This is a genomic window from Dyadobacter sp. UC 10 (genome assembly GCF_008369915.1).
GTDB lineage: Bacteria > Bacteroidota > Bacteroidia > Cytophagales > Spirosomataceae > Dyadobacter.
This window is the reverse complement of record NZ_VSRN01000001.1, coordinates 2,116,937-2,347,622: the sequence shown is the minus strand read 5'-3', so window position 1 is coordinate 2,347,622 and position 230,686 is coordinate 2,116,937. Positions and strand designations below refer to the sequence as shown.

Annotated in this window: 208 protein-coding genes and 1 tRNA gene (2 of these 209 cut by a window edge); 121 read left to right on the top strand and 88 right to left on the bottom strand. The window is 45.7% G+C overall.

Translation table 11 applies throughout. The features are described 5' to 3' along the window. The 4 genes from FXO21_RS09585 to FXO21_RS09570 all read right to left on the bottom strand — a co-directional run. Positions 1–639 carry the start of a T9SS type A sorting domain-containing protein gene (locus tag FXO21_RS09585; protein WP_149639877.1) on the bottom strand. It extends 1,284 nt beyond the left edge of the window, so the window shows 639 of its 1,923 coding nt (coding positions 1–639); its start codon is at positions 637–639; the stop codon falls past the left edge of the window. 192 nt (positions 640–831) lie between these two features. Next, positions 832–2,745 carry a T9SS type A sorting domain-containing protein gene (locus FXO21_RS09580; RefSeq protein ID WP_149639876.1) on the bottom strand — a complete coding sequence of 638 codons (1,914 nt, stop codon included), beginning with the start codon at positions 2,743–2,745 and terminating at the stop codon, positions 832–834. Between the two features lie 327 nt (positions 2,746–3,072). Beyond that, positions 3,073–3,984 carry a sugar phosphate isomerase/epimerase family protein gene (locus tag FXO21_RS09575; RefSeq protein ID WP_149639875.1) on the bottom strand — a complete coding sequence of 304 codons (912 nt, stop codon included), beginning with the start codon at positions 3,982–3,984 and terminating at the stop codon, positions 3,073–3,075. Positions 3,985–4,002: 18 nt separating this feature from the next. Then, on the bottom strand, positions 4,003–5,160 hold the full coding sequence (locus FXO21_RS09570; protein ID WP_149639874.1) for a Gfo/Idh/MocA family protein: 1,158 nt from the start codon (positions 5,158–5,160) through the stop codon (positions 4,003–4,005). Between the two features lie 121 nt (positions 5,161–5,281). On the opposite strand from FXO21_RS09570, the gene FXO21_RS09565 reads away from it, so the two are divergent. The 7 genes from FXO21_RS09565 (at position 5,282) to FXO21_RS09535 (ending at position 13,245) form a co-directional block, all read left to right on the top strand. Then, positions 5,282–7,381 (top strand): bi-domain-containing oxidoreductase, encoded by a 2,100-nt coding sequence (locus FXO21_RS09565; RefSeq protein ID WP_149639873.1) that lies wholly within the window; start codon positions 5,282–5,284, stop codon positions 7,379–7,381. A 2-nt stretch (positions 7,382–7,383) separates the two neighbouring features. Next, the gene (locus FXO21_RS09560; RefSeq protein WP_149639872.1) at positions 7,384–9,279 is read left to right on the top strand and encodes a heparinase II/III family protein; all 1,896 of its coding nucleotides are present in this window, start codon (positions 7,384–7,386) and stop codon (positions 9,277–9,279) included. Then, entirely contained in the window at positions 9,279–10,526 is a 1,248-nt protein-coding gene (locus tag FXO21_RS09555) for a glycosyltransferase family 4 protein (protein ID WP_149639871.1), read from the top strand. Before FXO21_RS09560 ends, FXO21_RS09555 begins: the two co-directional genes overlap by 1 nt. A 131-nt stretch (positions 10,527–10,657) precedes the next feature. Next, a complete protein-coding gene (locus FXO21_RS09550) occupies positions 10,658–11,926 on the top strand; it encodes a 4Fe-4S binding protein (protein WP_225865635.1) in 1,269 nt (422 codons plus the stop codon). A 34-nt stretch (positions 11,927–11,960) separates the two neighbouring features. Beyond that, positions 11,961–12,482: an NADH-quinone oxidoreductase subunit J family protein gene (locus FXO21_RS09545; RefSeq protein ID WP_149643436.1), complete on the top strand. Its 522-nt coding sequence runs from the start codon at positions 11,961–11,963 to the stop codon at positions 12,480–12,482. Next, complete coding sequence (gene nuoK, locus FXO21_RS09540) at positions 12,479–12,790, top strand: NADH-quinone oxidoreductase subunit NuoK (RefSeq protein WP_149639870.1); 312 nt, start codon at positions 12,479–12,481, stop codon at positions 12,788–12,790. The genes FXO21_RS09545 and nuoK overlap by 4 nt, the downstream gene beginning before the upstream one ends. Positions 12,791–12,798: 8 nt before the next feature. Then, on the top strand, positions 12,799–13,245 hold the full coding sequence (locus tag FXO21_RS09535; RefSeq protein ID WP_149639869.1) for a DMT family transporter: 447 nt from the start codon (positions 12,799–12,801) through the stop codon (positions 13,243–13,245). Between the two features lie 53 nt (positions 13,246–13,298). On the opposite strand, the gene FXO21_RS09530 is transcribed toward FXO21_RS09535, so the two are convergent. Both FXO21_RS09530 and FXO21_RS09525 read right to left on the bottom strand, forming a co-directional pair. Continuing rightward, positions 13,299–13,814, bottom strand: coding sequence for a DUF6265 family protein (locus FXO21_RS09530; RefSeq protein ID WP_149639868.1), 516 nt, complete (start codon positions 13,812–13,814; stop codon positions 13,299–13,301). Between the two features lie 106 nt (positions 13,815–13,920). After that, a complete protein-coding gene (locus FXO21_RS09525) occupies positions 13,921–15,813 on the bottom strand; it encodes an amidophosphoribosyltransferase (protein WP_149639867.1) in 1,893 nt (630 codons plus the stop codon). A gap of 294 nt (positions 15,814–16,107) precedes the next feature. Here FXO21_RS09525 and recO point away from each other — a divergent pair, with 294 nt between their 5' ends. Continuing rightward, the gene (gene recO / locus FXO21_RS09520) at positions 16,108–16,803 is read left to right on the top strand and encodes a DNA repair protein RecO (protein ID WP_149639866.1); all 696 of its coding nucleotides are present in this window, start codon (positions 16,108–16,110) and stop codon (positions 16,801–16,803) included. A 66-nt stretch (positions 16,804–16,869) separates the two neighbouring features. Beyond that, complete coding sequence (locus tag FXO21_RS09515; RefSeq protein WP_149639865.1) at positions 16,870–17,574, top strand: hypothetical protein; 705 nt, start codon at positions 16,870–16,872, stop codon at positions 17,572–17,574. Positions 17,575–17,918: 344 nt separating this feature from the next. On the opposite strand, the gene lptB is transcribed toward FXO21_RS09515, so the two are convergent. Together lptB and recJ are read right to left on the bottom strand one after the other, a co-directional pair. Beyond that, positions 17,919–18,650, bottom strand: coding sequence for an LPS export ABC transporter ATP-binding protein (gene lptB / locus FXO21_RS09510; RefSeq protein ID WP_149639864.1), 732 nt, complete (start codon positions 18,648–18,650; stop codon positions 17,919–17,921). A 30-nt stretch (positions 18,651–18,680) separates the two neighbouring features. Then, on the bottom strand, positions 18,681–20,393 hold the full coding sequence (gene recJ, locus FXO21_RS09505) for a single-stranded-DNA-specific exonuclease RecJ (RefSeq protein ID WP_149639863.1): 1,713 nt from the start codon (positions 20,391–20,393) through the stop codon (positions 18,681–18,683). Positions 20,394–20,510: 117 nt separating this feature from the next. On the opposite strand from recJ, the gene ruvX reads away from it, so the two are divergent. The 3 genes from ruvX to FXO21_RS09490 are packed head-to-tail and all read left to right on the top strand — an operon-like array spanning position 20,511 to position 22,380. Beyond that, on the top strand, positions 20,511–20,942 hold the full coding sequence (gene ruvX / locus FXO21_RS09500) for a Holliday junction resolvase RuvX (protein ID WP_149639862.1): 432 nt from the start codon (positions 20,511–20,513) through the stop codon (positions 20,940–20,942). A gap of 22 nt (positions 20,943–20,964) precedes the next feature. Continuing rightward, a complete protein-coding gene (gene def / locus FXO21_RS09495) occupies positions 20,965–21,552 on the top strand; it encodes a peptide deformylase (protein WP_149639861.1) in 588 nt (195 codons plus the stop codon). A 36-nt stretch (positions 21,553–21,588) separates the two neighbouring features. Continuing rightward, the gene (locus FXO21_RS09490) at positions 21,589–22,380 is read left to right on the top strand and encodes an amidohydrolase (protein ID WP_149639860.1); all 792 of its coding nucleotides are present in this window, start codon (positions 21,589–21,591) and stop codon (positions 22,378–22,380) included. A 15-nt stretch (positions 22,381–22,395) separates the two neighbouring features. Here FXO21_RS09490 and gatC read toward each other — a convergent pair whose 3' ends face one another. Further along, positions 22,396–22,683 carry an Asp-tRNA(Asn)/Glu-tRNA(Gln) amidotransferase subunit GatC gene (gatC, locus tag FXO21_RS09485; protein ID WP_149639859.1) on the bottom strand — a complete coding sequence of 96 codons (288 nt, stop codon included), beginning with the start codon at positions 22,681–22,683 and terminating at the stop codon, positions 22,396–22,398. Between the two features lie 625 nt (positions 22,684–23,308). Between gatC and FXO21_RS09480 the strand changes: the two genes are divergently transcribed. The 6 genes from FXO21_RS09480 (at position 23,309) to FXO21_RS09450 (ending at position 29,315) form a co-directional block, all read left to right on the top strand. Beyond that, the gene (locus FXO21_RS09480; RefSeq protein WP_149639858.1) at positions 23,309–24,148 is read left to right on the top strand and encodes a MotA/TolQ/ExbB proton channel family protein; all 840 of its coding nucleotides are present in this window, start codon (positions 23,309–23,311) and stop codon (positions 24,146–24,148) included. Positions 24,149–24,210: 62 nt separating this feature from the next. After that, positions 24,211–24,825 carry an ExbD/TolR family protein gene (locus FXO21_RS09475; protein WP_149639857.1) on the top strand — a complete coding sequence of 205 codons (615 nt, stop codon included), beginning with the start codon at positions 24,211–24,213 and terminating at the stop codon, positions 24,823–24,825. Positions 24,826–24,863: 38 nt separating this feature from the next. Next, positions 24,864–25,448, top strand: coding sequence for an ExbD/TolR family protein (locus FXO21_RS09470; protein WP_149639856.1), 585 nt, complete (start codon positions 24,864–24,866; stop codon positions 25,446–25,448). A gap of 30 nt (positions 25,449–25,478) precedes the next feature. Next, positions 25,479–26,303 (top strand): energy transducer TonB, encoded by an 825-nt coding sequence (locus FXO21_RS09465; protein WP_149639855.1) that lies wholly within the window; start codon positions 25,479–25,481, stop codon positions 26,301–26,303. 194 nt (positions 26,304–26,497) lie between these two features. Then, positions 26,498–27,481, top strand: a complete 984-nt coding sequence (locus FXO21_RS09455; protein ID WP_225865633.1) for a substrate-binding domain-containing protein — start codon at positions 26,498–26,500, stop codon at positions 27,479–27,481. A 76-nt stretch (positions 27,482–27,557) separates the two neighbouring features. Continuing rightward, positions 27,558–29,315: a tetratricopeptide repeat protein gene (locus FXO21_RS09450; protein WP_149639852.1), complete on the top strand. Its 1,758-nt coding sequence runs from the start codon at positions 27,558–27,560 to the stop codon at positions 29,313–29,315. Between the two features lie 187 nt (positions 29,316–29,502). On the opposite strand, the gene FXO21_RS28955 is transcribed toward FXO21_RS09450, so the two are convergent. Continuing rightward, positions 29,503–29,706 (bottom strand): hypothetical protein, encoded by a 204-nt coding sequence (locus FXO21_RS28955; RefSeq protein WP_149639851.1) that lies wholly within the window; start codon positions 29,704–29,706, stop codon positions 29,503–29,505. Between the two features lie 84 nt (positions 29,707–29,790). Here FXO21_RS28955 and FXO21_RS09440 point away from each other — a divergent pair, with 84 nt between their 5' ends. Both FXO21_RS09440 and aroC read left to right on the top strand, forming a co-directional pair. After that, the gene (locus FXO21_RS09440) at positions 29,791–31,194 is read left to right on the top strand and encodes a BatD family protein (RefSeq protein WP_149639850.1); all 1,404 of its coding nucleotides are present in this window, start codon (positions 29,791–29,793) and stop codon (positions 31,192–31,194) included. A 4-nt stretch (positions 31,195–31,198) separates the two neighbouring features. After that, the gene (gene aroC / locus FXO21_RS09435) at positions 31,199–32,278 is read left to right on the top strand and encodes a chorismate synthase (protein ID WP_149639849.1); all 1,080 of its coding nucleotides are present in this window, start codon (positions 31,199–31,201) and stop codon (positions 32,276–32,278) included. 6 nt (positions 32,279–32,284) lie between these two features. Here the strand turns inward: aroC and FXO21_RS09430 are convergent, their stop codons facing one another. From FXO21_RS09430 to FXO21_RS09420, 3 genes are all read right to left on the bottom strand, one after another. Next, a complete protein-coding gene (locus FXO21_RS09430; RefSeq protein ID WP_149639848.1) occupies positions 32,285–32,479 on the bottom strand; it encodes a hypothetical protein in 195 nt (64 codons plus the stop codon). Positions 32,480–32,664: 185 nt separating this feature from the next. Continuing rightward, on the bottom strand, positions 32,665–34,008 hold the full coding sequence (locus FXO21_RS09425) for a Gfo/Idh/MocA family protein (RefSeq protein WP_149639847.1): 1,344 nt from the start codon (positions 34,006–34,008) through the stop codon (positions 32,665–32,667). A gap of 29 nt (positions 34,009–34,037) precedes the next feature. Then, on the bottom strand, positions 34,038–35,024 hold the full coding sequence (locus FXO21_RS09420; RefSeq protein ID WP_149639846.1) for a formylglycine-generating enzyme family protein: 987 nt from the start codon (positions 35,022–35,024) through the stop codon (positions 34,038–34,040). A 139-nt stretch (positions 35,025–35,163) separates the two neighbouring features. On the opposite strand from FXO21_RS09420, the gene FXO21_RS09415 reads away from it, so the two are divergent. Together FXO21_RS09415 and FXO21_RS09410 are read left to right on the top strand one after the other, a co-directional pair. Next, positions 35,164–37,056: an ABC-F family ATP-binding cassette domain-containing protein gene (locus FXO21_RS09415; RefSeq protein WP_149639845.1), complete on the top strand. Its 1,893-nt coding sequence runs from the start codon at positions 35,164–35,166 to the stop codon at positions 37,054–37,056. Positions 37,057–37,110: 54 nt separating this feature from the next. Beyond that, on the top strand, positions 37,111–37,740 hold the full coding sequence (locus tag FXO21_RS09410) for a DedA family protein (protein ID WP_149639844.1): 630 nt from the start codon (positions 37,111–37,113) through the stop codon (positions 37,738–37,740). Positions 37,741–37,758: 18 nt separating this feature from the next. Here the strand turns inward: FXO21_RS09410 and FXO21_RS09405 are convergent, their stop codons facing one another. Further along, on the bottom strand, positions 37,759–38,283 hold the full coding sequence (locus FXO21_RS09405) for a gamma carbonic anhydrase family protein (protein WP_149639843.1): 525 nt from the start codon (positions 38,281–38,283) through the stop codon (positions 37,759–37,761). A 140-nt stretch (positions 38,284–38,423) separates the two neighbouring features. Here FXO21_RS09405 and FXO21_RS09400 point away from each other — a divergent pair, with 140 nt between their 5' ends. Then, positions 38,424–38,984 carry a YqgE/AlgH family protein gene (locus FXO21_RS09400; protein ID WP_149639842.1) on the top strand — a complete coding sequence of 187 codons (561 nt, stop codon included), beginning with the start codon at positions 38,424–38,426 and terminating at the stop codon, positions 38,982–38,984. Between the two features lie 10 nt (positions 38,985–38,994). Here the strand turns inward: FXO21_RS09400 and FXO21_RS09395 are convergent, their stop codons facing one another. Then, positions 38,995–39,216 carry a hypothetical protein gene (locus FXO21_RS09395; protein ID WP_192579196.1) on the bottom strand — a complete coding sequence of 74 codons (222 nt, stop codon included), beginning with the start codon at positions 39,214–39,216 and terminating at the stop codon, positions 38,995–38,997. A 162-nt stretch (positions 39,217–39,378) separates the two neighbouring features. Between FXO21_RS09395 and FXO21_RS09390 the strand changes: the two genes are divergently transcribed. The 3 genes from FXO21_RS09390 (at position 39,379) to gcvP (ending at position 43,950) form a co-directional block, all read left to right on the top strand. Next, positions 39,379–40,635, top strand: coding sequence for a metallophosphoesterase (locus FXO21_RS09390; RefSeq protein ID WP_149639841.1), 1,257 nt, complete (start codon positions 39,379–39,381; stop codon positions 40,633–40,635). Positions 40,636–40,720: 85 nt separating this feature from the next. Further along, positions 40,721–40,924: a hypothetical protein gene (locus FXO21_RS09385; RefSeq protein WP_225865632.1), complete on the top strand. Its 204-nt coding sequence runs from the start codon at positions 40,721–40,723 to the stop codon at positions 40,922–40,924. A 131-nt stretch (positions 40,925–41,055) separates the two neighbouring features. Continuing rightward, on the top strand, positions 41,056–43,950 hold the full coding sequence (gene gcvP, locus FXO21_RS09380; protein WP_149639840.1) for an aminomethyl-transferring glycine dehydrogenase: 2,895 nt from the start codon (positions 41,056–41,058) through the stop codon (positions 43,948–43,950). 75 nt (positions 43,951–44,025) lie between these two features. Here gcvP and FXO21_RS09375 read toward each other — a convergent pair whose 3' ends face one another. From FXO21_RS09375 to FXO21_RS09305, 15 genes are all read right to left on the bottom strand, one after another. After that, positions 44,026–44,544, bottom strand: coding sequence for an NADH-quinone oxidoreductase subunit J family protein (locus FXO21_RS09375; RefSeq protein ID WP_149639839.1), 519 nt, complete (start codon positions 44,542–44,544; stop codon positions 44,026–44,028). Positions 44,545–44,577: 33 nt separating this feature from the next. Next, positions 44,578–45,171 carry a NuoI/complex I 23 kDa subunit family protein gene (locus tag FXO21_RS09370; protein ID WP_149639838.1) on the bottom strand — a complete coding sequence of 198 codons (594 nt, stop codon included), beginning with the start codon at positions 45,169–45,171 and terminating at the stop codon, positions 44,578–44,580. A gap of 17 nt (positions 45,172–45,188) precedes the next feature. Continuing rightward, positions 45,189–46,268, bottom strand: a complete 1,080-nt coding sequence (gene nuoH, locus FXO21_RS09365; protein WP_056279552.1) for an NADH-quinone oxidoreductase subunit NuoH — start codon at positions 46,266–46,268, stop codon at positions 45,189–45,191. Positions 46,269–46,285: 17 nt separating this feature from the next. Then, positions 46,286–47,401, bottom strand: a complete 1,116-nt coding sequence (locus tag FXO21_RS09360; RefSeq protein ID WP_149639837.1) for a 2Fe-2S iron-sulfur cluster-binding protein — start codon at positions 47,399–47,401, stop codon at positions 46,286–46,288. A gap of 34 nt (positions 47,402–47,435) precedes the next feature. Beyond that, entirely contained in the window at positions 47,436–48,776 is a 1,341-nt protein-coding gene (gene nuoF, locus FXO21_RS09355; protein WP_149639836.1) for an NADH-quinone oxidoreductase subunit NuoF, read from the bottom strand. 27 nt (positions 48,777–48,803) lie between these two features. Then, positions 48,804–49,301 carry an NADH-quinone oxidoreductase subunit NuoE family protein gene (locus tag FXO21_RS09350; protein WP_149639835.1) on the bottom strand — a complete coding sequence of 166 codons (498 nt, stop codon included), beginning with the start codon at positions 49,299–49,301 and terminating at the stop codon, positions 48,804–48,806. Positions 49,302–49,330: 29 nt separating this feature from the next. Then, positions 49,331–50,557 carry an NADH dehydrogenase (quinone) subunit D gene (gene nuoD, locus FXO21_RS09345; protein ID WP_149639834.1) on the bottom strand — a complete coding sequence of 409 codons (1,227 nt, stop codon included), beginning with the start codon at positions 50,555–50,557 and terminating at the stop codon, positions 49,331–49,333. A gap of 18 nt (positions 50,558–50,575) precedes the next feature. Then, on the bottom strand, positions 50,576–51,076 hold the full coding sequence (locus FXO21_RS09340; protein ID WP_149639833.1) for an NADH-quinone oxidoreductase subunit C: 501 nt from the start codon (positions 51,074–51,076) through the stop codon (positions 50,576–50,578). A gap of 5 nt (positions 51,077–51,081) precedes the next feature. Next, the gene (locus tag FXO21_RS09335) at positions 51,082–51,624 is read right to left on the bottom strand and encodes an NADH-quinone oxidoreductase subunit B (RefSeq protein WP_149639832.1); all 543 of its coding nucleotides are present in this window, start codon (positions 51,622–51,624) and stop codon (positions 51,082–51,084) included. A gap of 27 nt (positions 51,625–51,651) precedes the next feature. Then, entirely contained in the window at positions 51,652–52,026 is a 375-nt protein-coding gene (locus tag FXO21_RS09330; RefSeq protein WP_149639831.1) for an NADH-quinone oxidoreductase subunit A, read from the bottom strand. A gap of 196 nt (positions 52,027–52,222) precedes the next feature. Further along, positions 52,223–54,358: a T9SS type A sorting domain-containing protein gene (locus FXO21_RS09325; RefSeq protein ID WP_149639830.1), complete on the bottom strand. Its 2,136-nt coding sequence runs from the start codon at positions 54,356–54,358 to the stop codon at positions 52,223–52,225. 159 nt (positions 54,359–54,517) lie between these two features. After that, positions 54,518–57,694, bottom strand: coding sequence for a sialate O-acetylesterase (locus FXO21_RS09320; RefSeq protein ID WP_149639829.1), 3,177 nt, complete (start codon positions 57,692–57,694; stop codon positions 54,518–54,520). 75 nt (positions 57,695–57,769) lie between these two features. Continuing rightward, a complete protein-coding gene (gene obgE / locus FXO21_RS09315) occupies positions 57,770–58,777 on the bottom strand; it encodes a GTPase ObgE (protein WP_149639828.1) in 1,008 nt (335 codons plus the stop codon). Positions 58,778–58,800: 23 nt separating this feature from the next. Continuing rightward, positions 58,801–59,373, bottom strand: coding sequence for an adenylate kinase (locus tag FXO21_RS09310; protein ID WP_149639827.1), 573 nt, complete (start codon positions 59,371–59,373; stop codon positions 58,801–58,803). 150 nt (positions 59,374–59,523) lie between these two features. Beyond that, positions 59,524–60,333: a T9SS type A sorting domain-containing protein gene (locus FXO21_RS09305; protein ID WP_149639826.1), complete on the bottom strand. Its 810-nt coding sequence runs from the start codon at positions 60,331–60,333 to the stop codon at positions 59,524–59,526. Positions 60,334–60,504: 171 nt separating this feature from the next. Between FXO21_RS09305 and FXO21_RS09300 the strand changes: the two genes are divergently transcribed. Together FXO21_RS09300 and FXO21_RS09295 are read left to right on the top strand one after the other, a co-directional pair. Further along, a complete protein-coding gene (locus FXO21_RS09300) occupies positions 60,505–62,313 on the top strand; it encodes a sensor histidine kinase (RefSeq protein ID WP_149639825.1) in 1,809 nt (602 codons plus the stop codon). A gap of 78 nt (positions 62,314–62,391) precedes the next feature. Next, positions 62,392–65,034 carry a valine--tRNA ligase gene (locus FXO21_RS09295; RefSeq protein WP_149639824.1) on the top strand — a complete coding sequence of 881 codons (2,643 nt, stop codon included), beginning with the start codon at positions 62,392–62,394 and terminating at the stop codon, positions 65,032–65,034. Positions 65,035–65,098: 64 nt separating this feature from the next. On the opposite strand, the gene FXO21_RS09290 is transcribed toward FXO21_RS09295, so the two are convergent. The 8 genes from FXO21_RS09290 to ilvD all read right to left on the bottom strand — a co-directional run bounded on the left by FXO21_RS09290 (position 65,099) and on the right by ilvD (position 73,181). Further along, positions 65,099–65,947, bottom strand: coding sequence for an AraC family transcriptional regulator (locus FXO21_RS09290; protein ID WP_149639823.1), 849 nt, complete (start codon positions 65,945–65,947; stop codon positions 65,099–65,101). Positions 65,948–65,955: 8 nt separating this feature from the next. Continuing rightward, on the bottom strand, positions 65,956–66,297 hold the full coding sequence (locus FXO21_RS09285) for a HepT-like ribonuclease domain-containing protein (RefSeq protein ID WP_149639822.1): 342 nt from the start codon (positions 66,295–66,297) through the stop codon (positions 65,956–65,958). Then, a complete protein-coding gene (locus FXO21_RS09280) occupies positions 66,278–66,589 on the bottom strand; it encodes a nucleotidyltransferase family protein (RefSeq protein WP_149639821.1) in 312 nt (103 codons plus the stop codon). Before FXO21_RS09280 ends, FXO21_RS09285 begins: the two co-directional genes overlap by 20 nt. A gap of 56 nt (positions 66,590–66,645) precedes the next feature. Next, on the bottom strand, positions 66,646–67,902 hold the full coding sequence (gene ilvA, locus FXO21_RS09275) for a threonine ammonia-lyase IlvA (RefSeq protein ID WP_149639820.1): 1,257 nt from the start codon (positions 67,900–67,902) through the stop codon (positions 66,646–66,648). A 133-nt stretch (positions 67,903–68,035) separates the two neighbouring features. Continuing rightward, complete coding sequence (ilvC, locus tag FXO21_RS09270; protein WP_149639819.1) at positions 68,036–69,082, bottom strand: ketol-acid reductoisomerase; 1,047 nt, start codon at positions 69,080–69,082, stop codon at positions 68,036–68,038. Between the two features lie 59 nt (positions 69,083–69,141). Beyond that, a complete protein-coding gene (ilvN, locus tag FXO21_RS09265) occupies positions 69,142–69,675 on the bottom strand; it encodes an acetolactate synthase small subunit (RefSeq protein WP_149639818.1) in 534 nt (177 codons plus the stop codon). 19 nt (positions 69,676–69,694) lie between these two features. Further along, positions 69,695–71,455, bottom strand: coding sequence for a biosynthetic-type acetolactate synthase large subunit (gene ilvB, locus FXO21_RS09260; RefSeq protein WP_149639817.1), 1,761 nt, complete (start codon positions 71,453–71,455; stop codon positions 69,695–69,697). A gap of 43 nt (positions 71,456–71,498) precedes the next feature. After that, complete coding sequence (gene ilvD / locus FXO21_RS09255) at positions 71,499–73,181, bottom strand: dihydroxy-acid dehydratase (RefSeq protein ID WP_149639816.1); 1,683 nt, start codon at positions 73,179–73,181, stop codon at positions 71,499–71,501. A gap of 323 nt (positions 73,182–73,504) precedes the next feature. On the opposite strand from ilvD, the gene murQ reads away from it, so the two are divergent. Further along, positions 73,505–74,308 carry an N-acetylmuramic acid 6-phosphate etherase gene (murQ, locus tag FXO21_RS09250; RefSeq protein ID WP_149639815.1) on the top strand — a complete coding sequence of 268 codons (804 nt, stop codon included), beginning with the start codon at positions 73,505–73,507 and terminating at the stop codon, positions 74,306–74,308. 75 nt (positions 74,309–74,383) lie between these two features. Here murQ and FXO21_RS09245 read toward each other — a convergent pair whose 3' ends face one another. Both FXO21_RS09245 and FXO21_RS09240 read right to left on the bottom strand, forming a co-directional pair. Next, positions 74,384–75,172 carry an NIPSNAP family protein gene (locus FXO21_RS09245; RefSeq protein WP_149639814.1) on the bottom strand — a complete coding sequence of 263 codons (789 nt, stop codon included), beginning with the start codon at positions 75,170–75,172 and terminating at the stop codon, positions 74,384–74,386. 98 nt (positions 75,173–75,270) lie between these two features. Continuing rightward, the gene (locus FXO21_RS09240) at positions 75,271–76,302 is read right to left on the bottom strand and encodes a PorP/SprF family type IX secretion system membrane protein (protein ID WP_149639813.1); all 1,032 of its coding nucleotides are present in this window, start codon (positions 76,300–76,302) and stop codon (positions 75,271–75,273) included. A gap of 280 nt (positions 76,303–76,582) precedes the next feature. Between FXO21_RS09240 and FXO21_RS09235 the strand changes: the two genes are divergently transcribed. The 3 genes from FXO21_RS09235 (at position 76,583) to FXO21_RS09225 (ending at position 81,037) form a co-directional block, all read left to right on the top strand. Then, on the top strand, positions 76,583–79,405 hold the full coding sequence (locus FXO21_RS09235) for a PKD domain-containing protein (protein ID WP_149639812.1): 2,823 nt from the start codon (positions 76,583–76,585) through the stop codon (positions 79,403–79,405). A 99-nt stretch (positions 79,406–79,504) separates the two neighbouring features. Beyond that, on the top strand, positions 79,505–80,530 hold the full coding sequence (gene ruvB / locus FXO21_RS09230; RefSeq protein ID WP_149639811.1) for a Holliday junction branch migration DNA helicase RuvB: 1,026 nt from the start codon (positions 79,505–79,507) through the stop codon (positions 80,528–80,530). A gap of 84 nt (positions 80,531–80,614) precedes the next feature. Continuing rightward, positions 80,615–81,037 carry a (deoxy)nucleoside triphosphate pyrophosphohydrolase gene (locus FXO21_RS09225; RefSeq protein ID WP_149639810.1) on the top strand — a complete coding sequence of 141 codons (423 nt, stop codon included), beginning with the start codon at positions 80,615–80,617 and terminating at the stop codon, positions 81,035–81,037. On the opposite strand, the gene FXO21_RS09220 is transcribed toward FXO21_RS09225, so the two are convergent. Further along, a complete protein-coding gene (locus tag FXO21_RS09220) occupies positions 81,023–82,384 on the bottom strand; it encodes a dihydroorotase (protein WP_149639809.1) in 1,362 nt (453 codons plus the stop codon). The two genes, FXO21_RS09225 and FXO21_RS09220, sit on opposite strands and share 15 nt — an antisense overlap. 66 nt (positions 82,385–82,450) lie before the next feature. Between FXO21_RS09220 and FXO21_RS09215 the strand changes: the two genes are divergently transcribed. After that, positions 82,451–83,143 carry a ComF family protein gene (locus tag FXO21_RS09215; protein ID WP_149639808.1) on the top strand — a complete coding sequence of 231 codons (693 nt, stop codon included), beginning with the start codon at positions 82,451–82,453 and terminating at the stop codon, positions 83,141–83,143. 52 nt (positions 83,144–83,195) lie between these two features. Here the strand turns inward: FXO21_RS09215 and gldJ are convergent, their stop codons facing one another. Continuing rightward, positions 83,196–84,461 (bottom strand): gliding motility lipoprotein GldJ, encoded by a 1,266-nt coding sequence (gene gldJ, locus FXO21_RS09210; protein WP_149639807.1) that lies wholly within the window; start codon positions 84,459–84,461, stop codon positions 83,196–83,198. Between the two features lie 96 nt (positions 84,462–84,557). Then, the gene (mfd, locus tag FXO21_RS09205; RefSeq protein WP_149639806.1) at positions 84,558–87,905 is read right to left on the bottom strand and encodes a transcription-repair coupling factor; all 3,348 of its coding nucleotides are present in this window, start codon (positions 87,903–87,905) and stop codon (positions 84,558–84,560) included. A gap of 244 nt (positions 87,906–88,149) precedes the next feature. On the opposite strand from mfd, the gene pnuC reads away from it, so the two are divergent. Continuing rightward, a complete protein-coding gene (pnuC, locus tag FXO21_RS09200) occupies positions 88,150–88,755 on the top strand; it encodes a nicotinamide riboside transporter PnuC (RefSeq protein WP_149643433.1) in 606 nt (201 codons plus the stop codon). 213 nt (positions 88,756–88,968) lie between these two features. Here the strand turns inward: pnuC and FXO21_RS09195 are convergent, their stop codons facing one another. The 10 genes from FXO21_RS09195 to FXO21_RS09150 form a co-directional block, all read right to left on the bottom strand. Beyond that, positions 88,969–89,409, bottom strand: a complete 441-nt coding sequence (locus FXO21_RS09195; RefSeq protein WP_149639805.1) for a barstar family protein — start codon at positions 89,407–89,409, stop codon at positions 88,969–88,971. 3 nt (positions 89,410–89,412) lie between these two features. Further along, positions 89,413–90,336 (bottom strand): sugar phosphate isomerase/epimerase family protein, encoded by a 924-nt coding sequence (locus tag FXO21_RS09190; RefSeq protein WP_149639804.1) that lies wholly within the window; start codon positions 90,334–90,336, stop codon positions 89,413–89,415. Position 90,337: 1 nt separating this feature from the next. After that, the gene (locus FXO21_RS09185) at positions 90,338–91,831 is read right to left on the bottom strand and encodes a c-type cytochrome domain-containing protein (RefSeq protein ID WP_149639803.1); all 1,494 of its coding nucleotides are present in this window, start codon (positions 91,829–91,831) and stop codon (positions 90,338–90,340) included. 45 nt (positions 91,832–91,876) lie between these two features. After that, the gene (gene rhaM, locus FXO21_RS09180; protein ID WP_149639802.1) at positions 91,877–92,197 is read right to left on the bottom strand and encodes an L-rhamnose mutarotase; all 321 of its coding nucleotides are present in this window, start codon (positions 92,195–92,197) and stop codon (positions 91,877–91,879) included. Positions 92,198–92,207: 10 nt separating this feature from the next. Further along, on the bottom strand, positions 92,208–93,683 hold the full coding sequence (locus FXO21_RS09175) for a DUF1501 domain-containing protein (protein WP_149639801.1): 1,476 nt from the start codon (positions 93,681–93,683) through the stop codon (positions 92,208–92,210). A 227-nt stretch (positions 93,684–93,910) separates the two neighbouring features. Beyond that, complete coding sequence (locus tag FXO21_RS09170; RefSeq protein WP_149639800.1) at positions 93,911–96,670, bottom strand: DUF1553 domain-containing protein; 2,760 nt, start codon at positions 96,668–96,670, stop codon at positions 93,911–93,913. A gap of 93 nt (positions 96,671–96,763) precedes the next feature. Beyond that, positions 96,764–98,335 carry a RagB/SusD family nutrient uptake outer membrane protein gene (locus FXO21_RS09165; protein WP_149639799.1) on the bottom strand — a complete coding sequence of 524 codons (1,572 nt, stop codon included), beginning with the start codon at positions 98,333–98,335 and terminating at the stop codon, positions 96,764–96,766. Between the two features lie 34 nt (positions 98,336–98,369). After that, positions 98,370–101,807 (bottom strand): TonB-dependent receptor, encoded by a 3,438-nt coding sequence (locus tag FXO21_RS09160; RefSeq protein ID WP_225865631.1) that lies wholly within the window; start codon positions 101,805–101,807, stop codon positions 98,370–98,372. Between the two features lie 165 nt (positions 101,808–101,972). Beyond that, positions 101,973–103,019: a FecR family protein gene (locus FXO21_RS09155; RefSeq protein ID WP_149639798.1), complete on the bottom strand. Its 1,047-nt coding sequence runs from the start codon at positions 103,017–103,019 to the stop codon at positions 101,973–101,975. A 170-nt stretch (positions 103,020–103,189) separates the two neighbouring features. Next, a complete protein-coding gene (locus FXO21_RS09150) occupies positions 103,190–103,771 on the bottom strand; it encodes an RNA polymerase sigma factor (RefSeq protein ID WP_149639797.1) in 582 nt (193 codons plus the stop codon). 382 nt (positions 103,772–104,153) lie between these two features. Here FXO21_RS09150 and FXO21_RS09145 point away from each other — a divergent pair, with 382 nt between their 5' ends. The 21 genes from FXO21_RS09145 to FXO21_RS09040 all read left to right on the top strand — a co-directional run bounded on the left by FXO21_RS09145 (position 104,154) and on the right by FXO21_RS09040 (position 124,517). Further along, a complete protein-coding gene (locus FXO21_RS09145; RefSeq protein WP_149639796.1) occupies positions 104,154–104,804 on the top strand; it encodes a response regulator transcription factor in 651 nt (216 codons plus the stop codon). 145 nt (positions 104,805–104,949) lie between these two features. Beyond that, positions 104,950–105,132: a response regulator transcription factor gene (locus tag FXO21_RS09140; RefSeq protein ID WP_149639795.1), complete on the top strand. Its 183-nt coding sequence runs from the start codon at positions 104,950–104,952 to the stop codon at positions 105,130–105,132. A gap of 22 nt (positions 105,133–105,154) precedes the next feature. Next, on the top strand, positions 105,155–106,318 hold the full coding sequence (locus FXO21_RS09135) for a hypothetical protein (RefSeq protein ID WP_225865630.1): 1,164 nt from the start codon (positions 105,155–105,157) through the stop codon (positions 106,316–106,318). Between the two features lie 136 nt (positions 106,319–106,454). Further along, a complete protein-coding gene (locus FXO21_RS09130; protein WP_149639794.1) occupies positions 106,455–107,384 on the top strand; it encodes a hypothetical protein in 930 nt (309 codons plus the stop codon). Between the two features lie 60 nt (positions 107,385–107,444). Then, positions 107,445–109,949 carry an ATP-dependent Clp protease ATP-binding subunit gene (locus FXO21_RS09125; RefSeq protein WP_149639793.1) on the top strand — a complete coding sequence of 835 codons (2,505 nt, stop codon included), beginning with the start codon at positions 107,445–107,447 and terminating at the stop codon, positions 109,947–109,949. Positions 109,950–109,961: 12 nt separating this feature from the next. Continuing rightward, positions 109,962–110,876 (top strand): hypothetical protein, encoded by a 915-nt coding sequence (locus FXO21_RS09120; RefSeq protein WP_149639792.1) that lies wholly within the window; start codon positions 109,962–109,964, stop codon positions 110,874–110,876. Further along, complete coding sequence (locus tag FXO21_RS09115; RefSeq protein ID WP_149639791.1) at positions 110,873–111,490, top strand: hypothetical protein; 618 nt, start codon at positions 110,873–110,875, stop codon at positions 111,488–111,490. Before FXO21_RS09120 ends, FXO21_RS09115 begins: the two co-directional genes overlap by 4 nt. A gap of 31 nt (positions 111,491–111,521) precedes the next feature. Beyond that, entirely contained in the window at positions 111,522–112,664 is a 1,143-nt protein-coding gene (locus FXO21_RS09110) for a hypothetical protein (protein ID WP_149639790.1), read from the top strand. A 60-nt stretch (positions 112,665–112,724) separates the two neighbouring features. Continuing rightward, complete coding sequence (locus FXO21_RS09105; RefSeq protein WP_149639789.1) at positions 112,725–113,540, top strand: fibronectin type III domain-containing protein; 816 nt, start codon at positions 112,725–112,727, stop codon at positions 113,538–113,540. Between the two features lie 7 nt (positions 113,541–113,547). After that, complete coding sequence (locus FXO21_RS09100; RefSeq protein ID WP_225865629.1) at positions 113,548–114,657, top strand: hypothetical protein; 1,110 nt, start codon at positions 113,548–113,550, stop codon at positions 114,655–114,657. Then, entirely contained in the window at positions 114,654–115,955 is a 1,302-nt protein-coding gene (locus FXO21_RS28950; protein ID WP_225865628.1) for an OmpA family protein, read from the top strand. The genes FXO21_RS09100 and FXO21_RS28950 overlap by 4 nt, the downstream gene beginning before the upstream one ends. An 18-nt stretch (positions 115,956–115,973) precedes the next feature. Continuing rightward, positions 115,974–116,972, top strand: coding sequence for a hypothetical protein (locus FXO21_RS09085; protein WP_225865627.1), 999 nt, complete (start codon positions 115,974–115,976; stop codon positions 116,970–116,972). A 138-nt stretch (positions 116,973–117,110) separates the two neighbouring features. After that, entirely contained in the window at positions 117,111–117,410 is a 300-nt protein-coding gene (locus tag FXO21_RS09080; protein WP_149639788.1) for a PAAR domain-containing protein, read from the top strand. Between the two features lie 42 nt (positions 117,411–117,452). Next, entirely contained in the window at positions 117,453–117,902 is a 450-nt protein-coding gene (locus tag FXO21_RS09075; protein WP_149639787.1) for a hypothetical protein, read from the top strand. A 177-nt stretch (positions 117,903–118,079) separates the two neighbouring features. After that, positions 118,080–119,441 carry a DUF5458 family protein gene (locus FXO21_RS09070; RefSeq protein WP_149639786.1) on the top strand — a complete coding sequence of 454 codons (1,362 nt, stop codon included), beginning with the start codon at positions 118,080–118,082 and terminating at the stop codon, positions 119,439–119,441. Between the two features lie 177 nt (positions 119,442–119,618). Then, positions 119,619–120,023: a type VI secretion system tube protein TssD gene (gene tssD / locus FXO21_RS09065; RefSeq protein WP_149639785.1), complete on the top strand. Its 405-nt coding sequence runs from the start codon at positions 119,619–119,621 to the stop codon at positions 120,021–120,023. A 2-nt stretch (positions 120,024–120,025) separates the two neighbouring features. Beyond that, the gene (gene tssD, locus FXO21_RS09060; protein WP_149639784.1) at positions 120,026–120,526 is read left to right on the top strand and encodes a type VI secretion system tube protein TssD; all 501 of its coding nucleotides are present in this window, start codon (positions 120,026–120,028) and stop codon (positions 120,524–120,526) included. Then, positions 120,526–122,367: a type VI secretion system Vgr family protein gene (locus tag FXO21_RS09055; RefSeq protein ID WP_149639783.1), complete on the top strand. Its 1,842-nt coding sequence runs from the start codon at positions 120,526–120,528 to the stop codon at positions 122,365–122,367. Before tssD (FXO21_RS09060) ends, FXO21_RS09055 begins: the two co-directional genes overlap by 1 nt. Positions 122,368–122,412: 45 nt before the next feature. Beyond that, on the top strand, positions 122,413–122,829 hold the full coding sequence (gene tssD, locus FXO21_RS09050) for a type VI secretion system tube protein TssD (RefSeq protein WP_149639782.1): 417 nt from the start codon (positions 122,413–122,415) through the stop codon (positions 122,827–122,829). 74 nt (positions 122,830–122,903) lie between these two features. After that, positions 122,904–123,458: a T6SS effector amidase Tae4 family protein gene (locus tag FXO21_RS09045; RefSeq protein WP_149639781.1), complete on the top strand. Its 555-nt coding sequence runs from the start codon at positions 122,904–122,906 to the stop codon at positions 123,456–123,458. A gap of 51 nt (positions 123,459–123,509) precedes the next feature. Continuing rightward, complete coding sequence (locus FXO21_RS09040; RefSeq protein ID WP_149639780.1) at positions 123,510–124,517, top strand: OmpA family protein; 1,008 nt, start codon at positions 123,510–123,512, stop codon at positions 124,515–124,517. Positions 124,518–124,535: 18 nt separating this feature from the next. Here FXO21_RS09040 and FXO21_RS09035 read toward each other — a convergent pair whose 3' ends face one another. Then, positions 124,536–125,303 (bottom strand): TssN family type VI secretion system protein, encoded by a 768-nt coding sequence (locus tag FXO21_RS09035; protein WP_149639779.1) that lies wholly within the window; start codon positions 125,301–125,303, stop codon positions 124,536–124,538. Between the two features lie 77 nt (positions 125,304–125,380). Between FXO21_RS09035 and FXO21_RS09030 the strand changes: the two genes are divergently transcribed. The 6 genes from FXO21_RS09030 to FXO21_RS09005 all read left to right on the top strand — a co-directional run bounded on the left by FXO21_RS09030 (position 125,381) and on the right by FXO21_RS09005 (position 133,833). Then, on the top strand, positions 125,381–125,809 hold the full coding sequence (locus FXO21_RS09030; RefSeq protein ID WP_149639778.1) for a GPW/gp25 family protein: 429 nt from the start codon (positions 125,381–125,383) through the stop codon (positions 125,807–125,809). Positions 125,810–125,994: 185 nt separating this feature from the next. Then, the gene (locus FXO21_RS09025; RefSeq protein WP_149639777.1) at positions 125,995–127,773 is read left to right on the top strand and encodes a type VI secretion system baseplate subunit TssF; all 1,779 of its coding nucleotides are present in this window, start codon (positions 125,995–125,997) and stop codon (positions 127,771–127,773) included. Between the two features lie 9 nt (positions 127,774–127,782). After that, positions 127,783–128,679, top strand: coding sequence for a type VI secretion system baseplate subunit TssG (locus FXO21_RS09020; RefSeq protein WP_149639776.1), 897 nt, complete (start codon positions 127,783–127,785; stop codon positions 128,677–128,679). Between the two features lie 83 nt (positions 128,680–128,762). Then, positions 128,763–129,167: a hypothetical protein gene (locus FXO21_RS09015; RefSeq protein WP_225865626.1), complete on the top strand. Its 405-nt coding sequence runs from the start codon at positions 128,763–128,765 to the stop codon at positions 129,165–129,167. Positions 129,168–129,294: 127 nt separating this feature from the next. Then, positions 129,295–132,261 carry a protein translocase subunit SecDF gene (secDF, locus tag FXO21_RS09010; RefSeq protein ID WP_149639775.1) on the top strand — a complete coding sequence of 989 codons (2,967 nt, stop codon included), beginning with the start codon at positions 129,295–129,297 and terminating at the stop codon, positions 132,259–132,261. A 120-nt stretch (positions 132,262–132,381) separates the two neighbouring features. Further along, positions 132,382–133,833, top strand: coding sequence for an amino acid permease (locus tag FXO21_RS09005; RefSeq protein WP_149639774.1), 1,452 nt, complete (start codon positions 132,382–132,384; stop codon positions 133,831–133,833). A gap of 124 nt (positions 133,834–133,957) precedes the next feature. Here the strand turns inward: FXO21_RS09005 and FXO21_RS09000 are convergent, their stop codons facing one another. The 7 genes from FXO21_RS09000 to recQ all read right to left on the bottom strand — a co-directional run bounded on the left by FXO21_RS09000 (position 133,958) and on the right by recQ (position 142,069). Further along, positions 133,958–134,224 (bottom strand): hypothetical protein, encoded by a 267-nt coding sequence (locus FXO21_RS09000; protein WP_149639773.1) that lies wholly within the window; start codon positions 134,222–134,224, stop codon positions 133,958–133,960. Positions 134,225–134,352: 128 nt separating this feature from the next. Next, the gene (locus tag FXO21_RS08995; RefSeq protein ID WP_149639772.1) at positions 134,353–134,565 is read right to left on the bottom strand and encodes a hypothetical protein; all 213 of its coding nucleotides are present in this window, start codon (positions 134,563–134,565) and stop codon (positions 134,353–134,355) included. A gap of 215 nt (positions 134,566–134,780) precedes the next feature. Further along, positions 134,781–135,980, bottom strand: a complete 1,200-nt coding sequence (lhgO, locus tag FXO21_RS08990) for an L-2-hydroxyglutarate oxidase (protein WP_149639771.1) — start codon at positions 135,978–135,980, stop codon at positions 134,781–134,783. Positions 135,981–136,022: 42 nt separating this feature from the next. Next, positions 136,023–137,216, bottom strand: coding sequence for an anhydro-N-acetylmuramic acid kinase (locus FXO21_RS08985; protein WP_149639770.1), 1,194 nt, complete (start codon positions 137,214–137,216; stop codon positions 136,023–136,025). A gap of 69 nt (positions 137,217–137,285) precedes the next feature. Further along, on the bottom strand, positions 137,286–138,395 hold the full coding sequence (locus tag FXO21_RS08980) for a PSP1 domain-containing protein (protein ID WP_225865625.1): 1,110 nt from the start codon (positions 138,393–138,395) through the stop codon (positions 137,286–137,288). 117 nt (positions 138,396–138,512) lie between these two features. Further along, positions 138,513–139,802 (bottom strand): phosphoribosylamine--glycine ligase, encoded by a 1,290-nt coding sequence (purD, locus tag FXO21_RS08975; protein ID WP_149639768.1) that lies wholly within the window; start codon positions 139,800–139,802, stop codon positions 138,513–138,515. Positions 139,803–139,855: 53 nt separating this feature from the next. Next, on the bottom strand, positions 139,856–142,069 hold the full coding sequence (gene recQ / locus FXO21_RS08970; RefSeq protein ID WP_149639767.1) for a DNA helicase RecQ: 2,214 nt from the start codon (positions 142,067–142,069) through the stop codon (positions 139,856–139,858). A gap of 93 nt (positions 142,070–142,162) precedes the next feature. On the opposite strand from recQ, the gene FXO21_RS08965 reads away from it, so the two are divergent. Further along, positions 142,163–143,137 (top strand): KpsF/GutQ family sugar-phosphate isomerase, encoded by a 975-nt coding sequence (locus FXO21_RS08965; protein ID WP_149639766.1) that lies wholly within the window; start codon positions 142,163–142,165, stop codon positions 143,135–143,137. A 42-nt stretch (positions 143,138–143,179) separates the two neighbouring features. Here the strand turns inward: FXO21_RS08965 and FXO21_RS08960 are convergent, their stop codons facing one another. The 7 genes from FXO21_RS08960 to rpmG all read right to left on the bottom strand — a co-directional run bounded on the left by FXO21_RS08960 (position 143,180) and on the right by rpmG (position 147,102). Continuing rightward, complete coding sequence (locus FXO21_RS08960; protein WP_149639765.1) at positions 143,180–143,656, bottom strand: DUF4293 domain-containing protein; 477 nt, start codon at positions 143,654–143,656, stop codon at positions 143,180–143,182. A gap of 69 nt (positions 143,657–143,725) precedes the next feature. Next, on the bottom strand, positions 143,726–145,036 hold the full coding sequence (gene rimO, locus FXO21_RS08955) for a 30S ribosomal protein S12 methylthiotransferase RimO (RefSeq protein WP_149639764.1): 1,311 nt from the start codon (positions 145,034–145,036) through the stop codon (positions 143,726–143,728). 138 nt (positions 145,037–145,174) lie between these two features. Further along, positions 145,175–145,435: a type II toxin-antitoxin system RelE/ParE family toxin gene (locus tag FXO21_RS29180; protein ID WP_409014835.1), complete on the bottom strand. Its 261-nt coding sequence runs from the start codon at positions 145,433–145,435 to the stop codon at positions 145,175–145,177. A gap of 35 nt (positions 145,436–145,470) precedes the next feature. Beyond that, positions 145,471–145,650, bottom strand: a complete 180-nt coding sequence (locus tag FXO21_RS08945; RefSeq protein ID WP_149639763.1) for a hypothetical protein — start codon at positions 145,648–145,650, stop codon at positions 145,471–145,473. A gap of 25 nt (positions 145,651–145,675) precedes the next feature. Beyond that, positions 145,676–146,638 carry a signal recognition particle-docking protein FtsY gene (gene ftsY / locus FXO21_RS08940; RefSeq protein WP_149639762.1) on the bottom strand — a complete coding sequence of 321 codons (963 nt, stop codon included), beginning with the start codon at positions 146,636–146,638 and terminating at the stop codon, positions 145,676–145,678. 101 nt (positions 146,639–146,739) lie between these two features. Further along, positions 146,740–146,892 (bottom strand): DUF4295 domain-containing protein, encoded by a 153-nt coding sequence (locus tag FXO21_RS08935; RefSeq protein ID WP_149639761.1) that lies wholly within the window; start codon positions 146,890–146,892, stop codon positions 146,740–146,742. A 27-nt stretch (positions 146,893–146,919) separates the two neighbouring features. After that, a complete protein-coding gene (gene rpmG, locus FXO21_RS08930; RefSeq protein ID WP_019944752.1) occupies positions 146,920–147,102 on the bottom strand; it encodes a 50S ribosomal protein L33 in 183 nt (60 codons plus the stop codon). Positions 147,103–147,376: 274 nt separating this feature from the next. On the opposite strand from rpmG, the gene FXO21_RS08925 reads away from it, so the two are divergent. The 3 genes from FXO21_RS08925 (at position 147,377) to FXO21_RS08915 (ending at position 150,697) form a co-directional block, all read left to right on the top strand. Continuing rightward, the gene (locus FXO21_RS08925) at positions 147,377–147,925 is read left to right on the top strand and encodes a c-type cytochrome (RefSeq protein WP_149639760.1); all 549 of its coding nucleotides are present in this window, start codon (positions 147,377–147,379) and stop codon (positions 147,923–147,925) included. 86 nt (positions 147,926–148,011) lie between these two features. Beyond that, on the top strand, positions 148,012–149,505 hold the full coding sequence (gatB, locus tag FXO21_RS08920) for an Asp-tRNA(Asn)/Glu-tRNA(Gln) amidotransferase subunit GatB (RefSeq protein WP_149639759.1): 1,494 nt from the start codon (positions 148,012–148,014) through the stop codon (positions 149,503–149,505). A gap of 46 nt (positions 149,506–149,551) precedes the next feature. Then, positions 149,552–150,697, top strand: coding sequence for a TlpA disulfide reductase family protein (locus tag FXO21_RS08915; protein ID WP_149639758.1), 1,146 nt, complete (start codon positions 149,552–149,554; stop codon positions 150,695–150,697). Between the two features lie 70 nt (positions 150,698–150,767). On the opposite strand, the gene FXO21_RS08910 is transcribed toward FXO21_RS08915, so the two are convergent. Next, positions 150,768–151,646, bottom strand: coding sequence for a Rossmann-fold NAD(P)-binding domain-containing protein (locus tag FXO21_RS08910; protein WP_149639757.1), 879 nt, complete (start codon positions 151,644–151,646; stop codon positions 150,768–150,770). An 18-nt stretch (positions 151,647–151,664) separates the two neighbouring features. Between FXO21_RS08910 and FXO21_RS08905 the strand changes: the two genes are divergently transcribed. Both FXO21_RS08905 and FXO21_RS08900 read left to right on the top strand, forming a co-directional pair. Further along, complete coding sequence (locus tag FXO21_RS08905; RefSeq protein ID WP_149639756.1) at positions 151,665–152,675, top strand: gliding motility protein GldB-related protein; 1,011 nt, start codon at positions 151,665–151,667, stop codon at positions 152,673–152,675. Between the two features lie 49 nt (positions 152,676–152,724). Then, positions 152,725–153,810, top strand: a complete 1,086-nt coding sequence (locus FXO21_RS08900) for a complex I subunit 1/NuoH family protein (protein WP_149643427.1) — start codon at positions 152,725–152,727, stop codon at positions 153,808–153,810. A 12-nt stretch (positions 153,811–153,822) separates the two neighbouring features. Here FXO21_RS08900 and FXO21_RS08895 read toward each other — a convergent pair whose 3' ends face one another. Genes FXO21_RS08895 through FXO21_RS08885 form a run of 3 tightly spaced genes read right to left on the bottom strand, consistent with a single transcriptional unit; the run spans position 153,823 to position 156,237 of the window. Then, a complete protein-coding gene (locus FXO21_RS08895; RefSeq protein ID WP_149639755.1) occupies positions 153,823–154,275 on the bottom strand; it encodes a DUF3299 domain-containing protein in 453 nt (150 codons plus the stop codon). A gap of 54 nt (positions 154,276–154,329) precedes the next feature. After that, positions 154,330–155,559 (bottom strand): ABC transporter permease, encoded by a 1,230-nt coding sequence (locus tag FXO21_RS08890; protein ID WP_149639754.1) that lies wholly within the window; start codon positions 155,557–155,559, stop codon positions 154,330–154,332. A 51-nt stretch (positions 155,560–155,610) separates the two neighbouring features. After that, entirely contained in the window at positions 155,611–156,237 is a 627-nt protein-coding gene (locus FXO21_RS08885) for an ABC transporter ATP-binding protein (RefSeq protein WP_149639753.1), read from the bottom strand. 220 nt (positions 156,238–156,457) lie between these two features. On the opposite strand from FXO21_RS08885, the gene FXO21_RS08880 reads away from it, so the two are divergent. From FXO21_RS08880 to FXO21_RS08860, 5 genes are read left to right on the top strand one after another with little or no spacing between them, the layout of a single operon-like run. Then, positions 156,458–157,468 carry a DUF6089 family protein gene (locus FXO21_RS08880; RefSeq protein WP_225865624.1) on the top strand — a complete coding sequence of 337 codons (1,011 nt, stop codon included), beginning with the start codon at positions 156,458–156,460 and terminating at the stop codon, positions 157,466–157,468. A 10-nt stretch (positions 157,469–157,478) separates the two neighbouring features. Then, positions 157,479–158,180: a type IX secretion system protein PorG gene (porG, locus tag FXO21_RS08875; protein ID WP_225865623.1), complete on the top strand. Its 702-nt coding sequence runs from the start codon at positions 157,479–157,481 to the stop codon at positions 158,178–158,180. 3 nt (positions 158,181–158,183) lie between these two features. Then, complete coding sequence (locus FXO21_RS08870) at positions 158,184–158,726, top strand: DUF2911 domain-containing protein (protein WP_149639752.1); 543 nt, start codon at positions 158,184–158,186, stop codon at positions 158,724–158,726. Positions 158,727–158,750: 24 nt separating this feature from the next. Beyond that, positions 158,751–159,641, top strand: a complete 891-nt coding sequence (locus FXO21_RS08865; RefSeq protein ID WP_149639751.1) for a S1 family peptidase — start codon at positions 158,751–158,753, stop codon at positions 159,639–159,641. 44 nt (positions 159,642–159,685) lie between these two features. Beyond that, a complete protein-coding gene (locus FXO21_RS08860) occupies positions 159,686–160,513 on the top strand; it encodes a phytanoyl-CoA dioxygenase family protein (RefSeq protein WP_409014834.1) in 828 nt (275 codons plus the stop codon). Positions 160,514–160,518: 5 nt separating this feature from the next. On the opposite strand, the gene FXO21_RS08855 is transcribed toward FXO21_RS08860, so the two are convergent. After that, positions 160,519–161,214, bottom strand: coding sequence for a YjjG family noncanonical pyrimidine nucleotidase (locus tag FXO21_RS08855; protein ID WP_149639749.1), 696 nt, complete (start codon positions 161,212–161,214; stop codon positions 160,519–160,521). A gap of 382 nt (positions 161,215–161,596) precedes the next feature. Between FXO21_RS08855 and FXO21_RS08850 the strand changes: the two genes are divergently transcribed. From FXO21_RS08850 to FXO21_RS08835, 4 genes are all read left to right on the top strand, one after another. Beyond that, complete coding sequence (locus FXO21_RS08850) at positions 161,597–162,196, top strand: RNA polymerase sigma factor (RefSeq protein ID WP_149639748.1); 600 nt, start codon at positions 161,597–161,599, stop codon at positions 162,194–162,196. Further along, complete coding sequence (locus tag FXO21_RS08845; protein WP_149639747.1) at positions 162,171–162,422, top strand: hypothetical protein; 252 nt, start codon at positions 162,171–162,173, stop codon at positions 162,420–162,422. The genes FXO21_RS08850 and FXO21_RS08845 overlap by 26 nt, the downstream gene beginning before the upstream one ends. Positions 162,423–162,501: 79 nt before the next feature. Next, positions 162,502–163,161: an endonuclease III gene (nth, locus tag FXO21_RS08840; RefSeq protein ID WP_149639746.1), complete on the top strand. Its 660-nt coding sequence runs from the start codon at positions 162,502–162,504 to the stop codon at positions 163,159–163,161. 83 nt (positions 163,162–163,244) lie between these two features. Next, complete coding sequence (locus FXO21_RS08835) at positions 163,245–164,096, top strand: FKBP-type peptidyl-prolyl cis-trans isomerase (RefSeq protein ID WP_225865622.1); 852 nt, start codon at positions 163,245–163,247, stop codon at positions 164,094–164,096. 35 nt (positions 164,097–164,131) lie between these two features. Here the strand turns inward: FXO21_RS08835 and FXO21_RS08830 are convergent, their stop codons facing one another. The 4 genes from FXO21_RS08830 to FXO21_RS08815 are packed head-to-tail and all read right to left on the bottom strand — an operon-like array spanning position 164,132 to position 168,868. Continuing rightward, on the bottom strand, positions 164,132–165,277 hold the full coding sequence (locus tag FXO21_RS08830; RefSeq protein WP_149639745.1) for a DegT/DnrJ/EryC1/StrS family aminotransferase: 1,146 nt from the start codon (positions 165,275–165,277) through the stop codon (positions 164,132–164,134). A 9-nt stretch (positions 165,278–165,286) separates the two neighbouring features. Next, positions 165,287–165,874, bottom strand: coding sequence for an acetyltransferase (locus FXO21_RS08825; protein WP_149639744.1), 588 nt, complete (start codon positions 165,872–165,874; stop codon positions 165,287–165,289). A gap of 1 nt (position 165,875) precedes the next feature. Beyond that, on the bottom strand, positions 165,876–166,445 hold the full coding sequence (locus tag FXO21_RS08820) for a sugar transferase (protein WP_149639743.1): 570 nt from the start codon (positions 166,443–166,445) through the stop codon (positions 165,876–165,878). A 14-nt stretch (positions 166,446–166,459) separates the two neighbouring features. Next, the gene (locus FXO21_RS08815; RefSeq protein WP_149639742.1) at positions 166,460–168,868 is read right to left on the bottom strand and encodes an alpha-ketoacid dehydrogenase subunit alpha/beta; all 2,409 of its coding nucleotides are present in this window, start codon (positions 168,866–168,868) and stop codon (positions 166,460–166,462) included. A gap of 203 nt (positions 168,869–169,071) precedes the next feature. Here FXO21_RS08815 and FXO21_RS08810 point away from each other — a divergent pair, with 203 nt between their 5' ends. Beyond that, the gene (locus FXO21_RS08810) at positions 169,072–169,470 is read left to right on the top strand and encodes a DUF1573 domain-containing protein (RefSeq protein WP_149639741.1); all 399 of its coding nucleotides are present in this window, start codon (positions 169,072–169,074) and stop codon (positions 169,468–169,470) included. A gap of 58 nt (positions 169,471–169,528) precedes the next feature. Here the strand turns inward: FXO21_RS08810 and FXO21_RS08805 are convergent, their stop codons facing one another. Then, positions 169,529–172,429, bottom strand: coding sequence for a putative LPS assembly protein LptD (locus FXO21_RS08805; RefSeq protein ID WP_149639740.1), 2,901 nt, complete (start codon positions 172,427–172,429; stop codon positions 169,529–169,531). Positions 172,430–172,502: 73 nt separating this feature from the next. Here FXO21_RS08805 and FXO21_RS08800 point away from each other — a divergent pair, with 73 nt between their 5' ends. The 4 genes from FXO21_RS08800 (at position 172,503) to FXO21_RS08785 (ending at position 177,008) form a co-directional block, all read left to right on the top strand. Next, positions 172,503–173,297, top strand: coding sequence for an N-acetylmuramoyl-L-alanine amidase family protein (locus FXO21_RS08800; RefSeq protein WP_149639739.1), 795 nt, complete (start codon positions 172,503–172,505; stop codon positions 173,295–173,297). 121 nt (positions 173,298–173,418) lie between these two features. Further along, complete coding sequence (locus FXO21_RS08795) at positions 173,419–174,384, top strand: MlaD family protein (RefSeq protein ID WP_149639738.1); 966 nt, start codon at positions 173,419–173,421, stop codon at positions 174,382–174,384. 90 nt (positions 174,385–174,474) lie between these two features. Then, a complete protein-coding gene (locus FXO21_RS08790) occupies positions 174,475–176,088 on the top strand; it encodes an acyl-CoA carboxylase subunit beta (RefSeq protein ID WP_149639737.1) in 1,614 nt (537 codons plus the stop codon). Positions 176,089–176,129: 41 nt separating this feature from the next. Continuing rightward, positions 176,130–177,008, top strand: coding sequence for an NAD(P)-dependent oxidoreductase (locus tag FXO21_RS08785; RefSeq protein WP_149639736.1), 879 nt, complete (start codon positions 176,130–176,132; stop codon positions 177,006–177,008). A 72-nt stretch (positions 177,009–177,080) separates the two neighbouring features. Here the strand turns inward: FXO21_RS08785 and FXO21_RS08780 are convergent, their stop codons facing one another. After that, complete coding sequence (locus FXO21_RS08780) at positions 177,081–177,365, bottom strand: hypothetical protein (protein WP_149639735.1); 285 nt, start codon at positions 177,363–177,365, stop codon at positions 177,081–177,083. 97 nt (positions 177,366–177,462) lie between these two features. Here FXO21_RS08780 and FXO21_RS08775 point away from each other — a divergent pair, with 97 nt between their 5' ends. Genes FXO21_RS08775 through FXO21_RS08765 form a run of 3 tightly spaced genes read left to right on the top strand, consistent with a single transcriptional unit; the run spans position 177,463 to position 180,033 of the window. Beyond that, on the top strand, positions 177,463–179,403 hold the full coding sequence (locus tag FXO21_RS08775) for an SGNH/GDSL hydrolase family protein (protein ID WP_149639734.1): 1,941 nt from the start codon (positions 177,463–177,465) through the stop codon (positions 179,401–179,403). A 46-nt stretch (positions 179,404–179,449) separates the two neighbouring features. Further along, positions 179,450–179,713 (top strand): DUF4160 domain-containing protein, encoded by a 264-nt coding sequence (locus tag FXO21_RS08770; protein ID WP_149639733.1) that lies wholly within the window; start codon positions 179,450–179,452, stop codon positions 179,711–179,713. Further along, on the top strand, positions 179,713–180,033 hold the full coding sequence (locus FXO21_RS08765) for a DUF2442 domain-containing protein (protein WP_149639732.1): 321 nt from the start codon (positions 179,713–179,715) through the stop codon (positions 180,031–180,033). Before FXO21_RS08770 ends, FXO21_RS08765 begins: the two co-directional genes overlap by 1 nt. Here FXO21_RS08765 and FXO21_RS08760 read toward each other — a convergent pair. Both FXO21_RS08760 and proC read right to left on the bottom strand, forming a co-directional pair. Continuing rightward, on the bottom strand, positions 180,014–180,925 hold the full coding sequence (locus FXO21_RS08760; RefSeq protein ID WP_149639731.1) for a DUF1338 domain-containing protein: 912 nt from the start codon (positions 180,923–180,925) through the stop codon (positions 180,014–180,016). The two genes, FXO21_RS08765 and FXO21_RS08760, sit on opposite strands and share 20 nt — an antisense overlap. A gap of 39 nt (positions 180,926–180,964) precedes the next feature. Continuing rightward, positions 180,965–181,768, bottom strand: a complete 804-nt coding sequence (proC, locus tag FXO21_RS08755; protein ID WP_149639730.1) for a pyrroline-5-carboxylate reductase — start codon at positions 181,766–181,768, stop codon at positions 180,965–180,967. Positions 181,769–182,084: 316 nt separating this feature from the next. Between proC and FXO21_RS08750 the strand changes: the two genes are divergently transcribed. The 5 genes from FXO21_RS08750 to FXO21_RS08730 all read left to right on the top strand — a co-directional run bounded on the left by FXO21_RS08750 (position 182,085) and on the right by FXO21_RS08730 (position 190,706). Next, the gene (locus FXO21_RS08750; protein ID WP_149639729.1) at positions 182,085–185,483 is read left to right on the top strand and encodes a transglutaminase family protein; all 3,399 of its coding nucleotides are present in this window, start codon (positions 182,085–182,087) and stop codon (positions 185,481–185,483) included. 30 nt (positions 185,484–185,513) lie between these two features. Then, the gene (locus FXO21_RS08745; protein WP_149639728.1) at positions 185,514–188,072 is read left to right on the top strand and encodes a circularly permuted type 2 ATP-grasp protein; all 2,559 of its coding nucleotides are present in this window, start codon (positions 185,514–185,516) and stop codon (positions 188,070–188,072) included. Then, positions 188,062–188,937 (top strand): transglutaminase family protein, encoded by an 876-nt coding sequence (locus FXO21_RS08740; protein ID WP_149639727.1) that lies wholly within the window; start codon positions 188,062–188,064, stop codon positions 188,935–188,937. The genes FXO21_RS08745 and FXO21_RS08740 overlap by 11 nt, the downstream gene beginning before the upstream one ends. A 207-nt stretch (positions 188,938–189,144) precedes the next feature. After that, positions 189,145–190,125 carry a pyruvate dehydrogenase complex E1 component subunit beta gene (locus tag FXO21_RS08735; RefSeq protein ID WP_149639726.1) on the top strand — a complete coding sequence of 327 codons (981 nt, stop codon included), beginning with the start codon at positions 189,145–189,147 and terminating at the stop codon, positions 190,123–190,125. Positions 190,126–190,319: 194 nt separating this feature from the next. After that, on the top strand, positions 190,320–190,706 hold the full coding sequence (locus FXO21_RS08730) for a TraR/DksA family transcriptional regulator (RefSeq protein WP_056291076.1): 387 nt from the start codon (positions 190,320–190,322) through the stop codon (positions 190,704–190,706). Positions 190,707–190,775: 69 nt separating this feature from the next. Here the strand turns inward: FXO21_RS08730 and FXO21_RS08725 are convergent, their stop codons facing one another. Beyond that, on the bottom strand, positions 190,776–191,996 hold the full coding sequence (locus FXO21_RS08725; RefSeq protein WP_149639725.1) for a metallophosphoesterase family protein: 1,221 nt from the start codon (positions 191,994–191,996) through the stop codon (positions 190,776–190,778). 56 nt (positions 191,997–192,052) lie between these two features. Between FXO21_RS08725 and FXO21_RS08720 the strand changes: the two genes are divergently transcribed. Then, the gene (locus tag FXO21_RS08720; RefSeq protein ID WP_149639724.1) at positions 192,053–192,865 is read left to right on the top strand and encodes a polysaccharide deacetylase family protein; all 813 of its coding nucleotides are present in this window, start codon (positions 192,053–192,055) and stop codon (positions 192,863–192,865) included. 11 nt (positions 192,866–192,876) lie between these two features. Here FXO21_RS08720 and FXO21_RS08715 read toward each other — a convergent pair whose 3' ends face one another. The 4 genes from FXO21_RS08715 to FXO21_RS08700 all read right to left on the bottom strand — a co-directional run bounded on the left by FXO21_RS08715 (position 192,877) and on the right by FXO21_RS08700 (position 196,168). Next, positions 192,877–193,992 (bottom strand): acyltransferase family protein, encoded by a 1,116-nt coding sequence (locus tag FXO21_RS08715; RefSeq protein ID WP_149639723.1) that lies wholly within the window; start codon positions 193,990–193,992, stop codon positions 192,877–192,879. Positions 193,993–194,004: 12 nt separating this feature from the next. Further along, entirely contained in the window at positions 194,005–194,526 is a 522-nt protein-coding gene (locus FXO21_RS08710; RefSeq protein WP_149639722.1) for a KdsC family phosphatase, read from the bottom strand. Positions 194,527–194,588: 62 nt separating this feature from the next. Beyond that, positions 194,589–195,392, bottom strand: a complete 804-nt coding sequence (locus FXO21_RS08705; protein WP_149639721.1) for a Rossmann-like and DUF2520 domain-containing protein — start codon at positions 195,390–195,392, stop codon at positions 194,589–194,591. 47 nt (positions 195,393–195,439) lie between these two features. Next, a complete protein-coding gene (locus FXO21_RS08700) occupies positions 195,440–196,168 on the bottom strand; it encodes a 3-keto-disaccharide hydrolase (RefSeq protein ID WP_192579194.1) in 729 nt (242 codons plus the stop codon). Positions 196,169–196,318: 150 nt separating this feature from the next. On the opposite strand from FXO21_RS08700, the gene FXO21_RS08695 reads away from it, so the two are divergent. From FXO21_RS08695 to ftsZ, 15 genes are all read left to right on the top strand, one after another. Next, positions 196,319–197,011 carry a hypothetical protein gene (locus tag FXO21_RS08695; protein WP_149639720.1) on the top strand — a complete coding sequence of 231 codons (693 nt, stop codon included), beginning with the start codon at positions 196,319–196,321 and terminating at the stop codon, positions 197,009–197,011. 239 nt (positions 197,012–197,250) lie between these two features. Beyond that, complete coding sequence (rplM, locus tag FXO21_RS08690) at positions 197,251–197,694, top strand: 50S ribosomal protein L13 (protein ID WP_149639719.1); 444 nt, start codon at positions 197,251–197,253, stop codon at positions 197,692–197,694. Between the two features lie 3 nt (positions 197,695–197,697). Further along, complete coding sequence (gene rpsI, locus FXO21_RS08685) at positions 197,698–198,084, top strand: 30S ribosomal protein S9 (protein WP_149639718.1); 387 nt, start codon at positions 197,698–197,700, stop codon at positions 198,082–198,084. A 202-nt stretch (positions 198,085–198,286) separates the two neighbouring features. Further along, complete coding sequence (gene rpsB, locus FXO21_RS08680; protein WP_149639717.1) at positions 198,287–199,111, top strand: 30S ribosomal protein S2; 825 nt, start codon at positions 198,287–198,289, stop codon at positions 199,109–199,111. A gap of 126 nt (positions 199,112–199,237) precedes the next feature. After that, a complete protein-coding gene (tsf, locus tag FXO21_RS08675) occupies positions 199,238–200,074 on the top strand; it encodes a translation elongation factor Ts (RefSeq protein ID WP_149639716.1) in 837 nt (278 codons plus the stop codon). Between the two features lie 138 nt (positions 200,075–200,212). Beyond that, complete coding sequence (locus tag FXO21_RS08670) at positions 200,213–200,800, top strand: RNA polymerase sigma factor (protein WP_149639715.1); 588 nt, start codon at positions 200,213–200,215, stop codon at positions 200,798–200,800. Between the two features lie 108 nt (positions 200,801–200,908). Beyond that, complete coding sequence (locus tag FXO21_RS08665; protein ID WP_149639714.1) at positions 200,909–201,841, top strand: DUF3078 domain-containing protein; 933 nt, start codon at positions 200,909–200,911, stop codon at positions 201,839–201,841. Positions 201,842–201,865: 24 nt separating this feature from the next. Beyond that, positions 201,866–202,195, top strand: coding sequence for a large-conductance mechanosensitive channel protein MscL (gene mscL / locus FXO21_RS08660; RefSeq protein WP_149639713.1), 330 nt, complete (start codon positions 201,866–201,868; stop codon positions 202,193–202,195). A gap of 129 nt (positions 202,196–202,324) precedes the next feature. Further along, entirely contained in the window at positions 202,325–203,698 is a 1,374-nt protein-coding gene (gene murD / locus FXO21_RS08655) for a UDP-N-acetylmuramoyl-L-alanine--D-glutamate ligase (protein WP_149643422.1), read from the top strand. A 10-nt stretch (positions 203,699–203,708) separates the two neighbouring features. Then, positions 203,709–204,878: an FtsW/RodA/SpoVE family cell cycle protein gene (locus FXO21_RS08650; protein WP_225865621.1), complete on the top strand. Its 1,170-nt coding sequence runs from the start codon at positions 203,709–203,711 to the stop codon at positions 204,876–204,878. A 1-nt stretch (position 204,879) separates the two neighbouring features. Beyond that, complete coding sequence (gene murG, locus FXO21_RS08645; protein ID WP_149639712.1) at positions 204,880–205,977, top strand: undecaprenyldiphospho-muramoylpentapeptide beta-N-acetylglucosaminyltransferase; 1,098 nt, start codon at positions 204,880–204,882, stop codon at positions 205,975–205,977. A 25-nt stretch (positions 205,978–206,002) separates the two neighbouring features. After that, positions 206,003–207,394, top strand: coding sequence for a UDP-N-acetylmuramate--L-alanine ligase (murC, locus tag FXO21_RS08640; protein WP_192579193.1), 1,392 nt, complete (start codon positions 206,003–206,005; stop codon positions 207,392–207,394). Beyond that, entirely contained in the window at positions 207,381–208,196 is an 816-nt protein-coding gene (locus FXO21_RS08635; RefSeq protein ID WP_225865620.1) for a cell division protein FtsQ/DivIB, read from the top strand. Before murC ends, FXO21_RS08635 begins: the two co-directional genes overlap by 14 nt. Before the next feature lie 15 nt (positions 208,197–208,211). Beyond that, a complete protein-coding gene (ftsA, locus tag FXO21_RS08630; protein ID WP_149639710.1) occupies positions 208,212–209,564 on the top strand; it encodes a cell division protein FtsA in 1,353 nt (450 codons plus the stop codon). Between the two features lie 15 nt (positions 209,565–209,579). After that, entirely contained in the window at positions 209,580–211,031 is a 1,452-nt protein-coding gene (gene ftsZ / locus FXO21_RS08625) for a cell division protein FtsZ (RefSeq protein WP_149639709.1), read from the top strand. A gap of 37 nt (positions 211,032–211,068) precedes the next feature. Here the strand turns inward: ftsZ and FXO21_RS08620 are convergent, their stop codons facing one another. Then, entirely contained in the window at positions 211,069–211,611 is a 543-nt protein-coding gene (locus tag FXO21_RS08620) for an NADPH-dependent FMN reductase (RefSeq protein ID WP_149639708.1), read from the bottom strand. Between the two features lie 208 nt (positions 211,612–211,819). Between FXO21_RS08620 and accD the strand changes: the two genes are divergently transcribed. Together accD and FXO21_RS08610 are read left to right on the top strand one after the other, a co-directional pair. Continuing rightward, on the top strand, positions 211,820–212,662 hold the full coding sequence (accD, locus tag FXO21_RS08615) for an acetyl-CoA carboxylase, carboxyltransferase subunit beta (RefSeq protein WP_149639707.1): 843 nt from the start codon (positions 211,820–211,822) through the stop codon (positions 212,660–212,662). Between the two features lies 1 nt (position 212,663). Next, positions 212,664–213,641, top strand: coding sequence for a radical SAM protein (locus tag FXO21_RS08610; protein ID WP_149639706.1), 978 nt, complete (start codon positions 212,664–212,666; stop codon positions 213,639–213,641). A gap of 4 nt (positions 213,642–213,645) precedes the next feature. Here the strand turns inward: FXO21_RS08610 and FXO21_RS08605 are convergent, their stop codons facing one another. Beyond that, complete coding sequence (locus FXO21_RS08605; RefSeq protein WP_149639705.1) at positions 213,646–214,122, bottom strand: nuclear transport factor 2 family protein; 477 nt, start codon at positions 214,120–214,122, stop codon at positions 213,646–213,648. Between the two features lie 60 nt (positions 214,123–214,182). Here FXO21_RS08605 and smpB point away from each other — a divergent pair, with 60 nt between their 5' ends. The 14 genes from smpB to cyoE all read left to right on the top strand — a co-directional run. Continuing rightward, entirely contained in the window at positions 214,183–214,641 is a 459-nt protein-coding gene (gene smpB / locus FXO21_RS08600; protein WP_149639704.1) for an SsrA-binding protein SmpB, read from the top strand. Between the two features lie 87 nt (positions 214,642–214,728). After that, the gene (locus tag FXO21_RS08595) at positions 214,729–215,238 is read left to right on the top strand and encodes an HNH endonuclease (protein WP_149639703.1); all 510 of its coding nucleotides are present in this window, start codon (positions 214,729–214,731) and stop codon (positions 215,236–215,238) included. 207 nt (positions 215,239–215,445) lie between these two features. Next, positions 215,446–217,257 carry a 30S ribosomal protein S1 gene (rpsA, locus tag FXO21_RS08590; protein ID WP_149639702.1) on the top strand — a complete coding sequence of 604 codons (1,812 nt, stop codon included), beginning with the start codon at positions 215,446–215,448 and terminating at the stop codon, positions 217,255–217,257. A gap of 87 nt (positions 217,258–217,344) precedes the next feature. Beyond that, positions 217,345–217,415 (top strand) — tRNA-Cys (locus tag FXO21_RS08585). A 276-nt stretch (positions 217,416–217,691) separates the two neighbouring features. Then, positions 217,692–218,978 carry a c-type cytochrome gene (locus FXO21_RS08580; protein WP_149639701.1) on the top strand — a complete coding sequence of 429 codons (1,287 nt, stop codon included), beginning with the start codon at positions 217,692–217,694 and terminating at the stop codon, positions 218,976–218,978. A 49-nt stretch (positions 218,979–219,027) separates the two neighbouring features. After that, the gene (locus tag FXO21_RS08575) at positions 219,028–222,120 is read left to right on the top strand and encodes a TAT-variant-translocated molybdopterin oxidoreductase (RefSeq protein ID WP_149639700.1); all 3,093 of its coding nucleotides are present in this window, start codon (positions 219,028–219,030) and stop codon (positions 222,118–222,120) included. 48 nt (positions 222,121–222,168) lie between these two features. Further along, positions 222,169–223,602: an NrfD/PsrC family molybdoenzyme membrane anchor subunit gene (gene nrfD, locus FXO21_RS08570; protein ID WP_149639699.1), complete on the top strand. Its 1,434-nt coding sequence runs from the start codon at positions 222,169–222,171 to the stop codon at positions 223,600–223,602. Positions 223,603–223,633: 31 nt separating this feature from the next. Beyond that, a complete protein-coding gene (locus FXO21_RS08565) occupies positions 223,634–224,164 on the top strand; it encodes a DUF3341 domain-containing protein (protein ID WP_149639698.1) in 531 nt (176 codons plus the stop codon). After that, positions 224,164–224,787 (top strand): c-type cytochrome, encoded by a 624-nt coding sequence (locus tag FXO21_RS08560; RefSeq protein WP_149639697.1) that lies wholly within the window; start codon positions 224,164–224,166, stop codon positions 224,785–224,787. The genes FXO21_RS08565 and FXO21_RS08560 overlap by 1 nt, the downstream gene beginning before the upstream one ends. 34 nt (positions 224,788–224,821) lie before the next feature. After that, a complete protein-coding gene (locus FXO21_RS08555; RefSeq protein ID WP_149639696.1) occupies positions 224,822–226,186 on the top strand; it encodes a quinol:cytochrome C oxidoreductase in 1,365 nt (454 codons plus the stop codon). A 21-nt stretch (positions 226,187–226,207) separates the two neighbouring features. Beyond that, entirely contained in the window at positions 226,208–227,308 is a 1,101-nt protein-coding gene (locus tag FXO21_RS08550) for a cytochrome c oxidase subunit II (RefSeq protein ID WP_149639695.1), read from the top strand. A 27-nt stretch (positions 227,309–227,335) separates the two neighbouring features. After that, the gene (locus FXO21_RS08545; RefSeq protein ID WP_149639694.1) at positions 227,336–229,219 is read left to right on the top strand and encodes a cytochrome c oxidase subunit I; all 1,884 of its coding nucleotides are present in this window, start codon (positions 227,336–227,338) and stop codon (positions 229,217–229,219) included. 28 nt (positions 229,220–229,247) lie between these two features. Then, positions 229,248–230,204 (top strand): COX15/CtaA family protein, encoded by a 957-nt coding sequence (locus FXO21_RS08540; protein WP_310586895.1) that lies wholly within the window; start codon positions 229,248–229,250, stop codon positions 230,202–230,204. A 31-nt stretch (positions 230,205–230,235) separates the two neighbouring features. After that, positions 230,236–230,686: the 5' portion of a heme o synthase gene (gene cyoE / locus FXO21_RS08535; RefSeq protein ID WP_225865617.1), read on the top strand. The gene runs 443 nt beyond the window's last position; only the first 451 of its 894 coding nucleotides appear in the window; its start codon is at positions 230,236–230,238; the stop codon falls past the right edge of the window.

Genomic DNA, 230,686 nt, shown 5'->3' with positions numbered 1-230,686 from the left:
TAATAAATCATTACCATAATCTTCGCTCTGAGTGACCTTCACGCCATTGTTTTGCCATTGACCTACCCCGCTACTATTAATTCGCTGAATATAAACTTCTGACGGTTTGTCACCTTCGCTGGTTCCAGTCCACGCGATGATAGCGCCACCATTCCCGTCACCTGCAATTTTCAATCTTCTTGCGACTACGCAATTAGTGCATATGTTAAGCCCCCTGTTTTGCCACTGTGTTTGACCAGTTCCATTAATCTTTTGGACATAAACTTGGGAGTGCGCTTCCCGGTCATCTGACCATGCAATGATGGCATTTCCATTTCCATCACTTATGGATCCGATTTCAGCAATGGATGCAACCAGCTCCTCATTCCCCTGCATAGCGCGCACAATGTGGCCCTCATTTTCACCCCACTGAGGCAACCCGACCGTGGTAATGCGCTGTGCGTAGATATTCGGCCCAAAAGTTCGCCAATCTTCCCAGACAAGGAATGTTCCATCATTGTTATCTGTGTGAAGGGTAAATTCTCTTATCGTGTTCGTTCCCTGACGTATTAGATTGCTTTGTGTCGGATCTGTGCTCCATTGCGCGAAGCCAGTCAGGTTCACACCAATAAGTGCCAATATCAGTAGTATTGTTTTCATAGCGTAAAGGGTATTATTTTAAAATGTCGTATCGTACTTTTCAGAAATTGCTGATTATCAAACATTATATGCGATCAAACACTTTTAATACAATAATGGCTGTTCCCTCATGATATCAGCGATTTTTATTCGCGATAATACCTTAAATCCGCTTTGTTGCCTGATTCACAGTATTTTTTCCAACACTACAACTCATTGCTTCACGAAAACCTGACTTGAAGCACCTTCCCTGAGGATGTACATTCCAGGTGATAAACCTTTGACGTCAATATATGTCCTGGGGTTGACCATATGCTTTTCAAAAACAGTCCGGCCGAGCATATCTGTGATCTGTATACGTCCGCTAGCGCGCTCTGTTTCAATAAAAAGATCACCCATCGTAGGATTTGGATAGACAAACATGCGGGAAGCCTTGCCGAAATTAACATTCACTATTTTACTGTAAGCAAACTTGCCGTCATGATCCAGTTGTTTCAGGCGATAGTAGTTTGACCCTGCCGAAGGATTTGTGTCCAGATACTGATAATTGCGAATGGTGTCTGAGCCGTAACTGTGCGTGTCAACAAAGCCAATCTTTTCGAAATGCTTCCCATCATCACTTCTTTCGATTTCGAAACCCTTGTTATTGGTTTCCTGGCTGGTTTTCCAGGTTAAAACTGCGTTGTCATTTTCCTTACGGCCCTCAAAGGAGACCAGGGTTACAGGAAGTGAGCCATCTTTGTTGAGGCGGGATGCAAATATGCTGGCATCGGACAGCGAGACGACAACAAAACCTCCATTATCGTCAGTGGTGATTGCTACAGGGCCCTGACTTCTTTCGCCAATGGCAACCGGGGCGCCATTATTTCCCCAAAGTAACGCTCCTGAGCCGTTCAGGCGCTGGGCATACATGTCCACGTCATTATAAAAAATGTCGTCAGCCGGGTTGTCAGACCAACTTATCACAGCGCCACCCTCGCCGTCAGGGGTCATTTGTGGACCACCTTGATTGGAAGGTCGCGCACATACAAGTATTCCGTCGGCTGTCCATTGAGCCTGGCCGCTTGCATTGATCCTCTGAGTATAAATATCAGTGTTAGAAGGACCATTTCTCGGATCTTGCCAAGCGATGATTGCCCCGCCCTGCGTATCACTGATGATCTTAGGATTTATCTGATCTTCGTTTGCAGTGCAAACGGGCAGTCCTCCCAGAGTCCATTGAGGTTGCCCATCCGCATTGATCCTTTGCGCATACAGATTCCCGGAAGAATTACGGACATCGTACCAAACTGTTATTATTCCACCATTGCCGTCAGCTATCGATTCAGGCTGCTTTCCAATACCTGAGGAAAAGGTACCCAAAACAATCCCATCGGCTGCCCATTGAGGATTTCCATTGTTATCTATGTGTTGCGCACGTATTTCATTTATTCCATTCTGCAAATATTCCCATGTCACAATTGCACCACCATTTCCATCGCTTACAATGTTTAGAAAATTTTTAATGTATTCATCATTGTTGGTTACTCTCAGACCATTGCTTTGCCATTGACCTTCACCATCTGCGTTAATCCGCTGAATATATACTTCTCCAGCTTCAAAGAAAGCTTTCTCACCACTCCATGCAATGATAGCTCCACCACTTCCGTCGCTTATTATCCTTAATCTTTCGGAATAGGAACAATTGGTGCATATGCTGAGTCCCTTGTCTTGCCACTGCGTCTGACCAGTTCCATTAATTTTTTGAACATAAACCTGGTAACCATCCCGTGTATCTGACCAAGCGATGATGGCATTTCCATTTCCATCACTTGTTGATCCAATTTCAGCGATATATGCAATGATCTCACCATTCCCCTGTACAGCACGCACGATGTGGCCCTCATTCTCACCCCATTGAGGTAACCCCTCCGTAGTAATGCGCTGTGCGTAGATATTCGGCCCAAACGTTCGCCAATCTTCCCAGACAAGGAACGTTCCGCCATTGTTATCTGTGTGAAGGGTAAATTCTCTTAACGTATTTGAAACCTGAAGAATTAAATTGCTTTGCGTCGGATCTGTGCTCCATTGGGCATAGCCAGTCAGGTTTACACAGATAAGTGCCAGTATTAGTAGTATTGTTTTCATAGCTTAAAGGGTGTTATTTTAAAATTTATTTGAAATGTCGTATTCCACTTATTAAGAAATTGCGGACTATCCAAAAACAATAGCCAACATAGTTAAGTATTAAGTAAACACTTTATACTTATTCGTTAGTGGTCAGCGCTTTATGGCTGGAAGAGTGGAATAGTTTGCGAAAATTGCCGCAAGATTAATCGTTGGCAATTTATCCTGCAATGGAAGTGTAGCGCACGATTTAACTAGTTGGATTGTCCATTTTGCTGCGTGCGAAGATCGTTTTCCAGACAAAGCCTACAAAAACGAATTATTAAACGGTAAGAAAATTAATGGAAGTCACTTATAACTTCTCACCGCATCTCTGTCACCCAGTTCTGTAAGAATCTTCTTCAATCCCTCGATATTAATCTTCAGTCCTTCTTCCGCATCCGGAGCAAATTCCTCATTGATAATACCAATCGGACCTTTGTAACTGCTTTTCTGAATAATACGCATCATTTCCAGCTCAGCATCGCCCTGACCAACCGGCAATACTTTTACCGGTGTACCTTTTTTCAAACCAGCCAGATTGATCGCCAGTAAATGCGGCAGGATCTTCGGGTAAAATTGGGGGAAGGTTTCCAGGTCGGCTTCGGCGTGATGGAGGTTATATACAATTCCTATGTTCGGCTTGTTAACATATTTAATGAGTTCCAACTGGTTCTCAGGATTACCGTACCAGCCACCATGATTGTAAACGCCCACTTTACAACCAATTTCCGCCGCCCTCTCCGCTATATACGTCAACGGTTTTGCGTGCACCTCAATCTTTTCCTGCTGCGACATTTTATCCAAGTCCTTGATCCCGGCGATCATGCACCAGATTTCAGTTTTAATATTGTGTCTTTTCAGCACATCTAAAATAATCGGCAATATCTTATCATTTTCAGGATTAGGGCCGGAATAGAGCCAGAATGCCTTCAATTTGATATTGTGACTTTTTAACGCCTCCATTTCGGCATCGAATTCGGGAATATGTTTCTCCCGCCAGTCGTAAGCCAGCATCGTTATGCCGAGTTGGTTAAGCATTTCCGCCCGCTCTACCGGGCCGCGGTTCTTGCTGTCAAAAGGAACAATGCACCACGCGATCAGATTATCCTTTCGGAAAATGCTATTTTGAGCCTGGGATGAACCGGGTAATAGCAGTAAAATAATAATGCATTTCACTACAAAGGCGGCCGTTTTCGGTGAAGGTTTGCGAATGTTCATCCCAGTTTTTGCTTTGAGTTACAAATGAATTTGCTGACCTGTTTCGGAAGATTTGATACCAGCTTCTAAGACCTGAATAATTTTCAGACCGTCTGAAAAATCGGGGCTGATCGTTGTTTTTCCCTCCACTGCTTTGACAAAATCCACCACGGCGTGCACGAATGCATGTTCATAACCGATAATATGCCCGGCAGGCCACCAATTACCTACATAAGGGTGTACCGATTCTGTTACTAATATCGTCCTGAATCCCTGGTCACCTTCAGCATCCGCGAGTGAGAAATATTGCAGCTCATTCATTTTCTCAAGATCAAATACCAGGCTTCCATTACTTCCGTAAATTTCAAATGAAAGACGGTTTTTCCGACCCGTAGCAAATCTCGTAGCCTCGAAAGAGCCGACCGCACCATTTTTAAAACGCACCATCATCAAAGCCGCATCTTCTACTGTCACTTCACCCATTTCGTTACCTAATGCTTCCGCAGATAGATTACCCGAGGTATTTTCGTCCGCAATAGGACGCTCGCTGATAAAATTGGAGGTTAAACAAGAAACCGACGCAATATCACCCACCAGAAAGTGCGCCAGGTCGACAGCGTGGGAGTTAAGGTCCCATTGAGGTCCGGCCTGAGCTATTTCCTTTCTCAATTGCCAGGTAAGCGGAAATTCGGGGTCCACGATCCAGTCTTGCTGATAACAGCAGCGCCAATGGAAAATGCGCCCGATCTTACCTTCTTCGATCATCTTTTTTGCGTGTGCTACTGCCGGTACTCTCCGGTAATTATGGTTGAGGTAATGCACAACTTTATTTTCCTCGCAGACTTTCAACATCTCTTCAGCTTGCCGGCTGCTCATTGATAGCGGCTTCTCGCAAAATATATGCTTTCCTGCTCTGGCTGCTTCTAGTGCAATTTCGTAATGCAGGTTTTGCGGCAGTGCAATATCAATTATGTCGATATCCGGACGGGCTATTAGCTTACGCCAATCCTGCTCGGTTTCTTCCCAGCCCCATTTTTGCGCAAATTCTGAAAGTGATTCCTGATGTCTTCCGCAAGCTGCTTTAAGAACCGGATTTGCCGGAATATTAAAAAATAAGGGCGCTTTCAGCCATGCATTGCTGTGTGCCCGCCCCATAAATTTATAACCAATAATACCGATATTGAGCTGTTTCTTCATTATAAAAAGTTCAGTTACATTTTGAATTTGAAAACGGGAATTTAGGAAATTATTGAACCCAAGTTTCCCGGAGGGGTTGGCAAATTAGTCACCTCCTGCCAACAAACCACACACTATTCATATGAAACAACTGGCAATCAGGCTGCGCACGGGGGAAGTCCTGCTACGGGAGGTACCAGTGCCTATTCTAAAAAAGGGTTATGTGCTCATCAAAACCCGCAAAAGCATCATTTCCGCCGGGACGGAGCGGATGCTAGTCGATTTCGGAAAAGCATCTTTACTCTCCAAAGCTTTCCGGCAAACTGATAAATTAAATCAGGCAATCGTCAAAATCCGCTCTCAGGGCTTGATCAGCACTGTTAATATGTTGTCCAACAAGCTCGATCAACTGATGCCGCTGGGATACTGCCAGTTTGGAGAAGTAATAGCGGTGGGTGAAGGCGTACAAAACCTGCAAAAGGGCGACCGCGTAGTTAGCAATGGTTGCCACGCGGAAATCGTGTGTGTGCCTGCACATCTAGCCGCCAGGGTGCCGGAAAATGTGCCGGACGAGGAAGCCGTTTTTACCATTCTCGCATCCGTCGGCTTGCAGGGGATCAGGCTGCTGGGACCTGCATTGGGCGAGACGGTGGCCGTGACGGGACTTGGTCTTATCGGTCAGCTGACAGTGAGCCTATTACGCGCCAGCGGATGTCGGATAATAGGGATTGAAACGGATGAAGAGAGGGTATTGGAAGCGAGCGCGAACGGTTTGATCGTGTTAAATCCCCAAAGAGCGTCGGTCGAGAATCAAATTTTGGAATTGACGGAAGGGCAAGGTGTCGACGGGGTGATCATAACGGCCTCTGCTCCTTCGGATTCGATCGTGCGACAGGCTGCCCATATTTCGCGAAAGCGCGGAAAAATTGTCGTCATCGGGTCTGTCGGGATGAATCTCCGCCGCGCTGATTTTTATGAAAAAGAGCTGACTTTACAGGTTTCGTGCTCATACGGCCCCGGTAGATATGATCCAAAATATGAGGAGCAGGGTATTGACTATCCGCTTCCATTCGTGCGGTGGACAGAAAACCGAAATCTAAGGGCGGTATTAGATCTGCTGCAGTCAGGCGCGCTCGATGTCAGAACAATTATTCAAAAAAAGGTCGCATTGGAAAATGCGGCGGCTATTTATGGAAATGATCTAAAATCGAATGTTGTGACTGTGATCGAATATCCTTCCATGCCGGACCTTCCTGTCAATACACCCGTAAAAGAGATCCTTTTCGAACCGACAGAAGCAGTTATTGGTATTATTGGCGCCGGAAATTTTACCAGGCAAACCCTGCTGCCGCTGTTGAAAGGCGCGGCGATCAAATACATTTCCAGTGCAAACGGACTCAATGCATCGGAGCTGGCCGGAAAATACAGGATACCGATGGCAGTAAATGGTTATCAAGATATTTTGGAAGATTCAGAAGTCGATCTGGTGATGATCGCAACCAGGCATAATGAGCACGCACAGCATGTAATTCAAGGTTTGCAAGCTGGTAAGCACGTTTTCGTAGAGAAGCCGTTAGTCATTTTTCAGGGAGAGCTGGACCAAGTTGTTGATGCCTGGAAATTGTCCGGGAAAATGCTCATAGTAGGTTTTAACCGCAGGTTTTCCCCCTTCATTTTAAAAATGCGACAGCTGTTGGGAAATAGTTTGATGCATGTGGTTATTACAGTCAATGCAGGAAAGCTGCCTGACACTGCCTGGCTCAAATACCGGAATATAGGCGGTGGAAGGATAGTGGGGGAATGCTGCCATTTTATCGATTTGCTATCTTATCTGACTCAATCGCACATCGTCGCTGTGTGCAGCAATGCATTGCCGGTAGCACCAGGTCAGGATAGGGAAAATGTAAGTATGCTGGTTCGTCTTGCAAACGGGTCCTCCGGAGTAATTAATTATTTTTCAAACGGTCACCATTTTTATCAGAAGGAGCGCCTGGAAGTGCATTCATCAGGCCGGTCGCTGGTACTCGATGATTTCAAATGTCTAACCGGTTACGGATTCAATTCTTTTACCAAAATGAAATCCGGGCAGGATAAAGGGCATAGAAATCAATTCGATCGAGTAGTAAAAGCAGTAAAGGACGGAGGTGAAGCGCCTGTTCCTATGCAAGAAATTATCAATACAACCAGGTCCACATTTGCAGCAATGAATAGCTTAAACGAGTCAGGTTGGATTTACGTATAAGAATGAAGACATCGCTAAACATTGTTTATCAGCAAATTAAAACAATGGGGTTGCGCTACGTAATGCTTCGTATTTACTACGAAATAGAACGTAGGATAGCTTTTCGGCACGTTCTGTTTTCAAGAAAAAATCTCCGGCATTATCGGGTTAGCATTGCTGCGTGGAGAGATCAGAAGATTCAATTTCTTTTTGATCCCCACAATCTTTTGATAACGAAGACCAAAGCGCCAGAAAATTTAAGGGCAAGCGTTGAAAAAATTAAAAAAGATCAATACTCATTTTTCAGCTCGGAATGGTTGAAAATGGCGGATTGGCATACGAACCCTAAGAATGGATATTCCTACGATCCCGAACAGCACTGGTCTAAAATTCCCGACCTGTCGCGACAGGCAGGAGATATAAAATATGTATGGGAGAAGTCACGCTTTTGTTTCCTGTATGATCTGATCCGCTACGATTATCATGAAGGAAAAGATCAGGCGCAGTTCGTATTCGGTAAGATTGAGGATTGGATTGATAGTAACCCTGTCGATCTGGGGCCCAACTGGCGGTGCAGTCAGGAAATTGCGTTAAGGGTATTGAACTGGACATTTGCGCTCTATTATTATCAGTTTTCAGCTCATCTGGATCAGCGCATTTTCAGCAAAATCGCGGATAGTATCTTTAATCAAATGCGCAGGGTGCAGGATCATATGCGTTTTTCACGCATAGCATTGCATAATAACCACACACTCACAGAGTCGCTGGCGCTGTATTCTACCGGGATGTTGTTTCCCTTCTTTCCTCAAAGTTCCGTTTGGAAAAGAAGTGGCAAGCAATGGTTCGAAAATGAGATCGAAACTCAGATTTTTGAGGATGGCACCTATATTCAATTTTCTACCAATTACCAGCGTGTTGTGGTGCAGCTGCTTTCCTGGGCATTACGCCTTGGTGAGGTCAACAGGGACAACTTGAGTGAAAAGGTTTACCAGAAAGTCAGAAAATCGCTTCGGTTTCTGGTAATGTGTCAGGACGGTATCACCGGGTGGCTTCCGAATGCCGGACATAACGATGGTGCCTTATTTTTCCCGCTATCGGCAAGTCACTACCGGGATTTCCGGCCGCAGTTACATACACTGGCAAACATCCTGAATATTGATCTGGGTTACCGTGACGGCGCCTGGAAGGAGGATAGCGAATGGTTTGGGATCAAGCCTGCAGGCGAACCGGGGCGAATCGTACGCGAGAATGTTACGAGCTATGCTGACGGTGGATACTTCATTGCGCGGGATGGGGGCAGCATTACTTTATTGCGATGCGCTAAATACAGGAACCGACCTTTTCAGGCAGATAATCTGCACCTGGACATTTGGGTAAACGGTCAGAATGTTATGCGCGATGCAGGTACCTATTCCTATAATACTGATCCGGAATGGACAGATTATTTTTCGGGGACGGCTTCTCATAACACGGTTATGCCTGGTTCGCACAGCCAAATGTTAAAAGGCCCAAGATTTATGTGGTCTCACTGGGTTACGAAAGCCACCGGAAATATCTGTGAAGAAAATGGCCTTGTGACTATGTATGGCGAGTTTGAAGGATATTCCTCTATCAAAAAAGGCATTATTCATAAAAGAAAAGTATCCAGGCGAAATAATGAATTGCATTGGCTGATAGAAGACTGGATTGAAAATTTACCGGACCGTATGGAGCTGCGGCAAATCTGGCACCCTTACGACCAATTTTTTGAGAACTATCGGATTAAGGCGCAGAATAGCGCCGGGAAGGAAATTTATCCCGAAATAGGCACAGGCTGGTACGCTGAAACTTACGGTCAAAAAAAGCAGGTGGCCAGGGTAACTTTTTTGATTGAAGGCGATTACATCCGTACGGAGATTCGTGAAACCGGATCAGCCTGATGCATATACTATTGATACATCAGTTTTTTCTGAAAGATCACGAAGGTGGAGGAGCCAGGTGGAATGAAATGACCAGGGCCTGGATCAATAGCGGTCACGAAGTGACAGTACTTGCAGGGAATGTGCATTATATGTCCGATTTCAAAGCTGGGAAAAAGCCGTGGTTTGAAGAATATACCAGTTCCGGCGGAGCGAAAGTTATCAGATGCCTGGTGTCGCGTAATTACCATTCCGGGTTTTTGGGACGCCTTTGGGGATATTTCTCTTTTGTTTTTTCTGCACTGTTTGCAGGGATATTTTATGTCCGCGGCACATGTGATGTTGTAATAGTCACTTCACCGCCTCTGTTTGTTGGCCTGGCCGGATGGTTCATTTCCTTTGTCAAAAATATACCTTTTGTATTTGAAGTCAGGGACTTATGGCCTGAGTCAGCGGTGGAAACCGGTGTGCTGAAAAATAGGATATTGATCAAATTATCGCTTTGGCTGGAAGGTTTTTTGTATCGAAACGCCGAGCTGATTACTGTCCTCACACCTGCATTCAAAAAGCATTTGATACGCTTCAAGCAAATTTCAAGCGAGAAAATCATAGTAATACCAAATGCAGCCGACTCCCGCCTCGCGGATTTTGTGATGGGAACAATAAATAGAAGCGCATTTCGAAAAAAGTTGGGTTGGGAGGGACGGTTTGTGCTGATTTACGCAGGTGCACACGGAGTTGCCAACTGCCTGACGCAGATTGTGGGGGCGGCTGTTTTACTGTCAGATACCAACGCTCATTTTGTATTGATCGGCGACGGGCCCGAAAAAGCAGAGCTGATCAATATGGCTAATGCCCTTGAATTGAGCAATCTGACATTTATGAATCCGATTCCTAAAGAAGAAGTTTTGAAATATATCTGGGCCTCGGATGCCGGAATGTCGGTTTTAAAAAAAGCAGACATTTTCAAGACCATTTACAGTAACAAAACATTCGACTATTTTTCCTGCAAAAAACCCGTAATGCTGGCAATAGACGGCGCATCAAGGGATCTGGTAGAATATGCACAAGCGGGGATTTATATTGAGCCGGAAAATGCTTTGGATTTTGCAAATAAAGTCAGGCAATATCTAAATGATCCGGATCTGGCAATCAGGCACGGAGAAAACGGGCACCTGTTTGTCCGGGAACATTTTGATAGAGAAAAACTGGCAGAGGAGTACCTGCGTCAGATTAATGCCATTCTTTTAAACACCCGATCGCATTAATGTTAGTGTACGGAGATTAGGCGGGAAATGTTGAACCGAAATAGCAGACAAGAAGTTTTTAGAGAAGCAGTATTAAAAAACAGTTTACTCTATATTTGCCGTAGGGTATCTGTGCATTAAAATAGATCGAATTGTCAACCTACTTCAAAAATATATCAGAAGGAATCTCCACCACGGTCACTGGAATGCGCCTGACGCTGCGTCATCTTTGGAATGCGCGGAAAAGACGCAGCTTGGTGGACATTCGTTCCGGTGATTTTTACGATCAGCAGGACGGAATGGTGACGATCCAGTATCCGCAGGAAAGTATTCCAATACCGGATAATGGGAGGTACCGGTTACATAATGAGATGGACGACTGCATTGTCTGTGACAAATGTGTGAAAGTTTGTCCGGTCGATTGTATCGAAATCGAGCCCATCAAGGCGATAGAAGAAGTCGGTCGGGCCTCCGATGGTTCTCCGATCCGGCTATTTGCTGCAAAGTTTGATATTGATATGGCAAAGTGCTGCTACTGTGGCCTTTGTACAACAGTCTGCCCGACGGAGTGTCTGACAATGACCAAGACATTCGATTACAGTGAGTTTGATGTGAGGGATATGGTTTACAACTATTCCAATCTCACCCCTGAGCAAGCCGACGAAAAACGACAGCTGCTTGAACAATTCCAGAAAGAAAAAGAGGCATTAAAAGCAGCTTCAAAACCTGCCGCTGCTGCTGAGCCCGTTGCTCCGGCCCCAGTTGCACGTCCTGTTTTCAAACCTTCTGCGAAGCCTAAGCCTGCGGCAACCGATGAAAAGCCGGCAAGTGCTGTTGAGGAAACCGCGGAGGTAAAGCCAGTTGCACGGCCGGTTTTCAAACCTAAAAATCCCGCTGCTCCAGTTTCGAATGAGGATACTAATGTAAAGAGCGAAATATCTGACGAGGTCCCAGTCCCTAAACCGGCATTTCGTCCGACATTAAAGCCCAAAGTTGTTCCTGAGGAAAATAACGTCGAGCAACCTGTTGCTGAGATTCAACCTGTTGCTGAGGCGCCGGAAACAGCCCCGGCGCGCCCGAAACCGGTTTTCAAGCCAATGATGAAGCCGAATGTGATTTCGGAGGAAGGTGATGAAAAACCAGCAATAGAACCTTCGGCGGAAGCCCCTGTTGTGGCTAAACCTGCATTTAAACCAACGATGAAGCCAAAAGTGGCTTCGGAAGAAAGTGTGGAAAAACCAGCAGCTGAGCCTTCGGCGGAAGCCCCTGTTGTGGCTAAACCAGCTTTTAAACCAACGATGAAGCCAAAAGTGGCTTCGCAGGATGATAGTGACAAGCCGGCAGCCGAACTTCCTTCGGAAAAACCTGCTCCGGCCAAACCGGCATTCAAGCCAACGATGAAACCCAAACCGAAAGAATAGCCCGAAATATTACAGTACCGACAGAATGGAAACAATAGAGGCAGCAGCATTTTACGGATTTTCGACGCTTGCGATAGTGGCCGCGCTTTTCATTTTATTCTCGAAAAACCTGATATACGCGGCATTTGCGTTGTTCTTGACGTTTCTCGGAGTGGCAGCACTGTTCGTTTTGGCAGGCGCCGACTTTCTGGGTGTTTCTCAAATTATGATCTACGTCGGAGGAATATTGGTATTGCTGATATTTGGGATAATGTTGACACAACGAGCGATCAAAGACGACAGTCCGAGCAGACATAATAGGGTGGATGTGCCCGTTAGCAGGAAAGTCTGGGGAGGGTTGATTGGCTTTGGCATTGTGATGATTTTTACCAGGATCATTTTCTCCGCTAACTTTCGTATGTCAGGTGAAGCGGTCAGTCGAAAATCTACTATTAAAACAATTGGTGTTGAATTGATGACAACACATCTGTTGCCATTTGAGATTGCCGCTGTTTTACTTCTGGTGGCGCTTGTTGGTGCCGCATATCTTGCCTTGAACCGTAATCCGGCAAAATGACTTCGATAACCATATACCATTATTTAATAGTTGCTGCAGTATTATTCGCTACGGGACTTGCGGTGGCAATCACCAAGAGGCATTTTATTGGGATTTTGCTTGGTATCGAATTGATGCTCAATGCAGTTAATCTCAACCTTGTCGCATTCAGCCGTTACGATAGCGACCGGCTGAGCGGGCAGCTATTTGCCCTGTTTGTTTTGGTAGTGGCTGCTGCCGAAGTGACCGTCGCGCTCGCGATCGTATTGCGGGTTTACGGTCATTTTAAGACAGTCGACCCGGATGAATTAACGGAAATGAAAAAATAGGTTCCAATATGAATTGGCTTTTCCTCTTTCTAGCTTTTCTTATCGGAATTTCTAATGCGGTTCAATCGGGAGTCAATGTACAGCTGCGAGAATCGATCAATAACCCTATCCTTGCTGCAATCAGTTCTTTTTTTGTAGGTTTGGTAATCCTGCTGATCGCGTTTGCCTGCTTCAATCAAAATCCTGTCCCTTCCTTAAGTGATTTGAAACAGATCTCCTGGACGCGATTCATGGGCGGTGCGCTGGGCGCTTTTTATGTGTTGACGGTTATTATGATCGTCAGGCACATTGGTTCGGCCAATATGATCTGCCTGGTTGTTGCCGGGCAAATGGTCGCCGTTATGACAATCGATCACTTTGGTTTGCAGGGCTTTGCAGTGCATCAAATCTCTTTTCCCAGAATAATGGGTGCTATCCTGCTCGTCGCGGGAGTTTACCTGATTATAAAAAATTAAAGGCAGCAGTTGAATGAACAAGCCTGCTGCCTTTTTGTTGATAACGGGAGAAATTAAGGGATTCTGTTAAAAACAAAAAGATCTACAAATACCCATTTGTTGTTTTCCATCTTGCCTCTCTGGATAACCAGTTGGTTCTGAGAGCGTCTCTCGTAAATAATCCGCACAGAAATATCATCTTTCTCAAAGAGCGCCTGATTCTTTTTCGCCTCTATAAAATTGTACGTGTCGGAAACATCTTTCTCCTCCAGCGCGATAAGGCCTGGTTTGAAATGCTTCACTCTTGCGACAGGGCCTTTTTCTGTTTGTTCAAATGCAAATACCTCATAAAGCGCAGGTTTGTCATCTTTGATCATACGAATATAGCCCATGATGTTGCCGCCCGCAGGTGCAGTCCAGGAAGCTTCGATCGGGCCGCCATTGTAGGTGCCGAGCCAGTGGCCTTCGAGGAAACTAAGGTCGTTTAAAGTTCCGGATGCGGTTTGGGCATTAACCGCCCCGCCGAGTAGCAGTAAAAAGAGAAGTAAGGAACAGATCTTGGCAGACCGGATTTTGTTGAATTGTACCATTGGTTACAGGTTTATTTTAAGCCGGCAAGATAGCCGAATCAAGCCTTTAAAAAAATAGCCGCCCTGTTTCCAAGGCGGCTGATTTATCATTTTCGCTTTTCACATATCAATAAGCCCTTTCGAGTTTTCCTTCGTAGGAGTTAGCAAATGCTTTGTTAACCACTTTATTTCCTCCCTGCGTTGGGTAATTTCCGGTGAAGTACCAATCACCCAAATGGTCCGGGCAAGCTTTGTGCAGGTTTTCAACGGTTTGAAAAACGACAGACAATTCCGCATTCAGGTCTTTTGGACGAATGCTTTCCGCTATTTTCTGAGATATCTCTTCGTCAGTAAATGGCTCATAGAGCGCTTTAACGAAGTTGGTATGATAAGGATTTTTAGTTGCTATGGAAGTCACACTTTTTGTGTAAACGTCTTCCAGCAGATGGTCCAGATCCCGTTCTTCCAACAGTTTTAAAACCGCCCTGAATGCAACGAAGTCCTTCATTTTAGACATATCAATACCGTAACAGTCGGGGAAGCGAATCTGTGGAGCCGAAGAGGCAACAACGATTTTTTTCGGCTTGAGGCGGTCGAGCATGGTGAGGATGCTTTTTTCGAGAGTAGTGCCCCTAACAATGGAATCATCAATGATCACAACTGTATCCACGTTTTTGCGGACAACTTCAAACGTTGTATCATAAACACTTGAAACCATGTCGTCGCGCAAAGCGTCGGCGGTAATGAAAGTCCGTGATTTTACGTCTTTTGTTACCAGCTTTTCAATCCTTGGGCGGAATGACAAGACCTTTTCCAGGTCCTCTTCGAACAAAATACCCTCCATAATCGCCTGTTTGCGCTTTTTGGCAAGGTATTCTTCTAAACCTTCGATCATTCCAAGGAATGCGGTTTCCGCTGTATTTGGTATATAAGAGAAAATCGTGTTCTCGAGATCGTAATCGATCTCCTTCAGGATTTGAGGAATCAGTAATTTTCCTAACTGCTTTCTTTCGTAATAAATATTCGGATCTGTACCCCTTGAAAAATAAATCCTTTCGAAACTGCAGGAACGTTTTTCAAGGCGAGGCAGGATTGGAAATTCGTTATACTCACCGTTTTTGTCAACAATTAATGCAGAGCCGGGAGTAATTTCCAGAATCTGATCATAGTCAACATTGAATGCAGCTTTGATAGCCTGTTTTTCAGACGCTACTACAACAACCTCATCGTCAGCATAATAAAACGCCGGGCGAATGCCGGCAGGGTCGCGGATTACGAACGATGCGCCATAGCCGGTAAGGCCGCACATCGCATAACCGCCATCAAAATCTCGGCAGGAACGGTATAGTACCCGCTGTAAATCGATATTATCTTCGATGACATCAGAAAGTGTGGGATTTTCGTAGACACCTTTGAAGCGCTCGAACACCCGCTGGTTCTCCTCATCCAGAAAATGTCCTATTTTCTCCATAACCGTTACGGTATCTACTTTCTCTTTCGGATGCTGGCCAAGAGATACCAGTTTTCCGAAAAGTTCATCCACATTAGTCATGTTAAAGTTGCCTGCCATGACCAGGTTCCGGCTTCTCCAGTTACTTTGGCGGAGCATGGGGTGACAATTTTCGACTTCGTTGGTTCCGTGCGTTCCGTAGCGCAAATGGCCAAGCCACACTTCCCCTGTAAATGCAAGGTTTTCCTGGAGCCATTTGGCGTCCATTGCACGGTCTCTGTGATTTTTGAGACCTTTCCGGAATTTCTTGTGGATTTTAGAAAAAATGTCCGTAAGTGGCTGAGGCTCTACGGATCTGTAACGGCTGATGTAACGTTTGCCGGGAGGGACTTCAATTTTAATGTTGGCTACACCGGCTCCGTCCTGACCCCGGTTAACTTGTTTTTCCATCATTACTGAAAGCTTGTGTACCGCGTACATGGGCGTTTCATACTTGTCGATGTAATGTTGGTAGGGCTTTCTTAGACGGATAAGTGCTATGCCGCACTCATGCTTAATGGCGTCGCTCATAAGAAGAGAAATGCGTTACAAATATGAATGTTTGCAGCTATGCAAAGCGTATTATCTCAATGTTAACACAACGAATTTTAACGGGTGTTTAGTTCGTCATTTCTTACAAAGGTACAAATCGTTTAGCTTAAAAAATTTCAAAATCGGATGATTTTTCTCCCTTTCCGAATCTCTTTGAAACGCCGATAGATTAATCACAATCACCGAATGGTAAATTTATATTAATAGCACTCCTGTCGCTGACAAACCTATCTTACAGAAAGATAAGTAATTTTGGTTAAAAAGTGGTTCAGTATGCTTTATAAAACCCGCGGAATTGCTTTAAGCTACATTCGCTACCGGGAGTCCTCTATCATCGCGAAAATTTATACGGAATCGTTCGGGATACAGACCTATATAGTGAACGGGGTTAGGAGCCCGAAATCAAAAACCAACAAAATAGCATTCTTTCAGCCACTTACACTTCTTGATCTGGTTGTTTATCACAAGAGCAAGGAGGATACTATTCACCGATTATCTGAACTGAAATGTTATGCCCCTTTTCGCTCGATCCCATTTGATATTATTAAGTCGAGCCTGGCATTATTTGTGACGGAAATATTGGGCAAAACGCTCAGAGAGGAAGAAAGCAACGAACCCTTGTTCCAGTTTTTGCAAGAGGCAATTCTTTATCTTGATCATGCGGAAGTACATTTTGAGAACTTCCACATTCATTTTCTCTCACAGCTTGCGTCTTACCTGGGATTCGGAATTGAAACCGTGGAAGATCTGGAAAATGAACTGAGGGGAAATAATTATCCTCAAACGGCTGATATGGTCGAGCAAGGTGCAGTCCGAGAGTTACTTACTTCGGGATTCGGGTCGGTTATAACCCTAGACAGGGGCCGCCGGTTAAGGATTTTGGAAAAATTGATATTCTTTTACAAAATTCACATGGACGGGTTGGGAGAAATCAGGTCAATGGAAGTTTTAAAAGAAATTTTACGATGACCAAACCGCGGAAACAACCTGGCATAATTTTGATAACGTATATACTAACATTTAAATAATGTAAAAATGAAACGTATACTGACAACCACATTACTATTCATCTCATTGGTCACTTATGGGCAGGTCCCAAAGGGCGCCTGGAAGTCACAAGAGCCGACAGGTAGTGCCTCTACGCTGATTGTAGCGGATAATTATCTTGTGATTGCATCTTATAGTGTTGGGAACAAATATTTCGAGCGAACTGAGGGAGGGCCATTTACCATGAGTGGCGACCAGATGACTTATACACCAGAATTCAATTCTGCTGATACTGCCAAAATCGGGATTCCCACTGTTTTTACAGTTACTGTTAAGGATAAAATCCTTACCCTAAGATATGAAGAGGCAATGGTGTGGATGCAGGTTGATGATGCTTCTAATGTCCCGATGGCCGGGGCGTGGCATATCACGGAGCGCGCACAGGATGGGCAGGGAGGGCTTGTGAAAATTCATCAGCAGGGCACAAGAAAAACCTTGAAATTACTTTCTGGAACCCGTTTTCAATGGTTTGCTATCGATCCGGGAGTTAAAGGTTTTTATGCAACCGGCGGTGGAACTTACAACGTTAAAGATGGAAAGTATACAGAGAATATCCAGTTTTTCTCGAAAGACAATAACCGGGTAGGGACATCTCTGACATTTGATCACAAGCTTGAAAATGGTCGTTGGGACCATAGCGGTAAAAGCAGTGAAGGTAAGCGGATTCATGAAGTTTGGGAAAAGATCAAATAGCGGGAGAGTTATTTAGATTTATTCAAAATAAATTTCGCTAAACATTTGAATCATTCTAAATAGGTATTACATTTGCCCAGGTTTAACTGTTTACGGAATGAGTGTTTTTGGGATTAGCGAATGTAATACAACCTCTGATCAGGGTAGTTTCTGGATGAAATCGTTCAGTGACCACTCGGATTGCGTATTCAAAAAGTGCTGTGAGAAGTACAAAAAAAAGGGGAAACATTGTAAGAAGTGCCCCAAGAAATAGGACAGTTGAGCCGTATTAAGTAGTAATACAGTTCATGGTGAATAATTATAAGAGAGGGAATGCCTTGTAGCGTTCCCTTTTCTATTTCGACTCAGACCTTCCTTTTTAACTCGAAATTCTGCCCGAGATATACCCGGCGCACTACCTCGTCTTCTGCCAGTTCTTCCGCGGTTCCCTGTTTCAGTATCTTTCCTTCAAACAGCAAATAAGCCCGGTCTGTAATGGAAAGCGTTTCGTTCACATTGTGGTCGGTGATCAGGATACCGATATTCTTATGCTTGAGTTTAGCTACTATACTTTGAATATCTTCCACGGCAATCGGATCGACGCCGGCGAATGGTTCGTCGAGCAGAATGAACTTAGGATCAACTGCCAGTGAACGAGCGATCTCAGTCCTGCGACGCTCACCTCCTGAAAGTACCATACCTTTACTTTTACGAACGTGAGCAAGGTGAAATTCTTCAATGAGCTCTTCAACCTTGTCCTTTTGCTCGGCTCTGGAAAGGTCTGTCATTTCAAGTACTGCCTTGATATTCTCTTCAACAGTCAATGAACGAAAAACCGATGCTTCCTGCGCGAGGTAACCCAGTCCAAGCCGCGCCCGCTTGTACATTGGCAGGTTGGTGATATCTTTATCGTCCAGAAAAACCTTACCACTGTTAGGCTTAACGAGCCCTACGGCCATATAAAAGGAAGTGGTTTTGCCTGCCCCATTAGGCCCAAGCAGCCCGACGATCTCACCTTGTTCTACCTGGTAGCTTACATTGTTATTTACTAAACGTACCCCGTATTTTTTGACAAGGTTCTCAGTTCTGAGTATCATGATTGTTGTTTCAAATGGCTGCACCGCATTTCAATGCAGCTTAATGTCTTTCAAAGAGAGTTGTAACGTTTTTTTGTCACGAAAGTTATTTTCTTCCAGGCAATAGCAAATAGAAAACGGCCGGCCCATACTGATATCCGGATAAAAATGTGCCATTCCAAATCCTATTGCAGTATAAATCTGCGAATTGCCTTGCTTTACATCGAACTTAATATGTTTCTCCTTCATCAGGGACGGCCTGTTTACCAGCGTCACATAACCGGATTCAAACACGGGTGTCATATTCCCCGGCCCAAAAGGTCCCATTTGTCTGAGGACATTATAAAACTTGGGTGAAATCGTTTCGAGATGCAGTAGCATGTCGACATTGATCATCGGTATGAGCTGATCGGGCAGAATGCGGTTGCTTACAATTTCATTGAACCGCGATTTAAATGCTTCAAGATTTTGTAGCGGTAAAGTTAGCCCGGCAGCGAACGTATGACCGCCATATTGCTCCAGAAGATCTGCACACTCCTCAATTGCTTCATATACGTCAAATCCTGGAACCGAGCGGGCCGATCCTGCGGCTTTACCGTGCGACTGAGTCAGAATAATGGTAGGTCGGTGGTATCTCTCAATGCAGCGGCTGGCTACAATTCCTATTACACCTTTATGCCAGTCTTCTTTATATAGAACAGTACTTTTTGCAGTTGCCGCCCAGGTATCATTTTCGATCATGAAAAGCGCCTGCTCTGTGATATTGGAGTCAAAATTGCGGCGCTCACTATTGTGTTTGTTAATTTCCATCGCAAACTCGAGCGCCTCTTCATCCAGTTCGGAGAGCAGTAGTCTGACAGCTTCCTTGGCATGCTTAATCCTGCCAGCCGCATTTATTCTTGGGCCTAATCCAAAGACAACGTTAGTAATATCGAGGGCACCATTAATCCCCGCGACTTGTATAAGTGCCCGTATACCTGTACGAGGTGAAGCATTTAGCCTTTTTAAACCATAAAAAGCAAAAATCCTGTTCTCGCCTGTGATCGGAACGATGTCGGAAGCGATGCTTACGACCAAAAGATCAAGGTATTCATAAAGAGACTCAAGGTCAATGTGATGCTGAATGCAGAATGCCTGCAGCAATTTGAAACCTACCCCGCAGCCGGTCAGTTCTTTGTAGGGATATAAGCAATCCTCCCGTTTAGGATCCAGTACCGCGACAGCCGCAGGGAGTTCGTTGCCGGGGCGGTGGTGATCGCAGATGATAAAGTCAATGCCTTTTTCTGAAGCTGCTTCAACTTTATCAAGAGATTTGATCCCGCAATCCAGTGTTACTATTAAGGTAAAGCCATTTTGTTCCGCCCAGTCAATGCTCTGCCACGAAACGCCATACCCTTCCTCATAGCGATCGGGAATATAGTAGTCCAGGTTAGCGTAAATTTTTCTCAAAAATCCGTAAAAAACTGCAACTGAGGTAGTACCATCCACATCGTAGTCGCCATATATCAGGATTTTTTCACCATTCGCAATTGCTTTTGTCAGTCTTTCCACTGCGGCATCCATATCTTTCATCAGGAAAGGATCATGGATCTGGGATAAATCAGGCCGGAAGAAGGTTCTGGATTGTTCAAAGTCCATGATACCGCGGCGTACAAGCAGCGCAGCCAGGGAAGGGTCTACATTTAAAGATTCGGCAAGTTCGCCGACTACCCGCTGTTCGTCTGGCGTAAATTCGGGATGGTGTATCCAGCGCTTATCAATCATAATACAAATATAGATGGATTATTTCACGCCTGATCACTTCCTATTATCCGTTCGTACATCAGGAAAAGCTAGTTGAAAGGTCTTATCTTTGCAAGCTATTAACATTCTTTAAGATAAATGGGTCGTCTTCTTGCAATCGATTTTGGATCTAAGCGCAGCGGCATTGCCGTCACTGATCCATTGCAAATTATAGCTACTGCCCTGGATACTGTCGCCACACACGACCTCAGGAACTTTATCAAAAAATATTCCGAAAAAGAACAGTTGGAGGCATTCATTGTAGGAATGCCAAAAAAGCTTGATAATACGGATAGTGAGAACGCAGCGCGTGTAAATGCGTTCATCAAGCTGCTTCGGAAAGATTTTCCGGAAATTCCGGTCCACACGCACGATGAAAGGTTTACTTCCTCGATGGCATTGCAATCGATGATCTCAGCCGGCTCGAAAAAGAGTGACAGAAGAGAAAAGGGAAATATAGATAAGGTAAGTGCAACCATTATTTTGCAGTCCTATATGGAAAGCCGGGATAACGGAAGAAAGTTTTTATAATGTCAATTCAAGTTTTAATAAAATGATTTACCCAATTGTTGCCTACGGAGATCCAATTTTAAGAAAGCCAACCAGGTTCATTGAAAAAGACGAGCTCGACCTGAAAAAGCTTTCTGAGGATATGTTCGAAACAATGCGCTCTGCAAATGGTGTAGGCCTCGCCGCCCCACAGATAGGAATGAATATCAGGGTTTTTGTGGTTGATGCAACCCCTTTTGCAGAAAAGGATGAAGATGATGACGAAGATGAAGCTGATTTGTCACTCGCTGATTTCAAAAAAACTTTCATCAATCCTGAAATCCTGCAGGAGAGTGGAGAGGAGTGGGCTTTTGAAGAAGGTTGTTTGAGTATTCCGGGTATACGAGGCGATGTTTACAGGCCGTCGACACTGAGGATCAGGTACCGGGACGTGGAGTGGAACGAGTATGAAGAGGAGTATTCGGGTATGGCCGCCAGGATCATTCAGCATGAATATGATCATTTACTGGGTAAGTTATTCGTCGATTATCTGCCGGTACTTAAGAAACAGTTTATCAAGAAGAAACTGACAGATATCTCAAAAGGGAATGTCGACGCAGATTACAGGATGCGTTTCCCGAATCGCAAATAGGTACATATATATAAGGTACATTGTCAACTTAGTTTTATGCCGGGAATTCCCACAGAGACTTTAAGCGTTGCATTGGTGCAGTCCGACTTGTACTGGGAAGATGTGACGGCGAATCTTTCGTCGCTCGAAGAGAAAATTGCGCAAGTACCTGATGCTCCTGATGTGATCGTATTGCCGGAAATGTTTAATACCGGCTTTACGATGAACACATCGCTGGCAGAGCCGATGAACCTCACCACGACAAGGTGGATGAAGCAAATTGCCGCGCAGACGAAATCACTGGTAATCGGAAGCTTTACAGTAAGTGAGGGAGGGGATTTTTATAACCGAGCCGTTTGCATGAAGCCTGACTCGACCTTTTTGTACAGCGATAAGCGGCATCTTTTCACATTGGGAAACGAGCATTTATACTACCAGCCCGGATCAGACCGACTGATGATAGAATGGAAAGGCTGGAAAATTACACCCCTAATCTGCTACGACCTCAGGTTTCCGATCTGGAGCAGAAATACTGCTTCAGACCCCTACGACATTCTTATATATGTGGCCAACTGGCCTTCCAAAAGAGCGCATGCGTGGAATACACTCCTGAAGGCGCGCGCAATCGAAAATCAGTGTTATGTTGTGGGGGTCAATCGAATCGGGGAGGATGGTAATGGCCTAAAATACCAGGGCGATTCTGTTGCACTTGATTATCTGGGAGAACCTGCCTGTATGCTGGCCGATAAAGACGTAGTCAAGATCGTGCGTTTCTCAAAAGACGATCTGGACGAGTACCGCACTTCATTTCCTGTAATGCTGGATGCAGACCGATTCATAATAAGATAAAGTTGAGACTGTAAACTATTCTATCACCTTAGGTACCATAATATAGCGCTCATTTTTTAACGGGGCATTAGCAAGAGCTTCGGGCCTTGTCAGCGTATTGGAAGCCTCATCACTGCGCCACGCATTTACTTCATCCGAAATATGCGTAAGTGGTTCAACACCCTCTGTATCTATTTCATTTAGCTGGTTCATCCAATTGAGAACTGAGTCCATGCTTTTGAGAATCGCTTCTTCCTCTTCCGGACGAATTTCCACACGTGCCAGATGGGCAACTTTATACAAGGCGTCCCGGTCAATTTTCATTGTATTAAGAATTTGTTAAGTTCGGATATTCAGTGTAGCTGAAAGCCAAAATTACCTGATTTTTGTCAAACTGCTCTAGCTACGGACCGTGTTGGATGATTTTTTAGAGACAAATCTTTAAGGTGGAGGCATTATGAACGATGTTGTTTTCTGTCAATATCCTAACAAAGGCAGGTCCTGTTTCGCTTCCGATTTTAAAAATGTTGTTAAGACACTTAGTAGGAGAAAAATATTATTTGCTTTTTCTGGTTAATGTTAAAATATTTTGAAATGCAATTAGGCGACCGGAGAAACATGTATAGGGACTTTGGCTTAAAGAGTGCAATTTTGTAACTGTTTGATACTCGGGTATTTTTTTGGCGAAATGAGTATTAAACTTAGATTTATTACTAAAATAGCTTGCAGCTTAATCTTCAAAATATACAATTTCGGATAGGAGCAATCCGAATTGGAATAAAAAATCTGACGAAAAGCTTGCTTTTTTTTAAAAGGAAAACTCATACTTTTGTAGATGACGATAACTGAAAAAAGCGATCGAAATTTTATTTTACCAAAACCAGTTTTTACCAAAAATTTTATTTAATTCACAACCAAAATCTCAATTTAACCTTTAAAAGTAAGTCTGATGGAAAAGAAAGCTACAAGTCCGGCACCTGCTCCTAAGCCTGCCGCGGCGGCAACAAAAGGCAAAGGCGGTTTAAACCCGGCATTGGTAATCCCTCTACTATTTGCGATTGCATTATGCGTTTACATTTTCGTGCTGGGAGCTCCTGAGCACTTCAAAGATGGTGATCATGCAAAAGGCCCGATAGACGGTGACTACTACGGAATCGTTTACAAAGGAGGTCCTATCGTACCAATTTTGATGACCTGTTTCCTAATCGTATTAACTTTTACAATCGAGCGTTTGATCACATTGAACAAAGCGAGCGGATCAGGAAGCATTGATTCTTTCGTTCGTAAAGTGAGAACCCTGCTTGACAAAAACCAAATCGAAGAAGCAATTAAAGAATGCGATAGACAAAAAGGTTCTGTTGGTAACGTTATCAAAGCCGGTCTTTTGAAATACAGACAATTGACTACTGAGACTGCACTTGACAAAGAACAAAAACTGGCTGCTCTTCAGAAAGAAATCGAGGAAGCTACTACGCTTGAACTTCCAATGCTTCAGAAAAACCTGACAATTATCGCAACACTTGCTGGTGCTTCAACTCTTTTGGCACTTCTTGGAACGGTAATTGGTATGATCAAAGCTTTCGCGGCTCTTGGTACTTCCGGTTCTCCTGACTCTGCTGCACTTGCAACTGGTATCTCGGAGGCCCTTATCAATACGGCACTTGGAATTGGTACTTCTGCGATTGCAACGATTTCTTATGCTTACCTGAACAGCCGTGTTGACGACCTTACTTACAGCATTGACGAGATTGGCATGAGCCTTCAGTCAAACTTTGCTGCACATTATTAATAGTTTTTTGAACTATTTTATATTGAGGTTTCGTTAATATAAAAAAAACTTATATATTTGTTATGGCAAAAGTAAGACCTAAGAAGCACGCCCCGCATACAGATATGACGGCGATGACTGACGTAGCGTTCTTACTATTGACCTTCTTCATCATGACTGCGACTTTTAAGTCGAACGATGCGGAGATTACTACTCCTTCCTCGATTTCGCAGATCAAAGTACCAGATGATGATATCATGGTCATTAGTATCGACAAAGCGGGTAAAGTGTTCTTCGGAGTTGATGCGCAGCCTGTAAGAGCGGCGATGTTAGATAACATCGGTCAATCCAAGGGCATCACATTTACGGATACTGAAAAGGCGAAGTTTGCAGTTCAGTCCAGTTTCGGTTTTCCTTTAAACCAATTGAAGCCCTGGCTTAATATGCCAAAAGATCAGATGTCTCAGGTGAAACAACCTGGTATTCCTGTGGATTCAACTGGTGCCAGTGAACTCGCTGACTGGGTTTATGCGGCCCGTAAGGCTAATAGCCAACTTCGTATCGCTCTGAAAGGAGACAATTTGTCGAAATTTCCCGTATTTAAGGATGTGTTGGCAAATTTGCAGTCGCAGAACATTAACAAGTTTAACCTGATCACAGGTAGTGAGCAAGCGCCTGCCGGCTACACAAACGATTAAGGGTTGTTATTAGTAATCATTTTTAATTAAAGCAAGAAATGGCAGCAATTGAAGAATCGGGTGGTGGGCACGGCAAAGGCGACGGTAAGGTTCGGGCGAAGAAAATGTCTACACGGGTAGACATGACTCCGATGGTAGACTTGGGATTTTTGCTAATTACATTCTTTATGCTAGCAACAACCATGTCGAAGCCAACTTCCATGTCACTGGCGGTGCCGGATAAGACAGACAAGGAGGATCAGGAAAAGACCGAACCTTTAAAAGCATCAAAAGTATTGACCCTGTTTATGGGTGCTAACGATGATGTATATTATCTGGATGGAGTTGCAGCTGATGATGACAAGGCGGAAGCGTCTTTGAAAACGACGCGTTACGGTTTTGATCTAAGAAGCGTAATTTTTGCTTCACAAAAACGTATCAATGCTGCGAATCCTAAGGATGAGAAAGGTAACGATCCTTTTGTGGTCGTGATCAAGCCAACTGCAGTTTCAACTTATAAGAATATGGTTGATGTACTGGATGAAATGGCTATCACGAAGTCTAAAAGATATGCTTTGGTAGAGACTTTGACGGATTCGGAAAAGAAGCTATTAGGTGACAAGGTTGTTCCTAAAGATCAATAATTTTTAACTAACTATTAATCAATACGCGCCATGGCAGAACTAGGCCCGAATGCAACACTTGACGACATAGTGTTTGCGGATCGTAATAAGGCGTACGGTGCATTTGAACTTCGTAGAGGCTATCGTGCAGATGTTACGAAGGCTACTTTAATCGGAGCTGTACTCTTTGTGCTTGCCATGTTTACTCCGTCAATCATAAATAAATTGACAGCGGGCAAGGAGGAAGAGGAAGTAATGGTTGAAGTGGATTTAATGAAAATACCACCGCCGCCAATTGACCCGGCAGAACCACCACCGCCACCACCGCCGCCAGTTGAGCAGCCTAAGGTGAATACAGTGAAGTTCTTGCCTCCGGAAGTAAAAAAGGATGAGGAAGTACCTGAAGAAGTTCCGCCTCCAACAGTTGAAGAAATTAAAGAAGCTGTTGTAGCAGACAAAACAATCGAAGGTGATCCTAATGCAAATGAAATCATTGTAGCTCCTGAGGCTGTCGCAGCTCCGAGCAAAGGTACAGTAGTTGAAGCTGCACCTGAACCTGAGAAGGTATTTACGGTGGTTGAGCAGCAACCGGAATTTCCGGGAGGTACTGCAGAAATGTACAAATACCTGGGAAAGAACATTAAGTATCCTAGTGCAGCTTCTCGCGCTAACGTTTCCGGAAGAGTTTTTATGTCGTTCGTTGTTAATACGGACGGAAGTATCCAGGATGTGGCAGTGTTAAAAGGACTTGGTTTTGGTTGCGATGAAGAAGCTATCCGTGTTGTGAAAGCAATGCCGAAGTGGAAACCAGGAAAGCAATCAGGACGTGCAGTTCGTGTTAAGTATAACCTGCCGATCAATTTCCAACTGGAGTAACTCATGAGGGAAAAACCATTGCATGAGAAGATCGGTGATCTGACCTCTGTGTTAATGGCTGTGACATACATAGGAGGAGGGGTCTTTTTGATCCTCTCCTCCTTGTCTTTTAGGTTGTTACCAATTGGCAGTACGGCCAGATACGCTTTTGCTGGCACACTTATTTTATACGGTGCCTATAGAGGATACCGGGTATGGAGACGAAGAAATCAGGAAGAGTCATGAAATTGAGGGCATTAGGTCTGTTAAGTTGTGGATTACTTGGCTTCTTCGGTCTCATAAGATGTGGGTCAGGAGGAGAAAGTCTGGACAATCCGCGGCAGGGGACTATCACAATAGCTTCCGACGAATCCTTTAAGCCTCTTGTCAATTCACTGACCAATGCCTATGAGGGTATATACCCAAATACGCACTTCAAAATTGACTACAAGCCTGAGCAAGAGGCTATAAGGCAGCTTCTTAACGACAGCGCACGAATCATATTTGCTACAAGACAGCTTAATGAGCGTGAGCTGGAAATCATTAGAAAGCAAAAAAGCAGTCAGAAGTTTCAGCACATTGCTACCGATGGATTGGCTTTAGTAATAAGCAAAGCCAATGCCGATAGTCTTATTACAATGTCTGAAATTCAGGGCATTGTGGAAGGAAGAATAAAGGATTGGTCACAACTGAAGGGTGGAAACCAGAGCGGGTTAATAACACTGGTATTTGACAACGCGAATGCTAGTAATCTTAATTACGTTCTCGATAAGTTCAAGGTTAAAGATATTAGCAAACTGAGGATAATTTCAGCAGGTTCTAATGAAAAGGTAATTGAGGATGTCAGAAAAAATCCTTTGCACCTGGGGTTTATTGGTGTAAACTGGATCAGCGACGGGCATTCCCTGGCCTCCGAAGAATTATCGAAAGGGATTCATGTGATGGGTGTCTCCAAAAAGGCAAGTCCAGATTCGTTATCGGACTATATTCAACCATTTCAGAGTGGATTGGAATTTAAGAGGTATCCACTGTTCAGAGATTTGTATATCATAAGCAGAGAAGGATATTCAGGTCTGGGAGGTGGTTTGATGACTTATATTGCCAGGGATGTTGGTGGTTTGATCATTCAGAAAATGGGCTTATTGCCGACAATACCTTATCCGCGTGAACTTGAAGTCACTACCGGGCAGAACTTTTAAACTAAACAATTTTAATAGATTTGGATTTGTTATTGAAAAAGCCAAATTTTTTATCACTATTTTAACCGGGTAAAAAATGAACAGAAACATGAGATTGAAATTAGTAGCACTGGTATTTGGATTATTGGCGTTTGTGAATTTAAAAGCACAAACGGTACAGGATGGCTTAGCATTGATACACGGAGAACGTTACAATGAAGCAGGGGATTTATTCAAAAAACTTGCTGAAGGCAGTCCATCGGCCGATAACCAATATTATCTTGGTTATTACTATATAAAAACCAACCAGTTGGACGAAGCGCAGAAAGCCTTTGAAAAGGGCTTGCAGGTGGATGATAAATCGTACCTGAATAAAGTTGGTCTTGGAACAGTAGCATTGGGAAAAGGAGACAGAGCGAAAGCGAAAGAACTGTTCGATGAAGCTGAGAAGAAGAAAAAGAAAGATGCTGAGGTTTTGTATAGAATTGGAGAAGCCTATACGCTTTTCGAAAAGCAAAATGATCCGGCCGAGGCAATCAGACTTTTGGACGAAGCGGTAAAAAGGGACAAAAATCTTGCTGATGCCTACATTGCGAAAGGTGATGCATTAATGCTTCGTAATGAGGGTGGAAATGCTGTCACTGCTTATGAATATGCGTTAACTGCGAAACCCAATTACGCCGTTGCTCATAATCGTATCGGCCAGATCTACCTGCGCGGAAAAAACTATAATCTTGCCCTAGAAAACTACAAAAAGGCGATTGAAGCTGACGCTAATTTTGCTCCTGCATATAAGGACCTAGCCGAGCTCTATTTTTTCGCTCAAAAGTACAAGCAAGCTGCTGAAAACTTTGACCTTTTCATCCAGAAAAGCGGTACCACGGACCCTGAAATGAAGTTGCGCGCAGCCCAGTTTGCGTTTACAGCTGATGATTATGCTAAATCATTGCAGTTGTTGGAAGAGATTAAAGGAAAAATCAACAATCCGATTACACTACGGATGTACGGCTGGTCTTATTTCAAGCAAAATGAACCTGACAAGGCAATCGAAAACCTGAATGAGTTTATGAAAGTCGCTCCGGACAAATTGATCGGAGATGATTATAAGTATCTTGGCCGTGCCTATAATCAAAAAGCAGGTGGCGAAAAAGGCTACGATTCAACAGGCGTCCTATATATGTTGAAAGGCGCTGATATGGATACAAGCAAAAGTGAGGCGGCAAATACTTACAAAGAAGTGGCAACGCTTTATTTCGCTGCGAAAGACTATCCAAACGCTGCCAGTGCATTTGCAAAGGGTATCGCACTCGATACTGCAAAAGCAAGCGCAAATGACTATTACTACCACGGTTTGTCCAACTTCCAATATGCGTCAAGCTTCGTTGTGCCCACCTCGGCTGATTCTAATTTCGCTGACAGCGCGAAAATCGCAATGGACAAGAAGGGTCTGTATCTAAAAGCAGATTCGATTTTTGCCATAGTGACACAAAAGCTTCCGGATTGGCCTTATGGATACTATTGGAGAGCGAGTTCTCTTTATAATGCTTACGACAGACAAGAGAACGTTGACAAGGGCATTTCCGCACCTTATTACCAGAAATTAACAGAGCTTGTCGAAAAAGACCCGGATCCTTCTAAATTTAAGTCTTATCTGAGACTCGCATATAGTTACCTGGCATTTTATAGTCAGACGACATTAAACGATCCGGCAAAGGCGAAAGGCTATTGGGAGAAGCTTCTTGCCGTAGATCCCGATAATGCTGCCGCAAAAGAGGCGCTGGGCCTAGCAGTAGCAACACCTGCCGAGCAGCCAGCTACCGGCAAAGCGAAAGCACCGGCTCCAAAGAAGAATTAAGTACAACATTGTACAGGTCGCCCAGGTAACTGAGGCGACCATTTTTATTTGTCTTTTTGATAGAAGCATGCTGCTTAATTGATGAGCTTCTGCGATCGTTAATAAAAATCCTCGCCAGCGTCTAGCTGGCGAGGATTTTTATTAACGACAATCGCTTATCTGAAGGAACTTGGGTAATTCTTTTGCCCTAGATGGGAGTTACTCTTGAGAAACAGGTATTAAGTACCGGCAAATGTACTGTTGCATAATGATCATAGCACCATTGTCTCAAACGCTTTACCTCAGCTGGCATCAACATGCGAATCGCCTTTCTCAACTCTTTTTCAAACAATCTCCGATCGAAGCTAACTTTTTGCAGAATAATTTTAATGTATTCAAGCATCGAGGCCATATGATTATGTAATTTTGTGGTTTAGGGTCGGTTAAAAAGTATACCGAGCATAGCAATCGCTAATAAAGATAACGAATTATTTTGATGAAATTATATGCGTTATTGAATATTTTTTTGTGTTATTCTGGTATCGTTTGCGGGCAGATTCTCAATGAATCTGCGACCATAGAGCTGGGTCCTAAAAATTTGTCTGTCGACCAACCATTCACAATTTCTGTAGTATTAAGGGACGCCGAAAATCGTCCGGCCGTTGCGTTTCCGGATATCAAGGATCTTGAAAAACGAAGCAAATCGGCTACAAGTTCGATCAGCACCGTGGATGGCAAAAAAGTCGTAATACAAACAATCACACAAGAATACTACGCGTCTAAGCCCGGGAATTATCTGATTCCGGACTTTACAATATTTGTAAACGGTTACCGTCTGCACTCGGGAGAAACAATGGCGGTGTTTGCTTCAAGCGAGGTTAACGCAGAGGTGTCCAGCCAAGCGATGCAAGAACCAGCAGTGAATGACTTTGAGACTAATAGCCAGGCCGTATTTCTTGCCGTCCAAACCGACAAGAAAAGTGTATTTATCCGGGAAGGCTTCGCATTGCGCATTTCACTTTATATAGCGGAGAATGCGCCGATAGAAATGGAATTCTATAGATTTAATGATCAGCTCCAATCTATTCTTAAGACCCTGCGGCCTGCTAATTGCTGGGAAGAGAATGTAGGAATCGAAGAAATTATCAAAAGAAAGATCAAAATAAAAGGGAGAAGTTATACCGAGTACAATATGTATCAGGCCAGGCTGTTCCCTATCACGACTGAAAGAATAGTTTTTCCCGCTATTAAGTTGGATATGTTGGTGACAGACAATTCGGCGGCAGTGAATGTCGAAAAAAAAGTGGTCAGGACCTTCCACAGCAGAGCAGCGAATATAACGGTTAAGCAGTTACCCGAGCATCCACTCAGAGATCAGGTCGCGGTCGGTCAATATTCGTTGAAGGAAGCGCTTTCATCCACGCTGGTTTATCCCGGCGAAAGTATCAGGTACATGTTTAAAGTGGAAGGGATCGGCAATATAGCGGCTATTCCGGCCCCGGTTGTACAGGCAAATTCCAACTTCGATATTTATCCTCCGGAAGTCAGCCAGATCATTAGAAGAAGCTACCAGAATGTGACGGGGGAAAAGACATTCGACTACTTTGTAGTGCCCCGGAAAGATGGTACTTTTCCGCTCGGAAGGTACTTCCAATGGGTATTCTTTAACTCGCAAAAAGCCAGTTACGACACGTTAAGATCCGAAAAGTCGCTGGAAGTGAAAGGGGAAGATTACAAATTGGCGAATTTATCGCTGGCAGGGTCTTCGGGTCTATATGATAACATTGAAAGCCTCGATAGCAGTAAAAGAGGATTTGACTACAAAAAAATATTAAGGGAAATTACTAATGCAGTAGTAATTGTCCTGCTTGTTACACTGATTTGGGTTTTTAGAAAGTAAACTGATGGGAAGCACTTACGGAAGAATTTTTAAAATATCAACGTTCGGTGAATCGCACGGTGCGGGTATCGGAGTAATTATAGAAGGTTGTCCCGCAGGGCTTGAATTCGATGCTGATTTTGTTCAAAGCGAGCTCACCAGACGCAAACCGGGGCAATCAAGAATTACGACGCAACGCAAGGAAGCCGATGAATTCGAGGTAATGTCCGGAGTCTTTGAGGGTAAAACCACGGGGACACCAATCGCGTTAATTATTCGCAATGAAGATCAGCGTAGTAAAGACTATTCGCATATAGCGACACAATACCGTCCTTCGCACGCAGACTTCACTTACCAGGAAAAATATGGCATAAGGGACTATCGAGGGGGGGGGCGAAGCTCGGCCAGGGAAACGGCGGCCCGCGTAGCGGCCGGTGCGGTTGCCAAGCTGCTGCTCAGGACACTTAATATACAAATTACAGGCTACGTGTCGCAGGTTGGACGTATCAAGCTGGAAAAACCTTACCAGGAGCTGGATCTCACAAAAGCAGAAGACAACGCTGTACGATGCCCTGACCCGGAAATGGCAGCCCGGATGTTTGATTACATAGATGGAATCAGGAAATCTGGTGATTCTGTTGGCGGTGTGGTCAGCTGTGTGATTACCGGTACTCCCGTGGGGCTTGGCGAGCCGGTATTCGACAAATTGCATGCAGAGTTGGGAAAAGCAATGCTAAGTATCAATGCAGTTAAAGGTTTTGAATACGGAAGTGGTTTCGAAGGGGTGAATTTGCTTGGCTCCGAACACAATGACGCATTTTACACGGATGATAGCGGCAAAGTACTCACAAGGACTAACCACTCAGGAGGCGTGCAAGGTGGAATATCAAATGGGCAGGATATTTATTTTAATGTGGCATTCAAGCCCGTTGCTACGATCATGCAAGATCAGGAAAGTGTTGACCAGTATGGCCATGAAGTCGTGGTTCAGGGAAAAGGAAGACATGATCCGTGCGTTGTCCCAAGGGCGGTACCTATTGTAGAAGCAATGGCTGCATTGGTGCTGGCAGATTTTTATCTTCGAAATAAAGCAAGTAAAATTTAGAGAACGTTAGGTGCGATGCCTTTTGCGACGCTGATTCAGACTTAACACCAGCCAGATCGTGCCGATAAATTCGATCGCAAGTCCGGCAAGGATTACCGGATTGCTGATTTCAGCCTTTGAAGAATTTAAGAAGACACCGGTTAACACGACCAGCATCCCGGCGAGCAGAATAAGACCGGCGTTTGTGAGGCTAAGCTTCACCAGTAATATGTTTCGTTCGACATTAAAACCAGCATGGAGATCTATTATCTAATATAGAATTTTGTTTTCTCAAATACTATTCATAATCTGGATTTTCATTTGGATGGATTTGATGTTGAAATAGTTAAGAAACAAAAAATGGCTCATCAAGAGCCATTTTTTGTTTTGTATAAACTATATTTTTTTCAAATAACCTGACTTTTTCCAGGAATTGCAACCGGATAAAGTCCGTCTGCGCCGGGAACGATTTTAGGTGAAGCATCCCAGGCAAGCTTGTCCGGAAACAAATTAATGTCTGAGTTGAGAGCCTCTTTCCAGGTAACCATTTTACCTGAGTAAGTGGCCATTCTACCCATGATAGCAGTCATGGTACTTTTAGCGCCATTTTCAGCGTCAGCAAATTTGTATTCGCCTTTGGCAATCGCTGCGAACAACTCGTCGTGCTCTACCTGGTAAGGGTTTTTGTCGTTTTTACCATCATGCTGATAAATGACGCCTCCTTTGTAATCTTTTAATATGGCTTTGTTGCCCTCGAAGCTGTCGATGCGGCCTTTGGTACCTACAAACGCCTCATCAACCCGGTTCCAGGTTCCTTCGAACTGGCGGCATTGGCTGGAAATGACAGTCCCATCGGCATAAATAAGGTCCAGTGTATGGTGGTCATAAATCTCACCGTAAGCTTTGCCCGTACGAACCTGACGGCCACCTGTTCCCTGTATTTCTACCGGATAAGCTCTCTTAACCCAGTTAGCAACGTCTATATTATGTACGTGCTGCTCAGATATGTGATCTCCGCAAAGCCAGTTGAAATAGTACCAGTTCCGCATTTGATACTCCATTTCAGTTTGGTTAGGTATCCGCTCCTTCATCCAGGGGCTGCTTCCTACCCAGTATACCTGTCCGCCTACAATATCTCCAATTGCACCATCGTGAATTCTTTTAATAGCTTCAAGATAATTTGCCTGATAGTGGCGTTGCAGACCAACCACTACATTCAACTTCTTCTTTTTAGCTTCTTCAGCGATTTCAAGCACTTTACGGATTCCAGGTGCATCTGTTGCGACCGGTTTTTCCATAAAAATATGCTTGTTGTTTTTCACAGCTTCTTCAAAGTGCGAAGGCCTGAACCCCGGAGGAGTGGCCAGGATAACTACATCTACATCTTTCAGAGCGATCGCCTTTTTAAAGGCATCGAAGCCGACAAATTTACGATCCTCAGGAACGTCTACCTTTAATTTAGTATCAACAATCTTTCCTGTCGCGTCTTTGTACTTTTTTGAAGTGAGGTTTTTGTATGCTCCATCCAGACGATCCTTAAATGCGTCGGCCATTGCTACAATCTGCACATTTTGTGAAGTGCTCAATGCCTGCGCAGCAGCGCCTGAGCCTCTTCCTCCGCAACCTATCAGCGCCACTTTGATTGTTTCGTTTACAGAGCTGTTAAATCCATAGCCTGTCAGCGGATTCAATAATGCACCGCCGGCTATCAAGCCCGATGCTTTTAGGAAATTGCGTCTGTTTTGTTCCATTCTTTAAGAGATTAAGAGTTTTAAGTTGATCAATAGTCTTCAATAAGTGCAGGGCTGTAATAAGCCTTTATCTCTTCCGGCGACGGAGTTTTCAATGGTCTCACAACCCTGAAGCCTACGAAAGAAGCACTTGTAAGCCACCATTCGCTTTTTGGCAATTGTGGATCAAGTATTTTCCATTCTGCTTTGGAAGGAACCCGCGCAGCGCTTCTCAGATCAGCGGGCTCATCGTCCCATGATCCGCCTCTTACGGAGTTCGGGTATAGTTCGGTTACCGGAGCATATTTTTCTCCGGCTGGTTTTTTAGCATAATAATCCGGAATATATTGGTCCAGAGTCCATTCCATTACATTTCCATGCATATCGTGAAGTCCCCAGGCATTCGGTTTTTTCAATCCGGTTTTCTTATATGCTGCATCACTATTGCCACGAAACCAGGCATATTCACCCAGCTTGGACGCATCGTCGCCAAAAGAATAAGCGGTTTTTGAACCTGCCCGACAGGCATATTCCCATTCAGCTTCTGTCGGCAGTCTGTAAAAAATGCCGGTTTTTTCATAGAGCCACTTGCAAAAATGGATAGCCGCATATTGCGTCATATTGATCGCGGGATATCCGGATCTTCCCATGCCAAATGACATATCTACGTAAGGTGGGCTTGGGCGTGTGCTTGCGTCTGTCTTTTGAACTGATTTGTCAGGATCCGGGTGACGGGCAGCCATTTCCTTTTCCATATTCTTAAAGGAATATAAATCATAAATATCCCAGATTACTTCAGTTTTTCCCATCCAGAAAGGCTCTATTTTAACCTTATGCTGGGGGCCTTCGTCGGCTTTGTGGCCTTTTTCTCCCGCGGGGCTGCCCATCGTAAATTCGCCGCCCGGAATGGCGACCATTTCATATACCTGTGGACTTCCGCCGATTTTTTGCGTGTAATTTTTGAAGTTTGCGTCTTGGGCTAGTGCGTTAAAACAAAAAAGAAGCGTTGAGAGTAAGAAAAGAGATTGTTTAGACATGATAATAAAACGAGTCGGTTGGAACCATCTAACTGAATATAAGTGGCAATATTAGCCTATTTACCCAATGAAAACGAATTTTTTCTTAGTTGTTTGATATCTGTCCTAACTTTGCAGACATTGAATTTTAGCATTTATTATGAATTACCTTTCAGCAGAAAATATAGCAAAATCATTTGGTGACAAATGGTTGTTCAGGAACATCAGTTTTGGTATCAGCAGAGGAGATAAGGTCGCCCTGATCGGAACAAACGGAACCGGTAAAACTACCTTCTTAAATATATTGACAGGAAAAATGCCGCCGGATGAAGGCGAGGTTAGTTTCAGGAAAGATATTCGTATCGGTTATCTGGACCAAAGTCCTTCTTTTGATGAGAGTCTGCCGGTACTGGAAGTGATCTTTTCTTCCAATAATCCGGTCGCGCAGGTTGTGAAACGTTACGAGCATGCGATCGAAACGGATAACCACGACGAGCTGGCCGAGGTAATGGAAGATATGGATAAGTACAATGCCTGGGATTTTGAGTACCGGACCAAAGAGGTTTTGGGCAGATTGGGTATTCATCATACAGATAATGCATTCGGCACACTTTCCGGCGGGCAAAAGAAGAGGGTTGCGATGGCGAAAGTCTTACTAGAAGATCCGGATCTGCTCATTCTGGATGAACCTACCAACCATCTCGACCTGGATACAGTGGAGTGGCTTGAAAACTACCTCAATACTTCAAATACCACGTTGCTGGTAGTTACCCACGACCGGTATTTCCTCGATACAGTTTGTAATCAGATGCTCGAACTGGATAACGGTTCCGCTTATCCTTATAAAGGAAATTACTCCTATTTCCTCGAAAAAAAGGCGGAACGAGAAGAAATGGAAGCTGCCGGTATCGATAAAGCCAGAAATTTAATGCGCAAGGAACTCGACTGGATCAGGAGACAACCTAAGGCACGTGGTACAAAAGCTAAATACCGGGTTGACGCGTTTGAAGAATTAAAAGAGAAAGCCAGTCAGAAAAAGCCGGATACCAAGCTGGAACTGAATGTTCGTACTTCCAGGCTGGGCAGTAAGATCATTGAGCTGGAAAATGTCAGCAAAGGATTTGGAGAGCGTCAGCTGATCAGGGATTTCGAATATACATTCCGGAGAGGCGACCGTATCGGAATTGTTGGAAAGAACGGAATGGGCAAATCCACGCTGCTGAATATGATTACCGGCGAACTCTCGCCTGACAAGGGTCAGATCGTGAAAGGAGAAACGGTGCAGTTTGGCTATTATAAGCAAACCGATCTGGCATTCAACGAAACTCAGCGTGTTATTGATATTGTAAAGGATGTAGCCGAAGTAGTCCAGCTGGGTACCGGCGAAACGGTCACAGTGGGTAAATTACTGGAAGCATTCCTGTTCTCTCCTTCTAAGCAATATGATTTTATTTCAAAGCTGAGCGGGGGAGAAAAAAGGCGATTGCAATTGCTCCTGATCCTCATCAAACAGCCCAACTTCCTGATCCTTGATGAACCTACGAATGATCTTGATATTGCGAGCTTGAATGTATTAGAGGACTTTCTGCTCAATTTCCCGGGCTGTCTGATCATCGTTTCCCACGACCGGTACTTTCTGGACAGACTGGTAGAGCATATTTTCGTATTTGAAGGAGAAGGAAAAATCAGTGATTTTCCGGGAAATTATACAGAGCTGCGTGATTATCAGGATGAAAAAGAGGCTGACAAAAAAACGACTTCTTCTGTCGCTAACAAATTACCTGTAAATACTGCGCCTGCTCCGGTTGCACAAAGCGTTCCAGTAGCCAATGCACCGGCAAAGAAAAAGTTAAGCTATAAAGAGCAGAAAGAAATGGAGCAGCTGGAAACAGATATAGCGGTTATGGAAGAAAGGAAGGTGATTTTAGTGAAAAAACTGAATAGCGGCGGCTCGCACGACGAACTGGCCAGTTGGTCAAAAGAAATTGAGCAGCTTACAGATAGTCAGGCGGAGAAAGAAATGCGCTGGCTTGAGCTATCGGAAAATGCTTAAATTTGGCCGCTTACCGTTCTTCGATTCCTACCCTCATTCTTTTATTATCTGAGCATGAATTCATTAACAGAGTTTTTTCAGTATATACTCAATTCAGAGGAAATCATCCGGACCGGCGGGTTGCTGGTAATCACATTTATCGTCTTTGCAGAGAATGGGCTGTTTTTCGCCTTTTTCCTGCCCGGCGATTACCTGGTTTTTCTGGCCGGGGTATTTTGCGGTACCGGCATACTCGATGTACCGATTGGCATATTGCTGATATGTATGTTTACGGCCGCGGTACTGGGCTCGCTGGTCGGCTACATTTTTGGTAAATATTTTGGAGATATTTTCGAAAACCGGCCCGACTCCTTTTTCTTTAAGAAGAAGCACATTGAAACTACAAGAAAGTACTTCGAAAAGTACGGAAGCCGGACCTTGATCATCAGCAGGTTCCTGCCGGTCGTCAGGACCTTCGCACCTATACTGGCCGGGCTCGTGAAAATGCCTTTCGCATCTTTTTTACTGAATAATGTGGCAGGCGGTGCGATCTGGATTGGTACGCTTACTGGCGGCGGATATTTGTTCGGTGAAAGGTTTCCGTGGATTGTCGACTATGTGCAGTACATCATTATCTTTTTCCTGGCAATCACCACGTTTACTGTGATTAAAGGGTATTTGAATGCAAGAAAAGAAATGGGTTGAGCTTAGGAAAATGTCCGCTCAACTATCTGATTCTTCTCTAAACCAACCTGCATATGTAATATAGTTGTTGGCAGTTCTGTCAATAGCTGCATTTAATTCTGTGGAAACATCTTTTAGATATTTCGCAGGATTGCCTGCAAAGATCGTCCCCGGCGGCACTTGGGTACCCTGCGTTACAATTGCCCCGGCGGCCACGATTGATCCTTCGCCGATCACAGCTCCATCCATGACAATCGCGCCCATTCCGATCAGCACATGGTCTTCGACGGTACAGCCATGCACAATTGCATTGTGAGCGATCGAGACGTAATTGCCGATAGTTGTCGAAAAACGCTGGTAAGTGCAATGGATCACCGCTCCGTCCTGCATATTGGAGTGGTGGCCGATTCGGATACTATTCACATCACCACGGATCACTGCATTGAACCAGACAGTACAATTTTCGCCCATTACCACATCCCCGACAATCGTTGCATTTTCCGCAAACCAGCAGCTAGCGTCATAAACAGGCTGAAATCCCCGAACCGATTTTATTAATGCCATATGATATTTGAAGTAGCGAGCTCTGCCATTTTTCGATGCGAAAGGCAGCGATCTGTTCAGCCTTTATTTTCGTATTTAGCCCAAAATTGTTACCAAAAATTAAATATATTCGTTTTTGTATTAAAATTTTCTCCGGGAGTATGTCTGCTAGCATGAATGTCGCAAAAGGGAGCCTGTTGATTGCAAAGCCGTTTTTGGGAGACCCGAATTTTGAAAGAGGGGTAATTCTGATGTGCGAGCACAATGAGCAGGGCAGTTTTGGTTTTGTGCTGAACCAGACTACCGATCTGTTTCTCGGCGATGTACTCGAAGAAACCATTTATCAGGATATCACCCTCCATCTGGGCGGCCCTGTTGAGAAAAATACTTTGCATTTTATTCACCGCCGGCCCGATCTGATCCAGGGCGGTTCGGAAATTATTCGGGGCGTTTACTGGGGAGGTGATTTTACAAATGTCAAGACACTCTTGAATATGAATACCCTTCGCGAGGAAGACGTCCGGTTTTTTATCGGTTATTCAGGGTGGAGTGGCGGGCAGCTAAGCGACGAGATTGAGCAGGACTCCTGGATCATTTCCAATACTACATCAGATTTTCTTTTTTCAACACCTCCCGGCAACTTTTGGAGAGAAGTGCTGCGCAATATGGGAGGCGAATACAAGTCCATTGCGCATTATCCGATTGACCCCAGATTGAACTAGCAGCCTTTATTTAGTTCGGCGTGTCCATTCCTGCCACAGACTCATAATCAGACTTGATCCGACCCACTTCTTTGGTCAGAAAATACTGAAGTTCATCATTGAAAACTTTTTTATCACTTTCAGACAAAGATTCATAGAGATCTTTCAGCTCCTGATTGATGCCGGCCCGCTCTTCTGCCGAGGCTGCATTCATGGAACGAATGTGAAATCTTTTAAAATCGAAGGTTGGCATATAATGGGATATTGAATTGCTGATAAACCGCTTAACTGTGAATAGCTGGCCTCTGGGTGCTTTGGCTTACCATTAATGGATAAACCGCGACAATCGCCTGAACTTATCGAACGAGAAAATGCACCCAAACGTTTACGATCAATATGAAAACGATTATTTAAAATGTCAAGACCTGTCTTTTTTTTATTACTGACTTTCATCCTTCTCGCAATAGATTTTTATGTTTGGCAAGGGCTGCGGTTTGCGATCCGTAATCTTTCTCCCGTCACGCAACGCTGGATCGGAGGCACCTATTGGGGTTTCACTTTGATAACCCTACTTGCTTATGTGGCCATGCAGTTGCTGCCAGCCGATTATTTCAAAAGCACAACACGCACTTTTGTCGTTGCCTTTATTGCGATACCTTATTTATCAAAGCTGCTGGCCGTTTTGATTTTGTTGATTGACGATGTCCGGCGATTTTTACAATGGGTTGCCAGCTACATCTTCCCCTCGGCTGCCCCCATTTCACCGGAAACGGGTGAGCCGGTAATTCCAAGATCACAGTTTTTGGCTACAACGGCAATCGTAGCCGGAACCGGCTTGATGGGAACATTCGCATTTGGGATCCTGTCCGGCGCCCACGATTACCGCATTCGCCGGGTGAAAGTCCCGTTGAAGAATTTGCCTCGTGCCTTTCATGGATTGAAAATTGCACAATTATCAGATATCCATTCAGGTAGCTTTTTTAATAAGACCGCTGTGAAAGGGGGCGTTGAAATGCTGATGAAGGAAAAACCGGATATTGCTTTTTTTACAGGAGATCTGGTAAACGACAGGGCAGTGGAGGTGGAGGATTACATTAATATTTTCGACAAAATTAAAGCGCCGCTGGGTGTGCATTCGGTCCTCGGCAACCATGATTATGGGGATTACTTCAAATGGCCGGATGTTACGGCAAAAAATAATAACCTGGCCAATCTGCAAAAGGCACACAAGCTTTTGGGGTGGAATCTGATGCTGGATGAACATCGCCCGATCCGGGTTGATGGTGAAGAGATCGGATTAATTGGCATTCAGAACTGGGGAGCGGGAAATTTTGCCAAATACGGAAACTTGGAAAAAGCTTATCAGGATACCGGTGACTTTCCGGTTAAAATATTGCTCTCGCATGATCCCAGTCATTGGGATGAGCAGGTTCTGCCGAAATACAAAGATATTGATCTGGCCTTGGCAGGTCATACGCACGGTATGCAGTTCGGTGTGGAAATTGGCAAATTCAGGTGGAGCCCGGTGCAGTACAGGTACAAACGCTGGGCGGGTTTGTATGAGCAAAATGATCAATTTTTGTATGTGAACCGGGGTTTCGGGTATCTCGGATATCCTGGGAGGGTGGGTATTTTACCTGAAATCACTATCTTGGAATTAGTGAAAGCATAATATTCATAAAAATGGCGGAAATCCATACCGGATTCCGTATTCGCTGCGTTGAAATATTGACATTGTGTTGACTAATATAAATATCATGAAGAAACTCACTCCCTGGCTTTTAATCCTTGGCCTGACATTTGGCTTCTCAGGCATTGAGCAGCTCAATGCAAAACCTGTTACTTCCAAAATGGAATTGATGGGAAAGAAGAAAAAATACAAAGGCTATAAAAAGCCGAAATCAAAGAAGATTTTGGGAATATTCAAGCGCAAAAGTGATTGCGGCTGCCCTAATCGCTGATTATTTAGAGCTATCATAATTTGTACATATTCAAGAGTAAGCATTGAGGCCAATCTCAAAAAGATTTGGCCGGATTTGCTTACTTTTGTGTTTTAAAAATAATCACTACGAACGTTTTCGGTCTCACTCGAATGAAAATTAACCTTCGAAACCAGGATAAATTTGAAAACCGTCACCACGGTAAGGATGCGCAGGAGTTGCAGGATATGTTGGACAAGATTGGAGCCGCATCGTTGGACGAACTGATAGACCAGACCCTTCCATCAGCAATACGACTACAAAAACCGCTCAATCTGCCGAACCCTAAATCAGAAAAGGAGTTTCTGGAGGGGATCAAAAGAGTGGCCAGCAAAAATGCAGTTCTCAAATCGTACATCGGGACAGGTTATTACGATACCATTACACCGAATGTAATTCTCCGCAATATCCTTGAAAATCCGGCCTGGTATACAGCTTACACACCTTACCAGGCGGAAATCGCACAAGGCCGGCTGGAAATGCTGCTCAATTTTCAAACCGTAGTAACGGACCTTACGGGGATGGAAATTGCTAACGCATCGCTGTTGGATGAAGCTACCGCCTCCGCCGAGGCAATGACCATGCTGCATAGCCTTCGTGCTGGCAGCAGGAAAAAAGCAAATACATTTTTTGTATCCGAGCTATGTCACCCGCAAACGATCGATCTGATCTACACACGGGCAAGGCCAATCGGGATTGAAGTTGTCGTCGGCGACCATGCAACTGTGGACCTGACAAGTGAAGAAATCTACGGGGTCCTGGTTCAATATCCGGCTACCAACGGAGAAGTAATTGACTATACCGATTTTATAAGCGCGGCGCATGAATTGAATATTTCTGTTGCGGTGGCTGCGGACCTGTTGTCTCTTGCATTGCTGAAATCCCCGGGAGAAATGGGCGCGGACGTGGTAGTAGGTTCATCACAGCGTTTCGGTGTTCCGATGGGTTATGGTGGCCCGCACGCCGCGTTTTTTGCAACGAAGGAGGCTTTCAAGAGAAATATTCCCGGACGTATTATCGGGGTTTCTGTTGACGGCGAAGGGAACCGTGCTTTGAGAATGGCGCTGCAAACCCGTGAGCAACATATCCGACGCGAAAAAGCGACTTCCAACATATGTACTGCGCAGGTGTTACTTGCTGTCATCGCCGGAGCGTATGCTGTATACCACGGCCCCGAGGGTATCAAAACGATCGCATCGCGTGTTCATGGATTAGCGACACTCTTTGTAGATACGATCAGAAAATTCCATTATGAAGTTGTAACAACTGACTTCTTCGATACCGTAACCATTAAAACGCCGCTTACCAGAAAAGTGCGTGAGCAGGCTTTGAAGTGGGGTATCAATTTGCGCTATAATAAGGATGAAAGCATCACCGTCGCGTTCGATGAAGCGAAGAGTTTTGATGATGTGATCGCGCTTCTCAATGTATTTGCTGAAGTCTCCGGGTTTCAGGGTGAAATGGTGATCGATGAAGAATTGGAATTTGCGTTTCCTGAAAATCTGGCGCGCACATCTGAGTATCTCACACATCCCGTATTCAATACGCACCACACGGAACATGAAATGCTGCGCTATTTGAAATCATTGGAAAACAAAGACCTGTCACTGGTGCATTCCATGATTTCGCTCGGTAGCTGCACCATGAAGCTGAATGCAACGGCGGAAATGATTCCGCTAACCTGGCCGGAGTTTGGTGAAATCCACCCGTTTGCTCCGACAAACCAGGTAGGCGGCTACGCACAGCTTGTAAGTGAGCTTAATATCTGGCTGTGTGAGATTACAGGTTTTGCTGCAATGTCGTTTCAGCCAAATTCAGGTGCCCAGGGCGAGTATGCAGGTTTAATGGCGATTCGCGCTTACCATGCCAGCAGGGGAGAAGAGCACAGAAATGTGGCATTGATCCCTTCCTCTGCACACGGCACCAACCCTGCATCTGCAGTGATGGCAGGAATGAAGGTGGTTGTTACAAAATGTGACGAAAGAGGAAATATTGATGTGGAGGATCTGAGGGCGAAAGCAGAGCAATATAGTAACGATCTGTCCTGTCTGATGGTCACTTATCCCTCGACCCACGGTGTTTACGAAGAAAGTATCATAGAAATCTGCGAAATGATCCATTCACACGGTGGTCAGGTTTATATGGACGGAGCGAATATGAATGCACAGGTGGGGCTTACGAGTCCGGCGACTATTGGTGCGGATGTTTGCCACCTCAACCTGCACAAAACGTTCTGTATTCCCCATGGTGGTGGAGGCCCGGGTGTCGGCCCGATTGGTGTTGCTGAACATCTAATGCCTTTTTTGCCAGGCCACGTCAATTTCAATGTTCAGGGAGAGCATCTTCCTGATGGGGAAGCGGGAGCGGTATCTGCGGCACCTTACGGCAGTGCCAGCATTCTGACAATTTCCTACGCATATATCGCTATGATGGGCGGTGAGGGATTAACGAATGCTACCAAATATGCAATCCTCAACGCCAACTATATTAAAGAGCGTTTGAGCGGTTATTTTGATGTGCTTTATACGGGTGCAAATGGTCGTTGCGCGCACGAGATGATTCTTGACTGCCGCTCTTTCAAAGCAGCCGGTGTAGAAGCGGAGGATCTGGCGAAACGCTTGATGGATTATGGTTTCCATGCGCCTACATTATCTTTCCCTGTGGCGGGCACACTGATGATCGAACCAACTGAATCGGAGTCGAAAGCAGAGTTGGATCGTTTTTGTGACGCGATGATCTCGATCAGGAAAGAGATTCAGGAAATTCAGGATGGTATTGCTGATCGTGCAGATAATGTGTTGAAAAATGCACCGCATACTTCCCGCGTATTGCTGAGCGAAGAATGGACCAGGTCCTACAGCCGTGAAAAAGCGGCATTTCCGCTTCCATACCTGCGTTTCAATAAGTTCTGGCCAAGTGTAAGCCGGGTTGATAGCGCGTATGGTGATCGTAACCTGATCTGCTCTTGTATTCCTGTTGAAGCTTACTCCGATGTTGAGGTAAACTGATAATTGCTTTTTATACAAAACGGGCGGCACTGAAATCTCAGCGCCGCCCGTTTGATATGTGCCTTTTCGAAGATTCTAGAAATGTCTTTCTCCAAGTTCGCGTTTACCTAACATCACAGCGCCTACCATCGCTACCAGCAGCAGAATGGAAGCCAGCTCGAAGGGCAGCAGGTAATCGCGGAATAGCATGTGTCCGAGACTTTCGATCATACCTACCTGAGAATCGAATCCCTCCGGGTTGAACGCAGGAATAGCGGTTTTGCGGTACGCTCCAAATAGAATCACAAACACAGTCCCGCCCACGATCGTCGCAGCGATCTTGGTCAGATTAGTTTTAGACTCTTCATTATCCTGTTTCATATTTAAAAACATGATTACAAAAAGGAAGAGTACCATAATTGCACCGGCATAAACAATAATATTTACCGCAGCCAAAAACTGTGCATTCAGCAGAATGTAGTGACCAGACAATGTGAAGAATGTCAGGATCAGATACAAGACGCTGTGAATAGGGTTACGGGATACCACAACCATCACCGCACTTAAAATGGTGAGGAAGGATAAGAAATAGAAAAACGATACAGTTGAATTCATAATAGTAGTACTGCGGACAGCCTGGTTTACTGTTCAGGGGATAGCTCTTGGGACAACATTTGTAGATTCGCCGCTCGCTCTTTTAGCATCCAGCGCACGTGCCTCTTCTTTTGTCCAGGATTCGCGGGTATACCGGTTGTTCATATCTTCAACCAGCAGATCTTTGCCCCAGATTACCTGGTCGCGTTCTGTAAAAACCGGAACGAATTCGTCGTGGCGCAGATATACCGCTTGTTTGGGGCATGCTTCTTCGCAAAGCCCGCAAAAAATGCACCGTAGCATATTTACTTCATATACTGCCGCGTATTTCTCTTCGCGATACAGATTTTCTTCGCCCTTCTCTCTCTCAGCAGCCACCATTTGAATAGCTTCTGCGGGACAAGCTACCGCGCACAGCCCGCACGCAGTACAGCGCTCGCGACCATCTTCGTCTCTTTTCAGAATATGTCTGCCCCTGAATACCGGTCCCAGATATCTTTTTACTTCCGGGTATTCGATCGTTACTTTTTTAGCGAAAAAGTGCTTGATGGTAATAGCCAATCCCGTCGCGATCGCAGGAATATAGGCGCGTTCCATCAGCGTCATTTCTTTATTGCTAACCTGCTTGGAGCGATTTGTCAATTGCATAGCAATGTATTTTAATATTAATTCAACCAGGCAGTAATCACCGGCTTAAGAAATAGCACAGCAGCGCCTGTGATGATAATGTTGAAAATGGCCAGAGGGATCAATTTTTTCCAGCCCAGGTTCATCAATTGGTCATAACGGAAACGGGGGATTGTCCAGCGTACCCACATGTAAAAGAATATGAAGAACAACGCCTTTCCGAAGAAGACCGCAGTTCCGATCAATGTAGCAATGTTATGTCCGGTCTCTGAGCCCAATGCGCTGGTGAGCTGGCTATAAACCCAGTCCATTCCGGGATAGTTATAACCACCGAAGTACAGCACTGAGATAATCGCCGAGGAAACAAACATATTGATATATTCAGCAAACAGATAAAAACCCAGCTTCATACTTCCATATTCGGTGTGATACCCTCCTACAAGCTCAGTTTCGCATTCAGGTAGGTCAAAAGGAACGCGGTTACATTCTGCAAATGAGCAGGTGATGAAAATCAAAAATCCGAGCGGCTGGTAAAAGATATTCCAGTTCATTCCATGTTGCTGCGCTACAATTTCTCCTAGTGAAAGGGAACTGCTCATCATCAATATCGCAATGAGTGAAAGTCCCATTGCGACTTCGTAGCTGATGTTCTGAGACGCTGCGCGAATTGCGCCTAAAAGTGAGAACTTGTTATTGGAAGCCCAGCCGCCGACCATAATTCCGTAAACGCCGAGAGCGACCACGCCAAAAACGTACAGAATACCGATATTGGATTCTACGCCTTGTAATACAACTTCGTGTCCGTTAATACGGAAAGTACTTCCAAAAGGTATCACCGCACTGGCGAGCAGAGCTGTAAGCATTGCAAGACTAGGCCCGGCAATAAAAAGCCATTTATTAGCCAAAGCAGGAATAAAATCCTCTTTGAAAAACATTTTACCGGCATCAGCAAGAGGTTGTAATAAGCCTCCCCAGCCAGCGCGGTTAGGTCCCATACGGTCCTGAATAAAACCTGCTACCTTTCGTTCCGCCCAGGTCGAGTACATCGCAATGACAAGGGTGAGCACGAAAACAACGAATATCGTTGCGGTCTTAACTAGAAATTCGGTTAAATCCATTTATAATAATCAGCTTATTAGTTGTTTTTCGCCAATAACGAACGGTGGTTCGCTTTGTCGTTATTTTCAATGCTTTGTTGACGGATCGTTTCTTCGTCAGTCTCATAAGCACGGGAATCATCGATCGGCTTGAATTGTGATGCCGCCAGTTTCAATGCAAAATCAGGCTTTTTAACAAGATCAGCGCGGTATTTGTTGGCTGAGATTACTGAGCTGCGTTTCACTTTGGTAGGACCTTCCAGTACCCAATCGATGGTTTTTTTCTTTTCGAAACGGCATGTATTGCAAATGAAATCATTGACTTCCCCCCAGGTATTCTTGCGGGCAGTCACACGGAGCACTTCATCGCCCCGGTACCACAATGTCACTTTTCCACAGCACTTATCACAATCCCGGTGCGCATCCTCTGGTTTGGTAAACCATACCCTTTGCTTGAAACGGAAGGTTTTGTCCGTTAATGCACCTACCGGGCAAACGTCGATCACATTACCTGAAAAATCGTTATCGATCGCTTTTTCAATGTAAGTACTGATCTCAGAAGCATCTCCACGGTTCATTACACCGTGTACACGTTTATTGGTAATCTGGTCAGCCGTGTAAACGCAGCGGTAGCAAAGAATGCAGCGCGTCATGTGCAGCTGCACGTGCGGGCCAATATCTATTTTATCAAAAGTCCTTCTCTCTTCCTCATACCTCGTTTTCACAGAACCATGCTCAAATGCAAAATCCTGCAAATGGCACTCTCCCGCCTGGTCACATATCGGACAGTCGAGCGGATGGTTGATCAGCAAAAATTCAACAATGCTTTTGCGGGTATCCAGTACACCCTGGTTGATCGTATTTTCCACCACCATTCCTTCCTGAACCTGCGTAATACACGAAGGAACGAGTTTCGGCATGGGCCGCGGATCTTTGGCAGATCCCTGCGCCACCTTCACCAGACAAGCGCGGCATTTTCCACCAGAAGAATTAAGGGGCTTATAGTAGCACATTGCCGGCGGAACAAGCGCAGCCTGACTTTCATCGGCTTCCGCAATTTTTCGCGCCGCCTGCATGATAGTAGTGCCAGGTTCCACCTCGACCTCAATGCCGTCGAAGGTAATTTTTATCAATTGGGATTTTATATCTTCCATTCCAAACAATGTTCAAAAGTCTCAATCAAAGCTGTTACGCCAGCTCCATTTCACCTCGGTAAACGGCCCCTGGTTGCGTAGCTTCGTGAGGGTTTGTTATATGCCAGACAAATTCGTCGCGGAAGTGGCGTATCGCACTGGCAACAGGCCAGGCAGCAGCGTCCCCGAGCGGACAAATTGTGTTTCCTTCAATTTTCTTTGAAATATCTACCAGCAAATCCACATCGTGCATACTGCCGTGGCCGTGTTCAATGCGGTGCAATACCTTTTCCATCCAGCCGGTACCTTCACGGCAGGGACTGCATTGGCCACAAGATTCGTGGTGATAAAAGCGGGAGAAATTCCAGGTGTTTCTGACAATACAAGCAGTTTCATCAAAAACAATAAAACCACCCGACCCGAGCATGGTACCGGTCGCAAAACCGCCGTCGGAAAGTGATTCGTAGGTCATTAACCTGTCTTCGCCATTTGCAGTTTTCGTGATCAGGTTAGCCGGTAGAATAGGAACCGAAGAACCTCCCGCTACCAGCGCTTTCAGGTAATGCCCCTTTCTGATTCCGCCGCAGTATTCGTCGGAATTTAAAAATTCATCCACGCTCACACCCAGCTCAATTTCGTAAACACCCGGTTTCTGAATGTGTCCGGAAGCGGAAATCAGCTTGGTTCCTGTACTTCTGCCCACACCGATCGCCGCATAAGCATCTCCGCCGTTATTGATAATCCACGACATATTGGCGATGGACTCCACATTGTTCACAACAGTAGGGCTTTGATACAGACCCTTCACCGCGGGAAATGGAGGCTTGTTACGTGGGTTACCACGTTTTCCTTCGAGAGATTCCAGCAATGCCGTTTCTTCCCCGCATATATATGCACCGCCACCTGGCTGTACAACCAGTTCCAGATCATAACCGGAACCAAGAATGTTTTTACCAAGAAATCCCTGTGCCTTTGCTTCTTCAATTGCCTTTTCCAGAATGCGGATCACGTACATCAGCTCACCACGCACGTAGATAAACGATTTGTTCGCGCCCAGGGCATAGCTTGATATGATCATTCCCTCAATTAACAGGTGAGGGATCGATTTCATCAAATGGTGATCTTTGAATGTACCCGGCTCCGATTCATCCGCATTGCAAACCAGATAGCGGGGAACACCTTCCGGTTTAGCCAGAAAGCCCCATTTCATACCCATCGGAAAACCCGCACCGCCTCTTCCTCTCACACCCGATTTTTTCGCCTCTTCCACCACCTCTTCCGGTGTCATGGTTTTAATAGCTTTTTCAACGGCAGTATAGCCACCTTGCTTCCGATAAACATCGAAGGTTTCTATACCAGGTACATTGATGTGCTCCGTTAATATTTTCTTAGCCATTTCAGGATACTATTTTAAGCCGAAAGCCTATTTGCTTAGATCTTCAATTATTTGGTCAACCTTATCATTGGTAAGGTTCATATAAAACTGCTCACGGATCTGAAAAACGGGTCCCCAGCCACAAGCTGCCAGACATTCCACTTCTTTTAATGTAAAAAGTCCGTCAGCAGTAGTTTGTCCTGCTTCCACACCCAGTTTCTGTTTCAAATATCCGTAAACATCCTCGCCGCCCATTAAACAGCAAGGGCCTGTCCTGCAATATTCGATCACATGCTTGCCAACCGGATCGAGGTGGTACATGGTATAGAATGTAGCAACTTCATATACTTCAACAGGCTCAATGCTCAAAATGCCGGCTACATAATCCATTACCTCGCTGCTCAACCAGCCCCATTGTTCCTGCGCTACATGCAAAACAGGTAAAAGGGCCGATTTCTGGCGGCCTTCCGGGTAACGTGCAATGATTTCTTTTACTTTCTCAAGCCGCTCGGGTGTAAAGGCTACGAGATTGGGTGTTTCGGTCATTTCTTAAATGTAATCTGTTTTAGAAAAACTCAGGCGTCCAGTTCTCCGGCTATCACATTGAGGCTACTCATTGTCAAAATAGCATCGGAAAGCGTACTTCCCTTACACATTTCGGGATAAGCCTGGTAATAAATGAAGCTTGGTCTACGGAAATGCAAACGGTATGGCGCTCTTCCGCCATCACTGATCAGGTAAAAACCTAACTCTCCATTTCCACCTTCTACCGCATGATAAACTTCGCCGGCCGGTGCATCGATTTCTCCCATCACAATTTTGAAGTGATAAATCAATGCTTCCATATTCCTGTAAACCTCGTTTTTCGGAGGAAGGTAATATTCTGGTGCATCTGCGTAATATGGGCCTTCCGGTAAGTTATTGATAGCTTGCTCTACTATCTTTAAGCTCTGCCACATTTCCTCATTCCGCACCATGTAACGGTCGTAAGTATCGCCATTCTGCCCGATAGGAATTGTGAAATCAAAATCTTCATAGGAAGAATACGGATTCATAACCCTTACATCGTAGTCAAGTCCGGCTGCGCGGAGGTTTGGTCCAGTAAATCCGTAGGACAATGCTCTTTCCAGGGAAATAGGGCCGACGTTGATGGTACGGTCCATGAAGATCCTGTTACGGTTCAGCAGCTTTTCAAGCTCGCGGAGTACAGGAGGAAATGATTTGATAAATTCATGGATTTTCCGGATTGCAGTGTTGGAAAGGTCTCTTTCCATGCCACCCAGCCGACCCATATTGGTAGTAAGACGTGCACCGCACACCTCTTCGTAAATTTCATAAACTTCCTCGCGTTTTTGCATTACGTACAAGAAACCGGTAAAAGCGCCGGTGTCCACGCCAAGGATGCTATTGCAAATGATATGGTCCGTGATCCGGGCCAGCTCCATCATGATCACCCGAATGTATTGCGCCCTTTTAGGCACTTCAACGCCGAGCAACTTTTCCACTGTCATGTGCCACCCCAGGTTGTTAATCGGGGAGGAGCAATAGTTCATGCGGTCAGTAAGGGTCGTGATCTGGTAAAACGGCCTTCTTTCGGCTATTTTCTCAAATGCACGGTGTATGTATCCGATCGTCTGCTCTCCAGAAACAATCTTTTCCCCATCCATTTTCAGGATGTTCTGGAAAATACCATGAGTTGCAGGGTGAGTAGGGCCGAGGTTAAGGGTTGTTAATTCTTCAACCAGTTCAGGCAGCTCGGTTTGAGAAGGGACGTTATGAGGTAATAATTCAATATCTGCCATACTTTACTCAATATAAGGTCAACGGCCAAAAAGGGCATCAATTTTGTCTTCACGCGTGGCATCTTCCATGGGATATTCTTTTCGCATCGGAAAATAGTCCATTTCTTCTATGTTCAGGATCCGTATCAGATTAGGGTGACCGTCAAACAAGATACCATAGAAATCGTAAGTTTCACGCTCCATCCAGTTCGCGCTGGCAAACAAGCCTGTTGCAGTAGGAATATGTATATCCGACTCAGCAAGCGAAACTTTGATCCTGAGACGGAAATTATGAATGAAACTGTGCATGTGATATACTACCTGAAACTCTTTGCCTTTGCTGTCAGGATAATGTATGCCACACAGATCAGTCAGGAAAATAACCTGATAGGTTTTATGGTCCCGAAGAAATTCAAGTACTGAAAGGATTTCTTCGCGGGTTGTAGATAAAGTGAGAAGCCCGTAAGGTTCTTCGAAATCAAAAACCTGGTCACCAAATTTTTCCAAAAGTGCCTCCGCGACTTCCTGGTTCGTCAACATAAGGGTTATTGAATGTTATAAGAAGCTAATAATTCCTGGTATTCGTCGGTATTCCTGCGGCGGAGCTTTTCGTTCTGGGCCAGATATTGGATTTGCATCAGACCGTCGATAATCTGTTCTGGTCTTGGCGGGCAACCTGGTACATAAACATCTACCGGAATGATCCTGTCAATGCCTTGCAATACACTGTAAGTATCAAAAATACCGCCACTTGAAGCGCAGGCACCTACTGCCATCACCCAGCGTGGCTCAGCCATTTGTAAATAAACCTGCTTTACCACCGGGGCCATTTTCTTAGCAATTGTTCCCATCACCATCAGTAAATCGGCCTGACGGGGCGAAAAGCTTGGTCTTTCCGAACCGAAGCGGGATATATCATAATGTGCTCCCATAGTCGCCATGAATTCGATTCCGCAGCAGGAAGTCGCAAACGGCAAAGGCCATAGCGAATAGCTGCGGGCCAGACCAATAGCTTCATCAAATGAAGTCGCAAAAAAACCAGAACCACTATGTCCTTTCGGAGCCTCCACTATCGTTACTTCTTTCATAATTTCTCTATATCAAATGTTCGAAGCCTATTCCTCCCAGTTCAGTACACCCTTGCGGATTACATAATAGAAGCCGGAGAGAAGCAATGCCATAAACAGTAACATTTCAACGAACCCAAACATTCCAAGACTTTTGAAGTTAACGGCCCAGGGGTACATAAAGATCACTTCCACATCGAACAATACGAATAAGATCGCGACAAGAAAGTACTTTACAGAAATTGGCGTCCTCGCATCTCCGACAGACTCGATCCCGCATTCGAATGGATCATCCTTAAGCTTGCTTTTCCGGCTCGGGCCTATCAGGTGTGTCACGATCATCGTGCCGCCAATGAATGCCGCTGCAAGAAAAAATTGAACTAAAATAGGGAGGTAGTCAGATGGGAGATATGTGTTTTTCATTACAAAATTGCTACGCTGATGCTGCTAAAATCATGTTCAAACAGAACGATTGAATTACAATATTTCTATTATCTCAAAATTAGCCTTTGCAACTTTATCAATCAAATTCTTGAGTTTTTCTTTTGTTTAATTAGGATCATACTAAATAAGCCCCGTTGTAGCGGGGCTTATTTATAAATTTACACAGACGGAATTTCTATCTGATCACGATCTGCTTGGTCAGGCTCTGCCCCTGGCCGGTTACACGCAATATATATTTGCCGGTAGAAAGATAGCCAAGATTGATTTGCAGGCGGCTATCTAAAAGACGTGGCGTAGTGGTTTTGATTACCCTGCCGTAAATGTCAAAAATAGTAACCACCGCATCGCTGATATTATCGCGGGATTCAATGTAAACGAAGTTTCCCTGACTTGGATTTGGATAAATTACGATGTCATTTTGCTCATTCGTTTTGAATTCCTGTGAAGAAGTATCGGAATAGCAAACGAGACGGTTATTATCACCAATGGTATAAGTTACTTTTGCTTTGGTAGAATAAACACCTGTTTTCAGGATTTTGACAATCTCTGCGGTAGTGTCTGTTTCTGCGCCGGGCCTTCTCCACAAAAACTCCTCATTCAGCCCTGTTTCTTCAATGCTTGCTGTAATACTGAAAGGCCCGGAAGCTGCGATGACAGGCTTGGAGATTTTCGGTCTGATGATCAGGGAGCGGCTTGTTGAATTTTCAGAAATACAGCCAAATATATTTTCGCCTTTCACATAATATTCACCGCTTTCGTCAATATCGGCAGTAGGGCCAACCGAAAGTGGGGTATTTGATCCTTGCTTGTACCAGCTGTAAATGTCAGATCCTTCGGAGACTGCAAACTGAAAGGATGAATCCGGACAGGCTTGCTGATTTCCCTGTTGCAAAATACTGGGGCGGGATGGTTTCGCCTCACGTTCAAGCACCACCACCGATGTAAGTATTGAGTTTCCAAAATTGTCTTTCACGGTAGCGCGGTAAGTGCCAGCTGCTGAGACAGTAATCGCGCTGCTTTTTTCTCCCGATGTCCACTCGTAAGAGGAATACCCAGTCGGAAGGCTGATGCGCACGGCATTGTTTTCAGTAACGCATGAAGCGGTAACAGCGGGTATTTCGGCCGGTGCTGAAGGAGTTACTGTTGAGAAAAAGTTTGCATCCAGAGTCTCATTCCAGGCATTGGCGAGAATAGTCAGAGCCTCGGTGCCCACAAAGTGGATGCCGTCGGGGCGGTTTGGAACAAGGGGGTCAGTCTCGGGACCGGGATAGGTAGGGTTAAAATTTGTTGCTAATACAGCGTTTTGGGCAGCGATGATTGCGGGATAAACTTTCGAAGGAATGTTTTTATCAAGTGAAGCGCGGCTTGTTCTTGCGATCACCCAGGTAATGCGCTTATTCGTATCGCTGCTTAGCTTGTTGATAATGGTTTGCATATTTCCCTGATAGAACGAAGCCGTTGTACCAAATGCGCCGTCAGTTTCGCCCTGCATCCAAAGTATAGCCCTTACACCATATTGATTTGCATAGTTTCTGGCGGCAATGCGAAGGTTGGCATAAGGCATGCCAGGAGCGTATTTATAGCCGTAGTAGCTCTCTGTCGAAAGCCCCTGGGCACTGCGCGCCCAATTCTCGACCGCCGTTCCTTCCCAGGCAGTGTTAATGAACATGACGGGCATGTTCAATTTCGAAACAAGCAAATCTCCTAAAATACCCCAGCACCAGGGAGTCTGTCCGCGAGGGGACATTGTTTTAAGGCCGGTAGTAATGGTTGAAAATTCCGGTGGAACCGGATCTGTAAGCAGATCTTTATACTTGCCCAACTCATCGTTCTCATAATTGGACACATATACAACCCGTTCGTCAGTTGCGCCTGGTCCCGGATACTCCTTAAGACCCTGTGCATTGGATTGTCCGGCAATAATGAAAACCTCCCCAACTCCAACGCGGGACAATACGTCTCGGCCTACAATCTTGCCGTCGGATACACCTCTGACTTCCAGCGTGTACCAACCTTGGAATAGCTCAATACTTCCCGAGAAAACGCCTCCCTCAGGCGTTTCATCCAAATCCTTCCAGGGAGTATCAACGCCCTGTCCCTGAACAACCGGAACAGCTCTAACTTCTATCTTTTCCATCGGAACCGTGAAAGTTCCTGTTACGGTAATTTCCCTTTCGCCACTAATATCTCTTTGATAAACTGCCTGAAGAGAAGGAGAAGTGATTTTAATCTGAGAAAATGCTGCTGATGTAACGATACAAATCAACAGCAGTGCTTTTGCCACTACCTGAAGGATAATTCTATAACGCATTGTGAATTCTGATACGGGTAAATTTTTATATCCTGACGATATGAGTTTTTGGATTTTTCTAACGTAATCAAATGCAAAACGGTCACAAATGTAAATGATTATTTTGGCTAAAATATAACCAGTTGGTTTTTTTGATTTGTCGGCTTCGCCAGTGCATGATTACTGCACTATAATAAGTTTTTGAGAAGCGTTGAAAGTTGTCGACACGATCCGCACAATGTAAATGCCGCTGGAGAGTCCAGATAAATTGAAGACCTGCTGGCGGTCAAACTTTGGAATCCGGAAAGTTTTGTGGATCACGCCCCTGCTGTCGATGATCTGAACAACAGCATTATTGACGTTCATAAGCGTCTCGACTTTGAGTTTACCGGTTGAATTCGGATTGGGAAATGCTACAAAGCCGGGGTTGGTTGTGTCAAGATAAAAGTTGAATGGTTTTGAAAAATCCGAAAAGCAGGTAAGCGTCGGGCTGTAAACGATCGTATTGTTCACCACATACGTGCCGGATCGTATCGCTTTGAGAGTACCGCTGTTCTCGGTCAGCACGTTCTCATTTAGTTTCCAAACATGGTCGCCTGTACTGAGGTTATTCTCTGCCAGCAATGTAAAAGGGCCGACTTGTCTAATCTCAGGAGTGCTTGGTGCAGGTTTCACGTCTACCGGAATTTCGGGTGAATAAGGAGAATAACATCCCTGACCATCCTTAATTCGGGCAGAGTAACTACCAGGTTGTGATACAAAGATATTGTTTCCCTCCTCTCCGTTATTCCAGTAAAAAAGATCCCCATTCTGTGCCAGAAGCTCGATCGTATCCCCGTCACAAAAAGTAGTTGCGCTGAGTGCTTTAACGATCGGCGACGGCGGCAGGGCTAACGTTTGTGTCGCAATCTGGTTGCTCGGATCTGAATAGCACTTGAATTCGTTGATGGTCTGAACAGAATAGATGCCTGCAGTGGTCACTTTCAATGTCTGAGTGGCAGCTCCGTTACTCCACAAAAATCCTGCTGCGGCAGTCGACTGAAGGTTGACACTTAGGTCGGCGCAGAAAGTGGTTGGTCCGTCGGCGGTAATCACCGGAGTTGCCGGTAGTGGATTCTTAACCACCTTGGTGACCGGCGACAAGGGAGATACACACCCGTTTTCGTCTTTTGCCGCGATTGTAAAATCACCTGACTCCCGTATTTCAATTTCGCGGTTATTGCTACCATTGCTCCAGACGTAGGAAAAAGCCTCACTGCTGCGTAAAGTTGTAAAGTCCCTGTCGCAAAATGTAGTAGGTTTCAGTGCTGTAATGGCAGGTGTAGCAGGTAATGGGTTTACCTTGACGGCCACCTCATCAGAAGTGGCTTCACAGCCGTTAGTGTCACGCTGCTTTAATGAGAAACTGCCGCTTGTTGTGACAGATATTGCTTTGGTGGTAGCCTGATTACTCCAGATATTGCCTGTGTCGTAATTGGATGTCAGCGTAACGTTCTCGCCTGCGCAGAAGGTGGTGGCCCCTTCTATGGATATCTGCGGCTTGGCAGGCAATGGATTTACCTTTACCGCTACCACATCCGACGCTGGCGAGTAACAGCCCGCATCGTCTAACGCCCTAACTGAATAGTCGCCGGAGGTTTTTACACTGATACTTGCATTCCCTTCACCGTTTGACCAAACGTTTTTCACTTTGGAATCGGAAGTAAGTTTCACTTCCCCTCCGTCACAAAATGTGAGAGCGCCGGATGCCGTAACCTTTGGCTTGTCAGGCAGAGGTGAAGTCACCACCTTCATCGTAACTTTGTCAGAAGTCGCCTGACAGCCGTAAACATTCTGAGTGGTTACAAAATATTCTCCTCCCGCCGTAACAGGCAGTCTGTCGCTTGTGGCACCGCTATTCCATTTGATATTTTCAGAAGTGCTCGCAATCAAGGTAGCAGTGTTTCCGAGACAAACCGGATTACTTCCTTCGAGGGAAATTGTCGGTTGGTTCGGTTGGATGCTTTCATATACTTTTATTTCGGGTGAAAATATAAAGTTTCCTCTATCGTCCCTGGCATAGACGCGGTAGCTGCCGTTTCCAACACGGATACTGTTGGAATTCTGTCCGTTATTCCAACTAAAGGAATGAACCCCATCGTCGCCCTCCGCATTTAAATTGAGCTGGCCGTCGCCGGCGCAGGATGCCAGGACTCTCAACGGGCTCTTACCCTGATAAGGTTCTGATCTTGAAAAGAAATCGTCGTTTAACCGTTGCGCCCAGGCATCGCCTAGCTGCGACAGGCCCTCATCCCGGAAATGCACGCCTTCTCCGTCGATCCTAGGAATCTGGATGTTATCCGTAGAAGGCCCTTCGAAGACGTTTCCGACGGTATTTATTACTTTTCTTTGTCCTTCAATGACCTGCTGATCGCTGCCATTCCGGTTATTGTAGGAAGTAAGCGATACTACCCAGGAGATATTCTTTCCGGATTCATTCCTGGTGGCTTCAATAACTGTTTTAAGGTCCTGCGCATAGCTGTCCGTGGAAGTATTGACATCATTATCCGCCTCTCCCTGTAGCCAGAGAATTCCTCGCAGGCCGGTAATCGGCGTGTAGCGTTGAATAACCGCGCGCATGTTTCGGTAAGGCATTCCGCTAGGTTCAATCGGGACTCCTGTATAAACCGAATAACCGGTTCCATTGATACTTTCCCGCCACGCTCTGACCGCAGTTCCGTACCAGCCGACATTATAAAAAAGAATGGGGACATTAAGTTTGGCAGCGAGATGGTCGCCCAATTTACCCCAGGCCCAGGAAGAATATCCGCGGGGAGCGATTTCTGATTCGGCGTCTAAGTGCTCAAAATGCGGATAAGGGAGATCTTCGTAAAGCCGCGGCGCATCGGTGTTGTTGTACCGGATACAATTAACCCTGTCGTCCTGAGATCCCTGGGCACCCATATTGCTGTACCCCTGTGAGTTGGATTGCCCGGCAATCATAAATACTTCACCGACCCCGACGTGCTGCACGTCGTATGTACCCACCACCTGGTCACCCTTCCAGGCACGCACTTCCATGCGATACCATCCGCCTTTGGCGTCTGGTAGAGGACCTGAGAAAAAGCCGCCTCCGGGGTTAGTAGCAATTGTATACCAGTCTTTTTCACTGCCCTGGCCATTTATTGGGTGCAGTTTAGCCTCAATTTTATCAACAACCTTGGTGTAGGTTCCCGAAATATAAATAGTCGCTGAGTTGTTTTTATCGCGTTGAAAGATGGACCGGTCAGTGGGGTACTCAATACTGATCTGCCCGAAGCTACTGAATGATAAAAAGCTTGATACTACCAGCAAAAAACGAGGTAGATAGTGTTTCATATTAACTGAAGATTCTGTAACGTAACTTCTCGGACACACAATATGCATCACTTGGTTGCTTGTTTCAAGAAATTATTATTTTACGGGAAACGGCGAATTAATGAGCTCCCATACCTTGTCTTTTAATTGTTCAACTCCTTCTTGAGTTACTGCAGAAATTAAAAGTGTCGTAATGTTATTTGGAAGCTTTTCTCGTAAACTAACTTTTTCTTGATCAGTTAGAATGTCAGTTTTAGAAACGGCAAGGATTCGATTTTTGTCTAATAGAGAGGGATTATAAATTCTCAGTTCCTGTATAAGAGTTTCATATTCTGCCGTAATATCTTCACTATCAGCAGGAACCATAAAAAGTAAGATAGAATTTCTTTCAATATGCCGGAGAAAGCGAAGTCCCAGGCCTTTGCCCTGGGATGCACCTTCAATAATCCCAGGGATGTCGGCCATTACAAAAGATTTGTAGTCCCGGTAGGACACAACACCCAGATTCGGCACCAGTGTAGTGAACGGATAATCGGCGATCTCAGGTTTTGCGGCAGATACTACCGACAGTAGGGTAGATTTTCCTGCATTCGGGAAACCCACCAGCCCAACGTCCGCCAGTACCTTCAATTCCAGAATAATCCATTCTTCCAATCCGGGTTCGCCTGGCTGAGCGTGCTGAGGAGTCTGATTTGTAGCTGATTTGAAATGGTCATTGCCCATCCCGCCGCGGCCGCCTTTGAGCAGAATTACTTCCTGGCCATCCTCGGTGATTTCAAATAGCTGATCGCCTGTTTCGGAATTTCGGGCAATAGTACCGAGCGGTACTTCGAGAATAATGTCTTTACCGATTGCCCCGGTCCTTCTTCCCCCTTCACCGGCTTTCCCGTCAAAAGCCTTGACGTGCTTCGTATATTTCAGGTGAAGTAAAGTCCAGAGCTGGGCATTGCCTTTCAGGATCACATGGCCGCCGCGGCCGCCGTCGCCACCATCAGGTCCGCCTTTTTCAACGTGCTTTTCACGTCTAAAATGTAATGCACCAGCACCGCCAGCCCCTGAACGGGCATTTATTTTTACGTAGTCAATGAAGTTTGATGAAGCCATGTGTTGTATAGTGCCAATTCAGATTACGCCGCCGAAATGGCTTTTGTAATTTCACCGAATATAAATTCGATATCTCCGATTCCGTTAACGGCAACAAACTTACCTTGTTCCTGGTAGTAATCTGCCACCGGCCGTGTTTTATTATTATATTCCTGGATACGCTTGGTGATCAGCTCTTCATTCTGATCGTCCGGGCGGCCTGAGGTTTTGCCTCTGTTCAGCAATCGTGCAAGCAGTTCGTTGTCGTCCACAACCAATGCGACCATCACAGAAATGCTTTCATTATAGCTTGCAAGCAGGTTATCCAGCGCTTCGGACTGCTTCACTGTTCTGGGGAAACCATCAAAAATAAACCCTGCGGCATCTTTGTGCTCTTTCAATTTATTATCAATCATCCCGATCACTACTTCATCTGGAACAAGAATGCCCTGATCCATTAACGTTTTGGCTTTCAGGCCCAATTCAGATCCTGCCTGAATTTCTGAACGAAGCAGATCTCCGGTAGAAAGATGGATCAGATTGTACTTAGCGATGATTTTTTCACTTTGGGTACCTTTACCCGCACCCGGAGGGCCAAACAGTATAAGATTCAGCATGTTGCTCTGGAAATTGATGTCGCAGTCTATGGTGATTTCGGCAAATTTACAATTCTTACTAAATGTCAGCCTAATTGTTCCGTAATTTTTATAAATAAAAAATCCCCTTATTATTTCTAATTAAGGGGATTAATACCTGTTGCGGTAGTGTCAGGGAACTACAACCCTCTTGACTGCGCCATCTTCATTTTGTACTACTTTCACGAAAAGAGTCCCTTTTGTATTCTTCTTCAATTCGATCTGCCCTACAAATTCGCCCTCAAAATCCTTGATCTCTTTTAATCCAACCTCCTTGCCTTTTGTGTCTGTTACAGAGATGGTTACGTTTCCTTTTTCCGGCACGCTGAATCGCAGGTTCAACATTCCGTTGTCGGGATTATTGGCATAAACATTCAAGGACCTGACACTTGAAGGCTTCATAGCTTCTTTATCCCAAACCTCTCCAAAGTTTTTCCCAAAGTCTTCCATATCACGCATGAACATTTTTGCTTTCGGCCTCATTTCCCTCTCAAACGTCCTCAAGTGATTTTTGAATTTTTCTGTATTGATGTCAAAATCATACGAAAAATCCTTGTCCCAGTGAAATGCGAGCGGTTCACGGTCGTCGCGGTGGTCAATGATCACCTTTTTGCGTTTCTGGGACAACATCACATCGTTATCTCCGTCATCTACCGTAATCGAAATCGTATGTTTTTTCTTTTTATCGACCCCAAGCGAATCCAGTACCTTTTCAACAAACCTGTCGCGCTCTTCGCTGGTCATCGCGCCGGCTTCGTAACGCTTTTCAATATCCCTGACCTTTCCGTCTTCATCTTCCGTCACACGGATATGAATTTGTGACCTCTTCTCCTTTTTTTCAGATTTCGGCGATTTGTCGGTTTGTGCAATGGCAGTGCTGCCGGTAACCGCTAAAATCAGCGCCAGCGATAAGGTAAGTTTTGACAGGAAGATAGCTTTCATAAGTGTATTTCTTTTTGTGTATGAATGGTTTACAAAAATATAGTATACCCTTTTTTATCGTTGTTAAATAATGTTAAATGCCTTCCTGGCACAATGGGATATCTTATTTTTGTTATCGGTATGAATGTCGGTGAACTGGCAGGAGGCGTTGCACCGGAGAAATGAAAATTTATGAATAAGCGGAAAATTCAGATTATAGTTGGCTTGATGTGCATGGCGCTGATCGGACTGATCGGATTTCAGTGGTATTGGATCAGGGAGGCTATCTCCATCCGTCACGATCAGTTTAACCACAAGGTTTCGGAATCTGTGCAGGAAGTTGTACATCGCCTGGAAAAGCAGGAAATGATGCACCTGCTGCAAAGAAGGATCGAAGCTGAGCAGCAAAAAAGCAAGCTGGACAGGATTGCGCAATTACGCGTGCCTGTTAAAAAATCTGCCCCGAAGAAAACAGAAGCCCACGCGGAACAGGTCGTCCGCGTCCAGCCGAAAATGGAGATTGCGATCGGACCGAATGGAGAAGAAATCCATTATCAGATCATTACAGAGGCGGTACCTGCGGATGTTTTAAGCCCGAACTTCCGGATCATGGTCGACCATCAGCAGCGTATAATGGAAGAATTTTTCCAGGCCCAGCAATATGGAATGGCAGGGATCGATGAATTTATGCGCAGAAGAATGGAGGATGAAAAACGGCTGGGAAATGTGTTCCGAGGGATTTATGATCCGGAGATTAGAAAACCCGCATCAAGAGGAGCCCGTGACTCAGTTTCCGGGGCGATTGCGAACCGCAGGGTAGCGCTACCGAACAGCGTCAGGAATGCGCAAAAAAGTAAGGCAGCTACGCAAGCCGAGCCAGACAGGGCCGAGTTGCTGAAAGAGGTGATGAAGGATTTTGTTTATACCAAAAGACCTATTGAACAGCGCGTTAACAGGTTTTTGCTCGATACTTTATTAAAAAAGCAATTAATTCAGAACGGAATTACTTTGCCTTACGAATTTGCAGTACGCGGCCAGTCAAACGATAGCCTGATCTTTTCAACGGCCAGCATGCGGCCCGGGGATTGGGAGCAAAAATCCTACAAAGCATCTCTTTTCCCCAATGAAACTTTCAACACCCAAAGTGCGCTTTACGTCTATTTCCCCGACCAGCAACGTTACATTCTTAGTAATATGGGCGTGATGTTTGGAGGGTCAGGCGTATTGATACTGGTGGTCATGGCGTGTTTTTACATGGCCGTAACTACGATCCTGCGCCAGAAAAAGCTCTCGGATATCAAGAATGACTTTATCAATAATATGACGCACGAGTTCAAAACGCCTATTTCCACAATTGCACTCGCGGCAGAAATGGCACATGAGAATTCGGCGAGCCTTCCCCAGGGTGGGAGTCCCAGACTGGACCGCTATCTTGGCATTATTAAAGAAGAAAACCGGCGGCTCGGGACGCATGTGGAAAAAGTACTGCAAATGGCGCTGCTCGACAAAGGTCACGTCAAGCTGAAAATAAGCGAAGCAAATATCCATGATCTGATCGGCAAAGTATTAAATGGACAAAGCGTACAGATCGAGCAAAAGGAGGGAGAAGTAGATCTGGACTTTGAAGCTGCGAATGAAATTGTCTCGGCGGATGAAGTGCATATTTCAAACATATTGAATAACCTGATCGACAATGCGATCAAATATTCGCCTGACAAGCTGCACATTGCGATCAGAACCTGGAATGAAAATGAAGGTATCTCCATTTCGATAGCGGACAAAGGGATTGGTATGAACCGCGACCAGCAGCAGCGGATTTTTGATACGTTTTACCGGGTACCAACCGGAAACGTGCACGACGTGAAAGGATTTGGTTTGGGATTAAGCTATGTCCGAAAAATGGTAGAGGCGCATGAAGGTACCGTCAAAGTACAAAGCAAACCCGGCGAAGGGAGCATTTTTACCGTTTGGCTCCCGCTAAGCAAAGCGGCAATCGCTTAGAAATATCGGCCGCAAATCCTAACTTGCCTGCTTTTTACAATGAGCAACTGCCGGTTTAGGTAAATTTCTGACTACACAATGATTTCCAAAACATACGCTCCCCAGGAAATTGAGGACAAATGGTATTCCTATTGGATCGAAAACAAGTTTTTCAACTCCAAACCAAATCCTGACAAAGAGCCTTACACGATCGTTATCCCCCCGCCCAATGTGACCGGAGTACTGCACATGGGGCACATGCTCAATAATACGATCCAGGATATCCTCGTCCGGAAGGCGAGAATGGAAGGTAAAGAAGCCTGCTGGGTACCTGGTACCGACCATGCGTCTATTGCAACGGAAGCCAAAGTCGTGGCAATGCTCAAAGAAAAGGGAATCAGCAAGCAGGATCTTACCCGTGATGAATTTCTGGGATATTGCTGGGAATGGACACACAAATACGGCGGTATTATCCTGAAACAGTTACGCAAACTCGGTGCATCCTGCGACTGGGACCGTACGCGTTTCACGATGGAGCCCGATTTGTACGATTCGGTGATCGACGTTTTTATCGATCTGTATAATAAAGGAGATATCTACCGCGGCCACCGGATGGTCAACTGGGATCCGCAGGCCCGCACGACTGTTTCCGACGAAGAGGTTATAATGAAAGAGGTGAACCAGAAATTGGTCTATCTCAAATATCCTTTGGCAGAGGAGAATGGAAGAGGGAGTATGGAGGAAGGGATTGTGATCGCTACTACGCGGCCCGAGACGATTATGGCGGATGTGGCGATTTGTGTGAATCCAAACGACGAGCGTTACCAGCAATTGATCGGTAAAAAAGTATTGATCCCTCTGATCGATCGTGCTATTCCTGTTATTGCAGACGAGTATGTAGAAATGGAGTTTGGCACCGGAGCATTGAAAGTGACTCCTGCGCACGATACCAACGATTATGAGCTAGGGAAAAAACACAATCTTCAAATCATCGATCTGCTGAATGAGGATGGTACACTGAATGAAAAGGCGCAGATACTGATAGGGGAAGACCGTTTTACAGCCCGTAAAAAAATCATCAAACTACTGGAAGAATCGGGTAGCCTGGTCAAGACAGAGGAGTATAAATCTAATGTCGGACACTCGGAGCGGACAAATGCGGTAATTGAGCCGCGGCTCTCGGAGCAATGGTTTTTGAAAATGGAAAAAATCAGCAAGCCCGCATTTGAAAATGTGATGAATGATACCGTTCAGCTGATCCCCGCGAAATTCAAGAACACATATCGCCACTGGATGGAAAACGTGCGCGATTGGAATATCAGCCGCCAGCTCTGGTGGGGCCACCGCATTCCTGCCTATTACCTGAACGACGGGACGGTTATTATTGCCAAATCGAAGAGAGAAGCATTGCGCAAGGCGCAGCACGAATACCAGCTTTTTGCATTGACCGAAGAAGATCTTACCCAGGATCCTGATGTGCTCGATACCTGGTTTTCTTCCTGGCTGTGGCCGATATCCGTATTTAACGGCATAAAAGAACCTGAAAATGAGGAGGTAAATTATTACTATCCTACCAACGACCTGGTCACTGCGCCCGAAATCCTGTTTTTCTGGGTGGCAAGAATGATCATTGCAGGTTATGAATACAGAGGTCAGTATCCTTTTAAAAATGTGTATCTGACTGGTATTGTGCGTGATAAGCAGGGACGAAAAATGTCCAAGTCACTTGGAAACTCGCCCGATCCGATTGATCTCATCGAACAATATGGAGCCGATAGTATCCGCACCGGAATGCTTTTCAGCTCACAGGCTGGAAATGACCTGCCTTATGACGAAAAACTGGTGGAGCAGGGTAGGAATTTTGGCAATAAAATATGGAATGCATTCCGCCTTGTGAAGGGCTGGACGGTCGATATGGAGTTACCGGTTCCGCAAGGTTCTGAAATTGCGGTACAGTGGTTTGAAAGCAAACTCAACCAGACTTTGGCGGAAGTACAGGACCATTTTAATAAATTCCGTATTTCCGACGCATTGAATTCGGTTTACAAGCTGATCTGGGACGATTTCTGTGCACAGTACCTGGAAATGATTAAACCGGGTTTTGAGCAGCCCATCGATCTGAATACCTACGATTCTACGCTTGACTTCTTCGACAGGCTGATGCGTTTACTGCATCCGTTTATGCCTTTTATTTCAGAGGAAATCTGGCAGAATATCATCGAGCGTCCGGCGAATGACTCTATTTGCATTGCGCAGTTCCCGCAGGCGAAAGAGATTGATCAGTCGTTGCTGAATGACTTTGATATACTTTTTGAGCTGGTTTCGGCGATCCGGAATATTCGAAATACCAAGGGGATCAGTCCCAAAGTGGCGCTTCCGCTGGCGATCCGCACCGATTCAAGAGAACGTTACCAGATTCTGGAAAGCCTGATCGTGAAGCTGGCAAATGTAGAAGGCATCCGTTATGTGGATGAGGAAGGTGAAGGTACTTCGTTCAGGGTTAAGTCCGATGAGTTTTTTGTGAATCTGGCTGACGAGGTGGATGTAGAGTCGGAAAAAGAAAATCTGCAGAGAGAGCTTGAATATACGCAGGGCTTTTTGGACGCTGTTTTGAAAAAGCTTTCAAATGAACGTTTTGTACAGAATGCAAAAGGGGATATTGTAGAAAAAGAGCGGCAAAAACAGGCAGATGCGGAAGCGAAGATTGAGACTTTGAAAGAAGCGCTGACCAGGTTAGGTTAGTTAAAATAAAAGAAAACAGAAAGATACCCCAAAGAAGCAGGAATGATTTGCGATCAGTCGCAGATCACCCTTGCTTCTTTGGGGTTACGCCGTACTTTTCCTTGTAAGTTTTGATAAAATGTGAAACGCTCTCGTAACCAATCTCAGTACTGATCTCAGACACATTTTTCGTACTGTTTCTCAATAGAAAATGGGCATAATCCAGGCGTTTATTTTTGAGCCAGAATGCCGGAGAAGTATGAAATTCTTCCTGGAAATCACGTTTAAAGGCAGATAAGCTACGGCCGGAAAGCTTTGCCAGTTCGTCAAGGGTCAATGGTTTGAGATAATAGCTGTTCATTAAAAAAGCCAGGTCTACTTTTTCACCTTTGTACAAACTATATAATATCGACCTGAGTTGTTGGGAGTTGTCCAATTCCAGCAAATGCAGAAGCAGCTCCTGAAATTTTAGCCGGAGAAAATGATTTTTTAAGGCTGTACGTGAACGGAAATAGGGGAATACCGATTGAATGAATTTTTCAAAATTATCGTCTGACTTTAAAAGCAGGATCGGATTTTCAAACGTTTTTTTTTGTTCCCGCGTATTGAAAAGTTCTGGATGTAAGCCGACGAATTCTTTCAGCAATTTTTCATCAAAAAAGAAGACCAGACTTTTGTAGGATTCATTAATTGACTCCGACATTAAATAGAAGCCCCGCTGGACAAAAAGAATATCCCCCTTTTCTACATGCACTTCCTGATTAGGACTGGTGAATTTTTTTTCTCCCTCTAATACAACGATTACCGCATGCTCTTCAAAAAAAACATCGTATTTGGAGGGATATACTTCGTTGCGATAGGCAACAAAAGTCATATCCTGAATTTTCAGGGACTCGAATTCGGAGGAGCTGATATCGGAAGGTACGCGGAGCAATTGCTGGGTTAGCTTTCTTTTTCAATAATCAGACTTATCCAGGCGCGGTGGAAAGGCACCTCGGTTCGAACAGCATCCCATAGTAAGTCGTAATCAATTCCCCAATAATGGTGAATCATTCTATCACGCAGACCGGCAAATCCGCGCCAGTTAAACAAGGGATATTTTATCCTGACATCATCAGGAATTCTCTTACATGCCTCGCCAATAATTTCGAAACTTCTCACGATAGCTTTATTAAGCATATCGTTATCTACAAAAGACTCAAACTCAATAGAATCCGTATGTTTCTCAATGAATGTAAGCTCAGCTTCGATATGTTGCAGAAACTCAATCAGTGATGGTGACATATTCAATTTCTTCTTTAACATTCCGCTGGACGAAAGATGCCAGCGATTGCCATGTTACCAACTCTACCTTTCTGTTAAAGATAGCTTCAAGATAGTCAGCCAAATTCATGAAATTCCGAAAGGTTTTCTTGCCTTCAATAAATTCTACGACGAGATCCACATCGCTTTCATCTTTCTGCTCTTCGCGAACGAAAGATCCAAAGAGTCCAAGACGTTCAGCGCCCAAACGCTGGATAGCAGGTTTATGGTGTTGAATAAGTTGTAAAACTTCCTGCTTGTTTTGAACGGCCATGATTAAAAGTGGTTACAAACGCATTATTTGAATAACTAAGATATGCATTAACCAATTCAAACCATAAACTGAAACAAATCCGGCTGGTCGTTAAGGTACTCATATACAACCCTGTTCTCATCCATCCGCTCTATCAGGGGAGCGAAATCTTCGCGGTTTTTAAGTTCGATGCCTACCAACGCTGGCCCCTGCTCACGGTTTGTTTTTTTTACATATTCAAACCTTGCAATATCATCATTTGGCCCCAAAACATTCAAAAATTCCCGAAAAGCGCCCGAACGTTGCGGAAATCGAATTATGAAGTAATGCTTCAACCCTTCGTATAACAGTGATCTTTCCTTGATCTCCTCGGTTCGGGTAATATCATTATTGCCACCGCTGATCAGCACAACCACGTTCTTACCTTTGATTTCGTCTTTCATAAAATCCAGTGCCGAAACCGTAAGTGCGCCGGCTGGTTCGGCTACAATTGCCTCTTCATTATAAAGCTGTAATATAGTAGAGCACACCTTCCCCTCGGGAATCAATAGGATTTTATCCAGGCTTTTTTGGCAAATTTCAAAAGTTATATTCCCGGCTCTGCGAACAGCTGCGCCGTCTACAAACTTGTCAATGTGATCCAATGTAATAACCTTCCCCTCATCAACGGATCTTCTCATCGTGGGAGAACCTTCCGGCTCTACGCCGATCAGCTGTGTTTTGGGGGATAACTGTTTAAAAACCGTAGAGATACCTGATGCCAAACCGCCGCCGCCGATCGCCATTAACATAAAATCGATCTTAAAATCCGCGTCCTTAAAAATCTCCAGACCCACAGTGCCTTGCCCTTCTATTACCTGTAAATCGTCAAAAGGATGCACAAAAACGGCATTGTTTGTGGTCTGATATTCCTTCGAAGCGTAATATGCGTCATCGTAAGTATCTCCTACAAGATGAATTTCAATCCATTCTTTACCAAAAAGCCTTACCTGTTTCACTTTCTGGGCAGGCGTGGTAGTAGGCATGAAAATCGCACCCTTCACTTCCATTTGCCGACAAGCATAAGCTACTCCCTGCGCATGATTGCCAGCACTTGCGCACACAATCCCGTTCGCCAGCTCAGCTGGAGACAAGCTTGCCATTTTATTATATGCGCCGCGAATTTTATAAGATCTTACAGTTTGCAGATCTTCTCTTTTGAGATAAATATTCGCATTATACTGCTCTGACAAATGCGCATTGTACAATATCGGGGTATGGTTAATAATTCCTCGCAACCGTTCGGCAGCGAGAAATATATTGTCTAGTGTAGGAGTCGAATGCACTGTTTCCATTGCTTGTAAAGAAAAGAGCTTCGCAAATTGCAAAGCTCTTGTTTTAGTCAAAACCGTTGGCTTCTGCCAACGGTAATTGAATATTGCTTTATTAATTGACGTCGGCTTCAGCCGGCGGTCCAAGATAATTTTTTTAGTTGTTTTCTGGGCGCAGGCTGCGGACAGTTTTGCCGGCTTTCCACATTTCAGATTCGCGAAGTTCTGCCAATTCTTCTTCCAGTTTCACGCGGTAGTCAGGCTGTGAGTTACGTGTGATCGAAATATTAGCTTGCTCGCCGCTTTTTACCGAATTGTAAAGTTGCTCGAAAACAGGCTTGGTAGCGTCACGGAAAGGTTTCCACCAGTCCAAAGCACCGCGCTGAGCAGTAGTAGAGCAGTTTGCGTACATCCAGTCCATACCATTTTCAGCAACCAGCGGCATCAAAGATTGCGTCAGTTCTTCCACTGTTTCGTTGAATGCCTCGGAAGGAGTATGTCCGTTTGAACGCAATACTTCATACTGTGCAGCAAAAATTCCCTGGATCGCGCCCATCAAAGTTCCACGTTCGCCAGTTAGGTCAGACGTTACTTCACGGTAGAAATCAGTTTCAAACAAATAGCCTGAACCTACACCGATACCCATTGCGATACATTTTTCACGCGCTTTGCCGGTTGCATCCTGGAAGATCGCGAAAGAAGAGTTCAAGCCTTTTCCTTCTACGAACATGCGGCGAAGTGAAGTACCTGATCCTTTCGGAGCAACAAGGTAAACATCCACGTCAGCAGGAGGGATAATACCAGTCTGGTCTTTGTAAGTAACACCAAAACCGTGTGAGAAATACAGTGATTTTCCGGCAGTAAGGTGTTTTTTAACAGTTGGCCAAAGTTCAATCTGAGCGGCGTCAGAAAGCAAATAGCAGATGATAGTCCCTTTTGAAAGTGCTTCTTCGATATCAAAAAGTGTTTCTCCTGGCACCCAGCCGTCAGCAACAGCTTTGTCCCAGGACTTACCACCCTGGCGCTGACCAACGATTACATTAAAACCATTGTCACGCATGTTCAGGCTTTGGCCCGGGCCTTGTACGCCGTAACCGATTACAGCTATTGTTTCAGATGAAAGTACTTCACGCGCTTTTTCAAGAGGAAATTCTTCACGGGTTACTACTTCTTCTTCGACCCCGCCGAAATTTAATTTTGCCATTGATTATTGGTTAAATTGATTTATTACGATTTTAAAAGGATAGTTATTCAGAGGTAATGCTATTGGTAATATTCCCACTCAGCTTCCGGAAGGTAATCAACCAAAGTCTGCGGCGATTTGCTCACTGCCACTCTGCCTGATCTTACAAATTCAAGGATTTCGTGCGGTTTGATATAATCAAAAAACTCAAAGATCTCTTCCTCTGTACCTGTTTTCTGGATGATCACATAGGTAAGGTGCCAGTAAACTACCCACGCTTTGTAAACCTTGTTAATTGTCTCTATATCAATTGGTTTTGCTCCAATCGGGGTAGAAACCTTGAACAAAGCTATTTCATTGTAAGCAATATCATCGTTCAAATATCCGAAAACCGCCAGTACTTCTATTACTTTACGGATCTGGCGAACCAGTTTTTCAACGGCTTCCCGGGAATCATGTCGAATGACGATGGTAAAGCGTGAAATACCCTTACGTTCGGTTTCAGAAACGGTGAGGCTTTCGATATTGATCCGTCTGCGTGTCAGGATCGTGGTAATCTTATTCAGAATACCGATCGTATTTTCCGTGAAGACACAAATGGTGTATGTTGTCATAATTGCGATAATTTCAATGTCATTCTAATCTGATATCCGCCACGCAAGCACCGGTAGGGACCATCGGGAATACGTTTTCTTCTTTTTCCACAATCACCTCTAGCAGGTAAGGTTTGTCGGAAGCCAGCATTTTGTCGAGAGAAGCATTCAGATCTTCACGCGCCGAGCAGGTATGTCCGTCAATACCAAAACCTTTACCTATGGTGATAAAATCAGGGTTTTGAAGCTCTACAAACGAATATCTCTTCTGGTGGAAAAGCTGCTGCCACTGGCGCACCATTCCAAGGAAGTTATTATTTAAGATAATGATCTTAACAGGAAGCCCGCTTTGTGCGATAGTACCCAATTCCTGGATTGTCATTTGAAAACAACCATCACCGATAAATGCAACGACCTCCCGATCAGGAGCGCCCACTTTCGCGCCGAATGCAGCCGGCAATGCATAACCCATTGTTCCCAAACCGCCCGAGGTAATGAAGGAATTAGGTTTTTTGAATTGATAATAACGTGCGGTCATCATTTGATGCTGGCCTACATCGGCCAAAACCACTGCTTCGCCTTTTGTTTTATCAGATAAAGTTCGGATCACCTCGGCCATTTTGATTTTCTCCGTGGTTGGAGCAAGTTCAGGCTGCGTGATTTTCTCATCTTCAATCGCATCAAATTTCTTGAATTCAGCAATCCATTCTTTGTGATTGTTTTCCTTAACCAGCGGAAGCAATAATTCAAGCGCCAGCTTCGCGTCACCTACAACAGGAGCGTCGGCTTTCACAATTTTACCGATTTCAGCCGGGTCAATTTCGATATGGACAACTTTTGCCTGTTTTGCATAGCGGTTCACGTCGCCGGTAACCCGGTCGTCAAAACGCATTCCGATTGCAATGATCAGGTCGCATTGGTTGGTCAGCACATTGGTACCATAATTCCCGTGCATTCCCAGCCAACCCACGTAATTCGGGTGATCTACGGAAACAGAAGAGAGGCCGAGCAATGTGGAGGCTGCAGGGATATCTGTTTTTTCAATGAATTGCAGCAACTCGCTTTCGGCATGGGAGATCCTTACACCGTGGCCAACGAATATAAATGGCTTTTTGGCTTCGTTGATTAATTTTGCAGCTGCCTCGACCTGCTCCGTTTTTGGCGCAAGGCGAGGACGGTAACTGATCAGGTTTTCACATTTTTTATATAAAAACTCTTTCGACATCAGCTCGTTCTGCGCATTTTTTGTAATGTCGATTAAAACAGGTCCGGGACGACCTGACCTGGCAATATAAAATGCCTTTGCCATTATTTCCGGAACTTCATCGGCGCGGGTGATCTGATAATTCCACTTCGTAATGGGTATCGTAATTCCGATCACATCCGTTTCCTGAAATGCGTCAGTACCAAGCAAATGCGAGGCAACCTGACCGACGACACATACAAGCGGCGTCGAATCGATAATTGCGTCGGCAATACCGGTTACGAGATTAGTCGCACCTGGCCCGGATGTTACCAGGCATACCCCCACTTTTCCGCTTACCCGGGCATAACCTTCCGCCGCATGCGCGGCGCCTTGCTCGTGGCGTACGAGAATGTGGTCGATTTGGTCCTGATAGTCATAAATCGCGTCATAGACGGGCATAATAGCGCCGCCAGGATAGCCGAAAATAGTTTCCACGCCCTCCTCAATCAATGACCTGATGACCGCATGAGATCCGTTGACCAGCTCCGGTTTGGCGACAGCCGCTACCGTTTCGGCAACTTGTACTGTCTCAGTTTGATTTTCATTAAATTCCATGACTCCTCTATTTATTTGTCTGACGAATTTTCAAGCTCAATTATTACGCCTCGTCGGTTACACAACCTTCACTGGCTGATTTCACGGTACGGATGTATCTTCCCAGCATTCCTTTCGTAAATTTCGGCGCAGGCTGAACCCATTCTGCTTTGCGGGCTGCCATTTCCTCATCGGAAATATGCAGGGTCAGCTCACGGGTATTGGCATCTATTGTAATGCGGTCACCGTCTTTCACCAGTGCAATCGGTCCGCCGTCGAAAGCTTCCGGTGTAATGTGCCCCACCACAAATCCGTGCGTACCACCTGAAAAACGTCCGTCGGTAATCAATGCGATTTTATCTCCCAATCCGGCTCCCATCACCGCAGATGTAGGTTTCAGCATTTCCGACATACCCGGTCCGCCTTTTGGGCCCGCATTGCGGATTACCACCACGTGCCCAGGCTTAATTTCATGGTTTGCAAGCATCGTAATGATCTCCGACTCGTGCTCACAAACTTTCGCCTCTCCATCAAAGGTCAACCCTTCTTTCCCGGTGATTTTTGCAACTGCGCCGGTCGGAGCGAGGTTTCCGTACATAATCTGAATATGTCCGCTTGGCTTGATCGCATTCTCGATAGGGAATATCATTTTTTGCGAATCAAAGTCAAGATCAGGAGCTTCTGCAAGGTTTTCCGCCACAGTCTTCCCTGTAACAGTCATGCAATCACCATGGATCAAACCTTTTGAATACAGATATTTAGTCACAGCCGGTACCCCGCCGATGGCCAGGATATCCTCCATATAGTACTTGCCGCTTGGTTTCAAATCGGCAATAAACGGCGTTCTGTCAGATATTTCCTGAATATCGTTCAAAGTAAGCCAAAGGCCTGCTGAACGTGCAATAGCCAGGTAATGCAGGGCAGCATTTGTAGAGCCGCCAAGTGCCATTACTACTGTTAATGCGTTTTCAAGCGATTTTTTGGTAATAATTTCTTTCGGGGTAATATTCAATTCGAGTAATTTCTTCATCGCAGCCCCAATCTTCTTGCATTCTTCCTGCTTGCCTTCGTGCGTTGCAGGGTAAGAGCTGCTGAATGGGAGGCTTAATCCCATTGCTTCGATAGATGCAGCCATTGTGTTAGCTGTGTACATCCCGCCGCAGGCACCTTGTCCGGGGATCGAATTTTGAATTACACCTTTAAAATCTTCGTCTGAGATGTTGTTTGCAAACTTCTTACCCAATGCTTCAAAGGCTGAAACGATATCCAGTTTTTGGCCCTTATAATGTCCTGAACGGATTGTTCCACCATATACCATGATCGCAGGCCGGTCCAAACGGGCCATTGCCATGATTGCGCCAGGCATATTTTTGTCACAGCCTACCACTGCAATCACACCATCGTACCATTGCGCGGAAACTACGGTTTCAATGGAATCTGCGATAATATCCCGACTCGGCAAGGAGTACTGCATACCATCATTACCATTGGTCATACCATCGGACACGCCAATCGTATTAAAGATCAGACCGACCATATCATTGGCTGTAACACCCTGCTTTACGTATACAGATAATCCATTTAAATGCATATTGCATGGATTTCCCTCGTATCCGGTACTTGCAATTCCGATTTGTGGTTTAGCAAAATCTTCTTCTTTCAGGCCAATTCCGTAAAGCATTGCCTGCGCGGCTGGGTTCGTGACTTCCTGGGTCAGGGTTTTGGAAAATTTGTTCAGTTCAGACATGGTGAATGTTGTATTAAATAAAAAGCACCTCGCTCTTTGTTGTGAGTGAGGTGCCAAAATGTTATAGCCTGCCCTCACTCACGCACCGGGCGTGACGATTTGAAGAACTAGGATGATTAGATACTGATTCATAGCGTATTTTTCAAGTGCAGCGAAATTTCGCTATTTATAACTTGATGTCACAAATTAGCGGGGTATCTTTTTATTTTCCAAATATTAAGTTGATTTTTTGTCTATAATCTTTATTTAATACCAAATTTCTTAAAGCAAAAGCATCCTATACGGAAAACATTTAATTTTGAAATTCACGAATCGCACCGCAAATGCTTACTACCGAATCTTCGTCTTATTATAATGATCTCGAAAAAATGAGTGTCAACGAATTGCTGACCTCTATCAATGCAGAAGATCAGACCGTCCCTCTTGCTGTTCAAAAGGCTATTCCGCAGATCGAAGCACTCGTCGAACAGATCGTTCCGAGAATGAAGGCGGGAGGCCGGCTATTTTATATAGGAGCCGGTACCAGCGGCAGGCTTGGTGTGGTAGATGCATCGGAATGTCCCCCTACTTTCGGCGTACCATTTGATTTGGTAGTTGGCATTATAGCAGGAGGTGACAAAGCGATCCGTAAAGCTGTGGAAAACGCGGAAGATGATAGTGAACAAGCCTGGATCGATATGGCGGAATATGAGCCCGGCAAAAACGATACCCTTATTGGTATTGCTGCTTCCGGACGCACGCCCTATGTAATTGGTGGATTGAACGCGGCCCGCAGCGCAGGTTTGCTGACTGGATGCGTCGTTTGCAACGCAGGCTCAAAGGTGGCAAGTGCAGCAGAATTTCCTGTCGAGATCGTAGTCGGCCCGGAGTTTTTGACGGGTAGTACCCGCATGAAATCCGGTACTGCTCAGAAACTGGCACTGAACATGATATCGACGGCTGTGATGATCCGGCTGGGAAAGGTGAAGGGAAATAAAATGGTAGATATGCAACTTACCAATGAAAAACTGGTCGATAGGGCAGTCAGAATGATCATGGAGGAATTGAATATTTCTGCCGATGAAGCGGAATCACTTCTCAGTGAGCACGGTAGCGTGCGTGCGGTGATCAATGCAGTGAAAAGTTGATTTATCTAAAATAAGAAAGAGGGTACAAACGCAGCTGGCTGGTCGTTGCACCCTCTTGTTATTTAGTATGTACTTTTAAATGTCCGAATATTCTGTAGGGAAGAGGAACAGCGTTACATTTTTAGATACGTTATTCTGATATTCAGGCATTGACTTTACTTTGCCCCATTCCGCATCGTCGCTGAAAGATTTCCAGTGCGCGTCACGGGAGGCCTTATCAGAAAAAGTAGTCATATACATCAGGTTGGGCATGGTTGGGCCGGCTACAACCTCACCATAGAAAACCGCATTAAAACCAAGGCGGGCGAAAATGCCGATCTCGTTTCCTGAATTAAATTGCTTTACCTTGTTCCAATAGATCTTTTCAGTGTGGCCCTCATAACTTCTCAGTTCGTAGATACGGTCGCTTTTTGGCGATGTCAGGTCTGGCTTTTTCATCATCGGGCTGTCTTCAAAGGCTCTCAGGATAGTCGATCGAATGCGGATATAAGGCGGATTTTTGTATTCGGCGTCGATATAATCTTTTCCTGCTGCCAGGTAAGCAGCGTCTTTGCCAAGCGTTTTTGGCAAGTCAACCAGTTGTTCGAGTGATTTAAGCGGAGTCAGTACATAAATCAATTTTCCCGCAGCGGTGTCAGTTGCAACAGGCTTGAAAACACCAATGTTTTTGATTCCGGCTCTGTGCATCGCTGGTATGTATGCATCTTTCAGGTAATTGTCGATCCGTGTAGCCTGGTTAACGTCCTTAACGTGATAAATTTTAATCTCGTAAAATTCTCTTTTCGGGGGAGCGGCAAATAAAGTAATTGCGCTGAAAATCAGGCACAGCGTTAATAGCAGGCCATTTCTGGTAATGATAAGCATGATGGTGCAACAGGTTAATATATAGTAACTAATACATTGAAAGGCGGGCGGTTTGCAACTTTACCCGCGTTTGCAGCGCGTTGTATATAAAAACCGTGCTAGAATTTCGGGCAGGAAAGTTGCCTTTTGCTGCTTTTGCTGCGGCGTTGCTTGGGTTCAAGCGGAGGAAAGATGTAAGACAAGGAAATTTCATGTGCCCCGCCGCTTCCAACGCCCAGCGTAGAAATTGTAAGATCGTAGCTATACCCAATTGAAAATTTATCCTGTCGAAAACCGGCCAGGAATATCAGAGACTCGTGATTGTTGATGTTCTGGGCGTATTTCTTGAAAGGAATGCCGCGGTACCAGGCACCGAGCACGAGTGGTTCAAGGGTCATATAAAGACCTGCGTCAAACTGGTCATATTTACCCTGTTTCTTATACATAATAGCAGGAGAGATTGTTTTCTCCTTGTCGATTTCATCCCCAAGAAATGTATATCCGGCGAAAGGAATACGCAATCCGGCTTGCAGGCTTGCCTTCACAGGTAGTCTTGCGTCTGTCAATCCTGAAAATGCCTGGTTCGGTCTGTTCAAATGGTGGGCAGAAATGCCCGCCCAGTACCAGTCGGAATACAGCATCGCACCCGCACCGAAATCGGCATAAAAAACATTGGGTCCGCCCTGCGCAAACGGGTCGTCGGAAGGATTCCCGGTCAGTCCGCCATTGTCATACTGATCGCCAAAAGTGAGACCGAAATAGTCAAGCGTACGCGAGGCAAAACCGCCCTGGATACCCAGTCGCAGGGAAGTCATTTCATTGAACTGGATCTGATAAGAATATTGCAGAGCTGCTTCGGTCGATTTCAAATTTCCCAATCCCTGGCTGTCCATGGTGACGAGCACGCCGACGCCACTATTGAAATTGGAAAAAAAAGCATCCGCTCCGAAAGACGTGGTTACAAAATTTGCAGAAAGGGAAGGCCACTGATTCCGGTAGTTAACGGTAGCGCGTGGAGCAAGTGCTCCTCCCGCCAATGCGGGGTTCAGGTACAATGGGTTTGCATAAAACTGTGAAAACTGAGGATCCTGACTCCAACCATCTATGCAAACCAGTGTCAGTATGAAAAGGCAAAGTATACGCTTGGTCATATATTTAACTTATAACCGCAAGGTAAATAGCGGTGAGGTTACGGGCCGTAAAAATTTGCCCAAATTAAAATTCACAAAATATCTTCAAATTGCGTATTAATATTCAAATTAGAGTGGTTTTTACCACTTTCCCGCACAAAATTTTAACATTTTATTTTCGTTAGTATTGTCGGGTAATCTGAATATTCAATGTGGTGGCTAGGGGTGTTTGAACTGTTAACGAAACATGGGGCGATTTTATAATAAGTACCTACAAATTTTTTGTGCTTTTTTCTTTCTTATGCTGCTTACGGCAGGATATGCAAAGGGACAGACGCAATTTTTGGTGGACGGACAGTGTATGCAGAACCCGGATTGTGAGGCAGATTCCACTTCATTCAGGGATACGCTGAGTACCGCAATTGCGTGGCAATGGAATTTCGGCGAAGGGACAGCAACAGATACGCGCCGTAACCCGCAGCATTCCTATATGGCGCCCGGCGCTTACACGGTTACTTTAACCCGCACGATCAGAGGCGGTTCACAGCAGACAGTCTCGCAGGTTGTCAATATCGGCGAGCTTCCGCCGGCTTTTCAGGAGTGGAAAACGGATACTACAATTTGCCCCGGTGACACGCTGATTTTGGATCCTTATCCAAATGGTGCTCCTCCCGGAGCCCGGTTTGTATGGTACCCGAAAGGCGATACTACGCAAACCTTAAATGTAGATAGTTCAGGCTGTTATTCGGTTGAGGTGATCTTGCCAAACGGGTGTAAAATCCAGGACCGCGTAAATGTAAAAATATGCATGGAGCCTTCCGCTCAGGAGGGTGCAAAATGGTATTTCGGAGGAAATGCGGGGCTTGACTTTTCAAACAGTCCGCCTACGCCTATTACCGATGGAAAAGCCAATACACCGGAAGGAACTTCGTCTATCGCCAATTCAAAAGGCCAGCTTTTGTTTTATTCCGATGGTATCACGATCTGGAATAAGAATAGCGAAGTAATGCCCTGTTTTAGTCCGGGGAATTGCGCGCCTTTAAAAGGAAGTCCCAACTCGACGCAATCCGTGCTTATAGTGCCTCAGCCGACCTGTAAGGGTTGTGAATACCTTTTTAACGTATTTACTACCTCAGATATCAATGGTGAAAAGCTGTTGACAGTAAGTGTGGTAGATATGCGGAGAAATAATGGCCTTGGCGCGATCATTGAGCAAAATACAACTTTACAGACACCTACGACCGAACGTATAGTGTCAGCCCGTAATGATCGTGACAGTACTTACTGGGTCATTTCACACGATTACGGCACTAATAAATTTCGCGTTTTTCATGCTACTAACGGCGGGCTTAACGAAAGTGGCACTTTTGATTTGGGAATAGCGCACGACAGCTTGCATAAGGCGGAAGGTTACATGAAATTTTCCTCGCCGGACAGTGCTACCGGACAAAGGAGGCTGGCGGTAATCGTACCGGGGCCGCCAAAGAACTATGTCGATCTGTTTTATTTCAACGATTCGACGGGCACACTCACGCATGATAAAACGGTAGATCTTGGACCTGCGCCGCCTATTGCCTATGGCATTGAATTTTCGCCGAGCGGTGAGAAGATGTACATTTCGTTTAAGGGTGAAAACGGCACGAGTTCTTACCTAAAACAGTACGATCTCACGCTGCCTGACAGCCTTTTAACGGAAACAGCAATTACCATTGACAGTTCAGCGACGCAAAAGTTTGGTGCATTGCAATTTGGGCCCGACGGACGCATTTATATGGCCATACAGGGAAGCGAATACCTTGCTGTGATCGGCGAGCCTGAAGGAAATTCACTTACCGGCGTCGAATATGAGCGGGATGGAGTGAATCTGGGCGGTCGTAACAGCCAGCTGGGATTGCCGAATATGGTTCAGGATTTTACGCAGGAATCGTCCGGGCCGGGTTTTGAGGCGGATGGATTTTGTACAAATGAGCCTACTACATTTCAGGCAAGCCCCATTTGTGATCCAATTGAAGATACGTATCAGTGGGACTTCCTGGGAGACGGCAGCTTTACTTCACCTTCAAAAGAAACGCAGGCCACTTACACTTACACGCAACCCGGAAAGTATATTGTGCGAATGCGGGCTATAAATAAGTGTGCTGATACAACGATTGTAGACACCATTACAATTTACGAAACGCCACCGCCAATCAATCTGGGTGCAGACAAAGATACCTGCGGTAATTTTGTCCCGCTCGATATGGGTGTTGAGGCTGAGGTATATGCATGGATTAATCGTGGAAGAGTAGTTTCACGCCAGAGAAAATACAATGCACCTGCAACCGGCCGTTATATTGCCGTTGCATTTAATGGCCCGCAAGGCGAATGCTATTCAGCTGATACCATTGAAATCACATTGCGCCGCCCGCCTCCATTTTCGATAGGGCCGGATACCACGCTTTGCCGCGACAGTTCTATTGTATTGCGCGTAGAAAGCGAAAGGTGGATTGAATTCGACTGGAGTACCGGCGAAGATACCCGGGAAGTGACCATCGGCCAGCCAGGTTCTTATACGGTAATAGTGAAAGACAGAAACGATTGCTATAATTCAGACACGATCCAGGTTGGAGAACTACCTTCGCCGATCCTGAACCTGGCCCCGGAGAATGTAATATGTCTCCCGGATGGACAATCGGTTATCCTGGATGCAAACGGGCAGGGCCGATTGTCGTATCTGTGGCCGCACTCGGGCGATACGACCCGAACGGTTACCGTGAATCAGGAAGGCATTTATGTGGTGCAGGCGACCAATGAGTTTGGCTGTGTGGCCGAAAAATCAACGACGGTTGTAGACAAATGCGAGCCTCGATTCTTTATTCCGGATGCATTCACGCCTGACGGAGAAGGCAGGAATGAGATTATGGAAATCTTCGGGGCGTATTTTACTAATTTCTCTATTCGCATTTATAACCGCTGGGGCGAAGTTATTTATGCTTCCAATAACCTGGAAGATCGCTGGGATGGTACCTACAAGGGTCAAAAAGTGTTGCCAGGATCGTATCCGTACGTACTTTCTTACGAGAGTCTCTATTACCCCGAGCGCAATCCGACTGTGAAGCGCGGCTCTGTGATGGTGATCCGTTGATCCTTCTTTTTGCAGATTAAAACAGTTATTTTTGATTATAGTTAATACCCGCCGCATACCAGCGGCGGGTATTTTTGAACAATACTATTCGATTTGAACATGCGCCAGGACTATCTGTCGGGAGATAAAGAGGGGTTATCCAATACGGAAAAAGAAATAGAGCGCGCTTTGCGTCCGCTTACTTTTGATGATTTTGCGGGGCAGGATAAAATCCTTGAAAACCTGAAAATTTTCGTTCAGGCAGCTCGGCAGCGGGGCGATGCATTGGATCATGTTCTGCTGCATGGACCTCCGGGACTCGGAAAAACGACTTTGTCCAACATTGTCGCCAATGAGCTAGGTGCTAATATAAAAATCACTTCCGGCCCCGTACTCGACAAGCCCAGTGACCTGGCCGGCCTGCTGACCAACTTACAGGAGCACGACGTACTTTTTATCGATGAAATCCATCGGCTCAACCCTATTGTGGAGGAATATCTTTATTCCGCAATGGAAGATTATAAAATTGATATCATGCTTGATAGCGGGCCGAATGCACGCAGCATTCAGATCGGCCTTAATCCATTTACATTAATCGGTGCCACTACACGCGCTGGTATGCTCACTTCACCTTTGCGTGCGCGTTTCGGGATTAATGCAAGGCTGGAATATTACGATGCGAAATTGCTTTCGTCTATATTAAAACGTTCAGCTGCTATTCTCGGAACCCCGCTGGAAGACGATGCTGCTTTTGAAATAGCTAGACGGAGCAGAGGTACCCCGCGTATTGCCAATAACCTGCTACGCCGTACACGCGATTTTGCACAAGTAAAAGGAAACGGCCGTATCACAATTCCAATAGCCGAAATGGCATTGTTGGCGCTTGATGTGGATCAGAATGGTTTGGATGAAATGGACAACCGTATTCTCAGTACCATCATCAACAAATTCAAAGGGGGGCCGGTTGGCCTATCGACGATTGCTACGGCTTGCGGCGAGGAGGCCGAAACGATAGAGGAAGTTTACGAGCCATTTCTGATTCAGGAAGGTTACATCAAAAGAACTTCCCGAGGCAGGGAAGTAACTGAAAAGGCATTCAAACACCTCGGAATTTTACCGAATTACAAGCCGGGCGAATTATTCTGAATGTTGTAATTTATTTAGTTTCAGGATTTAGCTAATAAATAAGAATAGAAGTAGTAAATTTGCGGTAAATTACTGACCGCCTCTATGATTGACGTGCTTGTATCTGAAAAATTGGTTGTGAGAGTGCCCTGTGCGGTGATCGAGCATAACGGGAAGATACTCGCCGGACAACGCAGTGCAGCTCTTTCCTTTCCACTGAAATGGGAATTCCCGGGTGGAAAAGTTGAACAAAACGAATCTGACGAGGAAGCACTGGTTCGTGAAATCAGAGAGGAGTTGAATGTAGAAATAAATATACTTCAAAGGCTTCCGGAAACTTCAAAAGACCAGGGCTGGCGCGAGATTATCCTGGTGCCTTTTATCTGCAGCCTGCATACTGCCAACATCGTTTTAACAGAGCACGAGCAAATTCTCTGGCTTGATCCGCTCGATCTTCTAACCCTTGACTGGACAGAAGCGGACCTGAATGTGATCCAGAATTACTTCGAATACTTATCGGTTAAATAACAACCGCTCGCCTTTTACCTCTTCATTAAATTTCCCGTCTTCGTAGACCAGATGCCCGGATACGAACGTATGCGTAACCTGGGAGTTGAACTTCGTTCCTTCAAATGGAGACCAGCCGCATTTAGAATATAAACCACTTGCTTCCACATTCGTAGTCGCATTCGTGTCTACCAAAATAAGATCTGCTTTGTAACCCTCGCGAATATAGCCACGGTCTTTGATCTGGAAACAATCGGCTACTGCGTGGCTCATTTTTTCAACTACCCGCTCGATTGAAATTTTACCTTCACTGCTCAGCTGCAGCATCACGTTCAGGGTATGCTGTACCAAAGGCAAACCGGATGGAGCCTGCCAGTAGTGCTGCGCTTTTTCTTCTATGGTATGGGGCGCGTGGTCGGTCGCGATCACGTCAATGCGGTTATCCAGCACCGCTTGCAGAATAGCTTCTTTATGATGCGGCGCTTTGATAGCGGGGTTGCATTTGATCTGGTTGCCTAACTTATGATAATCCTCCGCATCAAACCACAAATGATGTACACAAGCTTCCGCAGTGACCAGTTTGGGCTCACCATCGGAAAGCAATATCTGTCCGTTTTTCCGGTTTCCGATTTCAAAAAGCGATACTTCGTCACCGGTCGAAATATGCAGGATGTGTAGTCTTGTTTTATTTTTATGTGCAAGAGAAGTCGCGAAGGAAGACGATTTTAGGCAGGCCTCCTCGTTTCGAATCAATGCATGAATATTGTAAGGCACATTATCGCCGTACTGTTCCTTAAACATCTCCATTCGATGGCGTACAGTTGGTTCGTCCTCACAGTGAGTAGCAATAATGCAGGGGGCATTTGCGAATATCTTTTCCAAAACTCCCGGCGCATCTACCAGCATATTTCCAGTTGAAGACCCCATGAATATTTTGATCCCGCAAACCTGAGTAGGGTCAGTTTTCATTACTTCCTCATAGTTGTCGTTCGAGGCTCCCATGAAAAAGGAGTAGTTGGCCAGGGAAGTCTGCGCGCCAATCCGGTACTTATCTTCGAGAAGCGCCTGGGTGAGCGTATTGGGTACCGTATTCGGCATTTCCATGAATGAGGTAACCCCACCAGCCACTGCCGCTTTGGATTCGGTGTAAATATTAGCCTTATGGGTCAGCCCAGGCTCCCTGAAATGAACCTGGTCATCGATCACGCCGGGCATCAGGTATTTGCCTTTCGCGTCGATTATTCTGTCGGCTGAAATGTGTTGTAAATTTTTTCCTATGCTTTTAATGTGACCATTTTCAATTAATACGTCTAAATCCTGAACCGTATTTTCATTTACTACCTGAGCATTAACTATCAATGTCGTCATATCGCGATAAGAATTTTCTTTCCAAAGTTATCCAGTCATTCCAAAAAGCCCATTATTATTTTAAAAATGATTCTCTACAAGTTTCTTTCAGATTTAACAGACCTCATTTTTCCGCGCTGCTGCACAGGCTGCGATCAGCCTTTAATCGGAAGTGAGGCAACATTATGTACGTTTTGCCGGATTTCACTTCCCAGGATCGGGCAAAGCGGCCTGCATGCGGATACGCTGCGCTACAAATTTGTAAACGAACCGCGCGTGCTGCTGACGCATTCATTTTTACTTTTTACCAAGAAAAGCAAAGTGCAAAAGCTGCTGCACGCATTGAAATATCGGGGTAACCAGGAGATCGGGTTGGTTTTGGGTCAAATGTTTGGACAGGAAATGCAAAACGCAGGAATACTTCCATCGGTCGATTTGATCATCAGCGTTCCTCTGCATTTAAAAAAGAGAAAAAGCCGTGGCTATAATCAGAGCGATCTGCTGGCTCAGGGTTTCTCAGAATCCACGGGAATTCCATGGTCGGGTAACGCGCTGAAAAGGATCATATACACGGAAACGCAGACTGGCAAAAATAAGATTGAACGCCGGGAAAATGTGAAAGGCGTATTTGAGGTCGAAAACACATTCGCAGCAAAAAAGGTAATCATCATTGACGATGTGCTGACTACCGGAGCTACGCTCGAAGAATGCGTACAGACGCTAGCAAGTGCAGGCTGCGACGAATTCTACATTCTGACAATCGCACTGGCTCAGCATTAAAAAAGCCGCTACCTGTGCAGATAGCGGCTTTTTTAATATTTTCTTGGTCAAATTATTCTTTGTGACTACCAGTGGCGATCATCGCGCAACGGAAACCAACCATTGCCGTTGCCGAATCCTGATCCATATAGCGACGAGTCCCCGGAGATAACCAGTATGCAACGTCAGACCAGGAGCCGCCTTTGTAAACTCTCAGCTTGTCATCAACAAGTGAGTTGGCGTTTTTAGTATCGTAGTTTTTAGCATCATCCTGGTAACCGTCGCGACGGAAGGAGTTCAAATCGTTTACGTCTGAGTTGGAAAGCGGACGATAAACATCATAAACCCACTCACTTACGTTACCCGCCATATCGTACAGTCCATTGTCATTTGCAGGATATGAACGGATTTCCTGAGTGATGATAGCACCGTCATTAGATTTTCCAGCAATACCGGCATAATCGCCAGGACCACGTTTAAAGTTGGCAAGCATTGTTCCCTGCTTCCGGCCACGTGGCTGACGCATTGTAGAACCATCCCATGGATAAATTCTTGAATTGGACTGGTTTTCGTCGGAATACTGGGTTCCGATCATCGCCATCGCGGCATATTCAAATTCTGCCTCTGTTGGCAGACGATATGGAGGCATTACGTAGCCACTTTCAATTCTAAGTTGCGGGGCTGGGGCAGCTTCTGCTGTTGCGACTGCCTCACCTTCCGCTTTTTTCTTCTTGCCGAAAGAGAAGCCTTTCTTTTTCTTGCCGCCTGCAGCAGCTGCACCGGCCGTATTGTTAGCCTGACTCACAGCAGCTGTACGCCACGCACAATAATCATTAGCCTGAACCCATGAAACACCTACCACCGGGTAAAGGCGGAAACCAGGGTGACGCAGGTACATGGTCACGTAAGAGTCGTTGAAAGACAATTCGTTGAACCAAACGTTTGTATCAGGTAATGCTTTGCTGTAAAATTCCTCAGATGAATCTCTTTGAACTGCGTTCAGGTATTCAAGATAGTGAACATTGGCAACCTCAGTCTGATCCATATAAAAGGACTGGATACTTACTGTTCTTTTTGGGTTATCTCTTCTTGCCATCACATCTTCTTCCAGCGAGCCCATTGTAAAACGGCCTCCCTCAATATATACAAGGTCGGGACCCGCAGGCAGCGCCTTGTATTGCTTTACTTCAAAGCCATCCTTGCCATTGTATGCCAACCCTGTTTTAGAACTCGTCTTACCAGGTTTCAAGCTGGTAGGTCTCTTGTTCTTACTACATGAAGTAGCCGCTAATAACACAATCAACATCAACGCGATCGACCGGGTACCCATCTTTTGCATGCAAATCATTGCTTAAAGTGACTTTATAGTTTTGTATTTTGTAGTATGCGAAACCGCAAATTTATGAAATGAAACTAGAATATTTTTAAAAATCAATTAGCTCGTCATTTCGGCCAGGATATTCCGGGCCTGATCTATACTTTTGACATCCTCGCAAATCAGGATCAACTTACCTTTTTGATCCTTTAAAGAGATTTGTTTAGGATGTTTTTTAATGTATTCAATAACCTGTCCGAACCTGGCTGACTGAAAAAATTCGTCATTCTGCGAAGTAACGAAGTATCCTTTCATTGTATTGCTCTTCAAAGTTAGTTTTTCGAAGTGCAAACTCTCTGCTTTCCAGCGTAAACGCACGGTTTTTAACAAATCCTGAACTTCCGAAGGGATAGGCCCGAACCTGTCCAGTATCTCCTGTTCAAATTTCGAAAGCTCATCCTCAGTTTCAATATTGTCAAGGCGGGTATATAACGACAATCTTTCTGAAATATTTTTAACATATTCATCGGGAATTAATGTCGCAAAATCGGTTTCAATCTGCGTATCCGGAACCAGTTTTGCAGGTAATCCCAGTGCATTTGCGAAGAGATCCTTAAACTCATTATTCTTTAATTCCTGAACCGCCTCGTCGAGCATTTTGTGGTAAAGTTCGTAGCCCAGATCATTGACAAAACCGCTCTGCTCAGCGCCCAGCAAGTTTCCTGCTCCCCGGATATCCAGGTCGCGCATAGCCACTTTGAAACCGTCGCCCAGCTCTGAGAATTCTTCCAGTGTTTGCAAACGTTTCCGCGAATCGCTCGCAAGGGTGGAAACAGATGGGGTAAGCAAATAACAGAATGCTTTCCGGTTTGAACGTCCTACCCGGCCACGCATTTGGTGCAGGTCAGACAAACCAAACATGTGCGCCGTATTAATAATGATCGTATTTGCATTGGCGATATCAATCCCGGATTCAATGATATTGGTCGAAACCAGCACATCATATTCTCCTTCAATAAAACCGACCATAACTTTCTCCAGCTTGTCGCCGTCCATCTGACCATGCGCCACGCCGATTCTCACATCTGGTACCAGCCTTAAAATGATATTCGCAATAGATTCAATATCATTGACACGGTTGTGAACAAAAAAGACCTGTCCGCCGCGATTCACCTCAAAGCTGATCGCGTCGCGGATAAACTCTTCGCTGAAAGTATGCACTTCGGTAGTAACGGGCTGCCTGTTGGGCGGCGGGGTCGCAATCACCGAAAGGTCCCGCGCGCCCATGAGAGAGAAATGTAAAGTTCGGGGGATCGGGGTAGCTGTTAGTGTTAAAACGTCCACATTTACCCGCATTTCCTTCAACCGGTCCTTTGCTTTTACCCCGAATTTTTGTTCTTCATCAATAATCAACAGGCCCAGGTCTTTGAATTTGACATCTTTATTCAAAATCCGGTGCGTACCTATTAGTATGTCGATCTTACCTTCCTCGGCCTGTTTTAAAGTTTCCTTGATCTCTTTCGGCGATTTGAAACGATTGATATACCCCACCTTCGCCGGGAAATCGGAAAGCCGCTCGCTGAAAGTTTTGAAATGCTGCATCGCCAAGATGGTAGTTGGCACCAGCACAGCCACTTGCTTACTATCACAAACTGCCTTAAATGCAGCCCGGATCGCGATTTCTGTTTTACCAAAACCTACATCCCCGCACACAAGCCTGTCCATCGGGTGCGCTTTTTCCATATCGTCCTTCACATTCGTCGTAGCAGTAGCCTGATCGGGCGTGTCTTCATATATAAAGGAGGATTCCAGCTCGGCCTGCATATAATTATCAGGCGAATAGGGAAATCCCGGCGCCTGCCTGCGTTTGGCGTACAAAGCGATCAGCTCGTGGGCAATATCTTTGAGCTGCTTTTTGACTTTCGATTTTTTCGCTTCCCATTCACCCGAGCCCAGTTTGCTCATCGCGGGCGGCGTACCTTCTTTACCGGTGTATTTGGCGATCTTGTGCAGGTTATGCACACTCACATACAGCAGATCATTATCGCGGTAAATCAGCCTGATCGCCTCCTGCTCTTTTCCGTTCACATCTTTCCGTTCCAGACCAGCGAAGCGGCCGATGCCATAATCTACGTGCGTCACGAAATCACCCGGCTGCAGTGATTTCAGCTCCTTTAATGTGATCGCTTTCGATTTGGTAAACTTGTCCTTTAACCGGTATTTGTGAAAGCGGGCAAATATCTGGTGATCCGTGTAGCATGCAACTTTTACATGATCATCCACAAAACCTTCCCGCAGCGAAATGTGCATCGGGCGGAATTTTACAAATGGATCCAGGTCTTCAAAAATGCGTTCGAGCCGGTCGAGCTGTTTCGGCTGCTCGGCTACGATAATATTCACATATCCTTTTGATTGATTTTCGGAAAGATCGTCAAGTAACCGCTTGAAGTCTTTGTTAAATGAAGGCTGCGGCTTGGAGGAATAGGGGATTTTGGTTTCGGTTTTGAAATAGGATTTTTTTCCAAACTCAACCGTTTTAAATTTCTTCACCTGCGCCAGAAAACCTCTGCGGGTTTCGAACAGGTCCTGCGGATTTGATACGATCTGAACACCGCCGCCGGTTACTTCTTCCAATGCTTTTTCGGCTTTTTCAAAACAGTTTTCGATTACTTCCAGCGTCAGCTCAGCATCTTTAAACCATATGGTCGTTTCAGCCGGAAGGAAGTTCAGAAACGATTCCCTCGTCTCGTGCGACAGTTTTTGCTGAATATCCGGGACAATATTGATCTGCTTCGCCGTTTCAACCGAAAGCTGGGTATCCGGGTCAAAAGAGCGGATACTTTCGACTTCGTCACCAAAAAGCTCGATCCGGAATGGATGTTCGTTGGCAAATGAAAATACATCCAGAATACCCCCGCGCACCGAAAATTGCCCCGCTTCAAATACAAAATCAGTGATCTCGAAACCATAGCTTGTTAAAAACTCGGTCAGGAATGACGGGTCCAATTTCTCGCCGACTTTCACCGAAAAAGTATTAGCCTTTAATGATCTTTTATTGATCACTTTTTCAAACAAAGCTTCGGGATATGTTACCAGTTGTATCGGCGTGGAGCGGCTCACATTGAGCTTGTTCAGGATCTCGCCACGCATCAGTACATTGGCATTATCCACTTCTTCGTAGTGATACGGCCTTTTATAGGAAGTAGGGTAAAAAAGGACCTCCGTTTTTCCAAGCAGGTTTTGCAGGTCATTCTGGAAATACGCAGCCTCGTCGCGGTCACTTAGTATGTAAAGGGCCGGACTTTTTTTTCTTTGCTGGATCGCCGCCGTTACAACCGCATCCAGGCTGCCAACCAACCCTTTAACTTGAATATGAGCCGATTCGGGATTTTTAGAACCGATCTGTTCGATTAGCAGATCCATGTAACCCTCGCCTCCGTATAGTGTCAATAAGTCCTTAACGTCCAAGTAGTTTAGATTAAATCGCGGCAGTTGCCGACTGTGGAATTTAAACGCAAAAAGCCGTTTCGGAGATTTTCCCGACCGGCAAAAAAGGTAACATCAGCGCGGAAGTTTTCGTTTGCCGTTCTGATGTGTTACAAAAATAAAGCCAAATGCAGCATCTTACAAGTTACGCTTCTGTTAACACACTTCCATTTCGTGCCTATATTCGCATATTCCGCTTACTTTTTAACTTTTGAATGCGAAGTTGATGATCGACTGGCTTAATAAGATGATTTCCCTGGGAATATTCGTCACAACGCCCCTGGAAATCCTCGGTTTCGTGACTGGCGCGATTTATGTGTACCTCAATACCCGACAAAATGTAATTAGCTGGTTTTTCGGGATCGTAAATGCACTCTTGTATGCGGCGGTTTTCTGGCAGGTAAGGTTATATGCAGATACAGGTTTGCAGGGCTATTATTTTTTTACGAGCATTTATGGCTGGTGGATGTGGAAATTCGGCGGGGCAAATCACGAAGAGCTGAAGGTAAGTCTGACACCCAAAAAGCTATACCCCGTTTTCGCAGCCATTTTTGTAGTAGGGAGTATATTATGGGGGTTTTTACTGGCAAAATTCACCAACGCGAGTTTCACCTATCTCGACTCGGCACTTACCATCGCCAGCCTGATCGGTCAATGGATGCTGGCCAGGAAATACCTCGAAAACTGGATTATCTGGATCCTCGCCGACGCCTGTTATGTGGTCCTTTACTTCTACAAAGCATTAAACCTCACTGCATTTCTGTACTTCGTATTTTTGATACTGGCGATGATAGGTTATGTGAGGTGGCGGAGGGATGTGTTACGGGTGTAGGGGTGTCATTTGTGGTCAGGAGTGGTCATTTTTTGTTCGGAACGGTTCGGTGTTGTTCGAGATGGTTCGATGTTGTTCGGAACGGTTTGGTGTTGGGGATAAGGAACATGAATCTATATAACTATCAATGACAATCAATGACAACAAATGACAACCACAGCAACACCAGACAACTTCGAACCATCCCCAACAACGTCGAACCACCCCTAACCCCTAAAGAACCCCAAACACAATCTCCTGCTCTTCCAGCAGCGCCTGAATGCGGTCGGATTGTTGGAAAATGATGCGTAGTTCTTTTTTGTCGACACCTTCCTCGTCGTCAAGCCACTTCCAGTCTTCGGCTGTTGCGTCGAGCATATCGATGATCGTGAGGATCTTCTCGCGAGATTTTTCTTTGGACAGCCAATCCTCCGAATTGCTGATGTAAATAATGATCTGCTTCGAACCGATCCAGGAAAGGTCATTCAGCATTTCGTCGAGTTCTTCCAGAGTGGTGCCTTCGTAATCAGGAAATTGCAGTGCCTCCGAGATCTGGTTGTGAAAGTCTTTGATAGCCAGCGCGCTTTTTCCGTCAATATGTGCGATGACAGCGGCGTGAAAGGTTTTCTGTACCTCCGTTTCATTTGGCGCGACCAGAAAGTGCGTGTTCTTCATTATTTATTTCAAATATCGTTTTCTGAATAAATGCATCATATGCACGTTAATTGCCCATTGATCTGCCAGTGGCTGATTGGTAAATGGCACCGTGGGTAAGTAATGAGGCGGGCCGAATTCGGTTAAAACGGTCAGCGTTTCGCCATTTTTTACCTTTTGTTCCACCACTGCGTCCCACCAGGCCAGGTGTGCTTTAACAGTTGCTTCCCATTCCGGTGCACGCGGATCGTTCACCTGCGGCCCCTCTTCATGCCCGATGCGGGAGTGAATGTGGCCCGTGCGTGACAATGCGAGTTTGATTGTTTCCTGCTGATCCTGCAACAGGCTTTCGTGCACATTACACCAGTGTGAAATATCCAGCGTCAGTTTTAGCTCCGGATTTTTCTCCATAAAATCCTTTGCAATATGCGCAGCAAAAAGCATTCTTCCGCGATGCGTTTCGTGGTAAATAGGTATACCGCTCTTCGCAGTAGCTGCAGTGGTATGGTCTATAAATGCTTTATTTTGTTCGTAGTTAAAGAAATCCTTTCCGCTGTGACAATTGATATACAATGGTTTTTGCTCAAATTCAGTGGTCGCTGCATCAATCTGTTTCTTGAAAACATCCAGATGCGCAGCATATTCCCTTTCTCCCGACCCGCACAAAAATCCTACGTCCAAACTATATTTTTTCAACGCCGCAAGCAGCTCGTTCCGCTTTTCCTTTGTTCCCGGCCACCAGATTTCCAGCCCGTCGTACCCTTCTTTTTTAACAGCTGCGCAGAAAGCGTCGGTGTTGCCCGCGAAGCCCCAGTTGGTACCGAATATTTTCAAAGAAAACTTGTCTGCGAATTGAAAAGGCGCTTTTTCCGCATCCGAGATAGCCTCAAAGCCCGTTAATACTCCCGCTGTGGCGATCGCACTGCTCATAAATTTCCGACGGTTCATGTTATTGTTTTTTGACTTCTTCTTTGCCCGTTGTGTCCCCGGCTTTCAGGAATTGCGCTACCGCCGCCTCATTGAATCCATTCACTACCAACAGGTTGGGGTTTTGCTTGCCGACCTGGCTCACCGCACTGTCCGTAACCGCCGACTGCCACACATAAATCGAACGCAACGCCTTCATGCCGGCCACCGTTTTCAAACCTTCATCGCCAACCTTGGTATCCACGATATTGATGTATTCCAGATAAGGAAGTGATTTTAATGCTACAATACCTTTGTCGGTAATGCCGGTATGTTCAATGTGCAGCTTGCTGAGATTCGGAAATTTGGCGATCTGCTGCAATGCCGCGTCCGTGATTTTCGTGCCGCCGAGTTTTAGCCAGGTAATCTGCTGCGCAACAGGTTGCAGTAGCTCCATTTGTTTATCACTAAACCCGGGCAAATTTACTGCGCTGATTTCCAATAGGTTCTGATCCTGGGACAGTGTATTGACGATCAGCCCCGTTTTCCTCAGATTTTCGACTGCCTGGTTATTGGCCTCAGGGACTTTCAAACTCAATACCGCCGATGCTGTCGCCGCGCCAGTACCCGCTGGTGCTTCCTTTCCCAACGACGCCAATGCAGGCTTAACCGCTTCCGAAACAGTCATTTGGGATACTTTTTTGTCAGCCGAAGCGCCCTGGTCGATCCACCACGAAAGGAGTGCGATCTGATCGGTCGTTAATTGCGGCTTGCCTTTTGGCGGCATATGATCATCGTCGCTTTCGGGCAGCAGACACCTTTTAATCATATCGCTTTCGGCCCCTTTACCGGCAACTAATGCAGGCCCGCCTTCGCCACCTTTCATCAGCAACGCAAGCTGGTCCATGCGGAGGTCGCCTTTGCTTTTGCTGGCGTTGTGGCATTGGGTACATTTTGCTTGGAGGATCGGCTGCACAATATCGGCATAAACAACAGCCTGCTGTACATCCGCAATTGGCTTTATTTCAGTAGGTTTCTCTTCTATCGGGGGCAAACCTGCCAGTCCGCGGAAAGGCTCAGGAGTATATTGGGTGAGGTAACCTTCCCCGTGCGTCAGCGAGCCGCCATCGTGGCCGGCACTCAGCGTAAGAACTGTTGCGATTAAAATAGCCGGGAGATAAACCACCTTACCGGAAGGTATTGCTTTCGAGAGCCGGTCGGATTTGACGAGCCAGGCGACCCATGCAAAAGCAGCGACGCCGATTCCTTTCCACATGTGGTTGTCGAGTAGTTCAACATCATAGCCGCCTGTTAATGAAAGCAGATAACCCGCAATACATGCAAAGGTCGAGGTAATGGCAGACCAGAGTAGTATAAACACAACTGTACCCTCGCTGACGTTGATTTTGCCCCAACGCCTGCCCAGTTCAAGTACAGCCGCAATCAATAAAAAACCAATGGGAAAATGGACGATTGCAGGGTGAAACCTGCCAATAAACGTAGCCCAGGCAGAGTCCTGAAGTAAAATGTAATGCATGATCAGGGGTTTAGTATCAATCTTAAATATGTGTGTATTAATTTTTTACAATCTGAAAACCTCGGGAAGACTGAACGCCTGGGGCGAATTATCTATGTTTACATCCATTATATCCGCCATAAAGTCCCACCATTTTTTCATAATCGGCAATGCGGCGAGCACGGAGGTGGTATCATTTTCCCTCAGTTTTTGAAAAGCAAAAAGAGCCAGCGTTCTTTCGTCTAAAAAAATGTAGTATTCCAGTACGCCCGCATTTTTTAAGAGTTCAGACAGTTCCGGCCAGATTTCGTCGTGCCGCTTTTTGTATTCTTTTTCAAAACCCGGCTTTAACTGCATCCGGAAAGCTTTCACTGTTGTGTTCTCCATTATTTAATTTCTAAGCGAGTACCTCTTTAACAACTTTTCCTTCCGTGTCGGTAAGCCGGAAGTTTCTTCCCTGGAACGGATAGGTAAATTTTTCGTGATCAAAACCCATCAAATGCAGGATAGTAGCTTGCAAATCATGTACATGCACCCTGCCTTTGGTACCATAGTAACCAAGTTCATCTGTCTCGCCGTGCGAGAAACCCTGCTTCACCCCGCCGCCCGCCATCCACATCGTGAATGCATCCAAATGGTGATCGCGACCCATATAAGGCATTACAAGTCCGTTTCTATTCTCCTGCATCGGCGTTCTGCCAAATTCTGCACCCCAGATTATGAGGGTTTCTTCTAAAAGGCCGCGCATCTTCAAATCTTTGATCAATGCTGCAACCGGTTGATCCGACTCGCGGCATTTCTGGCGAAGGCCGCCTTCCACATTGTGGTCTTTCGAGGTTCCGTGTCCGTCCCAACCCCAGTCAAAGAGCTGCACAAACCGCACATCGTTTTCAACCAGCTTCCGCGCCAGCAGACAGTTCATGGCGAAAGTCCCATCACCGGGCTTAACACCGTACATATCCAGGATGAATTGCGGCTCTTTAGAAACATCCATTACCTCTGGTACGGACATTTGCATCCGGAAGGCCATCTCATATTGGCTAATCCTTGTGAGGATTTCCGGATCTTTTACATCTTCGTAAGTCTGCTTATTGATTTCGTTGATGGCTTCGATAGTCTGCTTGCGCATATCGCGGTTCATGCCGCTCGGATCGCTCACGTAAAGTACCGGGTCGCCGCCGGTCCGGCACTGCACACCCTGGTATACCGAAGGAAGGAAACCGCTTCCAAATACACTTTTGCCTGCGTCGGGTTGCTGTCCACCCGAGGCGAGTACAATGAATCCAGGAAGATTTTGATTTTCTGATCCCAAACCATACACAGACCATGCTCCCAGGCTAGGCCGGCCCAACCTCGGACTTCCCGTGTGCATCAGCAACTGCGCAGGCGCGTGATTGAACTGATCGGTATGCATGGCTTTGAGGAATGTGATCTCATCGGCTACCGTCTGCAGATAAGGCACGTAATCCGACATCCAGGCTCCCGATTGTCCATATTGAGCAAAGCGACTTTGCGGCCCCAGCATTTTGGGTACTCCCTGGATAAAAGCAAATTTTTTGCCTTCCAGAAACTCCGCAGGGCAATCTTTCCCGTGATATTTCATCAGCTCCGGCTTATAATCAAAAAGCTCAAGCTGGGAGGGAGCGCCGGCCATGTGAATATAAATCACCCGCTTCGCCTTGGGCGCAAATTGCGGAATCCGCGATTTGGCAGTATTACCCACCGGGCCATCAGCCGCAGAAGAAGTACCGCAAGAATCCAGCATCTTCCCCAATCCCAATGCACCCAGTCCAAATCCTACCGACTGCAAAAAATGCCGCCTCGTCTGATGCAGCAATGTCGCATGTTGTAATTCCCTTGTTAGCTTTTCCATCTCTCTGTATCCCCGGGCTGAAGCCCGGGGCAATTGATTTTTTGTTGCTGATTTTCGGGCTTCGCCCTTAATCCTGATCTATTCTGCATTTACCCAGGGCAGAAGCCCGGGCAAACCCCAAATTCAATTTCCGTCGACTTCCGTCGACGGTATTAGGGGGCGGGGCACACCGTAAAAAGGCAAATCGCCCAGGCCACACGGCAAAGAGGCACCCCGGTTAAAGAGCCTTACTCTTTCGTAATCACGTTATCGAGATTCAGCATCACATTCGCTGAAATAGTCAAAGCTGCCAGCTCTGGCGTTCTCTCTTTTCCATAAGCCAGGATACTGTCCGCTTCTACCGGCTTTTTCTGGTAAGCGTCCAATGCCTCCTGATATATTTTTACCAGCACATTCAGGTTCTTCTGTTCAATAGGCTGGAAAGTAAGCATGCGATACCCTTCTTTCAGCTGCTGCTCTGGCGTTTTGCCTCTTTTTTGCATTTTATTGGCTAAACTTTCCGCCGCTTCCAGGTATACCGGATCGTTCAATGTGACCAGTGCCTGCAAAGGAGTATTGGTCAAAATCCGGCGGGATTGGCAGAATTCGCGGCTCGGCGCGTCGAAAGTGACCATCGAAGGATAAGGCGCGGTACGTTTCCAATAAGTGTAAACTCCCCGGCGATATCTGTCTTCGCCTTCGCTCAAAACCCATTTTTCACCACTGTAAGGTGATTGCCAGATCTTGTCGGGCTGAGGCGGCATAACGCCCGGACCGTACATTTTATCCGAAATCAAACCACTGCACGCCAAAGCCTGGTCACGTACCTGCTCGGCGCTCAAACGCACGCGCGGCCCCCGGGAGATCCAGATATTGTAGGGATCTTTTTCGAGCCTGTTTTCATCGGTTTTCGAGCTCTGTCTGTAAGTCGATGACATGACGATCGTTTTCAGCATCTTTTTAATGCTCCATTTATCCTCTTCCATAAACTTAACCGCCAGCCAGTCGAGCAACTCGGGATGTGTGGGTTCTGCGCCCTGCGAACCGAAATCTTCCACCGTTTCCACAATACCTTTGCCAAACAATTGCTCCCAGAAGCGGTTTACAATCACGCGTGAAGTCAATGCATTGTCGCGGCTTACGATCCATTTCGCCAGTCCTACCCGGTCTTTCGGGGCGTCGTTCGGCATTGGCGCCAGCAGCTTGGGTACGTCTGGCTGCACTTCTGCACCTTTCACCATCCAGTTCCCTCTTACAAAAACATTGGTTTTTCTCGCAAAATCACCCTTCCCTTCCCAGATCACCGGCATACTCTCTGCCTGGTGCGTCAACAAAGTGGTATAATCCGCTACGATCTGCTGATATTCAGGTTTATCACTACCCGGCAATGCTTTTTGAAAAGACATCCAGGTAATCCGCACCCATTCTTCGGGCGATTTCGGACTTTTCAGAGAAAGATAAATATCGTGTTTACCCGAAGTTTTAGCGAGCGGCGCGATGATCACAGAATCTCTTGCAGGTACCTTGATCTCAGCAATCACCGGACCGTCCAATTTGTCCAGGTGAAGACTTAGTACCGCATTCTCAGCCTTGGTAGCAACATTCATTACCACATTGTCAGCACCTGTCAGGTTTACCTGAGAAATGCGGGCGTTTCCATTGTTTTTTACACCATAGTAAGAAATCAACAGTACCGTCGACTGGTCGCCTTTTACAAAATTATGCGCATTGATCTTCGGCTCCATGACCTTCATAAACTGCGTTACTTCCGGCAGTTGCTCCGGTTTGGTCTGCCGGATCCAGCTTTTCACCCGCTCTACTCTGGCTGAATCCTCGCCTTTATAAAACCGCAGCTTAGGCCATTCATCCCACACATCTTCGTCCCGCGTATTATTGAAAAACGCCATGTATTTGTAATAATCTTCGTGCGGAATAGGATCGTACGGGTGGCTGTGACATTGAATGCAGGCAAAAGTGGTTCCCTGCCACACTTCCCAGGTCGTGTTCACCCGGTCGATCTGAGCCGCGGTGCGAAATTCTTCATCGTCGGTACCACCTTCATTATTGGTCATCGTATTGCGGTGGTAGCCGGTCGCGATCATATTCTCTTCCAGCGGGAAACCGTCTTTGTCTTTTTCAAGCAAATCCCCGGCAAGCTGCTCGATCGTGAATTTGTCGAAAGGTTTGTCCTGATTGAAAGATTTGACCACATAATCCCGGTAACGCCACATCGTCCGCCCGCCGTCGCTTTCGTAGCCTTTTGTATCCGCATATCTCGCCAGGTCCATCCACATAGAAGTCCAGCGTTCACCGTAACCGGGCGATTTCAGCAGCCTGTCGACCACTTTTTCGTAGGCATTTTCAGACTTATCATTTACAAAATCGGCTACCTGCTTTTCAGTGGGCGGCAAGCCGGTCAAGTCCAGACTTACGCGGCGGATCAATGTAGCGCGATCGGCTTCTGCGGAAACTTCGAGTCCCTTGTCTTTTAATTTGTCCAGAACAAAATGGTCGATCTCATTGGTTACCCACTTTTTATCGCCGGTATTAAGTAACCCGAAAAGATTACTAAAACTGTTCAGCGAAGGCACCTCCGGCTTCTCTATCTTTTTGTAAGACCAATGCGTTTCCCACTTAGCGCCCTGATTGATCCATTTTTTGAGGATATCAACTTCCTGTTCCGTCAAAGGCGTGCCGTTTTTGGGCATTCTTTCGTCAGGATCGTCGGTCAATATCCGCCGGATCATCTCGCTGGCATCCGCGTCACCGCGCACGACAGGTATCTTACCCGACTTGCCGGGTTCCAGCATTTCGTGCTCAAAAAGGAAACTCACATCCCCCGCCTTTTTCACTCCCCCGTGGCAACCCATGCAATGTTTATTCAGGATAGGCTTTACGTCGGCATTATAATCCACCGATGAAGAGCCGGAAGAACCAGAGAGCCAGAAAAAGGAAGATACAGCAACGATCAGAGCACCCGCACCAATAAAAATTTTGTTACTCAACATCCTTTTAATATTCTATTTGTTAAAATCATCAACATAGCGAATTTACAACCTTTAAAAGTTTTTATTCCCAATGCTTTACTTAGAACGCTGCATTTACTGCCAGGTTGCATTTTGCTTTACATTCGGGTTGCCAAGCAGCTCTTTCGCAGGCAGCGGCAGTACGTAATCCTTTGCCTTGGGCACCCGGTCTACATTGTATTTTTGGGCAAAATGCGTGATTTCCTTGCCCAGATAGTCAACCGGCCCGCCGAATTTGCTTTTCCGGCGCAATTCAGGGTACATAACCTGCTCAAATACAAATTCCTGCATCCGTTCCTTAATAATTGCGTCGCGCAGCGCAGCCTGTGTCAGGCCCTTCAATGCAGTAATGCCCGCCCGCTCGCGCACTTTGTTAATGGAAGCATAAGGATCGCCCTGCCCGCTTTCGTTACAGGCTTCAGAATGTCCGAGCAGAATATCGGATAAACGAATGTAGATTGTGTTTTTTTCGGTGGCCGAATTGCGCCTGTCCAGCTCGGCGATCTTGTTGGACCATGCTTTGCCAAAGATCATTTGTGCCGGATCTTTCGGGTTCGCATCCGATTTCACTACACCGCCAAATCGCGAAAGATTGTAATCCGCTTTCGGGCTCCATGTCACGATCGGATAGGTGCCATTAATTTTTCCAAAACGTCCCGTCGGGTAACTTTCGATGAACGTACCTGCAATTCTTTTGTCTTTCGGATCGTAGGCTGCCCTGAATTCCTGCGTTGTACTGATCCAGCTCCAGCCCGAGCCGCCCAGCTCGCTGGGGAAATCTTCGGGGTTGAAGTGGGCCGAATGCTGGCTGTATTCATTGGCATTAGCCGAAGCCGATACCTGTGCCTCAAAAATACGCTCTCCCTGATTTTCGTGAGCCAGGTCAAAATTGAATGCAAAATCAGCATATAATGTAAGGCCGCTGTTGTTGATAATATCTTCCGCAGTTGCTTTTGCGTCAGCCCATTTTTCGTCCCAGAGCTGTGCTTTCATCAGGACTGATTTAGCTGCCCATTTCGTCGCGCGGCCCATATCAACGCCTGTGTAGCTCGCCGGAAGCAACTCGGCTGCGGCTTTGGTATCTGCATAAATCTGGTCGATAATAGCGCGGTTACCTCCGCTGTTGGAGGGAAGCTCATTGATATTTTTGGTCGATTTGACGGAAAGCGGGGCGTCGTCGAAATAGCTGAGCAGACCGTAATAATAAAATGCCCGCAGAAATAACGTCTCGCCTTTCAGCCTGTCGATCAGTGCCTGGTTGGCCGGATCTTTCATTGTCTCTGCCGTTTCAATAATGGCATTGGCGCGGTTGATCGAGCGGTAGCAGATGCCCCAGTAAGCTTCAATGTATTCATCCGCCGGGTTCACATTACCCAGGTTGAATTGCAGCGGACCTTTTTCCCAGCCTACCTGGTAACCTCCTATCAGACATTCAAATACATATCTGTCATAAAAAAAGCCGAAACCACCCGAATTCAGGTCATCATAAACCCCATTGACGCCGAGTTTCAGTTCGTTCGCAGATTTGTAAAAAGTGTCCGGATTAATGAAATCGGGCTTTTCTTTCAGGTCTGAACAACCGGCAAAGCTCAGCAGGGAAAAGATCAGGCAAAATGCTCTGGTTTTATGTAATAGTATATTTTTCATTTTTTATAAAAGTCTGAGGTACAAATGAATGGACTTAAAAACCCAGGTTCAGGCCGACTGTATACATTCTGGCGCGCGGATAAGCATCATAATCGTCGCCCCTGTTCAGGTTGTTCTGGCCCTGGTTATTCACTTCGGGGTCAAACCCTTTGTATTTTGTGATCAGGAACAGGTTCTGGCCGCTGGCGTATACCCTGATATTGCGTATGTATTTGGTTTTAACCGGTACCGAATAACCCAGCGATAGATTTTGCAACCTCACGAAAGAACCATCCTGAATGAAAAAGGACGATCTGCGGAAGGAAATAAAATCTCTTCTTCCGTCAATCACAGGTCTTGGGGCATCCGGATTTTCAGGTGTCCACGAGTCGGTCAGGATATTTCCGATCTGGTTGATCTTCTGTACGCCGTCGGCCATTTCTGATTGCTGTAAATTCCGGACTTTGTTTCCGTGGACCCCTCTGAAAAATACAGCCAGGTCAAAACCTTTGTATTTCAGGGTTGTATTAAAACCCCAGGTCAGTTTCGGGTTTGGATCGCCGATGATCTTGAAATCATCGGTCGTGTATCTTCCGTCACCATTTACGTCCTCATATTTAGGATAGCCGGCTTTGGCTGAATAGGTTTTCCCTTCTTCATCACTTTGAAACAAGCCTACATAATTGTAACCCCGCCAAACACCGATCGGGTTGCCGGCTTCGACCCAGCTTCCAAGTACGCCGAGGTGACTGCTGGTACTATTGGCAAAAAATGGTGTGCTTTTGCCAAGATCAAGGATCTTGTTGCGAAGTATGGAAACATTGCCGCTCACATCCCAGCTGAATGTGTTGGAACTCATTAGTTTATAATTCGCCGAAAATTCCAGTCCCTTGTTCGTCAGCGAGCCGGAGTTTAGCATGATCACACTGAAACCGGTACTCTGCGGAATGGAAACGTCGAGCAGCAGGTCTGTCGTTTTGTTTTGAAATGCGTCGACAGTAAGACTCAATCGGTTTGAGAGTAAGGAAAAATCAAGCCCGATATTGGCCATTGAAGTGCTTTCCCATTTCAAATCATTGTTAGAAATACGGTTTGGTCCGTAGCCGGAAACCAGGGTAGGTGTGCCACCCAAAACGTAATTATACGGTATCAGACCGGCTATCGATCGGTAAACCGGAATTTGAGAGTTACCCGTTAAACCATAGCTCGCACGGATTTTGAAGTCATCAAATACAGAAGCCAGCCCCGAATTTTTGAAAAACTCCTCATTCACAACCCGCCAGCCCAGTGCAGCCGAAGGGAATGTCGCCCATTTGTTGTTAGGGCCGAATTTGGAAGAACCATCGCGGCGCAATGTGAAAGTGAGCAGGTAACGATCTTTGAAATTATAATTCAACCGGCCGAGGTAGGAAAGCAGCTCCCATTCAACCCTGCCCGGCCCGGAATTAGGTACCGACAGACGACTTCCATTCTGCATATTCATAGCGTCGACATCGTCGGAAGGCAGGCCGCGCGTGGAAACCGATTCAAAATAGTTGAGCTCTTTCTGATAAGTATAACCCAAAGTCACGTCCAGGAAATGTCCTTTCGCAATTTCCTTGTTGTAGCTCAGGATATTTTCATTCAAAATATTATTACTGTTCCGGTTTGCCTTTTGAAGTTCGCGATCGTTCTGGCGGCCGAGGTAAGTGTAGCTGTTGTAAAATGTGGTCCGGCGTGCATTTACCAGGTCCAGACCGATACTTGTGCGGAATTTCAGACCGTCTAAAATATTGATGGTCAATGCAGTAGTTCCAAACAAACGATTTGTCCAGTCTCTGTCATAACCCTCCATGACCTCTGCAAGGGGATTTGTTAAAAAACGCTGATCGTAGCTGGCATATTGATATCCGCCATTCTGATCATAAACACCGACCGTAGGATCGAGTCCCAACGCAGAAATCACAATACCTCCCGGCCCGCCGCGATCGGTTGGCGCGTTACTGCTGCCCGAGCGGTTGTACGACCAGCTGTTGCTCAATGTGGCCTTTCCTTTCAGGAAATCGTTGTCCAGATTTATCCGGAAACCATACCTGCTGAAATTCGTGTTCTTGATAATTCCTTTGTTATCAAGATAATTTCCCACGAATGCATACCGCATTCCCTTGGTACCGCCCGTGAAAGAAAGCTGGTGATTGGACAGCCCGCCGGTTCTTGAAATCACGTCCCACCAGTCGGTTCCCTTGCCTATCTGCCCGATCTGCTGGTCAGTATAGCGTGGATTACCGCCCTGACTTTTTTCCAGAAGATTAATATACCGCATATAGTCAGCGCCATTCAAAACATCCACATTGTTAGCAATGCTCTGGAATGAATAGGAGCCGTCGTAATCCACGCTGCTCTGGCCTTCTTTTCCGCGTTTGGTAGTGATCAAAATAACACCGTTTGCGCCGCGAGAACCGTAAATGGAAGTTGCGGAGGCATCTTTTAGTATTTCGATAGATTCAATTTCATTCGGGTTAATGGTCGCCATCGCATTGGTTGGCTGGCGGTTTCCGCTCGTTCCCAGGGCGTTGTTGTCAGGATACATCGGGAATCCGTCAATCACGTAAAGCGGCTCGCTGCCACTATTGATAGAATTCGCCCCGCGCACACGGATCGAAATACCGCCGCCCGGCGCGCCGGAAGTTTGCGTTACCTGTACACCCGGCGCCCGCGACTGGATCGCCTGATCAACAGAAGTCACAGGCATTTCACGGATCGCCTCGCTTTTAATGCTGGAAACTGAGCCGGTCAGGTCACTTTTTTTCACCGCGCCGTAACCAATCACCACAATCTCTTCCAGCGATTTATTCTCGGGCTCCATGACGACGGCTATTGAACTCCGGCTGTCGATCGCGACTTCCTGGGGTTTATAGCCTACGAAGCTGAAAACAAGTATTGCACCTGTTCTTTGGGGTATATCAATTTCAAAATCCCCATCCTTATTCGTGGTAGTACCTTTTTGTGTTCCCTTCAAAACCACACTCACGCCTGGTAATCCCGCGCTCGTTTCGTCGGTGACTTTTCCCTTGATTATCTCGGCTGCGGGTGTTGGTGCTTCCTCAGCCTTTTCAGTCTGAACAGGAACAGGTAGTGTTCCGGCAAGCGAAGTCAGCAAAATCCTTCCGGAAGTAAGCTGGTAAGAGATATTCAGGGGCTCAAAAAGTGTGGTCAGCGCGGCGCTCAGCTTTTGGTTAACAATATGAATGTTGACCGTGCGCTCTGCTTTGATCGCCTTCTGGCTATACGCGAATTTGATCTCGGCCTGCTGTTCCAGGTCGCGCAGCACGTCTTTCAATTCCGCACCCCGCGCATGGATCGTGACTTGTCTGTCCATAATTTCCTGTGCGCGGCTCTCACCGGCTGCGTAAGTCAGGCTGGTGCAGATAACTGCAAAAAGGATTTGGGCGAGCGATATTTTCATGACAATGCACAGTGCTGCACACCATTTTAATTGTAGGTTTCTTTGCATAATTTTGATGGTTCTATTTGTTAAAACAGGACGTTGGCCGCATGTTCTCTCTGTCCAGGATCGGGCATGCAGGCTGTAATGGAGGCCGGTAGTGTTGACGCACTATCGGTTTTTTGTTGGGTTCAGCTTTTTTGTCAGCATAGGTCAGGGGTTAGGGGTTTAGGTTTAATCGCAGCCGCGTCCGTTAATCAATATGCGCGTTCCTTTTATTTCATAATCAGCGCCCACCGATCCGCAGATCAGGTCGAGCTTTTCGTAGAGCGGTAAGTCGGTGATATCTCCCGTGAATGTGCATTCGGCGAGTCGGTCGTTGGCAAATACGATTTCAATTCCATAGCTCTTATGCAGCGCATCGACAATTTGACCCATTCCTATGTTGTTGAAAACCAGCCGGGAGTCGTCAGCTGCAACAATCGCTTTCACCGGCTCTACCACCAGGCCCGTCATCAAATGCCGGCTTTCGGGGAAGTAGGTAACCCGCTGGTTTGGCGTGAGGATTACGCCATTGGAATGCTGTCCGGCCGTATTTTCCGCGAAAGAGTTGTTATTTTCAAATACAGAAACCTTACCAGTCACTACCTCCACTTCCAGCGCCTGGTCTTTTGCATTGGTCTTGATCCTGAAACTGGTACCCAGCACGCGCGTGATCAGCTTGCCGCTGTATACAAAAAATGGTTTATCCGGATTTTTAGTGATTTCAAAAAAAGCATCGCCCGCCAGCTGCACGTTACGCTGGTCGCTGGCAAAAGTGCGGGGGTAAATAATCTGGCTGCGCGGGCTGAGGGTAACTGTACTGCCGTCTTCCAGGTTAATTTTCTGTGTGCTATCTGAACTGTTGATATGCGTAATAAGCTGTCCTGCGGGAGCCTGGACCAGTATCTTTTCTTTGTGGATCACTTCACGGGAACTGGCTTTGCCCAAAAATACCCAGCAGCCGATTGCAATGATCACAGCCGCAGCCGATGCATAAGTGGTGCCGCTGCGCCACCATTTTTTGATAATGGTTTGCTGATGGTACTTTTCAGCATTGATTTCTGAACGGATGTTCTGGAGAATCCGATCGCCGGTAGCCTCGCGCTCGCTTTCGCCGAGCGAGAGGAGCGACTCTTTGTTCAACTTGTCGTACCAGAGATGAATTCTCGCAATTTCCTCTTTCGAACAATCACCGTTGCGGTATCTGAGCAGCAGCGACTGGATTTCCTTATTGTTCATTGATCAGCTGGGTAGAGTCTTTGAACATAAGCCGCAGAAATGCGGGTATTCCCTAAATAAGTTTAGAAATTATTGGAAAGATTATATGAATGGGCGGGTTTGTGTGCAATAATGTTTTTTTAATACAAAGAAGGGAGGAAGGAGGAAGGAGGAAGGGAGGAAGGAGGAAGCTAGGAAAGAAAAGGGGGGAGGCAGGCAAGTAATACGGATAAAGCCTGTTTCAGGTAGCTGCGAACCGACTTGGTGGCTTTGGTAATGTGGTACTCGACTGCTTTTTCAGTCAAATTGAAATGTTTGGCAATACGAGTGAGCGGCCAGTGCTCGAAGCGGTAGAGCCTGAAAATTTCCTGGGACTTTTCAGGAAGGAGATGCAGCCCCTCGTCGATTGCAGTGATCAATTCGCTCAGAGCGATCTGATTTTCAACGTCGCATTCCCCAAGTGTAGAAAAATCAGGGGTTTGATCAAAAAGCGCTTCTTCCGAGATATTGCGGCGGATATGGTCGATCACCTCATAACGCACAGCAGAAAAAAGATAGTAATCCATGTTGAGGATTTTCTGCGAAGCTTTTTCCCGCCATAGGCGCATGAAAATATCCTGAACGATTTCTTCGGCTACTTCCTTGCTGCGTAGCTTGCGGTAAGCCACCAGGAACATATTGTACCAGTAACGATGGTAGATTACAGTGAAAGCTTCATCGCTTCCTTCCTGTAATGCTTCGATAAGCTTTTCATCTCCAAAGTTGTCGGGCATGATGTGGGACAGTGCAGGAACAAAAATGAGTTAACTGCGACAAATTTATATTAATTGTGTAAATAATTTTATTTCGCCTTCCAGTTGTCAGTCTAAAGAGGCATTTGAAATATTCTTACTACCGGCAGGTAGTTTTACGTCAATTTTTACCATCAACTAAGAAGTTCGCTAACGTATATAGTTATGAGTAAGTGTTTTCCTCTAAGGGTATTACTTGGATCGTTAAAAAGTAAAAAAAGTGCGTAGAAATGTGTGGAAAGGTCTTTTTAAATTAAACCGGGTAATCTTACCTGGTATTTTCTGTACTTTACCGTATTGACGAGACGAGGCTGTAACCATTACCTTTGGATCACTGAATGCTCTTACTCAACCCCGGAAACAAATGGAACAATCTATTACACATGCCTGTCTGGTGCATCCCCATCCTTTGGAATGCGAAGCGGTGGCCGAGTGGTTAAGGAAAAGGTCCTACATAGAACTGGTAGGTAAATGCAATAGCCTGGAACAGATCATGCAGCTGCCATATTTAAAAGACGTCGATATTGTGGTTGCGTTTGCGCATCATTCGGAGAATACCGCCGACCAGATATTGAAGATCCGGAAAATGCACCCGCGCCTCAAATTTTTATTACTGGCACCAAGTCCGTCGGCCGAGTCGGTCAGGGAGGTGGTGCGGTCGGGAGTGAGTGGTTATATCGTATTCGAATCGGAGCTGGATGAATGGGAAAGGGCTGTGAGGGCCGTTTCGGAAGGCAAAGTTTATTACGGGCAAGAGGTAATGCTGAAACTCGCTGAAACTTCGCTGGACCTGTACAGTGCAGCCCCTGCACCCACCACGCGTGATTTTCTGAGCAAAAGAGAAGTGGAAATACTCCGCCTCGTGGCCAGCGAATACTCTACCAATAAAATTGCAAACGAACTGTGCATCAGTGATAAAACAGTTGAAACGCACCGCAGGAACCTGTTTCATAAGCTAGGCGTGAAGAATTCGGTAGGTCTTACCAAAGTCGCCGTCAGAATGGGCGTGGTTTAGTTTTCCATGTTTTCTATCATGGAAAACCCTTAAAAATCCTCCTTAAAACCCTTAGAAAAATCAGGGTAAATATTTCAAAAAATCAGGGTATCTGTCGATTGATTTCACGTTCGCGAACCGGCAACTTTGTCTAAGTATTTCAATTATGGAACTGACAAAACGCGAAACGGAAATCCTCAACCTGATCATGGATGAGCTGAGCTCGAAAGAGATAGCGGAACAGCTTGGCGTGAGCATTTCGACCGTGGAAGCGTACCGGCGGAGCCTTTTCCGGAAATTCGGAGTCCGGTCGGTGATCGGGCTGGTGAAGGCGGCGATGAAGATGTAGCATTTTACGAAATTGGATCAATATGGCAGAGAACCGCCACATGGCTGTGAATTGGGTTGACGGGATGAAAATAGCCCGGCAACATTTTATCGAGACAGATAATTACCATACCGCGCAGGTCAGGCAAGCGCAGGCTATATTTCAAACGCCCCTGAATTACGGATTGCTGCTTTCAGGTGAAAACCGCGAATCGCTGGAAATGCAGGTTTTAGGTGACGCCAGCCAGCAAATCAGGATAAAAGTGGATCGCTGTCATGCAGTTACACCTGATGGAAGCCTGCTGGATGTAACCGGGGCCGATCAGCTTAAGCTGGATACTTCGCTGGGCACAGTGACGAATGAATATCATCTTGCTCCCGGCAGGAATATCGGGCTGTACGTTATTTTAAGTGTAGCTCTTTTTGAGCGGCAACCAACCGGTAATGTGCTGGATTCGGAGCTGCCTGTGCGGCATCCCTACACGACGCCGACTTATCGAATCGATCTGACACCCATTGATCTGATCAATAAGGAACAATGGACAGGGGCGGGACTGATTATCGGTAAAATTGAATATACCAATGCAGAACTGCGCGTAGCCCGGGATTTTATCCCCGCCTGCCGGACGGTCGTTTCGCATAAAAGTCTGCGGGATTGGTATAACAGGTTTGGGGTTTATTTAAATGATATTGAAACCTATTCGTTCCGGATCCTCCAAAAAATCAAAACGAAAAGCCAGAAGAGTACACTTTCCGATAGTGTGCAAATGATGATAGAGAGGTTGGTAAATGCATTTTCGGCGGCCAATGTAGGCTACCAGCGTCTTTTGCCTTACCAGGAACCGATCAATATGGTGGTTTGCCTGATCCAGATCGTACAAAGTATCCGCGCTGCGCTGGAATGTCTGACTGACCGGGAAAAAGAGGAGCTGCTGGGCTACCTGGGCGAGTGGGCCGACGATACACCGGGAAGTTTGGAAAAGCAGATCATCGGGGTAATTCAGGTGGATTATAATCACAACGATATATTACCCTGCATCCAGACGCTCGATACTTTTTACAATATGTGGACGGCGCTTTTCCTGAAACTGAGCCAGCTGGAATTTATCGGAAAAAGAAAAGGACAGCAGGTATTCATCATCGAAAGTCCGGTACACGAGCCGCCGGTACAGCCGGAGAAAACGAAATCGCGGTGGAGTCCGCTTTAAATTAAGGAGGAAAGGGAGGATGGAGGAAAGGGAGGAAGGGGCTTTCGCGATTTACTCATCCTAACATAAATCAAAAAGCCCCCTCAAAGGGGGTTGGGGGAGGAAGGAGAATAAGAGAGATAAAACACTTTTTTAAATGGAGCCTGTAAATAAGAATCAGCGGAAGGTGGCGATTGGGCGGTTTGTGGGGATGTATGTTTTGTCGATGACATTTCCGGTGCTGGCGGTTTACCTGCTGATGCGGGTGCCGGGCTCGGTGGCGGAATCTGAGACAACCAGGTACCGGCTGATCGTGGAGGAACAATCGCCCATGCTGGTTGATGCGGATACTTTAAGCCTCATTTCCAGAAGGGTAATCCAGCTGGATGGCGCATACAGCAGCGCGACTGATGAAATGTCGAAAGCGACGGCGCGCACGCAGCTGGTGGATATTGAAAGCAGGATCAATGGCATTATGAGCCACTTTAATAACCTGTCCAATTCAGCCGCGCACGAACAGAACAAGCGGCTTTCAAACGGAATAGCCAAGCTGACGGAGGCGCTGGTGACTTACAGGCAAACGATCGCGGAGCTGCGGCGGACACTCGATAGCAAAGGTATTGATGTACAAATGGTGAATGACCTGCGCAACCAGATCAATATGAAAGACCTGGAAATCAAGAGTATGGAGCGGCAGCTGCTGGCCGGTGCGGCGGGTGGAGGCGGCGGTGGGGAAGCGAAAGAATTGCAAACCAAGCTAAGCCTCGCACAGCGTGATCTCGATAATTGCCGTGCAGGAAAAGCAGGCGGTGGCGGCGGAGATGTGGCCGCTATTCAAAAGCAGCTCGACGAATGTATGTCAGCTAAAAACGGGCCGAATGTTACTTACCGCGAATGGCTGCGTTACTCGGAGGCGGAAGGGTATTTTCAACTTTTGACGCAGGGTAATCTTCGGAAAAATGACCGGAAGGTCTATTATGACCAGGCCAAGCAGATATTCGACGGCTTGCAGCTTTCAACCTCTAATAAAGAAATGAAAGCGAAGGCGACGGAGCGGATGATCTATTTACAAAAGAATCAACCGTAGGTGAATGCAAATGTGATTGCGTGAAAAACAAGTTTTAGCACATTCCTGAATCCAAAATCAATGCAGACCGAAGCACTTAAATACGCGATCACCGTCGCACAGGCACTCGCGCGGGAATACCGCCAGGAAAAATTTGGTGCGCCGCATCTTTTAATGGGGCTCCTGCATAATGATGTCGGGCTGGCTTCCGAGCTGGTGATGGCCGGGAAAGATGTTTCTTATCTTCGCGACTGGGCCGAAGTGAGGCTGGAAGAAAGTGCGAAATCCATTAAAGTGCCCGAAATGCCCGCAGCCGACGAAGCCGCTGCCGCTTGTCTGGAACTGGCTGCACTGATCTCGCTTCAACTGAATACAGACACAGATCCGCTGAGCACACTGGCCGCAGTTCTGAAACCGGGCGTCGGATTTTCTTCGGATCAGCTTAAATCATTGCCGCTTACGCAAAAAGAAGTGCTGGCTATGCACACACAAACCATTGCTACTGCCAGCGAAAACGGCAACGGGCAGGGAAGTGAAGTGGCCAGGCAACCAGCCAAAGCGCAGGCAGGAACTACGAACCTTGAAAAATACACCACGGACAAAACGCGCAATGCAGCCGAAAGTAAGATCGGTTCGGTGATCGGGCGGGACAATGAGATCAGGCAAATGGCGGAGATACTGGGCAGGAAAAGCAAGCCCAATGTGATCCTGACAGGCGAGCCGGGAGTAGGGAAATCCGCGCTGGTGGAAGGTTTTGCAAAACTAATATTTGATAAAAAGGTACCTCAATTGCTCCAAAATGCAAAGTTGCTCGAACTGGACACCGGTGCACTGGTCGCGGGAGCTTCTTATAAAGGCGAGATTGAGGAAAGGTTGAAAGGGATTTTGAATGAGATCAAAGCCTTCGATAAAGCGATTTTATTTATTGATGAAATTCACATGCTCCTCGATCCGAAAGGCTCGGTAGGGGCCGGGGTAGCACAACTTTTGAAACCCGAACTGGCGAGAGGCGAACTGACATTGATCGGCGCCACTACCCCGGAGGAATACCGGAAATACATTGAAAAAGACGAGGCTTTTTCCCGGAGGTTTGAGGTATTGCATGTAGCAGAGCCCGACGAAGCCACGGCGACCCGCATGATCGAGCATATTCTGCCCTCCTACGAGGTGCACCACGGTTTGAAAATAGCGCCTGGCACTGCGGCAGAAGCGGTTAAGCTTTCGAAAAGATATATCAAAGAGCGCCGGCTGCCTGATGTGGCGCTGGACCTGCTGGACAGAACCATGGCGGCCATGCGGCTCATGGACGAGGTTTCGGAGCAGGAATTAGTTTCCCTGCAAAACGACCTGAATGCATTAATGGCGATCGATGAGGCAGAAAGGGTGCACGAATTGAAATGGTTTGCACGGCAGCTTGGTAACCGGCTGAGCCCGCTCCTCATCGGGAAGCTGGACCAGATCGATACGCCGGAAATGGAGACGGCCGAAAGCATTTACACCGAACTAAGTACCCGACTCACTGCATTACAGCAGCTGGCCGCGCAGCGAACGGATTTTGTGGGTAAGAATGAAATAGCAGCGGTAATCTCGCATAAAACGGGTATTCCGCTCGGAAAACTGCAAAGTTCGGAGCGGGATAAGCTACTGGGGATCGATGAAGTTTTGAAAAAAAGGGTAGTTGGCCAAGACCAGGCAGTGAAAGCATTGAGCGAGGCGATCCTGGAATCCAGGTCGGGCCTGATCAAGGCGGGACAACCGATCGGTTCTTTCTTCCTGCTCGGACCGACTGGTACCGGCAAAACCGAGATAGCGAAAGCGCTGGCCGATTTTCTGTTCAACGACGAATCGTTTCTGATACGGTTTGATATGTCGGAATTTAAAGAGGAGCATTCTGCGGCGCTTTTGTACGGCGCGCCTCCCGGATATGTGGGTTATGAAGAAGGTGGGTTATTAGTAAACAAAATCCGCCAGAAACCCTATTCTGTGGTGCTTTTTGACGAAATTGAAAAGGCGCATCCGTCAGTTTTTGACCTTTTCCTGCAAATACTCGACGAGGGAAAGCTGCACGACCGGCTGGGCAAGGAAGGTGATTTTTCGAATGCCGTGATCCTGTTCACTTCCAATATTGGTCAGGAGCATATCGTACAGGAATTCAACAAAGGCGGCATTCCAAAGTCGACGGACCTGATGGAAATCATGGCCAAATATTTCCGGCCGGAGTTCCTGGCCAGGCTCACCGAAATCGTGCCTTTCGCGCCGATATCGGAAGAGAATGTCGTGAAGATCTTTAACATCCATCTGCGCAGCCTGACGGACCTGATGGAAAAACAGGGGATCTCATTGCGGCTGACCGATGAAGCCCGAAAACACATTGCCATGCAGGGTTTTACGCCCAGGTACGGCGTAAGGCCGCTGAAAGGCGTGATCCGCAATATGCTGCGCCGGCCGATCAGCCGCATGATCATTTCAAGAGAGGTGGAAAAAGGTTCGGTGATCGAGCTGAGCATATCCGATCAGCATGAAGTATTGTGGAACACGCAAAGGACGGAGCCACAGGAAATTTTAAAGGGAGTGGAGCAAATCTAAACCGCATTTGTTATGCATTATCTGATTGCTATCAAATCAAACAACTGGGATTCGGTGCTATTGCCACTGGATGATAACACACTGCAATTGACCATTCAGGTGCGCGTATTCCTTCAAAAGGTAGAGCCCACCGAGCGCAGGGAATTTATCGGCCTGAGTTGCGACGGAAAAGGAAATGTCAGGGACAAGTCGAAAGGGCACATGTATGTGATTGATCCCTGGACAATGACTGAATGGCAGAATTTCGAAAACGATTTCAAAAAGGCAATTTTGACGCACTGGGACTTGCAGTTTGATCTCGTTCCGAACAAGCCGTGGTATAAATCTGCAAAAGGGCTGACCGCCGCAAAGGTAACCTGCGGGCTGTCACTGGAAATAGTTAAAACATCTCCGCGGAATTCGCACGCATCATTGATGATTTTCAATACCCGCAAAATACCGAAACCGTTCAGAAGCCATGTTAATCCGCATGTTGTGCCGAAGGAAGGTTTCTTCAACAGGTCGGATGTCGAGACGGAATGGCTCTCATGGATGCCGCATATTTACAGGAACGAATCCGCAGTGACGAAAATCAATGGAGTTCCCCATGCAGTAGATTACGTCAGGAATACGGCGGCCCATGAATTTGGGCATATCCTTGAACTGAAACATGTAGCCGGACATGGAAATGAAATGAAGGATTATGGGTTCGAAAACGTGGATGATGCCGATACGGCGATGGGGGCCGGCTCCCGCCAATCGGCCAGGTTCGCTAATCCATGGAGTCAGCGACTGGCTAGCCATCTCATTAAGCAAACACCGGATGATCAAAAAGTTAGCTTTGTCGCAACACTCCGTACGCCGCAGTTGCTGGGCTATTGGGATCATGGAGAATTAGTGCATGTAGGTGGTAATTTGTGGATGTTGAAATCCCTGTTCGGACAATGAAAGCCGATCGTCTGCTGATCTGTGATCTGGACTTCTCGGGAAGCAACCAGTTCGACGCACAGGAGAGCATCTATTTCGATGCGGGTTCCGACATTACGGAGGGGATTTTACAAACAGCGTTTAACGTCATCTCGGCGAAGAAAATAACAAGCGTTTTTATCATTGTGCATGGTATCAGCACTACCACAAGCGAAGGTTACAACGGAATGTCGATGGAAGCAGGTTACTCGCTGCCGGAGCGGGTCGGAGGTTTCGGGTTAGCGCTCGGCAAGGGACTGATCGACGTCACGAATGACTATTTATTCAGGAAATGGGCACCTTGCAAACTTAAAAATATCGTGTTCCTGTCGTGCTCGGCCGCCAGCAGCGATCCAGCCAGAGTCGGAGGCTGGGGAGACGGAAAGCTGATGCTGCAGCATATTGCCAACGCAACAGGCGCCAATGTATACTGTGCCGACGCAATGCAATATATTAATAGGGACTGGGAAGGCGATATGTTCAAATTCCCACCGCATTCGACAAGCAGAGGGGTCCGGGTCAACCGGCCTTACCCGGGCATTCTAAAAAGGACTTTTGCCAGCTACGCGGAAAGCTTTGACCCGTGGTCTGAGTGAGATGGTTGCTACAACCGATAAATATTCTGAAATGAAAAGGATAACAAGCATTATTTTAATCTCAGCCACTGCGTGCCTCGATGGATGCAATATGTTTCTGCCTGTAGATCCCCTCGTGCCACAGGTATCAGAGGTGACTTTAGTGGGCGTACTCACCAACGAGGTGCGGGTGAGCGCGCAGGTGTCAGACCCGGATGCTAAAAATAGCCGGCAGGAAAAAAAGAGCGGTAAAATTCAGGATTTCGGATTTGTATACGGGATATTGAATGAACCTACTATTGAAAACGGGTATGTAGAGCAGGGCGGGCAGGCGATCGCGGCTTCCCCGTTCAATTGGGAAGACCGGATCACAAGACTGTCACCGCTGGAAAAATATTATATCCGCGCTTACGCAGTGAATGAGGGTGGGGGGATCATTTACGGACCGGTAGCGTCTTTTGTTACAGCAAATTATATCCTGCCCGGCATCAAAACTGTCAGTGTTTCTGGCGTGCAGCAAAATGCAGCCAGGGTGAACTATAACATTGCAATGGGAAATAGTAATGTCATCATTTCAGATCATGGTGTCTGTTTTTCTTCTACAAACCAGATCCCTACAGTTGGGGACCAGAAGGTGCAGACTACCGGCGCGTCCACGACAGGCAACTTCACAGCGGAACTGGCACAGCTCACGACAGGGGCAACCTATTTCGCCCGGGCATACGCCAGAACGAACGGCGGAGTTGCTTACGGTAATGTGCTCACGTTCAAGGTAGGTGAGCCGGCGATTTTACAGGATACCACGTTTATAATGAATTTCTCTAATACCTACGATCTGGAAACCGGGCGTTTGCAGTCACAGAACGGAACAGAAGATATGTATTGGTACCCTTACGGGCAGCCGGCAGGTATTTATCCCAGAAACGGCGCCAAATTCTTTGTCATGCCCACCGGTACTGATTTCAAGGCATTAAAATATTCAGATCTCCCAGGGCTTAAATACACGGCCGATTTTGTAAACGGCAGCTACACAACTAAGGAGAACAAGCTTTTCAATGGCACTGTGCTCGCCTATGTGACGAATGCGGGGCATTTTGGAAAAATGAGAATCAATTCGAAAGGGATGGAACGGTCGGAATGGGATGTATACTCCGGGAACATGGAAGTGTCAATCACAACCTTCAATAATGATTGAAATAAATTGCGTATATACAATATCGTCAGGTAAAACCAGTAAGGGAAAACCTTATATTTTATGAAAAAGATCTTTGGTAAAAGTTGGATTTTAGTCGTGTTATTGCTCCATGCATGCAGCGTTTTCGGGCCGGTGGACCCGCTGCCGCCAGCGTTATCAACATTGGAACTGGTATACGTAAACCGGTCAGAAATTACGGTTCGGGGGACTATTGAAAGTCTGGTAGTTAAAAACGACCGACAGGAGAAAAAAAGTGGCAAAATCACGGAATACGGGCTGGTTTATGGCAAAACTGAGAACCTGAGTGTGGAAACCAGTACGGTGATCAGGTTGGACAGCACGGCAGAAAACCTGCCACTCACGATCGAGAACAAAATTTCCGGACTGACTGCGGATACGGACTATTTCATCGCATTATATGCCCGAAACGAAGGCGGAGGAATTGCATATAGTGAAAAATTGAAGGTAAAAACGACTACCTCGCCCCAGGAACGGGTGAATAAAAAATCGATCAAGGTGGCGAGAGGGAATTATATCGACCTGGATGCAGGTAATGTGAGTTCCAATGAAAGCAAGCTGGCAGATGTTTCCCTTGATATCTTTTCAATTTCCGGACGTGGAACCGTGCTGGCTTTCAATGCTCTAAATGGTCTGATCATCAAGGATATGGGAGTTGTTAATTTCGATGAGCTGATCTACCCTGCACTGCTCAAAGTATACGACTACGATGCGAAGGGAGTTTCTGTATTGGTCAGAGCTGAATCCAACAATACGGTACTTGTATTCAAGACACTGGAAGGCCGCTACGGCAGGTTGAGAATCGAGTCCGCAGCCCTTGACGGCATTGTGATAAGCCTGGTAACCTACGATAATTGAGTATGTTATGAAATATCTTTTAACGCTTTTAATGGTTTTTGCTGCGGTTTTTTCCAAAGCCCAGGACAGGATCTGGCTGGATAATGGCAACCCGGTGCAGGCGAAGCTGAGCCGCGCGATGGACAGCAAGCTGGAATGGATCGCCGCCGACGGTATCCCACGTATTTACCATAGAAAGCGGTTTTTAATCGTATTTTCTTCGACCGGCAAGTTCATGGTCATATCGGAGCTCAATGAAAACAGCAACAAGGCGCAAACACAGATCGAAGCATTTTATAAAGCACCGCCAAGAAATGTAAGCCAGGATATTATTGTCAAAAGCGTCCCACTGACCGTGATTACGGGCAAAATATCTTACGAAAGCGACGAGGTGATCAATTACCTCACAGGCGAAGGAAACCCCGCGTCGATCAATAAAGAAGAAGTTGCAACGGTGATTTACCGCGACGGCCGCCACGAGATACTCCGGGATGTGGTAGATGTAGCTCCGTTGCTTGCATTAGCGCATAAGGAAATTGAAAAAAAGGAGATTGAAATCGTCCGGAAAGCGGATGAAAAGCCAAAAAATACGGTAAAAGAGCAGCCACAGATACCAAAAGAAAAACCCAAACCTTTTTTGTCAGATACCGAATACAAGGAATATAGTGCGAAAGGGATCAGGAGGGTGGATGAATTTACTTCTTACCTGCGCATTATCGGGGATAAAAGTATGAAGTCCGAAGAGAAGAATAAGGCTGTGCAGCAGGCGCTTAGTTTATTCGAGCCGCAGGCGACTGTGGCGGTCAGTTCGTCAAAAGGTGTTAAAAAATATCCTGTCAAAGAATACCTGAACCGGCTGAAACTGCTGCCTTACAGCAAAATCAATATTACCTGGAACGAGGTGAAATACGTGAGCGAACTGAAACAGGAGAACGACGGAAATTATTACGGGATTATCGCGGCGCAGCAGGTTTTCGAAGGATTTGCGGCCAATGGAAAAGTGGCTTACGGGGATATTACCAAGAAAAATATCCGCGTAAAGCTGGAATCGTATCAGAAAACCATCGACGGAAAAGATACGGTGAACTGGGAGGTTTTATTGGGAAATATCGGGGTTGAAACCAGCGAGGACAAATGAAAAACGGTCAGCAATTATTGGCTTTTTGTTTGTGGTTAGGAAGCGTCGCTACCTACGCCCAGTGCGGTTTCCTGGCGGGAAAAGTGACTGATATCAGCGGCATTACAACGTTGACCGCCAGCTTGTCGGCAAAAACCGACCAGGGAAAAGTGAGGCTCGGACGGAGCGATTCGGTGGGTATATTCAATGTGGAAATGCCTTGCAATGTTTCGGTACTCACGATTGAAGCGCCGCAATACCAGTCGCTGCACATTCCGGTCAATATCGACGGCAAAACGGAAGGGACTTATTTTGTAGCATTTGCATTGATGCCGCTCGGCAGGCAAACCAGCGACGAGCCTTATGCGCAATCAGAACAAAAGCATTTCGAACTCAAAGATTCCGTTCGTACGCCTACCTCGATTATCCGGCGCATTGAAGTGCGGGATGCATTGTCTAATCAGTCGCTGGCAGCGGATATCTGCCTCTATTATACCCAAAAAGAGAAAAAGGACTGTTTCAGTCTGCTCGCATCCAGGCCGACTGCGGAGATAGTATTCACTGAAAAAGATATCGTAGCCGTGGAAGTGAAGTCCGCCGGTTATCAGGCCTACAATGGCAACCTGATCCTGGATAAAACCGATCAGGAACCGCGGACTTACATCATTAAACTCAATAAACAACACACCCTTTTGTCTGTCAATATTATCAATGCGCAGCGGGGAACGCGGGCGCAGCTGGTAGAAGACAGCCGGATCATTGTCCCCCTGAACCGCATAAATGACGGTCATTATTTCGCAGAGGTTGCGGTTGGTAAGTCCTATAATTTCGGCGTCAGCGGCGCTGATCAGGAGGATTTCAATACCGCAGTTGCCTCTCTGAAAGAGGGTTTGACCTTGAAATCGCTGCGGATACCAGACAGGAAAATGGTTTTGACTGTAAGTGAAAAACCGAAAGCTGTAATTGCGGATGTGTCCGGCAAGACGCTTTATTTTCCAAGAAGCGATTACAAGCTGCCGCCGCAATCGCGTGCCTACCTGGATTCAGTCGCTGTTTTTATTCAAAATAATAGTAATAAAGGGCTGGAAATCACCGGGCATACGGACAACGTAGGCAACCCCAATTTGAATCTCACCCTGTCGGAATACCGGGTGCGGGTAATCACGAGGTATTTGATCAACAAAGGTGTTTCCGAGAGGCTGATCACAGCAGCGGGAATGGGCAGCAAGCACCCGGTGCGGCCGAATGATACGGAAGAAAACCGCCGGCTGAACAGGCGCGTGGAAGTGCAGATTATTGATTTATCCGAGAAAAAGTAATTGAACCTTATGAATGCGATGAAAAAGTTATTGATCAACAATACCTGCTTTTTGCTGGTGACAGCAGCATTTCTGACAACCCAGGTCAGCGCGCAAACGCTCAGCAGAAAAGACGCGGACGAAATTCGTGTACTGGCCAGGGAGAAGATTAAAGGGCTGAACGATCTGTTGAACGCAATCGCGAATGAAGATCTGAGCAATTACGAGCGCAAGTACCTGATGATGAACAGTTACATGCCAAGTAATGATCAGATATTTGTGAACGACGGGGTGATCGTGGAAGATGATGTGGATCCGAAACATAAGATCAGTGCTCCTGGACTCGATACACCGATTGAAAAGTACCTCAGCAATTTCGATCTGTTTTATGTTAAATCGGAAACCAATACCATTGAATTTACAAATCTCGTCGTGGGAGATGTGAAGGTGGATAAATATCCCTTTGTCAAAGTTTTTTACACCCAGCATTTTAAGGGAAAGAGCAATAAGGACAATACCCCTTACCAGCCCATCGCAAGGGTAGCCGAGCTGCGGGCCGACAAATCGGGGAACGACTGGATCGTGTATCTGACGCGCGTTGCATTCAACTCTTCCGAAAATGCAAAATCAGCACCGGTAAACCCAGCTCCTTCTGCGACTTACGATTCTTTGCAAAAGAAAAAAGAGCCGCTCGTTACCCAGCAAATGGAAAAGAAACCGGCTGTGAGCCAGCAGGATACGAAACAAGCTGAGCGTATTTCGGAGCAGATCAGCCAGGTAAACCAGGCGGAGATCAGGCAGGCGCGTAAGTGGGGTGCGATCAAGCTCGGTGCCGGCGTGGCTGCATTGGCATTCGGCGCGGTTACCTACTCGATGCTCAACAAGGATTACAAAGATTATAAAGACAAAATATCCAACCCGGAAGGCCTGACTAGCTATGCCAAGCCAGGAATCTTCATCTCAATAGGTGCCGCCGCGGTAGGAGTAGGCGTATCGCTTAGTTCGCTGTTCGATTTTAAGACAGCGAGGGGGAAGTAGGGGGTTATGGTTGGCTGTTGGCTTTTAGCTGTTAGCCATTAGCTTATAGCAGTGAATTTGTATTGGAATTACCAAAAAAATAAAGGCTAAAAGCTAACGGCCAATAGCTAACAGCCAACAACATTAAACTTACTTCCCATGTCCCAGCCAGCAGCTCGAATTGGTGATATGCATGTTTGTCCGATGATTACGCCGGGAACGCCGCCGGTACCGCACGTAGGCGGGCCGGTTCTACCTCCCGGGGTGCCGTTGGTGCTGATCGGGGGTGCACCGGCAGCTTGTATGGGAGATATGTGCGTGTGCGTTGGTCCGCCCGACGTGATCGTGGCAGGTTCCCCGACGGTGTTGATCGGTGGCAAGCCAGCTGCCAGACTGGGCGATTCAACTGCGCACGGTGGAACGATCGTGGCAGGATGTCCGACGGTATTAATCGGCTGAATAACAATCTTATAACAATATTTACCCAAACCTTATATAATTATGTTCAACTACGGAATAGGCGGAAATGAGCGCAAGATAGACCAGTCCAGCGAAGGCATTGCGGACATCCCCCAAAACAGAACGCTGTTTGCAACCCAGCTGACCGGCGACCCTTCGCCGCGGCCTGAAATGGTATATGATCTGAAAACCACGGAAGAAGTTTTTGAGCATTACCAGCCAGAGGCGGAGGTGGAATTCATCACGCAGGACGGAAGCTTTATCAATGAAAATCTCCGGTTCAAAAACCTGGGGGATTTCGGTAAAAAAGGGATCATCGCCCAAAGTGCCTATTTACAGGATCTGGATGCAAGAAATGAAGCTTACCAGCAGGTTGTGAGGCATTTGAAAGTAAATAAAATCCTGAAAGCCGCGCTGGAAAAGCCGGAAGCGAAGGCGGCGTTGCTGGGGGTGTTTCAGACGCTGATTAACGAGTTGGAGGAGGCGGGATGATAATGTTGAATGAGTGAATGAGTGAATGACTGAATGAGATACATAGTCGCTTGTTTCCAACTCGCTCCTTGATAATCCCCAGTCGAAGGTCTCATTAAAATTCACTCATTCGCTAACTCACTCATTCACTCATTAAAAGTATTCATTCAATCATTCAGTCATTCAAAATTGAAAGATATGTCAACTGAACAAAAAACAGACACCGCCGCTGCATTCAAAGAACGCACTGCGGTGCCGCTGGAAACCGGATTGCCGCTTTTGGCGAAATATGGTAGTTATGATCTGGTAGAAACCATTATTGAAGGTGCAGCTAATATTAATCCGGAAAAAAAGGCGCGGAAGAAGATATTCCTTACCGAGGCTGATAAAAAGAAGGAAAGACAGCAGCTGAAAAAGCGGCTCGAACTCTGGACGGAGCTGCTGAGCAGCGGCGAATCTGTTCCTGATATGATAGAAATGGGGCAGAAACAGGCTGATACGGCATTTGAGTTATTGAAAGAAAACCTTGGAAAAGCAGTGGAAGTCGTGCGACCGCTGGAACAATCGTACCGCTCTGTGGCGATGTTTTTCAAAAATACCGAGCAGGATAAGGTTAAAAATGTAACGTTCCTGAATGCCGCGCCGGACCAGCTGCAGGATCTGGATGTAACTACATTCATTGATGCGGTGGGAGAAGAACTGGCTGCGAAATTTGACAGGCTTGATCTGCGCGAAAACTATTCGATCCTGAATGTACCCGGCTACCTGGGTTCGGGAAAAGTAGTGGACAAATGGGCGAAACTGGCGCACAAGAATAAAACCATGCTCCTCACCGATTTTATGCATCTCGATGCGCCGGAAGACGTGATGGAGCTGTTTGAATCGGCGAACCTGACGGGCGGCGCGGCTCATTTATCCAATGTCATGATGACCTGTAACTGGCTGGTAGGCCGGGCTAAACATGCCGATCTTGGCGAAGAAGAAGACCTTTATTTACCACCTTCCACTGCATTGGCCGGTAATGTTTATAAAACGCTGATGTCGCAGGTAGCAGCGGGTAAAAAGCATGGTACGCTCAGCGAAGTCGATGGCGTGCGTTTTCCGCTCAAAAAATCGGAGATCGCCGATCTGGAAAAAATGGGGCTGATTCCGATGGTAAATGAATATAGTAAGGTAATGGCATTCTCTGCTAAAACGCTTTTTAATGGTGATAATGTGGGTTTGCAAACCTATTCCGTCGTGCGGGTTTTTGATTATATCACCAAAGTACTGATCGATTTCCTGAACCGCCGGGCGTTTGAAAACTTTGATTACAATACTAAAAACGACCTGAAAAAGCAGATCATTAAGTTCCTGGACAGCGTAACCGGCCCGGGCAAACTGATCGAAAAATTCAGCGTGATGCGTTTTGAGCAGGACAAAAACCAGAAGGATAAAGTATACCTCGATATCCATATGGTTCCCTATTTCCCCGCGAAAAACTTCATGATCGCATTGACCGGACAGAAAGGCGATGATCTGGACGCGGCGGCATGGGCGGCTGAGTATGCGCAGCAATGATTGAATGATCGAATGAGTGATAATTAGGGAGGATGGAGGAAAGGGAGGACGGAGGAAGGAAAATAAAAGCTTTGTCACCCCTGAGCATAGTCACTCATTCATTAAAAAACATTCACTAACTCGCTCATTCACTAACTCATTCAGTCAGTCAATCATTCATTCATTCAAAATTAAGCCATGTCCTTCGCGAGCATAATGCACATCGAGGATCACGAATATGGCGTGATGTTCATGCGGTTTGAGCTGCATCAGACGGTGGATGACGCGATGTCGATCACTTCGCCGATTCAGTGGGCGCATTTGTATGTGGAGCTGGAAATGGTGAACGATGATTTTCTGATCGAATGGGCGAATAAGCCTTCGCAGAAATACGATCTGACGGTTGAGCAGTTTGGCGAGAATGGGCCTTTCAAGACGCTGAGCTTTAAAGAGGCAGTCTGTACGGAGTTTGTGGAAATGTTTGACGATGGTACCGATGACCTGGACAAGGCGCTCGCAAAGCGGTTGCAGAATTTTATCACCTGCCTGACCATCACCGCGTCGAGCGTGGAAATCGATGAGGCTAAACTGGAAAATTTTTAGAAATGGCTGAGCAGGATGCTACAATCGGAGTTGAGGCGCATTTTACGCTGGACGGTAAAAAGTTTTTGGTCAAAAAGGTATCCTATGGCTGTAACCGCAATGCGGACGAGCGGGGAAGTCCTACCGATGCGCCCAAAGCAAGGCTGATCAGAATGACCATTGCGCCCACTCAAAACGATGATTTTGCATTGCTGTACGACTGGGCATTTAAAAACGACCGTCAGCTAAGCGGGCAGATCGAGTTCAAATACGATAACGATTCGCAGCTGCTGCGCAAAATGGAGTTTGAAGATGCGTATTGCGTGGGTTTCAGGGAATCATTTGCTGCCCGGCAATCGACAATGCGCGGCTATGAGCTCGCACATGTGCCCGACGCAAAGGCATATTTGCCGCAGCATCGGGGAAAGGATTATTTTCTGCGCAACAGCAGCCTGGCGCTCGTGTATGAGCTGGTATTGCTGCCTCAGAAAGTGAAAATTGGTCAGGTTGAAATTAAAAGTTAATGGCACGACAGGTAAATACTTCCATTGAGATCGAAGGCGGGGTGCAGATCACGCGGCACCTGGGGCTGGTGATCGAACAGGACCTGTTTGCGCACCACTGGTTTGAGCTGCTGGTTCCCTTTGATCAGCTGGAAGATGCCGGCGAGCATTTTTTCAACAAGGCACACCGGGCGGTAATCGGCAAAAAAATCACCTTTTCGTTCAGTCCCAGGCTTGGTCAGGAATCGTTCGACTTCACGTTTCAGGGTATTGTGACCGAGATCCGGCTGCGCAGCCTGAGCGATATGAGCAGCGCTTTTGTATTGAAAGGGTATAGCCCGACGATTGTGATGGAAGATTCGGTTCAGCGGAGATCGTTTTTAAGAGGTACCGTGCAGGATATTTTCAGTGCGGTTTTGCAGCCTTACCCTCAAAATTTGCTTCGAAAACAGATCAATCCGGAAAATGGCGGCCGCGCAGTGCCGTTTACCCAATACAATGAAAGTAACTACAAGTTTTTGAGCCGGGTGGCCGACCGTTGCTGCGAGTGGTTTTACTACAACGGCCGCGAGTTGGTACTGGGGCAGGGAAGCGGCGGGGCGGAAGTAGATTTTCTGGTCGACGGCTTGCAGAATTTCGATGTCGCATTGAAGCTGCAACCTGCTGCATTCAGTTTTGAAGGTTACAATTATACGGTTCCCGAAGCTTTTACGGGACAGTCCGCCCAGCAGCAGGTCGACGGGCTTACTTCACTCAGTGAGTTTGCATTGGAACAATCTGATACCCTTTTTGCCCAGACCGCATTACTGTCGGCTCCTGAAATGATCGGCGGGCAAAGTGAAGTGGACGAACTCACCAAAATGGAGCGCTCGGCGCGGGTTACTTCGATGGTAGATTTCAGAGGCAGCGGCGAAACGCCAACCATCAGCGTCGGGACGGTGCTGGCGGTAAAGGGGCAGCGGCTGAATGAGCGCGGGGAGGCTTATGAGGAGAATTTTGGTAAATACAGGGTTGTGCATATCCGGCACGAGATCAATACGGCGGGCAGTTATCAGAATAGTTTCAATGCAGTTCCCGAGTCGGCGCAGCATCCGCCTAATAATCCTTATGTGACCAACCCACTGGGCGAAACCGAGCAGGCGGAGGTGATCGCAAATGACGACAGCGACAGGCTGGGACGTGTGCGTGTGAAATTCTTTTGGAGCCAGTCGCGGCAGCAGGATCAGGAATCAATCTGGATGCGGGTTGGTACCATGCATAATTCGCAGGGGCGCGGGGCCAATTTCGTACCGGAAATCGGCGCGATGGTCATGGTGGGGTATGAAGGAAATCTGGCCGAGAATCCGTTTGTACTGACCAGTCTTTATCCCAAATCAGAGGAAGATGTAGCCTACACTTCCGACAATAATGATATCAAAATAATCGCTACGCGATCGGGGAACATGGTCATTTTCCTGGATGAGGATGGTGATCCAAAAATCCAGATAAGCAACCGGAATAAGCTGGATACTTTTCTGCAATTCAGTTTTAAGGATGACGGGGAAATCAAAATGCAGGTCGAAAATGGTCTGGTGCATATCAAATGCAAAGACCTGAATGTAGAGGCTTCGAATAATATTTCAATGAAGGCGGATTCCAGCTTTACTGTGGAGGCGGGGCAGATTTCTATGAAAGCCAGTCAGGATATTAAAATAGAAAGCGGCACTGCGACCGATATTAAGGCAGGTACCGAGCTGAATGCGGAAGGTACTGCAAGCGCGACGGTAAAAGGAGTCCAATTGACCCTGGAAGCAGACGCGGCTGCGGAGCTCAAATCGGGCGGGCCAGTTACTGTCCAGGGCGCTATTATCAAATTAAATTAACATATCCATATAATCTATTCTTTTCACTTTTAAACAGTTACAACTATGCCAGCTTCAAGTTTTGACGCCTATTTTACCTGGGACGGTGGTCCCTCAGGCGACGGTATTTCCGTGATTTCATGCAACTATTCCTTATCCCAGTCGATAGACGATAAAGGTCGTGTTTCTTCCAAAGTGTACGGCGGAACAGTGTTCCTGCAGGTGGATTCGTCAAGCGTTTCCGAGAGCCAGAGTTTGTGGGAATGGATGGTAGACCCGGACGGAAAAAAGCCCAGCGCGAAAATCGTTTTCAAGAATGTGGACGAAGAGCAGACTCAGAAAGAGTTGGAGCTGACCGACGTGTACTGCGTGCAATACAGCGAGAGTTTCATCGAAACCGGTTCTATGCCGATGACGACCAGCCTTACCCTATCCGCCAGAGAGGTAAAGCTTTTCGGCACGCCGCACGTGAATCGGTGGTAATAGGTACTTCGGTCGCCGGCTTTCGGCTGGCGGCCGGACAAACTTCCATTCAAACCATATTAACTTAAAAGGCCATGGTAATATGCACAGACTATCTGGCATTGGAGCGGTATCACCTGAATTACACCCAAATCCATGACAAAGGTGTACTGACCGGGGAAGTCAGCAAGTTTTTTGAACAGAAAGATGAGGACGGCGACTACCTGCACGAAACATGTTGTATACAATTGAGTTATGCATTTAATAATGCGGGACCGATGATCCAGAATTTCGGTGTACTGCCCGCAAACCGGATCATGAAGGATGCGAAAGGGATGGAGTACATTCTCAGCGTTCCGGAAATGAAAACGTATCTTACCCGCAACCATTTTGCACCGGAAGTTTTTCCGGGAGCAGGTAGTGCTCAGAACCTCGCATCCAAAATCGGGGCCAGAAAAGGGGTGATTGCTTTTGGGGACAGGCACATTGATTTATGGAACGGCCGGAATTTTCAGTATGGCGGAACCGGGCTTTATCTTGAGAATGTGCTCTGGTTTAGCAAACCCAAAGAGCGTACCGGGCCTCGAACAATCTCTTTTTGGGAGGTCAAAACTTTCGATGCGGTATTGCAGGAAATGTATGGTTTCTGATCGGGTTAGTAGTCATGTTCTTTTAATTTTTCAGTTAAATTTCTAAAAGCTATGGCTTACGATGTTCAGAAGATATCCGGTAATATAAATGGGACGGCTCCTTTGGCTGCTGCGCGGCTTTCGAACTTTGCTACCGGGAACACGGAATTGCTTCCGGCACACAAAAGCTGGATTGCGACAGAGGTAAGGGAGGCATTGCTGGTTTCGCCACACGCCTGGATCGATATTCATGGTTACTCTAGTCACAGAGGTTCCAAGGCAGGGTTTGACAATCTGGGGTTATCACGGAACCGCTGCCATTCAGTAAAATCAACCATTGCACAAAATTTCAGCAAAGCGTCCTTCAATATTGAGGTGGGGTATGGCGATTCTGCCAGCCTTGGCGGAGAAGATAATAACGATGGTTACTGGCGGGCTGTGGAGGTTTATGTTTTTGGGTCGAAACCGTACAAAAAAGAAATTCCGCCTCACGATCCGGTTGTTCTGTACGAATCGCCCGAATGGTTTGTGACCAATCTGAGCCTCACGGGCGGTGCCCTCGCGACTCCTGTAGGCGGCGGCGGATTTTACGAAGGTTCCATCACTTTCCAAAATGGTTCTGGTACCAAATATGAAGGTCCGATCGCAGTTACGGGTGTTTCATTCGGCCTGAGCCTCGGGATACCTGGCCTTAAAGCGGATAAGCTGTTTCAGAAAGCGATCAAATTTTTGCTTGATAATGGGGGCTTTTCGCATGCCGACCTGCCGTCGGGAGCGATCGGCATCGTTTATAAAAACGATCAGAAGATCAAGAATCTGAAACCACAGCATTTTTCGGGAAGCTGCACCATGTATTTCATCACAGGCTCTCCGGTACTTGCCACGTATGGAGTTTACCTTCTTTTGTTCGGGCTTCCGAAAGTAGTCGGCCCGACAGCGGATATTCCCCTTAACCTGGCAATACCACCGTTTGCGCTGGCAATGCAGGCGAACGGCTATGCGATTATTTCAGCAGGGGGGATTGGCATTGCCGGATCACTGGGAGCGAGTGCCAATGGATTTTCAGGAGGAATCGCCTGATCGAAGCCAGCATATCGATTAACCTCTCACTGCCACGATCGTCTCGTTGTCCACTACATTGTTTGCCTGAAAAGTAAGATCGGGGTCCATGTATTTGCGGCGCTTGTACCAGGGGCCCTTTTTGTAGAACAACCAACCATAAGGCGCGCCGTCGGGCGAGAGGTATTCGACCGGGCTGGCGGGATTGCGGTCGTTGTAATCATTCAGGAAAATAAAAAATAGCTCGCCGAAGAGCATTGCATTCGGTGCTTTGGCCCGGAAGTTCGTGAATGCAGTTTCGTTGACTTTTTTAGTAAACTCAAACTGAATAACCAGTACCTTGGAAAGATCCAGCAGGTCCATATCCGGCAGCGGCTGACCAACGGGGTAATACCACTTTTTGTATTCTTTTAAAGGGATTTCAAGATAATTCTGATAAACCCTCGATACGAAAATCGGAAACAGAAAACCAACCAGCGCAGTGGCCATTCCTACGCCTTTGGAAAGATCCTGAGCGACTTTATGATACAGAAAAATAATGGCAAGCGCGGCCAGCAGCGAGATCAGTAATGTGAATCCTACTGCTTTCGCAGAACGATTTTCGAAAAGATGTACGAACCATTGGGACAGTAAATATACATGAAGCACACCCAGCACGAGGAAACTGACCATCGCCATCGGGTAAGCGTCGCGGTAGTCGACGATCCAGAAACCCAGCGCCCCGACCAGCAATAATATAGCAACGAGGACCAAAGCATAAAGTACTTGCAGCCGCTGGGTGGGAGTTTTTGCAAAAGGGAGGTTCATTCGATTAAGGGACAGTTGAATATGAGGCAAAAATAAGATACACTTTCGTTAAAGCAACCACATTTTATTAAACGCCGATGGAAGATCAGAACTATGCATTGCCACTCGCGCTCGACCGCATCGTTTCGGGCAGAAATCACCCAAAATGTTCCGAGCGGGAGGCAATACACCAGCACCTGTATTTGCTGATGGTTACCCACTTCAACGAGTCGCGTTTTGATAGCGGGTACGGCTGCGCGCTCTGGGAGCACGATTTTTCGGTTTTGTCCCAAATCAAATGGAAAGACCTGATCCGCGAGTCGCTGGAAGAGGCTGTGGGCAAGTACGAAACACGACTTACCAATACTAAAATACGGGTGGAAGTGGAGGAATTTGAAATGCTTTCCAAGACCAGTAACTATATCAGAAAAAGGGTGGGAATCGAGATCAAAGCCACCATCCGCCGAACCAACGAGCCTTTCGTCTTTTTTGAAAGGATATTCATTTCGCCTTTGTCAATTGAGTGAAGGAACTCAGGTGATTCAGTGTAGAGCATTGGTAGTCATTAATGGTCATTCATTGTCATCAGTTGATAGTAGGGTATCGACCAGTTTCCGAACAACTCCAAACAAAAAAGTAAAGAACGAAACAATCAACGACCACCAATGACAATTAATGACAACAAGTGACAATAATACAACCCGCATCCAACATGTACACAGCCAGTTATACAAAAGAAAATATCTCCCGTCGCCTGTTGCGGCGCTCGGCGGAGCTTTGGGGGTTGGAGGAATCTAAAATAGACCAGTTTGACCCGCTGGTAAGGCTTTTGATCGAGGCTTGCTCGGTCGAATTTGAAAAGATCGGGCAGGAAATTGAGGGAACAGAGCTGCGGTTGATGACGCGGCTGGCGGAAATTTTATCGCCCCAAATACAAAATAGCCCGCAGCCCTGTGCTGCAATCGCACAAGCCAGGCCCGTAGAGCCGCTTGTTTGGACGGAGCGTGAAAATCAATTTGTATGCAAACGGCCTAATGCGAGAAAGGGGGAATCGAATGAGCTGTTTTTTGCTCCGACGGGCCGGTATCCGCTGGTTAATGCGGCTGTGGCTTGTTACGCGACTCCGGCGGGATTGTATGCAGTAGAGAAAGGAGCGAGGGTTTTAATGACCAATACCCGTCCGCATGCCGGCGCAGAACAGGCTTTGTGGATCGGGTTGGAAGTGGATCCGGGTGTTACTTCCTGGAACGGGTTCCGATTTTTTATAGATTGGATCAACGACCTCAGAGGATATGATTACCGCGAGTTTCTTTCTAAAACTACCTGGGAGGTAAATGGCAGGGTACTGAATGCATCGGCAGGCTTGCAGGAGGATGCCGATCAGCAGGTGTTACTGTACAATGACAATTTTGTAATTGTGGGTAGCGATGAGGTCTGGGAAAAAGGAAAACTGGAAACCTCGTTTTACCCGTCTGCATTCGAGCAGCAGTTTGATAGCCGCACTTTGCAAATGCTCAAAAAGCCGCTCACCTGGATTAAGGCTAAATGGCCGTCGTCGTTTCCGGCAGCGGGTTTTGAGAATATGACCGTGGCGATCAATGCATTTCCGATCCTGAATATGCAGCTTCACAAGTTTACATACAGGTTGCAGCCCGGATTGAACGGAATCGCGCTGCCTTCGAGTAATGCATTTCTTACTGTCAACTCGGTGATCAACCAGAAAAACCAGGCTTACGCGCCGTCGGGAAAAGCAACGTATTCCGAAGAAGAAACGGTGAGTACGTATACAGTCCGGCACCAGGGAGTAGGCAGGTTTGACGAGCGTAATGCGAAAGCTGTTTTGTACCATTTAATGGAATTGCTGAAAGACGAGGTTACTGCTTTCAACGCGGTGGGTGAGGATTTTCTGGCTTCGCTGTTGCGGGAAATATCACAGAATATGGCGCGGATCGAACAGAAGCTGGGTGTCAAAAAAGCAAGTGAGACTACTGCCCAGCCATTTTTGGTGATCAAAGGCGAAAAAAATCCGGACGTCCTTTTCATTTCCTACTGGACTACTACTTCCGAAACTGCCAACGGAATTCCGGCCGGTACCAAAATGCAGACTTACAGTGCCTCGGGCCTGAGCGGCGCGGACACGCTTTTACTGACCCGAACTTCGGGAGGAAAACCCAAACCTGAGGAAACGGAATATGTACAGCAGCTCCGGAAGAACCTGATCACGGGCAACCGGCTGGTGACGCTGGAAGATATCCGCGCATTTTGTTCCGGTGAAATGGGCGATCGGCTGGCCGGTTTGGATGTAAGGTCCGGTTTTGTGCCGGGTAATTTGCCCGGACAGGGATTTGTGCGTACCCTGATCGTGGATTTGAAACCTGCTTTGCATGTGAACGACGATTCGGAATGGCGCGATGCATGCCAGCTTTTACAATTAAAAATCCAGCGCCGCTCTTCGGGAATGTATCCGGTAAAGGTTTTGTCGACTAAATAAATCACAACAATGCTGACGGAAAATCAAAGTGACCTTCGTGCGGAATTCGTCGCCGGCTCGTGGCTGGATGAGGGTATTGTGGAGGACAAAATCCTTTTCAGGCCGCTCGGCTCTTTTAAAAGGCGCAGTCACACGGATGTAGAGTCGGTGGGAGAGGCGGAGCTGGGGAATTTTGAAGGAAAGATAATTGCGTCCAACAGGAACGGGATTTATGACCATTTACCCGAGCAGCTCTTCCATTTGCCTTCTGCCGGCTCGATCAACACCCTGAAAAAAAAGGTCGATGAGATCAGGTTGCAGCGAGAAAAGGAGCAAAAATCGCGGCTATTCTTTCTGCCGCTGGAGCACGAGTTTTTCCTCAACCGGGTAAAACTGGCGCGTCTGGAACAACTAGCGCACGATCTTAATCCCGATTCGCTGCTCCTGGACGAGTTACGTAATTTCTGGCAGGTGCCTGCTAACATCAATAAGGCAATGCTCGTCAGGCTGGTGCCGGTGATGCCGCTGATTTCAGAAAATAGAGGGGATCTGAAAGTCGCAGGAGAGATATTGTCGGCGGTTTTGGAATATGAGGTGACTTTTCAGGCCCTGCCGGCAGCCTGGTTTACAGCACCTTCTGAAACACGGCTGAATAATGCTTTGCTGGGTTTGGATCTCATTTTGGGCGGTGAAATAGAAGTGTATAGTCCCAGACTAGTGGCAGAAATACAATTACCGAATTCCCAGGTGCTGGAAAAATGTTTGCAAGACCAAGAATTTAGTATGCTGGTTACCTGGTTGTCAGGATGGTTTGTTCCGGTAGAATGCGATTTAGAGATTGCATTACGGCTTCCTCCCGGCGCTTCGCCATTACTTTTTGCCGAAAACGAATTACAGCAATCGAGGCTCGGATATTCGACGATTTAAAATAATTATTTGAAAGTTGATACAAATTGCGGTTGAAAAATAGTTTGGTATTGTAAATTTTTAAATCAAAATTTGCGGTTCATTTGGAACCCCCTTTCGGATTAGTGAAAGCGCAACGAGTTATCAACCAGACAATCAGCTTTATGCTAGCCGCCATGCTTTTGGTGGTGGCAGGAGCGCGGTCGTGGTCGGATTATGCGGGAGTGGGGCAGAGTTACACAGGTAAGGCCAAGGAATTCGCGCAGAAAAGCGCCAAAGAGCAGGCTTCTAATCCGGGCGAGGCGAAAGTAAGTACCTTGTCCCTGGACGCGGTTATCACGCCGGCCATTTCATTTGATTTCTCACATTATTTTTATTTTACACCTCAGCCCATCTGGCATTTCGTTGCCCGGGAACTGGCGGTCAGATTCACTTTTCAGGAATCGTTTTTCCTGTTTTCCTACTTCCATCGAATCTTCGGAAGGCTCATAGTCACCAACGCTCCCTGAATACAAGGGAGGCAATTGCTGTATTTTTTACTGTAAAGGGCTTATTGTCAGCATCCCCGGCACCTGAATTCAGGTAATCAATCCGCATTTATTCAAGAATTTCAATTAAATTTTTTCTGTTAAAATAATGGCTAATAAGAATGGAATAATAGGGCTTACCATCGTGATCGCCCTCATTAGCGTCTATTATCTGTCTTTTACATTTGCATCACGCAGCTTTAAAAGTAAGGCAATTGCCTACGCGACCGATGCAAAAGGGGAAGTGGATATCGCAAAAAAACAACGCTACATTGATTCGCTGTGGCGCGAAGAAGTTTACCTCGGACATACATTACAAGAGGTAACCGAGCGTGAACTGAACCTGGGTCTTGACCTCCAAGGCGGTATGCACGTGGTGTTGGAAGTGGCACCGGCTGACATTCTAAAAGGAATGGCGGGTGGAAATGCACGCAGCTCTGCGTTCCAGACCGCTTTGAAAAAAGCGGCCGAGGATAAAGCTGCCAGCAACAGTACTTTCATCAACCGTTTCGCGGCGGCTTACAAAGAAGCGGCTCCTAATACCAGCCTTGCTTCCCTGTTTGCGACCAGTGCCAACCGCGGCAAGATCAGCAGCAATTCGTCAGACTCGGATGTAATTAAAATGCTGAATACCGAAGTAAATGGTTCTATTGACCGCGCATTCCAGATTACCTCGGCGCGTATCGACAAGTTCGGTGTTACTAACCCGAACATCCAGCGTCTGCCCGGGCAAAACCGTATTTTAGTTGAATTACCAGGTGTAGATAACCCTGAGCGTGTGCGTCGGCTTTTGTCTGGTGCTGCGAAACTTGAATTTGCCGAAGTATATCTGACCAATGAACTGGGCGCAGGTCTGGAAGGTTTGGGAAGATATTTGACGCAGCAGGCGGAGATTGAAAAAGCGAAAAAACCAGCCGCTGCAACAACAGCGAAAGCGGACACTACCAAGAAGACCACTGGCGGATTGGCAGAGCAGCTTGCCCAAAAAAGCGACTCTACCGCAAATGACTCGGCTGCGGTTGCAGCGCAAACTGCTGCACTTACCAGCTTATTTGTTCCAATGCCGCAAGGTTTGGGTGTTTATCTGAAAGATACTGCGCGCGCAGGAGAAATTCTTCGCCGCCCCGAAGTACGCTCGCTATTCCCGGCTGACCTTGTTTTCATGTGGGACCGTAAAGGAACTGCTGCCGGAGATAACCAATTGATCCTGCCATTGTATTTTATCAAAAAACAAAATGGTGAGGCTGCCATGGAAGGTGACGTGATCGTAGATGCCACACACGATTACGACGAAAGCGGTCGTCCGGAAGTAACTATGCGTATGAATGGAGAGGGCGCTCGTAAATGGCGCTCACTGACTGCCCGCAGCATTGGCCGCCCGGTTGCTATCATTATCGATAACCTGGTTTACACTGCGCCGACGGTACAGGGAGAAATTCCCAATGGTAACTCAAGCATTACGGGTAGCTTCACAGTGGAAGAGACAAAAGATATGTCTAATGTGTTGAAAGCTGGTAAGTTACCTGCGCCAACTCACATTGTGGAGGAGGCTGTTGTAGGTTCTTCACTGGGTGCTGAGGCGATCAATGATGGTTTGCTGTCTTCGGCAGTTGGTTTGTTGATCGTACTGGTGTTTATGGTTGCTTATTACAGCAAGGCGGGTTGGATCGCTGATATCGCTTTGCTGATCAACCTGTTCTTCCTGATGGGTATTATGGCATCTCTGGGTGCGGTATTGACGCTTTCGGGTATTGCCGGTATCGTGCTTTCGATCGGTATGGCGGTGGATGCCAACGTACTGATCTATGAAGGTATCAAAGCGGAAATCGAGGAAGGAAAACCATTCGTACAGGCGGTTCGTGACGGTTTCAAGCATTCATTGAGTGCGATCATTGACTCGAACGTAACTACGCTTTTGACTGGTATTATCCTTTACACATTTGGAACCGGATTGGTACTTGGCTTTGCGACTACGCTGGTTTTAGGTTTGCTTACATCCCTTTTCACCGCGATTTTCATAACCCGTTTGCTGCTTGAATATCAGATTAAAAAGGGTAAAACTTTCAACTTTTATACCGGTCTGACAAAGAACTGGTTCAAAGACAACGACTTCGATTTCGTGTCTCAGCGTCGTCGTTTTTACATTATTTCCAGTGTAATTATCGCGATCGGAATTGGTTCGTTCATATTTAAAGGTTTTGGATTAGGTATTGATTTCAAAGGCGGCCGTTCTTATGTGGTTCGTTTTGAAAGTAAAGTCGATGCGGATGATCTGCGTGACAAAATGGACGAAACACTGGGTTCTGCAACAGAGGTGAAAACTTTTGGCGGTCAGGATCAGGTGAAAATTACAACGGCATACCTGATCGAAGAAACGACGCCTGATGCAGATCAGCGGGCCGAGGCAAAGATTATGGAGGCGGTTAAAAAGATCAACGGTAACCCTGCCAAGATCGTAAGTTCAAACAAAGTAGGACCTACGATGGCGAATGATACTTTGTGGTCGGCGATTTACGCGGTACTCCTGGCTCTTGCTGCCAACTTTATTTACATCCTGATCCGTTTCAAAAGGGTTGCTTTCAGTTATGGTGCGGTTGTATCCCTTGCGCATGACGTGGTGATCATTCTGGCTGTTTTCTCTTTGTTTAACGGCTGGCTACCATGGTCACTGGACATCGATCAGGCATTTATTGGTGCGATTTTGACGATGATCGGTTACTCAATGAACGATACCGTTGTAATTTATGACCGTATCCGTGATTACCTGGCAGATGACAAGTCACGCGGGCAGAGCCTGCCGACGGTTATCAACAACGCCTTGAACAGTACTTTAAGCCGTACTGCGGTAACGGGTATCTCGGTAATCCTCGTACTGATTGTTCTGATGATATTCGGAGGAGCGGTGATCCGCGGATTTACATTCTGTATGCTGCTTGGGGTAATCGTAGGTACCTACTCTTCGCTGTTCGTGGCGGCACCGATCGTGGTTGACCTTCTGCAGCGCGACCAAAAGAAAGAGCCTGCATTGGCGGCAGCAGAGACTGCGCCGACAGCAACCAAGAAAGTTAAAGCGTAAAAAGTTAGAAGAAAAAAGGGTTAGCATTGTGCTATCCCTTTTTTTATTTTGTCTTGACAAGTTATTAGCAAATTTTCTTTTAGTTTTATAAGATGTTCATATAACTACAACAAAGAGCTTATGGCAAATCAATTATGGGTTAAAAAGCCCATTGAAAAATTATTGAGTGAATCAACAGGCGAAGCTAACCAGCTGAAAAGATCCCTGGGATCAGCGAGTTTGGTAGCATTAGGAATTGGCGCCATTATCGGTGCGGGACTCTTCTCTTTAACAGGTATTGCCGCCGCGGAACACTCAGGACCCGCAGTAACCATTTCATTTATACTTGCCGCGGTAGGCTGCGGTTTTGCCGGCCTTTGCTACGCAGAATTTGCTTCCATGATCCCGATCGCCGGAAGTGCCTACACCTATTCTTACGCCACCATGGGCGAATTCGTAGCCTGGATTATCGGCTGGGATTTGGTTCTGGAATATGCCCTGGGAGCAGCTACGGTTTCAGTAAGCTGGTCCAGGTACCTGCTCGAGTTCCTGAGTAAATTTGATATTCACCTCCCTACGCAGTTGGTCTGCTCGCCTTTTGAAGTAGTTACACTCAGCGATGGAACCATTATTGATAACGGAATTGTGAACCTGCCTGCGATCCTGATCGTGTGCCTGCTTTCACTTCTTTTGATCCGTGGTACGGAAGGATCCGCATTCCTTAACAATCTCCTGGTAGTACTTAAAGTGGCAGTTGTGCTGATATTTATTGGCTTGGGTTGGAGCCATATTAACCCTGACAATTACGTGCCTTATATCCCTGAAAACACAGGAGCTTATGAGAACTTCGGCTGGTCGGGTATTGCTACGGGAGCCGCGGTGGTGTTCTTTGCATTCATTGGGTTCGACGCGGTTTCAACAGCCGCGCAGGAAGCTAAAAATCCGCAAAAAGGAATGCCGATCGGTATCCTGGGTTCTTTGGTGGTTTGTACGATCTTATACGTGCTTTTCGCGCACGTGATGACGGGCTTGGTGAAGTATACAGAATTTGCAAACGATGCCAAACCAGCAGCTACTGCATTTGCCAAAACGGGCTATGACTCTTTGCAAACGGCATTGATCATTGCGATCCTGGCTGGATATACTTCGGTAATGCTCGTCATGCTTTTGGGACAAAGCCGCGTTTTCTATTCGATGAGCAAAGACGGGCTGCTGCCTAAATTTTTCAGCGAGGTGCATCCTAGATTCAAAACACCTTTCAAAACGAACATATTTTTCATGGCCTTTGTAAGCATTTTCGCCGGACTTGTTCCTGTGAGTGACCTGGGGCACATGGTGAGTATAGGGACATTGTTTGCATTCTGTTTGGTTTGCGTCGGTGTCTGGATGTTACGTGTAAAAAGACCAGAGCTGCATCGCTCCTTCCGCACACCTTTGGTACCATTCGTGCCGATTATGGGGATTGTAGTTTGTTTGTATCTGATGTACTCACTACCGATTGAAAGCTGGTACCGCCTTGCCTTGTGGCTTGCAATAGGGCTTGCAATTTATTTTGGGTATGGAAAGAAAAATAGCAAGATAGGGCATGAGTAGGGGCTTGGCTGTTAGCTTTTAGCTCTTAAGTTCTATTAGTAATATTAAGTCGTGGTTGTTTCGCAAGAAATGGCCACGACTTTTTTGTGACCCTAAAAATTACCTAACAGCTAATAGCCAACAGCTAAAAGCGGCCCTCATTCAACTTCGAAATCAGTGTTACTGCTCTCAGCTGATTGGCAATATCGACCCGCATTGCAGGAGTTATGTTTTCCAGGTCTTTACTAAACAAAAGCGCCTCTACCAGTTCATTCATTGAACCGATGATCTCGGAGCATTTATCGGTCAGGAAGAAGTCGCGCACATTCTGCAACAAGGCTTGCTGTGTTTCCGATAGATGGATTTTTGTACAATTCGCTGGACAGTTTGTAGAATTCTGAAATGTGTTCATACATTTACGAAAGTTTGATTGTTAATTGATTAAACTGGCCCGGGTGACGAAGTTTGGCGACAGATGCATCCGGGTTTTTTCTTTCTAATAATTAGTCGAATATCTCGACTAATTTGATTAAAATTTTTTTATTTTGGCTTAAACGTTACAACGGTTTCGACGTTTACATCACCAAATTTTGATAAGACTTCTTTCATTCTTTTGTCAGATATCCCTTGCTTGTAGGTAAAGTCTTTCCAGGCACTTGTGAACTTACCTTTCTTGACATCTGGTGCAAGGCCAGGATAGACACTTTTGCACCACCATTCAAAGGCTTCCGAAAGCGAAGCAAACTTTTTCATTTCTCAAAGATAAATAAAAAGTCGAAAATCTCGACAAGAAGAAAATTTAATCAATTACCCGCGACTTCAGTCGGGGGAAAGGAACTAGCCAACCAATTAAGGAAAGTTAACCCTAGTCGCAGTAGGAGGCACCAACCAAGCCAGAAACTTTAAAACTCCACAAGCTTAAATCTTTTTAATCACTTACCGTCGACTTAAGTCGACGGCGATTGAAACTAAATCCGCGCTAAAACTCTTTCGGAAACGGTTTGCCCGATTGAGAGTGACGAAGTCGCAGCCGGCGAGGGCGCGTTGCAGACGTTGATTGCATTCTTATTCTCGATAATAGAAAAATCATCAAGCAACCCTCCGTCATAATCACAAGCCTGAGCGCGTACCCCGGCGCCTCCCGGAATAAGGTCGTCGCTTTGAATTTCGGGGATTAGTCCCTGTAATGCTTTGGTAAAAGCGGCTTTTGAAAATGAGCGGTAATATTCTCCCATTCCTGTTTTCCAGTATTTCATCGCCACTTTCCGGAAGCCGGGCCATACGAGAGATTCCATTAATTCAGGGAAATTGATATCCAGCTTGTCGTAACCTTCGCGGCGGAATGCGAAAACGGCATTTGGCCCCGCCTCGATTCCACCTTCTATCATACGCGTGAAATGCACGCCGAGGAATGGAAAATTAGGATCCGGTACCGGATAGATAAGATTTTTGACGAGGTAATGCTTTTCTGGTTTTATCTTATAGTATTCGCCGCGGAATGGAATAATTCTGACTTTGATATCATCAGGCTGTGTCAGTTGCGCAACTTTGTCGGAATAAAGTCCCGCGCAGTTCACGATCAGTTTTGTTTCGAAAACTTTCCCGCTTGCAGATACTACTTCGGAGTGCGTTGTTTTACTGCGAACATCCGTTACTTTTTCGCCAAAACGAATCTCTCCGTCCAGTTTTCGCACAATCTCTGCGTATTTCTCACAAACCGTTTTATAATCAATGATACCGGTATAAGGCACCCATATTCCTTCCAGACCTTTCACATGCGGCTCAATTTCGCGGATTTCACCTTGTGATATCATCCGGTTTTCAGTCAGTCCGTTATGGTTTCCGCGCTCGAACAAATTCCTAAGCAATGGCCGCTGCTCCTCGCTGGTGGCGACCACGATTTTTCCGCACAGATCGTAAGGCACATTTTCCCGGTTGCAGAAGTCGAGCAGCATTTGGTAGCCACGAATACAATTGGTCGCTTTCAGGCTGCCGGGCTTGTAATAAAGCCCGGAATGGATCACGCCGCTGTTGTGACCGGTCTGGTGCTTCGCTACTTCGTTTTCCTTTTCGAGCAGCAAAACTTTCAATGCGGGCCTTTGTTCCTTGATGCGAAACGCGGTGGCGAGGCCGACGATCCCGCCACCGATGATTGTGATATCGTACATGTATGAAACCTTGTTCAATAGAAATTTAAGTATTGAGTAAAATCAACCCGGAAATGAAATTTTACCCATTGAAATGGACGGTACTCCTTCCTTTTTACCAAAATCCGAATGCATTCCGGCAACAGTTTCATTGGCCAGTACAGCAAATAAAACGGCTTCCTTCGCGTCGCCAGAAACGCCCAATTCATCGATCAAACCAACTTCGTGATTCAAATTCAGACTGATTGCCTGCATCAGTACCGGGTTGTGCGCGCCGCCGCCGCTGGCGTAAATGTGGTATTTCTCGTCTTTTTCAAGTGTTCGTAAAATCGCATCTGAAATGGTATCCGCACTCAGCCGCGTCAGCGTGGCGATCAGGTCGGCGTTTGAGAGCGAAGATAAACCGGTTTTCTGAATAGCAGTTTCTACATATTCGAAATTAAATACTTCCGGTCCGGTCGTTTTAGGAAAAGGCAGATTGAAAAATGGCAGCGATTTTAATTCACTCAGAAGCAATTCATTGACCAAACCGCTCGCAGCGATCGCGCCGTTTTCGTCATAGGGTTTATCGAAAAGCTTTCGCGTAAAATAGTCCAGTAATGTGTTGCCTGGGCCGGTATCGGTTGTGAAAACTGCGGCTGCCTCCAAATGTCCGGGTAGGTAAGTGAAGTTGGCAATACCGCCCATATTCAGCAGAACGCGGTTTTCCCCTTTTTTTGAAAACAAATAATAATCACCGTAAACAGCCAGCGGTGCGCCTTCGCCACCCGCAGCAATATGCTTTTGCCTGAAATCACTGATCGTAATAATGCCCGTTTCCACAGCAATATGATCGCCGTCACCGATTTGCAATGTCGCATTCGGGAAGTCGGTCAGGTTATGCTGTTTTTGCGGCGCGTGAAAAACGGTTTGTCCGTGACTAGCAATCAGGTCAATATTGGAAGTCTGAATATTCCAGTTTTCCAGCGTTTCCTTAATCATCTTCCCGTGCACCAAACCAATGTATGGATTAAGCAGTACGAGTTGCTGAAAGTCGATTTCCCGTTTCGCGAATACCGTTCTGATCTGGTCCCTGAACTGGTCTTCGTAAGGTATCGTCGTAAACTTTTCGAGGGTCAGCGCAGTTTCAGTGCCGCTTTTTTGAATATGACAGAGTGCAATATCCAGCCCGTCGAGCGAAGTTCCGGACATTAATCCGATAATGCGCCTGGACTCACTGCTGGCGATCTGGTGCAGCCGCTCTATGTGTTTTTTCATAGATATATCTAAAAAAAGAAGTCAAGCTGGCTACTTGACTTCCTATATCTTTCACAAAATCCGGCCGGTTTACTTACCTGCAGGCTGGTTTGGTGCCGCAGCCTGTGGCTTACCTTGCCCGTTCGGATTGTTTTTGTTTTGACCTGATCGGTTTTTCTTTTTCTTCTTTTTCTTCTTCTGCTCCTCGCTGTATTTTTTGTCCAGATTTTCGAGGTCGCTGTTCAATTTCCCGGCACCTTTTTCCAGATTTTTTTCCGGCTCGGGAGTCAGGATTTCAAGAGATTCCGGGATAATATCCTTCTTGTTGAGGTCGATGATCTGCAACACCTTGTCAATCGCCACCGGGTACCAGTTTGTGTCCTTATCAAACCCAAACCACATGATCTTTTTAAAGATATCCGTTTTTTGAAGCGTAGCAATGCCTTTTTTAGTTTTCAAAGGCGCGTCTACCGTCGGGATATCCCTTAATGCATCAATGTAAGTTTCGAGCTCGTAGTTAAGACAGCATTTCAACCTGCCGCATTGACCTGAAAGCTTCGCAGGATTCAGAGACAAATTCTGGTAACGTGCCGCAGAAGTGGAAATATTTTTAAAATCAGTCAGCCAGGTAGAGCAGCAAAGCTCGCGGCCGCAGGAACCCAGGCCACCAAGGCGGCTCGCTTCCTGACGCAGACTGATCTGCCGCATCTCAATCCGAACCTTAAACTCAGAAGCCAGACTTTTGATCAGTTCCCGAAAATCGACACGCTCTTCCGAAGAATAATAGAATGTCGTTTTGGTATTATCTGATTGAAACTCCACGTCCGAAAGCTTCATATTCAGCTTCATTTCGCGGATAATCTCGCGGGTACGATAAAGCGTCGGCATTTCGCGGGCCATTGCCTGCGTGTGCTTGTCGAGATCCTTTTCCGATGCAACGCGGTAAATTACATGCATATCATCACTGAACACGACGTTTTTCCGCTTCATCTGCAACCGAACAAGCTCGCCCTGTAAAGAAACAGTTCCAATATGCTGGCCAGAGGCCATTTCGCAGACAACATAGTCGCCTGTGATAAATTCCAGTTGATTGATATTGCGGAAATACTCTTTTCTACCTCCTTTGAATTTAACCTCGACAACGTCAAAACGCTGGCCGGCAGGAACATCCATGTGACTAAGCCAGTCAAAGACATTCATTTTGTTACATCCTCCGGTTCCGCAATTCCCTTTACTTCCACATCCGGCCGCCGCGCCACTACTGGTGCTGCATCCGCCGGAAGAACATGATCCGCATCCCATAATTACTCCTCCTCATCAATCGTTATAACGTATTAAATCAACACCGATATCGTGACGGAAGTATTTCCCTTCGTACTGCACCACCTGGGCGGCGCGCTGCGATTTGTGAACCGCATTTTCGAGGGAATTGGCAAGTCCGGTCAATGCCATAACCCGCCCTCCGTTTGTCACAATCTCAGAATTATCATTAAAAGTAGTGCCAGCATGATACAAATACACATCCTCTACTTTTTCGCTTCCGGAAATTACCTTTCCTTTTTCATAATCGCCGGGGTACCCGCCGGAAACAACAACCGTTGTGACGGCTACCTGCGGTGATATTTGTATTTCAAAATCGTTCAGCGTTCCCTTTGCTGTCGAGGCCATTAACATAGCCAGGTCAGACTGGATACGAGGAATTACGACCTCCGTCTCAGGGTCACCCATACGGACATTGTATTCGATCACGTAAGGTTCGCCTTTTATATTCATTAATCCTATGAAAATGAAGCCGACGTACTTAATACCTTCTTCCTTTAAGCCATGCAACGTTGGTTTGACCACTTTTTCTTCAACTTTCCTGAGGAAATTAGCGTCAGCAAATGTAACAGGCGAAACTGCGCCCATCCCGCCGGTGTTGAGGCCGGTATCATTTTCACCAATGCGTTTGTAGTCTTTTGCTTCTGGTAAAATTTTGTAATGCTCCCCGTCCGTCAGTACGAAGACAGAAAGTTCTATACCTTTCAAAAACTGTTCAACAACTACTTTACTGCCTGCGTCGCCAAATTTTTTATCCAAAAGCATTTCCCTGAAGGCGGTTTCTGCTTCGGGAAGCTTTTCTGCAATAATAACACCTTTTCCGGCTGCCAGTCCGTCGGCCTTCAATACGATTGGAAGGGAATGTGCTTCCAGATATTCTAATCCTATTTCAAGTGTTTCGGCCGTAAAGGTTTTGGAAGAAGCGGTTGGGATCCCATATTTCTGCATAAATGCTTTGGAAAAATCCTTGCTGCCTTCCAGCTGCGCGCCAGCCTTATTCGGACCGATGATCTTTATGTGCGAAAGATTTTCGTTTACTTCAAAATAATCAACAATACCATTGACGAGCGGCTCTTCAGGGCCAACAATAACAAGCTCGATTTTGTGAGCTATCACTGCTTCCGCAATTGCATTGAAATCGTTGTAGGAAATAGGGAGGTTCGTTGCAACACCTGCTGTACCAGCGTTTCCGGGGGCTACAAACAAACTGTCACAAAGAGGACTTTGGGAGATTTTCCAGGCAAAAGCGTGCTCTCTCCCGCCGGATCCCAAGATAAGTATATTCATAAGTTGGTTTAAAAATTCACTTGGTGATTGGTGCTAGTCAGTCTGTTAAGTACTTAGTTAGCCAATTCAGACAAAAACTTGATTCGCATCAACCGCAATTCTTCTTCGCTGATCTCATCATTTGCGAATTCATCCAGGGCAACCGAAATGTTGTCTGTTTCTGCAGTCATGAAATAATCGTATATATCCTGTTGCCGTTCCCGATCGATTACCTGATTGATATAATAATCGAGGTTCAGTTTTGTTCCGGAATAGCAAATATGTTCTACTTCTTCAATTACATCCGCAAGTTCCAGGTCTTTTACTTCCGCAATCTCGTCCAGGCTTACTTTCCGGTCGACCTGCTGAATGATAAAAATTTTGATCTTCGACTTATTCACTGTCGATTTGATCACTACATCTTTCGCCGTTTCAATTTCATTCTCCTCGACATAACGCGTGATCAGATCAATAAACTGGCGGCCAAACTTCTGCACCTTCCCCATTCCGACGCCGTTGATCTGCGCCATTTCCTGCTGGGTAGTCGGGTAGGTAGTGGCCATTTCTTCCAATGAAGGATCCTGGAAAATGACATAGGGAGGCAGGTTTTTTTCTTTCGCAACCTTCTTGCGAAGTGCTTTCAACATACCGAGCAACGCTTCGTCGTATGCGTGGGCACTTCCGCCGGTAGCGGCTGCTTCCTTGTCGTCGTCTTCAGGCTTTACTTCCTCTTCTTCAAAATTATGGTCTTTGTGCAGCGTAACCTGGTAAGGATCGTTCAGGTAATTTGCTCCTTTTGTGCTGAGCCTGATCACACCGTAGTTCTCAACGTCCTTTTCAAGATAATTAAAAATCACCAGCTGGCGGATTGTCGAGACCCAGTATTCCCTCGATTCATTCAGTTCCAGTCCTTTTCCGTACACTTCCAGCTGATCGTGCTCGTAGCTTTTCACATATTGGTTTTCGGTAGCCGTCAAAAGATCTGCAATGTGCTCACAATCAAAACGCTGCTCGGTTAATGCAACTGCCTTTAACACTAAAATTACATCTTCCTGGACCTTCGACTTTTCAGTTGGTTTGACACAGTTATCGCAAAAACCGCAGTCTTTTTCGAGATATTCACCGAAATAGCTGAGCAGCTGTCTTCTGCGGCAAACACCCAGTGTCGAGTAAGCCACCATTTCGTTCAGCAAATGGCGTGCGTTGTCCCGTTCAGTAACTGTTTTGTCCTTGTTAAATTTTTCGAGCTTTTGAATATCCTCGTAGCTGTAAAACATCAGACAGTTACCTTCCAGGCCATCACGACCAGCGCGGCCGGTTTCCTGGTAATACCCTTCCAGGGACTTTGGAACGTCGTAATGGATCACGAAACGAACATCCGGCTTGTCAATCCCCATACCGAATGCGATAGTAGCCACAATTACATCTGCTTCCTCGTTCAGGAATGCATCCTGGTTTGCCATTCTGGTATTACTGTCGAGCCCGGCATGGTACGGTAATGCACGTACGTCATTGACATTGAGCAGCTCAGCGACCTCTTCCACCGTTTTGCGGCTCAGGCAGTATACTATTCCGGATTTGCCCTTGTTGTTTCGGATATAGCGGATCAGCTGTTTTTTGACGTCTTTTTTCGGGCGGATTTCGTAGTAAAGGTTCTTTCTGTTAAATGAAGATTTAAAGGTTTCAGCTTCTTCCATTTGCAGGTTCTTGCGGATATCCTGCTGTACTTTCGGAGTTGCAGTAGCAGTTAACGCAATGATTGGAAGCTGGCCGATATTTTCAATGATTCCGTAAATGCGGCGGTATTCGGGCCTGAAATCATGCCCCCATTCTGAAATACAATGTGCCTCGTCAATCGCTACAAAGGAGATTTTAACCCTTTTCAGGAAATCCAGATTGTCTTCCTTCGTAAGTGATTCAGGTGCGATATACAGCAATTTCAGGCTGCCGTCGAGCGCATCTGTTTTGACGCGCGTCATTTCAGCCTTGGTCAATGTGGAATTCAAAAACTGGGCATTGATACCAAATGCGGTCAATTGATCGACCTGGTTTTTCATCAATGCGATAAGCGGGGAAATAACGATCGTCAGCCCGTCGCTGACTAGTGCTGGCAGTTGATAGCAAAGCGATTTACCAGCCCCGGTAGGCATGATTACAAATGTATTTTTACCAAGGAGAATGTTTTGAATAATTACCTCTTGGTCACCCCGGAACTGACTATATCCAAATATTTCTTTGAGTTTTTCTTTCAACGTGTCTAGTACGACATGATCAACCTGCTTTACCATACTCTGTTAACAAAATGGTTATTCCAAACTTCTATATCTTTGTTTTTCGAAATGAATATCCACAATTGTATCCCTTTAAACTGTGTTTCAGATTTGAAATTAATAAAAAATATTCAGTCAATAGCAAAAGAAGTAATACGGCAGGAGGCAGAAGCTTTGCATACAATTATTGAACTGATTGACGATGAATTTGAAAGCTGCGTATATACAATTTTAAATTCGGGTGGCCGTGTTGTGATTTCCGGAATAGGCAAGAGTGCGATCGTAGGGCAGAAAATCGTAGCGACCTTAAACTCAACGGGAACGCCTGCATTATTCATGCACGCTGCTGATGCTATTCATGGTGACTTGGGAATGATTCAGGACAATGATGTGGTCATGGTCGTTTCCAAAAGCGGCGATACTCCCGAGATCAAAGTTTTAATTCCCCTGCTGAAAAGAACAGGCGTAAAAATGATTGCAATGGTCAGTAACAGGGATTCTTATCTGGCCAAAAACAGTGATTTTGTTTTGCACGCCTACGCACCGAAAGAGGCCGATCCGTTAAATCTCGCGCCAACTACCAGCACTTCTGTTACGATGGCATTGGGTGATGCGCTCGCCATTTGCCTGCTGGAAGCAAGAGGTTTTACGCACGACGATTTCGCCAAATATCACCCTGGTGGAGCGCTCGGGAAACGGCTTTACCTGAAAATTTGTGATCTGTACCCGCACAATTCCGTGCCCAAAGTCACTGAAAATGCCACTTTGCAGGAGATTATCCTCGAAATGACTTCAAAAAGACTAGGCGCTACTGCGGTTGTAAAGGGAGAAAATCAAATGGCAGGTATTATCACCGACGGAGATTTGCGGCGCATGCTCAAAGAGCACGAGGGCGAAAGCCTCCTGAACCTGAAAGCGATTGATATTATGACAATTGCGCCGGTTACTGTTTCACCTGACGAATATGCGGTCAATGCATTGGAGATCATGCAATCGAAGAGTATTACCCAGGTTATTGTTGTCGAAAACAATGAAGTACTGGGCTTTGTCCACTTGCATGATCTGCTACGTGAAGGGCTGGTGTAATTGTCGTCCTGAGCGCGCAGGGGGTGCCCGGCTGTCGAAGGGTTACCTGAATCTTTTCGATTGCTGTACCGTGCGCTCGTCTTTGCGGATAAAACGGTTCGCAAAAACATTCGCCAGCATTGCGCCTACCAATCCGTAAAAGCCGATATCGTATTTTCCGGGGAGCTCCGGATCGAACAGTTTCGCAGTTTTATAGAAAGTGAAGTAGATCACGAGCCCCATCAGAACTGTCATTAAAATAGAATTTACCGCACAAAGCGCCGACTGTAAAACGCGGTTTTTGAATTGCAAAACGGCATATGCAGCTACACCTGCAATCAATACTGCCAGAATGATAAGGTAGTACACGGGCTGGATGTTGGCCTGCACGGGCGTGACCTGGTGCGTTAATTTTGTTGCAGTAAGTATGGCGCTTTCATCCCCTGACATTGCAATTTTACTCCAGATCGGAAAGGCGAGAAACAGGGCCATTCCCACCACTACTATGGCTAGAAAAACAGTTTGTATTCTTTGTAACATTTCTTTTAAATATTATTTTTCAAAATTCTGAAAGGCAAATTTAGCAAGACAAACCAAGCGGCGAAAATATCAGGAAACAACTTCACCATAAAGGTCGAATTCTTCGGCATTATTAATTTTTACCTGCGCAAAATCGCCTAACCTAACATATTGACTTGCTGGTACAAGCACTTCATTATCTACTTCCGGCGAATCAAATTCAGTTCTTCCAATAAAATGCCCGCCTTCTTTTCGATCAAATAAAACTTTATAGGTATTACCGATCTTTTGCTGGTTCAATTCGTAGGAAATTCCCTGCTGCAATTCCATGATCGCATCAGCGCGTTCCTGTTTGATTTCGGCCGGCACATTGTCTTCCATTGTGTAGGAATGCGTATTGTCTTCGTGCGAATACTGGAATGCACCCAAACGGTCGAAACGCATCTTTTCTACAAAATCATAGGTTTCGTCGAACAAACTCTCTGTTTCCCCGGGATGCCCGACGATCAACGTGGTACGCAATGCAATACCCGGTACTTTATCACGAATACTATAAATAAGCGACTCGGTTTTTTCACGTGTGATACCTCTGCGCATTGATTTCAAAATCTCGGTAGAGCCGGTTTGCAGCGGCATATCAAGGTATTTACAAACATTGCTCCGCTCATTCATAATATCCAGAATATCCATTGGGAAACCGGCCGGATACGCATATTGCAGCCTGATCCACTCGATTCCTTCCACGTCCGAAAGCTGCGCGATCAGGTCAGACAAGTTTCTTTTTTTATAAATATCCAAACCGTAATAAGTCAGGTCCTGCGCGATGAGGATCAGCTCTTTCGTCCCTCTTTTTGCCAGTGATCTCGCTTCCTTCACCAGCTCGTCGATCGGCCGGGAAACGTGGCCGCCGCGCATAATAGGGATTGCGCAGAAGCTGCACGGCCGGTCGCAGCCTTCGGCAATTTTGAGGTAGGCGTAATGTGTGGGGGTTGTCAATAGACGCTCGCCTACTAATTCATGCTTGTAATCCGCTTTCAGTGTTTTGAGCAAACGCGGTAGTTCATTCGTACCAAACCATGCATCCACAGTCGGGATTTCTACTGAAAGCTCGTCTTTGTAACGGTGTGACAAACAGCCGGTAACATACACTTTATCCACCATTCCGGCCGCTTTTGCATCGGCGTAGCGCAGAATGGTATTGATGGATTCTTCTTTTGCATTGTCAATAAATCCGCAGGTATTGATCACCACGATCTGCGAATCGTCTTTTTTCGACTCGTGGGCCACGGCAAAACCATTTCCTTTGAGCTGCGTATATAATACTTCCGAATCCACCAGGTTTTTGGAGCAACCCAGCGTAACGATGTTGACTTTGTTTTTTACTATTCCTTTGGTTTTCATTGGGATTAGCTATTGGCGGTTGGCTTTTAGCTATTGAGAGTTAAGATAATAAGGCGCCGTAAAGCAAATGATTGATACTGAACGGCGAAACGGAGTGCAAAGTTCGGAAAAATTAGCCAGAATAGCGACTCGCGGCGATTAAGGTAGTTTGAGTTGCCGCGCTAGTTTCATTTTGGCTACGCTGCGACTGGAATGCATAACCGTTAAGATTTCTATCCGCGTGCTGGCGATCCTATAAATAACCAGATAATTTTTGAAGCGAAGGTTGCGGTATTTTTTAGAAACCGTTTTTAAATATCGGCATTCCGGATGATGCAGACAGCTCGACGAGAGCCTCATTATTTCAGCGAATAATTCATTCAGAAAGCCAGTAGCTAACTCGTAGGAGTACGTTTCCACTCCATACGCATACAGTTCTTCCAAATTTTCAAGTGCTACTTTGCTGAATGCGACTTCTCGTATTTCGACTTCCAATGTGCGATAAATTGAGCTGTTTCATTTGCAGTGTAAAAAGGCCCTTTTTCAGCCTCTTTTACATTGCGCAAGAATTCTTCTTCACTCAAAGGAACGCCCGGAGTAGCTAGGTTTTTTTTCGATGGCTGGATTTTACCCATAACCAAATTTAGTGAAAATCGAATACTAACCTATTTTCTTAAACAAAGAATCCACAAACTCGCCCCGGTCAAATACCTGCAAATCATCCATTTTCTCTCCGACTCCAATGTATTTTACAGGAATTTTGAATTCGTCTGAAATACCGATTACTACGCCGCCTTTGGCTGTCCCGTCGAGTTTGGTGATCGCAAGCGCAGTAATTTCTGTTACTTTTGTAAACTCACGCGCCTGGATTACAGCATTCTGACCTGTACTTCCATCGAGCACCAGCAGTACTTCGTGCGGTGCGTCAGGGATAATTTTTTGCATTACCCGCTTGATTTTCGAAAGTTCGTTCATCAGGTTGACCTTCGTGTGCAAGCGACCTGCGGTATCAATGATAATCACGTCAGCCCCGATCTCAGTCCCTTTTTTCAGTGCGTCAAATGCCACGGCGGAAGGATCGGTGTTCATGCCGTGGTCAATAACGGGTACGTCGACTCTTTTTCCCCATAGCTTTAGCTGATCAACCGCTGCGGCGCGAAAAGTATCTGCCGCGCCAAGCACCACCTTATGTCCCTTCTGGTGAAACTGATGCGCCAGCTTGCCGATCGTAGTTGTCTTTCCAACCCCATTCACACCTACAACCATAATCACATAGGGCTTAGGCAAATGTTCGGTTTCGAAACTATCTTTGATATCAACCGATTTATTCTCAATCAGCAGCGCTGCAATTTCGTCTCTCAGAATTTTGTCCAGTTCGGCCGTAGTAGCATATTTGTCTCTCGCGACGCGTTCCTCAATCCGCTTGATAATCTTCACTGTGGTTTCAACACCCACATCAGAGCTTACCAGAATATCCTCCAGTTCATCAAGAACGTCTTCATCAATGGTGGTCTTACCAACAATAGCGCGTGAAAGTTTGCCGAAAAAACTGTCTTTGGTCTTTTCAAGGCCTTTATCTAGTGTTTCTTTTTTCTCCTTTGAAAAAAAGCCGAATAAACTCATAGTCCAAGTATGTTAATGGATCAAAAATAAAACAAAAAAAGTCCCAAAAGGGACTTTTCGAAATGGACTTTTAATGACTTGGTGTCAAAACCGGAATGATATCAGTTTTTCAACGCGCCTTGTACACCATCCAGGGGTACGATCTCTTCTTTGAAGGTATAAGCTCCGGTTTTAGGGGATCTTACGGCTTTAATCACTTTGGCAAATGATTTACCGCCTTCTTTTTTCAGGGTAGCAACTACTTTCTTTGCCATGTCTGTATATTGTTAAAGTTTAATAACTTATTTAATCTCTTTATGGACTGTATAGCGTCTCAGGAAAGAATTGAATTTTTTCAATTCCATACGGCCTGGCGTATTTTTCCGATTTTTTGTAGTCACATAGCGTGACATTCCCGGAACACCGCTTTCTTTCTGTTCTGTGCATTCCAGTATGACCTGTACTCTATTACCTTTCTTAGCCATTTCTTTAATCGTTTTTACAAATAGGAGTGCAAAAGTAACAACATTTAATTTTAATCACAATAATAAGATAAAAATATACATAGAAATTTTCAGGTATTTTTCACCTGGCACCGATTGCTTAAATGCTTGTTGTACAAATTGGTAACGGCTGCAAAGTTGCTGATTAATTCTATTTTCTACCCCTGAAATGAAGGAAATATCGAGCAAACATGCTTTCTTCGTGTGATGTTTGAATACAATCCTTAATCTGGCGGAAATTTTAAAATTGAAAACAATGACATTGAAAAAAAGCACTTCTTGGGCAGTAATAGCCTTGGCGGTTTACTTTATTACAGGCTGTTCCTCAAAGGAAGATCGTGACAAATATGACCAGTATTATGGTTCAGGCAGTAAGTCAAGAGAAGAAACAGCGATTGTGAAACTGGCGAACGATCGTAAAAACCAACCGGAAAAACCAGTTGCTGCTCCGGCTGCCGCACCTGCTCCCGCCGGTGATTCTTCCAAAGCGGGTGATTCTACGGCTGCTGCGCCTGATGCGGCAACTCCCGCGGTGGCTGCAGCACCTAAACGTAAAGCTGTTCCGGCTGAGGTTTCAGCACTGCTTAACAAACACGCTTGTTTTGCCTGTCACCAGGCTTATGATAAAGTGATCGGGCCTGCATATTCGGAAGTTGCTAAAAAGAAATATTCGGCGGATGAAATTGTTGAACTCGTTCACAATCCAAAACCTGAGCACTGGCCGGGATATCCTCCAATGGCACCTCTGGCCCACGTTCCAAAGGCTGACATCGTGATCATTGCCAACTGGATCAATTCTTTGTAAAAAAGACTTCATAGTCTGATAAATACGGGCCGTTCATGCTATGGACGGCCCGTATGCATATCTTTGTAATAGCATTTCACATCATTATGACTCAAAATACCCTGCAACCAGCTGATATCACCGACGAACTCCTGGCTACCTATGAAACGGTAATCGGACTGGAAGTGCATTGTCAGCTATTGACAGAATCCAAGCTTTTTGCCCGGGACATTAATCTTTTTGGTACAGAACCCAACACCAACATAGGCCCGCTTACGCTCGCTCTGCCGGGCACGCTTCCAAAAATTAATAAAAAAGCAATTGAATATGCAGTGCGGCTTGGATTGGCGTGCGGCTGTTCGATCAGCAGAAAGACTGTTTTTGACCGTAAAAATTACTTTTACCCGGACCTTCCGAAAGGCTATCAGATTTCGCAGGATAAAAAGCCTATTTGCGAAAATGGCGGTGTCGCTATTTCATTCAAGAATACGGAAGGGAAGAATACGGACAAAATAATCCGTTTTCACCACATTCACCTGGAAGAAGATGCCGGTAAGTCGGTTCATGAAGGCGATCAGGAAGAGACATTGCTGGATTACAACCGTGCAGGTACCCCGCTGGTTGAAATGGTTTCCGAACCGGATTTAAGATCGGCGGAGGAGACAGGTGCTTTCGTAACGGAGATACGCCGGCTTGTGCGGTACCTCGGCATCAGTGACGGTAATATGGAGGAAGGCTCACTGCGCTGCGACGTGAATGTTTCTGTACGCAAATACGGAGCCAAAGAATATGGTACCAAAGTCGAGATCAAGAATATGAACTCGATCCGTAATATGATGCGGGCGATCAGTTTTGAAGAGAGACGGCAGATTGCGTTGCTTGAAAATGGCGGCCAGGTCCAGCAGGAAACGCGTATGTTCGATGTGGACAATGGGCAGACTTATGGAATGCGGGTGAAGGAGACAATGAATGACTACCGCTATTTCCCTGATCCTGATCTTTCACCTGTCGTAATTTCGGAAGAATGGCTGGCAGCTATTCAATCTGCAATGCCGGCCTTACCTCACGAATTGCGCGAAAAGTTTGTAAATCAGTATGGTATCCCTGCTTATGATGCGATGGTGTTGACGGATACAAAAGAAATTGCTGATTATTTTGAGGCGGTTTGCACCCATACACCGGCATATAAGGTAGCATCGAACTGGTTAATGGGGCCGGTAAAGTCCTTTTTAAATGAGAATGGCGGAAACATAGAATTGTTCCCGGTAAGTCCTCAGAGTCTGGCCGCCCTGATCGCACTTTGCGAATCGGGGGTTGTGAGTAATTCCGTAGCTACACAGAAGATTTTTCCGGTACTTTTGGAGGAGCCACAGCGTGACCCGCAGGAGATTGCTTCTACAAATAACTGGCTCCAAAACAGCAATACAAACGAGCTGGAATCGTTGGTAGATGAGGTAATTAATTCAATGCCGGACAAGGTAGCCGCTTATCGGAAAGGCAAAAAGGGTTTGATCGGATTGTTTGTAGGAGAGGTAATGAAAAAGTCGAACAATAGCGCGGATCCGAAGCTGGTGAACCAATTGCTGGCAAAGAAGTTATAATATTGATTTCTCCAAAATAAGACCTGACTTGGTTATGAATAGATGTATGAAAAGCTTTTTGGTAGCTGTTTTCGCTTTGGCCGGAATGCAATCCCAGGCTCAGCAACTCGAACCAAAAGAATTTAATATCGCAGGAAAAGTAAAAAATGGCGCAAAAGGAGAGAAGGTAATCCTTTCCAAATCCTCAGTCGGCGGCTCTTCGGTGAAAATCGATTCAACCCAACTTAAAGCGGACGGCACATTTGCTATAAAAAGTACAGAAAATGACAGAGGAAGCTTTTTTTCTCTCAATATAGCCGACAGACAAAAAGTAGTTCTTCTGGTTGAAGGGGGTGAAAACTTTAACGTAACAGCCGACGGTACTAATAAAGATGCCAAAGGTAACGGAGGAAAAGCCGAAGTTTCAGGATCTAAAAACATGGAGTATTATGCGCAGATAGATCAGCTGATGCAGGCATTCGCGGCAAAGGTGACAGTGTGGAATGAAGAGTACGCGGCGGCCGAAGAAAAGAAGGATACCAAAAAGATTGCTGAAATACAGCAATCTTTCGCCAAAGCCGATGGAGAGCGTCTTACCACTATTAAGACATTACTTCCTGAAATGGGTACTTCGCTGGTCGCACTTTTCACTGCCAATAACTTTCTGAATCCGGATACTGATCTTGAGGTACTTAAAAAGCTGGCTGGCGAATACGAAAAAGTACAGCCAATGCCAACGCTTGCAAAAATGTTCGTCGGACAAATCAAAAGATTCGCAGGCGTATCGGTAGGGGAGGAAGCGCCCGACTTTACATTAAACAGCCCCGAAGGCAAGCCGGTAGCATTGTCCTCATTGCGTGGTAAATATGTTTTGATTGATTTTTGGGCATCCTGGTGCGGGCCTTGCCGGATGGAAAATCCGAATGTGGTCCGGATGTATGATAAATTCAAAGACAAGGGATTTGACATTTACGGCGTTTCGCTCGACGACAACGAAAAAGCGTGGAAAACGGCTATTGCGAAAGATAATCTGAAATGGCAGCACGGGTCGGAACTCAAGAAATGGAAGTCCGGCGTTGCACAAACTTATGGGGTTAATGCGATACCAGCTACTTTTCTGATAGATAAAGACGGTAAAATCATCGCCAAAAACCTGCGGGGCGCAGCCCTGGAAAGTAAACTGAATGAATTACTAGGCGGAGGTGCCCAATAATTCACTTTTTTGGTTATTCATGTTTAAAATCCGCGGAGATAATTCTGCGGATTTTTTTATTCAAACCTCCTCAAACCGGATCCTCCAGCGTGTACATAAATCGAAGGGGGTCGGGATACAGAAATTCGTAGGGATAGCTCCGAATCAGTTTTTCGTTTGAAACAACTTTGAAATCAGGACTTTGTGGAGTGGGTAAAAATGTTGGAGCTTCCCAGTCAAACTGTGCGCAGGTATCCAGATAAACAGATTTTCGCGGGGGATGAAGAGGCGCAACAACATTAAAGGTCTCGTTCTTCAATCCTAATTTTAAGATTGTCAGAATTATCGCAGCACCATCATCCCGATGAATATAGTTGACCGGGATTTCACCTGTTGACATGTCTTTTTGCCCCTGCACATATTTGCCAGGAATCCGGTTGTAGCCGAGTAAACCGCCAAATCTGAGTATACCGACTGTTTTTTCAGGTCTTAACGCTTCAATTAAATTTTCAGCTAGAACCATTTCACGCGCCGTCGAGTGCTCCGGCAATGTTACGTCTTCTTCAATAACCGTTCTGTTAAGGTCCGGGTAAACACTGGTGGAGCTAACAAATACTACCTCCTGAACGGGTGAGGGTTTTACTGCTTCTATAATAGCCTTGACTTGCTGAGTATAAAAGCCAGGTTCATTTTTGCCCGATCGTGGAGGGAGGGAAATGACCAGCGTGTCGGCGTCGAAGAAATTTCGAATCGTCTCTCCTTTTGCTGAAAATCCGGGAGTTAATGGTAGTAAAAATCCTTTCAGGTTCCGGGCGTCGAAATCGGCCAGCTTTGCCTCAGAGGTAGTACTCGCTTTTACCTCCAATGTAATAGGATCGACCAGCAGACGTTGAGCTAATGCGATGCCCAGCCAACCGCATCCAAGAATGCTTATCCGTTTTTTTTCTACTTTTGAAAATTCACCTGACATGTTATTTTTTGTATTCGAATGGTTTATTTAAAGAACATTATCTTGCTTTTTCTGCTGGCTGCACTTTCGTTTTCCTGTAAACCTGATCACCGGAGCGAGCCTGACATCAGCGATATAAATATCAATATTGAGTCGGAAAATCTGGATCAGCAGCTATTTGCCTGCAAGTCGGTTACAGAAGTACAAATTTTTTTAAACAAACACAGTTACCTGAACAAGTATTACTTCTCAGAGGCACCGGTAGATTCCACACGACTTGCCGGATATTTATTCAACGTCTTACAAAATCCTGATTTTCAAAATTTTAAAGGTCAGCTTGATTCGTTGATTGGCGACAGGAAAACCGGAATTATCGATTCGCTTACCGCTGCATTCAAACGCATTAAATATTACTACCCTGCATTTCAAGCTCCCCAGGTCAAATTTATTGTTACAGGTTTCACTGGGAGCGATTTATATATATCTGACTCACTGATCATTATCGGGCTGGATTATTTTGGCGGCCCCGCTGCACGATACCGCCCCGACGTGTTCGATTATCAGCTGCGCCGGTACCAGAAAGAATACATTGTTCCATCAATCGTTTTCTTCTTATCGAATAAATATAACCGCACAAGTCCGGGTGATCTGACGCTTTTGGGAGATATGATCGGCTATGGAAAGGGTTATGAATTCGTCAAATTCATGCTTCCCCACACGCCCGACAGCTATATTATAGGTTATTCCGACTCGGACCTTAAAAAGACTTATAACAGCCAGCAAAATATCTGGGGCTACTTCATAGCCAGCAAGCTTTTGTACGAAAAGAATGTGCTTCAAAAGCGTAAATTTATTGAGGAGCGGCCATTTACGACCGAAATTGGGGAAAAAGTGCCTGGCGCAATAGCGCGTTGGGTAGGTTGGCGGATTGTTGGAATGTTTATGGATAATAACCCTGAAGTCTCTATCGTGGAGCTGATGGATATCGACAATGCCAGCCGGATTTTGCAGGAATCGGGGTATAGTGGCCAGCCAGACGAAGTGGAGTAACTTTTTTACTTACTTTTGTCAAATCGAGCATTATACCTAAAAGGCATTGATACCATTTACGCTGATTATATTTTTACTGCTTGTGCCCGGTTTTGTGGTCATAGGCGTGTACCTGGAAAGAAAGGTCTCTGCATTTATCCAGGACAGGATGGGGCCAATGGAAGTAGGTAAATGGGGACTTTTACAGTTATTCGCCGATCTTTTAAAATTACTTCAAAAGGAAGATATTGTGCCCAGAGCAGCTGATAAATGGCTTTTTCTGGTCGCTCCTTTCGTTATTTTCATTTCAGTTTTCGCGGGATTTGCTGTGGTGCCTCTTGCTCCTGACCTGGCTGGCTCTGGTGCTGCCGTCGGTGTTTTTTTCCTGCTTACCATTGTTTCCGTCGATGTCGTGGGGTTGCTGATGGCGGGCTGGGGGTCCAATAATAAATTTGCGTTGTTCGGTGCGATGCGTGCAGTGGCGCAGATCATATCTTATGAAATTCCCCTTGGTTTGTCGATTCTCTGCGTGGTAATGCTCACGCAGACGCTTGATTTGCAGGCTATCAGTTTCCAGCAAGGTATTTACTCGGTAGATCCGGTGTACCTGTTTGAAATGAAACAGTTCGGATTGGATATCAGCGCAGTGGGAGGATTTTTATCCTGGAATATTATTAGAAATCCGTTTCTGTTGATCGCATACGTCATATTCTTTATTGCTTCCCTGGCGGAGTGTAACCGCGCGCCTTTTGACTTACCGGAAGGTGAATCGGAACTTGTTGCAGGTTTTCACACCGAATATTCGGGAATGCGCTGGGCGATATTTATGCTGTCGGAATACGGTATGATGCTGCTTGTGTCATTGCTTGGCGCTATTCTGTTCCTGGGAAGCTGGAACACGCCATTTCCAAACATTGGCCCGTTGCGCCTTGCGGACTGGACCAGCGGTGAGCCGGGAACGTGGTTTGGCTATTTGACCGGCGCCTTTTGGTTGCTTGGGAAAGCGGTTTTCGGGGTCCTGGTTCAAATGTGGGCCAGATGGACATTACCACGTCTCAGGGTGGATCAGCTCATGTACCTCGGCTGGAAAGTATTAACGCCAGTCGGACTTGTGCTATTCTTTATTTGCGGTGTCTGGCGCCTGATCGGAATCTGATCATTTAATACCCTAATTCGTGATTTCCGCGCCGTCCAGAATGTAGTTCATCTGGTAAATATCATCTGCATTCAGCTTCAATGTGCCGGTAAAAGTCAGCCTTTCATCGGTTTTGAATTTTCTCCCGTCCTTTTTCTTAAAGTTAAGCGTCATCACAGTTTCCGGACCAGCGCCGCCGCAAAAGAAACACGCACTGAATGGAAATGCAGAAAGAACATACAGATTCGCATCCAGATCGACCGGCAGAATATAGCCCGTGATCGATACCTGCTGGTTTTTCAGTTTCTGGACACTCGGGCCGAATGTAGGGTGGAGCATATAAATGGATTCCTCAGCATACCATTTTTTCTTAAAAGTAACATCTCTCAAAGTCTCCCAGGTTACCTTAACAGGCTCTCCAGCAGGTTTAAAAGCCATTAATGAGGTAATGCAAAAAAACAATATGATTGTCTTGAAGGATTTCATCTTAAATCGAAGTTTGATAAGGATTTCGGCTGGTTAACAAATTTATACAGATTATCATTCCTCCGCCAGTGTGCGTGAAATATTCAACCTGTAAATGCCGATAGAAGGAAGTGCAGCTGCGACCGCCCCGACTGCCAGTGCAGCGAACAACAGATAAATCTCCTCGGGAAGGATCGCAAATTTGCCCAGCGAATAATGAAAATCCTGTTCCGCCGCTTTTGAAAACAGCAATAGCCCGACCCTGCTTAAAATGATACCAGCAAGAAAGCCGATAATCGCCAGAAAAAGCCCTTCAATCAGCAACATTAAGAAAAGAGAGGTGCGGGTAGCGCCCATTGAGAGCATCAGCGCCATTTCATACTTTCTTTCTTTTAGGGAATTATAAAGAGAAACAAAAACACTCACGCCCGCAATCGTAATAATTACCAAGGCAATGGCGCGTAACGTTTCTATACCAACACCCAGCAGGGAGAAAAGGCGGTTTATTTCAATGCTGGGCAGTGCGGCCTGCATGGAAGTATTGGTATTAACCTGTCGGGGAATCGTCATTAATCCCATTGGATTCCGGAACTGGATAAGCGCACTGGTAACATCCTGTCCTTCTTCTTCAGATTCTGCGCCATCCGCTTCGTGATGGTCACTTTCATGCTTCTTTTCACCAGCTTCTGCGTGTTCGTGAATATCCCATATACTCGAAAGCCGGGTTAATATCAGTTGGTCCACAACCGATCCGCTGGCCGCAAAAACGCCCGTTACTTTGTATTTTTTATGATCGTGCTGGTCGCCTTCGCCATCCAACCCGTGGGAGCTGGCGAAAGTGTCTCCAATTTTCAAACCAGCATTGCGGGCTACCTTGCTGCCAACGGTAACTTCCATGGAGGCATTGTGAATATGCCCTTCAGCAATTTTAACATTGTAATGTTCAATATATTTAGGCGTTGTCCCGACGATACGAAATCCCTGGTAACTATCGCCCATGGAAAGCGGGATAACAGTTTTTACAAAAGGATTTTTACGCAACGAATTGACCTCGGCCAGCGGAACGTTGCCGGTAGGCGCGTCAATCTGGTAAATGCTCGATAAAATCAGTTGCAGGGGGCTTCCTTTTGCACCTACTACCATATCTATCCCCTTGATATTTTTCCGGAATTGCTCGTCAAGCTGCTGGTTCAGGAGCAGGAGCAATGAGATCATACCAATGCCGAGCGCGAGCAAAAGTGCACTCAGGAAGCTGTTGAGCTTCTTTTCTTTGATATTGGCGAAACTGATCTTGAAAAGGTTCATTGCTTTTTATATTGACAGGACTCCTGTTTTTCCAACTTTTTATCGCAGTGATTATAGAATAACCTGATTGGAGAATTCACTTTTTAGCCGCTGATCATGCGTAACCACCACCAGACTGGCTCCGATGGATGCGGACTGTGTTTTTAAAAGATCAATTACGCGTTGGCAGTTAACATCGTCCAGGCTTGATGTAGGCTCATCAGCCAGTATCACATTCGGATCGTTCATCAATGCCCTTGCTATACTTACCCGCTGCTGCTCACCCTGGCTAAGCTGGGATGTTTTTTTTGATAAATGTTCTGCGAAACCGAGTTCGTTTGCAAGGTATATAGCCTTTTTTCGATCCTGATCCTTTTCTGCTAAAAAATTGGATAGCAGCATATTATCAATCACAGACAACGCGCTGACGAAATGGGCACGCTGGTAAATAATACCAATATTCTTTGCCCTGATCAGGGCGATTTGTTCATGAGACAAATGCCTGATGGATCTTCCGCCGATGATTACCTCTCCGGCCTCGGGGTCGAGCAGGAGTGCCAGCAAATGCAATAAAGTAGTTTTTCCTCTTCCCGACTGCCCCAGGATCAGCAAAGTTTCCTTGTCGCCACAGCTGATATCGGGGAATTGGAATTGTTTTTGAGCAGAATACGAAAACTTTAAATTATGACTCGCAATCATTTCCCGGATCTTTTTTGAGCCACAATGATAGCAAAGTTTTGTTTGACGTCCATTTAAAACGTTAGTTAATATACTGTGAAAAGCATCCGGAAATACTTGTCGCTGCGATTTCTAAAAAGTATGGCGCCTACAAATAAATTTGTCATAAATACGTTGAAATGGTGTTGCAATCTCCAGAAAATCGACAACTATCCTATTTTTGCAAAAAAACGATTTAAAAATGCGTAGAAAATTTGAATTCAAAAGAGTACCCGGAGCGCTGGCGTTGATCTTTACTTTTGGACTTTTATTAGCGGGTAAAGAAACTCAGGCGCAAAGCAGGGGTATTTTTGTCCCATATTCTACGGCAGGTTTTGGTATCGGTACTTCCAGCTATTTCGGCGATATGGCTCCATATCGAAGGCCACTTGCTTCGATGTTCAAAATGGTTCGCTGGAGTATCGGAGGTAACTATACAAGACATTTTACACCTCGTCTGGGTGCCAGGGCCAGTTTTACTTACGCCAGGATTGCAGGAGACGACTATATTATGAATCGCGACTCCAAGCATGAAAGCAGTGTATTTTATGCGAGGAACCTGCATTTTCGCAATGATCTGAAAGAGTTTTCGGTTCAGGGTATTTTTAAACTTATTCCGGACAACCGAAGTTACGATAGACGTCCTCAATTTGGCGCATATCTATTTGCGGGCGTGGCATTAACGGCGCATAATCCCAAAGCTTTGGATTCGCTCGATGGTGACTGGGTTAAATTACAGCCGCTGGGAACGGAAGGACAGGGAAATGAAGGGTACGCCAAACCTTATTCGTTAGTGCAGTTTGCTATTCCAATGGGAATTGGTTTGCGGTACAAAATCAATTCAAGATTCGATATTTCAGCCGAGCTGGGATTCAGAAAGACTTTTACGGATTATCTGGATGATGTGGCCGGAAATTATGCTGATCCAGCTCTTTTTGCAGACGATCCCCTGGCGATGACTGTGTCAAGCCGGTCAACCAATCCGATTGCCGTCCGAAAAGGTGCCGACAGGACTGAAGCATTGAAGAAATTCCTGCAGGTAAATTACCAGATTGACACAAATGATCCGATTGCGGCCCTCGCTGCTACGGGTTATGGTTCTCCCGGTACGCCGCGCGGTTACAGTCCCACATTGAAAGACAACTATTTATTTGGTATGATCCATATCAACTATATGCTGCCTTCGCAAATCAAATGTCCTCCTTTAAAATAAAAGGTATCCCTTGAAATATTGTTTAAGAAATTGGATTGATAAATACTTGTTCTACTTCGTGTTGGCAGGTATTTATTTTTTTACGGCTGTCAATACTGAGACAAAAGCCCAGAAGATCGAACTGGGAGCCGGACTGGGCGGGTTCAATTATAAAGGAGACATTGCGCCGTCACAGAAGCTTCGTTTTATCAAACCTGCCGGAAGCTTATTTTTTCGATTTAATCCGAATCAGGCACTATCGCTTCGGGCCGAAATTGCGGGTGGTATTATTGGCGCCGATGACAAACATAGCAAGGATCCTTTTCAGCAGGCGAGAAACAAATCTTTTACTACCAGGATATTTGAAGGAAGCGCAGTTGCAGAATATAACTTTCTGAATTTCCAGGAACGCAGGTTTGCAATCAACTGGAGCCCGTATCTGTTCGGCGGAATCGGATATTCCAAGTTTAATCCCAAGGTACAGACTAACCCTTACAAAACGTCGACATTTACGCTTCCATATGGTGTCGGGATCAAATATCAGATTCGCAGGCCATGGAATATTGGCATTGAATATGGCGCTAGAAAGACATTCACAGATTTCCTGGACGACCTGGGTGGGAAGCCAGTTTCCACAGATAAAATACAGCAGGGTGACCCATCGCTGAAAGATAATTATTACTATCTCAGGATCTCAGTAAGTTATACTTTTTACAAAATCGTTTGTCCCTGATCTATGAAGAAAGCTCTCCTGATCGGGTTAGGAATTATCGTCCTCGGGTTGATCATATTTTCTGGAGTAAGAATGTATACCAAATCATTCAGCCCGGAAGCAGTAGCACAGATAACCAAAACGGGGCTGGGTATCAACGTCAAATATAGCAGACCGAGCAAAAAGGGGAGGTTGATTTTTGGAAGAGATCAGGATAACGCACTATCACCTTACGGGAAAGTCTGGCGAACCGGAGCAAACGAAGCGACTCTGATCGAATTTCAGCAGGATGTATTAATGTTGGGCCAACCTGTAAAGGCAGGGACGTACTCACTATATTCTGTTCCTGGACAAAGTACCTGGAAGATAATCCTTAATGCTGAAACAGGTCAATGGGGGACCGAATACAATGATGGAAAAAATGTATTAACGGTGGAGGTTCCTATTCGAATCCGGCATACCGTTCAGGAACAATTCAATATCTATTTTGAAGAGGTACCTGAAGGCGTGAATATGATTCTCAGCTGGGATCAGACAGAAGCCGTGGTTCCTTTCACCCACAAATGAGATTGGTTTGTTACATTTGCCGGCATGTTTGTTGAAGCTATTGAGAAAGTAGACCAGTTCACCCGTCCAGTCCATTTTATTTTCAGGTATTACTCAGGCAGTGATATCGTACCAGGAACCGCCACTTTGTTTTTTGTAAACGAGGATGGATTTGCCATTACCTGCCGGCACGTAGCCAGGCAGATTTTGCACGCCAATTCCATCTATGAGAACTATCTGAAATTCAGGGGCGAACTCAGGAAATTTGAAAAGGATCCGGGTTATGAAACACAGCGGCTGGGTCTTGAAACCAAATACCGGATCAACTCCGTAAACCCGATCCGCATTCTTTTTAATTTTATTCAGTGTGTTTCTGGCTACAAGGCGCTAACCATTCATTTGCACCCCGCTCAGGACCTGGCGATCGTACAGTTTCGCGATTTTGAATCGATACAGTACCAGGGTCATGCGCATTTCCTTAAAGATTCCCGGCTAGTGAAACAAGGAAGATACTTGTGCCGTTTAGGCTATCCATTTCCAGAGTTTACGAATTATCAGTACAACAAAAATTCCGGTGATATAGAATGGACAAAGGCAGGCCGATTCAAAACACCAAGCTTTCCCATTGACGGGATCATTACCAGGCATATAGGCGAAGGCAATGAAGTGACAGGGATCGAAATGAGTACGCCCGGCTTGCGCGGACAAAGCGGCGGGCCGCTGTTTGACTCAAACGGAACTATCTACGGAATGCAAAGCGCTACCAGGCACCTTCATCTTGGTTTTGATCAGGTAAACAGAGAAGTGATTTCGGAGGGACAGCGACGAAGGGTCTCCAATTATCCTTTTCTGAATGTTGGGCAGTGTGTGCACGTCGATGTGATTAAGAATTTTTTGCGCGAGAAAAAAATTAACTTCCACGAACAGGATCAGTAAGGTAGTTTTGGCCGGATGTAATGCTTTTTACCTGAAAAGATTTGATCATGGCAGAACTGCAATTGGATTTGATTCAAAGTGAGCTTTCCGAACCATTTGTGCTTCCACAAGGAGCTGTGGAGCATTTCAATACTTATGGATATGTAAAGCTGAAAAATGTATTAAGTGCGCGATTGCTCGGATACTACGGAGAAATCATTACCGACCTTGTCTTCAGACTTAATAAGCTAACCAAACCTATGGAAGAGCGCACCACTTATGAGCGTGCGTTTCTACAGGTCATGAACTTGTGGCGGGAAAGTGAAGACGCGAAAGAATTTGTATTCTCGAAGAAGCTGGCCAAAATTGCAACCGACTTGTTACAAGTTGGCGGCGTGCGCCTCTACCATGATCAGGCTTTATACAAAGAATCTTCCGGAGGCATTACACCCTGGCATGCAGACCAGTTTTACTGGCCTTTATCTTCGCCCAAAACGGTAACTGTCTGGATCCCGCTTCAGGAAACCCTTATGGAAATGGGGCCACTGGCTTTTGCTGAAAAAAGTCATCACGTTGAAATTGGTAGGGATGTTGAGATAAGTGATGAAAGTGAGGCGCTTATGAACGAGCAACTCAAACAGTTTAATTTGAATGAAACACCTTTCGACTTGGGTGAGGTCAGCTTTCATGCTGGCTGGCTGTTCCATCGGGCCGGGGCCAATGTTTCAGGCCAACCGCGAAAAGTGATGACAATGATTTATATGGACCAGGATCAAAAGATTGTCAAGCCAAGAAACGAATACCAGCAGGCCGACTGGGAGACCTGGTTGCTCTCTAGGCCAGTCGGGGGGCCAGCTGACAGTGAACTGAATCCAGTACTATTTCAGTATTAGGGTCGCTAAAGAATCAGCAGCAATTCTTCCAACCGGCGGATATCGTAGGTAGGTAATTCGTCGAATTGCAGTCCGGCTGGGTTGAGATACACTGTATCTATCCCAACTTGCTTTGCTCCCATGATGTCCGCAACCCAGTTGTCGCCAACCATTACGCATTCTTCCGGAGAGGTATTTGCAGTTTCCATGGCATACTCAAAAATCTGTCGGTCTGGTTTCTTTGCATTCGCAGTGTCAAAGGTGATCATGTTATCAAAAAAGTGACTGATCTGTGAGCTTGTTATTTTCCTGACCTGAATTTCATTGAAACCATTGGTGATGATATGCATTCGGTAGCCGGCAGCCTGAGCATACGTTAAGAGTTCGAGTGCGCCTTCGAGCAAATGTTTTTTGTCCGGTAATGCCCTCAAATACATTTCGCCGATTTCTTCATGGTTTTCCGGGCATTGAACTCCCAGTTCCGCAAAAACGAGTTTGAATCTCTCCTGACGTATATAGGTATGGTGCAATTGTCCACGATCAAATGCATCCCACAACGAAGTGTTTATTTTTAAAAAACAGGCGATAAAAGCTTCCATAGACTGGATTCCCTGCTGTTGCAATGCCAGACGGTGGAAGATTTCCTCTAATGATTCCGACGAATTTTTTTCAAAGTCCCAGAGTGTATGGTCCAGATCGAAAAAAATATGTTTGTATTTCATATCTGGCAAATGTTCAATAATTATTGGAAAAGTTAAATTTTAATATTGACTGCGTAGCCGAAAAAAATCCCGAGGCCTTCGAAATCGATTTCAGAATATTAAGCGTAAGTTTATTTAATAAGTTCTATTAATTATTGACAAAAGGACAGAACGTATCTCTTTCAACTGAATAATAACAAAAATAGCGCTCAGTTGTTAACATGTGTTAATTGAAAAACAATTTCAAAAAAAAGCAACCCAAACATTTGCAAATTATTTGCTAAATCTATTTCTTTGATTCGTATAATTTGAAATACAGATAATTACTTCAATTTTTTCACCAAACAGAAAGGAGAAACAATATCGACGAACCGCTCTACGTTAACTAAATCGAATAATAAAAATGGAGAAAGTCCTAGTTAGCGACAGCGAGTTGGTGACATTGTATATCCGCGGGAACGAGAAAGCTTTTGAAAAACTCGTTCAACGCCACAAATCAAGAATATACACCACTATTTATCTAATTGTTAAGGACCAATATGTAGCCGAGGATTTATTGCAGGATACATTTATTAAGGCCGTAGATACGATAAAAGGTGGTAGATACAATGATGAGGGCAAGTTCTTGCCATGGATTATACGTATTGCGCACAACCTTGCCATTGATTATTTCAGACGCGATAAACGCTACCCCAATGTAGTATTTGAAGATGGAAGCAGTGTTTTTAATACGCTGGATTTTTCGGAAGATTCCGTTGAGTCAATCCAGATTCGTCAGGAAACACATGAACAACTGCGGGAAATGATCCAGCGGTTACCTGATGTGCAAAAGCAGGTTCTGATCATGCGCCACTATGAGGACATGAGCTTTCAGGAAATTGCCGATGCCACAGGGGTGAGTATTAATACGGCATTGGGCAGAATGCGTTACGCGTTGATAAACCTGCGTAAGCAATTTAACCAACGTGCCCCACAGTATGACAAAAACTTTTACTTACGATGATGTTGTAAGGTATTTATATGCCGAGACAACAGAGAATGAAAATGAACTGATTGTTGAGGCGCTTGCGCTTGACGATAATCTGATGAATTTTTATCTGGATTCGCTCGAAATTCAGAGCCAGATGGATAAAATCACTCGTACCCCTTCGGAAAAAGTGATCTCAGAAGTATTCAGATATTCACAGCAGTATTCTTCAAAAAGACCTATTACCCTCCTTTACAATTGAGGGTAGTAGGTCTTTTATTTTTTTGCCAGCTATTCAACGGATAGCTGGATTTTTTTGTTATTCAGCCTTCTATTCCCTTATGCGAAGACAGGAACGTTTTAGACTATTTCTGGATTATTTTACCCAAAACTTTCCTGAACCTGAAACCGAATTACATTATTCCAATCCGTATGAGCTGCTGGTGGCTGTCATTCTCTCCGCACAGTGTACAGACAAACGGGTTAACATTGTGACTCCACCGCTTTTCGAGCGGTTTCCAGTCCCGGAGGCATTGGCAGCCTCGGATGCAGAAGAAGTATTTAGTTACATCCGATCTATATCCTACCCAAATAATAAAAGTAAACATCTGGTAGGAATGGCACGTATGCTCGTTGAGCAATTCGGATCTGAAGTACCTGCTTCCGTGGATGAATTACAAAAGCTGCCGGGAGTAGGGCGTAAAACTGCGAATGTGATCGCTTCGGTAATCTTCAACCAGCCGGCTATGGCTGTTGATACACATGTTTTTAGGGTATCGCACCGTTTAGGTCTGGTTCCTTCCACAGCTAAAACTCCTCTAAGCGTAGAAAAGATATTGGTAAAATATATTCCAAAAGATCTCGTTCACAAGGCGCATCACTGGTTGATCCTGCACGGACGCTATATCTGCGTCGCAAGGAGCCCGAAATGCAAAGAATGCCCGTTGTCTTCCTTTTGTAAATTCTATGAAAGAAATGTACTTATGGAAGTTTCGGTTTAGTGATTGCAACCAATAATGGTTGTACTGAGTCTATTGTTATTAAGTAATTAATCCCATTAATTTTAAAGAAAGGAAGACAAGAAATGAAGCGTACTTATTTGGTATTGTGTTTTTTAGCGGCTATGGTAGCCGGATTGTCAGGCTGTATGAAGAATGACAATCAGGACGAGGAGAAAATGGTTGAGAATGAAACCCAAATTCAGGAGTTTTTGAAAAAGGATAGCGCTGGTTCATCGGCCGTAAAAGATAGCTCAGGCATGTACTATATTATCCGGAAATCAAATCCAAATGGTCAGAGGGTAAAGAAAGGCGATGGGGCTACTGTTCGTATCAACGGGTATTTGCTGAATGGAACGAAGGTTTTGTCTATCGAAAATGATTCGACATTTACTTTCCCCGCAGAAGGTTATTCGACGAATATTTTTGGCCTTGAACGTGGTATATTCCTGATGAAAACAGGAGAAAAAGCTACTTTTCTTTTGCCCTATTATCTGGCTTTTGGAAATGTAGAAAGAGTAAATATCCCCGCGTACTCTGTGATCAGATTAGAGATGGAATTCATCAAAACCAGAACAGAAGTACAGCAGATCGACGATTTCCTGGCAAAAAAGCAATTCAAAGTTTCCGAACGTACCAGTGATAATTGGGTCATCATCAGGACAAATACAGTCATAGGCGACACGCTTGGGGTTGGGAAATCCGTTAGTGTGAAGTATATCGGTAAATTCCTCGACGATAAGAAATTTGATGAAGGAACTATTGCCGTAACAACCGGAACTAATGGCGTTATTCCCGGATTTGACAGAGCAGTAAGAAGAATGCGTAAGACAGAGAAAGCAATTATTATTTTCCCTTCACAGCTTGGTTACAGAGCGACGGGGAGTGGCAAAGTGCCGCCTTACACGCCACTTCAATTCGAAATTGAGATATTGTAACAATATTATGTTTAGCAAAGCTGTTCGTGACCCGCTCATGAACAGCTTTTTTGTTTTTGAGCTGTCTCCATTATTATTTCGCAAATCTCGGAAACCTCCTCGCTGGTGAGTTGTGAGCCGGAAGGCAGGCAAATGCCATTTTCAAAAAGATCCTCTGCTACATCACCTCCAAAGTAAGGCGCGATCTTGTAAAGTGGCTGCAAATGCATAGGCTTCCATACCCGTCTTGACTCTACACCTTTGCCGGAAAGAGCAAGCCTGATGCTTTCAGGCGTCAATGCGCAAGCATTACCCGTTAATTGCAAAGAGACCAGCCAGCGGTTTGACTTTGCACCGTCCGGTTCTTGTTGAAATGATAGGCCGGGCACATCTTTCAGATAGTGGGAATAAAGATCGAAATTGGCCCTCCGAGCTGCCACGCGCTCATTCAACACCTCCATTTGTCCGCGCCCGATACCTGCGCAGACGTTGCTCATCGCGTAGTTGTAACCCAACTCCGAATGCTGAAAATACGGAGTCGGATCTTTGGATTGTGTCGAAAAATAACGGGCTTTATCTGTCAGAACTTTAGAATCCGAAAGTAACGCGCCTCCACCGGATGTAGTGATAATTTTATTTCCGTTAAAAGAAATAATGCCCATTTCACCGAAAGTCCCAGCCTGCTTTCTTTTGTACTCAGAGCCAAGCGCCTCGGCTGCGTCTTCGATCAATGCGATACCATACCTGTAACAAACTGCCAGCAAATCTTCCATTAAACACGGCATTCCATACAAATGAACGCAAATCAATGCTTTCGGTTTTTTGTTACGGATCAAGTAATACCTGATCGCGGTTTCCAATGCTTCCGGACAGATATTCCACGTTGCGGGCTCGCTATCAACAAAGACAGGAGTTGCGCCGAGATACAAAATAGGATTTGCAGTCGCGACAAAAGTGAGTGACTGGCAAAGCACAATATCGCCTTTTGAAATATCCAAAGCGCACAACGCCAGGTGTATAGCTGCTGTCCCCGAAGCCAGCGCTACGGCATATTTTCCACCGGTATATTGTACCAATTCATTTTCAAAACGAACAATATTCGGACCGGCAGGTGCAATCCAATTACTACTAAACGCCTGCTCAATATACTTCATTTCTCCGCCTCCCATGTGCGGGGGCGACAACCAAATTCTGTAACGCATAGTGTGTGGTTAAAGAGTTAAAATTCTTGCCGGATTTCCTGCAACTGTTGTATTATCAGATATTGATTTAGTCACAACGCTTCCCGCGCCGACAATGCAATTTTTGCCAATCGAGATATTCGGTAAAATGATGCAGCCTGCACCAAGCAACGTATTTTCGTCCACTTTTACATTCCCGCAAATAGTAACCCGAGGCGCTACGTGAACAAAGTCTTTCAGTTCACATTCGTGCTCGATAATTGCGCCGGTATTGATGATGACATGTTCGCCAATCCGCGCGTCGGTCTGGATAATCGCCTGTTGAAATATAACAGTACCCTGTCCAGCCCTGACTGTCGAATCAATCAATGCACTTTTGTGAACCAGTTGACCAAAACCGTGAGATACTTTTCCTGCCACGGCCCGTCTTGCGAAATTGTCGCCTATTGCTATGATCAGCTTTTTGTCGTTAAATATTTCCGAAGAATAGCTGATTGAATTTCTATCAAAAAGTCGGGTGCTGAACTGATCATCAAAAACAGTTTCAACCGCAAGTCCTGCGTCGATCAACATCCGAAATATCACCTTTGCGTGTCCGCCGGCCCCGTAAATCAGCATATCAGTTTCCTTTGAATTCTTCCATGGAAATTTTCACCGGGGCGTTAACGTGCTTCCTGTCCAAAGCTCGTGAAAATGTGAGCCAGATGATTTTCATATCAAGTTTGAGGGAAAGGTTTTCGGCATACCAGACATCATATTCAAATTTCTTCTGCCAGCTGATCGCATTTCGTCCGTTAACCTGTGCGAGCCCGGTCATGCCCGGCAACACGGAATGCCGCCTGTTTTGAAACGTATTATATAAAGGGAGATATCGAACCAAAAGAGGACGCGGACCAACAATGCTCATTTCACCCCTTAATACGTTCCAGAGCTGCGGAATTTCGTCAAACGAAGTTCTTCTGAGAATGTGGCCGAAGCGGGTAACTTTCCCGTTTTCGCGCATCGTCCGTAGTTTTATCAGCGTGAAAAGCCGCGCACCAAGGCCGGGTCTTTCCTGCAGGAAAAAGGGTTTGCCACGCGAATCAATGCAGACCAAGATGGTTACCAAAACAAAAAGCGGCAACGAGATGAAAATCCCTGTTGCCGCTATCGTAATATCTAAAATTCTCTTTCCTGATTTTTGATACATAATAAATCAAAACACTAAAACAGTTCCGGATAAATCTCGGGCTCTGCTTCGTGCATGATCTTGTAAACAGCATCAAAAATATCGTCCATATTAGGTTTCGAAAAATAATCACCGTCCGATCCGTAAGGCGGGCGATGGTCTTTGGCGGAAATCGTCACCGGTGCTGAATCCAGCCAGCGGTACGCATTCTGTTTTTCCAGCACCTGCTGCATCATATAGGCCGATGCGCTGCCAGGCAAATCTTCATCCGCAAAAATGACCCTGTTCGTTTTCTTTATGGATTCTACTATGCTGCTGTTTACGTCAAATGGCAGGAGTGTCTGTACATCGATCACCTCGACCTCGATACCTACACGCTGCAAATGAGAAGCGGCCTCCATTACTATACGACACATGGAGCCATAAGTAACGATCGTCACATGATTTCCTTCCATTAAAATTTCTGGCTGGCCCAGAGGAATGCAGATGTCGCTGATATTATCAGGTAATATTTCCTTCTGACGGTAAGAATTTAATGGTTCAACAATCAGTGCAGGATCGTCGCCTTTCAGTAGTGTATTGTAAAAGCCAGCTGCCTGGACAAAGTTTCGTGGTACTATGACGTGCATTCCCCGCAAGCTACTGAGCATGGTACCCATTGGGGAGCCCGAGTGCCAGATACCTTCCAGCCGGTGGCCTCTTGTGCGGACGATCAATGGTGCTTTCTGGCCGCCAGCGGTTCGGTACCGGAGCGACGCGAGGTCGTCGGTTAATGTCGACAATGCGTAATAGATGTAGTCGAAATACTGGATTTCTACGATCGGTCTTAAGCCGCGCATGGCCATTCCGATTCCCTGACCGATTATGGTCGTTTCGCGGATGCCTGTATCGGTGATACGAAGCGCGCCAAATTTTTCCTGCAAACCAGCAAATCCCTGGTTTACATCTCCAATCATGCCAATATCTTCGCCGAGCGCTACCACTTTTGGGTCTTTCTCGAAAAGCGAATTAAAGTAGGTACGAATAATTTCGCGGCCGTCGACTGTTGGACTGGTTTCTGAAAATACAGGCTCCACTGCTTTCACATGCATTGGAGATTCCTGAGTTTCACTATATAAATGCGTATTGAAACGTGTTTCGTTTTCTTTCAGACTGTTCTTAAGAGATGATTTGAGCGTAGCTTTTGCAGCATTTTCTTCCTTACCAACAATGCGGAGGGCCTTGCGAATGCTCGCAAGCATATCCCTTCTTACAGGAAGATATGTTTTCGACAAATCGTGCACGACATTACTTAATGCATTGGCATGCTTACTATCCCGCCCAGCTGCCTGAATTAGCTGAATGGTTTCGAGATATTCCTTATCAATATCCTTACGATAAGCCTGCCAAGCACCGTTGCGGGCCTGCGCGGCAGTTTCTTTTGCTTCTATTTCAATCTGTTCGAGCTCCTCATCGGTTGCATAACCGTTTTTCAAGATCCAATCCCGGAAGCGGAGATTACAATCATGTTCATTCTCCCAATTAAGTCGCTGCTTGGATTTATAGCGTTCGTGCGAACCGGAAGTTGAATGTCCCTGAGGTTGTGTCAGCTCAGTAACGTGAACCAATACAGGCACCTGTTCTTCCCGGCAAATAGCCGCAGCTTTCTGGTAAGTTTCAATTAATGCCGGATAATCCCAGCCACTCACCGACAGGATTTCTACTCCGGGCTCTTCTTCATTGCGCTGCAAGCCGGCAAGTGCTTTTGAAATACTCCCCTTCGTGGTTTGATATTCAATAGGAACTGAAATACCGTAGCCATCGTCCCAAACCGAAGTGAGTAGTGGAATTTGCAAAACGCCCGCTGCATTCATCGCTTCCCAAAACATCCCCTGAGAAGTGGATGCGTCGCCAATCGTGGCAAAAACGATCTCATTTCCCTGCCGTGAAAACCGGGTTTGTGAATCGAGTTGCTTGTTATGCCTGTACAATTTTGAAGCATAGGCAAGGCCGACAGCCCTGGGCATCTGACCGGCAGTTGAAGATATATCGCAAACAGAATTATAAATTTTGGTTTGATCCAGCCAATGCCCGTTCTCATCGAGCCAGCGCGTGGAAAAGTGGCCGTTCATGGACCTTCCGCCTGTATTGGGCTCATGTTCGAGATCGGCGTGCGCGTACATCTGCGCAAAAAATTGCTGCCAGGTCAAATTGCCCACAGCAGCTTCAATAGTCTGGTCCCTGTAATAGCCGGAGCGGAAATCGCCCGGCCTGAAAGTTCTGGAAAGTGCGATCTGAGCCACTTCCTTGCCGTCACCAAAAATGCCAAATTTAGAACGACCTCCCATTGTATCTTTCCGGCCCAGCAGACTTACCTGGCGACTTTCGCAAGCTAGGCGATAATCGCTGATAATGTTTTCTTTACTCAAAATACCGGAGCCGGTCAAACTATCATTTGGAAGCATAAGCGAAAATTTCGGGAATTAATCCGTAGTTAAATTACGTTTTTTTGAATGCAAGCCAAAATTATGCAGGAAAATAATAATCAGCCGTTATACCATTAATCGCGGTCTTCTGTTAATAATGGTTAATGATTATTATATTTAATTATTAAGCATTAATCTTGTTTGCTAATTAGTTTTTCACCACTAAATGTATCGTCAAAGTTATGAAAGTATTCTTTTCAGCTCTGGTTCTATTGGTTGGCCTGACCACCGTGAGCTTTGCTCAGAAAGGTGTGTTAAAATTCAAAGAGGAAACTCATGTTTTTGGAAAAGTACCTCAGGGAACACCAGTAACGCATGAGTTTGTTTTTACCAACGCAGGTACCGAGCCAGTAGTTCTTTCCAACGTAACCGTATCTTGCGGATGTACCACGCCGGTTTGGTCAAAAGAACCAGTACTTCCGGGAAAAACGGGATCTGTGAAAGCTACTTTTAATGCAGCTGCAGCAGGCTCTTTCAACAAGCCTGTCACTGTTTTCAGTAACACAGAAGGCGGATCAATTACTTTATATCTGAAAGGCGAAGTTGTTCCAAAAGCTGCTTCGAAGCCGTCGTCAAAGTAACTGAACCTGAGACATTGAAAAGGTAGTCCAAACCGGGCTGCCTTTTTTTTGGGACCTGTTAATAGGCTGATCTGTCGTAGAATGAACGGCGGCGTGTCACTTTCAAATCCTGCAGAATCGCCGATTTTACTTTCAATGTAAAGTTGTAGTTGCTGACACGCGCTGCACTCCCTGCAAATGGTGTCCAGCTGAAACTCATATCCCAGCAATGCAGGTCCCTGTACAAAGTCAGCTGTGTAATAGTGGGTGAAAATGCCGTGAAGTCAAAACCGGTACTCACACTTACTTTAAAATTCTTTGACAGGCTTAAATCACCCGTCGCCTGAACAGCCTGGATAAGAGTGGCTTTTGAAAGTCCGGGCTTGCTGAGACCGAAGTTGTAGTTAAGCGATACATTCCAGGGAATATTGAAATCCACATAAAGCTCTGGATTTTGCTGGATGTATTCACGCTGCTCCTGCGTAGCGACCGCATTCGGATCTGCGCCATTTGCAGGAGGTGTTTTTGTCTTGTCAGATCCTTTTGGCGAGAAGCTCGTACCTAGTGTAAAGCCCAGGTTTTGGAGCTTGGCAAGTCCTTGTCCCTGCGTGATCGCGTATTTGTTGACTTTCGTTCCAACCTGATTTGTCAATATTCTCGGGTTCGCTTCATAAGCATAAGGGTCGAGGTTCATATTGAAGTTCAAATTCAGGTTCCGGCCTATGCGTGCATTCGCATTGACGGTGATATTGGAAAGGTTAAGAGAATCTGCCAGCAGGTTGTAACTGCCGCCGACACTCAAATTGTCCAGCAGTGATATCTTTTCAAATTGCGTAGCTGCGGTGTCACTTTTTGATTTCAGTTTCATTTCAAAAGAATTGTTCAAACTGAAAGAAATGACGCTGCTCGCCCGGCCGTTTCCTACTCCTGTTCCAATTCCCCGGAATCTGGAAAGAGAATAATCTTTTACTTCGCCCTTCCGGTCCAGTACACTTACTTTTTGATAAAAACCAAATGCGTCACCGGTGAAGTCTGGTGTATAAGTGAAGGATAAGGAAGGAATTACAGTGTGCCGGATCGCTTCCAGTCTTTTCCCGCCAATAAAGAATGTACCATAAAAACGGGTGTTCATTCCAGCCCCGAAATTATACGAATACTCAGTCCCCGCCTGATTGAGCGTATCTATCCGGACACGGTTCGTAAGTGTATCGACAGCGTAATTATATTGTTTTGTAAAAACTTCCCCCTGTAAAGAAAGGCTGGGTGTAACGTTCACAAATCGCAATACTTTGAAGTTGGGCAGCGAGATCGGCAGACTGTACCGGCCGGTAAACTGGGCATCTTTCAACATATCCGGCAGGTTGCCGATATTGAAAGGTACAATTTTCGTGACACCAACCCGGGAGATATCGACCGTATTTGAAATCTGAAAACCCAATCTGCTGAAAGAAGTATCAATGGCAGCCAGCGAGTTGGTCAAAGCGTAGTTTCCGCTGAAATCCAGACCCAAACGAAAGCTTTCATACCATTTACCACGGCCGCCTTTCAATGCAAAAGGGGCGATTTGGTTGATGCCGAAGCTGAAATCGGTGGAAACGTTGGTTTTTCCGCCGACACGTCGGGCCGTGTCGGCATTGGTCGCCTTTTGTCCGAAATTCTGGTTCACACGCAAACTGGCTGCTGCCCGTGCATATTGACCAAATGTGCGGTTGTATTGCACCGACGAGCTCGCTACGTTAGATATATACCGGTTTGTATTGAACTCCTGCTGTTGGTTATAGCTATTGCTGCTTACATTGACATTGGCCGAAAATTGCGAATTGCCCCGGGGTTTGGGCGCATGCGACCAGACAATGCTGAAATCATTCGTGACACCACGGCCGACTAGTCTGTCGACCTCGTCGCTGGGCTTATTTTTGTTGAACCGGAATGCAAAGTTCCCGCTGTACTGATACCTTCTGGTATACGTAGAAGCAACACCCAGTCCCCAGCTGCCGGTCGAATAAATCTGTCCGGTCACAATCGCGTTGACGTATTCATTGATCGCGAAGTAATAGCCGCCTTCCCGCAGATAAAAACCCCGTCCGTTTGGTTCTTCACCATAAGTCGGGAAAATGATGCCGCTCGTGCCGCTTTCTTTTTTCTTGGGAAAAGGGAAAAAACCGAATGGCAACGCAATAGGCAGGGGAACATCGCTGATCACAAGATTGAAAGGTCCCGAGATGATCTGCTTTTTGTTCACCATTTTGATTTTAGGCGCATTGATGAAGTAATGCGGGTGAGTGAGATTGCAGGTTGTATACATAGAATGGCGGATGTAAAAATTACCCTCCGCATCCTTTTTTACTTTTTCACCCCTGATATTACCGTCACCTTCCTGGGTAACAATACCTTGTATCAGCGCTTTTTGAGATTTAAAGTTGTACCTGATCTCCTTTGTATTATAAGTTTCCGGCCCGTCCTGGAAAATAGGCTCTCCTGCCATTTTCTGGGCTGTTGAGTCGTAGGTACCTTTTGCATACACCTCATTCGTGATCCAGTTGAGCCTGATATAATTGGCTTTGAGATTAATGGTGCCATAGTTTACCTCCGCATTTCCGTACAAATGCACCTGTTTGAGGACGGCGTCCATCACTGTCGAATCCTCTGCTGTATATTCAACGACGTTTTGTAAATCGTCCGGATTGGATATTGTATCAGCGGCGGTAGAATCGGCCGTAATGTTCTTATTAAGTGAGTCAGAAGGGGTTAATGTTTGAGACGTACGAGCCTTACCGGTACCCGACGTGTCGGCACCAGACTTTGTATTAGCTGTAAGAAGAGAATCCGTTGTTTGTTTTTCAGAAGAGGAAACTGCCTGCTTACTCTTATTTTTCCCGGACCCCTTGGAGCGTTGCTGCACACAGGCTAAAGTGCTGAACAGGAGAAACGCCGCAACCACTGACGATATAATAATCGCCTTTCTTTTCAGTTTTAACAAATAGAGTATTTTTGCATACGAATTCAAAATTAGCAGAGAAACGGCTAACGAGTAACGCCCCAATTAAAAAATAATGTTAAAAGTTCTTAAATCAATAATTGCTGCGAGTTTTCTGCTGGCTAGTCTGGCATTCGTATTTCAACAGGAACCCGCTGCTTCTCAATCCGCCAAGGTAAGAACAGTAGTAATTGATGCCGGTCACGGCGGTAAAGACCCCGGAACCAGAGGCCGGAAAACAAAGGAAAAAGATGTCGCGCTGAGTGTTGCACTCGAGTTGGGACGAAAAATCAAAGAAGCTACGCCGGACGTAAAGGTTTTATACACAAGATCCACGGACGTTTTCATAGAATTGGGCGAACGCTCGGCTTTTGCCAATAGGAACAATGCGGACCTGTTCATTTCCATCCATTGTAATGCCACGCCCAGATCCAGGTCTGTCCACGGAACGGAAACTTTCGTAATGGGTTTGCACAAAACAGAAGGTAACCTGGAAGTGGCGAAAAGGGAGAACTCAGTAATTTTACAGGAAACGAACTACAAGCAGAAATACAAAGGTTTCGATCCTGATTCGCCATTGGCACATATTATGCTGGCCAATTACCAAAGTGCTTTTATTTCCAGCAGCCTTCGCTTTGCAGATCTGATCGAGAAAAAATTCCAGTCCGTTTCTGACCGGGAAAGCCGGGGTGTGAAGCAGGCCGGGTTCCTTGTATTATGGCGCTGCGCGATGCCGAGCGTGCTGATTGAAACAGGGTTTTTATCCACACCCGATGAAGAAGATTATCTAGGCTCCGAAGAAGGGCAGGAGGAAGTGGCTGAATCCATTCACCAGGCATTCATGGCTTATAAAAAAGATATGGACCGGTAATCAGACTGCATGCAGATGTTTTGATTTGTCAAAACAATTTTTGATAATTTGATGTTCAAGCAACGATATTAACTTAATACTGCGGATGCCTGCCGGTTTCCAGGCAGAAATTACTTAGTCCATGAAATTATCAAGAGAAGCAAAAGTTGGAATGATGGCTGTCGCCGCATTGGTCATGCTGTATTTCGGCTTCCATATCCTCAAAGGTTCAGATGTTTTTTCAAGAACCCATCAATACTATGTCGTTTATGACAATATAGACGGTCTCACCGCTTCCAATCCTGTATTGCTAAACGGGTTGAATGTCGGCAGGGTGCGTGAAATCAAATTACTGCAAAATCGTAAAAACCACCTGCTGGTTTCATTGGATATTCAGAAAGGTATTTCCGTACCCCATGGAAGCGTGGCAACGCTCGGGGACGGCGGTCTTCTCGGCGGGAAAGTAATCCATTTATCAGTAGGCACGGGAGCCCCGATGCAGGATGGGGATACACTTTTGGCCAAAAAGGACCCGGGTATTACAGCTGTGTTGCAGCAGCAGGCGCTACCGCTCGTCACATCTGCCGATTCCCTCATTAAGAACCTGAACCAGGTTGTAGCAGGTTTTGAAGAAACCGGGCTTATTTTAAATCAGGTATTGAAAAACTACAACCAGACAGGCAGCAGTCTTCAGGGGCTATTAAATGAGAACCGCACCAATTTACTGGCGCTTACTTCCAATCTGAATAAACTTTCAACTTCTCTTATTGAAACCGAAAAAGAGATCAAACCGCTTTTGACCAAAACAGGAACATTAGCAGATTCCCTGAATGCACTGCGGCTTGGTGAAACCGTGCAAAACGCAAACAGGACGATTGGTGAGCTGCACAATCTGCTCGCAAGTGTTGAGTCGGGGAAAGGAACGGCCGGTAAGCTGATTAAGGACGAAACGCTTTATACAAATATCGACAGGACTGTCGTCAGCCTCAATAAGTTGCTGACCAACCTGCGCGAACATCCGAAACGGTATATCAACATTTCGGTATTTGGTAAAAAAGACAAAGGACCGTCGGAATCGCCGCTGGATACGACCACAGTTATCAAGTAGAAACAGGTAATTTATTATTTAATAGAGAAGTCGTTTGCTTGCGGGTAAACGACTTTTTATTTTTGAAATAATCCACACTTCATCCGTCTTATGACTACACAGGAAAGCCTCCCGCAATTGCTGCAAGTTCTCCGGCAAAAATATGAACAGGTCAAATTGGGAGGCGGTGCAAAGAAAATCGAAGCCCAGCACAAAAAAGGGAAATTAACAGCCCGCGAAAGGATTGACTACCTGATCGATGCCGGATCACAATTCGTGGAAATTGGTGCATTCGTGGCCGACAACATGTACACCGAAGAAGGCGGCTGCCCGTCAGGTGGAGTAGTAGCCGGAATCGGAATAGTGTCCGGAAAGCAATGCATGATTGTGGCCAACGACGCTACCGTAAAAGCCGGTGCCTGGTTTCCTATCGCGGCCAAAAAAAACCTGCGCGCCCAGGAAATTGCTATGGAAAACCGTTTGCCAGTCATCTACCTCGTCGATAGCGCCGGGGTTTATCTCCCTATGCAAGCCGATGTATTTGCCGACAAAGAGCATTTCGGAAGGATTTTCAGGAACAATGCGCGAATGTCCGCAATGGGAATAGTCCAGCTTTCAGCGATCATGGGCAGCTGCGTAGCCGGCGGCGCGTATCTGCCGATTATGTCCGATGAAGCTTTTATAGTAGAGGGTACCGGTTCAGTATTTCTGGCCGGACCGTTTCTTGTAAAATCTTCTGTCGGTGAAGATGTAGATGCAGAAACACTCGGCGGCGCGGCCATGCATTGCGAGATATCAGGTGTAACGGATAATAAATTTCCCGATGATAAGTCGTGCCTCGACGCGATCAAAAGGCATATTGATAAAATAGGCAGGCCGCTTTCCGCAGGTTTTGATCGGAAACCGGCTATAAATCCTAAAAGAGAGGCGGAGGAGATTTATTCACTCCTCCCGGTCGACAGGCTGAAACCTTACGATGTCCGGCCGATTCTGGAATGCATTGTCGACAATTCGGAATTAGATGAATACAAGCCGGATTATGGAAAGACGCTCATATGCGCATACGCGCGTGTCGACGGCTGGGCGGTTGGTATTGTTGCCAATCAACGAAAAATGGTCAAATCGGGCAAAGGCGAAATGCAGATGGGCGGCGTGATCTATGGCGAATCTGCCGACAAGGCAGCCCGGTTTATTATGAATTGTAACCAGAAGAAAATACCGCTGATTTTCTTTCACGATGTCACCGGGTTTATGGTAGGCAGTCGCGCGGAGCAGGGGGGCATTATCAAAGACGGCGCGAAAATGGTGAATGCGGTCGCTAATTCGGTCGTGCCGAAATTCACATTTATCATAGGAAATTCCTACGGAGCAGGCAATTATGCCATGTGCGGAAAAGCTTACGATCCCAGGCTGATATTCGCCTGGCCGACTGCACAGATGGCCGTAATGAGCGGCGCTACCGCTGCAAAAACGTTGCTGCAAGTGCAGACGGCCACATTGAAAGCGAAAGGAGAAGTAATCACGACCGAGCAGGAAGAGAAGTTATTGAAGGAAATCACAGATCGTTATAACGAAGAATTATCACCATACTATGCCGCCGCACGGCTCTGGGTAGACGGCATCATTGATCCCGCCGAAACCCGGGCGATTATTTCCACGGGAATACAGGCGGCAGATCAGGCTCCGATTGAAAAACAGTTCAATGTGGGAATCATGCAGGTCTGAAATGCATTCATTAAGTATTCGTACTAAAATTTCAATGAATTATGTCTGAAAAAATAGCTTTCCTGGGCCTTGGGAACCTGGGCGCACCCATAGCAGAAAGATTGATCAACTCAGGTTTTGAGGTAACAGTTTGGAACAGGACAATTTCAAAAGCCGAACCTCTGGCCCAACTCGGCGCAAAAGTGGCCGAAAATGCGATCGACGCGATCGAGCCCGGCGGAATCGTCTTTTCCGTCCTGGCTGATGATAGTGCGGTTGAAGCTACATTTTCTGACGCTTTGCTTGAAAAGCTCGGCCAGAATGGATTGCACATCTCTATGAGCACGATCTCTCCCGATTGTTCTCGCAAAATGACCGAAACGCACAAAAAGTTTGGGGTAAGTTACGTAGCAGCCCCTATTTTCGCACGTCCCGACGCGGTACGTTCCGGAATGGGTAATATCGTGGTTTCAGGTGAAGCAGGTGCGAGAGAGCGGGCGAAACCTTTGGTACAAAACTTTGTAAAAGGTGTTTTTGACTTCGGTGACGACCCCGGCGCAGCCAATGTGATCAAGCTTTGCGGCAACTTTATGATCGCAGCAAGCCTGGAAATGATGGCTGAGGCATTTACAATGGCGGAAAAAAGCGGCATACCACGTCAAAGCATTTATGAAATGCTTACATCCACTTTATTCGCCGCACCGATTTTTCAGAATTACGGTAAAATGGTGGCGCAGCATACTTACGAGCCCGTTTTATTTGGGTTGCCGCTTGGCTTAAAAGATATCAATCTGACTTTGCAAGCTTCGGCAAAGGTGAATGCACCTATGCCCCTTGCCGATCTGGTCAAAAATCGTTTCGTCTCAGCACTGGCAAAAGACCGCGCACATCTGGATTGGGTAGCATTAGCCAAAGGTGCTTCCGATGACGCAGGATTTTAATATTTTGGAATGCATATCTACTAAAAAAGCTGCGCGAGGCAGCTTTTTTAGTTTCAACAGAAAGTGAAGAGATTACTCTCTGATTTCCATTAACATCTCATCAGTAATGTTGTTTTTTTCTTTGAAGTCAGAGACCGTTTCCGTGAAAGAGTTGTGGAGCGTTTCCACATTTTCCAGGTTTTTGTAAGCCCCGTCATAAATCTCATTTAACGATTTATCGAGGTTCTGAATATTCAGGTTCATATTCTCGGTTTCTATCTGACCGATCTTCTTAATTACCGCAGTTTCACTGTTTTTCAAGTCTTCAATTTCACGGAGAATCTTCTCCATGCTTTTAAACTTTTCGATCTTATCCATAAGTTCTTAGTTATTGTTCAAAGCATTAACTTAAAATATCGTACCAAACTGAGAACTGATCCCGGTAAATACGCTTGCTGCGATCCTTCTAAAGAGTATGATTAAAAGATGCATTCAACAGTTCGTATTATCGGTTTTATGCCTTTCGGGGCACATTAGCGGTGCTCAAATCACAGAAAAAACAGCCAGCTGGAAGGGGTTTGACAAAGTAACTTTTACTTTTGAAAACCGGGAGGCCTGGTATGTGAAGCCGGTTAAGGCAATACCGGGCAATCCGTGGGTTTGGCGCGCACATTTCCCCACCTGGCACACCGAAATGGATAGTATCCTGCTTTCGCGCGGGTTTCATATTGCTTATGTGAATTCCAACGATATGTTCGGGCATCCGAAAGCGATGCAGGTTTGGGATTCTTTTTATGATTACCTGGTCAAGGAAAAGCAGTTTGCCCCGAAAGTAGCGTTGGAAGGAGTGAGCCGCGGCGGCCTGTATGTTTATGGCTGGGCCAAGCGAAATCCGGATAAAGTAAGCTGCATTTACGCCGAGGCGCCGGTATACGACCCGAAAAGCTGGCCAGGCGGAAAAGGAAAAGGGCCTGGGTCAGAAAAAGATTGGGCTTTGTGGTTAAAATTGTTTGGGAAGTCCGAAGAGGAAGCGCTGAAATTTACTGATATTCCACTAAATGACCTGGCCGGGCTGGCCGCATTTAAAGTACCGATCGTTCATGTGATTGGTTTGCAGGATAAACTGGTGCCACCGGTTGAAAACAGCGATTCACTGATTAAAATCTATCAAAAATTGGGTGGGCCGGTGGCCGTTTACCCGATGACCCGCGGTGAACAAAAGCTCGACGGGCACCACTTTCCAATTGAGCACCCCGAGTTTTTTGCCAATTTCATAGAGCAAAACAGTGTGCCGGTCGCAAAGCCGCTTTCGCACGATCCGTATATAGAAGTGAATACAGGATTGGGTAATGCTTTTGAAAAGTTCAAAACTTCAAAAAAGGGAACCGTTGCATTTCTGGGCGGGTCGATCACGCACAATCCTGGCTGGCGCAATAAGACTTCTCAATATTTGCAGGAGCGTTTTCCGGATACTGAATTTACATTTATCGCAGCAGGTATTCCCTCGCTGGGCAGTACGCCGCATGCATTCCGGTTTAGCCGGGATGTTCTGAAAAAAGGTATTCCGGATTTGTTGTTTGTCGAATCGGCTGTAAATGACCGCGGAAATGGATTCAGTGAAGAAGCGCAGGTTCGTGCCCTGGAAGGCATCGTCAGGCAAATGCATACCGCGAATCCCAAAGCGGATGTAGTACTCATGGCATTTGCTGAACCTTTGAAAAACGATGATTATAAAAAAGGAAAGGAGCCGACGGAAGTAGCGGTGCATCAGCGTGTCGCGAAATATTATGGAGCAGCTTACATCAATCTGGCTAAAGAAGTTTACGATCGTATTGAAGCCGGCGAATTTTCCTGGCAATATGATTTCAAAGATCTGCATCCGTCAGCTTACGGGCAGGAGGTTTATTTTCAAACGATCAAGGAATTGCTGAAAAAGGATTTTGATGCTGCTAAACCGGCAGCTCAATTTCCGTTGCCACTGGATAAATTTTCTTACGAGAAGGGAAGCTACCATTCCATTGAAGAAGCGAAAAGCCTGAAAGGTTTTGCTCTGGACCCAGGTTGGAAGCCGGCGACAAAGCTCTCGACCCGTGAAGGTTTTGTGAATGTGCCGATGCTTGTGGGGGAGACTGCAAATGCCTCGTTGGAGCTTCCGTTTAAGGGTCGTGGCATTGGGATCGCGATCATTTCCGGTCCCGACGCTGGGATTATTTCCTATTCAATCGACGGCAAAAAGCCGAAAACACTTGATTTGTTTACCCGTTGGAGTACCCAGCTGCATTTACCCTGGTACCTCATGCTCGACGACGAACTTTCATCCGGCAAGCACACATTGAAACTGACAATATCTGCTGAAAAAAATAAAGAAAGCACCGGCACCGCCTGCCGGATCGTACATTTTCTGGTTGCGGAATAAAGGTTATTTTTGGGGGATAATTCTAACACACTATCCACCTGAACTTATGCCAGAAATCTCCCGTTTTTTCGGAATTGTTATCTTTATGTATTTCAAAGATCACCTGCCACCGCACTTTCATGCAGAATATGCTGGTGAAGAGGCACAATTTTCGATTGAAACCGGGGACATACTGGCTGGAAATTTGCCCGGCAAACAAATCAGGTTAGTTCAGGCTTGGATTGAACTTCATAGAGAAGAATTATATCTTAACTACTTTGAGTCGCAGAAAGACAATGCTCAGTTTAGAAAAATAAGACCATTGCAATAATGAATCCGAGAGTAAAGAAAATAGTATCAATTGATTTCTACGTGATTACAGTCCTGTGGTCAGACGGAATCATTCGTGCTATTGATTTCGGAAATTTTTTGGCTGAGTATTTTCAGAGAGCCAATAGTCCCTACTATCAACTATTACAACCCAATATCTTTAAAAAAGCAAAAACCGATGGTAGGACAATCTACTGGGATAACCTCGTTCAAATAATAGATTACAACGGAAAGCCAATCGCCGCACCCCTAGACTTCGACCCTGACGTTTTGTTCGAGCTCTCGAAGCCGCTTGATTCCGTTACTTCCCGGTCTGCGTAGTATAAGTACTCTCAAAAATCTTGTCTGCATTCCCTGCTTCGAAACCGTCTCTCCGGTGTTTTCTTAGAATTTCTGACGCGGGAAGATCCTTGAAATCAGGCAGTACCTTTCGCTCGGCGAATTCTACGTAGGAACCTGAAATGCGCAGGTTTTCGCCGTTTGCAAATGCAGCATCAATCATTTCCGCCACCGTTGAACTTTGTAGCAAACCTCCGTCCGGACTTACCTTGATCTTCCCACCGGAAGTATTTAACCTGATCCCGATTTTCTCTAGAAATGCATTGAAACCGGCAACGGTATTATAACCTTCGGGCAGGTTATGTACACTGATCGTGAAGTGATTAAGGTAATATCTGTTGTAAATCACCCAGGCTGCATATTCGCTTTCTTCCAGGAGCGTCTGGTAATCCGAAACAGTTGGCGTGCGCCAGAGGGGCTTGTGCAGAAATGCATCCACTTCCAAACCATTATCCAGATTCAGCGAATCAGCCGGATCGTTTTTCACTTCGTCCGTATAGCTGTGGATAATGCGTTGCGCTTCTTCCGAAAGGTCGCTCACGCGCAGCTCGCTGACAAAAATGCGTGGGTCGCTTTCGCGCGGCGGACTATACCACCAGGCGTCGAGCTTTTTGCCTTCAAAAAAATAATGGTCGCGCTTTTCGTAACCGTAATGCAGGAAAATTTTTTCAAACGATTGCACACCGAGCTGCGGAACACCCATAGTCCGGAATGCAATATGGTCATTTTCAATATCATTGGTATTGCTGATAATGCCTTCGCTCACCATCGCATGCAAAATAGTTCCCACATCGGGAACGCGTTCTTTGTACCTGCGCATCAGCCCGTCGAGAACAATATCAAGCGTGGCCAGTTGATCTGATTTTGCTTCCATTATTTTTTTGATTGAATGTGTGTAAAACTAAAAAGAAGGCTATCCCTTCGATAGTTCAGCAGACCTTACCTGCGCGGCGATAATGCCTTGTTTTAATGTTTCATCGAGATTTCCCGCTTCAAACTGCCGCAAAGCAGCCTCCGTAGTTCCGCCTTTCGACGCTACCGCTTTGATCAGTTCGTCAAGCGATTTGTCGGCGGTATTGATCAAATGGTACGAACCGAGCATCGTTTGTTTGACCAGTAAAGCAGCCACAGATTCTTCAAAACCCATTTGCTTACCAGCTTCGATCATCGCTTTTACGACATAAAAAAAGTAAGCCGGCCCGCTGCCGCTGAGCGCAGTAACCGCATTGAGCTGCTCTTCATTTTCCAGGAAAACCGACCTTCCCGTCGCATTAATCAGGTTTTCCACTTTACGCAACTGCTGAATATCCACTTCCGGGGAAGCTGCATAAGCAGTAATGCCCATTCCGAGCATTGCAGGCGTATTTGGCATTGCCCTGATCACCGCTTTATGTTGCAATACATTCTGAATGCTTTGAATCGTAATACCTGCCATAATAGACAGCACAACCTGATTCGGCTTCACAACTTCTTTCAGGTTCGCGCCAACTGTGGCAAAATCCTGCGGTTTTACGGAAAGGATGATCAGGTCATATTCACTGATTTGCGGCCCGATCACGCCGGTAATGACGCCCGGTTGAAAGCTGGTCAGACTTTCCAGTCTGTCAGTACTCTTTTCAACGAGCAAAAAGTCTTCTTTTTTAACCAGGTCGAATTTGAGAAATGCGCGTGCAAATGCCATTCCCATATTGCCGCAGCCGATAATCGCGATTTTCATTTTGAAATTTATAATAGATAATGGTCAGGATGAAGGCGAATTACGCAACTTTTGAAAGAAATATCAGCGTAGGCAGGTTATTTGTGGATCATTTGTTTTGGAATGAATTGATAGCAATGCGCGTTCTGCTGATTATGCCTTGCGTCACACCTTTTTTGAAAAGATGTGCTTTCCTTTGAATATTGATTGAGAATAAAATTTTGTATAAATTATTTAATGCCGGAATATATTTTGAAAAACGACTATAATCCGTTTTTTTACAACAAAGGGTACTCCTGAATACCAAATTAATTTTGATTATTGTAATACTCCAACTATGGCTATAAAAGTTGCAATTTCGCATAAGACGAAATATAAGTTCGACCGGAGTGTTTCACTTTCACCGCATATTTTCCGACTTCGCCCCGCTCCACATTCCCGCACACCTATTGAAGGTTATTCCCTGAAAATCTCTCCCGAAAACCATTTTATAAACTGGCAGCAGGATCCTTTCGGTAACTATCAGGCCCGTGTCGTTTTTTCGGAAAAAACAACAGAGTTAAGCATTGATGTTGAGGTGATAGCCAAAATGCAGGTGATCAATCCTTTCGATTTCTTTGTGGAAGAATATGCGGACATGTTCCCCTTTCAGTACGAGCCGACGCTAAAAATGGAGCTCGGGCCTTACCTCGAACCCAGAGAATCCGGGCCGCTGCTGATGAATTTTGTCGAAAAGGCGAGGATTAATTGGAATATCAAGACTGTTGATTTCCTGGTGCATTTGAACCAGGAACTTTACAAAGCAATACATTATAATATCCGCATGGAAGCAGGTGTGCAAACCTGCGAAAGTACGCTGAATATTCAAAGCGGTTCCTGCCGGGATTCGGCCTGGCTGCTGGTCCAGGTTTTGCGGCATTTGGGCATTGCGGCGCGTTTTGTGTCGGGGTACCTCGTGCAATTGACCTCGGATGTGAAATCGCTCGATGGTCCCTCAGGCCCCGAAGCGGATTTTACGGATCTCCACGCCTGGACGGAAGCTTATGTGCCCGGCGCAGGCTGGATCGGGCTGGATCCTACTTCCGGGCTATTTGCCAGCGAAGGACATATTCCACTCTGCTGCACACCGGATTACGCCAGCGCCGCTCCTGTTTCAGGAGCAACCGACGTGGCACAGGTTACTTTTGAATTTGATAACAAAGTTTACAGGATACATGAAGATCCACGCGTAACCAAACCCTACACCGAAGAACAATGGGCTTCTGTAATGCAGGTAGGGCATGATGTGGAGAAAGATTTGCAGGAAGGCGACGTGCGTCTTACCATGGGTGGCGAGCCTACCTTTATTTCCATCGACGATTTCGAATCTCCAGAATGGAACACTGCGGCCGACGGACCTATGAAGCGGCAGCTTGCGTATGACCTTTCCCTTAGATTGAAAAAACGCTTCGCACACGGCGGGCTGCTGCATTTTGGGCAAGGTAAATGGTACCCGGGCGAGCAGTTTCCCCGCTGGCAATATGCATTGTACTGGAGAAACGATGGCGTGCCGATTTGGCGCAACGATGAGCTGGTAGCCAAGGAAGGTCAGGCCAAATATACTTTCCAGGATGCGGAGGCTTTTACAACCGAGCTTTCAAAGTATCTTGGTATTGATACCAACAATATTACTCCCGCTTACGAAGACCCTATTTACTGGGCAATGGAGGAAGGCAAACTCCCGCTTAATGTGGATCCCTTAAAGGTTAACCTCAAAGATTCCATTGAAAGAAGAACATTGGCCAAAGTGCTGGAAAGAGGTCTGAACAATCCCGCTGGTTTTGTTTTGCCGGTTAAATGGGACGAAAAAGGCAGTCACTGGACAAGTTCTGTGTGGCAGTTCAGGAGAAATAACTGCTTTCTGATTCCCGGAAATTCGGCGATGGGGTACCGGCTGCCCTTAAAAGCATTGCCCGAAGTAGCCAAAGCGCGCCGCGAAATGCCCGTCGAAAGAAGTCTATTTGAAGATTTGCCTACGTTGGGAGATTATAAATCGGCTGTACAAAATCGATATGGCTCCGTTGCACCGGCTTACGAGCTACCTTCTGGTAGGGGAGAAAGGGAGGATGGAGGAAGGGAGGAAGGTTTATTGTTTGATGTTCCTATTGTGAAGACGGCGATTTGTGTGGAAGAGCGGGATGGGATTATCTATGTTTTCCTGCCACCTATTGATTATCTGGAACATTATCTCGATCTGATTGCCTCCATAGAAGCTACTGCCGAGAAGCTGCAAATGCCGGTACGCATTGAAGGGTATCCGACACCTTCAGACTATCGGGTTCAGAAATTGATCGTGACGCCGGACCCCGGGGTGATTGAGGTGAATATTCATCCTGCTAAAAACTGGCAGGAGCTGGTTGATAATATCAGTGCATTGTATGAAGAGGCTTTCTTTTCAAGATTGGGTACTGATAAGTTTATGGTTGATGGGCGCCACACAGGAACTGGTGGCGGCAACCACGTCACGATCGGAGGCGCGAAACCTGCGGACAGTCCGATATTGCGCCGGCCTGATCTGTTGCGGAGTTTGATCACATACTGGCAGCATCACCCTGCATTAAGCTACCTTTTTGCAGGCCCGTTTATAGGTCCTACCAGCCAGGCGCCCCGGATTGATGAGGGCAGGGATGAAAAATTATATGAAGTAGAGATTGCGTTTGACCAGATTCCCGAAGGCGAAGAAGTGCCTTTCTGGATGGTGGACCGCATTTTCAGAAATCTGCTGGTGGATATTACCGGTAATACCCACCGTTCGGAATTTTGCATGGACAAGCTTTATTCCCCCGATTCGTCGACGGGAAGATTGGGTATCCTCGAATTCCGTGCATTCGATATGCCGCCGCACAAGCACATGAATTTGGTACAAACGTTGCTGATCCGCGCGCTGATCGCCAAATTCTGGAAAAACCCTTACAAGCATAAACTGATCCGCTGGGGTACCGAGCTGCACGATCGCTTCCTGCTGCCGCATTTTGCTTACCTGGATATGGTCGATGTAGTAAATGATCTCAAAGATGCCGGCTACAATTTCGATATCTCCTGGTTTGATCCATTCTTTGAATTCCGTTTCCCGCATTACGGGGGAATTACCGTAGATAATATCCAGCTGGATCTCAGACTGGGGATTGAACCCTGGCACGTTTTGGGAGAAGAACTTTCCAATACGGGAACTGCGCGTTTTGTAGATTCTTCACTGGAAAGATTACAGGTCAAAATCAGCGGATTTGTGGAAGGAAGGCACATTCTGATTTGTAATGGTTGTCGCGTGCCGCTGCGGAGTTCAGGTATAAAGGGAGAATATATTTCCGGAATAAGGTACAAAGCCTGGAACCCACCGTCGGCATTGCACCCTACGATCGGGGCGGATGCGCCGCTGGTTTTTGATATTGTGGATACCTGGAATAACCGTATATTGGGGGGATGTACCTATTTCGTTTCGCACCCCGGCGGGCGGGCTTTTGATACGCATCCTGTGAATGCATTTGAGGCAGAATCCCGCAAGATCAGCTTGTTTCAGGGTTTTGGACATACACCGTCTTCGCGACAGGAAGTGCAGATCAAGGAAGATACGTCGGGCGCAGTTTCCCGTTTCGTAGCGGAAACAAAAAAAGAGATGAAGGCAGACACGCCTATTGAATTAATTAATCCGGAGTATCCGAATACGCTGGATTTGCGTAAATACTGGAAATCGAAATAGGTTTCAGTATTAATCCCCTGCTATCAAATTATGCTTACTGAGGCTTCGGTGAACCTGTTACAATCCTATCAAAGCGGACTGAGCTCTTATGACGAGGTGCTGGACCTGCGCGGTAACATCAAACCGCACTGGAATGCACTTTTCGCGACACTTGAAAAACTGGGTCTGCAAGAGCTGAAAAGCAGGAATCAGGAGATCATTGGAAAACTGCGGGAAAACGGGGTTACCTATAATGTGTACGGCTCGCCCGACGGGATGAACCGGCCGTGGCAGCTCGACCCGATCCCTTTTCTAATAGAACAGAAAGAATGGAATGAGATAGCAAAAGGATTACAGCAGCGCGCGGTGCTGCTGGACCTGATGCTGAAAGATCTGTACGGGCCGCAAAAGCTGGTGCGGGACGGTATCATTCCCGCGGAACTTGTGTTTGATAATACTGGTTTTTTCCGCCCTTGCCACGATATCAGGGTTTCTGGCACAAACCAGCTGACGTTATTCGCGGCCGATATGGCACGCGGTCCCGACGGCCAGATGTGGATCGTCGATAATCGTACCCAGGCCCCGTCAGGCTCCGGATATACGCTTGAAAACCGGGTTGTAATGAGCAAACTGCTGCCCGAGCTGGCAGATGGAATGTACGTAAGTAAGCTTGCGCCCTACTTTAACAGTCTGCAAAGCACCGTTTCCAGGCTTGCCGACAAGAGCAAGGATGCTCCTAATATTGTATACCTCACACCCGGGCCGAGCAACGAAGCTTATTTTGAACACGCTTACCTGGCTTCCTACCTGGGTTACACGCTCGCACAGGGCGACGATCTGCTCGTTCGTAATGGTTGTGTGTGGCTTAAGTCCATTGACGGTTTGCAAAAAGTGGATGTGATACTGCGCCGGATCGACGACGACTGGTGCGATCCACTTGAATTGCGTGAAGATTCCAGGCTGGGTGTCCCCGGCCTTTTGCAGGCGATCAGAATGGGCAACGTGCAGGTATTAAATGCACCAGGAGCGAGTGTGCTGGAAAACCATGCGTTCCTGGCATTTATGGAGAACATTAGCCAGTATTTTTTGGGTGAAAAACTGATCATGCCTTCGGTAGCGACATGGTGGTGCGGGCATACCAAGGAATTGAACTATGTACTCGAACACCTGGATGAGCTGATTATCAAAAAAGGTAATCGGAAAACAAAGTTCAGGTCCATTTACGGCAGGCTATTAAGTTATCAGGAAAAGGAGGAGGTGAAGCGGATGTTATTAAAGAATCCGCACGAATTCATCGCCCAGCAGGAAGTAAGCCTCTCTACGACACCCTCGCTGATCAATGGAAATATAGAACCCCGCTACGCGGCATTGCGGGCATTTATGGTAGCCGATGAAAATGGTTACTACGTGATGCAGGGCGGATTGACGCGGAGCTCGCCTGTAAAAGACAGATTTGTAATCTCCAATCAACATGGCGGGCTTTCGAAGGATACTTGGATTGTTTCGAACAAAACCGAAGAAGCCCAGGAAAAGATAAGTCTGCCAAGCCCTGCGTCGGTGAATAAGCATGTTTCGCTTCCGAGCCGCAGCGCGGAAAACCTTTTTTGGGTAGGCAGGTATTGCGAGCGCACAATGGCGGTGATCAAGTTTATGAATATTACGATCAACGTACTGAACCTCGACAGGAACTTTGGCGGATCTGCCAAGCAGGAGCATATCAAGGTATTACTGCAATCTGTCACGCACTTGTCAGCGACCTATCCGGGATTTCTGGATGAAGAAGTCGATCATTTCCGGGATCCTTATCAAGAGATCATCGATTTGATTTCCAATACCAACCGGCCAGGCTCTATCGCCTCGAATATCGGCGCCTTCCTGAATGCAGTAGGGGCGGTGCGCAACCAGTGGGACCTGGAAACCTGGCGGATCGTGGATCTGATTGATAACGGATTTCACGAAATACGGAATGCATCGAGCATGAACAGTAACAATATTCAGAAAACGCTCGACGGGCTTTTCAACAATATGTTCACATTCCTCGGGGTGATCGCCGAAAGTATGCCACGAGATAACAGTTTTTTGCTTTTTGAAACGGGCAAATTAATCGAGCGTATCCTGTCCAGGATCAGTGTGATACAGTCCAATTTTGGAGTAATCAATTCGCAGGCGGTTGAGAACGAATTGATAGAAGCGACTTTGATCAATCACCATTCGCTGGTCAATTACAGACAGATATATAAATCGCATTTGAGTGTGGAAGCGATGCTGGATATGGTTTTGCTTGAAAAAGCATTACCCTACTCGCTGGTATATATGCTGGATGAATTAAAATGTAATCTGGGAAAACTCCCGACCACAACCCGTGGGGACAGACTGAATGAAGCTGAAAGGTCAGTGTTAAAAGCCGCCACACTTGTCAAGCTTTCGAATGTGGCCGATATGTGTAAAACTGACCGGAATTTCGAACGGAAGGGCCTATTCAATTTACTATCAGAAGTATCCAGGCTGATTTCTTCTGTTTCCACCAGCCTGACAAATATGTATTTCAGCCATACGATCATGCATCATTCCTTTTTTGAACCGGCAGATTACGATACGGATGAAATATAAGCTGGTACACAAGACGAGGTATGAATATGGGCAGGCGGTAAATACTTATCACGGCCTGCTCTGCCTGATGCCGAGGACATTGGCCAATCAATCCTGCAATAATTTCAATATCCAGATCACGCCGAACCCTTCACAGATTGTCGAACGGACGGATTTTTACGGAAACAAAACGCATTATTTTTCATTGCACGCGCCGCACAAAGAGCTCACTGTGCTCACAACGGCTATTGTGGAGCGTACCGTAGAGGATATGGGCTCACTATTTATGCCTTCGGAAATCACTTGTGCAGCGGCGAGGCAGCGGCAAGTAAGCGACCGATCACTCAAAATCGCATTGCTGGAATACATGCTGCCAAGCCCTTCGGTGAAATGGGGACAGAAAATCACAGCATTTGCGCAGGATTGTTTTCAGGAAAATATGCCGCTTTATGAATGCGTCAGAAATCTTTGTCGCAAAATTTATACTGAATTCGACTTTGTGCCCGATTTTACAACGGTAAATACGCCAATCGAGGAGGTACTTGCCACTAAAAAGGGGGTTTGCCAGGATTTTTCACATTTGGCGATCGCGTGCATTCGCAGTTTTGGTTTTGCCGCAAGATATGTGAGCGGGTACCTGGAAACTTTGCCGCCTCCCGGAAAGCCCAAGTTGCAGGGCTCAGACGCTTCCCACGCCTGGATTTCTGTTTTTATCCCCGATTACGGCTGGTGCGATTTTGATCCGACCAATAATGTGGTGCCCGGCGAGCGGCATATTGTGACTGCCTGGGGCCGCGATTACAGTGATGTGCCCCCGTTAAAAGGAATCATTTTCAGCTATGGAAAACATACGCTCACAGTAGAAGTGGACGTAATCCCGGTTTAATGTCCGATCGGGTAAAATTAGCCGGGTTATTTAACCTAATGGTTTTTTGTAAAGATTTGAGAATTGGGCTTGTTTCTCTAATTTTACAAGACGTTTTGAAAACTAGTCTATCAAACCTCTTTTAATGTGACCGGGCAAAGTAGTTGATTTAGTTGGCTGGATTTTTGCGAAGGTTTCTTCTAAGATTAAATAATTATACAATTACGAATGAAAGAATTAGCATTCAGAGATGCCATTCGCGACGCAATGTCGGAAGAGATGCGCCTTGACAAAAGTATCTTTTTGATGGGAGAAGAGGTTGCAGAATATAACGGTGCTTATAAAGCCAGCCAGGGTATGCTGGATGAATTCGGGCCGGAGCGTGTGATCGATACGCCGATTGCCGAGCTTGGGTTTGCGGGTATCGCGGTAGGAGCAGCCGGAAACGGACTTCGCCCGATCGTCGAATTCATGACTTTTAACTTTTCCCTGGTAGCAATCGACCAGATCATCAACAGCGCAGCGAAGATTCTTTCGATGTCTGCCGGTCAATATGGTTGTCCAATCGTATTCCGCGGACCAACCGGAAATGCAGGGCAGCTGGGCGCGCAACACTCTCAGAACTTTGAAAACTGGTATGCCAATACACCAGGTCTGAAAGTAGTTGTTCCTTCCAACGGTTACGATGCAAAAGGACTTTTGAAATCATCCATCCGCGACAATAACCCGGTTATCTTCATGGAATCCGAGGTAATGTACGGTGATAAAATGCAGATCCCTGACGAAGAATACCTGATCCCATTGGGTAAGGCTGATATCAAACGCCAGGGAAAGGATGTTACCATTGTTTCTTTCGGTAAAATGATTCCACGGGTTGTAATGCCGGCCATTCTTCAACTGGAGAAAGAAGGCATCGACGTGGAACTGATCGATTTGAGAACGGTCCGCCCGATCGACTATGCTACTGTGATCGAATCAGTAAAGAAAACGAACCGTTGCGTAATCGTAGAAGAAGCCTGGCCTTTGGCATCGATTTCAACAGAGGTAAGCTATCATATTCAGCGCCACGCATTCGATTATATGGATGCGCCGGTGGTACGTGTTACGAACCGTGACGTGCCTTTGCCTTACGCACCAACCTTGATCGAAGAGATATTGCCTAATGTGAAGCGGGTAGTGGAAGCGGTGAAGTCGGTACTTTACAAATAGGAATACAGTTTTAAAACACAAAGCCATATCCTGAAAGAGGTTGTGGCTTTGTTAGGTTATAGTCCCTCATATCAGTGTTAGTAAGTTTCTTGTAGGAAAGCGGGTACATGCTTTTAATGTGCATAATAGCCGGAATACTCGTATTTTTGTATTTGAAAACGCTCCTTAATATAGATTAACATAATTTCATTAAGATCATGCAAGAAGAACGCACAAGGTATTCAGAGGAAGAATTAAAGGAATTTGAAGAGCTGATTCGTGGAAAGTTGGATGCAACGATGAGTGAGCTGAATTATATTAAAGGAGGATTGAGCAAGAAGAATGACAGCGGTACCGATATCACCGCAGGTTCGGCGAAACTCGTAGAGGATGGAGCGGATGCCAGTGAGCGCGAGAACCTGAGCCAGTTGGCGGCCCGTTTGCAGAAGTATTCGGTTCAGCTCGAAAATGCGTTAATCCGCATTAAAAATGGCACTTACGGAATCTGCATCGATACAGGCAAGCTAATCCCCAAAGAACGCCTGCGCATCGTACCGCACACCCAGCAGACTATTGAAGCCAAGCTGAGAAGAGCGAGCTAAAATTTTGAAAGTCATTAAAAATGAAAACGAGGCGTTTCGAAAGAGACAGCCTCGTTTTTTGTCAAAGGGCTACCCCTCCTCCGTTCCCAATACCTCCCTGAAAACCTCCAACAAACCCTCCGAAGGTTCCTGGCCTTTATTTTTGCTTTTGAAATATTCCTGAAAAAGCTTTTCCATACTCAGCGAAAGGTCGACTCCGGAGGCTGTTTCTGCAAGCTCGGGCTTTTTGATTTGCGGGATGATCTGGATAATGCCGGCATGAGATTCCATTAATCTTTTTTTGTCCGAGGCTTCGAGGTAGTTGTCTGAAACGATTGTTAGTTCAATCAGATCTTCGGGAAATTCGCCCAGCCAGACAATTGCTTCATCAATACTGTGAAAGCTTTTTCTTCTTAATTTTTTGCCTTTCAACAACTCAACCGGGCGGTAGTTTATCAATTTTCCTGCGTCGGCTTCCAATATAACTACATATTTGGTCTGGTTGGACTCCGAAAAACTGTAAGCCAGCGGGCTGCTGGAATACACGGCCGGAGCAGGTTTTTTATCAACCACCTGAAACCTGTGCAAATGCCCCAGCGCAATGTAATGCACATTTTCGGGGAAATTTTCGGTGTAAATCGCCTGTGCGCCTCCGATATGCAGAATCGGTCGCTCTTCTTCAGGCTCTTCCGGGACAGGCTCGCCTTTTTTCATCACAAACAAATGTGTCGCCAGCAGGTTGAAACCTTTATCGTCAAGATATTCGTCGGCCAGCATTTTCCAATGCTCCTGTAAATGCAGGCGGAGCATCTCTTCCGAATCTTCCACGCCCAGAAAAGTTTTCAGTCGCTGTTCATTCGCATAAGGAGTGTGTAAAATACGGAGCGGGAAATCGCAGTTTGGTAAATTTATTTCAATAAATCCTTTTGCTGTCCGCACAATATCTACTTTTCCCTGTGTGCAAAACGGCTTTACCTCGGTATTCGGAAATCCTACGAACAAAATGCCGCAAACCTTGGCCAAAGCGTCGGGTACCTGAATGCGCTCGGGGGAATCGTGGTTACCTGCTATGGCAATAACAGCCCGCGTTCCATTTGCCGACAGCCGGTGCAACGTACTATATAGTAATTCCGTAGCTTCGGAAGATGGATTGAAATTATCAAAAAGGTCACCAGCTATTACAATGGCGTCGACCTGTTCATTTTCAGCAATTTCGCAGATTTCGTCGAGGACCAATCTTTGTTCTTCCAGCCTGGAATAGAGGTCGAGTTTTTTACCAATGTGCCAGTCTGCTGTGTGAAGTATTTTCATTTGTGTGATTAATTTAGCGAAAATAACATTTCATTCCCGAAGTATTGAAATACAGCATGCCCGCAAAAGAGCGAACGATCGCATTGAGATTGCTACTGATTTTGGTTGGATTTTATGGGTTATCCTGCCAGCAAAAAGGCAGCGAGCAAAATCGTGCAGGAATTGCCATTTCCTTTGACGATCATTTTATCAATGAATGGTACGCATTAAGGCCGCTTTTTCAGAAATACGGTGCGAAAGTTACATTTTACATTACCTGCTCCGACAGTCTTTCTTCTGACGAAATCCTGAAATTAAAACAACTTGAAAAGGACGGACACGAAATCGGGTTTCATAGTACCAGGCACGGAAAGTCTACGGAAATTATTGCCGCAGGTGGGCCGGCGGGATATTATGCTGCTGAAATAGAGCCGGGAATGAAATATATGTCGGCGGCAGGATTTCAACCGACTTCTTACGCGCATCCCGGTGGAAATCATAATGATACGGTAGATTCGGTCTTGTACGCAAATGGGTTCAGGATTATCCGCGATGTGGCGATTTCAAAGCGGAAGCTGCTGGGTTTTCAGATATATGCATTGGCGCCCAGGTTGATGCCGTGGATTTATTATGATTTTGATAAACAAAAGTCTGTCGACGCACTATTGATTGATACCGACACCGGGCTGACCGAGGAAGCAATGCGCGAGGCTATTCAAAAGGCAAAAAATACGCATACTGCACTTATGCTGTTTGGTCACGAGCCACTTTATAAATCGCCTGAAAATGGAGAATATGGTTTTAATGTAAGATTTCTGGAAGCGATTTTGAAGGAAGCGAAAGCGCAAAATCTGCATTTCTACAAAATGACTGAGCTGGCGGACCAGTGAAAATTTAGCGCTTATCTCCCGAATTTTTTATCCTTAAATCTCAATAGAGGCTGCTCGAAATAGGTGAAAGACAGCGAAGCAATAGCAATCGAGCCGGCGAATGTCAGAATGTACAATGCGATCTGGTAAGATGTGCCGCTCCAATCGGGCAGGTATTTGTTGAAAATGTTGATTATCAAGACAATTATGACCACGTGATAAAGGTACAGGCCATAAGAAGTTTTTCCAAAATGCTCCATTACCGGATTTTGGAGGCTGACAATGGACTTGGGGTTGCAGGATACATTGAGAATGAAGAATGCGAAAAACAAGGCGTAAACTTCCAGAAAGCCAAAGAAATGCACGCCGGAGAAGAACAGGATGAGCAGCAGCGTGTACGCGACAATCTGGATATCCTTCCTGAAAATAATATCGAGAACCGAATTTTTATTGGTGTAAACCAGCCAGGCGCATAAACCGCCCAGCGCCATCGTCTGTATCCTGAACTGACCCAAGAAAGTACTGATCATCGAATTCCTGATTTCTTCGGCTGGATCAATGAGCTCTAAGCCAAAGTACAGCAGCGCCGCACTTAATGTCAGAAATAAAATTAGGATCGGAATGCTTCTTCTGGGGTATTTGATCAGCCACGGCCAGAGATAATAAAACTGTTCTTCCACGCCAATCGACCACGTTTGCGCGCACCAATAGGGAAGATCATATAAAACGAAAGCGTAATTCGGAAATACCAGCAGAAGTAACAACAATCGCTCAGCTGCGTCGGTGGCGAGCTTTTCGTCGATGCCGGGGTAATCCAGCAGGTCAATATGCGGGAATACAAAAAAGGAAAGCCCGATGATCAGGAAGTAAATGGGCCAGATGCGGAATACGCGACGCAGATAGAATTTTTTTGCATCCACATTCCCGAAACGGCCTTTTTCATCCAATAATAAATAGGTGATAAGAAAACCGCTCAGCACGAAAAATAATCCTACCCCAAGCCTGCCCGCGTGTTGCACGATCGGCAATTCATAGATATTCGCAATTCCCAATGCGTGTTTGGCTTGTTCCAGGTGATGAAAAATAACCAAAACCGCAGCAATGCAGCGAACGCCATTTAAATTAGGGAAGTAACGCCTTTTTTCCACTTCGGATTTCAATTATTCAAACCACGCCATCCATTTCCCCTGAACCTTCATTACCTGTTCGATCAGGTCGCGGACTGCTCCGTGTCCGCCATTTTTAGGAGAAATGTAGTCGGATAAGGCAAGGATTTCTTCTGCTGAATCGGCCGGGCAGGCTGCGAGCACGCCTGTTCGCATTACTTCGTAGTCGGGCAGATCGTCGCCCATGAAGACAATCTCATTTAGATTCAAACCGGTTTCCGCAAGGTATTTTTTAAATACAGGCAACTTGCCGTCGGGAGAAGTACCAATGAAAATATCCTTCATGCCCAGGTATTCAAGCCGCTTGCGCACACCCATTTGACTTTGGGCAGAAATAATGGCGACCCTGTAACCCATTTTGATTGCGCGGTTGATACCATAACCGTCACGCACATTAAAAATGCGTGGCTGCTCGCCGCTTTCGAGGGCGATTACGCTGCCGTCGGTCATGACACCGTCGATATCAAAAATGAAAGTGGTAATCTGGCTAAAGCGCTCCGTTAGCGTAGAACTCATGAAACTGGTCAATTGAGAATGCTGCAAATATAGGCTAACTTTTTTCGGGACGACAGGTTTTGCTATTTCGAGATATAGGTATTCCTGATTTTGTCAGTCAACAACCTGTAAATTTCGGTCCAGTCTTCATTGGTTTCCTGTAAATATTCCAGGTGCCGCCCGGTTGTTTTCCAATCTCCGCGCCGCGCCGGGCCGGTTTGTCCGAGCGAGGGATCATTGGATTGCAATGCTTTGGAGATAGTGGTTTTTATCAATGGTTTCAGCAGATCAAAGTCCAGCTGCTCTCTTTCCAGCAGTTCGTGCGAAATGCTGAGGAGGTAATTGGTGAAATTATTGGCAAAAACTGCGGCTACGTGCAAAATAAATCGCTCGTCGGAATCGGTCCTGCTCACCTGATCACTCACACTTTGGGCAAGCTGGATCAACTTATTTTCAATCAGTTCGTTTTTTGATTCAATGCAAAACGGCAGCTCGCGATAATCCATTTCCGCGTCTTTGGTAAAGGTCTGCAAGGGATAAAATACGCCGGTATGAACAAACACGTCGCTATAAATCTCCACCAGGTTCTGAAATTCCGCCAGGGAACGCGTACCGGAAGTATGCACAAGAATAACGCCCTCGGGTAAAACAATCCGTTCCAGCACACTTTCGATGGCATCGTCGCTCACAGCGATGACGATGATTTCAGCCTCGCTTTCAGAGAAATTGAGATCGGGCTGGATATTGGTATCGTACAGATTGGAAGCCAGCTGCCGGGCCTTTTGTGTGTCCCTGCTATAAACTTCGCAAATCCAGTGACCGGCATCCTCGAATGCCTGGGCCAGGTGCCAGGCGACGTTGCCGGCGCCAACGAAGGAGATTTTCATGTAAAAAGTGAATTTATATCTGTCCGTAAGTTAAGCCGGGAAACAGGTCAGTTGACGAGCGGCGCGGTTTGTTCGGGGGAAGTAATGCCGCCCGGCAGTTCCATAATCCGCATATTCCGGAAATGGATTTCGGCGCCCTCTGCTTCCAGGCAGATGTAACCTTTTTTGCGCTCTGAGGCCCGCAGCCCATTCACGAATTTACCGTTCACAGATAGTTTCACCGTTCCGTCGACGCAAACGACAACATATTTATTCCATTCGCCTTTTCCTTTGCAGCGTTTTTCGAGGGATTTACTTCTGATACCACGCGGATTATCGGGAATAGCAGTCATGCCCATGGTTGGAAACAGCTCGCCATGCACATAGTCTTCTGTTGCGTTGTGCTGGGGCGCGTATTCGAGTTCCAGCATTTGTACTTCGATTGCTTTTGTAAGCGGATCATGTTCCTGCGGCGTACCTTCGCTCCAGACAAATATCCCGGAGTTGCCGCCGGCTTCCATGTGTTTCCATTCTACTTCCAGTATGAAATTTTCGTATTGCCGGTCAGAGCGCATTACTCCGATCGGTTTACCCGAACAGATCAGTGTGCCGTTTTTCACCTTCCAAGTCTCATTGGAAGTATTTACATCAATCCAGCCGTCAAGGTTTTTTCCATTAAATAGGGGGCGAAAACCTAACTTATCAACGTCCTGAGCGAGCAACGCAGAAGAATGCAACGTCAGATACAGCAGAAATCCGAGCTTTAATAGCTTCGGTCCAGTAAAGAGATTTGTCATGGGTTTAGGTGGTAAAGATTAATAATTATTCAAATCTGCATTCGTATCGGAAATCCGCAATATCGCAAATCTTCGCATCCTGCAAACTATATTTGCTTCATTGGATCTTTTTAACATATCTTTTCGGGATATAACATTTCTATTTTACGAATGAAGGCTCTCCACATACTACCGTTTTTGACATTTATAATATTAAGTAATGCTGTAACCGGCCAGCGACAGTCACAGGTTAGTGCAGGAGTAGATGTAGGTTCAGGCTTTAACAGTAACTCATGGGCTCCGTCTGTGCTTTATCATGAAGAGATAAGCCCAAATAGTGTTCCCTGGCTGCGGTTTGGACTGGGACTCAGGGCCTGGGGCTATTATGCGGGGCGAACAAATCTTTATTCCAAAAAGTCGGACGCAGATTTTCTGGAATACAACAATGTATCTGCGAACGGGATCAGTTTTGTTGCAGGGATTAATTTCCGGTTCTGGCGGATCGACCTTGGCGTAAATACTGATCTGATCGGAGCGTCATTTGGTTCAAAACGGCGCGGAGCGTATGATAAAATTGAGGGAAACGGTACAGGAAAGCCCAATTATGGTCAATGGCTCACTACTTCTCCAGTAATATTCAATCTGGCCCCGCTGGCTTTGAAAAATTACAATGGACAATCTGAGGTGTACGCCAGAATATTTCTCACCAAAAGATTTGGATTGAAGTTAGGATATGTTCACGGTCAAATAGCCTATTTGACCAAAGACAGAAATGGCAATAAAATGTTGCTGGACAACAGCCAGCGCCGGGTTTACAATTTCTATGGGCTGCCTTATGCGGCATTGAGCTTCCCTATATACTAGCACTACCGGTCTTCATTCAATTTGGCTTATTCAGATTCTGCCGGTTCACAAATGCAGGATCGCAGGTAGTGTAACTTCGTTTATCACTAAAAACCGTGGCCTGCCCTGTCACTGCACGAAATTTCCAAAACATACTTGTAATTCAATTTGTTAAACTCTATATTTGCACTCCCATTTTGCGATGGGACTGTCTTATTACAGTGTAATATATTGAAAATCAATTAAATTTTTTGTTAATCGTGGATACGTTAAGCTACAAAACCATCTCGGCGAACAAAAACACAGTAAACAAGGAGTGGGTTGTTGTGGATGCTCAGGATTTAGTACTTGGTCGTTTGGCCAGTGAAGTTGCTAAAATCATCAGAGGCAAGCACAAAACCAGTTACACCCCTCATGTGGATTGTGGCGATAACGTAATTGTTATCAACGCCGATAAAATTAAGTTGACAGGTAAGAAGATGACCGACAAAATTTATGTTCGTCATACTGGCTATCCAGGAGGTCAACGTTTTCAAACTCCCCGTGAGTTGCTCGAAAAACACCCTGCGCGTGTAATCGAGAAAGCCGTGAGAGGCATGCTTCCAAAGAACCGTTTGGGACGTCGTTTATTTACAAACCTGTTTGTTTACGCGGCGGCAGAACACCCGCACAGCGCTCAGCAACCAAAACAAATCCAGTTGTAATTCATGGAAGTGATCAACACAATAGGTAGAAGAAAAACAGCCGTGGCTCGTATCTATATGACGCCAGGTAAAGGAGATATCAAAGTAAACGGCCGCGATTACAAGGAATACTTTCCATTTGAAGTTCATCAGATCGTTCTTCAGCAGCCTTTCGTAACAATTAGCGGAAGCAATGGTTATGACATTAAAGTGAACGTAAGAGGTGGTGGAATCTCAGGTCAGGCAGAAGCAATTCGCATGGCTGTTTCCCGCGCTTTGGTTGAGTACAACGGAGAATTCCGCGGCGCCCTTAAAAAAGAAGGATTCCTTACCCGTGACCCACGTATGGTTGAGCGTAAGAAATACGGACGCGCTAAGGCGAGAAGAAGATTCCAGTTCTCGAAACGTTAATAAAAAATGGTCATTAGTGGTCATTCATATTCATTAGGTCATGTATTGTTCTTTATTATTTGAAACAACAAATGACCATTTATGAGAACGAATGACCGCGCGGCGGACCGCAATTAATGACTGAAAATTGTCCAGACGTTGCTTATCGTGCCCGATGCTTCGTGCTGCGTAATTTCAAAAACATTCAAAATTTTAATCTGCAATGGCACAAATAGAATATAAAGAACTATTGGATGCAGGTGTGCATTTTGGCCACCTTACCCGCAAGTGGGATCCGCGTATGGCTCCATATATCTTCATGGAGAAGAACGGGATCCACATCATAGACCTGAACAAAACTCTGAGCTGCATCAATGACGCTGAGGCTGCGTTGAAGCAAATCGTTCGTTCGGGACGTAAGATCATGTTTGTTGCTACTAAAAAACAAGCGCAGGAAATCGTAACGGAAGAGGCAAAACGCCTTAAAATGCCTTACGTAACTGACCGCTGGTTGGGTGGTATGCTTACAAACTTCGGTACTATTCGCAAGTCTTTGAAAAAAATGCAGACTCTTGAGAAGATGCTAAAAGACGAAACCACGGTTAGCAATATCGCGAAAAGAGAACGCCTGATGCTTACACGTGAAAAGGATAAACTGGAAAGAGTTTTAGGTGGTGTAGCTGACCTAACCCGTCTTCCTGCTGCCCTTTTCATCGTTGATGTAAAACGCGAGCACATTGCGGTTGCAGAAGCAAAAAGATTGAACATACCCATCTTTGCGATCTGCGATACCAATTCAAACCCAGAACTGGTTGACTTCCCAATTCCAAGTAATGATGATGCTTACAAAGCAATCTCATTGATCACGCTGGCAATCGGAAAAGCGATCGAGGAAGGTTTGATGGAACGCAAACAAGATAAAGACGATCAGCGCATGGTAGAAGAGGAAGAAGCTAAACGTCAGGTTGACAAAGGCAATGAGGAAGCTGCTCCTGCACCACGTGCAGAAGTTGCTGAGGAAGCGGCAGCTGACGGTGGAGAAGAATAATAATTAGGGCGATATGGCCTGGGTTTTCAATCCTCGTTTGTATCTGATTAGATAAAAATAGCCCATAGCCATTTTGCTATGGGCTATCATTTTTTTAAAGAATAATAAACATATTAAAATCAAATCATGGCAATTACCGCACAAGATGTAAACAAACTCCGCCAAATGACAGGCGCGGGCATGATGGATTGTAAAAAAGCACTTCAGGAAGCTGATGGTGATTTTGACAAAGCCGTTGATATTCTTCGCAAACAAGGGCAGAAGGTGGCTGCAAAGCGTGCAGATAACACTGTATCTGAGGGTGCTGTACTGGTTAACATCAGCGCAGACGGAACAAACGGCAAATTGGTGGCGCTAGCTTGCGAAACCGAGCCTGTTTCTAACGTTGAAGATTTCAAAAATCTGGCGCAAAGCATTTTGGACAAAGCATCGGCTGACAATATTGCTGACAAAGAAGCATTGCTTTCTGCGCCTTTGGCGGACGGACGCCCCGTTAGCGAGCACATTGTTGACCTGGTTGGTAAACTGGGAGAGAAACTTGAAATTGTTGCTTATGAAAATGTAACGGCCGATCAGGTTGTTCCATATATCCACTCCAATGGCAAATTGGGCGTCTTGGTAGCATTCGGCGGCGTTAACGGAACAGACGTTAATGAGCTGGGTAAAGACGTGGCGATGCAAATCGCTGCTATGAAGCCCATCGCGCTGGATAAAGATGAAGTAGATGCGGCGACAATCGAGCGTGAAATAGAAGTAGGTAAAGAGCAGGCACGCGCAGAAGGTAAACCGGAGGCAATGCTTGAAAAAATTGCACAGGGAAAATTGCAGAAGTTCTATAAAGACAATACTCTTTTGAACCAGGAATTTGTAAAGGATTCATCTCTGACAATTCGCCAATTGCTGGAAAAAACGGGCAAAGGCTTAACAGTTACGTCTTTTAAGCGTGTGGCAATCGGAGGATAAGCTTTCCTGAAAAGAAAAATAATGTTGACAACGCCTGGTATGTACTTGTATACCAGGCGTTGTTTTTTAATATTTACAAAAAATTGAGTGCCCTCTTATTTTTGTTATACACACTATTAGTAATATTTCGACTACCGGATGATTGAAAATCTATTTAACGATTATGTCCCGCATCATGCATCTGACGAAGAATTAGTTAAGCTTTTCTTAGATTCCAGCGACAATTTTTACTTCCAAAAACTCTACGAGCGGTACGTGCTCAGAGTGTATCAAAAATGTCTTTCATTTACAAAAGACACTTCCAGGGCCCAGGACCTTACACATGACATATTTCTTAAACTGCTTTCCAGAATGAGCACGTTTAAGGAAGACGCCAAATTTTCAACCTGGCTCTTTTCGATTACTTACAACCACTGCATGGACCTGGTGCGATCTGGCAAAAGACGGATTGTAACCATATATTCTGAAAATGCAGATCAGGAAGATGATTTCGATATTCAAAAAATTTTTGAACTGGAGGAGATAAATACCATCAGTTTGAAAGCAGCGCTTAGCCATCTTAATCTGGAAGAAAAGGCGCTTTTGTACTTAAAGTATCTCGATAACCGAAGCATCCGTGAAATATCAATTATATTTAAAATGACGGAAAGTGCGGTGAAAATGAGGTTGATGCGATCAAGGGAGAAGCTCAGGAAAAAGTATCTGGAAACAGTTCTATTCAGCTAATTTTTAATATTTTCAAAAAATCCCTTTCTTTGAACCTCGCGACACTCAACCTTTCTGAAATAGTTTTATATTAAAACTCAATGATTTCACTCACTAAACTTGAAAAGCATGAGCGTAAAGTTTCAAAATTTACTCGCGGCCTCTTTCCTTCTTTTATTACTTTTTAGCTTTCCTTCTTTCTCCCAAAACAACGTTGATCTTTCAAATCCCATTAATGCCGGTCGGCTGAAAACCCCGGGAGATACAGTCTGGAAAAAGATCGAGTTCGGAGCCAATCTCAACCAGGGCTCTTTCAGTTCCAACTGGACCGGTGGCGGCGTTAATTCGATCGCTTTGGGGCTGTTCTTCAATGCTTTGAACGAAAAGAAAAAGGGTAAGAATTCCTGGAGGAACGATTTTCAATCCCAATATGGTATCGTGCGGAACAAAGGCCAGCTGAGCCGCAAAAACGTTGATAGGATTTTCTTTGATACCAAGTATAACAGGGAATTGAATTCAAAATGGAGCCTTTTTGCCAACGTTAACTTTCTTTCACAGTTTGGTGCTGGTTATATTTACTCAGACAGCCCGGATTCATCGCAAGTGAAAAAGAAAGTGTCGGGTATTCTGTCGCCCGCGTACCTGACCGAAGCGATAGGTATTGAATTTCGTCCGGTTCCTTATTTTTTCATAGACTTTGCACCGGGTGCTTTGCGCCAGACGATCGTTGTCGACAAAGATTTGTATGTCAACACTCCGGATCAGAAAAATTATGGCGTACCTATAGGTAAGAGGGTTAGAACTGAGGCTGCGCTGATCCAAATAGTGGCGAACTTTGATAAGGACATTGCAAAGGATATTAACCTCAAGTTCCGTTATCTGATGTTTTCGAGCTTCAAGCATCCGTTAAATATAGATAACAGGCTGGATGCAATGCTTACGGCTAAAATTAACAAATATGTGAATGTAAACCTGGGCGGCATTATGGTATATGACCAAGATCAGAGCAACGATGTTCAGTTCGCGCAGGCACTCAGCATCGGATTTCTATATTCGTTTTAATTAACCAACTAACCTCAACTTGTTATGCTTCAGGAATTCAAAACTTTTATTGCCAAAGGAAATGTCTTAGACCTGGCGGTCGGTGTGGTCATTGGTGCTGCTTTTGGTAAAATAACGACCTCACTGGTAGAAGACATTATCAATCCGATTTTGGGTCTTGTTATCGGCGGGGTAGACTTCACCCAATTGAAGGTCGTTCTAAAAGAGGCTGTCGGAGAAACACCGGAGGTTGCAATCAAGTATGGTAACTTTATTCAGGTATTGATCCAGTTCGTCATTATCGCCTGGGTGATATTTCTGATTGTGAAGCTGGCAAATCGTTTGAGGCTATCTGAATCAATGAACAAAGAGTAGATTAGATCCTAGATATTTGTTGTATAGAGGCATATTTGATATGCCTCTTTTTTATTCCGGTTAATTGGTAAGAGAGTAAAAAAAGTTTTCGGCAAATGATTTACCTTCGTAGTGAAGGCGTTTCTGTTAATGATCAATTGTATTCCTGTGCAACAAAAAGTAGTCATTTTGGGCGGTGGAGAAAGCGGCGTGGGAGCTGCTATTCTTGCGAAATCCAAAGGTTATGAGGTTTTTTTATCGGATAAAGGGAAGCTTCATAAAAAGTATATTGAAGTGCTTGAAAAAGAGGGGATTGCATTTGAGGAAGAGCAACACACTACGGACAATATCCTGGACGCAAATCTGGTCATCAAAAGCCCTGGAATTCCGGATACTGTGCCGCTGATAGTGGCTTTGAAAAAAAAGCATATTCCCGTTATCTCCGAAATCGAATTCGCGGCCGGCTTTACAAACGCAAGGATTATTGCGATCACAGGCAGCAATGGGAAAACCACCACCACCTTGCTGATCTACCATCTCCTCAAAAGCGCCGGCCTGAAAGTTGGGCTGGCAGGCAATATAGGTGATAGCTTTGCGTGGCAGGTGGCCACTCAGCAGCATGATTTCTATGTATTGGAAATCAGCAGCTTTCAGCTTGATAATATTGTCAGCTTTCATCCTGAGATCTCTGTTTTGCTCAACATCACGCCCGATCACCTCGACAGATACGGGTATGATTTCCAGAATTACATTGATTCCAAGTTCAAAATCATCCAAAATCAAACTGCCGACGACTATTTTGTTTACTTCACGGATAGTGAGGTGATAAAAGCTGAGCTGAAGAAAAGAAAACCGCAGGTTAGAGGAGTGGAGATTTCGCTGACTTTTAAACCTGCAAAAGGTGCCCATTTCAATAACGGGATGCTGTTTGCGGATATACTTGGAAAAACTTTTAAAGAGAACTTCGAAAGCCTGCCCCTGAAAGGACCGCATAATGCAATTAATGCCATGGCAGCGATTTCAGTGGCGCAATTGCTCGGCATCGATGATGCGAAAATCAGCGAAGGTCTTAAGTCCTTCAAAAACGCCCCACACCGGCTAGAAATAATAGAAGTGATCGATGGGGTTACTTACGTGAACGACTCCAAGGCTACCAATGTGGATTCCGTTTTTTATGCACTCGGCAGCTTCAGTCAGCCTGTGGTTTTGATAGCAGGAGGAGTTGATAAAGGAAATGATTATTCCCAAATCGAAGAGCTTGTACGTAATAAAGTGAAAGGTTTGATAGTTCTGGGTAAAGACCCGGAGAAGCTGGTAAGTTACTTTTCGGAAATCGTCCCGGTTATTTTTGCGACCGAAAGTATTCAGGAAGCCGTTAAAAAGGCGGGCGACTGGGCGGTAAATCAGGATATCGTTTTATTATCTCCGGCCTGCGCAAGTTTTGATTTATTCAAAAACTATGAAGACCGCGGGGACCAATTCAAGGCCGCAGTCAGAAATCTTGTCCGTTCAAACACCAATTAGATTTTAGTCAATGGCTTCAACCAATATAGATCTCCTGAACAGGACCAGGGAAGATACGCAGGCCTGGTTTGCAAAGAATTTAAAAGGCGACCCCTGGATCTGGGGCATTTGCATCATTATGCTTCTCTGGAGCATTGTAGTTGTTTACAGCGCCAGTGTGAAGGATGCATACAGCCAAATGGACGGGAACACGGAATATTATCTGTATAAGCATGTTCTGCTATGTGTATTGTCGCTGGTTGTCATGTTCTTTGTTCACCGGATCCCGTACATCAAATTTGTTTATGTCACACGGCTCGCGGTTTGGAGTTCCATATTGCTGCTGGTGTTCACAATGTTTTTTGGCACCTCGGTGAACGATGCCGCCCGGTGGATCGAGATACCTGTGATCGGGCAACGTTTCCAGCCTTCGGAGTGGGCAAAAGTGGCTTTAATCGCGCATTTATCCCTGATCCTGGCGCGACACATCAAAGGCGGATGGAATACGCGGGAACTCTTTATGGAGCCGCTTTCATTAGTCGGCGTGGTTTGTGGCCTGATATTCACGAGTAATGTATCTACTGCGGTTATGCTGGCGGGAATATGCTTTCTGCTCATGTTCGTAGGGAAAGTACCGATTCATTATCTGTTTTTTACCGCACTTGGCCTGGTGTTCTTTGCAACAATCGCCATTTTGCTGAACTCTACGCAAAGAGCAGGAACTGCGCAGAACAGGATTTCCGCATTTTTCGATAAGGACGTTGTTGTGTATCAGTCGCAACAATCCTATATGGCAATGGCGCGTGGCGGCCTGTACGGTGAAGGAGTTGCCAAAAGCCGTCAGAGAAGATTTCTGCCTGAACCTCAAAAGGACTTTATTTTTGCTGTGGCAGTAGAAGAATACGGGACGGTTGGAGGGACATTACTGATCCTCTTATACCTGATATTGCTTTACCGGGGACTTAAAGCGATTGAGGCCACCAAGCGGCCATTCGGAGGGCTTTTGTCCGCCGGGCTTACTTTCATTGTTGTCAGCCAGGCATTCTCCGCAATGGCAGTCACTGTCGGGCTGGTCCCGGTTACCGGACAAACATTACCCTTTTTCAGTCAGGGTGGAACCTCTCTTCTTTTTACGGGAATTGCAATGGGAATGATCCTGAGCGTGAGCCGGGGCGAGATCGTGGAAGAGAAACGGATTTGATATGCCTAGAAAAGTGATTATTAGCGGGGGAGGTACCGGCGGACATATTTATCCGGCGATTGCAATAGCCGATGCATTAAGAAAAAAAGATCCGGAGCTGGAAGTATTATTCGTAGGAGCTTTGGGTAAAATGGAGATGGAGAAAGTACCGAGAGCGGGTTATGAAATAGTTGGATTGCCGATTGCAGGTATTAAGAGAGCGCTTTCCATTGATAATCTCGCACTACCCTTCAAAATGGTGAACAGCCTGTTAAAAGCGAAGTCGATCATCAGGCGTTTCCAGCCGGATGTAGCGGTTGGTGTGGGCGGTTTCGCGAGCGGGCCTCTACTAATGATGGCGTCATTTGAAGGTATTCCCACTTTAATTCAGGAGCAAAATTCCTATGCGGGTATTACCAATAAATTTCTCGCAAAAAAGGCAGCGAAGATCTGTGTCGCCTATCCTGGCATGGAAGGCTTTTTCCCAAAAGAGAAGATTACAGTCCTTGGCAACCCTGTTCGTAGCGATATTGTAGATGTATCCTCCAAACGTCGCCAGGGTTTTGCCCACTTCGGTTTGCAGGAAGATAAGAAAACACTATTTGTAATGGGCGGAAGCCTGGGTGCAAGGTCGATCAATGAGAGCTTGAACGAAGGCTTGGCGCGGTTTTTGGATGAGGGTTATCAGGTACTGTGGCAAACAGGAAGAAATTATATTGATACGGCAAAGCTCGCCATCGAAACTTTGCATACTGATGCAATCAAAGCTTTTGATTTCATATATACAATGGACCTGGCGTACGCAATTGCGGATGTTGTGGTTTCAAGAGCTGGCGCGCTTTCGGTTTCCGAACTTTGCCTGGCCGCCAAACCTGCGATACTGATTCCGTTTCCGGCGGCATCAGAAGATCATCAGACCAAAAACGCGCTGGCTTTGGTGGAACAGGACGCCGCATGGTTAGTTAAAGATGAAGTGGCTCGAAAACAACTGGTAACCAAATCGCTGGAACTATTAGGAGATATCGGGCAACAGGAAAATTTAAAAACTAATATCAGAAAGCTGGCCAAGCCAACTGCTGCCGATGATATTGCGGAAGAAGTATTGAAATTAATTAAATAACTGAGCGAGAATAATGTCGTCTTCAATGACTAATTGGAAATATATTTATTTTGTTGGAATCGGAGGGATCGGAATGAGCGCATTAGCCCGTTGGTTTAAAGCCAATGGATTTGAGGTTGCGGGTTACGACAAGACAATGACGCCGCTCGTCAGTAAATTAATGGACGAAGGAATAGTAGTAACGCTGGATGATTCTATTGAAACCATTCCCGGCGCGTTTGTAGAAGATCCGCAGAAGACATTGATTATATATACCCCGGCTGTACCGGTCCAGCATCAGCAAATGCTTTATTTCCGCGATCAAAATTTTCTGATCCTGAAACGCTCGCAGGTTCTGGGGATTCTGACTAAAAACCTTCGAACAATTGGAGTAGCCGGTACGCACGGAAAAACCACGACATCGTCACTCGTCGCACATATTTTGAGACACGCTAACGTCAACAGTACTGCGTTTCTGGGAGGTATTACGCAAAATTATGGGACTAACCTGCTTCTGAACGATCCGACAGATCATCTGGAAGAAGTCTTTTGTGTTGTTGAGGCTGATGAATTCGACCGCTCTTTTCTGACTCTTTATCCTGAGATTGCGATTGTGACCTCCACGGATGCGGACCATCTCGATATTTACGGCAAGCACGAGGCGGTATTGGAATCGTTCCGTGATTTTGTGGGGCAGATCGATGAAGACGGGGTGCTTTTTATGAAACAGGGATTGGAATTATCGGGCAGTACCAAAGCGGAAGTACTTTCCTATTCTCTGAATTCCGGGGTTTTTCATGCCAGAAATATTCATATTGAAAATGCACGGTTTGTATTTGATTTTGTGTACCCCGACGGCGTGATTGAAGGCATTGCCATGAAAATTCCCGGGTATCATAATATTGAAAACTCAATAGCCGCCAGTGCAGTTGCATTGCACGTGGGTGTTTCTCCCGAAAAAATAAAAGAGGCGCTTGAAAATTATGGCGGCGTCAAGCGACGCTTCGAGTATCAGGTGGAAGAAGATGGAAATGTCTATATAGATGATTACGCCCATCATCCGGCAGAGATTGAAGCCTTTCTGTCGTCGGTCAAAGGTTTATATCCCGGCCGGCACGTAACAGCCATTTTTCAGCCACACCTTTTCACCAGAACACGTGATTTTGCTGATGGATTTGCTGAAAGCCTGTCTCTGGCTGACAGGGTTTTATTGCTGGAAATTTACCCGGCGAGAGAACTTCCTATTGAAGGAGTGACTTCGCAAATGATACTTGAAAATGTTCGTTGCCCAGACAAGCAAATCGTTTCTAAAGATAAAGTACTTAGTATTTTAGGAGATTTAAATACAGATATTGTAGTGACAATCGGCGCCGGAGATATCGACACTTTGGTCGAACCTTTGGCCAACCAGCTCAAAAATCCGTTTGCGAATAATTAATAAAAGCATTGTTAATATTACTAAGATGTTACGTAAATTTGAATATTCATGGCTTTTGTTGAAACGTGGTTTGTGGCTTCTCTTGCCGATTGCCGGAATCGGTATGGCGGAAAGTAAGCTGGGTCAGCAACGTTGTACTAACCTGGTAGTATCGATCAAGGGTGATTCGGGAGCACGCTTTTTAGATCAAATGGATGTCCGGATGCTATTGACAGAAAACGGGGGGGATCCTTTGTTGGGAAGCAGGCTAAGAGATGTCGCATTAAACGATCTGGAGTACCGGGTCAGGCGTAACAAATTAATAAGGAAATGCCAGGTTTTTAGTGACCTCAGAGGTAATATAGTCGTAGAAGTAGAACAAGAGAAACCGTTAGCGCGCTGGATTAATACTTCTGAAAATGGAGAAACGCGGAACACGTCGGGATACTATATTAGCGATGAAGGCGTTTTTTTTCCTCTATCAGAAAATTATTCAGCAAGAACATTATTGGTTTCAGGGGCATTTTTTAATGATCCTGAAAAATTACAGAATGCGAAGGGTGCTCCGGTAATGGACCTACTTCATTTTCTGAATACAGACCCATTCTGGAAAGCGCAGGTTACGCAGCTGAATGCAGACAATGACGGAGAAATTAGTCTGATGACTATTGTCGGTGATCAGCAGATCGAATTGGGGACAGCAGAAGATTATCAGTCTAAGTTTAAAAAGCTTAAAATATTCTACGACAAAGTATTGAGTCAGGACTGGAGCAGATTTAAAAGAATAAGTGTTAAGTTTCAAGATCAAATAGTTTGTGAATAATAATTCACCTTTAGCATGGCACACGAAAAAATTGTAGTTGGAGTCGATATTGGAAGTACTAAAATAGCCGTGATCGCAGCGCAGGGAACTTCTTCCGGATCGCGTCAGAACAATATAGAAATTCTGGGTTTTAGTGAAGTTCCGGTGCCTGCAGGAGCAGTTATTAATGGATCAGTTGAAAATATAAAACAGGTTGGCAGTGCCATCAGGGAAGCTCTTCAGGAGGCGTCCTTACGGTCAGATCTTGATATTGGTGTCGTGAATGTTAGTTTCAGCGGCACTCATGTAAAAATAAGTTCGCAAAGTGACGGCGTGATCCGTCCTTCTGCGTCTTCGGGCGAGGAAGTGACTCAACGCGATGTAGATCAACTTGTTGATGACATGTACCGCGCGAAGATTGAGCCTAATTACGATGTGCTGCATGTGTTGCCGATGGATTTCGTTGTCGACAATTCGATGGGGATCAAAGAGCCTGTGGGGCGGACGGGGATCAAGCTGGGCGGCAATTTTTTGATCGTTTCTGCAAATAATCAATCTATTCAGCGTACCAGGAAAAGCCTGGCCGATGCAGATCAGAATTTAAGATGTGATAAAATGGTTCTGGGGCCGCTGGCTACCAGTTTGGCTGTTTTAACCGATAATGAAATCAAGGCTGGAATTGCACTGGTCGATATTGGCGATCATACTACCGACCTGATTATCTATCAGGACCGGATTATAAGACATATTGCTACTTTTCCTGTTGGCGGGCGCCATATTACAAATGACCTGGCGCTGGGTTGCAATATTCAATATGAGAATGCAGAGCAGCTCAAAAAGCAGTATGGTGCGGCTATTTCTGCAGATATTCCTCTTAATATCGAAATTTTAGTCAATTATCTTGCGGGCAGACAGCCAAAGCCTGTTTTAAAGAAAAATATCGCATTGATCATTGAGGCGAGATTGAAAGAAATTGCTGCAATGGTTTATGCTGAGATTATTAAATCGGGCTATCTGGACAGACTTATCGGCGGTATCGTTTTAACCGGAGGTTCAGCGAATATTGATGATATAGAGCTGTTATTTGAGAAAGTGACTGATATGTCCGTGAGGGTAGGTTATCCTGAAAACCTGGAAAGAACGGCGAAGGCCGACGCAGTGAGCAATTCTACGTTTAGTACTGCGATTGGTCTGGCGTGGGCTGGTCTGAAGTCGATCGACCCAAGGGTTAAATCTGTTTGTAAGCCGGCTACGGCGGTTACGGCCAGCGTTGTTCAGAAAGATAAACCCAAAGAGGTGAAGGAGCCTGTTAAAAAAAATGGAGGTACTTTCTGGGATAACATCAATAATATTATTGGCAAAAAGGACGATAGTTTAGGCGACTATTGAAAAATCAGCACAGTTATGAATAACTCAACCCCGGAAAAAAAATTAAACACAAGCTTGCTGAAAGCTTTAGATCAGGACTACATCGTGAACGAAATCGTGAAAGACTTTCCAGCCCCAGGCGAAGGTGAGCCTGCCATTATCAAAGTGATTGGTGTAGGCGGCGGAGGCAGTAATGCTGTGAACTACATGTTTGAACGAAAGATCAAGGATGTAGAATTTGCGGTTTGTAATACCGACAGGCAGGCATTGGCCAACAGTCCTGTTCCAGTTAAAATACAACTTGGAGCAACATTAACGCAAGGGCTAGGGGCTGGAACGGACGCTACAAAAGGAAAAGAAGCCGCCCTTGAAACTATCGAGGAGATTAAAGGACTGCTGGGCGGGTCCACACAAATGGTATTTATCACCGCTGGTATGGGGGGTGGAACAGGCACCGGAGCTGCACCCGTAATCGCGCAGCTGGCCCGGGAAATGGGTAAATTAACGGTCGCGGTAGTAACTGCGCCTTATACCTGGGAAGGTTTCGACAAGAAAGAACAAGCGCTCGAAGGTATCGAGCAACTCAAAAAATATTGTGATACGGTACTGGTTGTATTGAATGACAAGCTGGAAGAGCTTTTTGAAGATATGACGATTACCCAGGCATTTGCAGAGGCTGACGGAATTCTGCTGAATGCGGTTAAAAGTATCTCCGAAATCATCACAACAAACGGTAATATCAATACCGACTTCAAGGATGTGGAGAAAGTATTGAAAAAAGCGGGGCAGTCTGTAATGGGAACTTCGGAAGCGAGTGGCGGCGACCGTGCGCAGGTGGCGATCAAGGAAGCACTCGATTCTCCGCTTTTGAACGACAGGGATATTCGTGGAGCAAAACGTATTCTTGTCACTTTGGCTACCAGCAAGAAAAAGGAAGCCACCATGAAAGAGCAGCGTGAAATCTGGAGTTACGTATTGTCTCAGGTAGGTGGAGAAGCCAGAATGTTCAAATTGGGAACGATTTTGGACGATTCACTGGTCGACAAGCTGAGAGTTACAATTGTTGCAGCCGGTTTCGATAGCATCGAATCACCTATTCCGGGTATCAAGTTATCCCATAAGTTTCCCGGCACGATTGAAGCCCCTGTCGACAATATGAAAGAGGAGGTTTCCGTGAATGAGGAGCCTATCGTAGTTACCGAAGATGTTTTCGAAAATACTCCTACGAGCACTGTGGATCTGGTAATGGAGAAAGATACTATTTCCTCTGGATTTGACTCGGTAAATATTTCCCTTACTGAACTTGACGGGAACGAAGGTTGGTCCGAGAATGAGAATGAAGATTTGCGGGTAATGATCAATTCTTTCAAAGACGGCCTTGTGAAATTCGCTGACCTGGAAGGGCCGGCATTCAGAAGAAGCAGGGCAGAATTATGGAAGCGGCCAGCAATTCCTGCTTATGAAATGGAGCAACATTGGTTGAAATAACATGAAAAAGGGAGCGCAGGCTCCCTTTTTTGTTAGATCAGAAGTGAACAAGCTGTCCGGCCTGCATTTCAAGCAGTTCTTTGTATAACGCATTTGAGACGGCACTATCTTGAAAATGGGTACGTATCTGGCCAAGCTTTACACGGAGAGCTAAGGTGTTCATACCCAAATAACTAAATACGTCATTTAGATGGCTTAACGCGATTGTAGCCCCCTGCATATTAGAGGAAAGGCCCACTAGCGCGGCCTTTTTATTGGCAAAACTGTTTGGATACGGAAGGCCATCAATAAAGGCTTTTAATACCCCGGGGTAAGAACCGTTGTATTCCGGAACTACAAAAACAAACTTATCAGTTTGCTCCAGCAGAGATTTGAGATTATTGAATTCCTCATTTTTGCCGGTATTATGATATAATGCAGACACGGTGAAATCATTCGGAAGATTAACCAGATCGAGAATAATACTGGGTGCGTCCAGGTGATTTAGTATAGTCTGATAGTATTCTGCGATTTTTCGGGACATGGAGTTGGGCCTGTTCGTTCCAACAATAATCACGATGGGGGACGGAATTGTTATCATCGATATTTATAAACCAGCTATTTAAATTGGTTTTATAGTAACAAATTAAGCTTAAAATTGTTCATCAGAAGCCGGTATGCCATTACTGATAAAGGCCGATACCGGTTTAAAAAAACAATTATTCTTATATTTGAGTCTTATATACATCATGAAGTCTATATAATAAGCTGATTAAAAAGCTTTTATATTTAAATTAACCCACAAGAACATGTCCTGGTTTATTCGGAAAGAAAAAGGCATCAATACTCCAACAGAAATGAAGCGCGAGGCGCCTGATGGTTTATGGTACCAATGTCCAAATTGTAAAAAAATAACACCTACCAGGGAACATAAGCAAAATGCCTTCACCTGCCCGCATTGCAATTACCACGAAAAAGTGGGGTCGGATGTTTATTTCAATCTCCTGTTCGATGACAACGAATTCATAGAACTTGATGCGAACCTGACTTCCGGAGATCCTTTGCATTTCGTAGATACAAAAGCATATCCCGACCGTATCAAGTCGACCATGCAAAAAACAGGCTTGAATGACGCGGTCAGGACTGGTCACGGCAAAATGAACGAACTGGACCTAGTGATCGCCTGTATGGATTTCAACTTCATCGGCGGGTCGATGGGCTCGGTTGTGGGTGAGAAAATAGCCAGGGCCATTTCTTATGCATTGGAACACAAAATCCCGTTTTTGATGATTTCAAAATCGGGTGGCGCGCGGATGATGGAGGCTGGGTTTTCATTAATGCAAATGGCAAAAACTTCTGCGCGTCTGGCGCAACTGTCGGAGGCGAAAATCCCTTATATATCTCTGCTCACTGATCCTACGACTGGCGGGGTAACGGCTTCCTATGCAATGCTGGGTGATTTTAATATATCTGAACCTGAGGCGTTGATCGGTTTTGCAGGTCCGCGCGTGATTCGTGAAACCATCGGTAAGGATTTGCCAAAAGGGTTCCAAAGTGCTGAATTTGTGCTTGAACACGGGTTTCTTGATTTTATTGTTGACAGAAAAGATCTGAAAGACAAGCTGACAAGTCTCCTTTCTATGATCAGCTGATATGCGTCTGGTATCCCATCCGGTCCTGTGTAATTATTATGTAACGTATCGTTGCAATGCATCATGCAGTTTCTGTGATATATGGGAAAAGCCTTCGCCCTATATAACCGTTGAAAACCTTCGCGAAAATCTTCGGGACCTGAAAAAACTGGGGGTAAAAGTCATTGACTTCACAGGGGGAGAGCCGCTGCTCCATCGCCAGCTGGATTTGCTTTTGAAAGAGGCAAAGGACCACGGGATGATCACTACTGTGACCAGTAACGGCCTGCTTTATCCGAAACAGGCTGAAAAGCTGCGCGGTCTGGTCGATATGTTACACTTTTCGCTCGATTCACCGGATCGAGACGAACATGATCAGTCTCGTGGCGTCAAATGCTTTGACAAAGTGATGGAATCCATCGCAATAGCAAAGTCAATGGGCGAGCGACCTGATATTATTTTTACTGTTTTTGAGAACAATGTTCATAAGATCAGGCAGCTGTGGGAAGAAATCTGTATTCCAAACGATCTTGTTCTGATCCTCAATCCGGTATTTGAATATGATAAGGTAGGTGCGAACCTTTCGAAGGAAGCGTTGAACGAATTGTTATGGTGGGCAAAGCAGAAAAATGTCTATCTCAATGAGGCATTTGTGCAGCTGCGATTGGATGGAGGAAATCATGTTGATGCACCTGTTTGCAAAGCTGCAAGTACAACTATCGTTATTTCGCCTGAGAACAAATTAGTGTTACCCTGCTATCACCTGGGATTGAAAGATTTTCCGATAGATGGAAATTTATTTAACCTGTACCATTCCGACGAAGTGCAAAAACTGGTTGCGTTGGAAGGACGATTACCAGCTTGTGAAGGATGTGTGATCAATTGTTATATGCAGCCTTCCTTTGCAGTGGAAATGAACAAGTACTGGTGGAAAGCATTGCCGAGTACGATCAAATATAACCGCATGAAAGGTACCTGGAAGCAAATGGTCAGGTTTTAACGCGTTACGGGCAAGCTTCTTTTCTTCGCGTGTCTGTTATCCCTGTAATCTTCCAGCCGGTTTTCGAGTGTAGAAGCGTAAATACATTGACGCCGCAGTGGGAGAACTTGTCGCCGAGATGGAATTTGTAAGGAGCCCACACAATGGCCATCGGCTCGTCGATCGATACTTTCACATCGTAAATTTTTTCATCCCATTTGTCCTTGTGCGGTGTGCCAACTGCTTTAATAAAGCCCTGAATGCCGCTCGTACGTACGATCAGGGAATCGGCCTCATTTTTAGAAATAGATGTTAATGCACAATCTTTTGCAAAAACACTTTGTAGCATTAACGAATCACCCGCACGCATTCCATCGAATAACTTATCAATCGTCGCGCGTACTTCCGACGTTTGATCCTGCGCATTCGCTGGCGTGGATTTAAAATTCAGTAATGCGCTAACTGAGATGGCCAGAATGCATTGCAGCAGGTTTGATTTCATGTGTTGGTATAGTTTTAACAAAAAATTAATTTTAAGCCCTTTTATCACCCAGCTAAGAATATGTCTGAAAAAATAGTTAAAAAAGTAGATATAAAGAATCGTAAGGCATCGTTCGAGTATTTTTTCCTGGAAGAGATTACGGCAGGAATGGCGTTGACAGGTACCGAGATTAAATCAATCAGACAAGGTAAGGTCAACTTCCAGGATGCCTATTGTTTGTTTATGGACAATGAACTTTATATACGAAGTCTGCACATTTCCCCCTATACAGAAGGTACGCATTATAATCACGAACCAATGCGTGATCGTAAATTGCTGATTACCAAACGTGAGCGTCGGAAACTTACCGAAGGGTTGAAAGATCAGGGTTTGACAATCATTCCGATAAGATTGTTTACCAGCGATCGCGGGCTTGCGAAGCTGCATATTGCGCTGGCGAAAGGGAAAAAGCTTTATGATAAGCGGGACAGTATTAAAGAAAAGGACATTAAAAGGGAAGCAGATCGGGCAAACTATTGATTTGGCTTCCAGGATTTTTGCGGCTAAAGGCGGGATTTTTTTGGTGGAAATTTGCTATATTGTCGGAAATAATTACCTCAAGGGCTCATGGGTAAAGTACTGGTTCTTAATCAAGATTACAGCGCATTAAGTGTTTGCACAGTTCCGAAGGCGTTCTTGTTAGTGTACATGAACAAGGCTGAAATGCTGGCCGAATCCCGAAGGCAGTATTTGCGAACAGTAAACGATCAGTACCCCATGCCGGTTGTCATCCGCCTTCACCGTTACATACATATTCCGTATAAAGGTGTGGTTATGACCCGGCAAAATCTTTTTAAAAGGGACGGTAACCGCTGCCAGTATTGTGGAACGCACGATAACCTTACGCTTGACCATGTAATTCCAAAATCGAGGGGCGGGAAAACTACCTGGGACAACCTGGCTACTGCATGTAAACGTTGTAATTCAAGAAAGGGAGATCATACTCCTGAAGAAATGGATATGCCGCTTCGGCAACGCCCCTTCCGGCCTTCCTTCCTGATGTTCATCCGGGACTTCTCTGGTCTCGCCGCCGACGAGTGGTTGCCCTACCTCGGTGTCAGAGAAAGGTCTTATTAAATGCAGATACTCTTTCTGTAACGCTTGTAAAGTCCTTCCAGCCAGCAACATTCTACACATTTACTTTCAAATAAAATTCCGCCAACTCTTCGGAATTTAGTTTGAAACGCGTACTTTTGCGCTCTCATTTTCTAAGAGAGCTTGTTTAACTAATTTTCAGCCAGGTAGCTCGCTCGCTGATGTATCCAAGAGCTATAATTCCTATTTATGTCTAAGGAAAAACAAAATCAACCCCTTCCTGATTTCGATTGGGACAAAGCATCAGACAAAGGCTTCGGTACTGGCTATTCAACTGCTGACCGTGGTCGTCTGGAACAAATGTATGAAACTACCCTTTCTCCTGTTCAGGAAAAAGAAGTAGTTAAAGGTATTGTAGTAGGTATTACAGACCGTGAGGTGATCCTGAATATCGGATTCAAATCTGACGGTATCGTTTCTTCCAATGAATTCCGTGACTTGCCGGGAATGAAAATCGGCGACGAAGTGGAAGTTTACGTGGAAAACCAGGAAGATGCACAAGGTCAGCTTGTTCTTTCCCGCAAAAAAGCCAAAGTTATCACTGCATGGGACAACATCCAGAAATCATTTGACGAGGATGTGGTTATCGATGCAAACGTTAAAAGAAGAACCAAAGGTGGTCTTATCGTTGATATCTTCGGTATCGAAGCGTTCTTGCCAGGTTCTCAAATCGATGTTAAGCCTATCCGTGATTTCGACATTTTCGTTGGAAAACGTATGGAGGTTAAGGTCGTTAAGATCAACTACGCAAATGACAACGTAGTAGTATCTCACAAAGTACTGATCGAAAAAGACCTTGAAGCACAACGTCAGCAGATTCTGAACAACCTTGAAAAAGGTCAGGTACTGGAAGGTGTGATCAAAAACATGACCAACTTCGGTGTATTTATCGACTTGGGTGGTGTTGACGGTCTGTTGCACATTACTGATATTTCATGGGGCCGTATCAACCACCCGTCTGACCTGCTTGCGCTTGATCAGAAATTGAACGTGGTTGTTCTTGACTTCGATGAAGAGAAAAAACGTATTTCACTTGGTCTGAAACAACTTCAGTCTCATCCTTGGGATTCTTTGGCTGAAGAAATCCAGGTTGGATCGAAAGTTACAGGTCGTATTGTTAATGTTGCTGATTACGGTGCATTCCTTGAAATCAAACCAGGTGTTGAAGGTTTGATCCACGTTTCAGAAATGTCATGGTCTCAGCACCTGCGCAATCCACAAGAGTTTATGAATGTTAATGACGAAATCAGTGCTGTAGTATTGACACTGGATCGTCAGGAGCGTAAAATGTCTCTTGGTATCAAACAATTGACCGAGGATCCTTGGACTCAGGCTTCTCTGAAAGAGAAATATGCAGTTGGAACCCGTCATAAAGGTGTGGTTCGTAACCTGACAAACTTCGGTTTGTTCATCGAGCTTGAAGAAGGTATCGATGGTCTGGTTCACGTTTCTGACCTTTCCTGGACTAAGAAAATCAAGCATCCATCTGATTTCGTTAAAGTAAATGACGAATTAGAAGTTGTTGTTCTTGAACTTGACGCTGACAACCGCCGTCTTGCTCTCGGTCACAAGCAATTGGAAGAAAATCCTTGGGATACTTTCGAAAGCATATTCGAAGTAGGATCAGTTCATAAGTCTACAATCGTTGCGAAAGGCGACAAGTTTGCGACATTGGAACTTCCTTACGGAATTGAGGGAATTGCAGCCATCAAAAATCTTGCGAAAGAAGATGGTACTCTTGCGGAAGTAGGTGAAAGCCTTGACTTCACAGTTCTTGAATTCCTGAAAGACGAGAAGAAAATCGTATTGACGCATTCAAAAGTTAAGCACGTTCCTTCTGAGGAGAAGAAAGAAGAAAGACCTGCAAAATCGGCTCCTGCGAAAGCGGCGACGTCAGATGCTCCTGCTAAGGATGCAGAAAAATCAACTTTCGGAGATCTTAGTGTTCTTTCCGCTTTGAAAGAACAAATGGAAGAAAGTGAGAAAAAAGGCAAAAAGTAACAAATTAATGGTGAATAGCCGGAAAATTTGATACTTTTGCACCCGGATTAGCTGCTTGTCTTAGTGGCAGGCGGCTAACCCAAATTTGGTTCCGTGGCCGAGTGGCTAGGCAGAGGTCTGCAAAACCTCGTACAGCGGTTCGAATCCGCTCGGAACCTCACCATAAAATCTGATATTTGGCACTGATTTTTAGGGACAAATATTTACCTGAAAAATACCATTTGCACAAGGCGCCATGTTGCCTGTTCAAATGGTATTTTTTTTGTTAAATATTTGAAAATCAGTGGTGAACGATAAATGAATTTCAACTAAAAGCGCTAAGCAAATTAGACAAATTATAAATAAGAAGGTGGTTCAAAATATCGCTTAAATACTTTTGTGGATAAAAAATCGTAAGCTAGTTTTGTCTGTTGAAGAATAATGAATAGTTGATTATGAATATATCATTCCGTAAGAACGCTCGAATTTGTTCCTACTTTAGTTACTCAAGAATCTTTTTCACAATTGCGGTCGCACTGCTTCTAAACGTACAAAATCTGGCGTTTGCTCAGGATAGTACAGCTACCGCAGCCGCCCCGGCGGGCGGAGGTGACGCTGCAAAAGGTGAAACACTTTTCAAAAATAACTGTGCGCAATGTCACGCTGTGACAGATGAAAGAGTGGTTGGCCCAGGGTTAAAGGGTGTAAGCGGCCGGCACGATTTTGCCTGGCTTGCGAAGTGGGTACGTAACTCGCAGGCCGTAATTGCTTCCGGCGATCCTTACGCTGTGAAAATCTACAACGAGTATTCAAAAGCGCAAATGACAAGTTTCCCAAACTTGTCCGACGATGATATCAAAGGAATTTTTGCTTATGTAGATCAGGCTTCCACTGCGGCGCCTGCTGCCGCCGCTGGTGCCGGTGGAGCAACCGCAGCGGGCGGTGAGTCCAAAGGTGAAGGTCCTTCTGATCTGTTTGTAATTGTTTTGGGGGCGTTGGTGGTAGTGATGATACTCGTTTTAGGTGTTTTGCTTGTAATAGTATCGCTCCTGTCAAAAGCAGTGAGTGGCGAAACGGAAACCACTGCAAAGCCGGACTTTATGACAAGTCTTGGCAATTCACTGAAACGCATTTCATTGGATCCTGCTATCAGGTCCGCAACGCTTTGGATTTTTGTTCTGCTTGTTTTGAAAGCCACATTGGATGGAGCTTACAATGTTGGTGTTCAACAGGGTTACGCACCGAAACAGCCAATCTCCTTCTCTCATAAATTGCACGCAGGGGAATACAAAATTGATTGTAATTATTGCCACACGGGTGTTAACCGTGGAAAGTCTGCGCATATTCCTTCTGCGAACATATGTATGAACTGCCACGGAGTTATCAAGAAGGAATCTCCTGAAATTCAAAAAATCTACACTTCAATTGAAAATAACCAGCCTATTGAATGGGTAAGGGTTCATAACCTGCCTGATCTGGCTTACTTTAATCACGCCCAGCACGTAAATGTGGGCGGTCTGGAGTGTCAGACCTGCCACGGCGAAGTGGAGAAAATGGAAGTTATTCAACAGCGTTCGTCTTTAACAATGGGTTGGTGTATCGATTGCCACCGCAAAACGGAAGTCAATACAAAGGACAATCAGTATTATGACAAGCTGGTGCAGTTACATGCTTCTGAAAGCAAGGAAGCTTTGAAGGTAGCTGATATAGGTGGTTTGGAATGTTCTAAATGCCACTATTAATCAAGAGAAATTAATACCAGAATACAACGCATTTGTATTGAATAGTTTTATGGAAAATACTAATAAGAGATATTGGCGGGGATTAGAAGAGCTACGGAATGACGAGAAGTTTGTAAAAGACGCTGCTTCTGAATTTGGTTCTGCTCCGATTGAAAGCCAATATGAAAGTTTAATCGACGGGGCAGGTTCGCATCGTCGGGATTTTCTAAAAGTTCTTGGTTTCGGGATGGCGGCAGTTTCACTTGCAGCTTGCGAGGCTCCTGTTAAAAAAGCTATCCCATATATAAATAAGCCGGAAGGTGAATTTCCGACCATAGCCAACTGGTATGCGTCGACTTACGCTGAAAATGGAGATTATGCCAGTATTCTGGTAAAAACGCGGGAGGGAAGGCCGGTGAAGATCGAGGGGAATTCACTATCGAAAATTTCTTCAGGTACTAGTGCGAGGGTTCAGGCATCTCTGCTTGGATTATATGACAATGAAAAGTTAAGAGGCCCTAAAAAGGGCGAAGATACAAAGGTAAGCTGGGAGGCCGTTGATAAAGAGATTGCCCAGCAATTAGCGCAGGTTGCAAGCAATGGAGGAGCGATCCGGATCGTATCGCAAACTATCCTGAGCCCTTCTACGAAGTCTGTAATCGCAGATTTTACAAGTAAATATCCGACAACGACTCACGTTGTTTATGATGCAAATTCGTCTTCAGCCATTTTAAAGGGAAATGAGATTTCTTTCGGGAAAGCGGTATTCCCTTCCTACGATTTTAGTAAAGCAAAAGTAGTTGTCAGTATAGACGCTGATTTCCTGGGGACCTGGGTAGCTCCGGATACTTATTCAAAACAATTTGCAGAAACGAGATCATTGGGAAGCGGTAAAGAGGGCAAAAAAGAAATGTCCCGCCACTACCAATTCGAATCAGGGCTTTCTGTCACTGGTTCAAATGCTGATTACCGGTCTGCTGTTAAGCCATCTCAGTTAGGCCTCGTTGTAAGTTCATTGTACAAGAAGGTTGCAGCCAAGTTAGGCGGTGCTGCTATATCTGCTCCTTCCATTGAGGTGCCAAATCTTGACAAGGCAGCAAACGATTTGGTTGCTGCAAAAGGTCAGGCGCTGGTAGTAAGTGCAGTTAACGATCCTGCTGTTCAGGTTGTGGTAAATGCATTGAACAGCTTATTGGGCAGCTACGGCACAACTATCAATCTTGATAAGCCTGTTAATTACCGTCAAGGCAATGACGTTGTAATGAATCAGTTCATTGATGACGTGAAAGGCGGCAAAGTTGCAGCGGTTATATTGCTGGGTGCGAATCCGGTTTATGATCACCCTCGTGGAGCAGAATTGGCAGCGGCGTTGCCGAAGGTACAGTTAAGTGTTTCCTTTAATGATCGCCCCGACGAGACATCATCTCTGATGAAATATATCTGCCCTGCGCCTCATTACCTTGAATCATGGAGCGATGCGGAGCCTATTGCAGGATCTTTCAGCCTGGGGCAACCGGCTATTAGTCTCATATTCAGTACTCGTCAAGCTCAGGAAAGTCTGTTGAAATGGGCCGGGCAGCCATCTGACTATCACGAGTACGTTAAATCGTATTGGAGAAAGAATATTTTTACCCAGGGCACAGGAGGTGATTTTGAAACTTTCTGGGTAAAATCGCTTCACGACGGAGTGTTTGAAGCTGCTTCAAATGCGACTGCATCAGGCGCTACATTCTCAGGGGATATCAACGCTGCGAGTGCTAGCATCGCAAAAACATATAAAGCGTCTTCCTCGGGAATTGAGCTGGTTCTGTTTGAAAACGTTGGAATAGGAAACGGTGCAACCGCTAACAATCCATGGCTTCAAGAATTGCCAGAACCTGTAACAAAGGCATGCTGGGACAATCATGCTTGTATTTCCCAAAAGACGGCTACCGAGCTGGGACTTATTCAGGGAGACGTAGTTAAAGTAGAAAGTAAAGGAAAGGCTGTCGAAGTTCCGGTTATTATACAACCAGGACAAGCACATAACACGGTTTCCATCGCAATCGGATTTGGTCGTGAGAAAGCAGGTAAGTCTGCAAATGGTGTGGGGAAAAACGTTTATCCGTTTGCATCTTCGGTCGGCGGTTTCTTATCATTCTTACCGGGCGAGGTTACAATTTCAAAAACGGGTGACACCCGCGAGATTGCTCAAACACAAACTCACAATACTGTAATGAACCGTAAATCGGTTCTTCAGGAAACAGTTCTTTCGCATTTCCAGAAAGACCCACAAGCTGGTCGTTTCATTCCAAAAATACCTACTTCGGAAGGTACTGTTGATGCAACCGATCTTTCGCTTTGGAACGGACATAAATATAAGAACCACTCATGGGGGATGGTCATCGACCTTAATACATGTTTTGGTTGCGGATCCTGTGTTGTCAGCTGCCAGGCTGAAAACAATATTCCGGTCGTTGGTCGCCAGGAAATCATCAACAGCCGCGAAATGCACTGGCTTCGTATCGACAGATATTACAGCAGCGACGCGGATGCAGAAGATTTGAGAGGATTGGAGATTGCTTCCGAAAACCCGGAAGTGACTTTTCAGCCGATGCTATGTCAGCATTGCAACAATGCGCCTTGCGAGACAGTATGCCCGGTTCTGGCTACTACTCATAGTTCTGAGGGTCTTAACCAAATGACCTACAACCGGTGTGTTGGAACGAGATATTGTGCAAATAACTGCCCCTATAAAGTTCGTCGCTTTAACTGGTTTAAATATTTTGATAACGACAACTTCGATTACAATTTCAACAATGATCTGGGTAAAATGGTCATCAATCCAGATGTGACTGTTCGCTCGCGGGGTGTTATTGAGAAGTGCTCGATGTGTGTACATAGAATACAGGAAGCGAAATTGACAGCCAAGAAGGAGAGAAGAAGGATTGTTGATGGGGAGGTAAATGTTGCTTGTGCTTCTGCATGTTCAACTGGTGCCATTACTTTCGGCGATATGAACGATCCTGAAAGCCGAATCTCGAAGATATTGGAAGAAGAGCGCGAAGGAAGGGCATTCCATATGCTGGAAGAAATCAACGTTCGCCCGCAACTATCTTATCTGACCAAGGTTAGAAACAAAGATGTAGCAGCTAAACCAGCAGAGGCAAAAGAGCACGCGTAATCAAGAAGTTATAAATTGAAGTTTAAATCATTATAAATAGATAGTAGTATGCATGTTACTTCACCTGTAAGAGAACCGCTGATTCAAGGTGGGAAAACGTACGCAGACGTAACGGAAGATATATGTCGGCATGTTGAAGGCGCTCCCACGAAAGAGTGGAAGATTGCTTTCGGTATCTCTCTTTTGGTTTTGGCGTATGGTACTGTCTGCCTTGCCTGGACCTGGTGGGAAGGCCTTGGGGTTTGGGGGCTGAATAAAACGGTTGGCTGGGCATGGGATATCACGAACTTCGTTTGGTGGGTAGGTATCGGTCACGCCGGAACGCTTATCTCAGCAATTCTTTTGCTATTCCGTCAAAAGTGGAGAACATCGATCAACCGTGCAGCAGAAGCGATGACCATCTTTGCGGTAATTTGTGCGGCTTCATTTATCCTTATGCACATGGGCCGTCCATGGATGGCCTACTGGGCGCTGCCGCTTCCAAATGCTTTCGGTTCTCTTTGGGTTAACTTCAACTCACCACTTGTTTGGGACGTTTTTGCGATCAGTACTTATTTCTCAGTATCTCTGGTATTCTGGTATATTGGTCTGATACCTGATCTTGCAACAATCCGTGACCGGGCAACCAGCAAAATTTCCCGGTTTATGTATGGAACGTTTGCGATGGGCTGGGATGGATCAGCGAAGACCTGGGCACGTTATGAATATATCAGCTTAATCCTGGCTGGTCTTTCTACGCCGCTTGTACTTTCGGTACATACAATTGTAAGTATGGACTTTGCGACTTCTGTAATCCCCGGATGGCATACAACGATTTTTCCTCCATACTTCGTAGCAGGAGCGATTTTCTCAGGATTTGCGATGGTTCAAAACCTGATGCTTATTACCAGAGTTGTTTATAAGCTGGAAGACTACATTACCTTAGAGCACATTGAAACGATGAACAAAGTCATCACATTGACTGGTTCGGTTGTGGGTGTTGCTTATATCACGGAATTCTTCATTGCGTGGTACGGAGGAGTTGAATATGAATATTACGCTTTCTTCAACCGTATGACCGGTCCTTACTGGTGGGCATATTGGGCAATGATGACTTGCAACGTTATTTCTCCTCAGCTTTTCTGGTCTAGAAAACTGCGTCGCAGCATCACCTTCACATTCTTCATTTCTGTTGTCGTTAACATCGGTATGTGGTTTGAGCGTTTTGTAATCATTGTGACCTCTCTTCACCGTGACTACATCCCTTCAAGCTGGGCAATGTTCTCTCCGACCCGTTATGACATTGGCGATTACATTTTCTCTTTCGGTTTGTTCTTTACATTGTTTCTTTTATTCTCCAAATATTTGCCTGTTGTGAATATGGCTGAAGTAAAAGCAGTATTGCGCTCTACATCAGCACAGCTTCCGGCAAAAATTGCGGGAGTAGCGAAAGTCAGACAACGCGGAACAGCTGAGCCGGCATATGATAAGGACAAGCAATAGGGATATCTGATATTTAATAATTAGTAATAGTATGGCAGAATTATCTGGTAAATATTTGGTTGGAGTTTATGACGATGACGATACTGTGCTTCATGCAGTTCCCAGACTTAGAAAAGCTGGCGTGAAGATTAAAGAGGTTTATTCTCCGTTCCCGATCCATGGCATGGATGAAGCATTGGGGCACCCCAGAACCAGGATTGGAATTGCAGCATTTATGTTCGGTGTGACAGGTTGCTGCGTAGCGTTAACCTTGATGATCTGGACAATGGGAATAGACTGGCCAATGATCATTGGTGGAAAGGACCCAATTTCTTTGCCTGCATATATTCCTATCACATTTGAGCTCACAGTACTTTTTACAGCTTTCGGAATGGTAATTACATTCTTCATTTCGAATGGCCTGGGACCAGGTACCCACTTTCATCCCCGGTTTGATGTACGCTCAACAGATAACAAGTTTGTGATGGCCATTGATTTAGGAAGAAATTCAATGAGCGTGGATGAGATATCAAGAGCTTTGAAAGACAGTGGTGCTGAGGAAGTCAACATCAAGCAATTTTAATGAAGTTTGAGACGATGAAATTCAAGAGTTTACATAAGGGTATGTTGATCAGTGCTATCGTTTTGATAGTGGCCTCGGGGTGCAAGAAAGATCCCAGTGATCCAGGAAAGGAATATGCACCGAATATGTACCTGCCAGTAGGATACGAACCGTATAAGCAGGAAAAAGCGAATCCGATTAATCCAATGGGATTAACAATGCGACTACCGGTTGCAGGTACTGTAGCAAGGAGAAACTATCAAACTTCATTCGGTGAGGCAGATTCTGCGAAGGTGGATTTAATGGTATATAATATTCCTGCCGACAGTATCGCGATCGCAGAGAAGGTTTTGAAAAATCCAATTCCATTAAATGAGGTTTCGCTGGCGGAAGGGAAGATCCTATACGAAAGATATTGCCAGCATTGCCATGGTGCTACCGGCGCTGGTGACGGTAAGGTTGGGACGATGTATAAGGGTATCCCTAATTATGCCAGTGACGCATATAAGAATTTGAATGAAGGTCATATTTTCCATGTAATTACCTATGGTAAAGCTCGTATGTGGCCTCATGGTTCGCAAATCGACCCTGCGGAACGCTGGAAAATAGTGCACTACGTGCAAAAGCTGCAGAAAGGGGCGTAATATATTTTTGATAACGGAGAAATAAAAATAAATAATGGCATCAGCACATTCGATTCCTTCTATTGAAGAACGGTTTGAATTTACATCGGAAGCTAAAAGGAATTTACTTATAGGCGGTGGTGTAGGATTGGCCCTAATAGCTTTAGGGGCCTACCTGGCAGCTACTGGCGGCGGTCATGAGGCAGCTGCTCATGGAGCCGAACATGCTGCTGCGGCAGTAGGTCACGCTGCCGGTGAGCATGGCGCTTCTGGTCATGAAGCTGCTGCTGCAACTGCGGAAGCCGGACATCACGCTAAAAGCTGGGTAGCAAGGATCTGGGCTAATCTTTGGGTGAATGGTGTGTATTTTACTGGAATGTCGGTGGTAGGAATGTTCTTCATTTCTTACAACTATCTGGCACAGGCGGGCTGGGCGACGGTTTTTAAAAGAATTCCTGAGGCCATGCCAGCATTTTTACCTGTTACTGGTGTGGTAATGCTGCTTACATTCTTTTTCGGCGGACATGATCTTTTTCACTGGACACATGAGGGTTTGTATGAGGTTGGAGGACCAGAATATGATAAGATCATTGCTGGTAAAAGAGGCTACCTGAATACACCTTTCTTTGTTGCCAGACTCGTTATATATTTTGGCGTCTGGTACTGGTTGTGGAAGGTAATCCGAAATTTATCGCTAAAAGAAGACGAAATTGGCGGGACTGAATTTTATGAAAAATCCATCCGCTTTGGTACAGCATTTCTGGTTGTATTCGGCGTAACTTCATCGACTTCTGCCTGGGATTTCGTAATGTCGATTGACACGCACTGGTTTAGCACAATGTTTGGCTGGTACACATTGGCAAGCTGGCATGTAGCTGGACTGGCGGTCATTACCTTAACGGTGGTAATGTTGAGAGAACGGGGATATTTAAGGGCTGTTAACTCTAGCCATCTAAGGGATCTCGGTAAGTTCGTTTTTGCTTTCAGTATTTTTTGGACTTACGTATGGTTTGCTCAATTCTTATTGATTTACTACGCTAACCTTCCCGAGGAAACGATTTATTTCATTGAGCGTTTCAGAGGTCACGGTGGATTTTATAAAGCGCCATTCTTCATTTCATTGTTCCTGAATTTCTTTTTTCCATTCCTTGTTTTGATGACCCGTGACGCAAAATACACCCACTCAATTTTGAAGGTGGCATGCTGGAGCGTTATTATTGGTCACTATATAGATTTTTACACTAATGTTATGCCCGGCGCGGTTGGAGCGGGAGCAGAACTTGGAGCGTTGGAATGGGGATTCTTTCTCTTGTTTCTATGTGCATTTGCCTACTCAATAGCATCTCAATTAGAAAAGGCGAATTTGATCCCGAGAAATCACCCCATGTTGGAGGAATCACTGCATCACGATATTGCCTAATTGCAAAACCAGTCTATTATCATGTATATCATTATCGCGTTAGTTGCTCTTGTATTTGTTGTTCTTGTCGGTGTAGTCATCGCCAGACTGCAAAATGTCATCAAGGGTATTAATAAGACAGATTCGACAGAAGTTGATACTTCAGGAAATAAAGTAAATGGGGCGCTGTTTATTGTAATACTTATATTCGGCGCAATCTCAATTACCTGGTCTTACCTTCACGCTCGTGAGTTTTTCCTTCCCGAAGCGTCATCTATTCACGGACGACGTACCGACGACCTGTTTTGGTTCTCTATGGGAATCCTGACCATCCCATTTATCCTGGTTAATTTTCTTATATTTTATTTCGCATGGAAATATCAGCATAAGAGAAATCACCGCGCCACTTTCTACCCTGAAAATCACAGACTTGAATTAATTTGGACTATTGTACCAGCCGTTGTGATGGCATTATTGGTATTTACTGGTTGGAAAGCGTGGTCAGATATTACTTCTGATGCGCCAAGAGATGCGGAGGTAATCGAGATTACCGGGAAGCAATTCAACTGGATAGCACGGTATTCAGGTGTTAGTGATAACAAACTTGGGAACTATAACTTCAAACTGATTGATGCGCAAAACGAAGTTGGAATAGACTTGTCGGACGAAAACTCATTTGATGACTTTACAAATCCAAGTGAAATGCACATTCCTGTGAACAGACCTGTGTTGTTAAAAATCCGCGCACGTGATGTTTTGCACAGCGTATTTATTCCTCATATGAGAGTAAAGATGGATGCGGTTCCGGGGATGCCTACCAAATTTTGGTTCGTTGCGGATAAAACAACGGCAGATATGCGTGCTGAAACCGGCAATCCGAAGTTTGACTACGAAATTGCATGTACGGAGATTTGCGGACAAGGACATTTTTCTATGAAAATGCGCCTGGTGGTTGAGGACGAAGCATCTTACAAAAAATGGTGTGCAGAACAGTCTACGTTCCTGCAAACTTATCCCGAATATCTTGCGAAGGTTCCTGAAAATCTAAAAGCAAAAGCTATGAAGTATGTGCCTGCGGAAGCAGCGGCACCTGCTGACAGCACCTCGGGAGGTGGAGTTGGGGCAAGCACTAGTCTACGCTAATTACTAATTTAAATACATTAAAAGTATATGTCAGCTATTGAAGGATTGGAAACAGCTCACCATCACTCAGAGGAGCATGAACACCACCATGAAGCACAAAACTTTTGGCAGAAGTATATATTTTGCGAAGACCATAAGGTCATAGCGAAGCAATATTTAATTACTGGTATCCTTTGGGCAGTAATTGGTATTACAATGTCTGTGATATTCCGTATCCAGCTTGGCTTACCCGATTCTAACTTATCTTGGCTTAAACCAGTGTTAGGCGGTTGGATTAGCGATTCAGGAAAGCTGGATCCTAACTTCTATCTGGCATTAGTTACAATGCATGGAACCATCATGGTGTTCTTTGTATTGACTGCCGGGCTAAGTGGTACGTTTAGTAATTTCCTGATTCCCTTGCAGATCGGTGCCAGAGATATGGCATCGGGTTTTATGAACATGCTTTCTTACTGGTTCTTTTTCCTGGCCAGTGTGATCATGTTTGCTTCGCTTTTCCTGCAATCAGGACCGGCGGCTGGTGGCTGGGTTATTTACCCGCCTTTGAGCGCGCTACCTCAGGCCCATCCGGGATCGGGAATGGGTATGACGCTCTGGTTAGCAAGTATGGCATTTTTCATTGTGTCTCAACTTCTAGGAGGGATCAATTATATTACAACAGTAATTAACCTGCGTACCAGGGGGATGTCTTTCGACAAATTGCCGCTTACGATCTGGTCTTTCCTGATCACGGCCGTTCTGGGGCTGATTTCGTTCCCGGTTCTGTTGTCATCTGTATTGCTTCTGATTTTCGACCGTCACTTCGGAACAAGCTTTTATCTTTCTGATATTTATATCAACGGTGAGGCGCTTCCAAATGTAGGTGGCAGCCCGATTTTGTTTCAGCACTTATTCTGGTTCCTCGGGCACCCCGAAGTATATATTGTACTGCTTCCTGGTCTGGGAATTACTTCTGAAGTAATTGCAACTAACGCACGCAAGCCGATATTTGGTTACAGGGCGATGATCGCTTCCATGCTCGGTATTGCGTTTCTCGCCTTCATCGTTTGGGCACACCACATGTTCGTAACAGGTATGAATCCATTCCTCGGATCGGTATTCATGTTCCTTACGCTGATCATCGCGGTTCCTTCGGCTGTTAAGGGCTTCAATTACATTACAACGTTGTGGAAAGGGAATATCATTTTCACACCCGGTATGCTATTCTCGATCGGTCTTGTTTCTCTCTTCGTATCGGGCGGTTTAACAGGTATCATTCTGGGTAATAGCGCGCTGGATATCCAGTTGCACGACACTTACTTTGTAGTGGCGCATTTTCACCTGGTAATGGGTGCTGCTTCGGCTTTTGGACTTTTTGCAGGCGTTTATCACTGGTTCCCTAAGATGTTTGGAAGAATGATGAACACGACTTTGGGCCAAATCCACTTCTGGTTGACTTTCATAGGTATATACATGGTGTTTATTCCAATGCACTATGTGGGTATAGCTGGCTTCCCGCGTCGTTACTATCAGTTTACCAGCTACGACTTCACGCATAAGTACATGGATATGAACATGTTTATATCTATTGCTGCGATACTTTCGTTCCTTGCTCAGTTCATTTTCCTTTGGAATTTCTTTTACAGTATTTTCAAAGGAAAAAGATCGCCTCAAAATCCATGGCGTTCAAATACTTTGGAGTGGACTGCACCGATTGTTCCGGGTCACGGAAACTGGGAAGGTGAGATACCAGCAGTGTATCGTTGGTCTTATGACTACAGCAAACCTGGTGCTAAGGAGGATTTCATTCCTCAGAACATTCCATATTCTCAAACGCTTGAATCGAATTTCCCTCATGAAAATGAGCTGATCTCTCTGGAAAAAGCAATAGAGTCTCAAAATTTTAATGACCAGTTCAAATCATCACATTGATTCTAAGGCCAACCGTCGTTTTCGGCGGTTGGCCTTAAATACTGTCATTACACTTTATTTTCTGATCATAGCGGGTGGTGTAGTGAGGAGTACGGGAGCTGGCATGGGTTGTCCGGACTGGCCCAGGTGCTTCGGGAGATGGATTCCGCCGACAGAGGCTTCGCAACTACCTCCTGATTATAAGGAGATTTACGGGGCTAAATTGAAAGGAGAGGTAGAGTTTAACGCTACAAAAACCTGGATTGAATATGTAAACAGGCTTCTGGGAGCATTTACCGGGATAATGATTTTTCTGACTCTGCTTGCTTCCCTGCCCTTTTTGAAATCGGGAAATAAGCAGATTTTTTATTTGAGCCTCGCAGCCTTTATCCTGGTAGGATTTCAAGGTTGGCTTGGGGCGAAAGTGGTTTCATTTGAATTGAAGCCGGTGGTGGTTACACTGCACATGCTTTTTGCGATCATTATTGTTTTCGTTTTGCTATATCTGCTAACCTGGTCTGGTTATGTCGAGGGCAAATTCAGAATGGATCGCGATAACCAGCGTGCTTTGAACACTTTGGGAATCACGGTAATGGGGCTGTCCTTATTCCAGATTTTGCTTGGTACCCAGGTAAGAGAGGCTATTGACGAAGTGATTGTGCGACTTGGTTACAGTGCACGTGCTGAGTGGATTTCAGAGTTGGGTTTGAGATTCTATATTCACAGATCATTTTCAATAATTGTACTGGCAGTCAATTTGATTTGGCTGCGGAGGATTTTGAAAGTGGAAGCAAAGAAATCTTTTGGTGCCAAGCTAGCAGTCGCCTGCGCGTTGATACTGGCACTCGAATTAGTAACAGGACTAGTGATGGCTTATCTGAGTGTCCCGGCCTGGGCACAGCCGATGCATTTGACTTTGGCGATACTGCTGATTGGATTGCAGTTTATGAGCTGGCTGGTGGTAAATGGAAATACCTATTTGCGATATAAGACTCTCCTGAGTTAGGAGGACAGGTTTTAAGGTAAATTTTTTTAAAATGACATCATTACAAGAAAGCGCTGGTGGAATTGAAAAGTTAAGGGAGAGGCTGGGCGTTTTGTTCGAGTTGTTAAAATTTCGGTTGGCATCGCTGATCGCGTTTTCTGGCGCAATGGGCTACTGTCTCGGATCAAGGGATGTAAGGGCAGGTGATTTGATTTTGTTCGTAATTGCATCAATAGGAATCACTGGAGCAGCGAATATCATCAATCAAATCCTTGAAAAAGACTTTGATAAACTGATGAAGCGTACGGCAGGAAGGCCTTTGCCAAGCGGTAGGATTACCGTTGAACAGGCAGCTGTTTGGGCTTTGTTTTTGGGAGTAGTATCATTCCTGGTTTTTGTCTTTTTCTTCAACCTGACTACGGGTTTGATAGCGCTGCTTTCGCTGGTATTATACGGCTTCGTTTATACACCATTGAAGCGGGTTGGTCCGATAGCAGTATTTG

What these genes read in the sequence shown, in the direction of transcription:
- FXO21_RS09580 (WP_149639876.1), bottom strand. Translation starts at nt 2,745, where the DNA reads ATGAAAACAATACTACTAATACTGGCACTTATCTGTGTAAACCTGACT.
- FXO21_RS09575 (WP_149639875.1), bottom strand. Translation starts at nt 3,984, where the DNA reads ATGAACATTCGCAAACCTTCACCGAAAACGGCCGCCTTTGTAGTGAAA.
- FXO21_RS09570 (WP_149639874.1), bottom strand. Translation starts at nt 5,160, where the DNA reads ATGAAGAAACAGCTCAATATCGGTATTATTGGTTATAAATTTATGGGG.
- FXO21_RS09565 (WP_149639873.1), top strand. Translation starts at nt 5,282, where the DNA reads ATGAAACAACTGGCAATCAGGCTGCGCACGGGGGAAGTCCTGCTACGG.
- FXO21_RS09560 (WP_149639872.1), top strand. Translation starts at nt 7,384, where the DNA reads ATGAAGACATCGCTAAACATTGTTTATCAGCAAATTAAAACAATGGGG.
- FXO21_RS09555 (WP_149639871.1), top strand. Translation starts at nt 9,279, where the DNA reads ATGCATATACTATTGATACATCAGTTTTTTCTGAAAGATCACGAAGGT.
- nuoK (WP_149639870.1), top strand. Translation starts at nt 12,479, where the DNA reads ATGACTTCGATAACCATATACCATTATTTAATAGTTGCTGCAGTATTA.
- FXO21_RS09535 (WP_149639869.1), top strand. Translation starts at nt 12,799, where the DNA reads ATGAATTGGCTTTTCCTCTTTCTAGCTTTTCTTATCGGAATTTCTAAT.
- FXO21_RS09530 (WP_149639868.1), bottom strand. Translation starts at nt 13,814, where the DNA reads ATGGTACAATTCAACAAAATCCGGTCTGCCAAGATCTGTTCCTTACTT.
- FXO21_RS09525 (WP_149639867.1), bottom strand. Translation starts at nt 15,813, where the DNA reads ATGAGCGACGCCATTAAGCATGAGTGCGGCATAGCACTTATCCGTCTA.
- recO (WP_149639866.1), top strand. Translation starts at nt 16,108, where the DNA reads ATGCTTTATAAAACCCGCGGAATTGCTTTAAGCTACATTCGCTACCGG.
- FXO21_RS09515 (WP_149639865.1), top strand. Translation starts at nt 16,870, where the DNA reads ATGAAACGTATACTGACAACCACATTACTATTCATCTCATTGGTCACT.
- lptB (WP_149639864.1), bottom strand. Translation starts at nt 18,650, where the DNA reads ATGATACTCAGAACTGAGAACCTTGTCAAAAAATACGGGGTACGTTTA.
- recJ (WP_149639863.1), bottom strand. Translation starts at nt 20,393, where the DNA reads ATGATTGATAAGCGCTGGATACACCATCCCGAATTTACGCCAGACGAA.
- ruvX (WP_149639862.1), top strand. Translation starts at nt 20,511, where the DNA reads ATGGGTCGTCTTCTTGCAATCGATTTTGGATCTAAGCGCAGCGGCATT.
- def (WP_149639861.1), top strand. Translation starts at nt 20,965, where the DNA reads ATGATTTACCCAATTGTTGCCTACGGAGATCCAATTTTAAGAAAGCCA.
- FXO21_RS09490 (WP_149639860.1), top strand. Translation starts at nt 21,589, where the DNA reads ATGCCGGGAATTCCCACAGAGACTTTAAGCGTTGCATTGGTGCAGTCC.
- gatC (WP_149639859.1), bottom strand. Translation starts at nt 22,683, where the DNA reads ATGAAAATTGACCGGGACGCCTTGTATAAAGTTGCCCATCTGGCACGT.
- FXO21_RS09480 (WP_149639858.1), top strand. Translation starts at nt 23,309, where the DNA reads ATGGAAAAGAAAGCTACAAGTCCGGCACCTGCTCCTAAGCCTGCCGCG.
- FXO21_RS09475 (WP_149639857.1), top strand. Translation starts at nt 24,211, where the DNA reads ATGGCAAAAGTAAGACCTAAGAAGCACGCCCCGCATACAGATATGACG.
- FXO21_RS09470 (WP_149639856.1), top strand. Translation starts at nt 24,864, where the DNA reads ATGGCAGCAATTGAAGAATCGGGTGGTGGGCACGGCAAAGGCGACGGT.
- FXO21_RS09465 (WP_149639855.1), top strand. Translation starts at nt 25,479, where the DNA reads ATGGCAGAACTAGGCCCGAATGCAACACTTGACGACATAGTGTTTGCG.
- FXO21_RS09455 (WP_225865633.1), top strand. Translation starts at nt 26,498, where the DNA reads ATGGAGACGAAGAAATCAGGAAGAGTCATGAAATTGAGGGCATTAGGT.
- FXO21_RS09450 (WP_149639852.1), top strand. Translation starts at nt 27,558, where the DNA reads ATGAACAGAAACATGAGATTGAAATTAGTAGCACTGGTATTTGGATTA.
- FXO21_RS28955 (WP_149639851.1), bottom strand. Translation starts at nt 29,706, where the DNA reads ATGGCCTCGATGCTTGAATACATTAAAATTATTCTGCAAAAAGTTAGC.
- FXO21_RS09440 (WP_149639850.1), top strand. Translation starts at nt 29,791, where the DNA reads ATGAAATTATATGCGTTATTGAATATTTTTTTGTGTTATTCTGGTATC.
- aroC (WP_149639849.1), top strand. Translation starts at nt 31,199, where the DNA reads ATGGGAAGCACTTACGGAAGAATTTTTAAAATATCAACGTTCGGTGAA.
- FXO21_RS09425 (WP_149639847.1), bottom strand. Translation starts at nt 34,008, where the DNA reads ATGGAACAAAACAGACGCAATTTCCTAAAAGCATCGGGCTTGATAGCC.
- FXO21_RS09420 (WP_149639846.1), bottom strand. Translation starts at nt 35,024, where the DNA reads ATGTCTAAACAATCTCTTTTCTTACTCTCAACGCTTCTTTTTTGTTTT.
- FXO21_RS09415 (WP_149639845.1), top strand. Translation starts at nt 35,164, where the DNA reads ATGAATTACCTTTCAGCAGAAAATATAGCAAAATCATTTGGTGACAAA.
- FXO21_RS09410 (WP_149639844.1), top strand. Translation starts at nt 37,111, where the DNA reads ATGAATTCATTAACAGAGTTTTTTCAGTATATACTCAATTCAGAGGAA.
- FXO21_RS09405 (WP_149639843.1), bottom strand. Translation starts at nt 38,283, where the DNA reads ATGGCATTAATAAAATCGGTTCGGGGATTTCAGCCTGTTTATGACGCT.
- FXO21_RS09400 (WP_149639842.1), top strand. Translation starts at nt 38,424, where the DNA reads ATGTCTGCTAGCATGAATGTCGCAAAAGGGAGCCTGTTGATTGCAAAG.
- FXO21_RS09395 (WP_192579196.1), bottom strand. Translation starts at nt 39,216, where the DNA reads ATGCCAACCTTCGATTTTAAAAGATTTCACATTCGTTCCATGAATGCA.
- FXO21_RS09390 (WP_149639841.1), top strand. Translation starts at nt 39,379, where the DNA reads ATGTCAAGACCTGTCTTTTTTTTATTACTGACTTTCATCCTTCTCGCA.
- FXO21_RS09385 (WP_225865632.1), top strand. Translation starts at nt 40,721, where the DNA reads ATGAAGAAACTCACTCCCTGGCTTTTAATCCTTGGCCTGACATTTGGC.
- gcvP (WP_149639840.1), top strand. Translation starts at nt 41,056, where the DNA reads ATGAAAATTAACCTTCGAAACCAGGATAAATTTGAAAACCGTCACCAC.
- FXO21_RS09375 (WP_149639839.1), bottom strand. Translation starts at nt 44,544, where the DNA reads ATGAATTCAACTGTATCGTTTTTCTATTTCTTATCCTTCCTCACCATT.
- FXO21_RS09370 (WP_149639838.1), bottom strand. Translation starts at nt 45,171, where the DNA reads ATGCAATTGACAAATCGCTCCAAGCAGGTTAGCAATAAAGAAATGACG.
- nuoH (WP_056279552.1), bottom strand. Translation starts at nt 46,268, where the DNA reads ATGGATTTAACCGAATTTCTAGTTAAGACCGCAACGATATTCGTTGTT.
- FXO21_RS09360 (WP_149639837.1), bottom strand. Translation starts at nt 47,401, where the DNA reads ATGGAAGATATAAAATCCCAATTGATAAAAATTACCTTCGACGGCATT.
- nuoF (WP_149639836.1), bottom strand. Translation starts at nt 48,776, where the DNA reads ATGGCTAAGAAAATATTAACGGAGCACATCAATGTACCTGGTATAGAA.
- FXO21_RS09350 (WP_149639835.1), bottom strand. Translation starts at nt 49,301, where the DNA reads ATGACCGAAACACCCAATCTCGTAGCCTTTACACCCGAGCGGCTTGAG.
- nuoD (WP_149639834.1), bottom strand. Translation starts at nt 50,557, where the DNA reads ATGGCAGATATTGAATTATTACCTCATAACGTCCCTTCTCAAACCGAG.
- FXO21_RS09340 (WP_149639833.1), bottom strand. Translation starts at nt 51,076, where the DNA reads ATGTTGACGAACCAGGAAGTCGCGGAGGCACTTTTGGAAAAATTTGGT.
- FXO21_RS09335 (WP_149639832.1), bottom strand. Translation starts at nt 51,624, where the DNA reads ATGAAAGAAGTAACGATAGTGGAGGCTCCGAAAGGACATAGTGGTTCT.
- FXO21_RS09330 (WP_149639831.1), bottom strand. Translation starts at nt 52,026, where the DNA reads ATGAAAAACACATATCTCCCATCTGACTACCTCCCTATTTTAGTTCAA.
- FXO21_RS09325 (WP_149639830.1), bottom strand. Translation starts at nt 54,358, where the DNA reads ATGCGTTATAGAATTATCCTTCAGGTAGTGGCAAAAGCACTGCTGTTG.
- FXO21_RS09320 (WP_149639829.1), bottom strand. Translation starts at nt 57,694, where the DNA reads ATGAAACACTATCTACCTCGTTTTTTGCTGGTAGTATCAAGCTTTTTA.
- obgE (WP_149639828.1), bottom strand. Translation starts at nt 58,777, where the DNA reads ATGGCTTCATCAAACTTCATTGACTACGTAAAAATAAATGCCCGTTCA.
- FXO21_RS09310 (WP_149639827.1), bottom strand. Translation starts at nt 59,373, where the DNA reads ATGCTGAATCTTATACTGTTTGGCCCTCCGGGTGCGGGTAAAGGTACC.
- FXO21_RS09305 (WP_149639826.1), bottom strand. Translation starts at nt 60,333, where the DNA reads ATGAAAGCTATCTTCCTGTCAAAACTTACCTTATCGCTGGCGCTGATT.
- FXO21_RS09300 (WP_149639825.1), top strand. Translation starts at nt 60,505, where the DNA reads ATGAATAAGCGGAAAATTCAGATTATAGTTGGCTTGATGTGCATGGCG.
- FXO21_RS09295 (WP_149639824.1), top strand. Translation starts at nt 62,392, where the DNA reads ATGATTTCCAAAACATACGCTCCCCAGGAAATTGAGGACAAATGGTAT.
- FXO21_RS09285 (WP_149639822.1), bottom strand. Translation starts at nt 66,297, where the DNA reads ATGTCACCATCACTGATTGAGTTTCTGCAACATATCGAAGCTGAGCTT.
- FXO21_RS09280 (WP_149639821.1), bottom strand. Translation starts at nt 66,589, where the DNA reads ATGGCCGTTCAAAACAAGCAGGAAGTTTTACAACTTATTCAACACCAT.
- ilvA (WP_149639820.1), bottom strand. Translation starts at nt 67,902, where the DNA reads ATGGAAACAGTGCATTCGACTCCTACACTAGACAATATATTTCTCGCT.
- ilvC (WP_149639819.1), bottom strand. Translation starts at nt 69,082, where the DNA reads ATGGCAAAATTAAATTTCGGCGGGGTCGAAGAAGAAGTAGTAACCCGT.
- ilvN (WP_149639818.1), bottom strand. Translation starts at nt 69,675, where the DNA reads ATGACAACATACACCATTTGTGTCTTCACGGAAAATACGATCGGTATT.
- ilvB (WP_149639817.1), bottom strand. Translation starts at nt 71,455, where the DNA reads ATGGAATTTAATGAAAATCAAACTGAGACAGTACAAGTTGCCGAAACG.
- ilvD (WP_149639816.1), bottom strand. Translation starts at nt 73,181, where the DNA reads ATGTCTGAACTGAACAAATTTTCCAAAACCCTGACCCAGGAAGTCACG.
- murQ (WP_149639815.1), top strand. Translation starts at nt 73,505, where the DNA reads ATGCTTACTACCGAATCTTCGTCTTATTATAATGATCTCGAAAAAATG.
- FXO21_RS09245 (WP_149639814.1), bottom strand. Translation starts at nt 75,172, where the DNA reads ATGCTTATCATTACCAGAAATGGCCTGCTATTAACGCTGTGCCTGATT.
- FXO21_RS09240 (WP_149639813.1), bottom strand. Translation starts at nt 76,302, where the DNA reads ATGACCAAGCGTATACTTTGCCTTTTCATACTGACACTGGTTTGCATA.
- FXO21_RS09235 (WP_149639812.1), top strand. Translation starts at nt 76,583, where the DNA reads ATGCTGCTTACGGCAGGATATGCAAAGGGACAGACGCAATTTTTGGTG.
- ruvB (WP_149639811.1), top strand. Translation starts at nt 79,505, where the DNA reads ATGCGCCAGGACTATCTGTCGGGAGATAAAGAGGGGTTATCCAATACG.
- FXO21_RS09225 (WP_149639810.1), top strand. Translation starts at nt 80,615, where the DNA reads ATGATTGACGTGCTTGTATCTGAAAAATTGGTTGTGAGAGTGCCCTGT.
- FXO21_RS09220 (WP_149639809.1), bottom strand. Translation starts at nt 82,384, where the DNA reads ATGACGACATTGATAGTTAATGCTCAGGTAGTAAATGAAAATACGGTT.
- FXO21_RS09215 (WP_149639808.1), top strand. Translation starts at nt 82,451, where the DNA reads ATGATTCTCTACAAGTTTCTTTCAGATTTAACAGACCTCATTTTTCCG.
- gldJ (WP_149639807.1), bottom strand. Translation starts at nt 84,461, where the DNA reads ATGCAAAAGATGGGTACCCGGTCGATCGCGTTGATGTTGATTGTGTTA.
- pnuC (WP_149643433.1), top strand. Translation starts at nt 88,150, where the DNA reads ATGATCGACTGGCTTAATAAGATGATTTCCCTGGGAATATTCGTCACA.
- FXO21_RS09195 (WP_149639805.1), bottom strand. Translation starts at nt 89,409, where the DNA reads ATGAAGAACACGCACTTTCTGGTCGCGCCAAATGAAACGGAGGTACAG.
- FXO21_RS09190 (WP_149639804.1), bottom strand. Translation starts at nt 90,336, where the DNA reads ATGAACCGTCGGAAATTTATGAGCAGTGCGATCGCCACAGCGGGAGTA.
- FXO21_RS09185 (WP_149639803.1), bottom strand. Translation starts at nt 91,831, where the DNA reads ATGCATTACATTTTACTTCAGGACTCTGCCTGGGCTACGTTTATTGGC.
- rhaM (WP_149639802.1), bottom strand. Translation starts at nt 92,197, where the DNA reads ATGGAGAACACAACAGTGAAAGCTTTCCGGATGCAGTTAAAGCCGGGT.
- FXO21_RS09175 (WP_149639801.1), bottom strand. Translation starts at nt 93,683, where the DNA reads ATGGAAAAGCTAACAAGGGAATTACAACATGCGACATTGCTGCATCAG.
- FXO21_RS09170 (WP_149639800.1), bottom strand. Translation starts at nt 96,670, where the DNA reads ATGTTGAGTAACAAAATTTTTATTGGTGCGGGTGCTCTGATCGTTGCT.
- FXO21_RS09165 (WP_149639799.1), bottom strand. Translation starts at nt 98,335, where the DNA reads ATGAAAAATATACTATTACATAAAACCAGAGCATTTTGCCTGATCTTT.
- FXO21_RS09160 (WP_225865631.1), bottom strand. Translation starts at nt 101,807, where the DNA reads ATGCAAAGAAACCTACAATTAAAATGGTGTGCAGCACTGTGCATTGTC.
- FXO21_RS09155 (WP_149639798.1), bottom strand. Translation starts at nt 103,019, where the DNA reads ATGAACAATAAGGAAATCCAGTCGCTGCTGCTCAGATACCGCAACGGT.
- FXO21_RS09150 (WP_149639797.1), bottom strand. Translation starts at nt 103,771, where the DNA reads ATGCCCGACAACTTTGGAGATGAAAAGCTTATCGAAGCATTACAGGAA.
- FXO21_RS09145 (WP_149639796.1), top strand. Translation starts at nt 104,154, where the DNA reads ATGGAACAATCTATTACACATGCCTGTCTGGTGCATCCCCATCCTTTG.
- FXO21_RS09140 (WP_149639795.1), top strand. Translation starts at nt 104,950, where the DNA reads ATGGAACTGACAAAACGCGAAACGGAAATCCTCAACCTGATCATGGAT.
- FXO21_RS09135 (WP_225865630.1), top strand. Translation starts at nt 105,155, where the DNA reads ATGGCAGAGAACCGCCACATGGCTGTGAATTGGGTTGACGGGATGAAA.
- FXO21_RS09130 (WP_149639794.1), top strand. Translation starts at nt 106,455, where the DNA reads ATGGAGCCTGTAAATAAGAATCAGCGGAAGGTGGCGATTGGGCGGTTT.
- FXO21_RS09125 (WP_149639793.1), top strand. Translation starts at nt 107,445, where the DNA reads ATGCAGACCGAAGCACTTAAATACGCGATCACCGTCGCACAGGCACTC.
- FXO21_RS09120 (WP_149639792.1), top strand. Translation starts at nt 109,962, where the DNA reads ATGCATTATCTGATTGCTATCAAATCAAACAACTGGGATTCGGTGCTA.
- FXO21_RS09115 (WP_149639791.1), top strand. Translation starts at nt 110,873, where the DNA reads ATGAAAGCCGATCGTCTGCTGATCTGTGATCTGGACTTCTCGGGAAGC.
- FXO21_RS09110 (WP_149639790.1), top strand. Translation starts at nt 111,522, where the DNA reads ATGAAAAGGATAACAAGCATTATTTTAATCTCAGCCACTGCGTGCCTC.
- FXO21_RS09105 (WP_149639789.1), top strand. Translation starts at nt 112,725, where the DNA reads ATGAAAAAGATCTTTGGTAAAAGTTGGATTTTAGTCGTGTTATTGCTC.
- FXO21_RS09100 (WP_225865629.1), top strand. Translation starts at nt 113,548, where the DNA reads ATGAAATATCTTTTAACGCTTTTAATGGTTTTTGCTGCGGTTTTTTCC.
- FXO21_RS28950 (WP_225865628.1), top strand. Translation starts at nt 114,654, where the DNA reads ATGAAAAACGGTCAGCAATTATTGGCTTTTTGTTTGTGGTTAGGAAGC.
- FXO21_RS09085 (WP_225865627.1), top strand. Translation starts at nt 115,974, where the DNA reads ATGAAAAAGTTATTGATCAACAATACCTGCTTTTTGCTGGTGACAGCA.
- FXO21_RS09080 (WP_149639788.1), top strand. Translation starts at nt 117,111, where the DNA reads ATGTCCCAGCCAGCAGCTCGAATTGGTGATATGCATGTTTGTCCGATG.
- FXO21_RS09075 (WP_149639787.1), top strand. Translation starts at nt 117,453, where the DNA reads ATGTTCAACTACGGAATAGGCGGAAATGAGCGCAAGATAGACCAGTCC.
- FXO21_RS09070 (WP_149639786.1), top strand. Translation starts at nt 118,080, where the DNA reads ATGTCAACTGAACAAAAAACAGACACCGCCGCTGCATTCAAAGAACGC.
- tssD (WP_149639785.1), top strand. Translation starts at nt 119,619, where the DNA reads ATGTCCTTCGCGAGCATAATGCACATCGAGGATCACGAATATGGCGTG.
- tssD (WP_149639784.1), top strand. Translation starts at nt 120,026, where the DNA reads ATGGCTGAGCAGGATGCTACAATCGGAGTTGAGGCGCATTTTACGCTG.
- FXO21_RS09055 (WP_149639783.1), top strand. Translation starts at nt 120,526, where the DNA reads ATGGCACGACAGGTAAATACTTCCATTGAGATCGAAGGCGGGGTGCAG.
- tssD (WP_149639782.1), top strand. Translation starts at nt 122,413, where the DNA reads ATGCCAGCTTCAAGTTTTGACGCCTATTTTACCTGGGACGGTGGTCCC.
- FXO21_RS09045 (WP_149639781.1), top strand. Translation starts at nt 122,904, where the DNA reads ATGGTAATATGCACAGACTATCTGGCATTGGAGCGGTATCACCTGAAT.
- FXO21_RS09040 (WP_149639780.1), top strand. Translation starts at nt 123,510, where the DNA reads ATGGCTTACGATGTTCAGAAGATATCCGGTAATATAAATGGGACGGCT.
- FXO21_RS09035 (WP_149639779.1), bottom strand. Translation starts at nt 125,303, where the DNA reads ATGAACCTCCCTTTTGCAAAAACTCCCACCCAGCGGCTGCAAGTACTT.
- FXO21_RS09030 (WP_149639778.1), top strand. Translation starts at nt 125,381, where the DNA reads ATGGAAGATCAGAACTATGCATTGCCACTCGCGCTCGACCGCATCGTT.
- FXO21_RS09025 (WP_149639777.1), top strand. Translation starts at nt 125,995, where the DNA reads ATGTACACAGCCAGTTATACAAAAGAAAATATCTCCCGTCGCCTGTTG.
- FXO21_RS09020 (WP_149639776.1), top strand. Translation starts at nt 127,783, where the DNA reads ATGCTGACGGAAAATCAAAGTGACCTTCGTGCGGAATTCGTCGCCGGC.
- secDF (WP_149639775.1), top strand. Translation starts at nt 129,295, where the DNA reads ATGGCTAATAAGAATGGAATAATAGGGCTTACCATCGTGATCGCCCTC.
- FXO21_RS09005 (WP_149639774.1), top strand. Translation starts at nt 132,382, where the DNA reads ATGGCAAATCAATTATGGGTTAAAAAGCCCATTGAAAAATTATTGAGT.
- FXO21_RS09000 (WP_149639773.1), bottom strand. Translation starts at nt 134,224, where the DNA reads ATGAACACATTTCAGAATTCTACAAACTGTCCAGCGAATTGTACAAAA.
- FXO21_RS08995 (WP_149639772.1), bottom strand. Translation starts at nt 134,565, where the DNA reads ATGAAAAAGTTTGCTTCGCTTTCGGAAGCCTTTGAATGGTGGTGCAAA.
- lhgO (WP_149639771.1), bottom strand. Translation starts at nt 135,980, where the DNA reads ATGTACGATATCACAATCATCGGTGGCGGGATCGTCGGCCTCGCCACC.
- FXO21_RS08985 (WP_149639770.1), bottom strand. Translation starts at nt 137,216, where the DNA reads ATGAAAAAACACATAGAGCGGCTGCACCAGATCGCCAGCAGTGAGTCC.
- FXO21_RS08980 (WP_225865625.1), bottom strand. Translation starts at nt 138,395, where the DNA reads ATGAATGTCTTTGACTGGCTTAGTCACATGGATGTTCCTGCCGGCCAG.
- purD (WP_149639768.1), bottom strand. Translation starts at nt 139,802, where the DNA reads ATGAATATACTTATCTTGGGATCCGGCGGGAGAGAGCACGCTTTTGCC.
- recQ (WP_149639767.1), bottom strand. Translation starts at nt 142,069, where the DNA reads ATGGTAAAGCAGGTTGATCATGTCGTACTAGACACGTTGAAAGAAAAA.
- FXO21_RS08960 (WP_149639765.1), bottom strand. Translation starts at nt 143,656, where the DNA reads ATGTTACAAAGAATACAAACTGTTTTTCTAGCCATAGTAGTGGTGGGA.
- rimO (WP_149639764.1), bottom strand. Translation starts at nt 145,036, where the DNA reads ATGAAAACCAAAGGAATAGTAAAAAACAAAGTCAACATCGTTACGCTG.
- FXO21_RS08945 (WP_149639763.1), bottom strand. Translation starts at nt 145,650, where the DNA reads ATGGGTAAAATCCAGCCATCGAAAAAAAACCTAGCTACTCCGGGCGTT.
- ftsY (WP_149639762.1), bottom strand. Translation starts at nt 146,638, where the DNA reads ATGAGTTTATTCGGCTTTTTTTCAAAGGAGAAAAAAGAAACACTAGAT.
- FXO21_RS08935 (WP_149639761.1), bottom strand. Translation starts at nt 146,892, where the DNA reads ATGGCAAAGAAAGTAGTTGCTACCCTGAAAAAAGAAGGCGGTAAATCA.
- rpmG (WP_019944752.1), bottom strand. Translation starts at nt 147,102, where the DNA reads ATGGCTAAGAAAGGTAATAGAGTACAGGTCATACTGGAATGCACAGAA.
- FXO21_RS08925 (WP_149639760.1), top strand. Translation starts at nt 147,377, where the DNA reads ATGACATTGAAAAAAAGCACTTCTTGGGCAGTAATAGCCTTGGCGGTT.
- gatB (WP_149639759.1), top strand. Translation starts at nt 148,012, where the DNA reads ATGACTCAAAATACCCTGCAACCAGCTGATATCACCGACGAACTCCTG.
- FXO21_RS08915 (WP_149639758.1), top strand. Translation starts at nt 149,552, where the DNA reads ATGAAAAGCTTTTTGGTAGCTGTTTTCGCTTTGGCCGGAATGCAATCC.
- FXO21_RS08910 (WP_149639757.1), bottom strand. Translation starts at nt 151,646, where the DNA reads ATGTCAGGTGAATTTTCAAAAGTAGAAAAAAAACGGATAAGCATTCTT.
- FXO21_RS08905 (WP_149639756.1), top strand. Translation starts at nt 151,665, where the DNA reads ATGGTTTATTTAAAGAACATTATCTTGCTTTTTCTGCTGGCTGCACTT.
- FXO21_RS08895 (WP_149639755.1), bottom strand. Translation starts at nt 154,275, where the DNA reads ATGAAATCCTTCAAGACAATCATATTGTTTTTTTGCATTACCTCATTA.
- FXO21_RS08890 (WP_149639754.1), bottom strand. Translation starts at nt 155,559, where the DNA reads ATGAACCTTTTCAAGATCAGTTTCGCCAATATCAAAGAAAAGAAGCTC.
- FXO21_RS08885 (WP_149639753.1), bottom strand. Translation starts at nt 156,237, where the DNA reads ATGATTGCGAGTCATAATTTAAAGTTTTCGTATTCTGCTCAAAAACAA.
- FXO21_RS08880 (WP_225865624.1), top strand. Translation starts at nt 156,458, where the DNA reads ATGCGTAGAAAATTTGAATTCAAAAGAGTACCCGGAGCGCTGGCGTTG.
- FXO21_RS08870 (WP_149639752.1), top strand. Translation starts at nt 158,184, where the DNA reads ATGAAGAAAGCTCTCCTGATCGGGTTAGGAATTATCGTCCTCGGGTTG.
- FXO21_RS08865 (WP_149639751.1), top strand. Translation starts at nt 158,751, where the DNA reads ATGTTTGTTGAAGCTATTGAGAAAGTAGACCAGTTCACCCGTCCAGTC.
- FXO21_RS08855 (WP_149639749.1), bottom strand. Translation starts at nt 161,214, where the DNA reads ATGAAATACAAACATATTTTTTTCGATCTGGACCATACACTCTGGGAC.
- FXO21_RS08850 (WP_149639748.1), top strand. Translation starts at nt 161,597, where the DNA reads ATGGAGAAAGTCCTAGTTAGCGACAGCGAGTTGGTGACATTGTATATC.
- FXO21_RS08845 (WP_149639747.1), top strand. Translation starts at nt 162,171, where the DNA reads ATGACAAAAACTTTTACTTACGATGATGTTGTAAGGTATTTATATGCC.
- nth (WP_149639746.1), top strand. Translation starts at nt 162,502, where the DNA reads ATGCGAAGACAGGAACGTTTTAGACTATTTCTGGATTATTTTACCCAA.
- FXO21_RS08835 (WP_225865622.1), top strand. Translation starts at nt 163,245, where the DNA reads ATGAAGCGTACTTATTTGGTATTGTGTTTTTTAGCGGCTATGGTAGCC.
- FXO21_RS08830 (WP_149639745.1), bottom strand. Translation starts at nt 165,277, where the DNA reads ATGCGTTACAGAATTTGGTTGTCGCCCCCGCACATGGGAGGCGGAGAA.
- FXO21_RS08825 (WP_149639744.1), bottom strand. Translation starts at nt 165,874, where the DNA reads ATGCTGATTTACGGGGCCGGCGGACACGCAAAGGTGATATTTCGGATG.
- FXO21_RS08820 (WP_149639743.1), bottom strand. Translation starts at nt 166,445, where the DNA reads ATGTATCAAAAATCAGGAAAGAGAATTTTAGATATTACGATAGCGGCA.
- FXO21_RS08815 (WP_149639742.1), bottom strand. Translation starts at nt 168,868, where the DNA reads ATGCTTCCAAATGATAGTTTGACCGGCTCCGGTATTTTGAGTAAAGAA.
- FXO21_RS08810 (WP_149639741.1), top strand. Translation starts at nt 169,072, where the DNA reads ATGAAAGTATTCTTTTCAGCTCTGGTTCTATTGGTTGGCCTGACCACC.
- FXO21_RS08800 (WP_149639739.1), top strand. Translation starts at nt 172,503, where the DNA reads ATGTTAAAAGTTCTTAAATCAATAATTGCTGCGAGTTTTCTGCTGGCT.
- FXO21_RS08795 (WP_149639738.1), top strand. Translation starts at nt 173,419, where the DNA reads ATGAAATTATCAAGAGAAGCAAAAGTTGGAATGATGGCTGTCGCCGCA.
- FXO21_RS08790 (WP_149639737.1), top strand. Translation starts at nt 174,475, where the DNA reads ATGACTACACAGGAAAGCCTCCCGCAATTGCTGCAAGTTCTCCGGCAA.
- FXO21_RS08785 (WP_149639736.1), top strand. Translation starts at nt 176,130, where the DNA reads ATGTCTGAAAAAATAGCTTTCCTGGGCCTTGGGAACCTGGGCGCACCC.
- FXO21_RS08780 (WP_149639735.1), bottom strand. Translation starts at nt 177,365, where the DNA reads ATGGATAAGATCGAAAAGTTTAAAAGCATGGAGAAGATTCTCCGTGAA.
- FXO21_RS08775 (WP_149639734.1), top strand. Translation starts at nt 177,463, where the DNA reads ATGATTAAAAGATGCATTCAACAGTTCGTATTATCGGTTTTATGCCTT.
- FXO21_RS08770 (WP_149639733.1), top strand. Translation starts at nt 179,450, where the DNA reads ATGCCAGAAATCTCCCGTTTTTTCGGAATTGTTATCTTTATGTATTTC.
- FXO21_RS08765 (WP_149639732.1), top strand. Translation starts at nt 179,713, where the DNA reads ATGAATCCGAGAGTAAAGAAAATAGTATCAATTGATTTCTACGTGATT.
- FXO21_RS08760 (WP_149639731.1), bottom strand. Translation starts at nt 180,925, where the DNA reads ATGGAAGCAAAATCAGATCAACTGGCCACGCTTGATATTGTTCTCGAC.
- proC (WP_149639730.1), bottom strand. Translation starts at nt 181,768, where the DNA reads ATGAAAATCGCGATTATCGGCTGCGGCAATATGGGAATGGCATTTGCA.
- FXO21_RS08750 (WP_149639729.1), top strand. Translation starts at nt 182,085, where the DNA reads ATGGCTATAAAAGTTGCAATTTCGCATAAGACGAAATATAAGTTCGAC.
- FXO21_RS08745 (WP_149639728.1), top strand. Translation starts at nt 185,514, where the DNA reads ATGCTTACTGAGGCTTCGGTGAACCTGTTACAATCCTATCAAAGCGGA.
- FXO21_RS08740 (WP_149639727.1), top strand. Translation starts at nt 188,062, where the DNA reads ATGAAATATAAGCTGGTACACAAGACGAGGTATGAATATGGGCAGGCG.
- FXO21_RS08735 (WP_149639726.1), top strand. Translation starts at nt 189,145, where the DNA reads ATGAAAGAATTAGCATTCAGAGATGCCATTCGCGACGCAATGTCGGAA.
- FXO21_RS08725 (WP_149639725.1), bottom strand. Translation starts at nt 191,996, where the DNA reads ATGAAAATACTTCACACAGCAGACTGGCACATTGGTAAAAAACTCGAC.
- FXO21_RS08720 (WP_149639724.1), top strand. Translation starts at nt 192,053, where the DNA reads ATGCCCGCAAAAGAGCGAACGATCGCATTGAGATTGCTACTGATTTTG.
- FXO21_RS08710 (WP_149639722.1), bottom strand. Translation starts at nt 194,526, where the DNA reads ATGAGTTCTACGCTAACGGAGCGCTTTAGCCAGATTACCACTTTCATT.
- FXO21_RS08705 (WP_149639721.1), bottom strand. Translation starts at nt 195,392, where the DNA reads ATGAAAATCTCCTTCGTTGGCGCCGGCAACGTCGCCTGGCACCTGGCC.
- FXO21_RS08700 (WP_192579194.1), bottom strand. Translation starts at nt 196,168, where the DNA reads ATGACAAATCTCTTTACTGGACCGAAGCTATTAAAGCTCGGATTTCTG.
- FXO21_RS08695 (WP_149639720.1), top strand. Translation starts at nt 196,319, where the DNA reads ATGAAGGCTCTCCACATACTACCGTTTTTGACATTTATAATATTAAGT.
- rpsI (WP_149639718.1), top strand. Translation starts at nt 197,698, where the DNA reads ATGGAAGTGATCAACACAATAGGTAGAAGAAAAACAGCCGTGGCTCGT.
- rpsB (WP_149639717.1), top strand. Translation starts at nt 198,287, where the DNA reads ATGGCACAAATAGAATATAAAGAACTATTGGATGCAGGTGTGCATTTT.
- tsf (WP_149639716.1), top strand. Translation starts at nt 199,238, where the DNA reads ATGGCAATTACCGCACAAGATGTAAACAAACTCCGCCAAATGACAGGC.
- FXO21_RS08670 (WP_149639715.1), top strand. Translation starts at nt 200,213, where the DNA reads ATGATTGAAAATCTATTTAACGATTATGTCCCGCATCATGCATCTGAC.
- FXO21_RS08665 (WP_149639714.1), top strand. Translation starts at nt 200,909, where the DNA reads ATGAGCGTAAAGTTTCAAAATTTACTCGCGGCCTCTTTCCTTCTTTTA.
- mscL (WP_149639713.1), top strand. Translation starts at nt 201,866, where the DNA reads ATGCTTCAGGAATTCAAAACTTTTATTGCCAAAGGAAATGTCTTAGAC.
- murD (WP_149643422.1), top strand. Translation starts at nt 202,325, where the DNA reads ATGATCAATTGTATTCCTGTGCAACAAAAAGTAGTCATTTTGGGCGGT.
- FXO21_RS08650 (WP_225865621.1), top strand. Translation starts at nt 203,709, where the DNA reads ATGGCTTCAACCAATATAGATCTCCTGAACAGGACCAGGGAAGATACG.
- murG (WP_149639712.1), top strand. Translation starts at nt 204,880, where the DNA reads ATGCCTAGAAAAGTGATTATTAGCGGGGGAGGTACCGGCGGACATATT.
- murC (WP_192579193.1), top strand. Translation starts at nt 206,003, where the DNA reads ATGACTAATTGGAAATATATTTATTTTGTTGGAATCGGAGGGATCGGA.
- ftsA (WP_149639710.1), top strand. Translation starts at nt 208,212, where the DNA reads ATGGCACACGAAAAAATTGTAGTTGGAGTCGATATTGGAAGTACTAAA.
- ftsZ (WP_149639709.1), top strand. Translation starts at nt 209,580, where the DNA reads ATGAATAACTCAACCCCGGAAAAAAAATTAAACACAAGCTTGCTGAAA.
- FXO21_RS08620 (WP_149639708.1), bottom strand. Translation starts at nt 211,611, where the DNA reads ATGATAACAATTCCGTCCCCCATCGTGATTATTGTTGGAACGAACAGG.
- accD (WP_149639707.1), top strand. Translation starts at nt 211,820, where the DNA reads ATGTCCTGGTTTATTCGGAAAGAAAAAGGCATCAATACTCCAACAGAA.
- FXO21_RS08610 (WP_149639706.1), top strand. Translation starts at nt 212,664, where the DNA reads ATGCGTCTGGTATCCCATCCGGTCCTGTGTAATTATTATGTAACGTAT.
- FXO21_RS08605 (WP_149639705.1), bottom strand. Translation starts at nt 214,122, where the DNA reads ATGAAATCAAACCTGCTGCAATGCATTCTGGCCATCTCAGTTAGCGCA.
- smpB (WP_149639704.1), top strand. Translation starts at nt 214,183, where the DNA reads ATGTCTGAAAAAATAGTTAAAAAAGTAGATATAAAGAATCGTAAGGCA.
- FXO21_RS08595 (WP_149639703.1), top strand. Translation starts at nt 214,729, where the DNA reads ATGGGTAAAGTACTGGTTCTTAATCAAGATTACAGCGCATTAAGTGTT.
- rpsA (WP_149639702.1), top strand. Translation starts at nt 215,446, where the DNA reads ATGTCTAAGGAAAAACAAAATCAACCCCTTCCTGATTTCGATTGGGAC.
- FXO21_RS08580 (WP_149639701.1), top strand. Translation starts at nt 217,692, where the DNA reads ATGAATATATCATTCCGTAAGAACGCTCGAATTTGTTCCTACTTTAGT.
- FXO21_RS08575 (WP_149639700.1), top strand. Translation starts at nt 219,028, where the DNA reads ATGGAAAATACTAATAAGAGATATTGGCGGGGATTAGAAGAGCTACGG.
- nrfD (WP_149639699.1), top strand. Translation starts at nt 222,169, where the DNA reads ATGCATGTTACTTCACCTGTAAGAGAACCGCTGATTCAAGGTGGGAAA.
- FXO21_RS08565 (WP_149639698.1), top strand. Translation starts at nt 223,634, where the DNA reads ATGGCAGAATTATCTGGTAAATATTTGGTTGGAGTTTATGACGATGAC.
- FXO21_RS08560 (WP_149639697.1), top strand. Translation starts at nt 224,164, where the DNA reads ATGAAGTTTGAGACGATGAAATTCAAGAGTTTACATAAGGGTATGTTG.
- FXO21_RS08555 (WP_149639696.1), top strand. Translation starts at nt 224,822, where the DNA reads ATGGCATCAGCACATTCGATTCCTTCTATTGAAGAACGGTTTGAATTT.
- FXO21_RS08550 (WP_149639695.1), top strand. Translation starts at nt 226,208, where the DNA reads ATGTATATCATTATCGCGTTAGTTGCTCTTGTATTTGTTGTTCTTGTC.
- FXO21_RS08545 (WP_149639694.1), top strand. Translation starts at nt 227,336, where the DNA reads ATGTCAGCTATTGAAGGATTGGAAACAGCTCACCATCACTCAGAGGAG.